The sequence below is a fragment of the Candidatus Puniceispirillum marinum IMCC1322 genome, from assembly GCF_000024465.1.
In the GTDB taxonomy this organism is placed as follows: Bacteria; Pseudomonadota; Alphaproteobacteria; order Puniceispirillales; family Puniceispirillaceae; genus Puniceispirillum; species Puniceispirillum marinum.
On sequence record NC_014010.1, the window covers coordinates 1,384,116 to 1,614,801 of the forward strand.

The 230,686-nt window shown below is 46.5% G+C and carries 212 protein-coding genes, 3 tRNA genes and 1 riboswitch (2 of these 216 only partly in view); of the genes, 95 read left to right on the forward strand and 120 right to left on the reverse strand.

All coding sequences use genetic code 11. From position 1 onward, the window contains the following. The 8 genes from addB to SAR116_RS06470 form a co-directional block, all read right to left on the reverse strand. Nucleotides 1–2,825: the 5' portion of a double-strand break repair protein AddB gene (gene addB / locus SAR116_RS06435; protein ID WP_013046132.1), read on the reverse strand. Its footprint begins 184 nt before the window's first position; 2,825 of the gene's 3,009 nt are visible here — the first part of the coding sequence; the start codon lies at nt 2,823–2,825; its stop codon lies beyond the left edge, outside the window. A gap of 97 nt (nt 2,826–2,922) precedes the next feature. Further along, complete coding sequence (gene tsaE, locus SAR116_RS06440; protein WP_013046133.1) at nt 2,923–3,420, reverse strand: tRNA (adenosine(37)-N6)-threonylcarbamoyltransferase complex ATPase subunit type 1 TsaE; 498 nt, start codon at nt 3,418–3,420, stop codon at nt 2,923–2,925. 20 nt (nt 3,421–3,440) lie between these two features. Then, a complete protein-coding gene (ahcY, locus tag SAR116_RS06445; RefSeq protein ID WP_013046134.1) occupies nt 3,441–4,835 on the reverse strand; it encodes an adenosylhomocysteinase in 1,395 nt (464 codons plus the stop codon). 116 nt (nt 4,836–4,951) lie between these two features. Further along, entirely contained in the window at nt 4,952–5,830 is an 879-nt protein-coding gene (rapZ, locus tag SAR116_RS06450; protein ID WP_013046135.1) for an RNase adapter RapZ, read from the reverse strand. A 9-nt stretch (nt 5,831–5,839) separates the two neighbouring features. Further along, nucleotides 5,840–7,468, reverse strand: a complete 1,629-nt coding sequence (locus tag SAR116_RS06455; protein WP_013046136.1) for a sensor histidine kinase — start codon at nt 7,466–7,468, stop codon at nt 5,840–5,842. A 99-nt stretch (nt 7,469–7,567) separates the two neighbouring features. Further along, nucleotides 7,568–8,260: a response regulator transcription factor gene (locus SAR116_RS06460; RefSeq protein WP_013046137.1), complete on the reverse strand. Its 693-nt coding sequence runs from the start codon at nt 8,258–8,260 to the stop codon at nt 7,568–7,570. 160 nt (nt 8,261–8,420) lie between these two features. After that, nucleotides 8,421–11,351: a DNA polymerase I gene (gene polA, locus SAR116_RS06465; RefSeq protein ID WP_013046138.1), complete on the reverse strand. Its 2,931-nt coding sequence runs from the start codon at nt 11,349–11,351 to the stop codon at nt 8,421–8,423. A 47-nt stretch (nt 11,352–11,398) separates the two neighbouring features. Then, a complete protein-coding gene (locus SAR116_RS06470) occupies nt 11,399–11,599 on the reverse strand; it encodes a zinc-finger domain-containing protein (RefSeq protein ID WP_013046139.1) in 201 nt (66 codons plus the stop codon). A gap of 334 nt (nt 11,600–11,933) precedes the next feature. On the opposite strand from SAR116_RS06470, the gene SAR116_RS06475 reads away from it, so the two are divergent. The 3 genes from SAR116_RS06475 to SAR116_RS06485 all read left to right on the forward strand — a co-directional run bounded on the left by SAR116_RS06475 (nt 11,934) and on the right by SAR116_RS06485 (nt 14,544). Then, nucleotides 11,934–12,908 (forward strand): ABC transporter ATP-binding protein, encoded by a 975-nt coding sequence (locus SAR116_RS06475; RefSeq protein WP_013046140.1) that lies wholly within the window; start codon nt 11,934–11,936, stop codon nt 12,906–12,908. Nucleotides 12,909–13,095: 187 nt separating this feature from the next. Next, nucleotides 13,096–13,172 (forward strand) — tRNA-Arg (locus SAR116_RS06480). A gap of 106 nt (nt 13,173–13,278) precedes the next feature. Further along, nucleotides 13,279–14,544: a tyrosine-type recombinase/integrase gene (locus SAR116_RS06485; RefSeq protein WP_013046141.1), complete on the forward strand. Its 1,266-nt coding sequence runs from the start codon at nt 13,279–13,281 to the stop codon at nt 14,542–14,544. Nucleotides 14,545–15,085: 541 nt separating this feature from the next. On the opposite strand, the gene SAR116_RS06490 is transcribed toward SAR116_RS06485, so the two are convergent. After that, complete coding sequence (locus tag SAR116_RS06490; RefSeq protein ID WP_013046142.1) at nt 15,086–15,550, reverse strand: copper chaperone PCu(A)C; 465 nt, start codon at nt 15,548–15,550, stop codon at nt 15,086–15,088. Nucleotides 15,551–15,659: 109 nt separating this feature from the next. Between SAR116_RS06490 and SAR116_RS06495 the strand changes: the two genes are divergently transcribed. After that, on the forward strand, nt 15,660–16,190 hold the full coding sequence (locus SAR116_RS06495) for a GNAT family N-acetyltransferase (RefSeq protein WP_013046143.1): 531 nt from the start codon (nt 15,660–15,662) through the stop codon (nt 16,188–16,190). A gap of 144 nt (nt 16,191–16,334) precedes the next feature. Here the strand turns inward: SAR116_RS06495 and SAR116_RS06500 are convergent, their stop codons facing one another. The 10 genes from SAR116_RS06500 to SAR116_RS06550 form a co-directional block, all read right to left on the reverse strand. After that, entirely contained in the window at nt 16,335–17,912 is a 1,578-nt protein-coding gene (locus SAR116_RS06500; protein WP_013046144.1) for a hypothetical protein, read from the reverse strand. Between the two features lie 74 nt (nt 17,913–17,986). Next, entirely contained in the window at nt 17,987–18,292 is a 306-nt protein-coding gene (locus SAR116_RS06505; protein ID WP_041860807.1) for a hypothetical protein, read from the reverse strand. A 46-nt stretch (nt 18,293–18,338) separates the two neighbouring features. Further along, a complete protein-coding gene (locus SAR116_RS06510; RefSeq protein ID WP_148212264.1) occupies nt 18,339–18,911 on the reverse strand; it encodes a hypothetical protein in 573 nt (190 codons plus the stop codon). A gap of 200 nt (nt 18,912–19,111) precedes the next feature. Continuing rightward, nucleotides 19,112–19,534 (reverse strand): HD domain-containing protein, encoded by a 423-nt coding sequence (locus SAR116_RS06515; RefSeq protein ID WP_013046145.1) that lies wholly within the window; start codon nt 19,532–19,534, stop codon nt 19,112–19,114. Further along, the gene (locus tag SAR116_RS06520) at nt 19,531–19,992 is read right to left on the reverse strand and encodes a hypothetical protein (protein WP_013046146.1); all 462 of its coding nucleotides are present in this window, start codon (nt 19,990–19,992) and stop codon (nt 19,531–19,533) included. Before SAR116_RS06520 ends, SAR116_RS06515 begins: the two co-directional genes overlap by 4 nt. Before the next feature lie 74 nt (nt 19,993–20,066). Beyond that, a complete protein-coding gene (locus tag SAR116_RS06525; protein WP_013046147.1) occupies nt 20,067–20,807 on the reverse strand; it encodes an N-formylglutamate amidohydrolase in 741 nt (246 codons plus the stop codon). Next, nucleotides 20,804–21,289 (reverse strand): hypothetical protein, encoded by a 486-nt coding sequence (locus tag SAR116_RS06530; protein WP_041860810.1) that lies wholly within the window; start codon nt 21,287–21,289, stop codon nt 20,804–20,806. Before SAR116_RS06530 ends, SAR116_RS06525 begins: the two co-directional genes overlap by 4 nt. A gap of 25 nt (nt 21,290–21,314) precedes the next feature. Beyond that, complete coding sequence (locus SAR116_RS06535) at nt 21,315–21,740, reverse strand: hypothetical protein (protein ID WP_041860811.1); 426 nt, start codon at nt 21,738–21,740, stop codon at nt 21,315–21,317. Between the two features lie 2 nt (nt 21,741–21,742). Continuing rightward, nucleotides 21,743–22,402, reverse strand: coding sequence for a hypothetical protein (locus tag SAR116_RS06540; protein WP_013046148.1), 660 nt, complete (start codon nt 22,400–22,402; stop codon nt 21,743–21,745). Nucleotides 22,403–22,588: 186 nt separating this feature from the next. Next, the gene (locus SAR116_RS06550; protein ID WP_041860813.1) at nt 22,589–22,972 is read right to left on the reverse strand and encodes a hypothetical protein; all 384 of its coding nucleotides are present in this window, start codon (nt 22,970–22,972) and stop codon (nt 22,589–22,591) included. A gap of 119 nt (nt 22,973–23,091) precedes the next feature. On the opposite strand from SAR116_RS06550, the gene SAR116_RS06555 reads away from it, so the two are divergent. Next, nucleotides 23,092–23,517: a hypothetical protein gene (locus SAR116_RS06555; protein ID WP_013046149.1), complete on the forward strand. Its 426-nt coding sequence runs from the start codon at nt 23,092–23,094 to the stop codon at nt 23,515–23,517. 20 nt (nt 23,518–23,537) lie between these two features. Beyond that, nucleotides 23,538–23,969, forward strand: coding sequence for a DUF3293 domain-containing protein (locus SAR116_RS13250; protein ID WP_049757497.1), 432 nt, complete (start codon nt 23,538–23,540; stop codon nt 23,967–23,969). A gap of 99 nt (nt 23,970–24,068) precedes the next feature. On the opposite strand, the gene SAR116_RS06565 is transcribed toward SAR116_RS13250, so the two are convergent. From SAR116_RS06565 to SAR116_RS06585, 5 genes are read right to left on the reverse strand one after another with little or no spacing between them, the layout of a single operon-like run. Next, nucleotides 24,069–24,374, reverse strand: coding sequence for a hypothetical protein (locus SAR116_RS06565; RefSeq protein ID WP_013046150.1), 306 nt, complete (start codon nt 24,372–24,374; stop codon nt 24,069–24,071). Between the two features lie 5 nt (nt 24,375–24,379). Next, nucleotides 24,380–25,120 carry a hypothetical protein gene (locus SAR116_RS06570; RefSeq protein ID WP_013046151.1) on the reverse strand — a complete coding sequence of 247 codons (741 nt, stop codon included), beginning with the start codon at nt 25,118–25,120 and terminating at the stop codon, nt 24,380–24,382. A 28-nt stretch (nt 25,121–25,148) separates the two neighbouring features. Continuing rightward, nucleotides 25,149–27,860 carry a DEAD/DEAH box helicase gene (locus tag SAR116_RS06575; RefSeq protein WP_013046152.1) on the reverse strand — a complete coding sequence of 904 codons (2,712 nt, stop codon included), beginning with the start codon at nt 27,858–27,860 and terminating at the stop codon, nt 25,149–25,151. Further along, nucleotides 27,860–30,124 (reverse strand): site-specific DNA-methyltransferase, encoded by a 2,265-nt coding sequence (locus tag SAR116_RS06580; RefSeq protein WP_013046153.1) that lies wholly within the window; start codon nt 30,122–30,124, stop codon nt 27,860–27,862. The genes SAR116_RS06575 and SAR116_RS06580 overlap by 1 nt, the downstream gene beginning before the upstream one ends. A gap of 5 nt (nt 30,125–30,129) precedes the next feature. After that, entirely contained in the window at nt 30,130–30,939 is an 810-nt protein-coding gene (locus SAR116_RS06585; protein WP_041860815.1) for a PD-(D/E)XK nuclease family protein, read from the reverse strand. 98 nt (nt 30,940–31,037) lie between these two features. Here SAR116_RS06585 and SAR116_RS06590 point away from each other — a divergent pair, with 98 nt between their 5' ends. Next, nucleotides 31,038–31,709 carry a hypothetical protein gene (locus SAR116_RS06590; RefSeq protein ID WP_013046155.1) on the forward strand — a complete coding sequence of 224 codons (672 nt, stop codon included), beginning with the start codon at nt 31,038–31,040 and terminating at the stop codon, nt 31,707–31,709. Nucleotide 31,710: 1 nt separating this feature from the next. Here SAR116_RS06590 and SAR116_RS06595 read toward each other — a convergent pair whose 3' ends face one another. Beyond that, the gene (locus tag SAR116_RS06595; RefSeq protein ID WP_013046156.1) at nt 31,711–32,247 is read right to left on the reverse strand and encodes a hypothetical protein; all 537 of its coding nucleotides are present in this window, start codon (nt 32,245–32,247) and stop codon (nt 31,711–31,713) included. A gap of 245 nt (nt 32,248–32,492) precedes the next feature. Here SAR116_RS06595 and SAR116_RS06600 point away from each other — a divergent pair, with 245 nt between their 5' ends. Next, nucleotides 32,493–32,693, forward strand: coding sequence for a hypothetical protein (locus tag SAR116_RS06600; protein WP_041860817.1), 201 nt, complete (start codon nt 32,493–32,495; stop codon nt 32,691–32,693). Nucleotides 32,694–32,859: 166 nt separating this feature from the next. Here SAR116_RS06600 and SAR116_RS06605 read toward each other — a convergent pair whose 3' ends face one another. Continuing rightward, the gene (locus SAR116_RS06605) at nt 32,860–33,408 is read right to left on the reverse strand and encodes a recombinase family protein (protein WP_013046158.1); all 549 of its coding nucleotides are present in this window, start codon (nt 33,406–33,408) and stop codon (nt 32,860–32,862) included. Nucleotides 33,409–33,633: 225 nt separating this feature from the next. Here SAR116_RS06605 and SAR116_RS06610 point away from each other — a divergent pair, with 225 nt between their 5' ends. Then, complete coding sequence (locus SAR116_RS06610; RefSeq protein WP_041860818.1) at nt 33,634–34,845, forward strand: tetratricopeptide repeat protein; 1,212 nt, start codon at nt 33,634–33,636, stop codon at nt 34,843–34,845. A 110-nt stretch (nt 34,846–34,955) separates the two neighbouring features. On the opposite strand, the gene SAR116_RS06615 is transcribed toward SAR116_RS06610, so the two are convergent. After that, entirely contained in the window at nt 34,956–35,975 is a 1,020-nt protein-coding gene (locus SAR116_RS06615) for a hypothetical protein (protein ID WP_013046160.1), read from the reverse strand. 168 nt (nt 35,976–36,143) lie between these two features. On the opposite strand from SAR116_RS06615, the gene SAR116_RS06620 reads away from it, so the two are divergent. Together SAR116_RS06620 and SAR116_RS06630 are read left to right on the forward strand one after the other, a co-directional pair. After that, entirely contained in the window at nt 36,144–36,428 is a 285-nt protein-coding gene (locus tag SAR116_RS06620; protein ID WP_013046161.1) for a hypothetical protein, read from the forward strand. Nucleotides 36,429–36,832: 404 nt separating this feature from the next. Then, nucleotides 36,833–37,171: a hypothetical protein gene (locus tag SAR116_RS06630; protein ID WP_148212265.1), complete on the forward strand. Its 339-nt coding sequence runs from the start codon at nt 36,833–36,835 to the stop codon at nt 37,169–37,171. Between the two features lie 285 nt (nt 37,172–37,456). Here the strand turns inward: SAR116_RS06630 and SAR116_RS06635 are convergent, their stop codons facing one another. After that, nucleotides 37,457–38,077, reverse strand: a complete 621-nt coding sequence (locus tag SAR116_RS06635; protein WP_013046162.1) for a TraR/DksA C4-type zinc finger protein — start codon at nt 38,075–38,077, stop codon at nt 37,457–37,459. A 154-nt stretch (nt 38,078–38,231) separates the two neighbouring features. On the opposite strand from SAR116_RS06635, the gene SAR116_RS06640 reads away from it, so the two are divergent. Both SAR116_RS06640 and SAR116_RS06645 read left to right on the forward strand, forming a co-directional pair. Then, nucleotides 38,232–40,976, forward strand: a complete 2,745-nt coding sequence (locus SAR116_RS06640) for a UvrD-helicase domain-containing protein (protein ID WP_013046163.1) — start codon at nt 38,232–38,234, stop codon at nt 40,974–40,976. Between the two features lie 441 nt (nt 40,977–41,417). Next, nucleotides 41,418–42,563, forward strand: a complete 1,146-nt coding sequence (locus SAR116_RS06645) for a DUF6538 domain-containing protein (protein ID WP_013046164.1) — start codon at nt 41,418–41,420, stop codon at nt 42,561–42,563. A 672-nt stretch (nt 42,564–43,235) separates the two neighbouring features. Here the strand turns inward: SAR116_RS06645 and SAR116_RS06655 are convergent. From SAR116_RS06655 to SAR116_RS06685, 7 genes are all read right to left on the reverse strand, one after another. Further along, nucleotides 43,236–44,201 carry a YonV C-terminus-related protein gene (locus tag SAR116_RS06655; protein ID WP_013046165.1) on the reverse strand — a complete coding sequence of 322 codons (966 nt, stop codon included), beginning with the start codon at nt 44,199–44,201 and terminating at the stop codon, nt 43,236–43,238. A gap of 608 nt (nt 44,202–44,809) precedes the next feature. After that, on the reverse strand, nt 44,810–45,820 hold the full coding sequence (locus tag SAR116_RS13255; RefSeq protein ID WP_013046166.1) for an AIPR family protein: 1,011 nt from the start codon (nt 45,818–45,820) through the stop codon (nt 44,810–44,812). Next, entirely contained in the window at nt 45,792–46,859 is a 1,068-nt protein-coding gene (locus SAR116_RS13260) for an AIPR family protein (protein ID WP_013046167.1), read from the reverse strand. Before SAR116_RS13260 ends, SAR116_RS13255 begins: the two co-directional genes overlap by 29 nt. Beyond that, entirely contained in the window at nt 46,846–47,847 is a 1,002-nt protein-coding gene (locus tag SAR116_RS06670; protein WP_013046168.1) for a PD-(D/E)XK motif protein, read from the reverse strand. Before SAR116_RS06670 ends, SAR116_RS13260 begins: the two co-directional genes overlap by 14 nt. Beyond that, nucleotides 47,840–50,539, reverse strand: coding sequence for a Z1 domain-containing protein (locus SAR116_RS06675; RefSeq protein ID WP_013046169.1), 2,700 nt, complete (start codon nt 50,537–50,539; stop codon nt 47,840–47,842). The genes SAR116_RS06670 and SAR116_RS06675 overlap by 8 nt, the downstream gene beginning before the upstream one ends. Next, nucleotides 50,539–52,008 (reverse strand): ATP-binding protein, encoded by a 1,470-nt coding sequence (locus tag SAR116_RS06680; protein ID WP_013046170.1) that lies wholly within the window; start codon nt 52,006–52,008, stop codon nt 50,539–50,541. Before SAR116_RS06680 ends, SAR116_RS06675 begins: the two co-directional genes overlap by 1 nt. A 57-nt stretch (nt 52,009–52,065) precedes the next feature. After that, nucleotides 52,066–53,682: a DNA cytosine methyltransferase gene (locus SAR116_RS06685; RefSeq protein WP_013046171.1), complete on the reverse strand. Its 1,617-nt coding sequence runs from the start codon at nt 53,680–53,682 to the stop codon at nt 52,066–52,068. A gap of 906 nt (nt 53,683–54,588) precedes the next feature. On the opposite strand from SAR116_RS06685, the gene SAR116_RS06690 reads away from it, so the two are divergent. The 4 genes from SAR116_RS06690 to SAR116_RS06705 all read left to right on the forward strand — a co-directional run bounded on the left by SAR116_RS06690 (nt 54,589) and on the right by SAR116_RS06705 (nt 59,977). Then, a complete protein-coding gene (locus tag SAR116_RS06690) occupies nt 54,589–56,646 on the forward strand; it encodes a hypothetical protein (RefSeq protein WP_013046172.1) in 2,058 nt (685 codons plus the stop codon). Between the two features lie 435 nt (nt 56,647–57,081). After that, nucleotides 57,082–58,362, forward strand: coding sequence for an MFS transporter (locus SAR116_RS06695; RefSeq protein ID WP_041860826.1), 1,281 nt, complete (start codon nt 57,082–57,084; stop codon nt 58,360–58,362). 167 nt (nt 58,363–58,529) lie between these two features. Then, complete coding sequence (locus tag SAR116_RS06700) at nt 58,530–59,150, forward strand: hypothetical protein (RefSeq protein WP_013046174.1); 621 nt, start codon at nt 58,530–58,532, stop codon at nt 59,148–59,150. A 71-nt stretch (nt 59,151–59,221) separates the two neighbouring features. Continuing rightward, the gene (locus tag SAR116_RS06705) at nt 59,222–59,977 is read left to right on the forward strand and encodes a dienelactone hydrolase family protein (protein ID WP_013046175.1); all 756 of its coding nucleotides are present in this window, start codon (nt 59,222–59,224) and stop codon (nt 59,975–59,977) included. An 81-nt stretch (nt 59,978–60,058) separates the two neighbouring features. On the opposite strand, the gene SAR116_RS13265 is transcribed toward SAR116_RS06705, so the two are convergent. Then, on the reverse strand, nt 60,059–62,365 hold the full coding sequence (locus SAR116_RS13265) for a tetratricopeptide repeat protein (RefSeq protein ID WP_013046176.1): 2,307 nt from the start codon (nt 62,363–62,365) through the stop codon (nt 60,059–60,061). 660 nt (nt 62,366–63,025) lie between these two features. Here SAR116_RS13265 and SAR116_RS06715 point away from each other — a divergent pair. Then, on the forward strand, nt 63,026–64,432 hold the full coding sequence (locus SAR116_RS06715; protein ID WP_013046177.1) for a tetratricopeptide repeat protein: 1,407 nt from the start codon (nt 63,026–63,028) through the stop codon (nt 64,430–64,432). Between the two features lie 55 nt (nt 64,433–64,487). Here the strand turns inward: SAR116_RS06715 and SAR116_RS06720 are convergent, their stop codons facing one another. Beyond that, nucleotides 64,488–66,242, reverse strand: a complete 1,755-nt coding sequence (locus tag SAR116_RS06720; RefSeq protein ID WP_013046178.1) for a tetratricopeptide repeat-containing sulfotransferase family protein — start codon at nt 66,240–66,242, stop codon at nt 64,488–64,490. A gap of 1,347 nt (nt 66,243–67,589) precedes the next feature. Here SAR116_RS06720 and SAR116_RS06730 point away from each other — a divergent pair. From SAR116_RS06730 to SAR116_RS06735, 3 genes are all read left to right on the forward strand, one after another. Next, complete coding sequence (locus SAR116_RS06730) at nt 67,590–67,883, forward strand: DUF1330 domain-containing protein (RefSeq protein ID WP_013046180.1); 294 nt, start codon at nt 67,590–67,592, stop codon at nt 67,881–67,883. Between the two features lie 1,003 nt (nt 67,884–68,886). Beyond that, the gene (locus SAR116_RS13715) at nt 68,887–69,024 is read left to right on the forward strand and encodes a hypothetical protein (RefSeq protein ID WP_190275426.1); all 138 of its coding nucleotides are present in this window, start codon (nt 68,887–68,889) and stop codon (nt 69,022–69,024) included. An 81-nt stretch (nt 69,025–69,105) separates the two neighbouring features. Beyond that, nucleotides 69,106–69,588, forward strand: coding sequence for a hypothetical protein (locus tag SAR116_RS06735; protein ID WP_013046181.1), 483 nt, complete (start codon nt 69,106–69,108; stop codon nt 69,586–69,588). A 760-nt stretch (nt 69,589–70,348) separates the two neighbouring features. Here SAR116_RS06735 and SAR116_RS06740 read toward each other — a convergent pair. From SAR116_RS06740 to SAR116_RS06795, 12 genes are all read right to left on the reverse strand, one after another. After that, nucleotides 70,349–71,488, reverse strand: a complete 1,140-nt coding sequence (locus SAR116_RS06740; protein WP_013046182.1) for a DUF6538 domain-containing protein — start codon at nt 71,486–71,488, stop codon at nt 70,349–70,351. Between the two features lie 64 nt (nt 71,489–71,552). Then, a tRNA-Phe gene (locus SAR116_RS06745) sits at nt 71,553–71,628 on the reverse strand. 153 nt (nt 71,629–71,781) lie between these two features. After that, on the reverse strand, nt 71,782–72,045 hold the full coding sequence (locus SAR116_RS13270) for a DNA gyrase inhibitor YacG (RefSeq protein WP_013046183.1): 264 nt from the start codon (nt 72,043–72,045) through the stop codon (nt 71,782–71,784). 7 nt (nt 72,046–72,052) lie between these two features. After that, complete coding sequence (locus SAR116_RS06755) at nt 72,053–73,384, reverse strand: ribonuclease E/G (protein ID WP_013046184.1); 1,332 nt, start codon at nt 73,382–73,384, stop codon at nt 72,053–72,055. Further along, a complete protein-coding gene (locus tag SAR116_RS06760; RefSeq protein ID WP_013046185.1) occupies nt 73,381–74,025 on the reverse strand; it encodes a Maf family protein in 645 nt (214 codons plus the stop codon). Before SAR116_RS06760 ends, SAR116_RS06755 begins: the two co-directional genes overlap by 4 nt. Before the next feature lie 121 nt (nt 74,026–74,146). Continuing rightward, a complete protein-coding gene (gene infA / locus SAR116_RS06765) occupies nt 74,147–74,365 on the reverse strand; it encodes a translation initiation factor IF-1 (RefSeq protein WP_013046186.1) in 219 nt (72 codons plus the stop codon). Between the two features lie 58 nt (nt 74,366–74,423). Then, on the reverse strand, nt 74,424–74,891 hold the full coding sequence (locus SAR116_RS06770) for an arsenate reductase/protein-tyrosine-phosphatase family protein (RefSeq protein ID WP_013046187.1): 468 nt from the start codon (nt 74,889–74,891) through the stop codon (nt 74,424–74,426). 26 nt (nt 74,892–74,917) lie between these two features. Next, on the reverse strand, nt 74,918–75,409 hold the full coding sequence (locus SAR116_RS06775; RefSeq protein ID WP_013046188.1) for a UPF0262 family protein: 492 nt from the start codon (nt 75,407–75,409) through the stop codon (nt 74,918–74,920). Nucleotides 75,410–75,495: 86 nt separating this feature from the next. Then, nucleotides 75,496–76,797: a histidinol dehydrogenase gene (gene hisD / locus SAR116_RS06780; protein ID WP_013046189.1), complete on the reverse strand. Its 1,302-nt coding sequence runs from the start codon at nt 76,795–76,797 to the stop codon at nt 75,496–75,498. A 36-nt stretch (nt 76,798–76,833) separates the two neighbouring features. Then, the gene (locus SAR116_RS13275; protein WP_013046190.1) at nt 76,834–77,346 is read right to left on the reverse strand and encodes a DUF2948 family protein; all 513 of its coding nucleotides are present in this window, start codon (nt 77,344–77,346) and stop codon (nt 76,834–76,836) included. Between the two features lie 14 nt (nt 77,347–77,360). After that, entirely contained in the window at nt 77,361–78,620 is a 1,260-nt protein-coding gene (gene murA, locus SAR116_RS06790; protein ID WP_013046191.1) for a UDP-N-acetylglucosamine 1-carboxyvinyltransferase, read from the reverse strand. A 4-nt stretch (nt 78,621–78,624) separates the two neighbouring features. Then, nucleotides 78,625–78,825 carry a hypothetical protein gene (locus SAR116_RS06795; RefSeq protein WP_013046192.1) on the reverse strand — a complete coding sequence of 67 codons (201 nt, stop codon included), beginning with the start codon at nt 78,823–78,825 and terminating at the stop codon, nt 78,625–78,627. A gap of 184 nt (nt 78,826–79,009) precedes the next feature. On the opposite strand from SAR116_RS06795, the gene SAR116_RS06800 reads away from it, so the two are divergent. Next, on the forward strand, nt 79,010–79,720 hold the full coding sequence (locus tag SAR116_RS06800) for a TVP38/TMEM64 family protein (RefSeq protein WP_013046193.1): 711 nt from the start codon (nt 79,010–79,012) through the stop codon (nt 79,718–79,720). Next, entirely contained in the window at nt 79,720–81,156 is a 1,437-nt protein-coding gene (locus tag SAR116_RS06805; RefSeq protein WP_013046194.1) for a dihydrolipoyl dehydrogenase family protein, read from the forward strand. The genes SAR116_RS06800 and SAR116_RS06805 overlap by 1 nt, the downstream gene beginning before the upstream one ends. A gap of 165 nt (nt 81,157–81,321) precedes the next feature. Here SAR116_RS06805 and SAR116_RS06810 read toward each other — a convergent pair whose 3' ends face one another. Continuing rightward, the gene (locus SAR116_RS06810; protein ID WP_013046195.1) at nt 81,322–81,744 is read right to left on the reverse strand and encodes a CBS domain-containing protein; all 423 of its coding nucleotides are present in this window, start codon (nt 81,742–81,744) and stop codon (nt 81,322–81,324) included. A 146-nt stretch (nt 81,745–81,890) separates the two neighbouring features. Here SAR116_RS06810 and SAR116_RS06815 point away from each other — a divergent pair. Continuing rightward, a tRNA-Thr gene (locus tag SAR116_RS06815) sits at nt 81,891–81,966 on the forward strand. Nucleotides 81,967–82,058: 92 nt separating this feature from the next. On the opposite strand, the gene clpB is transcribed toward SAR116_RS06815, so the two are convergent. Next, a complete protein-coding gene (clpB, locus tag SAR116_RS06820) occupies nt 82,059–84,719 on the reverse strand; it encodes an ATP-dependent chaperone ClpB (protein ID WP_013046196.1) in 2,661 nt (886 codons plus the stop codon). Nucleotides 84,720–84,944: 225 nt separating this feature from the next. Between clpB and SAR116_RS06825 the strand changes: the two genes are divergently transcribed. From SAR116_RS06825 to ygfZ, 3 genes are all read left to right on the forward strand, one after another. Further along, a complete protein-coding gene (locus tag SAR116_RS06825) occupies nt 84,945–86,231 on the forward strand; it encodes an MFS transporter (protein ID WP_041860829.1) in 1,287 nt (428 codons plus the stop codon). Nucleotides 86,232–86,384: 153 nt separating this feature from the next. Then, nucleotides 86,385–86,810 (forward strand): hypothetical protein, encoded by a 426-nt coding sequence (locus SAR116_RS06830; protein WP_190275427.1) that lies wholly within the window; start codon nt 86,385–86,387, stop codon nt 86,808–86,810. A gap of 28 nt (nt 86,811–86,838) precedes the next feature. Next, nucleotides 86,839–87,750, forward strand: a complete 912-nt coding sequence (ygfZ, locus tag SAR116_RS13280; RefSeq protein WP_190275428.1) for a CAF17-like 4Fe-4S cluster assembly/insertion protein YgfZ — start codon at nt 86,839–86,841, stop codon at nt 87,748–87,750. A gap of 17 nt (nt 87,751–87,767) precedes the next feature. On the opposite strand, the gene SAR116_RS06840 is transcribed toward ygfZ, so the two are convergent. Both SAR116_RS06840 and SAR116_RS06845 read right to left on the reverse strand, forming a co-directional pair. Next, complete coding sequence (locus SAR116_RS06840; protein ID WP_013046200.1) at nt 87,768–88,550, reverse strand: 3-hydroxybutyrate dehydrogenase; 783 nt, start codon at nt 88,548–88,550, stop codon at nt 87,768–87,770. After that, the gene (locus SAR116_RS06845) at nt 88,547–88,735 is read right to left on the reverse strand and encodes a DUF1192 domain-containing protein (RefSeq protein ID WP_013046201.1); all 189 of its coding nucleotides are present in this window, start codon (nt 88,733–88,735) and stop codon (nt 88,547–88,549) included. Before SAR116_RS06845 ends, SAR116_RS06840 begins: the two co-directional genes overlap by 4 nt. Before the next feature lie 212 nt (nt 88,736–88,947). Here SAR116_RS06845 and SAR116_RS06850 point away from each other — a divergent pair, with 212 nt between their 5' ends. From SAR116_RS06850 to SAR116_RS06865, 4 genes are read left to right on the forward strand one after another with little or no spacing between them, the layout of a single operon-like run. Next, nucleotides 88,948–89,511: a DUF1013 domain-containing protein gene (locus SAR116_RS06850; RefSeq protein ID WP_013046202.1), complete on the forward strand. Its 564-nt coding sequence runs from the start codon at nt 88,948–88,950 to the stop codon at nt 89,509–89,511. Between the two features lie 58 nt (nt 89,512–89,569). Next, nucleotides 89,570–89,779: a YdcH family protein gene (locus SAR116_RS06855; RefSeq protein ID WP_013046203.1), complete on the forward strand. Its 210-nt coding sequence runs from the start codon at nt 89,570–89,572 to the stop codon at nt 89,777–89,779. Between the two features lie 46 nt (nt 89,780–89,825). Then, nucleotides 89,826–90,338, forward strand: a complete 513-nt coding sequence (gene purE, locus SAR116_RS06860; protein WP_049757502.1) for a 5-(carboxyamino)imidazole ribonucleotide mutase — start codon at nt 89,826–89,828, stop codon at nt 90,336–90,338. Further along, entirely contained in the window at nt 90,335–91,387 is a 1,053-nt protein-coding gene (locus tag SAR116_RS06865; RefSeq protein ID WP_013046205.1) for a 5-(carboxyamino)imidazole ribonucleotide synthase, read from the forward strand. The genes purE and SAR116_RS06865 overlap by 4 nt, the downstream gene beginning before the upstream one ends. An 8-nt stretch (nt 91,388–91,395) precedes the next feature. Here the strand turns inward: SAR116_RS06865 and SAR116_RS06870 are convergent, their stop codons facing one another. Then, on the reverse strand, nt 91,396–92,316 hold the full coding sequence (locus SAR116_RS06870) for a homoserine O-succinyltransferase (RefSeq protein ID WP_013046206.1): 921 nt from the start codon (nt 92,314–92,316) through the stop codon (nt 91,396–91,398). Between the two features lie 122 nt (nt 92,317–92,438). Further along, nucleotides 92,439–93,128 (reverse strand): COQ9 family protein, encoded by a 690-nt coding sequence (locus tag SAR116_RS06875; protein WP_190275429.1) that lies wholly within the window; start codon nt 93,126–93,128, stop codon nt 92,439–92,441. Between the two features lie 190 nt (nt 93,129–93,318). On the opposite strand from SAR116_RS06875, the gene rpsU reads away from it, so the two are divergent. Further along, entirely contained in the window at nt 93,319–93,522 is a 204-nt protein-coding gene (rpsU, locus tag SAR116_RS06880; protein WP_013046208.1) for a 30S ribosomal protein S21, read from the forward strand. 122 nt (nt 93,523–93,644) lie between these two features. On the opposite strand, the gene SAR116_RS06885 is transcribed toward rpsU, so the two are convergent. The 5 genes from SAR116_RS06885 to SAR116_RS06905 all read right to left on the reverse strand — a co-directional run bounded on the left by SAR116_RS06885 (nt 93,645) and on the right by SAR116_RS06905 (nt 99,802). After that, nucleotides 93,645–95,039, reverse strand: coding sequence for an NAD(P)(+) transhydrogenase (Re/Si-specific) subunit beta (locus SAR116_RS06885; protein ID WP_013046209.1), 1,395 nt, complete (start codon nt 95,037–95,039; stop codon nt 93,645–93,647). Continuing rightward, nucleotides 95,036–95,350, reverse strand: a complete 315-nt coding sequence (locus SAR116_RS06890) for an NAD(P) transhydrogenase subunit alpha part 2 (RefSeq protein ID WP_238531196.1) — start codon at nt 95,348–95,350, stop codon at nt 95,036–95,038. Before SAR116_RS06890 ends, SAR116_RS06885 begins: the two co-directional genes overlap by 4 nt. A 63-nt stretch (nt 95,351–95,413) precedes the next feature. Further along, a complete protein-coding gene (locus tag SAR116_RS06895; protein WP_013046211.1) occupies nt 95,414–96,547 on the reverse strand; it encodes a Re/Si-specific NAD(P)(+) transhydrogenase subunit alpha in 1,134 nt (377 codons plus the stop codon). A 103-nt stretch (nt 96,548–96,650) separates the two neighbouring features. Beyond that, entirely contained in the window at nt 96,651–98,024 is a 1,374-nt protein-coding gene (locus tag SAR116_RS06900; RefSeq protein WP_013046212.1) for an ABC1 kinase family protein, read from the reverse strand. After that, nucleotides 98,024–99,802, reverse strand: coding sequence for a M3 family oligoendopeptidase (locus tag SAR116_RS06905; RefSeq protein ID WP_013046213.1), 1,779 nt, complete (start codon nt 99,800–99,802; stop codon nt 98,024–98,026). The genes SAR116_RS06900 and SAR116_RS06905 overlap by 1 nt, the downstream gene beginning before the upstream one ends. Before the next feature lie 291 nt (nt 99,803–100,093). Beyond that, nucleotides 100,094–100,211: riboswitch (glycine riboswitch) on the forward strand. 164 nt (nt 100,212–100,375) lie between these two features. Between SAR116_RS06905 and gcvT the strand changes: the two genes are divergently transcribed. The 3 genes from gcvT to gcvP are packed head-to-tail and all read left to right on the forward strand — an operon-like array spanning nt 100,376 to nt 104,796. Further along, a complete protein-coding gene (gcvT, locus tag SAR116_RS06910) occupies nt 100,376–101,506 on the forward strand; it encodes a glycine cleavage system aminomethyltransferase GcvT (protein WP_013046214.1) in 1,131 nt (376 codons plus the stop codon). A 25-nt stretch (nt 101,507–101,531) separates the two neighbouring features. Continuing rightward, a complete protein-coding gene (gene gcvH, locus SAR116_RS06915; protein WP_013046215.1) occupies nt 101,532–101,894 on the forward strand; it encodes a glycine cleavage system protein GcvH in 363 nt (120 codons plus the stop codon). Between the two features lie 22 nt (nt 101,895–101,916). Beyond that, entirely contained in the window at nt 101,917–104,796 is a 2,880-nt protein-coding gene (gene gcvP, locus SAR116_RS06920) for an aminomethyl-transferring glycine dehydrogenase (RefSeq protein ID WP_013046216.1), read from the forward strand. Nucleotides 104,797–104,844: 48 nt separating this feature from the next. Here the strand turns inward: gcvP and SAR116_RS06925 are convergent, their stop codons facing one another. Continuing rightward, entirely contained in the window at nt 104,845–105,666 is an 822-nt protein-coding gene (locus SAR116_RS06925; protein ID WP_041860832.1) for a beta-keto acid cleavage family enzyme, read from the reverse strand. Nucleotides 105,667–105,794: 128 nt separating this feature from the next. Here SAR116_RS06925 and ggt point away from each other — a divergent pair, with 128 nt between their 5' ends. The 4 genes from ggt (at nt 105,795) to SAR116_RS06945 (ending at nt 110,002) form a co-directional block, all read left to right on the forward strand. Next, complete coding sequence (gene ggt / locus SAR116_RS06930) at nt 105,795–107,390, forward strand: gamma-glutamyltransferase (RefSeq protein WP_013046218.1); 1,596 nt, start codon at nt 105,795–105,797, stop codon at nt 107,388–107,390. Between the two features lie 151 nt (nt 107,391–107,541). Beyond that, complete coding sequence (panB, locus tag SAR116_RS06935) at nt 107,542–108,354, forward strand: 3-methyl-2-oxobutanoate hydroxymethyltransferase (RefSeq protein WP_013046219.1); 813 nt, start codon at nt 107,542–107,544, stop codon at nt 108,352–108,354. Nucleotides 108,355–108,374: 20 nt separating this feature from the next. Beyond that, on the forward strand, nt 108,375–109,223 hold the full coding sequence (gene panC, locus SAR116_RS06940) for a pantoate--beta-alanine ligase (RefSeq protein WP_013046220.1): 849 nt from the start codon (nt 108,375–108,377) through the stop codon (nt 109,221–109,223). Next, entirely contained in the window at nt 109,220–110,002 is a 783-nt protein-coding gene (locus tag SAR116_RS06945) for a HalD/BesD family halogenase (RefSeq protein ID WP_013046221.1), read from the forward strand. The genes panC and SAR116_RS06945 overlap by 4 nt, the downstream gene beginning before the upstream one ends. Nucleotides 110,003–110,018: 16 nt before the next feature. On the opposite strand, the gene SAR116_RS06950 is transcribed toward SAR116_RS06945, so the two are convergent. After that, nucleotides 110,019–112,067 carry a S8 family peptidase gene (locus tag SAR116_RS06950; protein WP_041860833.1) on the reverse strand — a complete coding sequence of 683 codons (2,049 nt, stop codon included), beginning with the start codon at nt 112,065–112,067 and terminating at the stop codon, nt 110,019–110,021. Nucleotides 112,068–113,010: 943 nt separating this feature from the next. Here SAR116_RS06950 and SAR116_RS06955 point away from each other — a divergent pair. The 6 genes from SAR116_RS06955 (at nt 113,011) to SAR116_RS06980 (ending at nt 119,731) form a co-directional block, all read left to right on the forward strand. Continuing rightward, nucleotides 113,011–113,598 (forward strand): recombinase family protein, encoded by a 588-nt coding sequence (locus SAR116_RS06955; RefSeq protein WP_041860834.1) that lies wholly within the window; start codon nt 113,011–113,013, stop codon nt 113,596–113,598. Continuing rightward, complete coding sequence (locus tag SAR116_RS13285) at nt 113,599–114,837, forward strand: tyrosine-type recombinase/integrase (protein WP_049757503.1); 1,239 nt, start codon at nt 113,599–113,601, stop codon at nt 114,835–114,837. A gap of 157 nt (nt 114,838–114,994) precedes the next feature. Then, nucleotides 114,995–115,945 (forward strand): hypothetical protein, encoded by a 951-nt coding sequence (locus SAR116_RS06965; RefSeq protein WP_013046224.1) that lies wholly within the window; start codon nt 114,995–114,997, stop codon nt 115,943–115,945. Further along, nucleotides 115,946–117,436 carry an Hsp70 family protein gene (locus tag SAR116_RS06970; protein ID WP_013046225.1) on the forward strand — a complete coding sequence of 497 codons (1,491 nt, stop codon included), beginning with the start codon at nt 115,946–115,948 and terminating at the stop codon, nt 117,434–117,436. 2 nt (nt 117,437–117,438) lie between these two features. Beyond that, a complete protein-coding gene (locus SAR116_RS06975; protein ID WP_013046226.1) occupies nt 117,439–118,665 on the forward strand; it encodes a tellurite resistance TerB family protein in 1,227 nt (408 codons plus the stop codon). Beyond that, entirely contained in the window at nt 118,658–119,731 is a 1,074-nt protein-coding gene (locus SAR116_RS06980; protein ID WP_013046227.1) for a M48 family metallopeptidase, read from the forward strand. The genes SAR116_RS06975 and SAR116_RS06980 overlap by 8 nt, the downstream gene beginning before the upstream one ends. 136 nt (nt 119,732–119,867) lie before the next feature. Here the strand turns inward: SAR116_RS06980 and SAR116_RS06985 are convergent, their stop codons facing one another. The 4 genes from SAR116_RS06985 to SAR116_RS07000 are packed head-to-tail and all read right to left on the reverse strand — an operon-like array spanning nt 119,868 to nt 123,261. After that, nucleotides 119,868–120,470, reverse strand: a complete 603-nt coding sequence (locus tag SAR116_RS06985; RefSeq protein ID WP_013046228.1) for a hypothetical protein — start codon at nt 120,468–120,470, stop codon at nt 119,868–119,870. A gap of 20 nt (nt 120,471–120,490) precedes the next feature. Continuing rightward, nucleotides 120,491–121,672 (reverse strand): DNA cytosine methyltransferase, encoded by a 1,182-nt coding sequence (locus tag SAR116_RS06990; protein ID WP_013046229.1) that lies wholly within the window; start codon nt 121,670–121,672, stop codon nt 120,491–120,493. After that, the gene (locus SAR116_RS06995) at nt 121,647–122,564 is read right to left on the reverse strand and encodes a hypothetical protein (RefSeq protein WP_013046230.1); all 918 of its coding nucleotides are present in this window, start codon (nt 122,562–122,564) and stop codon (nt 121,647–121,649) included. The genes SAR116_RS06990 and SAR116_RS06995 overlap by 26 nt, the downstream gene beginning before the upstream one ends. Then, a complete protein-coding gene (locus tag SAR116_RS07000) occupies nt 122,557–123,261 on the reverse strand; it encodes a methyltransferase (protein WP_013046231.1) in 705 nt (234 codons plus the stop codon). The genes SAR116_RS06995 and SAR116_RS07000 overlap by 8 nt, the downstream gene beginning before the upstream one ends. A gap of 293 nt (nt 123,262–123,554) precedes the next feature. Between SAR116_RS07000 and SAR116_RS07005 the strand changes: the two genes are divergently transcribed. Further along, nucleotides 123,555–123,962, forward strand: a complete 408-nt coding sequence (locus SAR116_RS07005) for a hypothetical protein (protein WP_041860835.1) — start codon at nt 123,555–123,557, stop codon at nt 123,960–123,962. A gap of 741 nt (nt 123,963–124,703) precedes the next feature. Here the strand turns inward: SAR116_RS07005 and SAR116_RS07010 are convergent. From SAR116_RS07010 to SAR116_RS07035, 6 genes are all read right to left on the reverse strand, one after another. After that, on the reverse strand, nt 124,704–124,967 hold the full coding sequence (locus SAR116_RS07010) for a hypothetical protein (RefSeq protein ID WP_041860836.1): 264 nt from the start codon (nt 124,965–124,967) through the stop codon (nt 124,704–124,706). Further along, nucleotides 124,960–125,187, reverse strand: a complete 228-nt coding sequence (locus SAR116_RS07015; protein WP_041860837.1) for a hypothetical protein — start codon at nt 125,185–125,187, stop codon at nt 124,960–124,962. Before SAR116_RS07015 ends, SAR116_RS07010 begins: the two co-directional genes overlap by 8 nt. Next, complete coding sequence (locus SAR116_RS07020) at nt 125,188–125,793, reverse strand: GIY-YIG nuclease family protein (RefSeq protein ID WP_041860838.1); 606 nt, start codon at nt 125,791–125,793, stop codon at nt 125,188–125,190. A 10-nt stretch (nt 125,794–125,803) separates the two neighbouring features. After that, entirely contained in the window at nt 125,804–126,793 is a 990-nt protein-coding gene (locus SAR116_RS07025; protein ID WP_013046232.1) for an HIT family protein, read from the reverse strand. Between the two features lie 121 nt (nt 126,794–126,914). Next, the gene (locus tag SAR116_RS07030; protein ID WP_041860839.1) at nt 126,915–127,796 is read right to left on the reverse strand and encodes a hypothetical protein; all 882 of its coding nucleotides are present in this window, start codon (nt 127,794–127,796) and stop codon (nt 126,915–126,917) included. Next, on the reverse strand, nt 127,793–128,137 hold the full coding sequence (locus SAR116_RS07035; RefSeq protein ID WP_041860840.1) for a hypothetical protein: 345 nt from the start codon (nt 128,135–128,137) through the stop codon (nt 127,793–127,795). Before SAR116_RS07035 ends, SAR116_RS07030 begins: the two co-directional genes overlap by 4 nt. Nucleotides 128,138–128,349: 212 nt before the next feature. On the opposite strand from SAR116_RS07035, the gene SAR116_RS07040 reads away from it, so the two are divergent. Further along, nucleotides 128,350–128,550, forward strand: coding sequence for a hypothetical protein (locus tag SAR116_RS07040; RefSeq protein WP_041860841.1), 201 nt, complete (start codon nt 128,350–128,352; stop codon nt 128,548–128,550). 945 nt (nt 128,551–129,495) lie between these two features. Continuing rightward, on the forward strand, nt 129,496–131,451 hold the full coding sequence (locus SAR116_RS07045) for a DEAD/DEAH box helicase (RefSeq protein WP_013046234.1): 1,956 nt from the start codon (nt 129,496–129,498) through the stop codon (nt 131,449–131,451). Nucleotides 131,452–131,466: 15 nt separating this feature from the next. Here the strand turns inward: SAR116_RS07045 and SAR116_RS07050 are convergent, their stop codons facing one another. Continuing rightward, nucleotides 131,467–133,083, reverse strand: coding sequence for an acyl-CoA synthetase (locus SAR116_RS07050; RefSeq protein WP_013046235.1), 1,617 nt, complete (start codon nt 133,081–133,083; stop codon nt 131,467–131,469). Between the two features lie 152 nt (nt 133,084–133,235). Between SAR116_RS07050 and SAR116_RS07055 the strand changes: the two genes are divergently transcribed. From SAR116_RS07055 to SAR116_RS07065, 3 genes are all read left to right on the forward strand, one after another. Further along, entirely contained in the window at nt 133,236–134,465 is a 1,230-nt protein-coding gene (locus tag SAR116_RS07055; protein ID WP_013046236.1) for a CaiB/BaiF CoA transferase family protein, read from the forward strand. 250 nt (nt 134,466–134,715) lie between these two features. Continuing rightward, complete coding sequence (gene xsc / locus SAR116_RS07060; RefSeq protein WP_013046237.1) at nt 134,716–136,494, forward strand: sulfoacetaldehyde acetyltransferase; 1,779 nt, start codon at nt 134,716–134,718, stop codon at nt 136,492–136,494. Nucleotides 136,495–136,609: 115 nt separating this feature from the next. Continuing rightward, nucleotides 136,610–137,566 (forward strand): DMT family transporter, encoded by a 957-nt coding sequence (locus SAR116_RS07065; RefSeq protein WP_190275430.1) that lies wholly within the window; start codon nt 136,610–136,612, stop codon nt 137,564–137,566. A 19-nt stretch (nt 137,567–137,585) separates the two neighbouring features. Here the strand turns inward: SAR116_RS07065 and SAR116_RS07070 are convergent, their stop codons facing one another. The 3 genes from SAR116_RS07070 to SAR116_RS07080 are packed head-to-tail and all read right to left on the reverse strand — an operon-like array spanning nt 137,586 to nt 140,440. Further along, the gene (locus SAR116_RS07070; RefSeq protein ID WP_013046239.1) at nt 137,586–138,875 is read right to left on the reverse strand and encodes a TRAP transporter large permease; all 1,290 of its coding nucleotides are present in this window, start codon (nt 138,873–138,875) and stop codon (nt 137,586–137,588) included. Next, a complete protein-coding gene (locus SAR116_RS07075) occupies nt 138,872–139,399 on the reverse strand; it encodes a TRAP transporter small permease (RefSeq protein ID WP_013046240.1) in 528 nt (175 codons plus the stop codon). Before SAR116_RS07075 ends, SAR116_RS07070 begins: the two co-directional genes overlap by 4 nt. An 18-nt stretch (nt 139,400–139,417) precedes the next feature. Next, entirely contained in the window at nt 139,418–140,440 is a 1,023-nt protein-coding gene (locus SAR116_RS07080; protein WP_013046241.1) for a TRAP transporter substrate-binding protein, read from the reverse strand. 262 nt (nt 140,441–140,702) lie between these two features. Between SAR116_RS07080 and SAR116_RS07085 the strand changes: the two genes are divergently transcribed. Next, nucleotides 140,703–142,034: a uracil-xanthine permease family protein gene (locus SAR116_RS07085; protein WP_013046242.1), complete on the forward strand. Its 1,332-nt coding sequence runs from the start codon at nt 140,703–140,705 to the stop codon at nt 142,032–142,034. An 88-nt stretch (nt 142,035–142,122) separates the two neighbouring features. Further along, nucleotides 142,123–143,502, forward strand: a complete 1,380-nt coding sequence (locus SAR116_RS07090) for an 8-oxoguanine deaminase (protein WP_013046243.1) — start codon at nt 142,123–142,125, stop codon at nt 143,500–143,502. 17 nt (nt 143,503–143,519) lie between these two features. On the opposite strand, the gene SAR116_RS07095 is transcribed toward SAR116_RS07090, so the two are convergent. From SAR116_RS07095 to uraH, 8 genes are all read right to left on the reverse strand, one after another. Then, nucleotides 143,520–144,029: an ureidoglycolate lyase gene (locus SAR116_RS07095; protein WP_013046244.1), complete on the reverse strand. Its 510-nt coding sequence runs from the start codon at nt 144,027–144,029 to the stop codon at nt 143,520–143,522. After that, complete coding sequence (alc, locus tag SAR116_RS07100) at nt 144,029–145,018, reverse strand: allantoicase (RefSeq protein WP_013046245.1); 990 nt, start codon at nt 145,016–145,018, stop codon at nt 144,029–144,031. Before alc ends, SAR116_RS07095 begins: the two co-directional genes overlap by 1 nt. Before the next feature lie 36 nt (nt 145,019–145,054). After that, nucleotides 145,055–145,966 (reverse strand): allantoinase PuuE, encoded by a 912-nt coding sequence (puuE, locus tag SAR116_RS07105; protein WP_013046246.1) that lies wholly within the window; start codon nt 145,964–145,966, stop codon nt 145,055–145,057. After that, nucleotides 145,966–147,183, reverse strand: coding sequence for a urate hydroxylase PuuD (locus SAR116_RS07110; RefSeq protein ID WP_013046247.1), 1,218 nt, complete (start codon nt 147,181–147,183; stop codon nt 145,966–145,968). The genes puuE and SAR116_RS07110 overlap by 1 nt, the downstream gene beginning before the upstream one ends. Before the next feature lie 79 nt (nt 147,184–147,262). Beyond that, nucleotides 147,263–148,267 carry a xanthine dehydrogenase accessory protein XdhC gene (gene xdhC / locus SAR116_RS07115; RefSeq protein ID WP_013046248.1) on the reverse strand — a complete coding sequence of 335 codons (1,005 nt, stop codon included), beginning with the start codon at nt 148,265–148,267 and terminating at the stop codon, nt 147,263–147,265. Further along, complete coding sequence (gene xdhB / locus SAR116_RS07120; RefSeq protein WP_013046249.1) at nt 148,260–150,590, reverse strand: xanthine dehydrogenase molybdopterin binding subunit; 2,331 nt, start codon at nt 150,588–150,590, stop codon at nt 148,260–148,262. Before xdhB ends, xdhC begins: the two co-directional genes overlap by 8 nt. Beyond that, on the reverse strand, nt 150,591–152,060 hold the full coding sequence (gene xdhA / locus SAR116_RS07125) for a xanthine dehydrogenase small subunit (RefSeq protein ID WP_238531127.1): 1,470 nt from the start codon (nt 152,058–152,060) through the stop codon (nt 150,591–150,593). It lies immediately after the preceding gene. A gap of 10 nt (nt 152,061–152,070) precedes the next feature. After that, nucleotides 152,071–152,424: a hydroxyisourate hydrolase gene (uraH, locus tag SAR116_RS07130; RefSeq protein WP_013046251.1), complete on the reverse strand. Its 354-nt coding sequence runs from the start codon at nt 152,422–152,424 to the stop codon at nt 152,071–152,073. A 125-nt stretch (nt 152,425–152,549) separates the two neighbouring features. Between uraH and uraD the strand changes: the two genes are divergently transcribed. Together uraD and SAR116_RS07140 are read left to right on the forward strand one after the other, a co-directional pair. After that, entirely contained in the window at nt 152,550–153,062 is a 513-nt protein-coding gene (gene uraD, locus SAR116_RS07135; protein WP_013046252.1) for a 2-oxo-4-hydroxy-4-carboxy-5-ureidoimidazoline decarboxylase, read from the forward strand. A gap of 14 nt (nt 153,063–153,076) precedes the next feature. Beyond that, nucleotides 153,077–154,522 carry an FAD-binding oxidoreductase gene (locus SAR116_RS07140; protein WP_013046253.1) on the forward strand — a complete coding sequence of 482 codons (1,446 nt, stop codon included), beginning with the start codon at nt 153,077–153,079 and terminating at the stop codon, nt 154,520–154,522. 47 nt (nt 154,523–154,569) lie between these two features. On the opposite strand, the gene SAR116_RS07145 is transcribed toward SAR116_RS07140, so the two are convergent. Next, entirely contained in the window at nt 154,570–156,072 is a 1,503-nt protein-coding gene (locus tag SAR116_RS07145; protein ID WP_148212267.1) for a CoA-acylating methylmalonate-semialdehyde dehydrogenase, read from the reverse strand. A gap of 116 nt (nt 156,073–156,188) precedes the next feature. Between SAR116_RS07145 and SAR116_RS07150 the strand changes: the two genes are divergently transcribed. Beyond that, the gene (locus SAR116_RS07150) at nt 156,189–157,124 is read left to right on the forward strand and encodes a DMT family transporter (RefSeq protein WP_148212268.1); all 936 of its coding nucleotides are present in this window, start codon (nt 156,189–156,191) and stop codon (nt 157,122–157,124) included. 11 nt (nt 157,125–157,135) lie between these two features. Here SAR116_RS07150 and SAR116_RS07155 read toward each other — a convergent pair whose 3' ends face one another. From SAR116_RS07155 to SAR116_RS07185, 7 genes are all read right to left on the reverse strand, one after another. Next, nucleotides 157,136–157,939: an FAD binding domain-containing protein gene (locus SAR116_RS07155; RefSeq protein ID WP_013046256.1), complete on the reverse strand. Its 804-nt coding sequence runs from the start codon at nt 157,937–157,939 to the stop codon at nt 157,136–157,138. After that, nucleotides 157,932–158,429, reverse strand: coding sequence for a (2Fe-2S)-binding protein (locus SAR116_RS07160; RefSeq protein WP_013046257.1), 498 nt, complete (start codon nt 158,427–158,429; stop codon nt 157,932–157,934). Before SAR116_RS07160 ends, SAR116_RS07155 begins: the two co-directional genes overlap by 8 nt. Before the next feature lie 327 nt (nt 158,430–158,756). After that, nucleotides 158,757–159,755, reverse strand: coding sequence for an Ldh family oxidoreductase (locus SAR116_RS07165; RefSeq protein ID WP_013046258.1), 999 nt, complete (start codon nt 159,753–159,755; stop codon nt 158,757–158,759). 42 nt (nt 159,756–159,797) lie between these two features. Then, on the reverse strand, nt 159,798–160,844 hold the full coding sequence (locus SAR116_RS07170; RefSeq protein WP_013046259.1) for a quaternary amine ABC transporter ATP-binding protein: 1,047 nt from the start codon (nt 160,842–160,844) through the stop codon (nt 159,798–159,800). Next, entirely contained in the window at nt 160,837–161,727 is an 891-nt protein-coding gene (locus tag SAR116_RS07175; protein WP_013046260.1) for an ABC transporter permease, read from the reverse strand. Before SAR116_RS07175 ends, SAR116_RS07170 begins: the two co-directional genes overlap by 8 nt. A 74-nt stretch (nt 161,728–161,801) precedes the next feature. Beyond that, on the reverse strand, nt 161,802–162,815 hold the full coding sequence (locus SAR116_RS07180) for a glycine betaine ABC transporter substrate-binding protein (RefSeq protein ID WP_013046261.1): 1,014 nt from the start codon (nt 162,813–162,815) through the stop codon (nt 161,802–161,804). Between the two features lie 200 nt (nt 162,816–163,015). Continuing rightward, the gene (locus SAR116_RS07185; protein ID WP_013046262.1) at nt 163,016–163,750 is read right to left on the reverse strand and encodes a class II aldolase/adducin family protein; all 735 of its coding nucleotides are present in this window, start codon (nt 163,748–163,750) and stop codon (nt 163,016–163,018) included. A gap of 274 nt (nt 163,751–164,024) precedes the next feature. Here SAR116_RS07185 and betB point away from each other — a divergent pair, with 274 nt between their 5' ends. After that, nucleotides 164,025–165,455 (forward strand): betaine-aldehyde dehydrogenase, encoded by a 1,431-nt coding sequence (betB, locus tag SAR116_RS07190; RefSeq protein WP_013046263.1) that lies wholly within the window; start codon nt 164,025–164,027, stop codon nt 165,453–165,455. On the opposite strand, the gene SAR116_RS07195 is transcribed toward betB, so the two are convergent. Together SAR116_RS07195 and SAR116_RS07200 are read right to left on the reverse strand one after the other, a co-directional pair. Then, nucleotides 165,456–166,613: a glycosyltransferase gene (locus SAR116_RS07195; RefSeq protein ID WP_013046264.1), complete on the reverse strand. Its 1,158-nt coding sequence runs from the start codon at nt 166,611–166,613 to the stop codon at nt 165,456–165,458. Continuing rightward, on the reverse strand, nt 166,603–167,073 hold the full coding sequence (locus SAR116_RS07200) for an Lrp/AsnC family transcriptional regulator (protein WP_041861260.1): 471 nt from the start codon (nt 167,071–167,073) through the stop codon (nt 166,603–166,605). Before SAR116_RS07200 ends, SAR116_RS07195 begins: the two co-directional genes overlap by 11 nt. Before the next feature lie 201 nt (nt 167,074–167,274). Here SAR116_RS07200 and SAR116_RS07205 point away from each other — a divergent pair, with 201 nt between their 5' ends. Then, nucleotides 167,275–168,240: an RsmD family RNA methyltransferase gene (locus SAR116_RS07205; RefSeq protein ID WP_013046266.1), complete on the forward strand. Its 966-nt coding sequence runs from the start codon at nt 167,275–167,277 to the stop codon at nt 168,238–168,240. A 7-nt stretch (nt 168,241–168,247) separates the two neighbouring features. Here SAR116_RS07205 and SAR116_RS07210 read toward each other — a convergent pair whose 3' ends face one another. Then, nucleotides 168,248–169,078, reverse strand: coding sequence for a TrmH family RNA methyltransferase (locus SAR116_RS07210; RefSeq protein WP_148212269.1), 831 nt, complete (start codon nt 169,076–169,078; stop codon nt 168,248–168,250). 221 nt (nt 169,079–169,299) lie between these two features. Here SAR116_RS07210 and SAR116_RS07215 point away from each other — a divergent pair, with 221 nt between their 5' ends. After that, entirely contained in the window at nt 169,300–170,292 is a 993-nt protein-coding gene (locus SAR116_RS07215; RefSeq protein ID WP_013046268.1) for a GlxA family transcriptional regulator, read from the forward strand. A 43-nt stretch (nt 170,293–170,335) separates the two neighbouring features. On the opposite strand, the gene SAR116_RS07220 is transcribed toward SAR116_RS07215, so the two are convergent. From SAR116_RS07220 to SAR116_RS07230, 3 genes are read right to left on the reverse strand one after another with little or no spacing between them, the layout of a single operon-like run. Further along, nucleotides 170,336–170,749 carry a SufE family protein gene (locus SAR116_RS07220; protein ID WP_013046269.1) on the reverse strand — a complete coding sequence of 138 codons (414 nt, stop codon included), beginning with the start codon at nt 170,747–170,749 and terminating at the stop codon, nt 170,336–170,338. A 35-nt stretch (nt 170,750–170,784) separates the two neighbouring features. After that, nucleotides 170,785–172,956: a methylmalonyl-CoA mutase gene (gene scpA, locus SAR116_RS07225; RefSeq protein WP_013046270.1), complete on the reverse strand. Its 2,172-nt coding sequence runs from the start codon at nt 172,954–172,956 to the stop codon at nt 170,785–170,787. Continuing rightward, nucleotides 172,949–174,673, reverse strand: coding sequence for a methylmalonyl-CoA mutase family protein (locus SAR116_RS07230; RefSeq protein ID WP_041860842.1), 1,725 nt, complete (start codon nt 174,671–174,673; stop codon nt 172,949–172,951). The genes scpA and SAR116_RS07230 overlap by 8 nt, the downstream gene beginning before the upstream one ends. Nucleotides 174,674–174,741: 68 nt before the next feature. On the opposite strand from SAR116_RS07230, the gene SAR116_RS07235 reads away from it, so the two are divergent. After that, nucleotides 174,742–176,241, forward strand: a complete 1,500-nt coding sequence (locus SAR116_RS07235; protein WP_013046272.1) for an ArnT family glycosyltransferase — start codon at nt 174,742–174,744, stop codon at nt 176,239–176,241. Nucleotides 176,242–176,263: 22 nt separating this feature from the next. Here SAR116_RS07235 and mntR read toward each other — a convergent pair whose 3' ends face one another. Beyond that, nucleotides 176,264–176,704, reverse strand: coding sequence for a manganese-binding transcriptional regulator MntR (gene mntR / locus SAR116_RS07240; protein ID WP_013046273.1), 441 nt, complete (start codon nt 176,702–176,704; stop codon nt 176,264–176,266). Nucleotides 176,705–176,917: 213 nt separating this feature from the next. Here mntR and SAR116_RS07245 point away from each other — a divergent pair, with 213 nt between their 5' ends. The 5 genes from SAR116_RS07245 (at nt 176,918) to SAR116_RS07265 (ending at nt 180,408) form a co-directional block, all read left to right on the forward strand. Beyond that, nucleotides 176,918–177,223 carry a DUF1244 domain-containing protein gene (locus tag SAR116_RS07245; protein WP_013046274.1) on the forward strand — a complete coding sequence of 102 codons (306 nt, stop codon included), beginning with the start codon at nt 176,918–176,920 and terminating at the stop codon, nt 177,221–177,223. Between the two features lie 17 nt (nt 177,224–177,240). Continuing rightward, nucleotides 177,241–177,492 carry a DUF2312 domain-containing protein gene (locus SAR116_RS07250; RefSeq protein ID WP_013046275.1) on the forward strand — a complete coding sequence of 84 codons (252 nt, stop codon included), beginning with the start codon at nt 177,241–177,243 and terminating at the stop codon, nt 177,490–177,492. A 20-nt stretch (nt 177,493–177,512) separates the two neighbouring features. Then, nucleotides 177,513–178,412, forward strand: coding sequence for an orotidine-5'-phosphate decarboxylase (gene pyrF / locus SAR116_RS07255; RefSeq protein ID WP_013046276.1), 900 nt, complete (start codon nt 177,513–177,515; stop codon nt 178,410–178,412). Nucleotides 178,413–178,577: 165 nt separating this feature from the next. Beyond that, nucleotides 178,578–179,123 carry a cold-shock protein gene (locus tag SAR116_RS13865; RefSeq protein WP_013046277.1) on the forward strand — a complete coding sequence of 182 codons (546 nt, stop codon included), beginning with the start codon at nt 178,578–178,580 and terminating at the stop codon, nt 179,121–179,123. A gap of 55 nt (nt 179,124–179,178) precedes the next feature. Beyond that, complete coding sequence (locus SAR116_RS07265; RefSeq protein WP_049757505.1) at nt 179,179–180,408, forward strand: MFS transporter; 1,230 nt, start codon at nt 179,179–179,181, stop codon at nt 180,406–180,408. Here the strand turns inward: SAR116_RS07265 and trxB are convergent. Next, on the reverse strand, nt 180,405–181,349 hold the full coding sequence (gene trxB, locus SAR116_RS07270; protein ID WP_013046279.1) for a thioredoxin-disulfide reductase: 945 nt from the start codon (nt 181,347–181,349) through the stop codon (nt 180,405–180,407). The two genes, SAR116_RS07265 and trxB, sit on opposite strands and share 4 nt — an antisense overlap. Before the next feature lie 148 nt (nt 181,350–181,497). Here trxB and SAR116_RS07275 point away from each other — a divergent pair, with 148 nt between their 5' ends. Both SAR116_RS07275 and SAR116_RS07280 read left to right on the forward strand, forming a co-directional pair. Further along, nucleotides 181,498–182,325 carry a M23 family metallopeptidase gene (locus tag SAR116_RS07275; protein WP_238531128.1) on the forward strand — a complete coding sequence of 276 codons (828 nt, stop codon included), beginning with the start codon at nt 181,498–181,500 and terminating at the stop codon, nt 182,323–182,325. 6 nt (nt 182,326–182,331) lie between these two features. Beyond that, a complete protein-coding gene (locus SAR116_RS07280; protein ID WP_013046281.1) occupies nt 182,332–183,204 on the forward strand; it encodes an SDR family oxidoreductase in 873 nt (290 codons plus the stop codon). A gap of 5 nt (nt 183,205–183,209) precedes the next feature. Here SAR116_RS07280 and fba read toward each other — a convergent pair whose 3' ends face one another. The 6 genes from fba to SAR116_RS07310 form a co-directional block, all read right to left on the reverse strand. Beyond that, nucleotides 183,210–184,271 carry a class II fructose-bisphosphate aldolase gene (gene fba / locus SAR116_RS07285; RefSeq protein WP_013046282.1) on the reverse strand — a complete coding sequence of 354 codons (1,062 nt, stop codon included), beginning with the start codon at nt 184,269–184,271 and terminating at the stop codon, nt 183,210–183,212. A gap of 29 nt (nt 184,272–184,300) precedes the next feature. Next, on the reverse strand, nt 184,301–185,254 hold the full coding sequence (locus SAR116_RS07290; protein ID WP_013046283.1) for a class 1 fructose-bisphosphatase: 954 nt from the start codon (nt 185,252–185,254) through the stop codon (nt 184,301–184,303). 75 nt (nt 185,255–185,329) lie between these two features. After that, nucleotides 185,330–186,049, reverse strand: a complete 720-nt coding sequence (locus SAR116_RS07295) for a Bax inhibitor-1/YccA family protein (RefSeq protein ID WP_013046284.1) — start codon at nt 186,047–186,049, stop codon at nt 185,330–185,332. Nucleotides 186,050–186,116: 67 nt separating this feature from the next. Then, the gene (gene rlmN, locus SAR116_RS07300) at nt 186,117–187,250 is read right to left on the reverse strand and encodes a dual-specificity RNA methyltransferase RlmN (protein ID WP_238531129.1); all 1,134 of its coding nucleotides are present in this window, start codon (nt 187,248–187,250) and stop codon (nt 186,117–186,119) included. After that, entirely contained in the window at nt 187,247–187,786 is a 540-nt protein-coding gene (locus tag SAR116_RS07305) for an invasion associated locus B family protein (RefSeq protein ID WP_013046286.1), read from the reverse strand. The genes rlmN and SAR116_RS07305 overlap by 4 nt, the downstream gene beginning before the upstream one ends. 267 nt (nt 187,787–188,053) lie before the next feature. After that, nucleotides 188,054–188,737 carry an arylesterase gene (locus SAR116_RS07310; RefSeq protein ID WP_013046287.1) on the reverse strand — a complete coding sequence of 228 codons (684 nt, stop codon included), beginning with the start codon at nt 188,735–188,737 and terminating at the stop codon, nt 188,054–188,056. Between the two features lie 220 nt (nt 188,738–188,957). Between SAR116_RS07310 and SAR116_RS07315 the strand changes: the two genes are divergently transcribed. The 3 genes from SAR116_RS07315 to SAR116_RS07325 are packed head-to-tail and all read left to right on the forward strand — an operon-like array spanning nt 188,958 to nt 193,503. After that, nucleotides 188,958–189,686 (forward strand): ABC transporter ATP-binding protein, encoded by a 729-nt coding sequence (locus tag SAR116_RS07315; protein ID WP_013046288.1) that lies wholly within the window; start codon nt 188,958–188,960, stop codon nt 189,684–189,686. A 4-nt stretch (nt 189,687–189,690) separates the two neighbouring features. Next, a complete protein-coding gene (locus SAR116_RS07320) occupies nt 189,691–192,234 on the forward strand; it encodes an ABC transporter permease (RefSeq protein WP_148212271.1) in 2,544 nt (847 codons plus the stop codon). Nucleotides 192,235–192,279: 45 nt separating this feature from the next. Beyond that, nucleotides 192,280–193,503 (forward strand): argininosuccinate synthase, encoded by a 1,224-nt coding sequence (locus tag SAR116_RS07325; RefSeq protein ID WP_190275431.1) that lies wholly within the window; start codon nt 192,280–192,282, stop codon nt 193,501–193,503. A 13-nt stretch (nt 193,504–193,516) separates the two neighbouring features. Here SAR116_RS07325 and SAR116_RS07330 read toward each other — a convergent pair whose 3' ends face one another. Next, nucleotides 193,517–193,744 carry a hypothetical protein gene (locus SAR116_RS07330; RefSeq protein ID WP_013046291.1) on the reverse strand — a complete coding sequence of 76 codons (228 nt, stop codon included), beginning with the start codon at nt 193,742–193,744 and terminating at the stop codon, nt 193,517–193,519. Nucleotides 193,745–193,928: 184 nt separating this feature from the next. After that, entirely contained in the window at nt 193,929–194,528 is a 600-nt protein-coding gene (locus SAR116_RS07335) for a superoxide dismutase (protein WP_013046292.1), read from the reverse strand. 170 nt (nt 194,529–194,698) lie between these two features. Between SAR116_RS07335 and SAR116_RS07340 the strand changes: the two genes are divergently transcribed. Then, on the forward strand, nt 194,699–195,316 hold the full coding sequence (locus tag SAR116_RS07340) for a gamma carbonic anhydrase family protein (protein ID WP_049757579.1): 618 nt from the start codon (nt 194,699–194,701) through the stop codon (nt 195,314–195,316). A gap of 74 nt (nt 195,317–195,390) precedes the next feature. Continuing rightward, nucleotides 195,391–196,842, forward strand: a complete 1,452-nt coding sequence (locus tag SAR116_RS07345; protein ID WP_013046294.1) for an NAD-dependent succinate-semialdehyde dehydrogenase — start codon at nt 195,391–195,393, stop codon at nt 196,840–196,842. A 68-nt stretch (nt 196,843–196,910) separates the two neighbouring features. Here SAR116_RS07345 and SAR116_RS07350 read toward each other — a convergent pair whose 3' ends face one another. Further along, nucleotides 196,911–197,780 (reverse strand): NAD(P)-dependent oxidoreductase, encoded by an 870-nt coding sequence (locus SAR116_RS07350; RefSeq protein WP_013046295.1) that lies wholly within the window; start codon nt 197,778–197,780, stop codon nt 196,911–196,913. Between the two features lie 135 nt (nt 197,781–197,915). Here SAR116_RS07350 and hpt point away from each other — a divergent pair, with 135 nt between their 5' ends. Next, entirely contained in the window at nt 197,916–198,458 is a 543-nt protein-coding gene (gene hpt, locus SAR116_RS07355; RefSeq protein WP_013046296.1) for a hypoxanthine phosphoribosyltransferase, read from the forward strand. 47 nt (nt 198,459–198,505) lie between these two features. Here the strand turns inward: hpt and SAR116_RS07360 are convergent, their stop codons facing one another. Both SAR116_RS07360 and SAR116_RS07365 read right to left on the reverse strand, forming a co-directional pair. After that, on the reverse strand, nt 198,506–199,834 hold the full coding sequence (locus tag SAR116_RS07360; protein WP_013046297.1) for a M24 family metallopeptidase: 1,329 nt from the start codon (nt 199,832–199,834) through the stop codon (nt 198,506–198,508). An 87-nt stretch (nt 199,835–199,921) separates the two neighbouring features. Beyond that, on the reverse strand, nt 199,922–200,920 hold the full coding sequence (locus SAR116_RS07365; protein WP_013046298.1) for an MDR family oxidoreductase: 999 nt from the start codon (nt 200,918–200,920) through the stop codon (nt 199,922–199,924). Nucleotides 200,921–201,261: 341 nt separating this feature from the next. On the opposite strand from SAR116_RS07365, the gene SAR116_RS07370 reads away from it, so the two are divergent. The 4 genes from SAR116_RS07370 to SAR116_RS07385 all read left to right on the forward strand — a co-directional run bounded on the left by SAR116_RS07370 (nt 201,262) and on the right by SAR116_RS07385 (nt 203,633). After that, on the forward strand, nt 201,262–201,813 hold the full coding sequence (locus SAR116_RS07370) for a SiaB family protein kinase (protein ID WP_013046299.1): 552 nt from the start codon (nt 201,262–201,264) through the stop codon (nt 201,811–201,813). Between the two features lie 10 nt (nt 201,814–201,823). Beyond that, nucleotides 201,824–202,213, forward strand: a complete 390-nt coding sequence (locus SAR116_RS07375) for a DUF1987 domain-containing protein (protein ID WP_013046300.1) — start codon at nt 201,824–201,826, stop codon at nt 202,211–202,213. After that, nucleotides 202,206–203,213 carry an adenylate/guanylate cyclase domain-containing protein gene (locus SAR116_RS07380; protein ID WP_013046301.1) on the forward strand — a complete coding sequence of 336 codons (1,008 nt, stop codon included), beginning with the start codon at nt 202,206–202,208 and terminating at the stop codon, nt 203,211–203,213. Before SAR116_RS07375 ends, SAR116_RS07380 begins: the two co-directional genes overlap by 8 nt. Nucleotides 203,214–203,330: 117 nt before the next feature. Next, nucleotides 203,331–203,633 carry a hypothetical protein gene (locus tag SAR116_RS07385; protein WP_013046302.1) on the forward strand — a complete coding sequence of 101 codons (303 nt, stop codon included), beginning with the start codon at nt 203,331–203,333 and terminating at the stop codon, nt 203,631–203,633. A gap of 1 nt (nt 203,634) precedes the next feature. Here the strand turns inward: SAR116_RS07385 and SAR116_RS07390 are convergent, their stop codons facing one another. Then, a complete protein-coding gene (locus SAR116_RS07390) occupies nt 203,635–205,455 on the reverse strand; it encodes a SpoIIE family protein phosphatase (protein ID WP_041860845.1) in 1,821 nt (606 codons plus the stop codon). Between the two features lie 55 nt (nt 205,456–205,510). Further along, nucleotides 205,511–205,900: a hypothetical protein gene (locus SAR116_RS07395; RefSeq protein ID WP_013046304.1), complete on the reverse strand. Its 390-nt coding sequence runs from the start codon at nt 205,898–205,900 to the stop codon at nt 205,511–205,513. Between the two features lie 127 nt (nt 205,901–206,027). On the opposite strand from SAR116_RS07395, the gene SAR116_RS07400 reads away from it, so the two are divergent. Next, nucleotides 206,028–206,576, forward strand: a complete 549-nt coding sequence (locus SAR116_RS07400; protein ID WP_013046305.1) for a tetratricopeptide repeat protein — start codon at nt 206,028–206,030, stop codon at nt 206,574–206,576. Between the two features lie 34 nt (nt 206,577–206,610). Here the strand turns inward: SAR116_RS07400 and SAR116_RS07405 are convergent, their stop codons facing one another. Both SAR116_RS07405 and pyk read right to left on the reverse strand, forming a co-directional pair. Next, on the reverse strand, nt 206,611–207,567 hold the full coding sequence (locus SAR116_RS07405) for an NAD(P)-dependent oxidoreductase (RefSeq protein ID WP_013046306.1): 957 nt from the start codon (nt 207,565–207,567) through the stop codon (nt 206,611–206,613). A gap of 124 nt (nt 207,568–207,691) precedes the next feature. After that, nucleotides 207,692–209,137: a pyruvate kinase gene (pyk, locus tag SAR116_RS07410; RefSeq protein ID WP_013046307.1), complete on the reverse strand. Its 1,446-nt coding sequence runs from the start codon at nt 209,135–209,137 to the stop codon at nt 207,692–207,694. A 340-nt stretch (nt 209,138–209,477) separates the two neighbouring features. Between pyk and SAR116_RS13720 the strand changes: the two genes are divergently transcribed. From SAR116_RS13720 to SAR116_RS07470, 13 genes are all read left to right on the forward strand, one after another. Beyond that, nucleotides 209,478–209,642 (forward strand): hypothetical protein, encoded by a 165-nt coding sequence (locus SAR116_RS13720; RefSeq protein ID WP_013046308.1) that lies wholly within the window; start codon nt 209,478–209,480, stop codon nt 209,640–209,642. 329 nt (nt 209,643–209,971) lie between these two features. Then, nucleotides 209,972–210,952, forward strand: a complete 981-nt coding sequence (locus SAR116_RS07415; RefSeq protein WP_013046309.1) for a taurine ABC transporter substrate-binding protein — start codon at nt 209,972–209,974, stop codon at nt 210,950–210,952. 133 nt (nt 210,953–211,085) lie between these two features. Further along, entirely contained in the window at nt 211,086–211,835 is a 750-nt protein-coding gene (locus tag SAR116_RS07420; RefSeq protein ID WP_013046310.1) for an ABC transporter ATP-binding protein, read from the forward strand. Beyond that, a complete protein-coding gene (locus tag SAR116_RS07425) occupies nt 211,828–213,756 on the forward strand; it encodes an ABC transporter permease (RefSeq protein WP_013046311.1) in 1,929 nt (642 codons plus the stop codon). Before SAR116_RS07420 ends, SAR116_RS07425 begins: the two co-directional genes overlap by 8 nt. Before the next feature lie 242 nt (nt 213,757–213,998). Next, nucleotides 213,999–215,195, forward strand: a complete 1,197-nt coding sequence (locus SAR116_RS07430) for a DegT/DnrJ/EryC1/StrS family aminotransferase (protein WP_013046312.1) — start codon at nt 213,999–214,001, stop codon at nt 215,193–215,195. A gap of 138 nt (nt 215,196–215,333) precedes the next feature. Next, the gene (locus SAR116_RS07435; RefSeq protein ID WP_041860847.1) at nt 215,334–216,176 is read left to right on the forward strand and encodes a transporter substrate-binding domain-containing protein; all 843 of its coding nucleotides are present in this window, start codon (nt 215,334–215,336) and stop codon (nt 216,174–216,176) included. 65 nt (nt 216,177–216,241) lie between these two features. Further along, nucleotides 216,242–216,994, forward strand: coding sequence for an amino acid ABC transporter permease (locus SAR116_RS07440; RefSeq protein ID WP_013046314.1), 753 nt, complete (start codon nt 216,242–216,244; stop codon nt 216,992–216,994). Continuing rightward, a complete protein-coding gene (locus tag SAR116_RS07445) occupies nt 216,984–217,874 on the forward strand; it encodes an amino acid ABC transporter permease (RefSeq protein WP_013046315.1) in 891 nt (296 codons plus the stop codon). The genes SAR116_RS07440 and SAR116_RS07445 overlap by 11 nt, the downstream gene beginning before the upstream one ends. A gap of 9 nt (nt 217,875–217,883) precedes the next feature. After that, nucleotides 217,884–218,633, forward strand: coding sequence for an amino acid ABC transporter ATP-binding protein (locus SAR116_RS07450; protein ID WP_013046316.1), 750 nt, complete (start codon nt 217,884–217,886; stop codon nt 218,631–218,633). A gap of 218 nt (nt 218,634–218,851) precedes the next feature. Further along, the gene (locus SAR116_RS07455; RefSeq protein ID WP_013046317.1) at nt 218,852–219,529 is read left to right on the forward strand and encodes a hypothetical protein; all 678 of its coding nucleotides are present in this window, start codon (nt 218,852–218,854) and stop codon (nt 219,527–219,529) included. A 166-nt stretch (nt 219,530–219,695) separates the two neighbouring features. Beyond that, nucleotides 219,696–220,028, forward strand: coding sequence for a hypothetical protein (locus tag SAR116_RS07460; RefSeq protein ID WP_148212272.1), 333 nt, complete (start codon nt 219,696–219,698; stop codon nt 220,026–220,028). Nucleotides 220,029–220,097: 69 nt separating this feature from the next. Beyond that, nucleotides 220,098–221,012: a DMT family transporter gene (locus SAR116_RS07465; protein ID WP_013046319.1), complete on the forward strand. Its 915-nt coding sequence runs from the start codon at nt 220,098–220,100 to the stop codon at nt 221,010–221,012. Nucleotides 221,013–221,022: 10 nt separating this feature from the next. Continuing rightward, complete coding sequence (locus SAR116_RS07470) at nt 221,023–221,316, forward strand: hypothetical protein (RefSeq protein WP_013046320.1); 294 nt, start codon at nt 221,023–221,025, stop codon at nt 221,314–221,316. Between the two features lie 4 nt (nt 221,317–221,320). On the opposite strand, the gene SAR116_RS07475 is transcribed toward SAR116_RS07470, so the two are convergent. From SAR116_RS07475 to SAR116_RS07490, 4 genes are all read right to left on the reverse strand, one after another. Beyond that, nucleotides 221,321–223,660 (reverse strand): molybdopterin-dependent oxidoreductase, encoded by a 2,340-nt coding sequence (locus SAR116_RS07475; RefSeq protein WP_013046321.1) that lies wholly within the window; start codon nt 223,658–223,660, stop codon nt 221,321–221,323. A 172-nt stretch (nt 223,661–223,832) separates the two neighbouring features. Further along, nucleotides 223,833–224,015 carry a hypothetical protein gene (locus SAR116_RS07480; protein ID WP_238531130.1) on the reverse strand — a complete coding sequence of 61 codons (183 nt, stop codon included), beginning with the start codon at nt 224,013–224,015 and terminating at the stop codon, nt 223,833–223,835. A gap of 6 nt (nt 224,016–224,021) precedes the next feature. Then, nucleotides 224,022–225,176 carry a YeeE/YedE family protein gene (locus SAR116_RS07485; protein ID WP_013046323.1) on the reverse strand — a complete coding sequence of 385 codons (1,155 nt, stop codon included), beginning with the start codon at nt 225,174–225,176 and terminating at the stop codon, nt 224,022–224,024. Between the two features lie 36 nt (nt 225,177–225,212). After that, nucleotides 225,213–226,205, reverse strand: a complete 993-nt coding sequence (locus tag SAR116_RS07490) for a sulfurtransferase (RefSeq protein WP_013046324.1) — start codon at nt 226,203–226,205, stop codon at nt 225,213–225,215. Between the two features lie 433 nt (nt 226,206–226,638). Here SAR116_RS07490 and SAR116_RS07495 point away from each other — a divergent pair, with 433 nt between their 5' ends. Next, nucleotides 226,639–227,508: a DMT family transporter gene (locus tag SAR116_RS07495; RefSeq protein ID WP_013046325.1), complete on the forward strand. Its 870-nt coding sequence runs from the start codon at nt 226,639–226,641 to the stop codon at nt 227,506–227,508. A gap of 18 nt (nt 227,509–227,526) precedes the next feature. Here SAR116_RS07495 and arsC read toward each other — a convergent pair whose 3' ends face one another. Then, nucleotides 227,527–227,889 (reverse strand): arsenate reductase (glutaredoxin), encoded by a 363-nt coding sequence (gene arsC / locus SAR116_RS07500; RefSeq protein WP_013046326.1) that lies wholly within the window; start codon nt 227,887–227,889, stop codon nt 227,527–227,529. Nucleotides 227,890–228,138: 249 nt separating this feature from the next. Here arsC and SAR116_RS07505 point away from each other — a divergent pair, with 249 nt between their 5' ends. From SAR116_RS07505 to SAR116_RS07515, 3 genes are all read left to right on the forward strand, one after another. Continuing rightward, nucleotides 228,139–228,924: an SDR family oxidoreductase gene (locus tag SAR116_RS07505; RefSeq protein ID WP_013046327.1), complete on the forward strand. Its 786-nt coding sequence runs from the start codon at nt 228,139–228,141 to the stop codon at nt 228,922–228,924. 293 nt (nt 228,925–229,217) lie between these two features. Next, nucleotides 229,218–230,429, forward strand: a complete 1,212-nt coding sequence (locus SAR116_RS07510) for an amino acid ABC transporter substrate-binding protein (RefSeq protein ID WP_013046328.1) — start codon at nt 229,218–229,220, stop codon at nt 230,427–230,429. 65 nt (nt 230,430–230,494) lie between these two features. After that, on the forward strand, nt 230,495–230,686 hold the start of the coding sequence (locus SAR116_RS07515; protein WP_013046329.1) for a branched-chain amino acid ABC transporter permease. 714 nt of this gene lie beyond the right edge of the window; the window shows 192 of its 906 coding nt (coding positions 1–192); its start codon is at nt 230,495–230,497; the stop codon falls past the right edge of the window.

Genomic DNA, 230,686 nt, shown 5'->3' on the forward strand with positions numbered 1-230,686 from the left:
TCGTAAATATCACCAATCTTGTTTTTACGGCCACTTAGTTTCCAATATTGCATCTTGGCAATGTCGCAACCTGGCTTATCATCATAACCGCCATCCCATGCGATCAAGGCTTCGACCAGAAGCTGGGTAGCGCGACCTGAAGCAACCTTGCTTTTTGATGGGACAATACCGGTTTTATAATCAATTATGTGCCATGTACCATCCTTGGTTTTTTCCAACCGATCAGCACGCGCCGATAATTCAACGGGGCCAGCCGGCCCGGTCAATATGGTGCTGCCTTTCTTTTCGGCATGTATGAAAGCAAGATCATCACGGCGCTGCTTTTCTGTTTCAATAATCCAACCTGCAACCATCTCAAACCGGGGCCACCAGAAATAACGGATATCAGGCGTTGCCCATTGATCGGCAAAATGCGTTTTACCTATGGCCAGCAAGTCTTGATACGCGGTATCAGGCAAAGACCCAGAAGGAAAAGTGCGGGTAAAATCGGCAAGCACATTATGAAATAATGTGCCGCGCAAAGCCGCATCTGGTGGACGGTCAATATCGTCAAGTTGACGAAGCTTTAGAATCTTCTTGGCATAAAGCGCGTATGGATCATTGATCCACATATCGATCTCGGTAGCCGAAAACTTTCGTGGGCGCGCGCTTAGTGGCGGTTTTGGCGCTGGACGCTTTATACGGTTTGGTATCGTTTTAGGATTTAATATCGCAAGCCATTCAAACTTTTCATCACCACGATCAAGCGCTTTGGCAATGCCAAGAGCCGATAGCACAACATCCATCCGCTGTAGCCAGCGACTTGGGATCGTCGCCGCATCATTCTGGCGTTGCGCACGGGTGATCGTGACCTTTGGGTTGCAAATTGCCATATAGACATCATGCGCACTTAGGCTGGTACGCCAGTTATGTGGCGGCAAACCAACGGCTTTGCGCATATCGCTGTTCATCCAAGGATCAGTTTGCGGTTGCGGTGGCCAGTTACCTTCATTGAAGCCCGCAATTATCAAATGATCGGCGGTTTGCATCCGCGATTCTACCGCTCCCAGAATAGCCAGCCTTGGATGTGACTGCTGGACAGCATGCACTGTTATGTCCTGCATGATTTGTACTAACGTTTGCGCAAAATCCGTGGCATTAACCGCTTGATCATGCCCATGCTCGACCAGGTTTTTCAACAGATCGGCAGCGGCCTTGCCGCCTTGATTGTCCCATAGATGAAGAGCACCGTCATTCTTATCGGCGACTCGTGTTTCTGTATCGGGTCCATCAGATGGAATACACATAGTCTGCGCTGCCATCATTTCGGCGGTCTGGCCTAGTCCACGGGCAAGGCTTGCCATGGTTGGGGCTGGCGCCTGCCACGCATCAACAAGGGGGGTAAAGGGAACCGCGATATGGATCGCGATAAAATCCCGCAAATCTTTATCATCACCAATGGCAATGGCTAAACCTTCTAGACCGGGGGCTGGCCGTTGGCCCCGCAGAACCAGTTTTTCAATATGTCTGACTTTAGCGCGAAAATCAGCCTGTGCCATGCCACCTGCCGCACAAGGATGCTTAAGCACACCAAGCAATGCCAATGGCGCAAAATTTTCCTGCATCGCCTCCACCAGCAACTGCAAAAACGCCCCTGCCCGATGGGTAAGAAGGGTTGTGCCCGCCGAATCATCAATTGTAATTTTCCAGCGCGCCAGTTCAGCGATAACCGCCTCGGCCAGATGGCGGTCCGGCGTAATCAGTGCTGCCGTCTGGTCTTCATGCTCAAGCGTTGCGCGCAGGTCAGCCGCGATCAATCCTGCTTCGGCACGCCGATCATGCGTTTCGATAACTTGTAGCCCTTGCAAAGCATCACGGCCAAGATCGGGCCTGTCCTCGGACAATTGCCGCCATGTTGCCGTCGTTGGTGCGGGGCGGAATACTTCACGCATCAGATCACGCCGCGCACTTGTTGCTGGCTGACTTTCGGGATTGGACACCCAGTTCTGGACATCCAATGGTGTGATATCCATGAAATGCAAAAGCTGGGCAAGCTGATATTGCGGATGGCCGCTATCATGGCTAATTGCGTCCCATTCAGGCACCGCACCACTATCCAAGCCAGGCAAAACAACATGACCATTCGGCAAATTAGATACACAACGAATAAGTTCACGCGTCGCAATGATCGAACCTGTTGATCCAGCAATGACGATCAGAGTCTCAGGTGGGTTATCCTGCCATGCTTTTACGCGCGCGCGGATCAGCCGGTTACGCCGATCGACACCATCCATAACATTCTCTGAAGCTAGAATTGCTGGCCAGTTATCAACCAGAATAGTTAGGAGTTTGATGATATCCTGCCAATGTGCCGAATAACGTTCGGGCAGCATGTCACGCAACTGATCGGGGTTGGCATCAACATTATAAAGTTGATCAAGCAATTGACCAAGCGTATGGGCAAGCATCATAGCTTGCGGGAAGGTTGGTGTCTGGCCACCAAGTTTGAACCCACCCAGCAATTTAGCCAACATCATCTGGCGGCGCAAAGGCGAAATCGCCGGCGGCAACATCGCGGTGTCTGCACCCCCATAAAGCTCTGGAAACACGTCAGCCACATCATCTGCAAGATCGCCAATCGGTATCATGCGCGGCAATAATGCTGCCTGTCCCTTGGTGACATCGAGAAAAGCACTTCGCAACGCCTGTGCTGCCCGCTGGGATGGCACCATGACAATGGCACGCGCCAGATCGGTTGGGCTAGATGCTAGCTGAATAACCCCCTTGGCAAGTTCTTTTGCAAAGGGGGTTCCTGCCGGAATATTATAGACAGACGAAACACGCATAAAAGCAGTATAAAAGTAAGCGTTCTTAAATGCGAGCAAGCATTCAACATGATGCAACAATATTAATCATATTGGCTTTTCGAAAACCGTAATCGGCCTAAATGTCAGGCTTTGCAAATAGCTTGGCAAGGGCATCGATACGTGCACTCCATCGGGCTGGGGCGCTAATCTGAACCTGCCGCATCTGGCTATCCAACGAAGCACTAACGGGATTGATTTGGATCGATAAACAGCTATCGGGCAATAAGGTTTCAAGCCTTTCAGGCCATTCAATCAGGCAGGCAGCGTCAAGTAGCGCATCCTCAATACCAAGTTCGATGGCATCATCGGGTGATTCAATGCGGTAGAGGTCAAGATGCCATAAGGGGGTGCCATCAGGCATGTCATAGGTCTGCACAAGTGTAAAGGTAGGGCTGGGAATATCAGTTTCATATGGGCAAAGCCTGTTAATTAACGCCCGTGCCAAAGCCGATTTACCCGCACCTAGCGGCCCGTATAATGCGATCACATCACCAGCAGCTAAGCCTTGAGACAAAAACTGGCCCAACCTTTCGGTTGCGGCCAGATCTTGCAAGTCTAATTTTACAATAGCCATCAAGCGACCTTGTGAAGGTATCAATAACGATATTGTTCGCTTTTGAAGGGGCCTTGCTGTTCAACGCCGATATAGTCAGCTTGATCAGGCCGTAAGGTTGACAGAAACGCACCAACCTTTTCCAAATGCAAGGCCGCAACCTTTTCATCAAGGTGACGTGGCAAGGTATAAACCTTGTTTTCGTATTTTTCAGCTTCGTTCCATAGTTCCATCTGCGCCAACACCTGATTGGTGAAGCTGGCAGACATCACGAATGATGGATGACCCGTCGCACAGCCAAGATTTACAAGACGGCCTTTGGCCAGCAGAATCATGCGTTTGCCATCAGGAAATTCAATTTCATCAACCTGCGGCTTCACCTCTGACCAGACCATATTGTTCAGAGCCGATACCTGAATTTCATTATCAAAATGGCCAATGTTACACACAATGGCCCGGTCTTTCATTTCGCGCATGTGATCGACCGTAATGATATCACGGTTGCCAGTCGCGGTCACAAAGATATCTGCCTTAGGGGCGGCCTGCTCCATAGTCACAACTTCATAGCCTTCCATTGCGGCCTGCAATGCACAGATAGGGTCAACTTCGGTTACCATAACGCGCGCACCACCTTGACGAAGGGATGCGGCCGAACCTTTGCCAACGTCTCCAAAACCAGCAACGACAGCGACCTTGCCAGCCAACATCACATCGGTAGCGCGGCGAATAGCATCGACCAGAGATTCGCGACAGCCATAAAGATTGTCGAATTTTGACTTAGTAACCGAGTCATTCACATTGATGGCTGGGAATGGCAGACCACCTGCTTCAGCCAACTGATAAAGGCGCAAGACGCCAGTGGTTGTTTCTTCTGATACACCTTTGATGGCATCACGCTGCTTGGTAAACCAGCCCGGGCTAGCAGCTAAACGTGTTTCAAGCTGTGCCTTAAGATATTCTTCTTCTTCAGATGCCGGATGGGCAAGCACGGTTTCACCCGCCTCAGCGCGGGCGCCAAGCAGGATATACATGGTTGCATCGCCGCCATCATCCAAGATCATGTTAGCTGTTTCGCCATTCGACCATTGGAATGTACGATCAACATATTCCCAATATTCAGCAAGCGTTTCACCTTTTTTGGCAAAAACAGGAACCCCTGCCTTGGCGATAGCCGCTGCGGCCTGATCCTGAGTTGAATATATATTACATGATGACCATCGAACATCGGCACCAAGGGCGACCAAGGTTTCAATCAATACGCCTGTTTGAATTGTCATATGCAAACAACCAGCAACGCGCGCACCTTTAAGTGGTTTTGCAGCACCAAATTCGTCACGCAATGCCATGAGACCAGGCATTTCGGTTTCCGCGATCGATAGTTCTTTACGCCCCCAATCAGCCAAGCTGATATCAGTGATAATGTAATCCTGCTGCATGATAGTCATCCTATAATAAATGAATGGCTAGGATGTAACCTAATTTGTGGTTTTTTTAAAGAGGCGTAATCGTTTTATTTGTAACCTACCTAGTTCAGGTGATTATAAATGAGGTATCATGATTGGGAATGAAGTTCACGATGTATTATCGATGCTGAATGACCATTTTCAATCAGCCATTGCCTAATATGCTCTGCCGCCCAGACAGATCGGTGTCTGCCTCCAGTACATCCAAACGCGATCGATATTTGTGCACGACCTTCGGCCGACATCCGCGCTAGCATAGGTACCAACATCGCCTTGAAATGCTCGATGACCGTTTGCACGGCTTCATCTACTTTTAAAAATGAGTCAATATCATCATCCATACCTGTTTGCATGCGCAACCCTTCAGTCCAGTGTGGGTTGTGGGCAAAACGCATATCTAAAACAATATCAGCACTTTCAGGAACACCATGTCGATAGGAAAAGCTCTGAAGTTTCGCAGGTATTGGGCTATTGCTTTCAATCTCCAGTGCAATCAGCAACTGTCGCCGCAAATCAGCTGGCGCAAGCCCGGTAGTGTCAATTGAAATGTCAGCCAAAGCGGCCACCGCCTGCATGCGCTTGGCATCATGATCGATGGCATCAGCAAGATCGAGATGCGGGGCAAGTGGATGTTGTCGCCGCGTCGCGTTATAACGTCGGCTTAGATCCTGTGCAGATGCTGTTAGAAATACCAGCCTTACAGCGTTACCAAGACGACCGCGGACATTTTCTACCAAGCGTTTGACAGGATCAATATCAAAGCCGCTGGTGCGCGCATCCAGCCCAATGGCCAATTTACGACCAGCCGTTTCAACTTCCATTGCGATCAAAGGGTCGATCAATGCCAAAGGTAGGTTATCGACAACCACCCATCCACTATCTTCAAGAATTTTGAGTGCCGTCGAATTGCCAGCGCCCGACACGCCAGTAACCAAAACAAGCTGAATATCAATGGATGTTTCATTCATGAAATGAGTCTATACCAATGGCAAGGTCAGCGTAAAGCAAGCACCGCCTTTGTCGCTATTTTTTGCAGTTAACGTTCCAGAATGTGCTTCGGCTATCTGCCGTGCAATTGATAAGCCAAGACCTGAATGCTCGCCAAAAACTTCGCCTGATGGCCGTTCGGAATAAAAGCGGGCAAAAACGGCCTCGAGCCGGTTTTCGGGAATGCCTTGTCCCTGATCACGAATGGTTATGGCAACCTTGTTTGACGCAACAGGTTTGACAGTGATGAATATCTCGCCTTTAGGCGGGCTGAAAGAGACTGCATTGGCAAGAATATTGTCAATGACCTGCACAATCCGGCCTTCATGAATACGCGTCATTAATGGTTCATCATCTAGATCAAGATGAATTCTGTGATCGGCAAAACTTTGGCGGCGCATCTGAACAAAATTCTCAACAAGCTCAATAATATCGATTTCGCGGCCCTGTTCATCCGCTATTTCCGTATCAACGCGGCTGGCTTGTGAAATATCAGTGATCAGACGGTTCAGTCGTTCCACATCCTGCAAAATAACATTCATTAATTTTTGCTGTTGCACGGGATCAGAAATACGACTGATCGTCTCGGCGGCACTACGCAACGACGAAAGCGGGTTTTTCAGCTCATGCGCCACATCCGCTGCAAACCCTGCTGTTGCCTGCATGCGTTTTTGCAATTCATCTGTTAAATCGATAAAGGACTCGGATAATTGCCCGATTTCATCTTTGCGTTCAGGCAGGCGTTGCAAACGTGCAGACAGGTTGCTACTGCGTCGTAGATTTTCAGCCGCATTGGCAAGCTGGGTTATTGGCGTCGTTATCGACCGTGCCAGATATACACTAAGGCCTATAGTGACAAGCAGAACCGCAATGAATAATTCAAGAAAGACAATATGCACATCGGCAAGTTCTTTTTCTATTTTGCCGCCACCAATCGACACCAATAGAGCACCGCGAACAAGCCGAACATCCTGGATAGGTACGGCAACTGACAGTACCAAATTACTTCGCCGATCCAGGCGTAGCATCCGCATGGGTTCACCGCGCAAGGCAGACTGCACTTCACGATAATGACCGGCATGTTGTTTGACCTGTTCCGCATAACGTGGCAACGCGCTTGAATTGTTCATCATAGCCGTCACATGCGTCATCATATGGTGGATCTGGCGTTTCATTTTTATACGCCAGGGGATGCCATCGCGGCGGCGTAAATTAGTTTGCACGCGCGCAGATCCACGTCTTATCGTATCCGCCAAAAGCGCACCATCCGGCTGAAAAACGCGCGCGCGCAATTCAGAGCCAAAGCCAACCAAAGGAATAAGATGATTCATAGTGCGACGTGATAACTTGCGCCGCGCTATACCAACATCAAGCTCAGCTTCGGCAAGGGCAAGTGATCGTGCCAGGGTAAAGCCTTGACGTTCCAATGCGGTAAATTCGGACATGATGAGCGTCGTACGATATTGGTCAATCGAAAGTAACCCGACCAGAAACACCGCTAGCGGGAATAGCATTATGGCCATGATCCGAGCGCTCAGGCGGCTCATGCGGAACGGTGCCAAACAGAGTTCACCTAGTCGTTCAACACATTTCTTTGTTAGACCTATTATGCTGTTCATTAAAATGAACTTACTCCCGCTCGCATATCCCACACATCCAATCGCCAAAGCAAAAGCAAGCCCCTATTTGTAGGCCATAATGCTTGGTTTCGAATTGAACTAGGCTATCTTATATTTATAGCCGATACCATACAGGGTTTCGATACCGTCAAATGCGTTATCATGTGCCCGAATCTTACGGCGAAGTCTCTTTATGTGGCTGTCAATTGTACGGTCATCAAGAAAAATGGATTCGCCATAAGCTGCATCCATAAGCTGATCACGGTTTTTAACCATGCCGGGGCGCGATGCCAGTGCCTGCAAGATCAAAAATTCGGTAACTGTTAATTTGACCTCTTCACCTTTCCAACTGCACAAATGACGGTCAGGATCCATGACCAGATCACCCTGATGGATGACATTGGGACCGGCAGTATCCATCACACCTTCGGTTGCACGGCGCAATACCGCCCGAATGCGCGCAAGCAGTAAACGCTGGGAAAAAGGCTTTGTGATATAATCGTCAGCCCCCATTCCAAACCCAAGTGCTTCGTCAAGCTCATCATCTTTGCTGGTCAGGAAAATCACGGGAAGCTGGGAATTCTTGCGTATTTTCTGTAATAGTTCAACACCATCCATACGCGGCATTTTGATATCAAGAACAGCCAGTTCAACAGGCTGGCGCGCCATCCCCTGAAGGGCCGCTTCGCCATCATTATAACAATCAACATCAAAGCCTTCCGACTCAAGCATCAGCGAAACTGATGTCAGAATATTTTGGTCATCGTCAACAAGTGCAATCCGATTAGACATCACCCACTCTCCATGCGCTCCAGTTTAACCTCATACCGGTCAGATATCAGCCTATCTAGGCTTACCGGCGTCTAACAGACTTTACAGATAGCAATCGATCAAGGCTAATATGGGGCAAGATAACAGCAGAATCAGCCTAATTTACGCCTTAATCTGCCCATTAATGCGCATCAGCCCAGCTATCGGCAATGCCTGCTTCGGCGACCAATGGCACTTTCAGATCGACCACCGGCGCGGCTGCAGCTTCCATGATACGGGTGATATGTTTCACCGCATTGTCAGCATCAGCCGCTGGCGCTTCGAAAATCAACTCGTCATGAACCTGAAGTAGCATATCGGCCCTAATATCAGCAGCCTGCAAGGCTGGCGGGATGCGTATCATGGCGCGTTTGATAATGTCCGCCGCACTACCTTGAATAGGCGCGTTGATCGCCTGCCGTTCGGCAAAGCCACGATGCGCAGCACTGCCACCTGCCATCCCGGTAATATGAATCCGGCGTCCAAATAGGGTTTCGACAAACCCGTCTTCGCGCGCTTCGGTCTTGATACGTTCCATATAGGCACGAATGCCAGGGAAATTTTCAAAATAAGAGGCTATGTAATCGCGTGCCTCGCCTTGCGGAATAGATAATTGCCGCGCCAAACCAAATGCCGAAATACCGTAGATTATGCCAAAATTGATTGCCTTTGCCCGGCGGCGTGTTTCCGAATCCATCTGATCCAGGGGGATACCAAACACTTCAGACGCTGTACGGGCATGAATGTCGATACCGTCCTTGAACGCCTCTATCATACTTTGCTCGCCAGCCACATGCGCAACCAGACGTAATTCGATTTGTGAATAATCTACCGAAATCAGTTTACATCCCTCTGCCGCGATAAAGGCTGTGCGAATTTGACGTCCTTCGCTGGTACGAATTGGAATATTCTGGACATTCGGATCAGACGAGGACAAACGCCCTGTTGATGCACCCACCATTGAAAATGATGTATGCACACGACCTGTTGCAGGCAAAATACATTCGACCAACGCGTCCGCATAGGTTGATTTGAGTTTGGCAAGATGCCGCCAGTCCAAAACTTTGCTGGCAATTTCGACACCTGATGCCGCCAGATCTTCAAGCACATCTGCCGAGGTAGAATAAGCTCCGGTTTTGGCTTTTTTGCCACCTTGCAATCCCATTTTATCAAATAGAATCTCACCCAGTTGTTTAGGTGATGCGATGTTAAAATCTTCACCAGCCAATGCCAGAATATCTTGTGCCAGCGCTTCCATACGCGTGGCAAAATCATTCGACATGCGCGCTAGAATAGAGCGATCAACCGTGATGCCGTAATTTTCCATCTGCGCCAATACCGGAATAAGCGGACGTTCAAGGCGTTCATATACCGAAGCCACCTTTTCACCTGCAAGGCGGGGTTTCAAAATCATCCATAACCTTAGGGTGATATCGGCATCTTCAGCGGCATAATCGAGAGCGGCCTCGGGCGCAAGCTCGCTAAACGGTATCTGTTTGGCACCTTTGCCACAGACGTCAGAAAATTTAATCGTTGTATAGTCAAGCCAGTGACCTGCCAGATAATCCATCGAATGACGTTCAACACGCCCCCCATCCAACACATATGAAAGGCACATAGTGTCGTCAACAGGCGCCAGATTTATGCCGCCATTTCGAGGGCGCATAAGCACATGCGCATCATATTTCAAATTATGCCCGATTTTCAGCACTGCCGGATCTTCAAAAAGGGGTTTGATTTCTGCCATGGCGGTTTCAAAATCAAGCTGCGGATAATGGGCTGGCGTATCATCATCCGAAAAATTGAGACCACCCTGCACAGCCACGCCGCTACCCACCGCGCTGTCATTTGTTGCCCCATGCCGCAACGGGATATAACAGGCCTGACCTGGCGCTATTGCCATCGATATACCAACCAGATCAACCGCTGACGCATTCAACCCCGTGGTTTCGGTATCGACAGCCAGAAAACCCTGCTTACGGGCTTTACCCAGAAACGACACCAAAGCTTCGCGGTCAGTGATAAGCGTGTAATCAGCCTCAATATTACGTAAACTCTGCGCATCATGTATCGTTGCCATGGCGCTATCCTTGGCCGTTTGATCTTGATTCGCATTCGTTGACAAGGTCCCACCCATTGACCGCACTGCCGGATTTGACACCTTGTCTGCGGCATCTGCAGAAGCACCTATCCTGACAAGCAGACGCTTAAAGTCCTGTTCAACCAAAAACGCTTTCAGCACATCCATATTACGCGGTGGCGTTTTCATTGCGCCCATTTCTAATGGTGTTGGCGCATCTTCACGCAGTAAAACAAGTTGTCGCGAGATGCGTGCCTGTTCAGCAAAGGCAATCAAATTTTCACGGCGTTTGGGCTGTTTTATCTCGTCTGCACACGCAAGAAGGCTTTCAAGATCACCATAGATATTGATGAGTTCGGCAGCGGTTTTCACACCAATACCCGGAACACCGGGAACATTATCAGACGAGTCCCCCGCCAAGGCCTGTACATCGACAACTTTATCTGGCGTAACACCAAATTTTTCTTCTACCTCAGCCGCACCAATACGGCGCTGTTTCATCGGGTCAAGCATTGTCACATTACCGCGCACCAGCTGCATCAAGTCTTTGTCGGAAGACACGATGATGGTTTCCATATTGGCGGTTTCGGCTAGCGCCGCATAGGTGGCTATAAGGTCATCAGCTTCAAAGCCAGACGCTTCCATCATGGGCAAGCTCAGCGCGGTGGTGGCCTCGCGGACAAGGGCAAATTGCGGAATCAAGTCTTCGGGTGGTGCCAAGCGGTTAGCTTTATAATCTGGATAGATGTCAGAGCGAAAGGTCTGCCGCGAAGTATCAAACACCACCGCCACATGATCTGGCATCATGTCATCGACCAGCTTCATCAGCATAGAAGTGAATCCATAGACAGCATTGACCGGCGTGCCGTCAGCGCGGGTCATCATTGGCAAGGCATGAAAAGCTCGGAAAATATAGCCCGAACCATCAATCAGCAAAAGCCGCGCTTTCTGAATGCCTATATCATTCACTGTCCCCGTATCATCATCCATCATCATATCCCCAGATACCGTATCTGCTGTGTGGGTTTGCCCTGTAGCACTTAGCTATTATCAGACGTTGATTTTACAAAGGTGCGCGAACAATAAGGGCACACGACCTTATCATCTGTGCCAAGCGTTAACCATACTAACGGATGCCCAAGTGCACCCCCGCCACCATTACAGGATACGCGGTGCTGGCTTGTTGGGATAACAGCCATATCTTCGGCTGTAGCTTCAGACATATTTTCTTGGTTTGACATTATAATCCTTTTCACCAGCGCAGACAGATAATCTGGCCTGGGTCTGTTTTCGGAGCCTGAGACGGACAACTTGCCCATGCCACGCCTGTTATGAATGAAATCTATCGCGCGCGCTACAACGATGCAATCACTTCGCCCTGCATGATCAAATTTATTTGCAAGGCCCGCATATCAAGGCGACTTTGATCATTATGACCAGACCTGTTTATATCTAATATGCGGCGCCATGATTCGCTGTGGCACATGAAGCATGATCGGTCTATAAATATGACATTAGCTGTATCGACCTAACCAGCTCCTGTTGCATTCATGCGTTCGCTTTTGGAATTATATCATGTCATCACCCATATCATCGCCAGTACGCACCCGGTTTACCGCTGCCCCAGAAAATGGCATGGCAATTACGGCACGCGGGCTGGCAAAAACCTATGGCAGTACAGGCAACGATCCCAAAGAAGCGCTGAAAGGCATTGATCTGGATATTCCGGTGGGTTGCGTATTTGGCCTACTGGGCGCGAATGGCGCGGGGAAATCAACCTTTATCAATATCATGGCGGGTACGGTCGTCAAATCAGCTGGCCGCATCAGCATATGGGGCACCGATATTGATGATCATCCTCGTCAGGCGCGCGCTAATATCGGCATCGTGCCACAAGAGCTGAATGTTGATGCCTTTTTCACCCCGCGGGAAACGCTGGAACTGATGTCAGGTTTATTTGGCGTGCCAAAATCCGAACGCCGTGTTGATGAAATTCTGGATATGGTCAGCCTGACCGAACAGGCCGATTTTTATGCACGTCGATTGTCGGGCGGTATGCGCCGCCGCTTGCTTGTCGCCAAAGCCATGGTGCATAGTCCCCCGATTCTGGTGCTTGACGAGCCCACAGCCGGCGTTGATGTATCATTGCGCCAGCGCCTGTGGGACAATATTCTGACCTTGCGTGATAGCGGCGTGACCGTAGTGTTGACAACGCATTATCTGGAAGAAGCCGAAGCGCTATGCGACCATGTCGCCATTATTGATAAAGGCAATGTCATCACGTCAAAGCCAAAGCATGAATTGATGCAGGAAGCCAATGTCAAGGATCTGCATCTGACACTGACCGCGCCGCCGCCTGATCCATTACCCGAGGCGCTGATCGGGCTTGGTGCCATATGGCAGGATGGCACATTAAAAATCCAGTTCAACCCACGCGAAATCAGCGCCGGCGCAATCATCAGCAAGGTCACCGCTTTGGGGCTTGAAATCGGCGATGTCAGCACGCAGGAACCCGACCTTGAAGATGTGTTTCTGGCTTTGACATCATAGCCGCTGGCTTCATAGCGGTTGAAGCCAGTGCGGTTGCCAAACAGGCCATAGTCGGTTTGACAAGATATCTGCGGCACCTATTTCTATCGATACCATAAGCTTTAGTTGGGGCTTGGCTTTGGCCAGCGCACAGTGTATGTCTTGTGACTATCTATCCACCGATTTGAATTTTGCGGATATGAATAATGCACCCGTAGCTCAGCTGGATAGAGCGCTGCCCTCCGAAGGCAGAGGTCAGAGGTTCGAATCCTCTCGGGTGCGCCATTTTTCCCTTTATGTTTCAATGGTTTAGTGATTTTCAAGGCATTTGCTTTGACATATTTTCTGTATGCACACATTATACACACAGACCGTGTGTATGGGGATTTGATTGGGAAAAGATGTAAATAACAAAATTGATGTGCGTAGAGATGGGTGCGTTGTCCTGTATCAGCGGGAGAATCGTGATGGCACAATCAACCCAGTCTATCAAATGCGTATCCGTATTCCTCTTCCCGCCTCGAAGGGATATTTCAGAGGCAGCACAGGGGAAAGCAACCAAGCACAAGCATCTCAGATTGCCCTCAACAAATTTGAAGAACTTTACTTTAAGGTAAAAAGTGGAGGCACACTTCAAGGCAAATCATTCAAAGACCTCTTCAACGAATGGAAAGAACATTACCCAAAAGTTAGTAATGAGAGTCTTCCAAAATACATTGAGTGGTCAGTTAATCGAGTTGGCAAATATCCATTTGATTTTTTCGTATATGAAAAAGGCAATCAAAAAGTAGACACACTCACCCAGCAGGACTTTGAGGAATATTGGGTTTATAGGAGAAATAACTCCATCAAGAACGGGACTCCTTTTTCCCCGTCCAATAACACTCTTCGTAAAGAATGCACCCTTCTCAATCAGATGCTCGCTTATGCATTTGAGAGGGGATATTTACTTAAAGAGTTTAAGATCAAGCGCCCTCCCCCAGACAAGAACTCCAGACGCCCCACTTTCTCAAAAGATGAGTGGCGCTCAATAACAACTGGCATGCGAAAAAGAGTGGGTGAGGGTTGGGGCGCCTTTAGAAGAGATCGATTTATTCTACAGCAATATGTCCTAATCCTTGCAAATTGTGGCGTGCGTTTAGGAGAACTTCGAAATCTTACATGGGGCGATATTAGACGAGAGAATTATGAAGAACTAAAAGATGAGGTTCGACTGATACTTTTAGTGAGAGGAAAAACAGGAATTAGAGAGGTTGTCTGTAATGCAGGCACCGAAGTGTATTTCGAACGAATGTATGATTTCAGAAAAGAAGAACTAAACGCCCACCCTGTCAAAGATAGTTTTGTGTTTTGTCATCCAGATGGGAAACCAATTCACTCTATGAGAAAAGCGTTTGACGCATTACTGAAAGATTTAGAATTGAAAAAGGACAGTTCAGGGCGTGATAGAACCCTTTATTCTCTCAGGCACATGTATGCGACCTTCAGATTGAGCGAGGAAGTCTCTCCATATTTGTTGGCAAGACAAATGGGCACTTCTGTTGAGATGTTGGAAAAACATTATGGACAGGTTGTGAATAGATTAGTCGCAACACAAATAACAAAGACTAGAAGCAAACATACAGCAAGGGTGTCAGATAAGATCTATCCATTTTAAGGTTAGTGAAATTTAAGAAAATTTAATTTGAATTCGATACCCCTATTTTTACATCCATACCAAACAGGTCGTCTAAATAACTATATGAAATCCATCTTAGAGATGGTGGTGGTGACAAACCAAAAGTGAGTGTGCAAACCCATTGAGAAACAGAAACTCTGGTTCAGAACTTGGTTAGGCAACTATTATTTTATGACGCACCAAAGTTGGATATGGGTGCATAAAGATTCCCAACAGGACGAGGGAGAAATAACCCTCAAGTGATACAGGTAATCATCCAGTCGGTTCTGTATCGCTACCGTAGTTTAGTGGAGTGTAAAGGGATATCGGATTACCCACCCTACCTATTCGATTAGGTTTCTCTGACTGGATGTGTTGACGGACGCAGACGCAGATTTGTGTTCTAGACACGCTTTCCCTGTGGTGGGGTTAGTGTGTCTAGAACACACCGCAGATTAGATATTCTAGAGATTTATAATTCACATCTAGACCATGCACCGAAGGTGCATTTACCCACCTCACGGTGGGTAAGGGTTCAGATTTAATGACTATGCTTCATACCATGAGACATTTTATGAACAGTCATTGGAATGGTAATAGAACCACTATTCTTGAATGTTAATGTCACTTGATGAACATCCATTGGAATCATTTGTTGCTTGAGTTTCATGAACATCAAATGATAACCGCCTGGTTTTAAGTAAACCTCTCCATCTGCTGGTATCACTAGACCATTCTCAAGAGGACGCATTTTCATAACATCCCCTTCCATCTTCATTTCATGGATTTCACTTTTCATTGCAAAGTTTGCTGAAACACCAATCAATACATCTGCAGTATTTCCATCATTCTCAATCTTAAGATATCCACCTGTAACAGGATGATTTGGTGGGGTTTCCTTGATCCACGCATATTCAATTTCAAGTTGCTTAAATTTAATGCCGTCTGCTAACGCAATGTTGGAAAAACCAAACACAAAGCAGAAAAACAACAGTATTTGTTTCACGCCAAACCCCCATAAATCTCCTAAAAATAATAGTCACATAACGCTACTTAATATGAATTTTGTCCACCTTAATTGACATATTGCTTCAGAATGTCGCAGAAACTTAGACATGAACATTAGACTTGCTCAAGAAACAGATTTGGACTCAATCCTAAAGGTTATTGAATCTGCGTTTTCTGATGAAGAGAACAAAGTCATCATGAACCTTGTTCAAGAACTCTCCAGAGAAGTCACTAGTCCATCAATTAAGTCATTAGTCGCTAAAATTTATAATCAAGTAATTGGTTATGTGTCCTATAGTCCAATCTTTTTGAAATCTGTCTCTAGTATCTGTGGATACATTCTTGCGCCTCTTGCTGTGTCTCCAGAACATCAGAAACAAGGTGTTGGTTCAAACCTCATAAAATCTGGAATAGATATGCTCACCAAAGATGGTATTGGGGTTTTGTTGGTTTATGGAGATCCTGCCTACTATGGAAGGTTCGGTTTCAGGGAAGAGATTGGACACTCATTTGTGCCACCATACACATTACAATATCCATTCGGTTGGACAGGTATGATGTTGACTGACACTCCTGTTCCAGAACACCCAATTCAGTTTGAGTGTGTATCTCCGCTATCTAAACCAGATTTGTGGTGATTAAACCTCGACCAATCACCGACCAGTGCGCTTTGACTGTTCTGGTGTGGGTTCATGTCAAAACGAAGTCAGAGAGGGTTTAACAGACACCGTAGAGGGACTCATTAGGTAATTGAGAGTCCTGCTCGATCTGAGATGCTCAATTCACTGAATAGTGACTTGCTCCGGTGATGACAAAATAGTCTCACAGATCACATTGAAGTATGAATAAATTATCAGAGATTTAACATGGACATCACCGTGATAACCCTCTGGTTTCATCTCTCCAAAAGCGTCTCTAAATGCCAACTCAAATGACTCGCGTTCATCAATTCCAGACACTATTCGCGGGAACATATCCAAATGCTCTTTCTTCTCAGCAACTGCTTGTAGCAACGCTGGATCTGTCACACTCAAATACTCGATTACCATTCCTCGACAATGTTCCTGAAATTCCGAAACGTTCAATTCAGAAACACCAACAATTTCTTTTTGGTCTTTGTAAAAAACAAAAGACTGGAATCCCCACAAAACCTTACAAAACTCTTCTGAGTGAACTCGGATTATAGTGTAAAGAGAAATTTGAATATCCAAATAACCATCAAATACGTCAGTCGGTGAACGACCGACCATGGTAATAAAGTCAATGATTGGGGTTAATGAACCATTTACTGCACGCAATATTTCTGTTGTGCAATTCGCGTCCACCTGCGCCTTAACATTAAAAAAGCAAATACCTGCTTTGAATGACTGCCTTAAATCATAGTCATTTGATGAGAGTTCCTTGCCAATTCCGACAAGCATACGATTGAGAAAATCTTCTCGTTCAAAATATGTTTCGATTTTCGTGTCAGTCTCATCGAGTGTTTTATGATTTTTGAACTCAAATTCACTCACCTCAACGTCCGAATTTGGAATTGGGATTTTTCTGGGTTCAAGTTCAACACCCAAACGCCAAACAAATTCCTCAAAATGCCGTTGCAAATAAATATCCCGCAGTGGTCCGAGCAACTGCTCGTATTCTTCGTTTATGTCAAATTTTGAAATTTGTTCTCTAGCGATTTGCAGGTTTTCCACGTCATCTTTGGTTCTGGGCAAAAGAATAGAACCACCGAGGAAAAACATAAAACCATTCTTCGCGTCTTCACTGTATCCAAAGCGAACCAGTAGGTTTTGGATCAACTCAAGTTTCTTTTCAGGTTCTAAATTTTCTTGGATGTGTTTCTCGACGAATTCTACGCCAAGGGCAAATGTTGGCATGAACTCCTCTTCACCAAACTTCCAATAGTCTTCGGCAAACATTTTCGCAATTTGCCATACAGAAAGTTCATCAGTTTTGCCGACGCGTTTCGCGCCATCTACACCATGGTGATAAAAATATTCACCCCAGAACATTTGGTTAACGATTTTATAGGTCTCTATTCTCTCACGTTTGGAATTCATGTCAGGGAATAATTGATAAAGCATACTGTTCATAAGGTTTAACCCGTCCTGAACAGTCACCCATTCTTCTAAACCGTCCGCACCCAACTCATGAAATTTCTTTGCCGCATTAGAAATATTTCTGAAAAATTCTTCATAAATTTTATCCAGTTCATTCTCTGTCTTTTGCGATGGAGCAACACTTCTATCGTTTGTTTTGAATAAGTAAGAAAAAATATCCAAAATCACAGGATGTTTGCAGACTTCGGTTTTCCACTCCTCGGTGTAGGTCTCACCATCTTCCATATATTTTTCAGTCAAATTAACTCCTTTAGTAAAAGCAACTCTGAATACCCAAAATGAAATCCACTAAGTTGTTTGGGTTCCAAACAACTTCACTCCCTCCAATGCTTGCCTGAAGAATAGACAGGGTTGGGTGTGCCTTCATGTAAGGTGTCTGGAATAAACGAGAGTGTCTCAAAGGCAGGATCTTCATCACACCTTTTGAAACCATTTAACCTCAGTTTTCTCTCAGCAGTCTCGTTATCGGGGTAACTCAACTCGTCAAAAACCCATCCCGTTTCAGCGACAAACAATATCCTTCCATCTTGATTTTTATCGATGGTTGCAAGGTTGGTCTGTAACATCTCAACTGGTTTGAAAAACCACTTACTATGAATTTCTCTCTGGTTTTGCCCCACTCGTGAACCTTCTCTCTGGCAGAAAGAACTCATAAACCTCTAAGAATTAACCAAATAACCGTAACAAGTCCCAAATTATCAACGCCACCACTGCCACAACAATGAAAATAATTATGCCGAGATAAACCTTCCGAAAAACAGTTCTTTGTTTCCCGTTCACTAAAGTTTCACCAAAAAACGTATCTCGAAACCTACGATTTATTGCTAGATAATATATTTGAAAAACTGCCGTAATTCCGACTAACCAAAGCGGCGTGGCAGTGAGTATAGGCGTCCAAAATTGATCAATTATTGGTGAGTTTTCTACAAAACTTTCGACACGCAAAAAACCTGTTTTAGGGTTAATTTCAGACAAAACCACAACCAGAAACCAGAATGCAGTTAGAATCGAAACCCACCTACTAAAACGATTTTGCAATACTAGACCCAAACTCAAAAATACTGCTATTAGCAGTAACGTAATAGCGTCACCCAAAGGGACTGATAAGTTTGCATTTGCGATTGCGAAAATACTTGATTGAGAGACATGGTAGATAACATCAAGTATACGGTGAATAGCGTATAGCGAAAAAAGGGAGAAGGTGCTGAGGACCGCTAATCTCATCTCTGGTTTCATCATATCCCTCTCTAATTGCCATAATTATATTTATTTTCGCTCTATCGATATCATACTAGGGAACAATTCTCTCGAAATCATCTGGAAACAGTCGACCAATCACCGACCAGTGCGCTTTGACTGATCTGGTGTGGGTTCATATCAAAATGAACTGAGAGGGTGTTCAGAGAAGTTGCTAGCGACGCCAGCGGATATTCTAGTCACTAACACTCTGTCAAAGTCTTAAGTGCTCGTTTGTATTTGTTGATGCGCTCAATATCTTTGTCGGTAAGTTCACCGATACGGGTAACATCAAGATTTTCTCTTAAATCAGCAATCTTAACTTTGCGTCCAATCTCATTTTTCAAAGAACGCTGAACAAACTCGTCATAGTCTTCGTCTTCAGAGTGCTTGGTAACAGTTTTTAGTGCTTCGATAATCGTTTCTGTAAACCCTTCCTCACGAAGTGCCTCAAAAGTCCAATCAGTATCTTCAACAACATCATGCAAGATTGCGACTATCTTTTCTTCATCTGTTTCGCATCGCATCATTACGCTTATTGGGTGAAGGATGTATGCTTTGCCACCCCTATCTTTTGCTCCTGCGTGTGCTTCCACTGCAATTTGAATTGCTCTTTCTAGATTCATATTTTCTGCTCAGTCTTGTAGTTTCTATATTCTTCAATCGCTCTTTTTATTATGGGAAGAAGAGATTTAGGAAAGTCTGCATAATCAATGCTGTCTAGATGTTCATAGGATTCTTCAAGATCTGAACCTAGTTCAACAAAATCGATAGGTCCCAAATTTTCAATCACTTCTTTGGGTAGTTCAGGATCATCCCAATCAATTCCGTCTATCACTAATTTCTCATCATGAAATTGGATATCTGTCGGGGTCTCTAAGTTCTGCAAATGTTCAAAATCAACCCATGTAAACGTGTATTCACTTACTTCGTGAGAGATGCTAGATGGGATTTGACTACATAATTCATCTCCATAATCAAGAACGCAGTATTTTATATTTTTAAGTTTGATTGAAAGAGATTCTTCCTCAAATTCAATAATTTCAGAAACCTCAAAAAGAGTTCGTGATTCTATGTATGCCATTGCATGAAATTCCTGAATGCAAGTCTCTAGCATTTTAATTAGTTTTGTTTTTTCACTCTGAGAAAACATTTTGATTATGTAAGATTTGAAATTGCATTAAAAATAACTTCTTTTACCATAGCAAAATTATCTGACTTTTCACCTGTTTCTTCATTCATGTATAGATCTCGGCGAATCTCTATCATCACTGAACTTACTTCTTTTTTGCGTTGCCAATGGGCAGTTGGAACAATTGAACCAGAGAAAGGTTTGTTTATTGCGACTGAGAACCCTGAGTCTCTAAAATCATCCACTAAATGCTTGGACAACCAATCCGGAGTATGAAAACCATCAGTGCCAATACATATTTCTGCACGGTTAGGTTCCTGTATCAATTCATAGGGCAAGGGGTTTTTAGGAAAACTATGACAATCGACTATCAAGCATTTGGAATTTAACTTGAGACATTCATCAACCATATCGGTGAATCTCTCATGATGTGGTTGATAATACCTTCTGATCAATTCATCACGAATTTTTGATCCATGTTTGAGTGATTTACCGTTATGCGTCTTCTCATAAATGCAACCCATACCTACTTTGCTCATCACTTCTTCTGAGTCAGAAACAAACCTCTCTGGATCTACCAGCAACCTAGAAACAGGAAACTTGAGAGTTTTTTGGGTGATAGTGTCAAACTCAAATAACTGATCTGTGTAATGGTCAGTCATTTTAAGAATTTCTTCGTTCAATTTTTCGTCGTTGAGCAAGAAGTGCTGCAGGTATTCTTCTGGAATAACAGTCGACGCATGGGGAATATGAAAAACACAATTCATGAGTTTTCATCTCCACTCGGAGGAGGCACGAGAGTGTAAGGACTCTCATATCGATCCCCCAATTGCTGTTGCAAATCACTTATTTTTTCTTCAGATGGATTCTTCGACAACATTTCATTGATTAGGTTTCTCTCGATTGACCAATTTCTTTTTTTCTCAGTTGCTTCATCTTTGCTAAGTTTCCCTACCAACTGTATTTTGAAAGGTTTGTAGTCTAGTGCTCCATCATCTGCAGGCATAAACAATCTATAAAAATGAATATCTCTGAACTTGTAGACGCCATCACTATCGTCGAATGCAACTGGAGGCACGACAATAAGTTCTGACATAGATATTAACTCATTCATCGCCTCAAACACAAAATGGTCTTCTTCTGATGGTGATGCGTTCCATGAGTCTGGGACAACAGAGTTAATCTCAACAGTCGTGTTTTTAATTCGTCGATAAATCCACTCTATTTTATCTTCAAAAGTAAGATCCAATTACTGAGTTCCTCAAAGTTCTAGATCACTGACAAATAATTTTCTTTATCAGTGAGAGTTGATGCGCGGTGACATCCCAATTGATCACGTTCATCCATTGTCTAATTGACTGCTCAAAATCATTTTTCGTTAGTTCCAGTCTCGTGTATTGGAAATTGTTTTCTATATCCACACCCAGAAGAAATTCAGCATTCCAACCTAAGACTTTTATCCCATTTATCTCATCAGGAAGGTCGTATTCGCCTGTGCCTTCGTCATAAAACTGAGAGATGATTTCTCTATTATATTCACTGTCAATAATGACATGCGATTTAATTGATAGAACGAAATTACCACCACCAGTCTTTTCTAGGCACAAATATTCCAACCATGAGTCGACGTGACCAGAGTTTTCTCTGCGATCAATTTCCCAAAATTTATGTTCTCGCATAAATCCCACTTCTAAGTTCATCTTTAATCTTCTGTTGAGCGTGCTTTGACCATAACCTCGACCTTGAAATGGTCGCTCTGAAAATCTTCAAAATTTCTAAAATCAATTTTTTCTGATTTCATCCTTTCTATTGTTCTCAAAATATCGTTATGGATAGATTTGCGTCTGTGAAAATTTCCAAGAGGATTTAGATCTTCTTTATCCTCGGGTCTCTTATAAATTGCTTTGAAACTCTCATTCAGTTCCACATCAAAGTAGTTTTGCGGGTAATCCGGAGGGTAGATGTCATGTGCTGTAATTGAATTTATGAAATCGTATTCAGACAGAACCTCATTAGTTTTTTCAACTTCAGTAGATTTTTGTTCAGCATATTCTTTTGAAACGCGGATAACGGTTATGCAATTGTTTTCCTTCGCATCACTCCAAACGCAGTCGACCTCAAAATAAACCCCATTCTTTTGGTATATCCCGTCAATAAAACAACTGGGCAAACTAGGACGACAAAGCAATTCTGAGTCTTTGCAGAATGAAACAAATTCTTGAAGAGACTTCAGAGCATCTTTTGAGAGCGGTGCAACGTCCTTCACTTCTGAAGAACCAGTAATTACTGGGTCACTCTCAAACTCAATTTTAACCTGTGTTTTGAGGATTACGTTCAGAAACGCATCATGTTTTGGATTCATACATTCTCCTTAGTAAGGGGAGTGCTTGAAAAACTATCCGAACACTTCCCATCTCCAAAAAAGACCCTCTCAACTTTTTCTTTAACCAAAATACCTCCGACTTTTCGGTAGGTAACTAGTTCTTGTCTTAAAACCTCGCCGTCATGCGAGTGGTTTTCCATACAAATTGTTTTAACTTTGCTCACTTCACCCTCCTAGTGTTTGAATATTGCTGAAATCAATTATTTCCGCTCTGTAGTCACAATGACCACGCCATCCCATGCCCCTTAAATCTTCAAACGATACTTCAGACTCCATTTCAAACATTCTCAGTAAATCTGGAACCGCTTCTTCTTCACACTCTTCAAGTTCGAGAGAGTATTCACGAGGGTCACAATCATCATATTTTCCATAGGTGATCATTCCCCACCACCGAGTGCCGTTACTCATGCCCTTTCTTTTGAGATAAAGGTGCTGAATATCCTGGCATAACATTGGTCCTACGTAGCGCCATCCGAGATAAAAGACACGCTTTCGAGGAAGTTTATTAGGTGTGTTTTGGGGAATAGGTAATTTGATGACGTTTGTCATGCTTTCCTCCGCTTTAGTGCTTTAGACGAAAGTCAGGGCGCACAAGTTGGTAATTAAATGCCTGTTTTTATGGTAACATAAAGTATGGATATTGCAAGTTCCTAATTGGGAGGAGACTTATGAGTTGGATAAACTATGCTTCAAAAATGTCCATTGGAGACATAAATGAGGTCGATTGTTTAGAGTTTTCATTAACTCAAGGGGACTGCCATGTCCGCTGTTTGATGCTCAAAAAAGTCAGTGAAAACGAGTTTGTATTTACAATCGAAAAACCAATTTCTTTAGTGCATATGGAAGATGCTGAATATGAGGAGGACGAGGACGGAGAATATCTACCGATTGAAGAAGTCGATGGTGAACCGGTATTCAAACTATTAGGTGATTACTATTGTGGGTATGACACTGAACCATTTCCAAATGAGAATAACAAAATTGAATTTTCTGATTTTGAAGACCCACGCATTGATGACTGGTTAAAGGCAAATGGTTGGTCATCAGACCTTAATGAAATTTCACCCGAGCAAACAACCAGATTTGACTGGTAAATCACAAGAGCAGTCTTTCAATGAGTGATATTAAAACCGTATTACCGAGTGAATTAGTTGCAGCATACGAAGCAACAAATTTTGAGGTAAATTATGAAACACCATTTGTTCTTAAAGTAGGAGTATTGAGCGAAGACCTCCAATCAATGCTCTCAAAATTCGATCACAACACCGGTTGCTTCATTACGGCATACAATCCAGAAAGTATTGAGAAAACACTCGTTGAAAACGAGTCTTCGCAAGAACAACTCTATTCTGATTTATCGGCACTAAATTGCAAAATTTTTACTGGTTTTGGAGCAGATCCAGATGGTAACTGGGAGGGAGAACCAAGTTACTTTGCGATCGGCATTTCAAAAGAGAATGCACAGCGTTTAGGCAAAAAATACCGACAAAACGCGATTGTTTGGTGTGATGAAAGATGTATTCCAGAATTATTATTATTGCGATAACCAAAATGAATTAAGAAGGTAACATTCCTGGATTATCAATAATTTCTGTTCAGATACCCCCTAAGATATATTCTTCATCCAATCTTTTTTTGGGGGGTCTCAGAACTCAGTCCAACCTTCCTCAGTAGGAAACATCAATTCACTGCTATCATCTTTAAGTTTAGATCTATGCGCAAAAACACCTCCGTCGCTGCAATAGATGTTCATGAATTTTGGTTTGCCGCTAGCGGGCAAAATTTTTAGCAGAAAAACCAAGTAATGTTCCGAATGGGTTGAGTAAATGGGTTTCACTTCGCCATCATAATCATATCCGCTCGGAGGCAAACAAAACACATCTGCCCCTAATTCATCTTTTATCATTTCGTCAATTTCAGCGACAAAGCATTCAGTAAATGATGATTTCATATGTTTTAGTTTTCCATCATCAATTGAGACAATGAGGGAAACAACTTGCCGATTACACCCAAACTCTCTTCAAGACCAAGTGCGCTATCTGCCAATTGAACATTACCATTCTCTCTCTGAAAATTGATTGCGCCTTCCCAAGCAATGTTGAACCCCTTGAACTCTTGTTTTATGTGTTCAGGATTACAAATATGACCAATTATCTCGATTAACTGCTCATTCGATGGAATTTGTTTTTCTTCGTTATTATCAAACCCAAATGAACTCAAAGACATTTCGTGGGAAACTCTTTCCATAACATTCATTGGGTAAGCAGTGAGATTTTGAAGGGTTCTCAAAGGATCATTAGAATGCCTAATGATGGATAGAACTATTAGTTGTTGTTCATCTAGTGCTTCTTTCGTTTCACCGCCAAGATTTCCAAACAGAAGTGTCGGGGTCGCAAACTCTTGTCCATCAGACTTTTTCCCAACCAAAAATTTATCTATTTCAAAACATAAACCATAATCTTTGAGCAAACTGTCAGCATCAATATTATGAGGGTCAAAATTAAATGTTGATATTTCCTCTGCTGTTTGACTGAAAGGATTTAACGAAAAGAAAAGAAGACTCGAATTTCCGGAATTGGTTTTGCCTATCGCAAATCCCATAAACGTTGGACCCATAGGATTAACGATTGCAAATCCAAACATTGGAATTGCAACTGCTCTTAAAAAGTCTGGAAATGAAATTTCTTTTGCCACCATCGCTCCTTCACTCCCTAGTTAAATCTATCTACTCCTTGTAAGCAGTGAAACTTGAAACAAGGTCTGAGAAGGTGGCAAGTTCGTTTTGTGATCTTCCATCCGCACCAGTTAGTCTGTCGAACTTTTCCTGATCCACATAAACGAAATCAAACTCTACATCTGAATGCGATGCATTAACATCAGCACACCACTGACGCAGTCTCTTAATCTTTAGAGGGTCATCCAAGTCCTCAAGACCTTTGGTTTCAACTACGAATGTCTTTGTGTCAGAAACCTTCACCAGAAAATCTGGGATGTAATTAGCAATGTTTCCAGTTGCATCAATGTAGTCAATTTTGAAATTTACTTGTGTGTAGTTCTTAGCGTAGGACACCACATCAGGGACACGCTCCAAGAACTGTGCAAATCGTAACTCAAGGACGCTATCACCAACGATTTTATTGAAGACAGACTTTTTCGCTGTGATGTTCTTTTGATCCTTAACAACAAATGGACGGACATTGCGAATTTTTATGCTGTCACGAATTTCTGCATTACCAGTATCTCTGATGGTTAGTGCATTGATCGCTGATTTGAATGTCTCAAATATTGTTCGCGATGCATTTGGTTCGCTCAAATTACGGAGTGTGTTAGCATCTTCTAAATCAACAAATTTTCCAAATAGTTTATCCTGAACAAACTCCTGCACTTTTGGATACAGAACATCGTAGGCGGCATATAAACGAAGATCCTTTAGAATGGTTTGTGCAAAATAACCAATGACACTGCGGTAGTCTGTTGAGATTGCACCATCCAATACTGTGGTATGTGTAACTTCATCAGTTGTTATGTCTCGAAACACTATTTCCCGCTGCTCTTCTTCAGAATATTGATAATAATCTGAAATCTGAAATTGAAGGGTATCAAGATCAAGATCATTCAAATTTTTATACTCGCGAACAGCACGAGGAGTGAGGACTGGAATTTCAATATCTAACTTGTCGATATCTTTGCCGCCATCTTCTTCAACCTCAATTATCATTGGTGCAACGGGTTCAGTGCCTGTTCCCATTGCCCGTTTTTCAAGTTCGACGCCCTCTGTCTGAATGGACTCAACAAAATCCATAAATGCTTCGGTGCCAACGACACTCACATATTCTTCACCACTGCTTCCTGGATACATTCGCCTTAACCCGCGCCCAAGTGTCTGTTCTGGTAAGATATTTGACGGTGCAGCAAATGCTCTTAGACCAACGATAGTTGTAACATTTCTGACGTCCCACCCTTCTTTGAGCATCAGAACCGAAACAATCGCCTTATAGGGGGAAGACCAACTATCGATCTCGTTAGATTGTTTTCTAAGTTTTTCCAATTCATCTTTAGACGCTTTAGATGAGGCGCTTTCGCTAATTTCACCATTCCGATTGGTATGAATTGTCAGAACGGCATCTTTGAACTCAGGGAATGTGGTTTCTAGATACTCTGCAACAGCATCACAGTTCTTGGTGTCGTCGGTCATAACGAACAAGACTGCTTTCTTTCCAAGTTTTTCATGCTCTGGATAGACCTTGCGCCACTCAGTCACACCAAGATTGATGTAGTCGCCATATTTTTCAGTGAAGACCGAACTTTGTTTTTCAGATAGTTTTGAGCGACTAGGTGAGTCTGGAAGAACTGGGTGTTTCACAACATTTTGCGTGATTGCTTCAACCAATGGATAATCCGCAATGGTTTGCACGAATATCGCACCATTGTTGTGCTTAGGCGTCGCAGTCACATCTATTTGCAACGCCAGTTGTGAACCCTTTTGTTTAAGTTTGTTATGGATGTCACCGATCGATTTGAACCATGTCAATTTACTGTCGTGGATGTGATGCGCTTCATCATTGATGACCACAAGTTCATCGATATCACGAATAATGCGACCTAAATCAACACCCGAATCTGTGGTTTTTCCCTGTGGTTTTTTACCAAGGAAGTAATCCATCGAGTTTTCATCTTCAGCAGTTGGTGCTGGCGTTTTGTCATCATAAACGCGATGGATGTTGGTAAGAAAAATATTGCCGTTTGAATTTAACGGACCGACCTCATCTTGGATATGTAGAGTGAGTTGAAAATCACTGCGCCAGTTTCGTCCGTCAGTCCCATTGTCAGGTAACACAGGATCTTCAGAGAAAATCTTCAACCCATCAAAATCAGTTCTGAGTCGATCCAGAACGATAATGTTTGGTGCGATGACAAGGAAATTTTTTGAAAGATCGGAGTCTTCTTCATATTTTTTGTGAAAATAAGACCATGCAAGGAGAAGACTCATGGTCTTTGTCTTGCCACTACCTGTTGCCATTTTTACAACATAGCGTCGCCATGTCTCTTCAATCAATTTTGGTGGAACAACCCCGCGAGTGTCAAAACGCAAAAGATCATGCTTGTCCTTAACCTTCACAAATTCATGCAGATATATAACCGTCTCAACAGACTCACGTTGCGCAAAGTAATATTCAAAATTACCAATAGTGCCGTCAGCATGAGGAATTGGATGCGGAGTTTTGAACCACCAGTTCAACAGTGTTCTACTGGTATCACTTACATCAGGATATCCATTATTGCGCCATTCAAAGACTTTTTGGCGTAACTCAGGCACCAATGGAGGCATAAGTTTTTCATAAGATGTGTCACGCAAAGTCTCATCTGCAGGAAACCAACGAACATCAGGTTTTAGAATTTCATGTGGCGATGTTGGGAAGTCTTTATGCATTGCCATTAGATTTTCCCTCCTATTGTCACTTCAATCACTTTCATGGTGTCGTTGCCAAAAATATCAACAACTTTTACAGCGATCTTTCTTCGTCCAGGGGGAAGTTCATATGGAACAGACTTCAATTCAATCGATCTGTCTTGCCGCGTTCTAAAGGACTGCCATTCGTTCTCAAAAATATATGACCCTGTCCATTTTGGGACATCCTCACCCGTATTTGGGTCACGTTCATGAATTATTTCTTTTTTAGACGCGTAGTCAAAGTCAATAGACCAATAGTCTACCCAATCGTGCCAGTTTTTGGTGAGAGATTCACGAGGGTTGGTAATACCGTCCTTGTCTTTGCTGATTTTAAGCACCTGACCATTTTCAACGACAACCTGACTTTTACCGCTTTTTAGGTTTTCTTCAGTCAGTGATGTAATTCCCTGTGTGTAAAAAACAGAATAATTGGTGAGTTCAATGGCGACATTATTTCCATCGATATGCGCCCGCACATCGATATACGCGACATCGTGAAACTTCGCCTCGCCACGATCGACAGCGCGCTTATCAAACACCTCTTTGGGAATGTGTTTAAGGACAAGATCGACACCTTTGTTGGATGCCTCATCCTGAATGCTTGGAAACAGACCCATCTCAAATTCAAAAGCAAGCAAGTCTGCCTTTGTAATGCCCTTTTCAACGCATTCGGCAACAACCTGCTCAGCGAACAGACGCGAAATAGGCATATTCACCGGACCAATTGCAATCACACGATTATTCTTTTTTCCACGAAAGGTGCGAAAACCAGAAACGGGTTCCGCCTGATACGCTTGAAGGATTAGAGAATTGAATGCGAGTTCACGGTTGTTTTCAACCTGCTGTTCTGCCTTTTCATCAAGTTCAGACAGTCCCGAAACAAAGAATTCTCGCTCATATTTACCAAGATTAAGAACCTCAAAAGCACGATAGTTTTTGCCCTCTTTTTTGAGTTCTCTTTGCACACCAATAAGGCGTTTTCTAGCAGTATGAATGGAGAATTTACCAAGGTCTGAACATATCCATTTTCTACCTAATTTTTCTGCTACCGCCGCTGTAGTGCCTGAACCTATGAAGAAGTCGCACACAATATCATCTTCGTTAGTGGATGCCTGAATGATCCGATCCACTAACGCCTCAGGTTTTTGGGTGGGATATCCAGAACGCTCATCAGACCACGAAACTATCGGCAGAATATCATCCCAAATAGTTTGGATGGAAGCACCATCCATTTCATCGAGATACTGCTTTAATCTTGGAATGCCATTTGACGTATAAAAAAGTCTTTCTGCTTCGTCCATTTGTTTCATTTTGTCTTTGGTATATGCCCACATTCGTCCTTTTGGGGGATATTTGCCCTTCCACTCATATACTCCTGCATCACTGCCATGAGACGGCGCTGTGACATCTCGGGACAAAAATCTTTTCCCTGTTTTCTCATCTTGATAACGGTAATATCTCTCAACATACCAGTCTTGATATTCGGTGCGATGGTCGGTCCAAATCCAATCAGTCGCAGATTTGGAGAAAAAATAAATATGGTCATCGATAATCCCATATCTGGCGGGATCATTGTGCGCGCTGGTTCTTTTCCAAATTATTTGATTGCGAAATGACCCTTCTCCAAAAATTTCACTGAGTATAAGTCGGACGTAGGCGCTAACTCGATAATCGCAATGAACGTATATTGCACCGTCAGGCGCAAGCAAATCCTTCAGAAGGATCAACCGTTCATAAAGCATTGAAATAAATGAGTCTTGACCCTTTCCCCAAGTGTCTCGATAAGCAATTTCTTCCAATACGTTTGACTCTTTTTCAAAAATCTCTTCGCCAATCTCAACGCCCATAGTGAAGTCTGCGCCAACATCAAAGGGAGGGTCGATGTATATCAGTTTGATGCCGCCATTTGCCTCAATCTCTTCTCGCAAAGGACCATTTTTGAGAGACGACAAAATGAATTTGTTATCACCCCAAATCAGTTTGTTTGTCCAACCCTTCAGTTGACGACCCGTTGCGAGATCAAAGAGATCGGGTTGCGCGGCAACATCCTTTTCTGGACGAGGTTCATCAATGTGCTCGATAGTCTGGAAAGGGAGGACAACATTGGTGACATCACCTGACTTGCCATTCCAAACAAGTTCAATTTCCCTATCATCGCCAAACAACATAAACCGATATTTGTCTGGCAAGGGTTTGCCCTCTTCTAAACAGCGGGTGATATCTCGTATCTCGTTATCGTTCAATTTCATAAGACTTATCCCTCAAATATCGCTCTTTGCCGCGCATATGCACAATTCTTACAACTTGGGTTCGCTGCTGGCATTTTGTTATCATTTAGTAAATTTATCATTTCAATAACCTTGCCATGAATCCAGTCTGAGTTCCATTTATAAGGTATTAAAACCTCCTGAAACTTCATCTCACCGTAAAAACCGTTTGCCATTCTATCTGCGTTACAAACAAGGAAATAAGCGGTGTCTTCAACTTCAAACCCCATCTGCTGAAGAAGATAGGCGTAGAAGTCCATCTGAACCTTGTAACCCTCTTTATATGGATCTGAGAGGTATGAATTAGGTTCTAGTTCTTTGGTGTTCGCTTGTGACTTGTAGTCTGCAACAACCAGTTTGCCGCTTTCAGTATTCTGCCAGATATCATCAACGCCACCTGTCAGGATGATGTTGGTATCCAAAAACCGTGTCATCAAACCATGGCGAAGTGAATCCCGCCATTTGTCCATGTCTGGATGTTGGAATGGAACGAGGTGCTCCAATCCATTTTCCAGAAACAAGCGGTGAGGTGTTTGAGTTGCACGACACTCATCAAATTCTTTTTTGAGAAGAAGGTCGGTGGTTTCGTTTAGCGTCCATCCGGGCGTTCCAGGCGAATCTAACCCCATCACCCTGTCCATATAGAAACATCGAGGACAGGTAAGAAAGTCAGAAAACTTACCTCTACTAATCTTGAAGTCTTCGCTTTGATTGGGTTTGTAGATAGATGATGCGCGAACTCTTTTACCGGTCGCAGGCACTAATTCTTTCTTACTGTTTCTCTTTAAGTCTATCAAAATCAAATCAACGTAAAAATGGCATTTATTTCAGATTGATAGTAACATCCTTCTGAAATATAGAAAATCCAATAAGTAAGTTTTTATGGTGTGCTCAAATGACAGATCCGCTGACTCCGAATGATAATTCTGGAATGAAATGGACAACAGAAGAAGATAAGCAACTCATTAGGTATCTAAATGTTAATCTTAAGCATGCGCAAATTGCTGAACTTATGGGCAGGACAGTCGCTTCTGTTTCAATGCGAGTTGCAAAACTCACTACTATTAAGGTTGAAACTGATGAAAAAAGAAGAGATTCCCAAAAACGTGAAGATGTGCGTTTTTTGATAGATGTTCTAAGAAACATCCATCCAATTACTGGAGAAACTCTTGAGGCAAATTCACCATGGAGGAATGAAGTTGTCGTTTCCGACATAAAAAAATATTTGGATGAAAACGAAACAATAAAACGTCACCCCAACCAATTACACATAGACAGTGGTGATTTTGTAAAGATTGAAGAATTAGAGTCGATGACATTCGTCAATGAAAAATGGAAAACTCTTGAATTTGACTTCCATTCATCAAGAGAACTTAATTTTCTTGAAGGCAAATTATTGAATAATAGATTCCCCTATACTGAAGAAGAATTTGCACTCGTTGAACATATGTATTCATCTCATAAAGACCTTAATGAATTAGAGCGTATATTCCAGCGTTCTAAATCCAGTCTGGTAAATATTCTCAAAAATAGAGGGATAGAATTTGAGGATGAAGTTGAACTCTAGTTCAACAAAAAAGGGGTTTTATTTGGGGTTTAAGAAGAGACGAATCCGTTTTTATGATTTCCATCAGTAGAACCTCCAACGCCTCTACATCAAATTTATTATGCTTCAGAGACTCGGTTGCTTTCTTTTTTTGTTTGGAGGTCAACAATTCATAAGTTTGATTTTTCTTCTCTAAGGCAGATTTCACGGTTTTGAACTTGGTAGATGTTTTTCCAGGCGCATAGTCAAAAGGCGCTGGAAAGTCTGTCAAACGCATTATAGATGCCAGAGAGTTAGGCAATCTTTTTGCTCCCCATCTTTTTGGATCTTTTCTGAACGGCGGTAGCGCGTCAAAATCGTCCTGCCGATAATCTCTGACCCAACGTTTTGCAACACGAAGAAGGTTGACGTATTTGAGATCAGGATAAAGTTTTGCTCCATCAGTAACCAAATCACGCAATAGATCCCTCTCAGGGATACTGTATGCGACAATAACTGAATGACTATCCGCTGATTGGAGAAGACTTTTTGCAAAACTCGATGGAGTTTGCACATCCATTTCATGCTCGCTTGCTAAACCCGATAGTCCTGGGTTCAAAGTAACCTGATTGAAGGCACCATTTTGCTTGATGCCCGCAATAAAAAACTCACCATTTTTGTGTCAGTCTCAAAATCTAAGTAAATATAATTCTTATTTTGAAAGTCCATTTCTGCCTACTCACCAAGAAGCAACTAAATCTGATACTAAAATTATCTTCATTACAATATTTTACCTACATAAATACCTCTGAAAGGAACAGAGGTATGGACATACATCAACTCAAACAACGCATAGACGCATCGGGTAAGAAACTCGTCACGCTCGGTAACGAATACATCAAATCAAAAGATGAGATTGCCGCACGCAAGGTGCTGGTGAAGATGTTTGGTGAGATTTCTCAACAGACATTGCTGCTGGGTGAACAGAACGCTCAGATGGATAGGAATCAAAGAGGATTAAAGTGACAATTTCCAGGACACAACTCATATAAGTGCGGAAAAGAATACAAAGTGACTCGCAAAAATCACCCTTAGCGGAAATCTGACAAAAACATTCAAAAAAAGGGTGCTCGGTGCCGTTTCAATACTGCAGCGTATCGACTTGTCAAATAAAATGCCTACCTAATCCCGTCTAGGCATCTCTGTAACGATAGACAGAGGCGACACCTATACCCAACTGTTTTGCAATCTGACTTGGTTTTAGACCTTCTTTTGCAAGTTCTATGATCTGTTTCTGTTTGCGTTTCGCAGTTGGGACACGACCTTTGAACTTACCTTCTCGTTTTGCCTTCTCAATACCTACCATTTGCCGTTCCAGAAGAATTTCCCTTTCAAACTGGTAGACTGCACCCAACATCGACAGGAGAAGTTTTCCAGTTGGGGTTTTGGTATCTAGATTCATATCGAGGATCTTAAAAGACACACCTTTTGCCTCAAGTTTTTCGACATTTTTCCAGAGATCACAGATTGACCGAGCAAATCTAGACAAGGTGGTAACAACGAGAGTGTCACCATCTCGTGCGAACTCAATTGCCTTTGAGAACTCTGGTCGTTTATTAGAAACACTTGAAACTTCTTCAGAGAAGATCTTCTCGCACCCTGTTTGGGTAAGTTTCTCGATTTGATCTTCCAAAGAGTATTTCTGGTGATCTGTCGAGGTTCTTGCGTAACCTATTTCCATAATTATCCTTATCAATAGACTATTAGACTATTTGATAATATCATTTTTATCAGTTAAATCAAGTCTAATGATAGGGTTTTGGAAAAAAATGCTGTTATCACATACCTTTAGTCGTGTGATACAGGAAGAATTCTGATGACCATTTTAGGTTTGGAAAAATTCGTGATAAGGTCGACTTAAGTCATTTTTTAATTTGAATACGATGGGTAAAGATAGCGTAGATTCATGACCAATGATGACATCAAGAAAATATCAAAAGATTCAGACCCTGACGCTCAATTTGAATTGGGATTTAAGAACTACATGGGCGTTGAACTTATTCATGGTAAGCGTGCGTATGTAGACCACGAGACAGCGTTTAACTGTTTTAAAATTGCTGCGGAAAAAGAACACCCAAAAGCATTATATTATCTCGCGCGAATGTTTGAAAAAGGTGAGCACGTAAACGCTGACCCCAACGAATCTCTTAAATATTATCAAAAATCATCAAAGGCAGGATTTGGTCCTGCTTCTGCCTTTCTGGGTCTGCAATTTGACTCTGGAAAACAGGTAAAAAGAGATGTGGAGAAAGCGTTTCAGTATTTTGAATTGGCGATACAACAGGGCGAAGAATCAGCAAATTATTTCAAAGGAAAATATTTACTTAATGGAGAATTAAAAGGTGGAAAACAAACAAAAGACGGCATTCGCTGCCTCGAAATTTCCGCACAGAAGGGTTATGTTCCAGCACAGTTTGACCTTGGCATGCTGTATATGGATGGTGTTGACGCCCTTCAAAATTATGAAAAAGGGATATACTGGTTAACAGAAGCAGCAAAAAAAGATAACCAAAAAGCGCAAAACAAACTTGCTCACTGTTACTATTACGGCATCGGTGTAGATGTGAACATGAATGGTGCTTACGGGTGGTGGAGAAGAGCAGCGGAACCTTTGAATGGAGCATTACCATCTGCAGAGGCGCTTATGAATTGTGGTATTTGTAACATGACTGGAAAGGGTGCCGAAAAAGATGTTAGCGGAGCGGAAAACTATCTTTTGAAAGCATCAAGATTAGGGTTACCTCATGCACAATTTTGTTTAGGTATACTCTATAAAGACCATGACGTTAAAATTCAGGCACATGCCTGGTTGAACATCGCAGCAACTGGCAAACATGAAAATGCAATTAAGGAAAGAAACCAGTTAGAAAAAAATATGACCCCGCTTGAAGTAAGAGAAGCGCAACAAATTGCTGAGAAAATCGCAAATCAAGAAATAAATGGTATAACCGCTGTATCCACAGAAAATATTAGAAGTAACGGCAAGGACGTTGTTGAAAAACTCAAAAAACTTGGTTTTTTTGTTCAAGACCAAGAACTATTAGAATCGCTGGGTGGAAACCCAAATGCTCTATCTGATGAAGAGTTTGAAGCAGTCTTTGGGGAGAGTAGGGATTAACGCTCCCTTCGGATAAATACCTAACCGTTCAACTCTTGGTATCGGCACCGATACACGACTTCCTATCATCATTACAGATAAGATAATTTTTTGGTTTTAACCTTCATTGTCTATTTTGAGGGTGGGGAAACACCGAATCGTCCATTACACACTTCAAGGAGATGCCAAACACCATGCATCTTGTTTTTGAGGATGAAGTTTCGTGCAGATTTATCTGTTGAGAACTTTGGACGCAGACCATCTCCTCGACTACTAAACTTGGAGTCATCTGTTTTCCGAATATAGATGTTGTTGTCGTAAAGGATTTCCTTTGGAGACCAACCTTTGAGGGTAAGAACCAGTGCATTGTAGTTGTTCTGAATCACATTAACTCTTGGACTCTTTCCACTGATCTTGAACTTTTTAGAGGTTTTTCCCTTCAATCTTACCGAAATCTCTTCATTCAAAAACTTTTGAATGTCTCTTCTTTGAGAAGTTTTATCGATACGGATATAAATGAAGTCATCATTATCAACCCAATCTTCTTTTGAGTTGAGAAAGGTGGGTGCATATCCTTCAAAGAGATGTGAGTGGGTTTTCCACCAGTTGTCGAAGGTTTGGTTAAGAACCTGATCTAAATCCCACCCCTTATATGCACTTCTCCTAACTTTTACCCTTTCAATCTGTTTCAGTTTCCAGACTGCTTCCCTGTCACCACCAGAGTGCTCACTCTTCTTTTTACCTTTTTTCTTCTTCTCAAACTCTACTTCCATCCTTTGGATGACATCTTTGGGTGCAAGTGAGTAGTTGCGAACTTCCATTTGGTTTTTAACTACAATGGAGACCTTCATTTCTTCTAGTTCCAGCGCCAGTTTCAAGTATCTGAACCACAGACGATATAACTGGATGCCTTTATCCAGAGTTTTTCCTGTTTCGATGTTTGTGCGTGCGGATGGACGGTTCTGTGATGCTTCGTCACTATAGACAACCGTTTTATCTCTATATGCCCGTCTTGCCGCACTCTCCATTGCGACCTCACTTGAATGAAGTAGTTCGATACCCTTTTCGGGAACATTTCCATTCACGAGACAGGAATAAGTCGATCTATCGAAAGGGGTCATTTCACCTTTGGTTTTCCATCTAAGTTTCATAAGTTTTACTCCAATTTTCTAAATTTTATTTGGGTATCGAAATAAAATCAATAAAATATATATTTTCGATACCCATAATTTAATGGGGTAAACTGTAAATACAAATTGAGGGAATTCCCCCTCAACAACTCGGGGTTCTCCAACCCCACAACTCATAAGGAGAAAAAAATGGAAACCTATAAAAAAGAAGCATTGGCAATTATTGAGGGAATAATGACCAAAGCAAATGAAGAAATATCAGATAAACTCGATGATCTTTTCGATGATATGGAATTTAGAGACTTTGTTGATCACGATGGAGAGATTAATGCACTGAAAGCATTCTATCATAAATTGATTGCAGACCAGTTAATCAACCAAGGTGTTACACCAGTTGATATACCCCTCAAATTTTACACTGCGGGCAATACTGGACTTCCAGTTCCCGTTGTTGATTTTGAGCAGGTTAAATAATCATGTGTAGGAAGGAAATCAGAACCATTCTGAGAGGTTTGCGTAAGTTAGCAGACCCACCTTCCTCATTTGAAATGGTTCAAAACAAGCACATTAGAGTTAAGTGGGACATGAAGAATGATTCAGGTGAGACAGTTACACTCAGAGCAACCATTGGATGGAGTCCAAGCGATCCATCTTGGTTCAAAAGTCACAAAAAACAAATGAAACGTAAATTTAAGGAGATGAACATATCCAGAGATATCGACTACATTTGAAAAAAATAGGGTATCGAAATAAAAATATTTTAATTTGTTAATTCGATATCCTCATTCATTTGCTTTAAGATGAATAAAGAAAGTGAGGAAATAATTCTTCACGAAACACAGAGGTTTTCCAACCTCACTACTTATAAGGAGAAAAAAATGGAAAAGAAAAGAACATCGGAAAAACAAGTCAGGGTTATCGGATTTCTGCAAGATGAACACGAAATACCGGATGTTGAGAAGTTCCCCCTTCCGGAAGATTATTTGAGCAAGTCTGGTTTTATTCCTAAAAACACAAGAGAAGATATGATGATGTTAAAAAACTCTTGGTGTGATGAATCAGGAAATGTTCATTTCTCTCCAAACTATGCACCTGATCCATTCATTGGAACAGATGGTGAGGTGTATTGTTTAATTGGAAACGAGACCATGAAAAACCAAAATCTTGTCTTGGATAAGATTTCAAAAGGCAATCAATTGTTGGGAAGGGTTGCATAATCATTTGCAAAAAAGGAAGTGAGAATAATCCTTAGGGGTTTGCATAAACATGCAGACCCACCTTCCTCTTTAAGATGGTTTAGAAATCCTAAATCCAGGTTAAATGGGAAATGAAGAATGAAACAGGTGAGGCAGTTCAGACGGGAGTAAAAATATCGTGGACACAAAGTTTGTTGATGCCTGGAATCGAAGTATTCAACCTGATTAGGAATAACAAGACACCCCCCCCAAAAACTGAGACAAGATTTGTAATCTATAAATGCAATAGAGACACCTCCTTAATTACTAAGAATTCGTCCTCCTCCAAGAATTACGATCTTTACGAAAGTCATCCCTACTTCCAAGAGGTTCTTCAATTCTCTGTTTTTCAAATGGCATCTTAGAAGCACATTCAGTGCACTGTTTTGCCTCCGAGATCGCTTCTAACCTTTTTGGATCAATTTGAACGCCACACTCATTGCAGTATCCGTCCTCAACAACCAATGAAATGGATATATTGTCCCCAACCAAAGCGTTTGGTTTCTTATGAACAACATCACATCCAAGTTTTGATAATCTGCTTCTTATTGCACCCTTGTTTCGCATCAATTCATCTGACATGACTGAAACGCTCAAACCGCGTTTCCACATATCAATCAATTGATCGTCATCCTCTTTTTCCCATTTTTTATAGGCATTTGGGTGTGTTTTTCTCTTGTCCTCGACATTATATGCTTTTTCCCTCGTGACAACCTGAGGGGTTTTGAGTTTTCGCGTAAAATCGATTAAATTTTCCATTGTCTCTCCTGACAACGAGAAGAGGGCACCTTTGTCTTCAGACAAAAATGTGTATTCTCCTGATGTGGGTTCAAAATACACAATCAGATCACCCTCTTCTGAGGAAATTTTTATCGTTTTTATTTCCATTCCCGATTTACGCATCTTTTGATAACATCATTTTAAATATCACGTTAGCAATAGTAACAATTTTATAATAACAAACTATTCAAACATCGCAAATGGCGTGGTGGGTAATGAATTTATAATTTAATGTAACGCAACGCACGGGTCAGTTTTTATTTTGTCTATTTTTACCAATACATGGTTGACCCCCAGTCACTCACTATTTTTCGTAAAGCAATATTGGTATCGATTTCGATATAAAAGTTACTTCGACACGATCGAAAAATTTCCCCTAACCGTAAAGCAACGACAATCAGTAATTGTCGATGAAAAAAGAAATCTCGTTATTGCAGGTGCAGGAACAGGCAAAACTTCAACAGTAGTTGGTAAGGTGGGTTTTTTAGTTAAAACCAAGAGAGCAAAACCCAATGAAATATTGGCAATTGCTTACAACCGGAATGCGGCAAGAGAACTTCGAGAACGAATAAAAGAGAAAGCAAAGGTTGAGGTAGAGGTTGGCACTTTTCATTCAATTGGAAAATCAATTCTTCACCAGTGTAAATTCCCAAGCAGACCTCATGAATTTGTAGACCAAGAAGAAAAACTCCATGAGTTTCTCAATCAAATTCTCCAGCGCTGCTTAAAATTAGGAGACTTTTCAGGTCTATATTTTGAGTATTTCAAAAAGCATGAATTTAGGAACATTGATGAAGTCAAGGATTTCAAAACAGAGCGTGAATATGCGAATTGGTTGCGCTCAAACAAACTCATCACATTGAATAATGAGCGTGTCAAAAGTCATGGTGAACTTTTGGTCGCTAACTTCCTATTTTCGAATGGCATCGAATACAAATACGAGAGTTTCTATTCACCTGATAATTCTATGCCTTTGGATGTAGATTATCGTCCAGATTTCTATCTGCCGAAGTATAGGATTTATCTCGAATATTTTGGAATAGATGAAGAAGGCAACACCGCTCCATACATCCCAAAAGACCAATACAACAGGGAAATGCAGTGGAAATTTGAAACCCATAGGCAAGGTAACACAAAGTTAATTGATCTTTACTTTCATCAAAAAAAGCATGGGGTTTTACTTCAAACACTCTTTGACAGATTGAAAGCACATGGCGTGAAATTTTCACCCATGCCTAAAAATCAATTGTTCCAAGTCATCAATGATACAAAGAAAGATCAAAGGTTTTTGAAACTTGTTAATGATTTTTTGAAACAGTTTAAAGAGAAGCAGAACACGGTTTCCATCCCCACTCTAATCAAGCGATCAAAAAATGATGAGCGAACACTTTTGTTCTTAAGAATTTTTGAAGTTTTGCTGAATGCTTACCAACAAGAACTTGCTGACAATCGGAAGATTGACTTTGGAGACATGATTTCAAGATCAGCAAAATTGGTTTCTGAAAATGAATCTCTGTCAAAATACAAATATATCATCATTGATGAATTTCAGGATATTTCTGATGGTCGCTATGATTTGATTACACAATTTCTAAAGCAGAATACAAAAACGAAGTTGTTTTGTGTCGGTGATGATTGGCAGGCGATTTACAGGTTCGCTGGTTCAGATCATAAAATCATGACAAATTTTGAAAAACTTTTTGGCATGACTACCACCCTCAAACTTGATCAAACTTTCCGTTATAACGACAAAATCGCATCGGTGAGCGAGCAGTTTATCACCCAAAACCCTAGTCAAATTAAGAAGGGTATGAAGACACTCACTTCAAAACCCACACCACAGGTTTTTATTCACTGGCATCAAAACAAACCAATAGATGCAATACAGCAATCCATTAAAAAAATCTTGAGAAACTACAGTGTAACCAACGAGACACTCCTAATACTGAGCAGATATAAACATAACCAATTCACAGGTTCAGAATTGAATGAAATGAAAAACCTTTGGACTGGTGGTGCCATCTCTCAAAGGACTGTTCATTCATCAAAAGGGTTAGAGGCAGATTTTGTTATAGTTGCCGATCTAATGGCAGACCAACTCGGTTTTCCAAGTGAAATTCAAGATGACCCAATCTTGAACCTAGTTCTTTCTGATGAGGACAATTTTCAGGACAGTGAAGAACGGCGTCTTTTATATGTAGCGCTAACTAGATCAAAACATCAAACTCATCTTATTGCAGACGCATCCTGCCCATCCCGCTTTGCAGAAGAATTAGCAAATGGACAATATCAAGTCACGGTCACAGGAGACCCAGATGCCGGGAAAAAATGCCCGGCATGCTCCGATGGGGTTTTACTAAAAAAGAGCGGCAAGAATGGTGAATTTTATTCCTGCTATAACTTTCCTGTATGTGACTTCAAACCCTTACAATGCTCTACTTGCAACGCTGATATAGTATTGAGAGAAATTGTTGACGATAACGAGATCGCAATTTGTCAATCTGATGATTGCAGAAGCATTCATGAATGCTGTGATAAATGCAATTTTGGAATTTTCGAACTTAGGAAGGGGCGATACGGTGATTATCTTGGTTGCCATAGAGGAAGGAAAAAATGCAAGCGGACTAAAAACATTCCACTCATAAAAAAGAAGTCAGAATTTGAACAGTGGTCAGACCACTTTGTAACATACATTTCGACAACCGTCTTTTCAGATGAATATGAGTTTTCTCATTCCTTTGACGCAGAGGAAGAAAATAAAACCATAAGCATCGATATTTCATTCAATAAGGACGGCATTGAGAAAGATTTTATGTCAGTCATCGTTGATTTGGATGGTTTCAAAATTCGGGTTCCAGACGCTATTTCATCGCCCAGAGATACAATCGAATTTGAAGAAGATCAGACTGCGTTTTCATTTATTGAAAATGAGATTAACCAGAGGAGAACTTTGTTTGGGATCCCTCATCCTTCTGATAGCAACGAATTGGATGATATTGACGAATAGCGACAACAGAATAACCGCTGGCATCAAGAAGACGAACAACCAGACATTTATTTCTTCGTAAGTGACACCCAGCAAACCAGCGACCTCATACAACAAGCGCACACAGTAGTTAAAGGTTACATCAATCCAATAGATTCCAGAGTTTGCCATACCCGTCTCCCAAAAAGGAAGATAGTTGCCGAAAATCGAGACAAAAATATGTAGAAAACAAGTCTAAATATTGTCAGATTAAATACACAATTAATACACACAGATATTTTTTATAATTTAATTAACTGTATTATATATTTTATTTTTATAGACTTTTTCCTCCGAAGGCAGAGGTCAGAGGTTCGAATCCTCTCGGGTGCGCCATAACTCCCCAATATACCCCAAGTTCACTGCAGCTAACCCAAGGTTTTCTCTGGTTTTCTAGAGTTAACGCTGAGTGGGGGTGGGTCTATGGTATACCACAGAGTTGCACATTATTTATGGCTGAAGGGTGAAACCTATTACTTCAATAGGCGGGTGCCGAAGGATGTTCAGTCTCATTATAAGTGCAAACGTATCATCATTTGCCTGAAGACAACCCGCAAAGATACCGCCCTGCGGACTGCAAGGTCTCTTGCACAAAGACTAGAGGACTACTGGCTATCTTTACGGCTAGCGAAGATTGAAATCCCTGCCCTGCATCTCATGCATCAACGCCCCATAACAGGGGCGTCTCAAACGGATATCAATTTAAAAGATGCGCTGTCACTCTATCTGCGCTTGAAGGGTTCAGGAAAGGGGGCGTCTTTTCACAGATCAGCTGAGCGAAATATTCAATCTGTTATCGAGGTGTTGGGTGATCGCCCTTTAGATGGCTACAACTCATCAGATGCGGCATCCTATCGTGACTTTCTGTTGGCCAAAGGACTTACTACAGCATCTGTGAAACGAAACTTTGCGACTATCCGTTCTATCATCAACCTGAGCATTCAAGAGCATGGTTTAGATTTTAAAAATGTATTCTCAAAAGTGTATTTGCCAGACCTTGATGACAGCTTGAAACGCAAACCTATCCCACTTGAAGTTATCAGGATAATTCAAAATGAGTGCAAAGAACTTGATGATGAACCAAGATGGTTGGTCGCACTAATTGCTGATACAGGGATGCGTTTATCAGAAGCAGCAGGATTGCACATTGACGATATCAAGGTCGATTGCGAAATACCTTATATTGACCTTAAACCATACCCTTGGAGGAGTCTAAAGACTAGAGGTAGCCGGAGACAGATTCCCCTTATCGGCAGTGCTCTATGGGCTGCAAAGCGTTTACTTGAATCAAATACTGTGAGCCCTCATGCCTTCCCTAAATATACTGATGACAAATCGACCAATGCCAACTCAGCATCAGCCGCTATCAACAAATGGCTTAAGCCAAGAGTGCCAGAGGGGTGTGTCATACATTCCTTCAGACACTCGCTCAGAGACCGTCTCAGGGTTACTCAGTGTCCGGCTGATATGATTGACCAGATAGGAGGTTGGTCTACCGCAGGAGTGGGTCAGGGATATGGAGAGGGCTACTCTATTAATTTGCTCCACAGGAGCCTGGTGAAAATTTAATAATTGCTCAAAGCTTGAGGATTGGTATTAATCTTCAACCTTACTAATAAAACTTTGGGCATATTTAGTTTCCAGATATTTTGTTACTACCAATGGTCCTAAAATTAGAACAAATCTAGTTACATCAGTAATAAACGCATTTTCGAAGTTAAAATATACTTTCGTTAAATGCTGAGCAGCGAAGTAATACATGATTACTTGGATAATAGCGGATAAATAGTTTCCATATCTGTTGAATATTGAGCTCATATGACCACCCCCACTCAGCGTTAACTCTAGAAAACCAGAGAAAACCTTGGGTTAGCTGCAGTGAACTTGGGGTATATTGGGGAGTTATGGCGCACCCGAGACGGGTTCATTTCCCTAATACTGCGCTAACTTAGAGTAAACTCAAGTCATACCGCCAGTTTAAGAGACCACCACCAGCTGTCAACAGGCGCATTTGGTATACCCTGTGTACACCAAGCGGTTTCCTCAAGCTCACCCTAGTTCTTCCCAAGCTTCTCCTAGAACCCACCCATGCCCCTCTTATGTGTCTTGTGGGGTATTTTTTCCTGCAGGACAGACATAAGGGGGGACGGGGGAAAACAGCATAAGGCTGCTCCTTGATAGGGCTCTGAGATTTTTTGGGGCAAACTAGAGTGGGGACTTGAGAGAGGCTTGGGATAGAACTTATGCGGCTATGGAGACAGCAGGATGAGTTGAAGTAATGGGGGTGTTCAGCCAGTCTTCAAACAAGCCTCTCATGCGAGGAGACGGAATATAAAGCGTGATAGGCTCAACCCTTCTTATCCGAGACCGCCAAACCCATTGTATCAATTCAGTGAGTGCATACGCATCACTCATTTGCCTATTGGCGGCTCCAAGCCAGCGACCAACATAGGGGTTGATATACTGGTCATAGAGGTAGACTAGATGAGAGCAATGTGCATAGTCGTTTGTGCCTCTTGTGGTGTTGGGTATCCAGTTGGCCTCAAAGAAGCGTGCACCTTTTGAAAACCCTGTAGAAAGAGGCCTATCATCATTGCCCTTTTGCCATTGGCTTTTTGTACAAGTGATAATTACATCTTGTAAATCGATACCCCTTAATTCGCCATAACGTAGCGTCTTCAAAGCAGAGGCTACCTTCTTTTCAGTGGCTCGTTTACCCTCCAATTTGGTCTGACCTGTATGAGTAAAATTAAATCGTTCCAAGTTAGGAAGTGTCTTTACTGTAATTAACTCCTTTGCCTGACAACGAAACTTTTCCTCTTCTTCAGTATTTCTCTCAATTTCCACCCCAACATTAAATTTTTCCAAAAATGGGAGCAAGAGTGAGCCTTGAGACATAAAAGTTAGAATAGTCATTGAACGACACGACGTTAGCAATTCAGTAGGCAATACCCAAATGAATAAAGTTTCATCTAGAAGATATAAGAACCCACTTTTAGAAAAATGATAGAGTTTTTCATCGAGTGTATCTGAGACAGCTTCATGGTCTCTATCCCATTTTTCAGTCGCAAATACTTTTCCATTTTCATCAACTTCTATATAGCCATTGCCGATATAAAATTCCTTCAAGGAGCGTTTGTGTTTATTCTGAATAGATTCACAAACATTGGGCACTTCATCGATGATAATGTGGTAGTCAGATAACAACCCTTCACGAGCAAGAGAGACAATAGCTGAATAGAGCTGGTGACGATATTCTTGCCTTCAAGAAGGAGGGTTTCTAAGCCTTCATATTTGGTTCTATGCTGATTGTCTTCGTCCCCATTAGGCTGGTGAAAGGATACATGAGACAGTGAGATGATACGCTCAACCTCAGACAAGAGAGGGACAACGATGAGGTATTTTTTGTCATAAGATAGACCTTCAATCATTTTAGATGTTTTTCCTGAACCACATGGATAGTCTTTGATAAGTATTTTTCCGTTTTGCATATATTTACCTTTATTTGATGGCAATAGTGAAGTGTTCCCAGACATAAAGCGTGTCTAGGTGACTTTTTATCTATCTGATTTTTATTGAATTTTTTACGATTTCCCTTATAAGAAAAACATACAGAAACATCTAATCAAAGCTGTCTCTTCTAATGGGTGTCGTAAGTCTTAGACCAAATTTATGCAGAGAGAACTTCGATAATTTTTGTCTCTCTCTAGTACGGGTCGTAAGTCGAAATGGCGTCAGCTTTGTGACTTGAGCACCTCTTCTAGTCCAGGGTGTAAGTTACAACCAAACGCCTAATGAATAAATTTAATTTTAATCTAGATTTCGAAACCTTCTTGGCGAACTTTTTCTAAGACTTTCATCAACAGTTTTGTTTGAACTGTAGTCGGCACTTTACCTTTAAGAATTCTTGATATTGCCATATCTTGTTCTGGAGTTATAAGTCTATTCGCCATAGCGTAATTTTGCACTTCTTGCCATTTAGACCCAAGTTGGAATACCAACACCTCAGCGGATACCTCATTGTCTAGCTTTTGGGTCTTACGAGAATCTCGCTTTTCTTCCTTGATCATGTCGTGAGATTTGGTAACGCTTTCTAATAAATCAGGTGCTAGATCGATTTCCATCCTCTCTACACCAGCCCAGCATGCTTGCTTCTTACACCACTCCGTAACATTCCGAACGTTATCGGGTGTCTGCTGAATTTTTATAGCGATTTCCTTTGTTACCTTCTCGAAGCAGGAAATTAAATCATTAGACATCGTTTGAGCATTCCAAACCATTGTTAAGTCGATGCCAGAATTCTTTTTAGCTTTGAGAAATGAAGACAGCCAAGAAAGAGAATACGTTACAATATTAGCTTTATATCCACCTTGGTACCATTCAGCAGACATAACCATTTTATCCACTTCTTTAAAAATAATGGCTTTCGCTACCGCATCTTTAAACCATTGCTCACTAAAATATGCATCATCCTTCTCCCAAGTTTTGGCAATTTCAGATGCAAAGGAGATAAAGTTTTTCTGAGCACCTTGACTAACGATATGAGGTTTCCCTGCGAAAGATACTTCATATTTTGCTAAATCAGTTTTGGTGAACATTTGTTGGCGGGGATATTCAGTCAAGAATTGCTTTCGCTTTGCTTCACTTAAATAAGCTTGTCCATCTTTATACTGTCCCCTAGCTCTCTCATAGAACCATTTGCTCTGGGCAAATTGTCCATCTCTTGGGGGAGAGCTAATTCTCCTAGAAAATGTTTCTATTCGGACATGGAATGGATGGTTTGAGAAGAAATCGGCCTCACTTAACTCTATTCTGAGTATTCGCAAATCGGGAGATTTTTGGCACTACTTCGTCAATTCGTTCTTCTGAAATCACAGATAATTTAACTTGAATAAACACCTCTGAGAGATCGGTTTTATCTTTGTCACGAGCATAGAGCATTGAGGCTGTAGTTTGACCACCATTTACAATTTGAAGGTTTTTGATCGAAGTAATTTTTTCGATACCATCAGAACTCGTTGATATCTCTACCCCTGATGCTGTTGCTGTGAGGCCATTGTTATAAGCAAAAAACATCTCCGGTTCCTGTTTAAGGGTATTTTGAATTCCCTTATTCACCTTTCCTCTTGCTTGAAGAAACGTCCTAACATTCTGTTCAAGCAATCTTGCCCCGTATTCTGAATATATCTTTGCTAATAAATTACCTGGAATTGCGAGCAAGTAAGCCTCATAGTCACCTGCATCTTTTGCTGCCGATAGGAACGGTAACGGATGACCACCTAATTCAACTATATCAATTTCTACTGGTTCGTTGCCAGTTCTGGAATGCACGATATCAAAATAGCGGCTAAAGTCTAATACGTTGTATGATAGCGTGATATTATCAATTTTTTTATTTTCTAAACCTTTTAAGCGAGTAGATATTTCAGCGTTTGAAAATAAGATTAACCGTATCCTTGATATTGATCTTTTTTCAGTCATCAACAGATATGCAAGTTGGAAACCAGCACTACTTTCTTCCATGCTGCTTACATAATTAGGAAGAAAGGAATTCGAAATGAACGTCTCGGCTCTCTTAAAAGCCGTGGTTATGTCCGATGCATTAAGCTTTTGAATATCAGGGTTATTTCTGAAATCACAAATTGCAATTGTAATAGTTCCCGTCTCTTGCTCAAAATGATAGCCATCTACTTTAGCCCCTTGAGACCTATGTGGCGTATAGTCTAAGGCCTCTACGTCACCATTTTCAGATGCAATTTCTTCAAACATTTCAAACATTGAAGCCAGCATCCAATCACCACCACTATCGGCTCGAATGGTAGCTTCCGCAAAAAATTCTTTATGGAATTCCTCAAGCTTGCTCATTTCTAAAGACCTCGCCTAAAAACTGATTTTCAGAAATACTCAAATGTGATGCTAAGCCAATGTCGACCACATATCTTGCAGAAATTATCTCTGACGGTGTGGAAGAGCGCTTTATTCTAGGGAAAGCGTCACTTACCTTGAAGAAGGTTCTTTGAGCCAATTCGTATGCCACTTCATCATAGGCTGGATCTGCTTCAAATCCTATTTCGAGCAGTATCGTTTTAAAACTATCCATTGCAAATATATCGGAATCAATTTTCGAAGAAATTTCGGAAACTATCGCATTTAAAGTCCTGCTTATGCCTGACTTATGTTCGTTTGCTGCGAATGTCTGATGCACCAACCAAATATATCCTGAGATATCATCTAGCTGCTCTAGTGAGTTAATTTGAATTTTGCTATCTGAGGTGCTGAATTGTGATTTCACCTCGACTAAATGTTCACCAAAACCAAAATCTTGTTCACTTCCGGAAGGACCACGCCATGTTGCAATTGCGGTAATAGGCTTAAAATTTTCCAAAAAATACTCATTTAAAATTGATAGTTCACCAAATAAACCAAGTTGCTCTGAATTTGACAATAAATCAGATTTCTTCTTACCCAACAGTTCTTGCCATCTTTTTAACCTCGCATTGATAGCTAGGACAACTGTAGAAGGTTTTTTAGCATCTATTGTTCGGGTTGAGGCAACAAGGTCATTACAAATCGTGCGAAATATGTCCCTTGATGGGTCATCAATTAATTTTATGATTAGATTAAATTGCTTCTCATTGGATATGTGTTGTTCGAGTAAAATGCCTTTCAACTTAACTTCATCAATTTTAACTTTCGTATCTGAAGCACAAGAAAAAATTAGGCAGCATTGCCCAAGGTCATTTTTGGCCCAATAAAAACTATGACTGGTAGGTGTTGCAACTCGTCTTGATGAGTAGCTGTTTGGTTTGTCAGGGATACTTAGGTGACTCCACGGATTTGTCTCATCATGCATCGTAGGTCTCCATGTCATCATCCGTATCATCAAAATCAGGATCGTCAAAAAGATTGAGTTGTGACCAAACTTCGTTTGCCATGTATTTTCTCTCAGGAGAGTAAGTGCTTGTTCCTGGAAAACACACACTCAAGGAAACACAAGTCTCTTTTTCCCCAAGCATTGCGGCTTGAAAATAATGTAAAATGAGTATTGGTCTCGTCCGCTTCGAATTACATTCCCAATCTGCTTTTAGATCTTTTTCATTAATGGATTTATTTAACCCAAATAATGAATCACGCCTGTCTGCGACACGATTGGACTTCCCGGTAATTCGATAGATTTTTCCAGACTGTTCTAATTTTCCACTTATTCTTTTCCGGAGCTTAAGAGTAAGTGCTTCAAGTGTATTAAAATCTTCTTCGCCGGAGTTTGATTCTGGCACACAGACGTCCCAATCTAACAATTCGTCCGGTCGGTCATCCAAATAGTCTAAGACCAGAGAAGTGCCGCCATTTCTTACCGATAACTCTTTGCATATATCAGGAAAATGAAATTTCGATAATAATTCACGAACAGTGGACTTATCCACATTATCCCAAAACAACCTAGGTCTATAGTGTGAGTGTTTGTCAGAAGTAGGCCCAAGTTCTCTCACAAAATTCTTAACTAAGTTTAAATTTTTGAAATTTATACTTTCACTTGTGAATATAGCGTGGCCTTCAACATGTTTTTTCTCAAAACTAATGGACAAAGAAATTGGAACAGCTGCACTCATTTTATTCGCTGCTGTGATTCTAATGGCAGCAGGATGTTCTCTTACTTTTAAACCAAATTCTTTTGGGGTTTTTCCCTCACTTTCCATCAACTTTATTTCACTCCGCAACTCATCAGTAGCGTAGGTAATGTATTCGTAATAATCTCGGGCAAAATCTGGTATGTAAAGTCTGCACAAATGCTCATACCTAGGCCTATATCCAAACCATCTGCCCATTTGCATCAAGGTATCGTAAGCAGATGGATTGCGGAGGATATATGACACACAAAGTCCTTCTAGGGTAAGGCCTCTAGAGAGTGCCAAGCCACCTACTGCGATTACATGCAAACCTGTTTCTTCATGCTTGTCATATTCAATACCACCACCTCTCATATTCACAATTTGAATGCTTATTGTTGAAACAGCCTTCACTAATGTTGCCTTAACAGAAGACCAATCAGGAATCACTTCACCACTATCAGTATCAACAAATTCACGTTCAAAAAGATCGTATATTTCTTTTAAAAACTGGGAATTTCTTTCACCAGAAATTGAATGGCTGTGCAACTTTACGTCATCAGACAATCTTGTCAGATACTGATGAATTTTGCCGCTAACTGCATCTTGAACCGAATTAAATCTGGAGACATTTACCATCATGGTACAATGCTTATGCCCATCTCCATTTATAATCCTGATACATCTAACCAAGATAAATACAATAACAGCCTCTTCTAAAGACTTAGGCAGTTCGTCTATTTCTGTGTGGTTTTTATGTTTTACAGGAAGAATGTCTTCATAATCGTTAGGTTCTCTGACCATTAAAGAGGACAAATCACCATCATGAGAAAATATTCTAGAGGGTCCTACATAATTATCCGGCGCTTCTAATACTTTTATAAAATCACTTGGAAATAAATCTTGAGAGGACATTTCATCAGAGCTGTCAGGGCTGATGAATATATTAGCAAATGGCGTGGCTGTATACGCAACATAAGAAGCTTTGTTGAATTGGTTCAATATTGCACGAATTCCCTCGTTAATTCGGGTGACTTCACCTTTTTGTTTTTTTGTATTTATTGAAGCGTTGTCAGCTTCGTCATCAATCAACAATAATGGATGATCAATTCCTCCGTTTGGATAATAAAGTTTAAGCCATTCAAGTAAGTTAGCTAAAGTTGATGGATTTTTTTTTGTAGTGAAAATCACTGGCTGATCCAAACTCTGGATAGGAACGCCAAATGAATTTGCTGATTTTAAGCTAAAGTCCTGTGCTAACGTAGTTCCAAAAAGTGGCCATTTATCATCCCCATTGGAGGCGTACAGAGCAGCCCCAATTTTTTCTGATTTAATGCCTTTACCGAATTCTGCTCGCCTCCCAATAAATGCGTGATCAATACGATCCTGTGTTTGGCGACGCAGAGAATTAGTTATCCCTGTAAGCAAAATGATTACTTTGTAGCCAGCATCTGCCGCTTTGCAAATCAATGACGAATAACTTGAAGTCTTGCCCGATTGAACATGACCAACAACCATGCCTCTTCTCTGGAACTTTTGAACAGATGGGTCTCCAGCATAGTCCAAAATACTATCGGTATCTTGGTCAAGGGTCATGATAACTTGGGGTGGGAGCCGAACGCCTTGCTCTAAATATCGCCTGAATCTGTCCCAAAAATAAAAGTCTATTTCTGCCTTTTTTTGCACCAGCCAAGGCTTGTGAGTTTCAGAAACAATTGCACTCCCGAATGATTGTTGAACCTCAAACTGCTGCTCAAAATGTCTGGCAAGTTTTTCTACTGCATCTTCGCTATATTCTGCGTTAGTTAGTGCAAAAATTGCTTTCCCGTTTTGAATAATTTCACGTATTTTTTCAGGTGTTCTCTGCTGTGTTTCCTGTTTCTGAATCATTTGTTGAAAAAAGGAAATTATTTCGGGGTATTTATCAATCTCGAACATTATTTGTTTCCTGATTCATTTAGTGCGGCAGTAATGATCTCGATGTAATCTGAAAAAGGAGCAGTTGTTTTAATAACATCAAAAACCTCTTCTTTTGACAATCCACTTTGTTTCAAGCCCTCAGATAACTCTTTTACTAAGCGCACAATTTCCTCAGGTTCTGTTTCTGCTTGGACGATATTGTTTGGGTTTTCTGAAAAATCAGTGTGAATAGCTTCGACAGGAAACCCAGACGCAATAATTCTAAGAATATCCGTAAAATGACTTTTTTGGGATGAAGATAGTGTCTCTACAAAATTAGAGATGCCACGATTATCGGTGTTGACTGTAAATTGGATTCTGCCCTTCGTTACTGTCCGATTCCAGACAGGACTGACATCAGTTCGATGGATTTTACTGCCACGTTGCCGATAGACCCGAGAAGATTGATTGCTTATTTTTTCTGTTAGATCCCTTAATCTTCTTTTGAGTGTGGTGGGGATTTGTGCATCTGACTTGTCGACTGTAATCCGCCATTGAGCATCAAGAGTATTTGGAATATCAACCATCACTCTCGCCAATTTTGATAATTCACCATGTCTAAATAATTTAAACCAAGTGCCATGAATAATCAGCCTACGGTTTCTATAAACATAGAACCCTTGGTTGCGAACATACCCTTCTTCTCCTGCCAATCTCTCATATTCATTTGGAGGAAGCTTAGAAAAATGTGGGAGGATATAAGGTGTGATGACAACCTTTGACCCAGTTACTGAGAGCGTTTCAGTATCAAGTTGTTGAGTTGCGGGGTGGTTCCTTTTAAAGGGATCGTGTGGTTCTAATTTTATGCCATTTAGATAAAGCATAATCGACTTTTTTGTTAGAGAGGTCTGCTTTTCCATATAGCGATGAAAAATTAGAGAGAGCTGATCTGCTGAGGAAATGAGAAGCCTGTTAAAATCTTCTGAGGACATAGCTCCGTCTTCAGTAACACGGTCAAGCTTCCGCCAGATAACTTCCGTAACAGTCTCGAAGATAGGGTTTTCAATGAAGTGTGCGTTTGCCTCTTCATCCGAATAGCACAACATTGTCCAATCCGAAATTGAATCTAAATCCCAATTGGCGGCAAATACTTTGCCATCTTTCTTTGAAATTACTGTTAAATTTCGTGCTTGAGAAAATGAGGCGGTCTTTAAGCCTAATCCAAACCGTCCGAGGTCATCTGGACTTCTGTCTTCCAGTGGATTTTTTGATGCAGGACGCATGGCATTTTTGAGTTCATCTTCACTCATACCTTGTCCGTCATCAGCTATTCGTATGAAAGAAACATCACCATCATAGGAGCAATCAATAGAAACCTTGGTTGCACCTGCTGTTATGCTATTATCGATTAAATCAGCCAAAGCAGCGGCAAGATCATAATTGCCAAAACTTCTAGAGGCCTCCATCAACGCAGACGCATCTGGAGGATTTGATATTAACAAAGCCAAATTTAAACTCCACCTATGCTATTTATCAAGCTAGTGAATTTGACCCTAGTTTTCAACTTATTGTTTTAAATGAAACATTTTGGAAATCGATAGAGCAATCTGCTTTGCAAGCAATACTGGCACAGCGTTTCCGACTTGATGATATTGCTGCGTCCTATTTCCACAAAAATAATAATTATCTGGGAACGTTTGTAATCTAGCGGCCTCTCTAACTGTTAAGCTACGACATTGTGTTGGATCGGGATGAATGAAATAATGCCCGTCTTTAGAAATATGACTAACTACTGTACTAGAGGGCTTGTTCCAGACTTGAACTTTAAATCTATCATTATGGGCAACAGTGAGTAAATTTTTTGCTGTTGCCTCAACATTAGAATGGTTTGGCCTTAATTCATTAAGCCTACCCTCCCAGTCTGAAAGTCGTGGAGATTTACCAAATATTGTTCCATAAGAAGAAACTAGAAAATATCTAAGTAAGTCCCTTCGGATATGCGACCGAGTCTCATGCTGGATGAAGCCTCCAATTTTTTTATCACTAAGGGTTGATTTTAACTCATTTGAATTTGTTTGCTCAAATTCGTCTTTGCTCTCGATAAATGAAGCCCCCCGAGTAAAAGTGGCGTTTTCACCCTTTAAACGAGAATAGATATCTTTTAATTCTGAATCGAAGGAAGTCTGGTTAATTAAGTATTCTTTAATTTGTGAAATTAAAACCTCTTTCCACAATTTTGCATCATCTTTTTCCTTGGAAAGACCGCTTCTTAGTCTTGGCAAATCGGAAATTGCATCCTGTACTGTATAGGTTTTCTCGTTTGGCACCAGAGAGTCGGGAATCTTTTGAATGTCTTCTCGTATACCAACAATAATTAATCGATGTCTAGTTTGGGGGATGCCGAAGTCTTCTGATTTCAATATACATTCAGTCGAATTTTTAATTTCTTCTTCAGTTCGCTCTGGGTTCATTGAAAATAGTTTGTAGCCTTTTCGAGCGAGACTACCGCCTCTTGAAATAACAGTTTCTTCTCCAATACCACGCCTCAAACCATTGCAAATGTTGTCGAATACGCTTCCCTTATCAGCGTCCTTTCCCACTTTTGCTGATCTTAAACCTTTTACATTTTCCATTATGAAAACAGCTGGCTGATATCGATACAGTATTTTTAAATATTCAAGATAAAGAGTGTGTCTTTTATCGCTATAAAAATCAGATGCTAATCTATTTTCGAGTTGATTTTTTTCCTCTGAGCTGAGGTTGAGTTTTCCAGCTCCTGCGCCCAACATTCTCGATCTTCCGGCTAGCGAGTAAGCTTGGCAAGGAGGGCCGCCAATTAATATGAAATCTTCAGATGGACTAACTAATTTATCTAGTCTTTCGTAGAGCTCTGAATTGCCCTTTTCAGTACCTAATTCAATATTGGCAACAGCTGAAACAGCCTTTTCCCATTCAATTGGATATAATTGCTCAAGCTCAGATTGGTCAATTTCACCACGAACGAACGAATAATATTTGGAAGGCACTTTGTCAGGAGTAAATTGATTAAAAAACTTTCTCAGTGTTAGGGTTTTGTAGGCTATTGGATCCATTTCAACTGATAGCCTCACATCGAAGCCTGCTTGTGCAAAGCCTTCACCTAGTCCGCCTGGGCCAGCAAAAATATCTATTACTGGAAGCATGATAAAATAGGATCCTCGCTTGCTAGAATTCTTCTAAAAACTACTTATATTTAAACACAATAGCAGCAGATATATTTATTTTATTTTAGTTTGCCCCAAAAAATCTCAGAGCCCTATCAAGGAGCAGCCTTATGCTGTTTTCCCCCGTCCCCCCTTATGTCTGTCCTGCAGGAAAAAATACCCCACAAGACACATAAGAGGGGCATGGGTGGGTTCTAGGAGAAGCTTGGGAAGAACTAGGGTGAGCTTGAGGAAACCGCTTGGTGTACACAGGGTATACCAAATGCGCCTGTTGACAGCTGGTGGTGGTCTCTTAAACTGGCGGTATGACTTGAGTTTACTCTAAGTTAGCGCAGTATTAGGGAAATGAACCCGTCTCGGGTGCACCATTTCCTAGTCATCGTTCCCATGACACATATTTCAACCCATTGTTATCCCCAGCTTTTCTGTGTGTAATTGTGTGGGTGGTTTTTCCGTGGCAGAACGACGAGTGCATCACTTCCTATGCCGGAAGAGCTGAAGTTACTATTTTGTCAAACGAACACCTAAGAATATTCAGGATTATTATAAGTTTTCTAGGGTTGTTATCTGCCTGAAGACAAAGAGATGAGATGGTGCCTTAAAGGCGTCTTGTTCTATTGCGCAGAGGCTCTAGAGCTTTATATCAAGGCTCAAAGGAAGCAATAAGAATTAAATCTTCCATAGAGGCGCTGAGAGAAACATTCAGCCTGTTATTGATGTCCAAGGCGAGTGGATGAGTATGCTTCGTCTTATGCTGCTTTGTTTGTGCATTGTTTTCTGTTTAAGAATGTCTTTGCAAAAATACTTTAGTGTTTTGTTCAAATAGTTGTAATAAAAAAATGTAAAACGTGTCTCTTCACTCAAACCCTTGAAGAGGCTTCCTAGATGAAACAATTAATCCTTACCACTCTCTTGAGTACCACCTTGTTATCGTCTTCACTGACGTTTTCTGTAGTTGCTAGCGAACACGGCTCGCACAAGGCAATCGGTGAGACAAGTGCACTTATCCCTGAAGCTGGTCTTGCAACACAGCCTCTAAAGGATGGTGAAAGCGCAAATACCAACTTCCCATTCGCAAATTTCAAAGCCATTGCTACTGTTGGTGAAATTGATGCCGTATCAGGGTTGGCGTTGACAGGTTATCCAGATGGTCAGGCAGCCATGCTTGCAGATCATGACACTGTTCGGGTTGTCTATCAAAGTGAATCTTACGCAACAATGGGTCGTGCTCCGCAGCCTGAGACATATCCATGGCAGATGAAGAATGGGGTTTCCTTTACAGGTTCACATATCCACACAATTGATTATGACAGAGCCAAATTTGCAGATTTCATGAACACTAAAAACTCTGCAAAGGACATGGTCAAAGGTTCAGGAAAACTGTTTGATACGGTATATAACGGTTTTGGCGAGATCGTATCTGCACCATCTTTTGACCCTGCCTACCTTTCAGGCAAATGGGGTAACCAAACTCGTCCAGATGGTACTTTAGTGCAATTCAAGCCCGACTTTCAGTTAAGTGAAGCAGATTATTTCTTCCAAAGTTTCTGTGGCGCTTGGTATGAGCAAGCAAACAAATATGGCAATGGGATTGGATTTTCTGATGATGTATGGTTGACAGCTGAAGAATGGGAAATCGGTTCAATGTTCCCAGCTGGAAAGTCTGATTCATCAGCAACTCTTGGCCTAGCAAGTGTCGTTGTCGATATCGCTAATCGTACAGCTTATACTGTACCTGCGCTTGGGCAGACAGGCTATGAAAAGCTAATGCCAATCAACTCAGGTCATAAAGATTATGTGGTTATTGTGGCAGCTGGATATAACCATGGCCAAGAACCTGCGCCAAATCGGATCTATGTTGGTATGAAAGACCGTCATGCAGATGGTAGCAAAATCAACTATGCAACAGCAAATGAGCGTGATGCCTTCCTTGCACGTAACGGCTTGTTACATGGCAAGATTTATGGGCTGGCACTTGCCCCCGAAGTATTTGCTGACCTTGGCATTGAGGTGAAGCTTGATGCGAAAATGGTAGATGACTATATGAAAGACGCTGCTGCGCCAAACGATTTTGACGGTCGTTTTTATCCTACATCTTATCAGTGGTCAGGTTTTGATAAGCCATTAGCTGTTCAAGATACAGAGATGATGTTGTGGGAAAATGAAGATGAGCAGCCAGAAGGCTATGTATTCTTCAATGGTGATACCAAAACCGAACACCCTGCTGCTGACCCTTCAGGGGCTGCACGTTATTTCCAAAACATGACTGATGAAGGTGGTTTGCTTGCTTTTGACCTTGGCAACCTTGCTAAGGCTCTGAACGCAGCCAACGGTGAGCTTCCTGCATTCCTTGATGTGTCTGTAAAGCGTTCTGTTGCAGCAGTAGATGGTGCATTGACACTAAAGCTTGGAGGCGAAGGTAAGACTAAGGATGGCGATGCTTCTATCCATATGGATAAAGGCGTTGCTAAGATGGTTGCACCTGATGGCCTGTATTGGGCAAAAACAAGCGATGGTGACTATCTGATTGTTGACGAAGATTCAGGAAACAATTTCGGCGAACGCAAATATGTGCTGACAATCGATAATGACATGAATGTCACTGATGCACATCTTCTTGCGATTTCAGGTGGTAAGCATAGCTCACGTTATGAAGCAGGTGTGTCAGCACTAGGTGGTGCTTTCACAAAGCCAGGCACAACTGAATTTTCAGGTTCATGGCCTGTGACTGCTCTGATTGAAAAGAAGGCTGATGGCTCTTTCTATTCAATGGAAGAGTTGAAAGGAACAGCTCGTCAGGACATTCGCAGCAAAATCAGTACTGCTGACCAAACCTACATTGGCGTGGTTCAGGCTCGTCCAGAATCAAGTGGTTCTGTAGAAGCACATGGCGGTGATGCAGGTGGACAAATCTTTATGTTCACCATGAACCCTAAGAATTAACGGTTTCATAAAATGAAAAAGAAAGAGGCGTCATATGGCGCCTCTTTTTTGTTTCTGCGTCAAATGCCCTATCTTTCAAAGAAGAAAAATAACAACAACCAGCCTCCCTTTTAACGGTCTTCTTAAAGTCGTGTTTTTTCACCCATTGAGGGGTCACTTTCATCGACGACGTTTTCCTCAGGCTATCGCCAATATAACACTCCGTATAACAAATGTGTCTGTTGACACGAACTAGTGATTATCTAACCTATTGATATGGCTCAAGGGTGACTTGATTTGACGCTGGGCATAGGTACTTCAGCTTCCTGGGCGCACCATTTTCTCACAGCCAGTTTATCATTTATTATGTGCAACACCATTTTGGTTGCCATGTTCGTGTGCCAGCCATAAGGTAATTATATGAATGCCTTTTGGGTATAGTAATAGTGGTGAAACTTGTTTGCATATGCCCTGAAAGACAGACTTGCGCGTTCTGGCATTCATTACGGATGGGTGATGGTCAGCATCGCTTTTCTGACCACGGTATTTTCGTCAGCCGTGGGAAGCGTGCCGCAGATTCTGATCCTGCCTATGATCAGGGAATTTGGCTGGAACATTTCTGATATATCTGTGGCCACCGCCTTAATGTATGTCGTGCTGGCCTCACTTTGTCCGTTTGGTGCGGCGTTGATGCTCAGAATTGGCGTGGTGAAAGTCGTTCTTCTATCGATCATGTTGAATGCTACAGGGCTATTATTGACTATCCTTGCCTATGAAAAATGGCATTTGCTGGTCAGTATCGGTGTTTGTCTTGGTGTGGCAGCCGGCATCATTGGATTGGGGCTGGCTTCGACGATTGCCATTCGCTGGTTTAATCTCAAAAGAGGGCTTGTCATTGGCATATTGACCTCGGCCTTTGCCGCCGGGCAATTGGTATTTGTGCCGTTTATGGCATGGATTACAACGGTCTTTGATTGGCGCTTTGCCGTGCTGCCCGCCATGATTGGTATAGGCATATGCGGTTTATTATATTTTTTCTTTGGAAAAGACTGGCCCGCAGATTTAGATTTGCCAGCCTATGGCGATAAAGACATCTATCATCCACCCGCACAAAGTGCTGATAATGTAATGCTGATCAGCCTAAAAAGCCTGGCCATGGCAGCACAGCAACCAGCCTTTTGGGTTCTAGCGGGTACTTTCTTTATTTGTGGCCTGACATCAACCGGCATCGTCGGCCAGCATTTCATCCCATTCTGCGGTGACAATAATGTCGGCATTGTTCTCGCCTCATCCTATCTGGCGATGATGGGTGTTTTCAATTTCATTGGCACAATGGGATCCGGCTGGCTGTCTGACCGGTTTGATAATTACAAACTTCTGGGGGTCTATTACGCCTTACGCGGCGTGTCTCTGGTATATCTGCCCTTTAGCGATTTTGGCGTGTTGGCAATGACGTTATGGGCCATCTTCTTTGGCTTGGACTTTATCGCAACGGTGCCACCTACAGTGCGCCTGATCGGCAAGCTGTTTGGCACTGTCAGCGCGCCGGTTGTGTTTGGCTGGGTGTTTGCCGCACATCAATTTGGTTCAGCAGCAGCAGCCTATGGGGCAGGTTACAGCCGCGATACCCTATTTTCCTATGCCCCCGCCTTTCTGATTGCTGGTGCCGCCTGTTTCGCCGCCACCGCCATGATCATGTCCTACAAAGCGTTTGGGCCGAAAAAATTACATATTTAGAACTATGTCACCAGATATGGCAGAGGCAGCTGGTACAAAACACTTCTTCTTCTTGACATACGCGTTGGCATTGCTAAAAAAATCATTCAGATAGTTAATATAATAATTGTCTGAATACGCTTTATATAATCGGTTTGATGACTGTTCTTGTTACGTGTTTTTTATGAATGGAATATAAAATTAAAAGCCTCAAACGCATCATATCAATCATTTTTGTTTTTGGCTTTGGCGCTGGAGCGTCATTTCTATTTTTCACATATAAAAATAGTGATCATGATTATAAATCCATGCATGAACGTCATCACAGCCAATCTGGTATGGCTGAAGGCAACACGCATAAGCATGATGAAGTCAATATGCCGGGCTTGCAGGGCAAAGACACAACTGACCAGGAAGTTAATGACCTCAAGACCATATTCCAAGAACATAAGGGGATTAAAAGAGACGTCATCAATCTTGCAAATGGCATAAAAACAACGACCGAAGCGCATGATGTAAAATTGCGAGATGCTATTACGTCTCATGTTTCAATGATGGTCACAAGACTCCAACAAGGCAAAAACCCAGAAGTGATGATACAATCACCTACGTTGGATGCTTTGTTTGAAGTGTATGAAGAAATTGAAACTGAAATAGAAACAACTGAATTAGGCGTTGCGGTTATTCAAACATCATCTAACCCAGAAGTGGTCAAATTCCTTCAAACTCATGCGGCAGAGGTCAGCGATATGTCTGCAAGAGGTATGGTCGCAGTCCATGAAAGAATGATGCGGACAACAGATGAGTAATAATCCTGGGCCACAGCAAACTATATTTATGGTATAAAGTATCACTATTCACAATTTATCGAGGCGTTCAGATGAGAAACCTTTTTTTATCCCTATTCTCTTTTATTACCGTCGTTTCCACACTTATTGCTCCAGCCTGGTCAAATGGACATGGACATCAGATTGATTATGCTGTTGGAGACAAAAATTTTTCTGCTCACCTTGAAAAATCAACCTCATCAAAAGGTACAGTATTTATCATTCATGATTGGGACGGATTAACAGATTACGAAAAATCACGAGCCAAAATGCTGTCTGAAATTGGGTTTGACGCCATTGCTGTAGATTTATTCGGTATTGATGCAAAGTTAGACGGTCGTGATGACTATAGACGAGAAACAAGCGCACTTTACAAAGATCGTGCTCAGTTCAGAGCTAGAATTTCTGCTGCAGTGGACGCAGGCAAAGCCAGCGGTGTAAACACAGAAAATATCGTTATCATAGGGTATTGCTTTGGTGGCGCGGCTGTTCTTGAAGCAGCTAGAGCCGGAATAAAAGCCAATGGTTTTGTTAGCTTTCATGGCGGCTTAGGCACACCAGAAGGACAAAATTATAACCAGACCACGGCTCCTGTTCTTTTGCTACATGGTTCAGCAGACCCTGTTTCAGGGATGGAGGATTTAGCATCTCTTCTTAATCAGCTTAAGGAGGCAAATGTTCCTCACGATGCGGAAGTGTTTGGAGGTGCAAGGCACTCTTTTACTGTTCCCGGTTCCAGAGATTATGACGCTCAGGCTGATAAAAAATCTTGGGATGCATTACAGAGGTTTCTGAATAGGCTAAGCTAGCAATATCACCCCAAAATTGGGTTCCGAAATCAGTATATCAGCGTGGTGGCAGGGCGTTCTAGACGCACATTATTATTTCAGTTAGTCATCAAGGCCATCAAAAAGGCCCTTCAAAAATGGCTTATAATGTTTCCATTGTTGCGAACTGCCTTGATACACTTTATCTCTTACTTGCACGTTAGATGCTGTTGTGACTCTGCGCCTATTATTTTGGGGGGATAAACATTTTTCATCCCAGTCTAAATCGAGATACGTAATTAATTTATGTGTCTCGTCCGTCTGGTTCACTGTAAGCCGTTCGTAATCAAGGGTATAAATCCTTTTACCAAGCGCCGTGTCCCAAAACGCCATGAGGCTTTCATAGAGCTTGTGGTACCGAACGACATCACCAAGATCGTAACAGTAGCCAAGGCCATTGGATTTGAAATACTGTTTATAATTCGCCCAACATACGGCAGCCGGATTTCTTTTTACGTGAACTATTTTAGCTTCTGGGAATGCGGCGGCAAGCAACCCTATGTAACGAAAATTTTGGGGCATCTTGTCTGTAACCATCAGATTGCCATTGGACAAATTCTGCAATTTTGACAGATATTGTTCCCTGAATTTATGTATGGCATCTGTACTGATTGAAGTTGCGCCTCTGGCGATGAACCCACCATATTGAGCCACGAACGATAACTCACCAGCCCCCGTAACGTTTGAATGCGAGGAGATTATTTGTTCAACTAGCGTTGTGCCAGAGCGCGGCATGCCTACAATAAAAACTGGTGTTGGTTGATGGGCAAGATTACCAATATCTAGGGCGTTTTTTTCTATTTTCGGATAGCTGGATTGAAGTTGAGAAAATAGCTCAACATCCTGACTAATATTGTAATTTAAAAACTTCTTACGTAGCGCATTACCTTCACAATAATGAGTAAAAGCTTGCTCAAAATCCTCTAAATCCTCACTCGCCTTAGCTAAAGCAAAATTTATATGGCAACGTTGCTCTTCTGGCATTTTTTCGTCACGATATAGTTCTTGAAGCTTTGAATATTGGTCATCCTTTGTGAGGAATTTCTTCATTGTCGTAAGGTAATGGTAGGCTTTGGCATAACCCGGTTGCAACGCGATCGCGTCATTATAGCGTGCTTCTGCCACGTCTAATCGACCTAATTCCTGGAGCATTAAACCCAGATTAGCATGGGCAGCGACATAACCTGGTTGCAACGCGATCGCGTCATTATAGCTTGCTTCAGCCTCGTCTAATCGACCTAGTTCACGGCGTGTGCCAGCCAAATTAAAATGGGCTTTGGCATAGTCGGGCTGTAATGCTATCGCTTGTTCATAACTGGCCTCAGCCTCATCTAACCTACCCAAATCATGGAGCGTGCTAGCCAAGTTGAAATGGGCTTTGGCATAATCAGGTTGCAAGACAATCGCGTGCTTAAAATTTGCTTCGGCCGCATCTAATTTGGCAAGGCTTTGGCGCGTTATTCCCAAATTGATATGAGCATCTGTAAAGGTGGGGATCAACGCTATCACTTGCATATAGCTTACTTCAGCCTCATCTAATCTGCCCAGATCGTGAAGCGTGCTGGCCAAATTGAAATGGGCTTTGGCATAATCAGGTTGCAAGGCAATCGCTTGTTTATAACTGGCTTCAGCCTCGCTTAATCTACCACATTCTTGGAGCGTGGCTGCTAAGTTGCCGTGCGCTTCCGCATAGTCAGGTTGCAAGGCAATCGCTTGCTTATAACTGGCTTCAGCCTCGTCCAATCTTACTAGTTTCTGGAGTATCACACCCAAATTGCAATGAGCTTCGGCGTCTTTAGGAGATAATGTAACTGTCATTTGGATGGCGGTCAGCGCTTCCGCGTTTCGGTTCGTTTGCCCCAATATTGCTCCTAGCACCTTCCAGCCAAATTGATGTCTGGGAAATGTCTTAGTAAGTGATAGCGCCTGCTTTTCAGCGTCACCATATTGTCCGGCTTGATAGCATTTCAATAAACTATCGAGTTGTGCCTGAGGTGGTGTTTTCCCTGCGACTGGCAATTTTGGAGACAAGGACAGAGCTTCCAATTTTTGGCTATCAAACCCGATCTTTTTTGCTTTCTTTATCGCACGCTTGGCATCTTTAATTTGATTGTTTTTGATGAGTGCATCAACGTAGCTAAGCCAAAACTGTTCAACTTTTGGATTTACGTCTAAAGCCTTTTGAAACAACTGTAATGCCGTTTCAGACTTGCCCATTGCGATAGCTATCAACCCTAAATTATGGTTAGCATCTGGATGCTTTGGCTGGGATTGCAATATAGCCTGATAAATGCGTTCAGCTTTTTGGAGATTCCCTTGATTATGTGCGGCAACGCCATGCTGCAATGCTTGTTGAATTGTTAATTCCATTACATGCCCGCAAGGGTTACTTCAACCATTTTTAAGCTCCTGTTTTACGCGGAATTAATTTATTTATTTTTTTGAATAGCGAAATAATAATAAGATATTGAAATATACGCTTTTGCTTGCAATTTCTGATAAATTTTTAATTATCCACCCATATATACAGACCAAGAGCACCCTATAACGTAAACAGGATTTCATAGACTTTAATAGAACTATCACTTGCATTCTTGCTTAGTCAAACGTTGCTTAGGTCTCTGCATTTCAAATCCAAAAGTACGGTTGCCAGAGCGCAAATATGTCATAGGCGAGCTTACATCTTCAGCAACTCAAAAAGTGATTCTAGAAAAGATGGGACATAGAAATTGCGCAGAGGTAAATCTTTCTAGATTTTCTGATGGCAATAGAAGGCCATTTGCGTCGGTTGTTGACCCTGAAATAATCGTGCTTGCCGAGGAGGTTCTTTAGCCTTATCGCCCGAAGCTATCATTGGAGCTTATGTGTTCGTGCCGACCACTCTCTGGCCTCCGGTTGCGGGGCTGGTGATCATATTCGGAATTGATTGGGCATGTAGTTGCAGAGATGAGCTTTGTCTAGCGCTTGTATTCTGGCTGATTTTCTGTCTCTATCATACATAACAGATATCAATTTTTGTGGTTTGATTGAATGCCCCCGCAGTTGCAGATAAAACTGCCCAAGGATAAAGAAAAGCTTTTGCTAGCTTTGTTCCATAAGGGCAAATTTTCCACTATCATCCAGCAAGTTCAGGATTTAAGACTGCATTTTCCAAAAGACGTGTTTCTGTTAAACATTCTGGGCGCGTCTTATGCGCACTGTAACGACTTTACAAGCGCTATTGAGACATACAGCCAGGCCATCAGCATTAGTCCCAAGGATGCTGAATTACATTTCAATCTTGGTAGGGCCAAGAAAATGACTGGGGATATAGATGGCGCACTGACAAGCTATCAACAAGCCCTGCGGCTTAATCCTAGAAATGCTACTATCTACAACAATATTGGCAATTTATGGCTGAGCAAGGGCAACTTGCCCAAAGCTGTAGACAATTTACAAATGAGCATCAAATATAAGTCAGACTTTGCTTTTGCCCATTTTAACTTGGGATGTGCATTTCAGGCACAGCAAAGATTTGATGATGCTATAGACAGTTACAACAAAGCCATTCTACACAAGCCAGATTACTTTGAAGCCCAACATAATCTGATTGATATTTTGACATATCACATTCCCAACGCCGATGGCTCCAATTCCTTGATAAAGGCCAACAATGCTATCCGCTCCATTAAAATGAACGATATAAGCCAATCACTGTTTTTAAACCGCGATATAAAGGCTTATTACAAACAAATGTATGATATTGTTTCGCTATATGATGTTGAAAAACCTTGGCCATATTCGCAGATTTATCAAAGAAATGATGTGGATCTAAACTGCAAAAGACATAAATCTATTTTTGAAAAACATAATGTCATCCCAAAATTTTGTTTTGGGTGCTATAAAGTGGAAATTCTTCCAATTAATGTGGCTGATCTTTTTAAGACAGTATTTCTTTTCAGCAAGCTGAAACTTCAAAACAACAATGCTAGGAAATGTTTTGTTGAACTAAGACCAAAAATTTCAGGAACCTATAAGGGACTGATTTACTGCTCAAGCCTTGATGAGGCTATTAGTGCAAAGCAAGCACTGGCTGATTTCACAGCCCCCCATTTTCAAAAAGCACCGCAAATAAGCATAAAACGGGGTTGTAGCGAATTTGGTGAGTTATATCCGGACTATAAACATATAAACTATACTGGCGCACAAAAAATGATCTATCCTGAAGCATGGGCTGCTGCTGAAGATATCTATGATAGGCAGCAAACCTTTTCTGAAAAACCACAAATCACCTTGTCAATTTTGAGCCTTAGCAATGCGCTAACCATGCTAAATTGGCTTAGCTATGCTAAAATTATAGGTGATAGTAGTTATCACGACATAAGCAATAATGTTTCAGTCTCCAAGTATATTGAGACGAATTTGAAAAACCAGATCACAAAGCGTGTTTTATCTTAAGAGCTCATGCAAAATATCATCAAGGTTGCCAGACCCGTTTGCTTATGACGCATTTTTATGAGTCTAATATCTCAATCATAGGCTTTAAAAATGCTTGATATGCTTCCCATGAGTCAGAAGATCCCTGGTAAATTTTATTGCGCACTTGCATGCTAGACGCGGTTGTTACTATTGATTTTTGTTTCTGAATATCTAGATAAGAACGATCCCAGCGTAGTCCTAAATAATGGAATAATTGCTGAGCTTCATCTTCGGGGCTTTCGGTTAGTTTTTCATAGTTCAGACTATAAATTGCCCTAGGAAACACTTTCTGCCAGAACTTCATCATGTTGTTATATAAAATATAATAATGTGCGATATCCTGCATATCAAAGGTGAAAGCCATACCCTCTGCTGGAAAGTAGGTTTTAAAATTTGACCAACAGATTGCTGCTGGTTTTCTGGTTATATGAACAATTTTGGCGTGAGGAAACGCTTTTTTAATAAAGCCAATCCATCTAAAGTTAAGTGGCATTTTGTCTGTAAAAAATGCTGGATTACCGTCATTCTCAAGATATTTTAAATAACGATCACGTATATTGATTATCGTTTTATTTTTATTTTTATTTTTCTGTTTATACCACCCACTCTCATGCACTGATTTATTCATATATTCAAGCTCACCCAAAGCGGTGACGTCAGGGTGGGCTGCGATAATTTGCTCAACTAAGGTGGTTCCTGACCGAGGCATGCCCACTATAAAAATTGGCTGTGGCTCGAAACTTTCAATTCTTAAATTCATATCTCCAATATCTGAATTAAAATATTTTAGTATATTATTGAAAATTGTTACATCCTTATTAAATGTATAATTAAGCTGACATTTTCTGTTTGAATTGGCTGAAATCAGATATTGCATGCCTGCTTGCGCGTTCTGATTGTCAAATTCTATTTGTGCCAATGCATAGTCAAAGAACATTCTATCTGGGCTTCCTTTTAACGAAGCCATTCTCTTATCAAGAATATGTTTAAAAATTGGGTCGGTACGTGCTACTTTTTCCACTGACGTATAATGGTAATATGGTTCGGCATAGTTTGTTTGTTTTTTAATTGATTCGATATAAAGGACTTTTGCGCGTTCTCGATTTCCCATCGCCCGTTCCAAGTTGCCAAGACTGTTGTAAGACAGTGCAAAATTTGGATTTATCTTAATGGCCGCTTCAAAGGCTTTGCGCGCATGTACAAAATTTCGCACCTCAAAACATACAACACCCAGATTATGTTGGGCTTCAAAGTAATCTGGCTTGTGTAGAATGGCTTTGTTGTAACTGTCTATAGCATCATCAAATCTTTGCTGTGCCTGAAATGCACATCCCAAGTTAAAATGGGCAAAAGCAAAGTCTGACTTATATTTGATGCTCATTTGTAAATTGTCTACAGCTTTGGGCAAGTTGCCCTTGCTCAGCCATAAATTGCCAATATTGTTGTAGATAGTAGCATTTCTAGGATTAAGCCGCAGGGCTTGTTGATAGCTTGTCAGTGCGCCATCTATATCCCCAGTCATTTTCTTGGCCCTACCAAGATTGAAATGTAATTCAGCATCCTTGGGACTAATGCTGATGGCCTGGCTGTATGTCTCAATAGCGCTTGTAAAGTCGTTACAGTGCGCATAAGACGCGCCCAGAATGTTTAACAGAAACACGTCTTTTGGAAAATGCAGTCTTAAATCCTGAACTTGCTGGATGATAGTGGAAAATTTGCCCTTATGGAACAAAGCTAGCAAAAGCTTTTCTTTATCCTTGGGCAGTTTTATCTGCAACTGCGGGGGCATTCAATCAAACCACAAAAATTGATATCTGTTATGTATGATAGAGACAGAAAATCAGCCAGAATACAAGCGCTAGACAAAGCTCATCTCTGCAACTACATGCCCAATCAATTCCGAATATGATCACCAGCCCCGCAACCGGAGGCCAGAGAGTGGTCGGCACGAACACATAAGCTCCAATGATAGCTTCGGGCGATAAGGCTAAAGAACCTCCTCGGCAAGCACGATTATTTCAGGGTCAACAACCGACGCAAATGGCCTTCTATTGCCATCAGAAAATCTAGAAAGATTTACCTCTGCGCAATTTCTATGTCCCATCTTTTCTAGAATCACTTTTTGAGTTGCTGAAGATGTAAGCTCGCCTATGACATATTTGTACCCAAGTAATTTTGTTCGGCGACTGATCTCTTTACGCAGCGCTTGCTAAATTCCCTTAGACGTGTGAGGTAGCGATACTGCGGCCATATCAACAAGCAAAGCGTCTCCCATAATCAGATGCCTCTGTTGTAAATAGCTTGTCTCCAGCATTTGAAACAACTTAGAGATCAATTTGTATTTTTCTTGAAACGGAAGGTGATTCTTAGGGCGATTCTTCAGTAAGTCTCTAGCTACAAGGACGCCGAGTAATTCGCCACTCGTCGCATCTGTTGCCGCCAAGGATAAGCCATCTTTGATGTCGTCAAAAAAAGTAGGCCGAAGATAGGCTCTGTATTCTTCAAGATCGGTATTTAGGGCAACATGCAAAACACTTTAACTCGCAAAGTTACTGCTCGCCAAGGCAAAAGCCTTTTCGGCCAAATGCGCGTCCAGCGTCCTGATTTCCATCTGCATCATTATTAAAGGTTAGCAGATCGATCATCAAAATTACAATGTGACCCTCGAGCCCCTTTTGGCATCACTGTTTGTCTCAACGGCAAGGGAACGATTCGATCCTTATTCAATATTTAGTAGCATTTGGTTACTTTAAATACTATATCTAGAAAAGTTATCTGTTTTGCTTGACTTAAAAAAAGAACAAAGGTAGAACAAAAATAGAGGTTCGCCACTTAGTCTCCCTAACAAAAGGCAAAAAGACATGAATGATTCAACATTTGACGCCAGCAGACTTTCGATCACTAACGGCCTCTCATCCGGATATCGGAAAAAGACGAGAAATGTGCAAATGAAAGCAATGATCACGCTGCTGACTTGTGGAACTTTAGTTTACGTAATTACCAATCATATATTTTAGTCATCATAATCGGTAATTAAAGTCTCCTAACCACCAATATACGCACGCATTGGCCAAACTTTGGTTCAACGTTAACAGATCAGGTGCCGTGATACATTACTAAGATTGGAAGGTGAATAATGTCTAAAGGTTATTTGGTTGCTAACATAAGAGTCACGGACCAAGACAGGTTTCAAGAATTCTCCGGTATGGCAGGACCAGCTATTAAAAAATATGGCGGTAGGGTACTTGCACGCGGTCCCGTCGCTGACAGACTTGAAGGCGATGTTAGTGGCATTGTTATGATGATTGAGTTTGAAAGCAAAGAAGCTGCAAACACATTTTATCATAGCGAAGAGTATCAGGCCGCAAAAGCTGTAAGAGAGGAATGTTCAGATACTGATTTAATGATCGCAGAAGGCGTGTCTGATTAAATTTCAGCACTCAATTTTCCGCATCCATTTAGCCAGTATATCCACGCTACAGCCTTTACCACAGGCATGACCGATGTCTATTGTGTCCCTCTCTTAGACTATGCCTAAAGCTATCGATAACGCAGCCCTCTGGTACCCTTGGTTTAAGCCACTTAATTAAAGCCGCACTGGCGGAGTTAGCGTTGCACTTGGTCTCATTACAGTATCTTGCAAAGGCAAATTTTAGACCTCCATCAACAATCCTCAATGCCGCTTCATAAGAGCTCCCCACCAACGGAATATCTCTCTCACTAGCAATATTATCTTCAGGGATAAATATCCCGATGAAGGGATTGAGTTAGCAATACCAAGTTCTTTTGAAGCTAGGTTATAAATAGCCTTAATAGAGGACAGAACACGCCTGACGAAGTGATAAATACCAAAACGGACACGGATATATGAGGATTGATTGTACGTCATTCTGCACGACACCTGACCTGTTAGCACAATAAATGCTTATATATCAGTCATGTAGGTGAAGTAGTGGTGCCCGGGGGCGGTAGTAGATTCCCACACTAGGCACTTACATGCACAGCTACATAAGCATTACAGCCAGTTTACGTATCATTGATACACAGTCAACAGGCACACTCTGTGCGTCAGTTTGTACGTCAGTCAGAAATCTTCGGGTAATGGAATAGACCTATATATCCTTACCGTTATCAGTACAGAGTAAATGACCAGCTAAGTGCTATCTGAGTTTCGTATGAGTATAGGGTAAGTGGGTGTGTAGGTGATATTCATCTCAACCCTGAATAACAGTTATCTGTAGCAGCTAAACTGCATTAATAATCTTCATAAGACACGTATCTATCATCACTTACATGACCCATGCAGAAATCTTCTGGCAATGGAAAGAACCTACTAGAATAAAGGGGGGTAACTAAGTTGACTAGGTGCTCTTTTATGAAATACGATATCAATCACTGTGAGAATTATATTTGAGTCTTAAAAGGATTTAATCATGTCAGAAAAAGAAGAAAACAAAGAAAATGAAGAAAACGAAGGTGGAAAATTAAGTTCCGCCATAGGTTCGGGTATCAAGTATGCCATTGTAGCTACAATATTATATTATGCTGCAAAATGGTTAGGATGGGTTTAATCCTCTAAACATTTTCTTGCCGAACTGCTTTTATCATGTTTTGAATTTTAACCATTTTTCAATGTAATCAGGTAGATTTAAATGTCTTTTTTATTTGCTAAATTCATAACAGGAAAATTTCTTAGGTCTATCTTTGCTTGCACTTTCATTATGTTGCTGGGCGCTTGTGATGATGCCGCTGATGTTAGTACAACTCAAAAAATTACTATAAACGGCCAAAATATTGAAGCATCGCCCGAAATTTTTGAAACTTTGGCATCTTTAATTAAACGAGCATCATCATCGTCTAGTGGGGTTTTAAGCAGTTCAAAAGCAAGCACATCAGAAAAAGAAGAAAACCAAGATGTAACACGTGGTTCTGCTATTGGAGACTGCCACAACAGTGCCGATGCTGTGTTCCAGAAAATTTCTTCTTTAAATCATGATGGGAATATTGAACTTAATAAAAATAAATTTGAGGTAAAACTTTTTTCTTCGGTAAAATTTGACAATCTAGATTCTATATCTAACCTCGAAATATCAATAGATGGTTCAAATTGCATGGTGATGGTATCCTTTGGATAAAATAACCAAACTCAGGTTGCCACATACAAACCTCACATAGATTCTCTGAGCCAGTGCAGTGTATAAGTGGTTTAGAATGATGCCAGAGGCTATCAGTGAACCCTGTTCAGCTGTTAATGGCATGTCTGTGATGCAATGTTTCCTGCGATGCCGAAAACTCATGGATGTTGGTTTTTGGGCAAGGGATTGGTTACCTAACTCCGACACCTAATCTGTGAAACATCACCTGTATAATATGAACGTAACCGTGCATGGTTCCTGCCTACCCATTTAATAAATACGCGTATCTGTGGTAGGTTCTTTCCATTGCCAGAAGATTTCTGCATGGGTCATGTAAGTGATGATAGATACGTGTCTTATGAAGATTATTAATGCAGTTTAGCTGCTACAGATAACTGTTATTCAGGGTTGAGATGAATATCACCTACACACCCACTTACCCTATACTCATACGAAACTCAGATAGCACTTAGCTGGTCATTTACTCTGTACTGATAACGGTAAGGATATATAGGTCTATTCCATTACCCGAAGATTTCTGACTGACGTACAAACTGACGCACAGAGTGTGCCTGTTGACTGTGTATCAATGATACGTAAACTGGCTGTAATGCTTATGTAGCTGTGCATGTAAGTGCCTAGTGTGGGAATCTACTACCGCCCCCGGGCACCACTTTCCTGAAAAACAGCCATGTAAATCACCTTAATTCAAGCAGTTAACTGTTTCACTGCTAATTAGGGTAGGTCGTAGTGAGTATATCTACTCTTCCATCAACTTCATCCACTTAGCCAATACAGGCAGTTCATAGCCTTTACCATAGGATGAACCAATAGAGGATAATGACCATCCTCCTATCTGGTCGATAATATCTGATGGACATTCAACAGCACGAAGCCTATCTCTCATAGAATGTCGAAGACTATGTACAACTGTATGTTCAGTGACTCTTGGCTTCATCCACTTGTTCAGTGCCGCACTGGCTGAGTTGGCATTGCATGTCTGGCCATCACAATAGCGCGGAAAGGCATAGCTACTATCAGACTCTTGTAGCCTTTGCGCCGCCCACAGAGACGCACCAACCAGTGGTATATGTCTCGCACTGCTCTTGGTCTTCAAACGTCTCCATGAGTGCGCTTTGAGGTCTATATATGGCACAGGAGTATCAAGGATGATGTCGTCCTTATTTAGTCCTGCCGCTTCTGCTAGGCGCATTCCGGTGTCACTGATAAGAGCAAGTAGCCAACGCATCTCATCATCCTCACGCTTACAGGCATGTTGCAACTCTATCAGCTTGTCTTGCGGTATTGGTTGCCTGTCTTGGCTGTCGTCTCTTTCTGGCATGTAGGTCTTGGCAAACCCATTAGCACCTTCAATGCCATGCTCTTGCATCACAAGATTAATGATTGACCTGATTGACCCAAAGATGCGTTTGACACTGCCAACAGCAAGACCTTTATCAAATAGGTAATCACGGAATGCTGATGCGTCAGATGATGAGTATGACGTGATGGCTCTATTGCCCAATGCTTCTGCTACATATTTGCCATTACGTTTAGCGGCACGAATGAATGTGGGTGTCTGCTTGTGTGATTTGAGGCGAAGGTAAATATCAACAGCCTCCATCATCGTTGGGCTGTCATCCACGACATCATCTTTATCATCAATGACCAGATGTAATGCTGGTACATCCATCTTCTGCAATCTTAGCCCATGCCAGTAATCATTTAATCGCTGGCTAATAGACTGGGCAGAACGAGTGGCTGTTTTAGCTGATTTGGTACGAAGGCTGATACTGACTCTATCACTGCGGTAATGCTGTTTAACATCAGCAGGAACACGCCTGACGAAGTGATAGACACCAAAACGGACACGTATATATGAGGATTGATTGTACGTCATTTTGTACGTCACCTGACCTGTTAGCACAATAAATGCTTATATATCAGTCATGTAGGTGAAGTAGTGGTGCCCGGGGGCGGACTCGAACCACCGACACGCGGATTTTCAGTCCGCTGCTCTACCAACTGAGCTACCCGGGCCTTAGCATCATCTCGGTAGGTATCGTCAGATACCCATCATCTGAAATGGTGATCAATGGTAAGACGCACTGATGCGTGATCACTTTAGCTTCAACGGATATAACGACCTTGCAAGGCGGTGTCCAGCCTCAATTGACCAAATGAAACAGTCTTTTACCCTTCGTCATCATTTCCATCTTCATGATCGAAGCGTCTGCTTCGCCCTGTACCATCGGCTTCGGCCTCGGCGATCAACGCATCTATAATCGTATCGTCTGCTGCATCAACCGCTGGGATTGCGTATTTACCCTGAAACCAGCGCCCAAGATCAATATCAGCACAGCGTGATGAACAAAACGGCCGCGCCGCATTACTGGCCATATCGCCACAGGTCGGACATTTAACCGGCTTCAAATTTGATTTCGACGATGCAGACATAACGGCCTCAATTCAGGATATAAGCTGGCGCATCTGGCGCAAGGTCTGACAAAACTACAGGACGAAGCGGTCTGTCAAGCGCCGTGCAGGCGGGCGCCCCTTGCTCTGCTAACCATTTGGATACTGGCGCTGAAACTGCCAACTCAACCACGGCTGGCACCGGAGATGAAGCGATACGATGCGACGCAAGCCTTAAGCCAGCAAGTGCCGTTTGGGCAATGCGGTCAGCCATAATATCAGCTAGGCTTTGTTCACCATATGGCACACGCATTTCCAACAAACCACCGCGGGTAAATCCCAGAATTTCAGGGGCGCGCGAATCATCGGCGCAAGCATCGGCAAACCGCGTTAGAAAGGCCTTTCCCGCTTTACTGCCAAGGCGGGGCAAATCAATACATAATGCACCCCCCATTGCCCGCAAACGTATCTGACGGGTCATTTCGGGTATGGCGACCATCGCTAGGCTTTGCAGCATATCACCAGCTTTAGGGTTGTTATAACCGGCGCTATCCAGATCAATCGCCCATAAAGCATGTGTACGCTGACACCATAAGCACCCGCCTTGCGGCAATGGCACCCTTGCCTGCAGCGCATTATCAATCACCTCATCCAGCGTCGCAGCAAGATGCTGACTCGCGGCCGGGTCTGGCAGTTTAATCAGCTCGGCATCAGGGGCGTAGCGTGCAATCTGTTCAGCTAGAGTACCTGCGTCATGGATTACACGCGGGGACCGTGCCACATCTATCTGGTCAGATGTCAGCTGCGCTCCCATCTGCCAGGCATGAAGCAATGTTTTCACCGCATCTTCCATCGCATCTAAAGACAGCGCACTGGCAGCCCCGCGGATAATAAAGCCAAAATCATGCGGCAGAACCGCCTTGATCATTGACTCTATCGCATCACCAAAATCAGATGATGAAAATCTTTTCGAACGGAAAACACCACTACTTCCTGGCAGTAAAATACCGTAACGCGACACCAGACGCGCTCCAAGAACAGCCTGCCATGCCTTATCTTCGCGCGGGGCGGCGGTGATGGTTATAGGCCGCACATCGCCAGGTTTTAGCCGGTCTTTTGCCCGTAATCGCACGCTTACAGACGTATCATCATATAAACGCGCTGTGGCACGATTCTGAGTGGTGAAAACCTGTTCGACACGTGCGAGATGCACTGTACCTAGGAAAGTTGGTACGTCCCAACGGCGATGCCATATTTCATAGATGGAATCAGGTGTTACCGCATAGTCATCCAAGACCCCCTTGGGTTTTCCGCAGATGAACGCAACACGCGTTTGCCCTGGTGCCTCGTCAACATATATATGGGTGACCAGACCTGTCATGTCATATCCGGTATTTGCATGACATCAAAACCCTGCCCACCCAGCATAGCCGCTATATCAAACAAGCTAAAACCAACGATATTGGAATAGGATCCGCTAATTTGCTGGATAAATATGGCGGCCATACCCTGGATGGCATAACCACCTGCTTTACCTTGCCATTCGTTAGTAGCGATATAATTGTCAATATCATCTGGCCCAAGCGTGCGAAAGCGCACCATACTTGTAACCAAACGGGTGCGCAAATGACCATCTGGTGAGATCAGCGCAATACCACCATAAACGCGATGGCGTCGTCCTGACAGCAAGGAAAGACAAGTACGGGCCGTCACTGGATCCTCGGTTTTGGGTAAAATGCGCTGGCCACATGCGACCACAGTGTCACCAGCCAGAATAAATTTATCAGCCGTTTCAGCATTCTGATTACGGGCTTTGAGCGCTTTTTCCGCTGCCATACGCACGGCATAAGGTTGAGGCTTTTCTCGTTTGTGCGGGGTTTCGTCAATATCGGCAACCATGATTGCCGGTGATAGCCCAATCTGGGCCAGTAACTCACGTCGGCGCGGCGAGGCCGATGCCAACACAAGCTGGCTATCATGCCCTATCACTTTTTTATTATGAGGTTTCTGTTTGGTGGCCATCGCGCACGACTTCCTAATATGGGCACTTTAATATCACGCTTAACCCAAGCATAACATAAAGCGGCAATATCATGCGTTTTACAACACCATGCCCATAAATGTGCGGGCCAGTTCCAGAAGTTTACTTGAAACGAAAGGTTATGCGCCCTTTGCTGAGGTCATATGGGGTCATTTCAACATTAACCCTATCACCCGCAAGCACACGAATACGGTTTTTCCGCATCTTGCCACTAGTATGGGCAAGCACTTCATGATCATTGTCAAGCTTCACCCGAAACATTGCGTTGGGTAACAGTTCTGCGACTGTTCCTGAAAATTCAATTACGCCTTCTTTGGCCATGTGACCCTTTTCCATAGCTGATTAGTTGCAATAGAGATGCGCAAAAAAGCGGGAAAGGTCAAGCTTTTCCTGTAATTTTCGTATCAAGGTAAATGCCAAGCTTAGCCGCAATGTCATCGCGCACCGCGCGATAAGCTACCAAACGCTCTTCGCGGCTGCCTTGCAAATCAGCCAGATCATCTACCGGCCAGTATAATGTTTCACAATCTACATTGCGTACCCGTTCCTGGGCGGCCTTGTCGGCCTCTTTGGAAAAGGAAATAATCACGTCATAAAACTCACAATCCAGATCAGCGAATGATTTAGGCACATGCGCGGCCATATCAATATCAATTTCCTGCATAACCGCCATTGCAAATCCATCTGGTGCCCCAGGTCGCACACCACAGGAGTCGGTAAAAATCTTGCCCGGAAAGGTTGATTTCACCATCGCTTCGGCCATGGCTGAGCGTACTGCATTCAGGTTACAAGCAAATAGGATCGCACCAATCGATCCTGTAGCCTTTTTTACATATTCATCACTCATCTAATTAGCCTATTCTGCGTTTGGATTTATCTTGTTTGCAACACACAAATCAATGTGAAAAGGCGGCGGGCCGTGTCGAAATCGGTTTCGACTTTACCATTAAGCCGCGTTTGTAAAATTTCAGAGCCTTCATTATGCAAGGCGCGCCGCCCCATATCGATAGCTTGAATTTGTGATGGTGATTTTGTCCGGATCGCATCATAATATGTATCACAGACGGTGAAATAGTCACGCATGACCCGTCGCATTGGCCCAAGCGCCATAAAAAATTGTGCCAGATTTTGCTCGTTAGCATCACGAATATCAAAATTGATATGCCGCCCTTCAAGGCGAAGATAAAGATGAAAAGGCCCTGTATGTTCGGGCAAATCAAAGACATTATCCTCAATGATATCATAAATCGCAATTGCGCGCTCCTGCTCGGCTTCGGCGCTGCGGCGCGGGGCATCGGCCTCGTCAAGTTCGATTTTGACAAGTCGGCGTGCCTGATCACTCTCATGTCCATCATTATTGGACATTGCTTCCCCTCATTAATGAACGCGCACAATAAACGCTCAAAGACCAGATTATGATAATCGCGCGACCAGTCTAGTATAATCGCCAATTATACGGGCTTTGTCATCCGGATCGTCATCGACAAAGCATGTGCGCCGAGCCCTTCGGCATTGGCAAGTTTTACACCTGCTGGGGCGATTTTGGCAAAGCTTGCCGCATCACACCCTACCAAAGTTGTACGCTTCATGAAATCAACCACACCAAGACCAGACGAAAATTTTGCCGTGCGCGCTGTGGGCAACACATGATTGGGGCCAGCAACATAATCGCCAATTGCTTCAGGCGTGTAACGACCAAGGAAAATAGCGCCAGCATGGCGAATGTCTCCAGCCCATTTCTCGGGATCATCCAGCGCTAGCTCCAGATGCTCGGCGGCAATACGGTTGGCAAGTTCAGGCATCTTTGCCATATCAGGCACAGTGATAATAGCACCATTATCCGCCCATGATTGGCTTGCTACTGCCACCCGGTCCAGACGGGGCAGCATAGCCGCAACGGCGGCGTCAACAGCGTCGGCAAAATCCGCATCATCAGTGATCATGATCGATTGAGCCGCTTCGTCATGCTCGGCCTGGGACAATAAATCAGCCGCAATCCATTCAGGATCATTCTGAGCATCGGCAATCACCAGAATTTCCGATGGCCCTGCGATAGAATCGATACCAACCGTTCCAAAGACCTGCCGCTTTGCCGTGGCCACAAAGGCATTGCCAGGCCCAACAATTTTATCAACCGGCGCAATGCTCTGGGTACCATAGGCCAATGCCGCAACCGCCTGCGCGCCACCAATACGCCAAACCTCGGTTACATCAGCCAGCGCTGCTGCTGCCAGCACCAATGGATTAACATAACCATCGGGTGCGGGCACAACCATGACGCGGCGCTCAACACCAGCAACCGCCGCCGGAATGGCGTTCATAAGAACCGATGATGGATAGGCCGCTTTTCCACCAGGCACATAAAGCCCTGCGGCATCAACAGGCGTATAACGCATCGCCAGCGCAACCCCATCATCATCAAGGCCGCCAAAACCATCCGGCACCTGTTTTTCATGAAACGCACGGATACGATCACATGCCGTCACCAGCGCGGCGCGCAATGTTGGATCCAACTCATCAAGTGCTGATTGCATCTCAGCTTTTGAAATCGCCAGCGCGGCAACATTATCTTGTTGGAAATGGTCAAACTGTGCCGTTAGATCAAGTAAGGCTGCATCACCTTCATTGCGCACACGCGCCAGAATAGACGCGACAATATCAGCAACATCCTGATCTGACTCGCGTTTGCTATCAAGCAATGCGGCAAATTGTGGCTCAAAATCAGCCTGATTGAAATCCAGCCTAGCTGTCATGATTGTTTCAACTCTCTTCTGTTCCTAAAACCCACCCTAAGCAGAGTCGTGCCAAGGATGCACTGCCGTGGGACGGGTGAGGTCAATATCCTCGGCGATAACGTCAATATCCTGAACTGATAATTTTATCGTTGTATTACCTGAAAACAACAAACTTATAGTCCATTTCGCCAGATTTGCACTCTGCTTTTCCGCCGCAGCCTGAAACGGTTCAACGTGAAGCGCCAGAAGACTTAGCAGGCTACCCTGTCGATTAGCTGGCATACCGCTTTGTTGCACCTGTTCAACATTGAAAATCTGCAATCCAGATAGCACCCGTTCATAGACAACACCGCCATCTTCAAGCGTCACACCCTCTGCTGGCGGGCGCTCCCAGCAAAACCGATTTGCAACAAGTACAAAGCGTTTATTTGCCTTATCGATATGCATATCACTACCGGGAATGATGGCGTCCTGAAACAATGATGACAAAACCGCCAGATCATCAGTATCCTGCGCCCGAAGCCGCAAATTGCTATTGATGCTTTTCGTAGTCTTGTTGTCACTCATACCAGTTTGGCCTATCAGTCTGTTTCTGATTTTCGGATAATTTGCGCACCGCAATTGCCGAGCTTTGTTTCCAGCTGGCTGTAACCACGATCAAGATGATAAATACGGCTAACCTTGCTTGTTCCGATGGTGGCTAAAGCAGCTAGAACCAAAGATACCGACGCCCGCAAATCAGTTGCCATTACAGGTGCAGGCGTCAGGGTTTCACGCCCCCGAACTACCGCTAGCCCGCCATCAACTCTAATATCAGCACCCATACGAACAAGTTCCGGCACATGCATGAAACGATTTTCAAAAATCGTTTCGGATATACGCGATGATCCGTCAGCCACACACATCATCGCCATAAATTGTGCCTGAAGATCAGTCGGAAAGCCTGGAAATGGATCCGTTACAATATCAACTGAGCGCATCCGTTTATCAGCGCGAACATTGATATAATCAGTCCCCACTTCAATATCGGCACCAGCTTCACGCAACACCATAATCAGCGCATCCAAATGTTTTGGTAATGCGCCTTGCAACCGCAGATCACCCTCGGTCATCGCTGCCGCTATGGCAAAAGTCCCAGCCTCAATACGATCGGCAACAACAGCATGTCTCGCCACGCCAAGACTGGCAACACCTTCAATCACAATGGTGTCGGTGCCAGCTCCGGTGATCTGTGCGCCCATTGCGTTCAGACAATTGGCCAGATCGATGATTTCTGGTTCACGCGCAACATTTACCAATTCAGACGTGCCATCGGCGAGAGCCGCCGCCATCATGGCATTCTCGGTTGCGCCAACCGAGACCATTGGAAAAACGACGCGTGCGCCTTTCAGGCCTTTTGACGAACGTGCCTGAATATAGCCATCGGCTAGCTCGACCACCGCGCCAAGTGCCTGCATCGCGCGTATATGAAGATCAACAGGCCGTGTTCCAATCGCACATCCACCTGGCAAAGACACGCGCGCTTCACCAAATCGTGCCAGCAACGGCCCTAGCACCAATATTGAAGCCCGCATTTTACGAACCAGATCATAAGGCGCATCAAAGTTATCTGCCACCCCCGCCAAGGTCACAGTCTCGCCATCACGCGCAACATCAAGCCCATGATGCCGCAGCAAATCTTCCATCAAAATAGTGTCAGCAAGGTTTGGCACATTATCGAGTGTTAGAGTTTCTGATGTCATCAACCCTGCCGCAAGCAAAGGTAGCGCCGCATTTTTGGCACCGCTGATTTTGATATCACCTATCAGCGGAACTCCGCCGGCAATTTCTAAGTAATCCACCAAGCTACCCTTTCATATCCGATTCAGCATCAGACGACTGTCTATCATCCGAGATAGTGTTATGTGACGACGCCTTAGCCGTGTCGCCGCTATGTGCCCGCGCCCGTGCTTGCGCCTTACGCCGGAACAGATTTTCCCTAAGCGCCGACGCCAACCGCTCGTCTGCATTTGACGCGGTTGATTTTGACCTTTCACGATCTGACATGTGATTACTCATTCACTTTCAATCTCAGTATTGCCCATAACGGTATTTGCCATCACCGTTAACCATGTCTAGAGTTTGTGGCAGTATTTTGATGTTTGCAAGATACGCCAAAAGTTTCAAAGAATTATTGCGTTATGTATAGGCATAGTTTGGCACTAAATCCACCTAATTGCAGGACAGATACATGGCATTCATTCGTAAATATGCGCTTCCGGTAACGTTGGTCAGCGGCCTGATACTGTTTTTTGTGACCGGTACGCACAAACTGGTAAGTTGGGAAACAATCAGCAACAATTACAGTCTGCTAAAACAGTTTGCCAATGATCAGGTTCTGACAAGCTATGCAATGTTCCTTTTGCTTTATGTGATTGTAGTGGCTTTTTCATTGCCTATAGCCTTGCCTTTGACGCTTACTGGCGGCGCGCTTTTGGGCTGGCCAGCCGGCATAGTGATTATTTTTGCGGCCACCATGGGGGCTGGTATCGTTTTTATGGCCGCGCGCACGGTTTTTAGTGATGTTTTGCGTGACAAAGCTGGGCCATTTATAGCGCGGCTTGAATCTGGCTTTAATGAAAATGCCTTTAACTATCTACTGGCGTTAAGACTAATCCCTGCTGCCCCCTTCTGGGTGGTAAATATCATTCCCGGGCTGACAAAAATGAAACTGTCATCTTTTTTATTGGCTACCTTTATTGGTATCATTCCGGGCACTATGGTGTTTGTGTCGGTTGGCCGGGGGTTTGACACCATTCTGGCTTCGGGCCAGACACCTGACCTATCGGTGTTATCATCGCCATCAATTCTGATTGCCTTGGGCGGGCTTGGCGCCCTAGCCTTGATGCCTGTCATCTATAAACGGGTCACCCAATCCCGCAAAGCATCTGAGACAAAATAATGAAGACAATAAAAGCCGATATCGTGATCATTGGTGCTGGGTCAGGCGGGCTTAGTCTGGCCGCAGGCGCGGCGCAAATGGGCGCGCATGTGGTGCTGTTTGAAGGTAGCGCCATGGGCGGTGATTGTCTGAATAGCGGCTGTGTGCCGTCCAAGGCTCTATTGGCAGCTGGTAAAGCGGCACATAATGCGCATAGCAAAGCCAATTTCGGCGTTCATGTTGCCGACACGAAAATCGATTTTGCCGCCGCCAAGGATTATGTCGATACGGTGATTGGCACCATTGCCCCGCATGACTCTGTAGCGCGGTTTACCAGTCTTGGCGTTACGGTCATCAGCGAATTTGCCCGCTTCAAAACGGCCCATATTGTGGTGTCGGACACATATGAAGTCACCGCAAAATATATTGTTATTGCCACCGGATCGACAGCATCTGTGCCGCCAATTTCTGGGCTTGATAGCGTCCCTTACTATACCAATGAAACGATTTTTACCGACCACGACAAGCCTGATCACCTTGTTATCATCGGCGGTGGGCCAATTGGCATTGAAATGGCACAAGCACATTGCCGCCTTGGTGTCAAAGTGACCATTATTGAAGCATTGGCCGTCATGGCACGCGATGATCAAGAGCTTGTCAGCATCTTAAAAAACCAGCTCATAAACGAAGGTGTCACCATTATCGAGGGTGCTGGCGTCACCAAAATCACCCAAACCACCAATTCAGTCGCGCAAAATAACGAGAATATTAATGTGCAACTGGCAGACGGGCAGGTTCTTCATGCCAGTCACCTGCTGGTTGCGGCAGGACGCCGTCCGGCACTTGAACGGCTTGATCTTGACGCGGCAGGGATTAAGCACAACCGCGCAGGCATCATCACTGACGAAAGATTACGTGCGAATAAGAAACATATATTCGCGATAGGTGACGTTGCCGGACGTCAGCAATTTACGCATATCGCTGGCTATCATGCTGGTATTGTGATCCGCAATATCCTGTTCAAGCTACCTGCCAAAATCGATGATAAAGCGATTCCTTGGGTGACCTATTGTGATCCCGAATTAGCCCATGTGGGGTTAACCACCGATGAAGCGCACGCCAGATTTGGTGCCGACCGGATACGTGTTCTTAAAGCCCCCCTATCAGGAAATGATCGGGCTATAGCCGAATCACGCACCGAAGGCATGGTCAAAGTCATCACCCACAAAAAGGGGCATATTCTGGGGGCATCGATACTGGCACCTAACGCAGGTGAGATGATTCTGGCTTGGGCGGTGGCGATCACTGCTGGGCAAAAAATTGGCACAATGGCTAGCGTGATTGCACCCTATCCCACCTATGGCGATGCCAGCAAACGCGCAGCAGGTAGCTTTTTTACTGACAAATTGTTTAGTCCCCGCATGCGCCGTATTGTTCAATTCTTGATGAAATTCTGACACCGTCTGTAGCAATCTGGCGGCTAGGAAGCCATCATGAGCGTGCATATGCTGTAAAACGGCAAAATTATTCGCACCGAAACAGGTGTAACCCCTTTGGATAGGTAAACCAAACTCAAAGGTGGCTGGCCATAGATCAGCCACCTTCAAACATAGTCTCGTGCCCTAGGAATTAATGAACTGCTTGATCAGCTCTGTTTCGCGTTCGTATTTTTCCAGCATTCTTTTAACCACATCACCGATTGAGACAATCCCGACAAGTTTTTTGTCTTTTGTGATGGGCACATGCCGAATACGATTCTTGGTCATCAAATGCATTAATTCCGAGGACGTTACCTGTTGGTCAACCGTTATAACCTTGGCAGTCATAAGGTCTTGCGCCTTCATCCCTTCAAGTGTTTTTCCCTTTGATAAATGACGAATAATATCGCGCTCGGACAGGATTCCTAGAACCTGCATGTTCTGATCGGCAACAACAACGGTGCCGATACCCCATTTGACAAGCATATCAACCACAGTTTCAAGGGCGCTATCGGCATTTACGGTAACACAGCCTCTTTCAATAAGTTTGGCAATGAATGGTGTCATTTTCAACCTCCCTCAATGTGACCTTCAACTGTGCTTGCGAGAAATAATTTATGTCAAATTAGAGAAATGCGATGTACCATTGTGCTAGACTGCACTGCCAATCCTGCTTGCAAAGCTTTGCACTCTATTGTAAATACCGCATCAGTGCTGCCATAGCTCCAGCGGTAGAGCGCACCCTTGGTAAGGGTGAGGTCGCGTGTTCGAATCACGCTGGCAGCACCATTTTCCCCTAATGGTGATTATAACCAGCGGCTTCGCTGTAAATCGTTGTCAGGTCAGCCGTTGGCTAACAAGGAATAACGGTTGCTTAAACCCTAGGCGTTACCAGCAACCGAACCCTCACCTAATAGCTCATCCTGACCCGAAGCGCGTTTCGCATCTGTACTGCTGGCAATCATCACGCCATTATTGGAAAAGGTCAGTTTGCCATCTTCATCAACACTGACCAGCACCGTATCACCATCACCAAAGGTACCGCTTAACAAAGCCTCGGCCAGCGGGTTCTGCACCGTGTTCTGGATCACCCGTTGCAATGGCCGTGCACCAAAATGCGGGTCATACCCCTTGTCACTCAGCCAGGCGATTGCTGCATCATCCAGTGTCAAAATGATTGAGCGCTCGGCAAGACGTGCCGCCAAGGTTGCGATCTGAATCTTGACAATCGCCCCCATATCGTCACGCGAAAGCCGCCGGAATAGCAAGGTCTCGTCAAGCCGGTTCAAAAATTCCGGCCGGAAGGTTGCCGCCACATCCGCCATCACCTTATCACGGGCATCTTCGCTAGAGGCACCATCCGGCAATTCCAGCAGATAATCAGCACCTATATTGGAGGTCAGCAAAATCATGGTGTTGCGAAAATCAACCTGTCGCCCCTGGCCATCGGTTAGATGGCCTTCGTCAAGCACCTGAAGAAGCACATTGAAAATATCGGGATGCGCCTTTTCAACCTCGTCAAACAGGATCACCTGATAAGGACGACGACGCACCGCCTCAGTCAGACTGCCGCCATCTTCATAGCCAACATAGCCAGGCGGCGCACCGATGAGACGGGCCACGGCGTGTTTTTCCATATATTCGGACATATCAATGCGCAAAACCGCCGTATCATTATCAAACAGAAATGCAGCCAATGCCTTGGCCAGCTCGGTTTTACCAACGCCCGTCGGCCCCAGCATCAAAAAGCTGCCCATAGGTTGATCGGGATTAGCTAGGCCTGCGCGGGCACGCCGTGTGGCATTTGCCACCGCCGCAATCGCTGCGTTCTGACCAATGATGCGCTGGCCAATGATATTTTCCATCGCCAGTAATTTTTCACGCTCACCTTCCAGCATCTTATCAACCGGAATCCCTGTCCAGCTGCTGATAACCTCGGCAATATGCTGGCTGGACACGTCTTCATTGACCATATCCGATTTCGATACAGCTTCCTTGGCCGCCGCAATCTCCTGTTCCAACCCGGGCATAATCGCATAGGTCAGTTCGGCAGCTTTTTCCAGATCACCTTGCCGCTGGGCAACATCAAGATTATGCCGCGCATCTTCAAGTGCCTGTTGCAAACGCCCCACTTCGCTCATCTGCGTTTTGACCTCATTCCAGGCGTCAGTCAGCTTCGCCGATTTATCTTCGAGATCGGCCAGTTCCTTTTCGATCGCCTTGAGGCGCTTATTTTGCGTATCTTTATTTTCTTTGAGTAAAGCTGCCTGTTCTATCTTGAGCTGGATGATCTGGCGGTCGGTCCGATCAAGATCATCTGGCTTGCTATCCGACTGGATGCGCAAATGACTGGCTGCTTCATCCATTACGTCAATCGCCTTATCCGGCAAAAACCGTTCATTGATATAGCGATGCGACAGGCGCGCGGCGGCAATTAGCGCTTCATCAGTAATCCGTACGCCATGATGCAATTCATATTTTTCCTTTAGACCCCGCAAAATGAAGATGGAGTCCTCAACATTCGGTTCATCGACAAACACCGGTTGAAAACGGCGGGTAAGCGCGGCATCCTTTTCCACATGCTGGCGATATTCATCCAAAGTGGTGGCGCCAATACAGCGTAATTCACCCCGCGCCAAGGCTGGTTTCAGCAGATTTGACGCATCCATGGCGCCATCGCTTTTGCCAGCGCCAACAAGCTGGTGCATTTCATCAATAAACAGGATGATCTCGCCATCGCGATCCTGCACCTCTTTCAAAACGCCTTTCAGACGCTCTTCGAATTCGCCGCGATATTTAGCACCGGCAACCAGCATGCCCATATCAAGTGACAATAAGGTTTTATTGGCCAGTGCCTCAGGCACGTCAAAATTGACAATGCGCTGGGCCAGGCCTTCGGCGATCGCCGTCTTGCCTACGCCCGGCTGGCCAATCAGAACGGGATTGTTTTTTGTCCGCCGCGCCAGAATCTGTATCGTGCGGCGCACTTCAGCATCACGGCCAATAACCGGATCAAGCTTGCCACGGCGCGCAGCGTCGGTCAGATCAGTTGTATAACGTGACAAAGCATCATAGGTGTCTTCGGCCGCATCATTATCGGCACTTCGTCCTTTTCGCATGGCCGTGATGGCCTCAACAAGCCGATCAACAGTAACGCCAGCCTTGTCAAATATGCCCTTGAGCCCACCTTTGGCCATTGCCAACAGCAAGATATCGATCGCAATAAACTGATCTTTGAAATTCTTGGCTTCGGTTTCGGCCGCAGCCAGAATGCGTGCCAGATCGTTATCCATCTGCAATTGACCTGCGCCACTACCTGTGACCACGGGCATTGTTGCCAGTTTCGCTTCAAGCGCGGCGCGCAAAGCAGCGCCATCGCCTCCGGCACGCCCGATCAGGCTTCGGACCATGACATTTTCATCGCCAAGCATGGCAAGTAAAACATGTTCAGCTGTCAGGCGCTGATGATTAGCATTCAAAGCTGTATTCTGACCAGCAGTCAAAGCATTACGCACGAGCGCAGTAAATTTATCTGTTTGCATCACGCATCACCTTTCTAATATGCGGGTTGCCCGGCGAAAGACTGGCACACCAAGCGGTGGCCGGACACCGGCACTATCCTAATCTTATGTCTTCATGATAATGACATAGGAATATGCCTTTCATATTTCAATATTCGAAGCATCATTAATCTTCTATCTTGCGCATAAAATCTTGCCTATGATGAAGCATATAAATAGTTTCCAAGTATCAAACGATCCGTACCCATGAAAATTTCAACGCGTGACTTTTTGACAATCGAATGGCGATTTCTGCTGTTTGGGTTACTCATGGCGCTGTTTTCATCGCTTGGGCAGACCTTTTTCATCTCGCTTTTTTCCAGCGACATACGCGCCGCATTAGCGCTTAGCCACGGTGACTTTGGCACCTATTATGCGATAGCCACGACGGCCAGCGCAATCACGCTGCTCTGGCTTGGCAAACTTGCCGACATAATGCGGGTGGAAAAGCTGGCCTTGATGGTGCTGATGTCGCTGTCCGGTGCGGCGTTATTCTTTAGCCAGGTGCAGTCAGTCACAATGCTATTGATCGGGTTGTTCATGTTGCGCCTGTTTGGCCAGGGCATGACAACGCACACTTATGCAACGGCAATAGCGCGGCGTTATATCAGCGCGCGCGGACGGGCGCTATCGATTGCCCAGCTTGGCCATACGCTGGGGGAATCTATCGCCCCGGTCAGTGTCGTTACAATGATGCTGTTTATTGACTGGCGCACAATCTGGATGATTTTACCCTTTGCTGCGCTGTTCATTCTGGCACCATTTCTGCGCTATCTGACCCAGCGCACACCCTTGCAGGACGGCGGCGGACTCGAAGGACTTAACATTCAAAAAGATGCCGCCGCCAAGCATGCAGATGATGTCCAAGACCAGAATGCCTTTGGTGATGATGCTGGTTTTGACGGGCGGCATTGGCGACGCCGCGATGTTATTCGCCATAAAACCTTCTGGTTTGGGTCAATGTGGCTGACCGCTGTCCCGTCTTATGTTCTGACAGGCGTCATGTTTCATCAGATTTATCTGGCAAATCTGAAAAATGTGTCACTTGCCAGTTGGACAGCCAATTACGTGCTGTATGCTGTGTTTGCCGTGATTGGGTCACTGGTCGCGGGTCAGCTTGTTGACCGCTTTACCGCGCGACGCGTTGCCCCCTATACAATGTTGCCAACGGCACTAGCCTGTATCTGCTTATATTTTGCAGATAGCGTGATGGGCATTTCTCTGTTTTTTATGTTGTTTGGCCTTGCCGGCGGCACCCCAAATGCCGCGACAACAGCGATTATTGCCGAAGCCTATGGAACCCGCTATCTTGGCGAAATCAAGGCTATTTTTCTGCCTATCAGCGTGTTTGGCTCAGCGCTATCGCCAATGATATTAGGGCTCATGATCGATCTTGGCGGTGGCTTGGAGATGATTTTGGGATCATGTGCGTTGATTGCCATCTTCGCGCAGATGTCATCAATGATCGTTCTTGGACATTTCCGTAAGGGCTGATAAATCTGATAGATAAAACTGGTCAGACAGTCATAACAATTAGGGCTTATAATGCTTGTAGATAAAATATATGCTAGTGGCAGAACAACATGTAGCCGCCTTCTTTTGACAAGCGCGTTGATGTTAGCACTGTCTTTAGGCGTGATGCGTTCCGTGAGCGCATCCAATCTACTGGATAAATGGCAAGGGGTCTGGTTTTCCTGCGAATTTGCCCAGCGTCAGCGGGCACCTGATGATGGATGCAAAATGTTTGATGATGAAGGTTTCACCTTCACCAATGGCCGCTTGAAGTATGTGCGCATCACCGAGTCTGACGAAACCGCATGCCGAGGTGAAAAAGTCGGGCAATGTTTCCGTCGTGATCGGTCAGCGATTGCGATCACGTCCCAGGATCGTGGTCAGCTTAAAATGAATTCAGCCAGCTTTACTGTCAGGTTTCTAGGATGCAAACAGCTTTTCTATTTCAACGACACGCCTGATTTCCGGGAAATATGGCCTGATGAAGATCGTTGTTTCTGGGCTAGCAAACGGCGTTTTTATATTGCGCCCTTCGCTGGCAATGTTGACTTTGTGGACTGATAGGTTTGCCGGTAACGGTAAAAACAAAATGATGGATACTTCAAAAAACAGCGTTTTTGCACATATGCCCGACATGGGCTTCATTGCCATTGCTGGCATCGAGGCGGTTGATTTCCTGCAATCAATCATCACGGCTAATGTTGAAACCTTGGATAGTGGCGCCATGCGTCAAGGCGCGCTTCTGACGCCGCAAGGTCGTGTGTTAATCGATTTTATGATCTATCGAACCAGCCAAGATGAATTACTTCTTCAATGCGAGGCAAATCGCCGCGATGACCTCTACACGCGATTGCGCCGTTATCGTCTGCGACGACCTGTTACAATCGAAACGCGTGATGATCTAGCCTGTTATGTCTGGTGGAACCTAGATATCGTTCCTGCATCCATGCCGCACCTGTTTGCCGATAGGCGAGATGGCGCGCTTGGTTATCGTTATCTGGGCAATGATGCCCAAACAGTGCTAAGCGACCATGGCGCAACATCCGGAACCATCGATGAATGGCATGCGATCCGTATTGCAAAAGCCATACCGCAAGGTGCGCTTGATCTTACCCCAGAACGCGCCTTGATGCTGGAATCTGGTCTGGATCATCTTGATGCGGTTGATTTTGGAAAAGGCTGTTATATCGGTCAGGAGGTCACCGCGCGCACGCATTACCGTGGGTTGGTCAAGCGGCGGCTAGCACCTTTCATGATTGACGCCATGCCAGAACCATCAGCAGATATTATGCTTGATGACGCCGTGATTGGCCGTTGCAAATCAATTGCACCACTGCCGGGTGGAGGTGCCATAACGCTTGGGCTTGTCAAGCTAAGTGATCTGCATATGCTTCAGGACTCTGGCCAGAATCCATCACTTACCATTGATAGTCATGTTGCACAGCTAGCCTTGCCCGACTGGATGCTGCCTTTGCCCAAGACCGCCAAAACCGACAGCTAACGTCTAAATTGATTGATCTATTGTGCTGTCCAGCCACCATCCATAATCAATGATGTGCCGGTTATGCTGGCCGATGCTGGCCCACATAAAAACTGCACAGCCGCGGCCACATCATCAGCATCGGTGAATGTCCAGCTTGGCATTTTATCAGCAACAAGCCTATTGGCTTCTTCGTCAAATGATTTTCCAGATGCTTTGGCGCGCTTGATAATCTGCTGTTCAACCAGCGGGGTTTTTACCCATCCGGGGCAAATCGCATTAACCGTAATGGCACCTCGTGCATGCTCAAGGGCCATCGTCTTGGTCAAACCAATCACCCCATGCTTTGCAGCAACATAAGCCGCCTTATCTGGTGATGCGACAAGACCATGTACCGACGAAATATTAATAATCCTCCCCCAGCCTGCCGCCACCATATGCACTGCCGCCGCTGCCGAAGCGTGAAACACGGCTGACAGATTTATCGCCAGCACATCATCCCATTTATCAGGTGGAAACGCTGTTACTGGCGCGACATGCTGAATACCGGCATTATTGACCAGAATGGCAATGCCGCCAAACCGATCTGCGGCCACATCAATCATATGGCGCACCGCCACCGGATCACGCATGTCTGCCGGATCATGTATTGTCTTGGGCGCACCCGCACGTATGAGGCTTTTGCAGATATCAGCGATTTCATCATCCGCACCCAGACCACCAATGGTGATATTCATACCCTGACTTGCCAGACGCCGTGCTATTGCCAGCCCGATTCCCGACGTTGCACCCGTGATCAGCGCGTGCTGAGCCCCCATCATTCGTTTCCTTTACCGAATAAGGCATCAGCGGCAGCATTGACGGCACCCTTATCAGCTATCAAAGCCTTAGCATGTATAATTTCAGCTTCCATATGCGCAATATAGTTCTGTAAATCTTCAATATTCCAGCTTTGCATATCCGCAGGCAGGCCAGCTGGTTTCAACTTTTCCAGTTCATCGTCCATGATACAGTCCGTTTATTTTCTTTATGTCTATTCATTTCAAAACATGACTTTATGCATAATGTGCATTTTTCCCAGCCGCGTCAAAGGCAGGCTTTGCATTGCGTTCTAAACCAGCTTATACTATAGCCACGTTTCCAGTTATGTTTGTAACAACGGCGCGACGGGCTGCACAGAACTTTCGCAGTGTACCGACGCACCAAAGGTAGGATATGATGACTCAGCTTCTTATGCCCAAAGCGACTGCCGTGTGGCTTATCGATAATACCAGTCTGTCATTTGAACAGATTGGTGATTTCTGCAATCTTCACGTTCTTGAAGTGCAATCTATCGCCGATGGCGAAGCAGGCATTGGTATTCAGGGATATGATCCAGTTCAAAATGGTCAGATAACACAACAAGAGCTTGACCGTTGTCAGGCTGATAGCACTGGTCGCCTTGTTCTAGCGACATCTGATCTGCCAACGCCAAACCGGCGCACTAAGGGTCCACGCTATGTGCCTGTAGCACGGCGTGGCGATAAGCCAGACGGTATTGCTTGGTTATGCAAGCATCACCCTGAATTGAAAGATACCCAGATCATCAAGCTGATTGGCACAACAAAGGAAACCATTGGTAAAATTCGTGAAAAATCGCATTGGAATATCGCTAATATCACAGCAAAACATCCTGCTATGCTGGGGCTTTGTGCCCAGGCTGACCTAGATGCTGCTATTGAAAAGGCTGGTGGTTCGCCGCATTCAGAAGAACAGCTTTCGAATATGACCGAACTTCCATAAACCCGATAATCACAGCGTATTTATAGACACATTCACCTAAGGAGACGGTTTCGTAACGATGGAAAGAGCACAGCAAAAGGCGGCTTTGGCTAATCAGCTGTACCAGCTTGAAAGTGAACATCGTGACCTTGACGAAGTGATTGGACGGTTGGGCGATGACAAACCCTTTGACCAGCTGAAATTACAACGGCTGAAAAAGCGTAAACTCATCTTAAAAGACGAAATCACTAAACTCAAAGCTGGCATTCTTCCTGATATTATCGCCTAATTCTTATTGCCCAATCTGTCTGATTTAACAGCGACGTGAGTATGACATGGCCAGTAGCACCCCATCTTCGGCATCTTCTACCCTTGCTAAGGTAGCTATCTGCATGGGCAGCCAGTCTGACTGGAAAACCATGCAGGAAACAGCATCGTTACTTGAAGAACTTGGTGTAACGCATGACACCAAAATCATTTCGGCACATCGTACACCTGCCCGTTTAGCGGCGTTTGCTGAAACCGCGCATGAAAATGGATTCGCTGTTATCATAGCAGGCGCAGGCGGCGCCGCGCATCTACCTGGCATGATTGCCGCGCATACGCATTTACCTGTGCTTGGGGTGCCGGTTGAGTCAGCAGCGTTAAAGGGAATGGATTCATTATTATCAATCGTCCAGATGCCTGCTGGCGTGCCTGTCGGAACCTTGGCTATCGGCGTGGCTGGTGCCAAAAATGCGGCTTTGCTAGCGACCCAGATTCTAGCTCTTCAGGATAGCGCCTTATCGCAACGCCTGATCGCCTGGCGTGATGCCCAAACAGCCAGTGTCGCGGACACACCCGCATGATCATCGGCATATTGGGAAGCGGACAGCTTGGCCGGATGCTGGCAATCGCCGCCGCCCAGCTTGGTATAAAGGCGCATATTTTCGCCCCCGACGCAAATAATAGTCCGGCTGGTGATGTTGCCGCCGCCACAACCGAGGCAGCTTATGATGACCAAGACGCACTCATTCGCTTTGCCAATTCGGTTGACGTGATTACCAGTGAATTTGAAAACGTACCGGCCAAGACACTCGATATTCTATCTATGCATAAAAAGGTCAGTCCGGGCATTAGCGCATTGCACACTGCGCAGCATCGTATCCGTGAAAAGACACTCGCCCGCGATCTTGGCATTGATACGCCAGCTTTCTGGCATATTACAAACGCCGCCGCACTTCACGTTGCCATGGCTGAACTGAATAAAGACGGCATTTTGAAAACATGCACGCTTGGCTATGACGGCAAGGGACAGGCCAGAATTTCACCATCAAGCGATCTTGATGCGGCTTTTGGCGCTTTAGGATCGGATGATGTGATTCTAGAAGAGATGATCCCTTTTACCGCCGAAGCCAGCTTTTTAATCGCCCGCGCGCATGATGGGCGTTCCTGCGTGTTTCCTGCCAGCCTGAATCAGCATAAGGACGGCATCCTTGACCGTTCAGTTGCCCCGGCGGCGCTTGACGATACGCTCATAAAGGCAGGTACCGAGGCGGTAAAAAAACTGGCCGATGCGCTGGATTTGTTCGGCGTTATGGCTCTTGAATGCTTTATCACCGATGGCAAGCGGTTACTTTTTAACGAAATTGCACCACGGCCGCATAATTCGTTTCACTGGACGATCGAAGGCTGTGCCACAAGCCAGTTCACACAGCTAGCCCGCGTATTGGCTGAAATGCCATTCGGTTCTGTAAGCACCTATGGACAATGGCAGATGGACAATCTACTTGGCGAACACATGGACAATGTTCCCGCGTTGCTGGCTAGCGATCATATACATGTGCATCTATATGGCAAAAGCGGTGCCAAAAAAGGCCGCAAGATGGGTCACACTAACCGTCAAATTACGCCCTGATCAGATCGCTAGCGGTCTTTTAACGTCGCGGCAAGGTCGTACGGCGTTGCCTGATACAGATCATTGATCCAGTTACTCATCAGTAAAAAGGCAAAGGGACGCCAGAAATTCACTGGCATCTGCGTCATGTCGTTATTAGGGAAATAATGCTTGGGCAAGGCGGTATCTTTGCCCTCGGCAGCATCACGGTGAAATTCATCAGCCAGTGTGGCCGCATCATATTCCAAATGATTCAACACAAACAGATCACCCGTCTGTGCATCACGAACCATTCCAACACCGCATTCATGCCCTTGGGCAAGCACCTGCAAACCTGCTTTTTCAAGATCATCCTGGCGGTTCATCGTATAGCGCGAAATCGGCATTGGGAAACGATCTGTAAAGCCATTCATAAGACGGCCTGATAAATCAGTGAGCTGATGCTCAAAAACACCGAACAGCTTTTCATCCATTTCATATTTCGGCACATCATGAAAATAATGCAACAAAGCCTGCGCCCCCCAACAAATACCAAGCCGCCTGAAACAATGTGTGCGGGACCATTCCATGATGTCGGTCAATTCCTGCCAATAAGTCACATCATTAAATTCTAGGGTTTCAATCGGCGCCCCTGTTACAATCAACGCATCAAAATAATCATCACGAACATCATCCAATTGCCGATAAAAACGACGCATATAACCCGGTTCAGTATTGCGCGGGGTATAGCTGGCAGTGGTCATAAGAATCATTTCGACCTGCAATGGTGTATTACCAAACAGGCGCGCAAATTGAATTTCAGTGTCTTTTTTCTTCGGCATCAAATTCAGTAATAAGAGACGCAACGGGCGAATATCCTGCTGCATCGCAAGTTCCTGCGGGATAATATCAACCGCTTCGGCGCGAAGTGTTTCCAATGCGGGCAAATTATCAGGCACTTTAATAGGCATGTTTTCTCCTATGCGTTTCGTCACGCATGTTTCAACATTTATAACGCAAACATCGGTTTTTGCCAGACCAACAAATAACCGGTTCAACATAATGAAAAACGCTACAGAGGAAAGGTGTATTTCTAGCGTGAACGCGCCATTGTTGAGAATAGCCCCATCGCCATACGTTTGCCTGCAGACATTGCCGCCTTGGCTGGTGCTGTCATTTTTGGTATGCGGCCAATATCACGTAACCGGCGATCAAGAAACGCCTCAGTCGCTGTCATTGAACCCGAATTATCCGCCAGCCATGCCAGCAATGTCGCGCTATAGACACCAGCTAAAGTCGCCCGTTTGGTATAGAATGAAAAATCAGTGTCCCGCTGGCCGGCGGCGCGCCACATGGCATCTACCGTGCGATATAATGCTTTTGCCGAGGCCGGCGCATTAGCCGGAACAGCCAGCACCGCAAGTCCACGCCGGATTGCCTCTTTATGCAGGCTGGCTTGTTCCAAGCGCAATAAAACCAGTGTCCGTATCATCAAATGCACTTTTTCAGGGCGATTTTCCAGTGCCGCAAAGGCATCAGCCATGGCCACATCCGCGCGTGCCGAATGCATCAAAATGGCATCGACGGCACCATTGGGAAACAGCGCATCAACCATTTCTGCATCACGCCCACAATCTGCCGCACCAGCCAGCAAGGCGTCACGTCCCCAACCATCAAATGGCACATGCATCAAGGCAGCATCAAGAATCGCTATCGCATCCTTGGACAGCGAATCATCCACAGAATCGGTGCCCTTATGCGTTTTGTCCCTGCTTTTCATCATCACATTATCCATTTCTTGGCAAAAATACCCACTTTGATCCTATATATAGGTACTTATGGTCAGGTTGCCAGCATCTTTGGCTTGTTATAAAGCACAATCATGCAAAGGCTTTACAAGCCGAACACCGCTATGATAGAAAACCTCTCCGCTCAAAACGGAAACCAGATATCTTTGAAAGGATGTGAAAGACGTGTTCGTCACCGTTAGAGACAATAATGTGGATCAAGCCCTGCGTGTTCTGAAAAAGAAAATGCAGCGCGAAGGTGTATTCCGCGAAATGAAAAATCGCCGGTCTTACGAAAAGCCATCAGAACGCCGTGCGCGCGAAGCCGCTGAGTCAACCCGCCGTGTGCGCAAGCTCATGCGTAAGCGCTTAGAGCGTGAAGGCTATTAGAATCCATACACCTGCTTATTAGCATTAAGCCTTGTTAGCTGTGCTTATAACCAGATCCCATCTTTACCGAAAGCCGCCTTCTGGGCGGCTTTTGTTTTTGTGGCTTGTGGGTGACGGTTTGTCTAATCCAGCGACTGCACGACTTCTTCGCACATCTTTTTGGCGTCACCAAACAGCATCATCGTATTATCGCGGAAAAAGACTTCGTTCTGCACACCCGCATAGCCCGATGCCATTGACCGCTTGATAAACAGAACTGTCTTGGCAAGTTCGACATCCAGAATAGGCATGCCATAAATAGGCGAAGACGGGTCGGTTTTTGCCGCCGGATTGGTCACATCATTAGCGCCAATCACAAAAGCAACATCCGTCTGTGCAAAATCACGATTTATTTCTTCAAGTTCCAGCACATCTTCATAAGGCACATTGGCTTCGGCGAGTAGCACATTCATATGCCCCGGCATACGGCCTGCAACAGGATGAATCGCATAGCGTACGGTAACACCGCGCGCTTTCAGCAAATCGCCCATTTCACGCAAAGCATGCTGCGCCTGAGCCACCGCCATGCCATAACCCGGGACAATAACCACCGAGTCGGCATTTTCCATGATAAAGGCGGCATCCTCGGCTGAGCCCTGCTTGACTGTCTTGTCACCGTCACTGCCACCCGTTGCCGCCGCGGCATCATCGCCACCAAAGCCGCCCAGAATAACATTGAAAAATGACCTGTTCATGCCTTTACACATGATATAGGACAGAATCGCACCCGACGCGCCAACAAGCGCACCAGTGATAATCAATAATGGGTTGCCAAGGGTAAAGCCGATACCGCACGCCGCCCATCCCGAATAGGAATTGAGCATTGAAACAACAACCGGCATATCAGCCCCGCCAATCGGGATGATAATCAACACGCCAAGTACCAAAGCGGCTGCAAAAATTGCCCAGAATAATAAGTCGTTATTGGTTATGACCAAGGCGGCAATAGCCGCAAGCAAACCAAGGCCAATCACAAGATTCAGCATGTGCTGGCCAGTGAAGGTAACCGGCTTGCCACTGACAAGCCCCTGCAACTTGCCAAAGGCGATGATGGATCCCGTAAAGGTAATCGCGCCAATCGCAAGACCCAGACCCATTTCGATCAGCGAACCCATGCCAATCGCGCCGCGCGCACCAATACCATAGGCTTCTGGATTGAAATAGGCAGCTGTGGCCACAAAACAGGCCGCCAGACCAACTAATGAATGAAAAGCAGCTACCAGTTGCGGCAAAGCTGTCATCTGAATACGTAGGGCCAATAGGGTGCCAATACCGCCGCCAATGGCGATTGCCAGCACGATAAGGCCATAGCTCTCAACCTGGGGTAGTGCCAATGTTGTAGCGACTGCGATCAGCATGCCTGCCATACCTAACCGGTTGCCCCGTCGCGCGGTTTCAGGTGACGACAATCCGCGCAATGCCAATATAAACAGAACACCACTTACAAGATATAATAGTGAAGACATGGTCGCACTCATTTGCCAGCACCCTTTTTCTTGCCTTTAAACATCGCTAGCATTCGCTCGGTCACGATAAAGCCACCAAAGATATTGACCGAGGCCAGAACAACCGCCAGAAAGCCCATCACCTGGGCAAAATTGGATTCAGCCGGACCAGCGGCAATCAACGCGCCAACCACAATCACCGAAGAAATCGCATTGGTGACACCCATCAAAGGTGAATGCAACGCTGGTGTCACTGACCAGACAACGTAATATCCAATGAAGCATGCAAGCACCAAAACAGTTATGCCGAACAATAGCGGGTCAATCCCCGCTTGTGCGGCCATATCAGCGGCTTTTTGACTTGTATCAGCTAGTGACATGATAAGGCTCCTCTCAATTGGGCAGGGCTAGCTCGTGACCGATGGATGCACAAGCTGACCCGCTTCCGCCACCAACGATCCGGCGATAATCTCGTCGTCTTTGTTAATCGTTAATGCGCCAGCTTCCTTATCCCACAGCAAACCAACAAAATTCATCAGATTCCGTGCATAGAGGCTGGACGCATCTTTCGGTAACCGACCCGGCATATTGCAATGACCAATAATGGTGACATCGTTGGCTTTGACAATCTCGTCCGGCTTCGACAAGGCACAATTACCACCCTGTTCAACCGCCATATCGACAATCACTGACCCCGATTTCATCGAAGCAACCATTTCGGCAGATACTAATTCGGGTGCGGGGCGACCAGGAATAAGCGCGGTGGTAATAACAATATCCATTACACGGATCGTTTCGGCGATCAATACCTGCTGTTTGGCCTGATATTCAGCGCTCATCGCTTTGGCATAACCACCATCGGTTTCAGCCTGTTTGAATTCTTCATCCTCAACCGCGACAAATTTACCACCCAGCGACTCGACCTGTTCTTTGGCCGCTGGCCTTACATCGGTGGCACTGACAATTGCGCCAAGTCGTTTGGCTGTGGCTATCGCCTGAAGTCCAGCAACACCAGCACCCATAACCAGCACTTTGGTTGGTGGGATTGTACCAGCCGCCGTCATCATCATCGGAAACGCACGGCCAAATTCATAAGCCCCTTCAATTACCGCCCGATACCCCGCTAAATTCGACTGACTCGACAGAACATCCATTGATTGCGCGCGCGAAATACGCGGCACTAACTCAAGCCCGAAAACGGTCGCGCCTGTTTTGGCGATAGCCGCGTTACGCTTGGCATCCACGTAGCCTTCAAACAGACTCAATATGATAGTATTTTTTTGTATCAAAGCGGTTTCTTCAATTTGCGGCGGGCGCACCTTGAAAATTAGGTCAGCCTTTGCATAACCGTCTTTTGCCGTTTTGATAATTTTGGCACCAGCCTCTGTAAAAGCCGCATCATCATACGATGAAGACGCACCTGCGCCACTTTGAACGGTAACGTCCAGCCCTTGGGCAACTAGTTTTGAGATGGTTTCAGGTACGACCGCACAGCGCGTTTCGCCAGAGGCTATTTCAGCAGGAACAAAAAGAGTTGGCATATAAAATCCTCGATAAATTCAAGCGTTCTTGCTCCCCTTTATACGCGCTAATTTATAATAGCCAAAACGTTATATCTAATAACCCTAAAAAATAACAGGGTTTTTATATAAGACCTTCCGGAATATCGGCAAATTTCGTAGCTTCGCTTTGCCGTTGTGCTAGTTTATTGACATCAAAATCATCAATCAAATCGTGGAAAAGATTGTGCCAGTTAACTTCAGCGCCAAGATGCATGAATACTGAGCCAAGCCCTACAGCCGCGCGGTCCATCAGCACAAATTCTCGTGGTGGCTTAATTCCGCCAATGCGTTTGAGCTCCTGATGAACCTTACCAGCCAATTCACGACCCGCTTTACCATTTCGCATTTCCTGAATCGGGCGCACTTTATTCTCGAGAAGCGGGGCATAGATAAATTCAGCCCACATATTCAAAACCGAAATAGCCTCGTTATCAAGACCGGTAAAGCCCCAGCGTTCATAAGCATCAACCGCCTGATCCCGATTCTGATCCCGCAATGCTTTATATAATTCAATAACGCCAGCGACGAATTGTGGGCGGAACAGGCGAATCGAACCAAAATCCATCAGATTGATTGAATTATCTTGGCGTAGCGAATAATTACCCAAATGGGGATCACCATGAATGACGCCATAATAATAGAATGGCACATACCAGACGCGGAACATATTCTTTGCTATTTCATTGCGCGTTTCCTGGCTTGGATTTGTTTCAAGAAATGGCATGACACGGGTGCCGTCTAGCCAGCTCATTGTCAATAAGCGGTCAGTTGACAGCTCCGGAACATATTCAGGCAAAGTGACAACCGGTTCGTCGCGCAGCATATAGCTGTAGAGTTTGAGATTGGCGGCCTCACGCCGGTAATCGAGCTCTTCTTTCAGCCGGTCAGATAGTTCATCATAGATATCGCGTGTCGAGATCGCCGAATCATAGCGTTCATAGAGCTGAAAGAGCAGCTTTAGCTGACGTAAATCAGCCTCGATCGCTGATTGCATATCAGGATATTGAAGTTTGACGGCTAATGTTTCACCCTCTAGCGAAGTTGCCTGATGCACTTGGCCAAGTGAGGCTGCCGAAACAGCATCGCGCGTAAAACTGGTAAATTTATCCTGCCAGTCTGCGCCAAGCTCTGAGGCCATGCGCCGCCGCGTAAACAACCAGCCCATAGCTGGGGCGTCAGCCTGTAAACTGGCAAGCTCATCAGCATATTCAGGCGGCAAAGCATCGGGAATGGTTGATAGAATTTGCGCCACTTTCATGATCGGGCCCTTCAACCCTCCAAGTGCTTTACGTAAATCAGCAGCATGTTTACCACGATCAATATCAAATCCGAGATATCGTTCGCCAGCCACACGCGCGGCCAAACCACCCATCGTTGATGTAACCTTTGCATAGCGGCGAAGGCGACCGCCAAACTGTCTTTCGCGGTCGGGAGACTTGTTGTCTTCAGATGTCATTATGCCAGACTTTCTAACTCATCAATCATGTTACTAATCATATCAAGGCCGGTTGACCAAAAGGCCGGATCACCTGCATCAAGACCAAATTTAGCAAGTGCAACATCATAACGCTCGGTACCGCCAGCACTGAGCAAGGCTTTATATTTAGTTACAAAACCTGCCGCATCACCATTGGCAAGGGCGTTCTGATAATTCTGCCATAGGGCATTAACCAGACAATCACCAAAAGCATAGGCATAAACATAGAATGGTGTGTGCACAAAATGCGGCACATAGCTCCAGACCGGGCGGTAGTCATCACCGATCCTAATCCCCTGTCCCAAGGCGGCACGTTGGGTCTCCATCCATATATCCGAAATTTCCTCTGGCATCAGTTCAGATGAACGGCGGGCATCATGTAACGCCGTTTCAAAATTGTGAAAAGCGATCTGCCGTACGACTGTATTCAGCATATCTTCAACCTTGCCTGCCAATAAAACCCGCCGTGTTGCTGGATTCGCGGTGGCGTCAAGCAACCGGCGAAAAGCCAGCATTTCAGCAAAAACCGATGCTGTTTCTGCCAGCGTAAGAGGCGTATCTGACATTAAATAGCCATTATCAGCGGCAAGGCACTGATGCACCCCATGACCCATTTCATGTGCAAGCGTCATCACATCACGCGCTTTGCCAGAAAAATTCATCAGAATATAGGGGTGAGCCGATGGCACTGCCGGATGCGAAAAGGCGCCTGACGATTTGCCAAGGCGCGGTGCTGCATCGATCCAGTTATTATCGAAAAACGGCTTGGCAATCGTTGCCATGCCCTGATCAAAGCTAGCAAAGGCATCAAGTACGATGTCACGCGCTTCTTGCCATGTAAAATCACGATCATCATCACCCAGAAGCGGCGCATTGCGATCCCACCAGTCAAGCTGGCTTTGCCCCATCCAGCGTGCTTTCAAGCTATAATAGCGATGCGATAGATCGACATTACGGTCATTAACAGCACGCACCAACGCATCAACCACATTATCGTCAACATCATTGGCAAGGTTGCGTGATGCAACTGGCCGCTTAAATCCACGCCAGCGATCTTCAACTTCTTTATCTTTGGCAATTGTATTGATGATCAACGATAACAGGCGTTCATTTTTTTTGAGTGTGGTCGAAAGGGATAAACCGGCTTCCTTGCGATGCGCGGCATTAGGGCTGGACACCATATCAAGTATCTCGGCTTCGGTGACTTCATCGCCCTGAAACGGAAACCGCATTGCCGTGGCCGTTTCATCAAATAGCCGCACCCACGCCCCGCGACCTGTTGGCCCCTGTTCGGCCAGCATCTTTTCCATATCAGCCGAGAGCTGATATGGTGCCATTGCGCGTACCCGGCGAATCCATGGTGCCCAATGCGCCAACTCGGCTGTTTGCATAACCCAATTCATATGGGCGTCATCAAAAGTTGCAATTTCAAGTTCAACAAACAGCAGTTGCGCGCCAATTTCTGCGCCAGCTTCACGCATCGACTGATGATGCTTGGCTATACTGGCATCCGCTGTGTTGGCCGCAAATAACAATTGTGCATGACATTGCACACGGCCCAAGCGTTCGATAATCATTTCATAGATGGTGATGACCTCGGCAAGTTCACTGCCATTGGCTTTGTCCAGCTTGCCTTGCCAGCTGGTTTGCAATGCGGCGCTGTCCTTGCGGCATGATTTGATATCCGCCGCAATACGATTATCGTCAATATCGGTATAGAGGTCGCTGAGATCCCAAACAGGACTATTATCTAACATCACATATCTCTTTCGAAGTTAATCACCAAAGAACTGCAAAATTATATTTTGAGCCGCATTATTTGTCTTTGTTGAAGCTTTGATATGGGCATAAACCGCCATCAACACAAGCCATACCATGCTATTTATTAAGCTTGGGTTATATTAAGCGCGGTTCATAATTGGCAGGATATATTTTTTGCCTCACGTAATCATCAGCACCTTGTTAAGTGTCTGATTATAGTCAGAACCATATGTCTGATTAGCAAAGCTTGCCAAACCACAATATCTGCGATAACCTGATCAGGCTTAATACATGGTAGGGGAGAGTCCAGCCGCCTGTAACCGGTATATCCGCATAGCAGTCGTAGTTGGCACCGAAGGAGCAACACCCCACTAAACTCTCAGGTACCAGTACTTTATCATGTAAGCACTCTGGAAAGTGGCGCGGCAGTGCCCACCGACGGGGACAACCACGAAGTCGCGTTTCAATATGCGTCTCTTGGCTAATCTCTCAGGTTACAGCGACAGAGGGGGTTCATTATCGAGCAATCGATATATGAATCTTGTGTAGCTGGAACTGGGAATGCCAAAGTGGATAATCGCAAAACCGCATTATATGATTTTCATGTCGCCGCAGGCGCCCGTATGGTGCCGTTTGCTGGCTGGGATATGCCAGTGCAATATCCGGCCGGGATCAAAGCCGAGCATATTGCAACGCGGACAACATGCGGCTTGTTCGATGTTTCGCATATGGCGCAGATTTCCCTTGACTCAGTTGGTGATGATAAAGCTGCGGATGCAATGCTTGCACAGCTGACACCAACTGATCTTGGCCTGATCAATGAAGGGCGGGTGCGCTATTCGATGTTCTTGGATGACAATGGTGGTGTGCTAGATGATCTGATGATCGCCCGGCTTGATGGCCGCCTGCAATTGGTTGCCAATGCTGGCCGTGCGGATCATGACATTGCCCATCTCAAAGCACATCTTGGCGAGCATGTCCGCATGACAGTGCATGATGATTTGTCGCTGATCGCCTTGCAAGGGCCTAAAGCGGCTACTGTTCTTGAAGATTTAGGCATAAAGCTGGATGTCGATATGGCTAACTTTGCCTTTATGGATATTCGCCATGCCACCCTGATGGGCACCAAAGTCACTTTGACCCGATCTGGCTATACGGGTGAAGACGGGTTTGAAATATCCATTCCGAATACAGCGGTTGTTGAGATCACAACCGCGCTTGCCGCGCATAATGATGTGCATCTTGTCGGGCTTGGCGCACGTGACACTTTGCGCATGGAAGCGGGTCTGCCTCTATGGGGTCACGAACTCAGCGAAACCATTAATCCGGTCGAAGCGGGGCTTGGGTTTGCTTTGTCAAAACGCCGACGTGACGCTGGTGATTTTCCCGGGGCCAACCCTATTCTTGCCGATCTGAATAATGGCCCAGCGCGTAAGCTGGTTGGGTTATTACCCGAAGGTGGCCGCCCCGTTCGTGATGGCACTATCCTGAAACATGGTGATGAAGGCGATGAAACCGAGATCGGTTTTGTGTCTTCTGGCGGCTTTGCGCCAAGCCTAGATGCACCTGCCGCCATCGGATTTGTCAGCGCTGAATATGCACAATCAGGCACCCACCTGATAGCCGACACGCGCGGCAAACCTACCCCTATTATCGTGGCTGATCTGCCACTTGTGCCGCACCAATTTTACCGTGGCTGATTTATAACCAACAAAGGAGTCCCCCATGATTAAATATAGCGAAGACCATGAATGGATTGACCTAAATGACGATACTGGCACCGTCGGTATCTCACCACACGCTATTGAACAGCTTGGTGATATTGTGTTTGTCGAACTTCCCGACGTTGGCATTAATGTCGATAAAGGCGACGCCGTTGCGGTGTTTGAGTCGGTAAAAGCCGCCTCAGATATTTACAGCCCCGCATCGGGTGAAATCATTGAGGTGAACACCGCCTTGCTTGACGATCTCACAGCGATCACCCCCGAAGCCGCAATGGATTGCTGGCTATTCAAAGTCAAAGTCAGTGACGCCAGCGATCTGGACGACATGATGGATGACGCCGCTTACAAAGCAATGATTGCATAACTTTACCCAAGAGGAGTCTGACATGCCCCCCATTAATGTCACCCACAGACCAGATAGCACCCCACAAGCTGCCTTCGCAACACGCCATATCGGCCTGAATGACGCTGATACAAAAACAATTTTGCAAACATTGGGCACATCAAGCGTTGATGAATTTTTGGATCAAGTGATTCCGGCCAGTCTTTTGCGCAAAGATGACATGACTATTGATCCGGCGCTATCCGAAGCCGAGGCACTTGATAAATTATATGCGCTAGCCAAACAGAACCAAATCAAGACCTCTTTGATTGGTATGGGATATTATGACTGCCACACACCACCGGTCATACAACGTAATGTATTGGAAAACCCGGCCTGGTACACGGCCTATACGCCTTACCAGCCTGAAATTTCACAAGGGCGGCTTGAAGCCATTCTGAATTTCCAGACCATGGTCACCGAGTTAACAGGCATGGCTATTGCAAATGGCTCTTTGTTAGACGAAGCCACCGCCATTGCCGAGGGCATGGCGCTTGCTTATCGGTCCAATCGTGGCAAAGCGCACAGATTTCTGGTTGACTCAGATACGCACCCACAAACGCTGGCTATTCTGAAAACCCGGGCTGAACCAATTGGCATCACGCTTGAGACATTCGATCTTGCCACTATTGAAAAAGGGTTTGATGTGCCGGAAGATTGTTTTGGCGCCTTATTCAGCTATCCATCAAGCACAGGTAAAATTGCCGATCTGACATCACCAATTGCAACGCTTCACGCAGCTGGTGCATTGGCTGTTGTGGCGACCGACTTGCTGGCACTAACCATACTCAAAACACCTGGCAAGATGGGGGCAGATATTGTTGCTGGCAGTGCCCAGCGTTTTGGTGTGCCGTTTGGCTATGGCGGGCCGCATGCTGCCTTTTTTGCCGTAACAGAAAAATTGCAACGGTCAATTCCAGGGCGTTTGGTGGGCGTATCGCAGGATGCCAATGGGCGTCAGGCCTATCGATTGGCTTTGCAAACACGCGAACAGCATATAAGACGTGAAAAGGCAACGTCCAATATCTGCACCGCTCAGGTTCTGCTCGCGGTCATGGCAGGGTTTTATGGCCTCTGGCATGGTCCTGAAGGGCTGATCAAAATTGCGCAGAACACCCATAGACTTGCCTGTCATTTTGCCAGTGCCATGCAAAAGGCAGGGCGCATTATCCGGCATCAAGCGTTTTTCGATACCGTCACCATCGAAGCGGCTGATGATACTGACAGGCTGGTAAAAGCCGCACTTGATGCTGGCTTTAATATCCGCAAATTAGATCGTGCAATCGCGGTCAGCTTTGACGAAACCAGCACTGATAATGCGGTGGCGGATATTCTGGTTGCGCTTGGTGCGGGCGTTGGGGGCGTTGGCGGTGACACCGATAGGACAGCTAATGTCATTGCCGATAACCTGCAGCGCAGCGACAGCTTTATGCAACATCCGGTGTTCCATGCCTATCGCACCGAAACCGAGATGCTACGCTATATGCGCCGCCTTGCCGATCGTGATCTGGCGCTTGATCGCTGTATGATTCCGCTAGGGTCATGCACAATGAAACTGAACGCAACGGCAGAAATGATGCCGGTGACATGGCCTGAATTTGCCAAGATTCATCCTTATGTACCTGCCGATCAGGCTATTGGCTACAAGCAGATGATTGACGAGCTCGAAGATATGCTGGCCGCATGTACTGGCTATGCCGCAGTTTCGCTACAGCCCAATGCGGGTTCACAAGGCGAATTTGCCGGTCTGCTAGCGATCAAGCGTTACCATGAATCGCGCGACGAAGGTCACCGTAATATCTGTCTGATTCCGTCCTCGGCGCATGGCACCAATCCGGCCTCAGCCGCGATGGCTGGCATGAAAGTTACCGTGGTCAAATGTGATGATGACGGCAATGTCGATATCAATGACCTGCAAACCAAAATCGAGACGCATCGTGATACGATCGCGGCGATTATGGTAACTTATCCGTCAACTCATGGCGTATTCGAAGAATCAATCACTGATATTTGTTCTATGGTTCATGATGCCGGTGGTCAGGTATATGTCGATGGCGCCAATCTGAACGCCCTTGTCGGGCATTGTTCTCTGCCGCAATTTGGTGCCGATGTAAGCCATCTCAATCTGCATAAGACATTCTGCATTCCGCATGGTGGCGGCGGTCCAGGTGTTGGCCCGATTGGCGTGGCGGCTCATCTTGCAGACTTTTTGCCAGGATCGCCGCTTGGCGGAGATAATCCGGTCAGCGCAGCCCCCTTTGGCTCAGCTGGCATTCTGCCGATCACCTATGCCTATATTGCGATGATGGGCCCTGATGGATTGAAAAAGGCAACAAGCACGGCCATTCTATCAGCCAATTATATCGCCACCCGCCTCGGCAACCGCTTTCCGGTGCTTTATACTGGGTCTAAAGGGCGCGTTGCGCATGAGTGCATTATCGATCTTCGCGGATTTCAGGACAGCGTCGGCATTTCGAATGAAGACGTTGCCAAACGACTGATTGATTTTGGTTTCCATGCGCCAACCATGTCATTCCCGGTCGCTGGCACCTTGATGATCGAGCCAACCGAATCTGAATCGCTGGCTGAGATAGATCGTTTCTGCGATGCCATGCTGGCGATTGCTGATGAGATCAGCATGGTTGCCTCGGGCACATGGCCAGCCGAAGACAATCCGTTGGTTAATGCACCACATACAGGTGATGACATGCTGGCAGATGAATGGACGCATCCCTATAGCCGTCGGCAGGCTGGCAATCCGGTTGGCAACCATCAGGAAAATAAATATTGGCCGCCGGTTGGACGCGTTGATAATGCCTTTGGTGATCGCAATCTGATCTGTTCATGTCCATCACCTGATGAATGGGATCAGGCCGCCGAATAGGCACATCCATCAACCAAAAATCAAAAGCCGTGGTAAATGCCACGGCTTTTAGTTTGAACCACCCAACAAAGCCAGTGTTTCGGCGCGGGTGGCGGGGGTGCAGCTTTGCGCTAGCTGGCGCACAAGCGTGGCATTATCGGGTGCCAAGGTGCCATCTTTGAGATGCAGGTTATTTTCAAACCCGACACGGCAATGGCCACCAGCCGTAATCGCCGCCTGCATCGCATCAAACTCGCGATAGCCAAAAGCACAAACCGACCAACTGGCAAAGTCCGACATATCAGCCTTGATGAAGGCTTGCAGATCGTCCGGATCCGATTGAAAATCGGCCGTATAGCGCCCCAACACCAAAAGCACATGATGGCCCCCAGCCGACGCAGATGGCACTATGCCGTCAGCTATCGCATTCTTGAATGCGATCAGGTTTTCGGGTGAATACAGGATATGCTGGACATGAATATTCTGCGCTTGAGCCTGATGATAGAAATCACGCGCATGCGCCACGGCGTCCGCACTGGCATCACCAATCATCTCGGCAAATCCCACCGACACGAAATCTGGCTTCACGGCGAAAACAATATCGGACTGTTCTTGGGGGCTATAGCGGCCAACCGCTTCGGTGGTAATCTGCACCAGCATCTCGGGCACCGCATTACGCATCGCATCTAGCAGGGATATATAACGCTGAGCATCAAGCACATGCGCCCCATCTTCATCGCGAACATGGGCATGCAGAATGCTGGCGCCTGCGTCACAACATGCCTTAGCCGCAGCCACTGTTTCGGCAATAGTTACTGGCAATGCAGGGTGATCCGACTTTTGCTTTCGGGCACCATTAGGCGCCGCCATGATGATTGTAGGCTGTGTCATGACAAATCTTTCTATCCAATACTGGTTTGCACAGGATGATAGGATTACCATCGACAAAATGCTAGCATGATGGTGACTAAGCACTGATATATGAAGCACCCTCCAGACCAAAATGTTGAGAGAGTTATATGCGTAATCTTCAAGCCCCAGGTCGTTCACCTGTCATTGCCCCACACGGTATGGCCAGCACATCACATTCACTGGCTAGTGAAGCGGCCATTGCCATGCTCAAGAATGGCGGCAATGCTATGGATGCGGCGCTGACCGCTTGTGCTGTGCAAGCTGTTGTCGAGCCAGGTTCAACAGGCATTGGTGGAGATTGTTTCTGTCTTTATGCCCCAGCAGGCAGTGAAACCATCGTCGCTTTTAATGGGTCAGGACGCGCACCTCTGGCGGCTGATGTCAGCTGGTTTCAGGATCACGGCATCACCCACATCACCCAGACCATGCCGCATGCCGTGACCATTCCGGGTGCGGTTGACGCATGGTGCCAACTCACGCGCGATCATGGGCAAAAGCCGCTTGCCGATATTTTACAACCAGCCATTGCCTATGCACGGGATGGCTATCCAATTGGCCAGCGTATTGCCTTTGATTTTGCCGCCGCAAATGAAGTGATAAAAAGCGATCCTGATACCGCCGCCCTGTTTCTGGATGATGGAGAACCCTATCAGATGGGGCAACGGCATCAGCAACCTGCCTTAGCAAAGACGTTGGAAACGATTGCCACATATGGCCGTGACGGTTTCTATAAAGGTGCCGTAGCAAATGATATTCTGGCGAAATTAAACAGCCTTGGCGGGCTTCATACACAGGCTGATTTTGACATGGCTATTGGTGATTACGTAACACCAATCAAAACCCGGTATCGTGACCATGACATTTGGGAATGCCCACCAAATGGTCAGGGGGTTTTTGCCTTATTGCTTATGAATATCATGAAAGACATTTCAACTTTTGGCGATGACCCGCTTTCGCCCCAGCGCATTCATCATGAAATTGAGGCTGGGCGACTGGTCTATCGTGATCGATCACTTTATCTTGGTGACCCAAACTTCAGCACTATTCCGGTTGATGAATTGCTAAGTGCCGAATATGCCAACAGCTTGCGGGCCGCAATTGATCCAGACGTTGCCACATCACCTTTGCCTGATCTGTCGCTACCACGCCATAAAAGCACAGTATATATCAGTGTTGTCGATAAAGACCGGAATGTGTGTAGCTTGATCAATACCGTATTTCATGGGTTTGGATCAGGTATTCTGGCGCCCGCATCAGGTGTTCTATTACAAAATCGTGGGATGGGGTTTGTGCTTGATCCAGCACATCCAAATTGCATTGCACCAGGCAAACGGCCACTTCATACAATCATCCCGGGGATGCTAACGCGCAACGGCAAAGCCGTGATGCCGTTTGGTGTCATGGGAGGCGATTATCAGGCCTTTGGCCATATGCACTTTCTGACCCGCCTATTAGACTATGGTATGGATGTGCAACAAGCTCAGGACACGCCCCGCTTCTTTGCTGACCCGCATGGCGCGTTTGTCGAGGTCGAAAACACCATTTCGCCCGAAACCCGAGAGGCACTGACTAAGATGGGGCATAATATTGTGGAAGCCACAACACCAATCGGGGGGTCACAGGCTATCTGGATCGATTGGAAAGAAGATATGCTACATGGGGGATCAGACCCCCGAAAAGACGGCTGTGCCATTGGTTACTGATCTATGCTACCGACTGATATGCTAGGGGAACCAACAGAAATCACATAGAAATTCATAGGCCGCCCAAGCCTATTGTGATAGTAACAGCGAAAGAGACGTAGATAGTGACCAATGCACATGACGTGCATTTCAACACTTTATAGGTAACCCTATGCCAACAAAGATGACTGTTGATACATTCACCGCGCTAAAGTCTGAACGCAAAATTGTCTGCCTGACAGCCTATTCAGCGCCTATGGCATCAATCCTTGATTCGCATTGCGACTTGTTGCTTGTCGGCGACTCGGTGGCGATGGTTCTTTACGGCATGGACAGCACCCAAGGCGCAGATATCCCCATGATGATCCGTCATGCTCAGGCGGTCATGCGGGGCACTAAACAGGCCCTTGTCGTTGTTGACCTACCGGCGGGAAGTTACGAAACTAGCCCCGAACAGGCACTGACAACAGCCACCCAAATCATGCAGGAAAGCGGTGCCGACGCTATCAAACTCGAAGGCGGCGCCAGTCTCAAACCACATATCAAGTTGCTGGTTGAAAATGGCATTCCGGTGATGGGACATATCGGTTTGCTACCGCAAAAAGCATCCTCAGCCAGCATGTACCGGATAACTGGAAAAACAGCTGATGAAGCGGCATTGTTACATGCTGATATGATCGCCCTGGTCAATGTAGGCGTCTTTGGCATCGTTATGGAAGGCATTATCGAGCCCGTCGCCAAAGACATTGCCGTGGCTTGTTCTGTACCAACAATTGGCATTGGTGCCTCGACGGCCTGTGATGGGCAAATTCTGGTAACCGATGATATGGTCGGCCTATTTGACAAATTTATTCCTACATTTGTACGCCAATTCGGCCAGCTTAATCCTGCCATCACCGAATCTGTGAGTGCATATCGCGCCGCCGTGATTGACGGTAGTTTTCCGGGCAATGAACATTTGTTCTGGCCTAAATCTGAAAAATAGTCCTAAGCGGATAAAGGATCATGACCCAACTGATCACTGATAAACCAACCCTTGCCAGCCTGTTAATGCAATGGCGTCAGCAAGGTGAATCAAGCGCTTTAGTGCCAACGATGGGGTCTATCCATGCCGGGCATCTTGCCCTAATACAAACCGCCAATAGTTTGGCAGATCACGTCATTGTCACAATTTTTGTCAACCCCACACAATTTGCCGCGGATGAGGATTTTGATCTGTATCCGCGCACGCTTGATGCCGATATGGCAGCCATCCGTTCGGCTGGTGGTACCGACGTGGTTTTTGCCCCACAAAGCATGTATGCACCCGATCATGCTACAAATATTATACCTGGCGGCGTGGCATTGGACCTTGAAACCAAACATCGCCCGCATTTCTTTATGGGTGTTGCGACCATCGTCATGAAACTATTTATGCAGGTGCCAACCGACATTGCCATTTTTGGTGAAAAAGATTACCAGCAACTGGCAGTGATACGGCAGATGGTGCGTGATCTGGATGTGCCTGTCGATATTATCAGCCACCCGACTGTTCGTGAATTTGACGGTCTGGCACTGTCATCGCGTAACAGTTATCTATCGCCCGATCAGCGCAAGCTGGCACCCCAGCTTTATGCCACTTTATGTGATGTTGCTGGCAATATTCTTGAGGGCAATGATCCCTTAGCACTCATCGACACCGCCACAAAAAGCTTGCTTGATGCAGGGTTCGATAAAATTGATTATTTTGATCTGCGCGATGGGAACAGTTTGGCACCAGTTCAGGCCTATGAACCGGAAAACCGTCTGCTGATCGCGGCCCTGCTTGGTGAGACACGGTTGATTGACAATATAGCGCTTGGAAGCCATGCATGATGGAGCTTGCAGATATCATCAATCTTGAAGCCTGCCCACTAAATAATGTGCAGTTTCGTGAAGCCTGTCGAGATCAGCTTAACCGTGACGGTGTCTTAACGCTACCGGACTTTTTACATCAAACCACCATTGATGCGCTTGTTAAAGAAGCAGAAAGCCAAAAGCATTTGGCCTTCTATACCAGCGCGTCACACAATGTCTATCTGACCAAGCCCGACCCGAATCTGGGTGATGATCATATATTCAACCGTCAGATATCTTCGTCTAAAGGATGTATAACAACCGATCAGATTCCGGCTGATTCCGGCCTACATATCATATATGACGCGCCCGCTTTTCGTGATTTTGCCTGTGCCGTGCTTGGCGAAGACACACTTTATGAATATGCCGACCCACTATCATCAGTGAATGTCCACTTTGCCGAAGATGGCAAAGAACTAGGCTGGCATTTTGATAATTCATCATTTGCCATCACCTTGCTTTTGCAAGCGCCCGAAAAAGGTGGTGCCTTCGAATATGTGCGCGATCTTCGCGATGCGGGTAAAGGCGAATTGAATTTCAAAGGCGTCAAAGCCGTGCTTGATGGCGATATGCCAGTCCAGTGTCTAACAATGACGCCTGGTACATTAGTGATGTTTCGCGGGCGTAATTCAATGCACCGTGTGACCCCCACCATCGGCACAATTTGTCGTATTCTGGTGGTGTTTGCCTATAATGCAGAGCCTGACATTGCATTATCCGAAGCCGCGCGCATGACTTTCTTCGGCCGCTTGCGATAAGTCATCACTACCCCAATTATAATGTCATAAAAAACGCAAAGCCTATGCGCGACGCACGCTGACTTTTACGACTTGCATGATTATGTTGAACTTCGGCGTAAAGACGCATATGTCCCATACCATCAAATAATGGCTGGTCATAATAGCTAGCAATGTTAAGCGCGCGTTTGGCTGGTTTCAGATCAACCGCATGATGTTTATAGAGTACGGAACCAGCCTTAGTGCGTGCAACAGGAATATTGTAATTCAGCTGTCCTTGTTCAATTGTGACTGGCTGGCTAATAGCTAGTCCTATTCTTGATGGCGCATTAACGTCTGTTTGATGCGTTGGAATTTCGGCTCCCACCGTCCAGCTTGATGATAAGATGGTGCTGACACCTGCCAGCAAACTTTCCCTTGTTTCAACTTGGGGATGTGTCATACCGCCAGCAAACTGGGCAAAACCATTCAACCCAAATATATCGCGGTTATAGTCAATGTTGATATAAGCAGTATTGCTTGACTTAACCTGCCCAAAACTGCCGCTAAGCCGGTTGCCCAGAAATTCATTTTCTGACATGCCTGCTCCCAACGTCATCCGCGTCCAATCACCAAGAAGAATGGGCAGCGCAATACGCTGATCAGATTTAAAATAGGCCGCGTAGTGATCCGTAATGCCGCCGGCGCGCGCGATGCTAGTGCGAGGCATATTTGCTGGCAATATTCGCGTCGTCAGATTGACATAGAAATCCCGTTCAAATGAATCTAACACCATAACTTGGTCAAATGCAGCAAATTGTGCAGGCGTTGCGCCTGCAATCATGGCACCACCAGACACCGCCGCCACTGACCCCGCCGCCCGTCCTGTTGTCGGGATCCCCACAGCACCATAAGGCCGGGTTGCCTTCTCCATATCGAGAAGGCCTTGACCATGCAGATTGACATCATATCCCGAAACGGTTTTATCCGCCGTCACCAATAACAGCTTTGCCAGATTCTTACCTGACATATGCGGCCACATCTGATGCACCACAGCCAGGGCACCAGCGACCATTGGTGCCGCCATGCTGGTACCTGTCAGATAAGCGTAATCACCATTGTGATAAGTGCTGTAAATATAGGTACCTGGGGCCATTATGAAGCTATCCTGTATTTTTGCCGCATCATGGCAATGATCACCGACCCAGGTCACACACACATTGCCAGCCGCATTGCCGCGCAGGAACTCACCATCCACATCCCAATTGCCAACGATCAGCATCTGTCCGTCCAGAATCAGCGCGCCATCATCGTCTGTGGCTGTAGCCATCTGGTTATGACCAGCACTATAAATGGTTCCATCATTGCCAGCCGCCTTGACCAGAACCTGATCTGGACCCAGAGCCGCTTTCCACGCATAGGCTTCGCCCAGACTATTATAGTAGCCATTAACACCATGATAAGCATGCGTGCTGTAGTAAGCGCCGTCATCCAGCTTCACTAGAGTATTTTCAAAATTGATGTCGCGTTGATAAGCCGCGCTCATATTGATTGCGACAGCACCCAAATCACGACCCCAAGCAGCTGCCTGGCGTGCAATCTGGAAACTGTAACTCCACCCGTTAGTGACCTTGGCGATCGCCAGATCCGCATCAAACGCAGCGCCATGCATTCCGATATCATTCTTAGCCGCCGCTACAATACCTGCCACATGCGTGCCATGACCATTGGTGTCAGTTAGTCCAGTGCCTGAAAGATCAATGCCATATTTTATTTGGCCCGCAAGATCAGCATGACTTACATCAATGCCTGTATCGGCAATAACAATTAGGCTCCCTTTCCCAGTCCAGCCACGCGCGTAAGCATCGCTGAAATGTGTAACAGCCAAAGGTGAGGCACCATAGGCATTGCCCCAATATTCCTCCGTCTCGAAATAGGATGGCGCAAGGGTAACAGCGTCATCGTCAACACTGTCATTCATATTATCTGTCGGCACGCCAATATCGTTAACATCAAAGCGTGCGTCCTCAACTGGTGGCACATCGCTTACTGACAATCCGCCTGCACCGCCGCCGCCACATCCAGACAGCACGCAAAGCACGCTCATGGCTATAAAAGGCCCAATTTGTCGCTGAATCTTGCTCAGTGATATCAAGGGTTTTGTGGTTGGTAATTTTATGAAACCGTTTAGGCGGCACGTCACAAAGGTGCGATTTACTAGGCATTTTGAGTACGCATTCATAAGCGCGACATCTCCAGTCTTGGGGGCAAGGACTGGAACAGTCGTAATATCATAGGTAGATAAAGTAAAATTTAGGTTAAATGCTAATTTTTATACAACTTATAGAATGTGAACCTAATGGACAGGCCTTAATAACAACCAAAGACGATTAACTTTAAATTAATCTTTATTAAAATATTGTTTATATACATAAATATTATTTACCCCTTTTCATACTACAAGCCAAATGTATCACCTCCAAAATTTTCTGATAATAATAAAACACAACCATTGCGCTATTAATATGATGCGAATCGCAGATTTTCTTAGGATTTTGTTAACCTTTGCAAGGCATAAAGCCACATCATAGTCTGGCAGAGCCATGTTAATATTCAGCTAGACCATAAATCAGACAGGCAAGACGATCGCCAGCAAACCCAATATGGCCAGAAGCAACATAAATTTGGATATTGGTTTGAAATCGATCTGATGTGGCACGCTAGGCCAGTGGATCAAGGCCAGTGGGTCAAGGCCAGTGGATCAAGGCCAGTGGATCTAGGCCAGTGGATCAAGGTCAGTGGATCAAGGTCAGTGGATCAAGGCCAGTGGATCACAACACACTGATAAATACATTAAACTTTTGAGAATGGTGATCCCGGAGGGACTCGAACCCCCTACCTACAGATTAGGAACAGGATGTTTCATCCTACTATCACCTTTATTTAATCAATATAATCAATAACTTATAAAGTATTGTATCCTCTATTTGACTCCAAATATCTATTCACTTATGATTCACTTATAGGACAAAAGTGAATGAGGTGTTTTGATGACTAGATGTGCCATTTACAGTCGTGTTTCCACTGATGAACAAACCACTGAAAACCAGTTGATGGTATTGCGAGAGATTGCAGAACGCAAGGGAATGACTGTAGTTGCAGAGTTTAATGATGAAGGAATCTCTGGTGCAAAGGGTAGAGACAAGAGAACAGGGTTTGACAACATCATCAAAGGGGCTGTCAAAAAGGACTTCGACACTATCCTTGTTTGGAGTGTTGATAGACTTGGAAGGAGCCTCCAACACTTAGTTTCCTTCCTCGATGAAATCCATTCGGTTGGATGTGACTTGTATATCCACCAGAGTGGAATCGACACCAGTTCGATTTCTGGGAAGATGATGTTTCAGATGTGTGGCGTGTTCGCAGAGTTTGAGCGAGGGATTATTAGAGAAAGAGTTTTGGCAGGACAAAAACGGGCAAAGTCACAAGGAAAACATATTGGACGGCCTTCCAACTTGAACGAAGGACTCATCCATTCAATCAAATATATGAAAGAACAGGGTGTGGGCATTCGCAAGATTGCGAAGGATTTGAGTGTTGGTGTTGGAACTGTTTACAAGGTTTTAGAGGCTGCATAGTTGGGCAAGTTTGAGATAAACCAGATTGATGTGAGGGGTGACGGTAAAGTCATCCTGTATCAACGACCCGACCATAAAGTAAAGAAATGGCAGGCACGCATAAGTGTCGAAGGTGCGTCTGGTTATATTCGTCTCAGCACAAAACGAACTGATGTAAAGGACGCAGAGAGAGTTGCATTAGACAAATATTTTGAGGTTAAGAACAAAGTTGATAAGGGTGGTTCTCTTCAAGGGAAGAGTGTCAAACAAACCTACGAAGAATGGTTGGAGTATCTCCCGCTAGTCTCAATGAATAAGAGTAAGCAATACATCAGTGAAAACTCACAAAAGGTGAAAAGTGTTTGTGTTGATTACTTCAAGTCCAAACCAATTGCCGACATCACAAACACAGATTCACAAGAAATGATGGGGGAATACTTGCGAGACAAGAACCTTGCAAGTTCAACCATTAGAGGAACTCGTGCTGCACTCAACCTGTTTTTCAAGTTTGCGTTAGATAGAGATTACATCAAATCCATTCCAACAATCCCTGTTCCATCATTAAAGAAGAACCCTCGCCCAGAGTTCAACAAAGATGAATGGAACAAACTCACAACCTTCCTACGCAAGTGGGTTGAAGAACCCTGTAAAGGTGAAAGGGGATTGAACGGATATGACAAGAAAAGACACAGAGAACGGTTCTACCTTCAACACTATGTTCTCATTATGGGGAACACAGGTATTCGTGTTGGTGAGATGAGGAATGTTCGTTGGGTTGATTTGGACAAAGTTGAAGTTAATGGTGGAGAACAAAGGCTCTTATTTTCTGTGGATGGTAAAACTGGAAAAAGAGATGTAATCGCAAACGCAGGCACAGAGAGATACATAAGACGAATCTATGAATATCGTAGAGATGAACTTGGTAAAACGGATGACGATTTTGACAGAACAGAGTTTATCTTTTGTCACCCAGACGGAAAGAGGATTGGAACATACAGGGGTTCATTTGAGACGCTCCTCAAGGACACGAAGTTGAGGAAAGACAAGAACGGAAACAATCGAACCCTTTATTCTCTAAGACATACCTACGCAACGATGCGTATCAACGAAGTTCCCATCTATCAGTTAGCAATCAATATGGGAACATCGGTTGAAATGATTGAGGATTACTACTCACACGCAAAAGTAAGAGATAAAGAGTTTGCGTCCAGTATGACGAAGGGAAACCAAAAGGGTTCTGCAAAGGCATTACCGTTTTGATGATTTATCAAACCCTAGAAGAAGCAATCACGGTCGCAAAGAAAATGTGTGAAGATTTAGATACGGTAGTGAAGTTAGGACATTGATTTCCCCATGACTTGACAACCATCAAATGTGTTGTTTCAATAAATTAGATCTAATTATCAGGTTGAGATACATGTCCTCAAAAAAAAACACCAAAAATATTGATGATCCGACTAAAGATGTTGAACAGACATCCCATATCGAACTCAGTAGTTCTGGAGTGACTGATGTTAGTGAGACACCTGAAAATGGTGTCAAAGAAACAGGATCTTTCTCTTTATTAAAAGTGGGTGGAATCGGATTGATTGCCACCCTTTTCTTTGCCTCTTTGTTCCTTAACCTCTCATATGTTTTGGGGACAGAAACTGAATCCTATGCACAACCGACAACTCACTGGATTCTTGTTTTTGGTCTAATTTGCATAACCGTAATCAGTCTAGTTATTTCTTTTTGGAACTATCACATCCGTTCAGTTTACCTGAAGGATGGTCCAGCTCTGGTGCCAGAGAGGTGGGGACAAATACTTTCGGAACTCATTGATGTTTGGAAGTTACAACACACTCAGTCTCAGTCTTCCCTTGCTCGTGTTCAAAAAGACACTGAAGAACAAACTAAAAAGTCCAACGACTTGTTAGAAAGTTTTCTCACTTTGCAAGATGCTCTAACTCTTCGCGATGAGGAAATATCCAGATTAAAGAAAGGGTATGACTCTAAGATTTTCAAACGGTTTTTGATGAGGTTTGTGAGAGTAGATCGATCTCTCAGAGAGATGGAGGGAGAGTTTGTCGAAGATGAACATAAAAAGAACTACAGATATTTAGTTCGTCTCATGCAAGACGCATTGGAAGAGTGTGGTGTCGAACAATTCATACCAGAAGTTGGATCTGATTATAGGGATGCTGGTCCACAAATTGCTGATGATCCAACTGTTATTGAAACAGAGGATGCAGATAAAGATTTTAAGATCGCTGATATTCAATCGGCGGGATATGTTTTGGTTGGAGAGGGAGAAACAGAGGTCGTGATTCCATCTCGGGTCTCAATTTACCGTGTTAAGTCTCTGCTTTCTGAGGAGGACGAGTAAATGTCAAATTATGTTGGAATAGATCTTGGAACAACCTTTTCAGCGGTTGCATATATCGATGAAAGTGGTCGTCCTTCAATACTTAATAACGATCGTGACGATAACATTACTCCATCATGCGTTGCTAAGATAAAAGGGGAAATTGTTGTAGGTGAACGAGCTCGACGGCAATGGGGAAATGACAAGAAAAACGCAGCTGCCCGGTTCAAAAGGGATATGGGTTCATCGTCTACACACAAAATTGGGGGTAAGGAGTTTACCCCAACAGAATTGAGTGCTGCTGTTCTTAAAAAGATAAAAAGTGATGTTGAGGATAAGGTTGGTGAAATAGAAGAAGCCGTAATAACAATTCCTGCAAACTTCTCTCAAGAGGCAAGAGATGCCACGATGGAAGCAGGTCGACTTGCAGGATTAAATGTAAAATACATCATTAACGAACCAACAGCTGCTGCACTCTATTATGCATATCAGTCCGATGGAGATTTATCTGGAACATATGTGGTTTTTGACTTGGGTGGAGGGACATTCGATGTTTCTGTCATAAAGGTTAAGGGACAAGATGTGGAGGTTGTGGCATCGAATGGACTTCACAAATTAGGTGGAGATGACTTTGACAAGGTTCTTTGGCAATTAATTTCAGAGAAATATAAAGAAGAGACAGGACAAGATCTGACTGAGGAAGACTTCCCAATCAACGATGTTGAAGAAGAGAAGAAATCACTCTCTGGCAGAAAACGGACAACAGTTGAGATAGATAGAGATCTAATCGATGTCACTCGTCTTGAATTTGAAGAGTCTATTTCAAGTTTAATTGCACAAATCGAAATGATGTGTGAAACGACTTTAGATGAAGCAAATGTCAGTCCGGAAGACATTTCTTCAGTGTTTTTAGCAGGAGGTAGCACAAGAATTCCGTGTGTGGTTGATTGTGCAAAGAAAGTCTTCAAACAAGATCCAGTTTCAACTGTAAATGTCGATGAGGTTGTGGCTCTTGGAGCATGCCTTTACGCCGCATATAAGAGCGATGGTGCTGGACTGTCTGAAATTCAGAAGAAATCAGTTTCTAAACTGAATGTGTCTGAGGTCACGAACGAATGTTTTGGAACAATTTCGGTTGGATTCTCCGAGTCTAAAGGAGAGGACCTGGTTAACTCAATCATCATACAAAAGGGGGAATCAATTCCCTGTTCAGTCACTAAGACTTACCACACACTTTTTGATGGTCAGTCAGCAATTGACTGCACAATCACTGAATCAAAGAGTCCTGAGACTAACCCTAGGTTTGTGAAGGTTATCCATGAACAAACATTGGACTTACCTCCAGATCGTCCTGCTGGACAAGAAGTTGAGGTGACTTATTCCTATGATGAAAACCAGACGATGCATGCAGTCTTTAAGGATGTCTCGTCTGGCAAAGAGTTAACCTGGTCTTTCTCTAAGGCGTCGGGTGAATCAACACAGTCAGAAATTGATAAATTCTTGGTGGACTAATCATGGAATTAATTGGTGGAATTATTGGTGTCGTAATCTTCTGGGTTGGGGTTCAATTTGTCCTCAGTCTGATAGGTCATGGAGTGCGTGCAGGAGGACGGGCAGTAAAGAAAGCCGTCACTGGAAAAGAAACCTACTTTGGTCCTCCCCAATTAAAATTTGTTGATGACAAACATGAAAAAACTGGTTGGTTGATCAAGAAAATCATGTTTCGTGGCAGACTTCCAAATACAAGAGACATGAACATATCGTTTGCGATTTCAGCATTTGATGTCACTGACGGGGAGGAAAAATACCGTCCGGTGTTGTCAATCGTTGAAGCGGCTCAAGAAGAGTCAACCATTTGCTATTATATGTCAGATGATTTTGGGAGAGTTGGAGAAGGTTCATCATTAACAGATTGGATTCAATTAGGAGTTATAATTCCTGAACTAATCCAACCTCCTTATTCTGGAGATCGTGAAATTCACATTGTTGTCCGAATGTTCAATACGAACGATCCAATTACAATCGTAGCCGGTGGTTCAAGTGATGACGGTGAATTGATCCTTCTTGAGACCCTACCATTTACCCATCACTTTACAGATAAGGGTTACGAAGAAGCGTCTAAAGATCGGGAAGAGTCACAGTCTATTTCACTAAAAATTGGTGTTGCAGTTGCAATGGCGGATGGATCTCTTGATGATCCTGAAGGGGAAGTTCTCAAGTCGTGGATTATAAAAGAAGTTGCATCCTTCTCAGATAGTAAACAAAAGAGATTGAAAACAATGTTCAATAAATCTCTTAAAGAAGGGTTTGACCAAGCAAAGAAAGGATCACTTGTATTATCTGATCTTGTCGAACGGTTGGCAGAAATAGGTGACAAAAAGTCAAAGTATGACGCAATTGAACTTTGCTTGGATGTTATGGCAGCAGATGGAGTTGCAGACCCAGAAGAGATGTCAGTGATTAGAAATGTTGCTAAGTCTCTCGGTCTCGACATGGATGAAATAGAGAAAATGAGAGAGAAGGTCACCCTTAACCTGTCAACTGAACTAACTTCAGAAGAAGGTATGGAGTCCCTAGTTGGTATCGAGTCATCTTGGACTGATGAACAAAAGAGAAAACATCTTCGAACCGAATTTCAGAAATGGAGCAACAGATTGAATTCTCTTCCAGAGGGAGAGGAACGCCAATCAGCTCAAAACATGTTGGATAATATTGCTACTTTAAGAAAGAAATATGGTTGATCTCGATCGGGCAAGAAGGATTGCAGACTTTATCCGGATTTCTGAGGACAAACCATCTAAGTCCGTTGGTCCTCATGATCTCAAAGGTAGAGAAGATCACAAGGACACCATGTTGAGGCACGGAGTTTTAATCTCCAAATCAGTTACACCCTCTCTTCATGATCAACTAAACTCTGTGTGTGAATCCCTGTATATCCCGAGGGAGTGTGTCACCGCATTTGTATATAATAGTCCTGAAGTCCAGGCTGATTGTTTGATCGACTCCCCAGACACTTGCGTTCTGCGGTTCACATCCGGTCTCATTAACCTTATGGACGAAAACGAATTCAAATTCGTCGCTGGACATGAACTTGGACATTTTCTACTCGGACATGGAGCGTGTTCTCAGTATTTATCTGAAGGAACATCTGAAGACTTTATGGTGAGAAGAGCACGAGAGTTGTCTGCGGACCGTCTTGGTTATCTTTCTATTGGAAATCAAGAAGAGTCTTTGCAGGCTATTATCAAGACCGCATCTGGATTGAATAATCAATTCTTGAGATTTGATGTGGCAAGTTTCATGTCACAAACTAACATGATTTCCAATCCCTCTAAAGGAGAGTCTAAGAATAGCACGCATCCATCCATGCTGATTAGGTGTCGTTCCTTGTTATGGTTTGCGATGTCAGTCCACTCCATTGAGGATTTGGATCGACTGACACAAGAAACGATCCATCAAATTGATTCGCGGGTTGTTAAAGATCTTGAGAAATTTGTCGACGGGCAGGTCAGGTTGAGAAAAACAGAATTTGAAAAAGACATATCGGTATGGAAGTCTGCACTACTGATCTATCACTCTGGTTCATTCACGAAAGAAGTTCAACAACGACTTCAGGACATCCTAGGTGAAGAGACTTTACAAAGTATAAAGTCTTTTTTTGAACTTTATTCTAAAGAGGAATTATTGAGTGAAATTACGCAAAGGTTGGAAGAAACCCTAAAAAGATCTTCCCATGAATTTCCATCATCTGCACAAAACATCGAAAATGCGGGTTATAAAGTCGCATATAAAATTGTCGAAGGATAAGTGGGTTAATTAACCTAATACAAATCTAATTGTTCCAAAGTATGTGGTTCTGGAACACCCAAATACGGAAAAATACCCCTATGACCAGCAACGGTTTTGAGGGATATATTTTTTAGGACTTTTGGAACAGCCGTGTTCAATACTCTTTATTCATTTTCCACTTAGAACTTATCTGCTGGTAAGGTTGGAAAGATTTTTTTTCGATGTCTTGCATCCAAAGATCAAAATCTATATCGCTTGCGAGTTCACTTAAATCAGGCACTTTGCCTGTTCCATAAACCACCAAAGAACCACCAATGTATCGTCCGTTGTGTAAGTGCCAGTGACCCAAATGAGCAGACCAAGTTTGTGTTTCTTCCTTCCATGTGCCGTTTTTCCTCGGCACTCTGACTTTCTTGGGCAATCCATGAACAAGAGCGTGAGATCTACTGTGATCTCTCTTTTGTTGGAATGCGTATTTTTTTGCTTGTTCATCTGGCAGATGCGATAAATCGGGCAAAACCAATGGTTTTTGTGGCGGTGGTTGTTTGGTTTTATGAATGCCTTCGATGACGAATATCTTCTTATGCTGAGTAGATACAAACACTACAGAGTTAGTATTTACCTCGCCATCCTCTGTTAGGTTGAACATCCATTTATCAACAGCATTATTTTTCTCAGATGCAACAAGCAGTGGTTTCACTGATTTTTCAAATAATTCTTTTCTATCATTGTCAGGTGGTATGATTTTTATCGCCATTTTTATTTACCCTCGGTTTCTCACTGGGAAACTCGTAAAACATTCTCATATACACTCGCAGCAATAGCAGTTGTCATCAATGGTGGCACCATTCTCCCTATGCGTTCTGCTTGTTGATTGAATGTTCCAGTAAGTTTGAAATCATCTGGTAAAGCGGAAAGTCGTTTCAACTCTCTTATGGTGTATGTTCTATCTTCCTCTGGATGACAGATACCACCTCTTCCACCTAACTGATTTCCAGACTGTGTGATTGTCGGTGCTGGTTCACCCCAAGCACATCTGTAGGTGTTGAAGTAAAAGTTTTTGAATCCCTTGTAATGTTCGTGGAGTCTAGATGGACGGGCAGGGTTCTTTGGTATTGCCCTGATGATTTCATAAGACGCCGTTTTCCTTATGGATTGCCTTATGAGTGCAATCTCTTGTTTGTCTCGTTCATCGAGTTCCAAAGTCGATAGAGCATCACTAACTGATGGTGCGTAGGAACTTCCAATGGGAAAGAGTTTCTTTATCTCGACCTCTTCCTTGATTCCTATCTTTTCACAAATGTCTTTACGGACACCAATGACAAACATTCTCTCTCTGCGTTGAGGAACTCCATAGTGATGCGCCTTGAGTCTCTTGAACTCAACAAAGTATCCAGCACCACGCAACCTTTTGAGTGCATCGTGAAACACAGTCGAACTCCCAATCTCTGGAACATTCTCAAGGATACATATTTTTGGACGAGCGCAGTTTGCGAGATAGACATAATCGTGAATGAGCATCCCTATTCTGTCCTGCTCTACCTCACTATACTTTTTGTTCTTTGCGAGATGTTTCTCTCTGTCCTCTTCCCTTTTTCCAATGGCCTTTGAGAATGTTGCACAAGGTGGAGAACCATCCAGAATATCCAACTCACCCTGTTCAACTCCAAAGGAACGAAACCAACTAAGGACACCCTCTTTCTTTGAACCAGTGATTTTGCGAATATCACTGCTATCAACAATAGTGTCTGGATAGTTTTGTTTGTAGGTTTCCACTGCTTCTGGAACAAACTCGTTTGCGGCAAGAACTTTACCACCAGCAAGTTTGTATCCTGTCGAAGACCCACCACCACCAGCAAATGTGGATACAACGGTAAACAGTTCTTTGCTGGATTGCCTGGACACATCGTCCATCGTGTATGTTGTAAATCGGTTATTCATTGCAAACCGACCAACCATCCAAGTTACCCTTCACACCAATCAGCATTCTTGGTGCAACAGAACTTTTCTCAGCAAACTTGATGACTTCATCAATGGTTTTGAAACTGGAAGATACAGTCAAGTCACCAGATTGGCCTCTAACTCCAATCAAAACAACATCATTACCGAATGGGATATAGTCCTTGTAACCAAATCCCCATCCTTCAAGACATCTAATACCCAATGAGAGTTTGATTCTACTAATCACAAGAAAGATGAAAACAGGTGCAGTTTGGGTTGTTTTTCTAATGTCCTGTATTGGATAGGCATCACCAATATCTACAGGAAAATCCAGTTTTCCCCACTCATTGAGTTGGGTGGAAGAGGGTTGGAAAATAATCGTATGAAACAGATCACCTCGTTCAATGAAGTCTTTCAGTGATGTGGGTGTGTCGATGTCCTTTGTCTCAACGAGACCCTCTAGTTTCTTTTCAGTTTCTTTTGCTTTCTTTTTTGAAATCCTTGTTTGCTGTCTTTCTAAAAGGGTCGCAATCGCATCCCTTCCACTGGACGGTGTAATCTCACCCTTATCCATATGTTGTTGGATGCGTTTCTTTCCCTGCCCCTTCCCAAAGTGACTTTCATAACTGCGTTCTAAAACAGTGAGATTGTATAACGCACCAAATGATGATGGCAGTTTTGATTGATTAGTTTTAATTATTTCACTCACACCGATGGATTGCCATCTGGATAAGGTGCTTTTGTTCATCCCAATCAGTTCTGCTAAATCCTTTGCATAACCCTCACCCAATTCTTCTATCGCACTGACAATGTAATCTGCCTTGAGCATTATGTTGTCACGAATAGTTGCATCAGTGTCGTTGATGCGTTTTGCGTGTTGTTCAAGTGAGAGATAGTTGGGTTTATTCATCTCCAACATCCTCTGGTGGGCGTTTCATTGCCAGAACACCAATGAAGTTGAAATTTCTCCAAAAGATTTGGATGCCCCGAAAACCTACGGAACGAAGTTGTGAGATAAGAAGATTTTCAGTTGTGAGTTTCGCAAGGTGTCTTAGTTCTTGCTCCTTATCTAGAATCTCTTTTTCCGTGAATGACTGTCTTTTGAAATCGTAATAGAGGGAGTCCACCATATCTTGGACTTTGGCATTCATTGAGTAGATTTTCTCGGCCGTTACGAATGCACCACCATCAACAAGGTTGTCATAGATTTTCTGCAAGAGAGATAGTCTGTCTTTCTCTGCAAGGAACTGGAATGTGAATAGCGAGATTGCGAAGGACATATTTGAGAGAGCATCACTTTCCCTTACATCTTCAACTTTATATTTAAGATTGGTTTCTTGTTTCCAATGTTGTTTGAAATCCTTGTTTATCTCGATGCCAGTATAGTTCGCATTGGGTGCTTGAGTGTTTTCATCCTTGATGCGTTTGAGCATCGTGCCTTGCGAGCATCCAATATCAAGAACATTGGTTTCGTCCAAAACGAAGTATCTGGATATGCCTACAACATCATCTCTTAAGTCTGTATAACCTCGTATCGACTTTGTGATGTGTTCATCAAAACCACTTGCGACTGAACTAAAACTGAATCTTTGCTCTTCACTCATCATGAATCAACTATAACAGAATATCTTCTACTTAGCCAGTTTCTCATCAATGTGTCAATTAGGCCACCGTCAAAAACTGACAGCAAATTTCTAACCTACAAAAGTAGGGTTGAACCTAGAGAGAAATGTGGTGCCACCCTCCCCCAAATCGTAGTGTGACTTATTTGCACTACCCTACAGAAAAAACGCATCCCCAGGCATTTTACTGCATCCCAACCTTATAAATAGAAATGAAGAAACGGTGATGGAAACACACCACCGTTCTTCGCACTGAAACATATTATTGGAGGCAGGAAATGAAGCATTCCCAACAACTATTTATAGCGATGAAGGACATTGCCCTTCAAAGTTTTAACACTGCGAAAAACACAGTCAGCACCTATGAAGAACTGGCCCAAGCACTCACCGACATAGAGTTCTTTGATGAAGAGAAGAAACCTTACACTGGTGCAAGGTTGAGACTTCAAGTTCATCGTTGGAACAAGAAGAGTGAAGATGAAGATTTTAGACAAACATATTATCCCAAAGAACTAGTCAGTAAGGATGATGGGGTTGGATACAAACAGATGCATATCCAATCACCAACAAAAGTGGTTGAGGATGAACCAGTTGAGACTGATTGGGAAACTTTAACGAAACACTTCACCCCACACGAAATAAAATATTTTGGGTGGAGTGAAACGAATTTCAATCTAAACGCCTAAGTAGCTATGTCTACTTTCAACATAGATTCATTAGAGACAGATGACTCTAGTCTTTATCACTGTGGTTTGAATCCCTGTAGGTATTGTTCTTCATCAATAGAACCTTGCGAAGCATTTGATGCGTCAGCATCAAACCTAAGTTCTGTTTGTCCTTACTTTTGGAAACCTATTCCTCAAACTCAAGATGAGATGAATGAACAGATGCGTTTGGATTTTGAGAAACAGGAACAAATGGAACAGGCACTTGCTGCAACTCAATGGTGCAAAGATTACTTTGGACACGAGTAGAGTTTCTCAGTGGGAAACCGAATAAATAGATGATGAAAAGGAGTAAGCATAAATGAAAAGAAATCTAGATTACCAATACCCAGTAAGAATGACTTACACACTCAAAGACTCAATAGATGAGGTTTGTGAGGGGTTGGATGTAAACCCAGCGGAATATATCCGTAAGTCTCTTGCTCGTTGTGTTGCACAGGACAAACAACAACTTACATCAGCGGAAAGTCACCTTGTTTTTATGAGATAAAAGACTTCAGCGGAATAAGCACAAGAAACGATAAAAAAATATGAAGCAGTGGTGTTCCTGAACCACTTTATAACGAGAAAAGAAATAGATTTGTGGTGATGAAACCACGACAAATAACTAGGTGAGATGAATTAGATATTTTGGTGTGGACTCATACCAAAATGAGGTTCAAGGGTGTTGGTGCAGCGTAAATTACGAACTGATTGAGTGAATTACGATGACTCTTCACCATCATTTTTTTGAAATAACGAAATCACCAGAAAAATTGTGAAGAGTGGAGAAATAAACACCACAATTGAGAATAACCAACCAAATACGAAACTAAACAAACCAGCGTTCATTAGAGCACTAGGCAATAAATTCCATGGGTTAATCCATTCACCGTTAAAAATTCCATTGTATAAGAGATACCATCCAAACAGTCCAAAGACACCGAGGCCCTTGATGAAAAACGCATCTGATTTTTGCTCACTCATCGTCATCTCCAAGTGCTTTATCAATCAACTTGTCCACTAGTGATAAACACAGATAACCAACATAAATACTCAGTGCTATGGATCCGAATATGAAAATCCAAAAGGACAGACCAACTCTATCTATATCGCCGCTTATGCCTAAAAAGTTATGGTTCATCCAAAAACAACCAAAGAGTGTTCCGAACATTCCTGCAATAAATGCTAAATATGCTAACGGCACTTATTCTCTCTCCATCCTAAGGTGATGAAGAGTTTCCCCATCCAAACACCACCAAATAGTTCCTTGAACCGCCGCCCAATCATAACCCATCTCTCTCAGAACAATGTCTGCTGAGCGAGATAGAGACATTAACTCGTTCCGAAAATTTACTTGGGTATCATTTGCCACGGTGCAGGTAATTGTGCTGTCTTTCTTAAACCGAAGGACAGTTCCCTTATCCAATCCTAAAATCCCAAAATTAAATCGTTTTCTAGTTTCTCTCGCTCTGTTTAACGCTTCCTGATCTTGGGGAGACTCAACAATATCGGTAGTGGGGGTGACATTCTTTCCACCCATAACTTCTGCTATCTCAAGAAGTGATTTCGCTCTTTCTGGAGTGGTGTTGAAAAACTCTCTGCTTTGACGAACACGACAATCGTCTAATCCTTGATGCATCTTCTTCTCAATCAGAGATGCATCTGGAACTTCTACTGCATAATAACACTCAAAAGGTAGCGCTACGCTGGTGTTGTCTAGTTGCTTGATACGCTGTTCAAGGTTTTCAGTGATACCAATCTTGATGGTGTCGGGCATACATTCATTCGTTAATATGTAAACAATTGGCATAAACTATCCCTCAATACTTCTGCTTATGTGCTATCACACCACGCACACCGCCTCGTGGTTCTTCAACATCGCCTTTGCGTCTTGGTATTAGATGAGTGTGACAGTGCATAACTGTTTGCCCTGCATCCTCACCAACATTGTTACCAACATTGAAACCAGTGATAGTGTTATCGCTATCCATGATCACCTGTCTGCGCTCTTCCAAAAGTCTCTGCATCGCATTTCGTTCTGGTTGATGCAGTTCAAAATAGTCTGAGACATGACGCTTTGGGATAATGAGTGTGTGTTGCTCTGTTACAGGAAACGCATCAAGGATTGCGTATGCTAGTTCATTCTCTGCAACCACTCGTTCTTGTGGAATCTCACAAAAGATGCATCCGTTTTCACGGTGCTCATAAGACTTATTGATTTCACGAAAGTCAGTGTCATCTCTGTCTCGCTTCATTGCATTACAGGAGTAACAAAGCGCCTGGAGATTAGATTGTTCATCACCACCACCGCTATTGCGTGGGACGATGTGATCAACCTCTAACGCTTTCTGATCTGCTGATATGCCACACAGTTCACATCTGAACTTTGCTCTTTTGAGAATTTCATATCTCAATGTGCCAGAGATATATCCAGATGATTTCCGCCTGTGATTCCAGACTTTGTCACCACGCTTGTCCAAGAACTCCTCAATCTTAGAATGACACAGATTTATGAGTTCTGAGATCTCACTCTCACTAAGACCATCAAAACCATTCAAGGAGTATTCGTTCTTGTCTTTAGAAGTGATGCCTCTGCTTTGTGTGAGGACTTTGCCAACCATGTTCTTGGTGATGTGCTCATAGTATTCAACTTGAGACACATCATGCCCCAAGAGTGACTTTGCAATCTCTGTGGTTGATGCTGAACCCTGTCTGCCTAGAAGTTCTATCAACATCACTGGCTGATAGATATGAGACATTCTCATCTCATTCAGAATAAAATTGGACAAATCATCAAACTGCTTGGACATACCAAACAGTATGCTGTTTTTTCATTTTTTGACAATTAGTTGATAAAATCTCTACCAATCACCCACCAGTGCGCTTTGACTGCACTGGTGTGGGGTTTCATATCAAAAAGAAGTCAGGCAACTAAAGGGTGCTCTTCACGGTTTTCTTACGCTCTTCTTCAAGTCTGCGTTTTATGTCCTCGTCTTGTCTCTTTTTTTCCTCTTTATCTTTTCTCTCCCTCTCAAAAGTTTGATAAATTGGTGTTAGTTCTTCATTACATTTATCAAATCTATTGGTTGCAATATCTTGTTCTTTGTCCAAGATGCCCATGAAGTGCCAGACATAACTCAGCGAAGTTCCGCCGCCATCTTGCCGCGAACCATATTGCTGATAGTCAAAAGTTATATGAACGCGACGACCATCATCATCAGTCCGAAACGATTCAAAATCTTTTTTATTTCCATCAAATAGCGATGTCACATAGACAAGAAGGTTGGGGTATTTTTTCTCTAATGTGTCCAAGACTTCATTTTTTACAATGTCGTGGACATGAAAATTCCAAGTATACCATTCACCAATGTAATTTGACGGTGGTTTTGGATTAATTAACGCACTTATTGCATAGATGCCTATAATGGGGTGGACATAAACTCTGTAAATTACATCATTCGATATCGGATTAGGTAATTGGAGGGGGTTCGGGGTCTCTTTGAGGTAATATGCAAAAGAGGGTGCAGTCAAACGGTCACCAAAGGTTGTCCGGCAGTATCCATTTGGATCCAATTTTTCAAATGCTCTGTGACTAATCATAGGTGTTGAGACGAACACGGTATCCACTCTCTCCCGATTTGGTGATTTAGTCTCTACATACCCAACATCTCTCAAACCCAGACTTAGACCAAAAGGTTCAATCTGAGTTCTAGAGTGTTCCTGCTCCATTGAGATGTAGATTATTGATCCTGCAGCAATGACAAGGAGAACTAGCAAGGCAACCGATGCTTTTATAATTTTCCTCAACATCATTTACTCTCTATGAAAGGGATAGGTTTGGCATATCTAGACAATACACCTTCAACTTTTTTGTCTTCCATACTACCTCTTATAAAGGTCACTACTCTACTAATTATGAACCAATTCTCTGATGTTTCCTGCCACTCTAAGTTGTAATCAACCGTAGTTAGGTAACTCGCTAATTTTGCATCATCTGAGAATGTGAGTTTTGCTTTGCGATCGTTTAGATCGCTAATTGTAAGGGAGTAATTCCAACCATCAGTCGTTATTTCAACGGTGTCATCGCTAAAATGGACTTTTCGCAGGTTAGCAATCTGACTTGGAGTAAATGACGATGCCTGAGTAGGCGGCATAAACTTACACCGTTGCCCATACGAAGATAAAATGCTGCACAATGGAAATCTGTTGAATACATCTTGGGGAGTGAGCGAACTATCGAGTGACCAACTCAAAGTTGGAAACAGAAGAATTAGAAGTGCTGTAAGAATGTCTCTCATAGTAAAATTTAATCACAATTTTTGAGTTTAATCCAATCCATATAAATACCTCTGAAAGGAACAGAGGTATGGACATACAACAACTCAAACAACGCATAGACGCATCGGGTAAGAAACTCGTCACGCTCGGCAACGAATATATCAAATCAAAAGATGAGATTGCCGCACGAAAGGTGCTGGTGAAGATGTTTGGTGAGATTTCTCAACAAACATTACTGCTGGGCGAACAGAACGCTCAGATGGATAGGAATCAAAGGGGAATCCGATGATAAAAAATATTGATGCAAATCAGTAACGAAACAAACTTGATAGGGAACAAGAAGTTAGATTTAGACGATTCACTTCTGGTGGATTTGTTGACAACGCAAAAGGACACTAATGGGTTGAACCACTGCTCTCCTTGAGTGGTGATTTATTATGAAAATAGAACCCCTCGCAGAATGTCCTGTGGGGGGTTTTGTGTATATCACACACAATGACACACTAGGGTTGTTGAACACCTTTTAGAACATCATAAAACTTCTTTAATCATAAGTTCTATGATAGACAATCAGTGTAGTGGTATGGGGGCGTAGCTCATCAGGATAGAGCGCAAGATTCCTATGAAAGATTGGGTGCATCACTGGAAACGGTGAATGTAGAACTGCTCAAAGTCGGGGAAACCTGTAAAATGGCAATCCCGAGTCAAGCATCGCAAGATGAAGGTGTAGAGACTAGACGGGCAGCATCTAAAGGAAATCATTTTCCTATGATGAAGGGATAGTCCAGCGCACAAACATTCTTTAGGGAATGGTAGTGAAAACTATAGTGTGATGAATCTTGAGGTAGCAGGTTCGAGTCCTGCCGCTCTCACCACTACAAATCATCAAAAATCAACAGTGATTACATTCACTTTCTATTCACTTATGTTTTTACAATGATTTTGTATTAGATAAAATATTGTTTATAATGTATTATTTTTTACGATTCGCAAGAACAATATATTAGGAATCTGTCGCTCTATCCTGATGAGCTACGGGACCACACTATTTATATGCCGCATTTCACTAAGAAATGCCATCTTTGCCTAATATATGCCGCGTCAGTTTTACCCACAAATTGTCCTGATCTGCCGCTGCATTGACAAAAACGCCACTAGGGCGCATAAACCGCCTAACAAATAGGCGCGATTTGTGTAAAGCGCCCTCCAAAAGCTATTGCTGGAAACTTTACTTATGACAAGCCTTACCGATGCTGATTCCGCAGATCAACCTTCTGCGAACGGCAAATTTGCCGATTTCGATTTACCTGAAAATATGCTTGGCACCCTTGCCCGTGAGGGGTTGGTTGTACCAACACCAATCCAGCAAATGTCGATACCACTATTGCTGTTGGGACATGATCTAATCGGTCTGGCACAAACCGGCACTGGCAAGACTGCGGCCTTTCTCCTGCCACTCATGACCCAGCTTAGTTATTCGCCAAGCGTACGTTCAGGCCAGCCTCCAAAGGCGTTGATATTAGCGCCAACGCGTGAATTGGCGAACCAGATTTCAGCAAATCTTTCGCGCCTGTCTGCCGATATGAATATCCGGCATATTTGTGTATTTGGTGGCGCGCGCTATGAAGGCCAGATTCGTGGACTAAAACGTGGTGTTGATATTGTCGTGGCCACACCAGGCCGACTCATGGATCTTATGGAGCGTGGTTCATTCGACCCGTCCGGCATTACCCATTGGATTTTGGACGAAGCCGATCACATGCTTGATCTTGGTTTTTATCCGGCAATGAAGCATATTTCGGCTTCCTTGCCCGCTGACCGCCAGACCATGCTGTTCTCTGCCACAATGCCACCCGAAATTGAAAAACTTGGCAATGAATTTCTGACAGACCCCGAGCGGGTTAAAGCCCCGCAATCTGGTATCACCGCCGATAAAATCACCCAGCGTGTGACCCTGATGGCCGAAGCTGACAAGCGTGACCGGCTTTGTGATGTGCTGAATCATGAAGATACTGGGCAATGTTTGATCTTTGTACGCACCAAACGACGCGCCGATGCACTTTCCAAATTCATGGAAGATCGAGGCTTTGCTGTTGATACTTTGCATGGTGATATGCGTCAGGGCCTGCGCCAAAAAGTGCTACGTAATTTCCGTGATGGACGATTACAGGGCCTGATCGCAACCGATGTGGCTGCGCGCGGCATTGATATTGCTGGCTTGTCGCATGTGGTCAATTTTGACCTGACTGATACACCCGAGGCCTATGTTCACCGGATTGGCCGAACAGGTCGTGCGGGGCTGGGTGGCCTTGCCTTATCTTTCTGTTCTCCGTCTGAAGAACCACGCCTTGCTGCTATCATCGCGGCTGTTGGCCCCCGTGTAGAGCTTTTCGACATGGATGGTGAACCAGTCACTGATTTTCACGCCAAACCTGCCAAAGCCAAAGGCCGTAGCCGGCAACGTCCGGGCAACCGCGGCGCATCTGGACGGCCTAGAGGCGAACGATCAGAAGGCGGTCGTTCGGATAATCGCCGTGCAGACAGTGGACGTGGCAATAGCCGATCTTCAGATAGTGGTCGCAAACCAGCACGCCAAAGCGAAGGTGACACCAGCACCCGAAAATGGAATAAAAGTCCGGGTGATAGCAAACCACGGGCAAATAACAAATGGTCATCTCATAACGATAGCGCCAATGATGAGAACCGATCGACACGCGGCGCGTCAAAACCATCATCCAACAGCAAACCGGCGCGTGCTGGAAAAACGGGTGGCAAGCCTAGCTTTGGCAAGAAACCATTTGCGAAAAAACCATGGGATAAGGCTGGTGATCGCCCCACGCGTTCACATGATGACCGTACACAACGTACAGACCGGCCTCAAAAAGATAGAAATCGCGACGACGCAAGTGGCAAGGACGGCAAACCGTCATTCAGTAAAAAGCCATCATTTGGCAAAAAGCCACCGTTTGGCGGGCGTGCGGATTCTGGTGAAAAACAACGTAATGGCCGTAATGAAAGCCGTGACGAAAGCCGGAGCAGTAATCGAGGCGACAGAAAACCCGATGACCGTGGCGGTAAGCCTGCCTTTGCGAAAGCTGGCAAACCAAAATCAAAGCCAAATAGCCGTGCAGGTGGCAAGCCTAACACACGCTCAGCTGGTGGCGAAAAGCATCTGCGTCGGAAGAAATAACAGCAAATCGAAGCGCTAATCCTGAATGGATTGGCGCAAAACAAATTTCTGGATTTTGCCTGTCGATGTTTTTGGCAATTCACCAAATTTGATGGCTTTTGGCCGTTTGAAGCCTGCCATTTGCCCACGGCACCATTCCAGCAATTCCGCTTCGGTGATGGTTACCCCGTCTCTAAGTTCAACAAAGGCGTATGGCACTTCACCCCATTTATCATCGGGCTTAGCCACCACCGCCGCTGCAATCACATCCGGATGACGGTATAGATATCCCTCAACTTCAACCGATGAGATATTCTCGCCACCAGAAATGATCACATCTTTCAAACGATCCTTGATCTGCACATAACCATTTTTGTGCCACACCGCCGCATCACCCGAATAGAACCAGCCATCACGCATTGCTGCTGATGTGGCCTCGGCATCTTTATAATAGCCCTTCATTACCACATTGCCGCGCACCACAATTTCTCCCTGGGTTTCGCCATCACGGGGCACTTCCTTGCCCGTTGCGCTTTCAACAACAGCACTGCCTTCGACGACTGGAAAGGCAATCCCCTGCCAGCTTTGAATGTCAGCCTGTTCCGCGAATGTCAACGCGTCCCATTCCGCGCGCCATAGGCATTGTGTAACATGACCATAAGTTTCAGTCAGACCATAGACCTGCATGACCTCCAGCCCCATTGCTGCTGTTTTTTCCAGCATGGCTGCTGGCGGGGGCGCACCCGCAGTCAGCACCTTGATCTTATAATCCAGCTTTGGCCGTGTATCTTCTGGTGCATTGACCAATAATGACAAAACTATTGGTGCGCCACCAAAATGCGTAATCTTATGCTTTTCGATATCTTCAAAAATTGATGCCGCCGTGATCGTTCTGGTCAGCACAATCGTTGCTGCCATTAAAGCCATTGTCCAGGCGTGACCCCAGCCATTGCAATGAAACATCGGCACCACATAAAGATAGGTCGGATGGCGTGGCAATTCCCATGCGGTGACGGTGCCAACACTCATCAGATATGATCCTCGATGATGATAGACCACGCCTTTGGGGCGGCCAGATGTACCTGATGTATAGCTTAGCGCAATCGCCTGCCATTCGTCTTCGGGCAGCTCCCAGTCATAATCTTTATCACCCGTAGCAATAAAGGCTTCATAATCGCGATCACCAATATGGGGCACATCACCAAGCGCTGGATCGCGAATATCTATAACCGGAATGTCACGATCTAGAAGTTTTAAGGCAGCAACCACCGTTTCATGGAAAGCTGTATCAACAATCAATAAACGACTATCACTATTATCCAGAATATAAGCAATTGTTTCGGCTTCGATTCTGGTATTAAGAGTGTTCAGAACACATCCTGCCATCGGGATACCATAATGTGCTTCAAACATTTCAGGGGTATTCGCCGCAATCACCGATACCGTATCCCCAAGGCCAAGACCCATTTTAACCAGCGCCGAGGCCAACGCTCGACAACGATCATAGGTCTCTGACCAGCTATAGCGGCGGTCGCCATAGATAAGTGCTGTACGATCACCAAATAGATCAGTTGTCCGCTGGATAAAACTTAATGGCGAAAGCGGCACATAATTAGCCTTGTTTTTCGCCAGCGCCTCATAATGCTGATGCATAATACCTACCCCATCTTAAAATCGCGTATTTTTGGTTATTCTATTGAGTCTCGCCAGATCAAGGCTAACATGATGACGACAGGAATTTACCTGTCAAGCATCAGCTCTTAAAGTACATTGTTAAATTTATACATTTGGCCTTACGGTAAAGCATGATTGAAAAAGACACACAAACCCCTAAAAACAACGGTCCTTTATCTGGTATCAGGGTTCTTGACCTGTCCCGCATCCTTGCGGGGCCAACCTGTACGCAGTTGATGGGTGATTATGGTGCCGATATTATCAAAGTGGAAAAACCCGGGCTTGGGGATGATACGCGTAGCTGGGGGCCGCCCTATGTAACCGGATCTGACGGCGTCCCAACTGCCGAAAGTGCCTATTACCTATCATCAAACCGAAACAAACGGTCATTTGCCATTGATATCACCACGCCCGAAGGCGCAGAAACTGTGCGCAAATTGGCAGCACAGTGCGATATAATGGTCGAAAATTTCAAGGTTGGTGGACTGGCTAAATATGGTCTTGATTATGACGCCATCGCCGCTGTTAATCCCGCCATCATCTATTGCGCGATTAGCGGTTTTGGCCAGACCGGCCCCAATGCACATTTACCCGGTTATGATTTGCTGGCACAGGCCTTTGGTGGAATCATGAGCTTGACTGGCGCCCCCGATGGCGAACCAATGAAAGTTGGCGTGGCCGTTGCTGATGTTGTCTGCGGCCTCTATGCCTGTACCGCGGTGCTTGCGGCCTTGCAGCATCGTAATAAAACAGGAGAAGGCCAGTATATAGATATTGGCCTTGCCGATACCCAGGTAGCGTGGCTCATAAATAATGGTACCAACTACCTGATCTCGGGGCAGCCCCCACAGCGGCTTGGCAACGCCCATCCCAACATTGTTCCCTATCAAGTGTTTGCCACCATTGACGGACATATCATTGTGGCTGCTGGCAATGACACACAATATGCCCGCTTCTGCAAGGTAATCGGGCGTGCCGATCTGGCTACCCATAACGACTATCTGACCAATATGAACCGCGTCAAAAACCGCGATGTGCTGGTACCTATTCTTACTGCCGAAATCGCCAAACTGACCACAGCTGAAATGGTTGCCAAAATGGAGCAATATGGCGTCCCCGGCGGGGCAATCAACACGTTGCCAGAGGTATTTGAGTCAGAGCAGGTAACCACGCGTGAAATGAAAATTTCTATGCCACATGCAACCGCCAAAAGCGGTAAAATCGATCTGATTGGCAATCCTGTCAAATTCAGCAGAACCCCTGTATCCTATCGACATTCACCACCAACATGCGGCGAACATAGTGCCGAAATCACGGCTGAATTATTGACAGATCTTGATGACAAAATGCCCAAGAGCTAATAAAATCACCCCTAAATGCCGACATAGCGGCCACAGCAATAGCATTTTATCCGCATCTGGATCTATTTTTACATGGATCTGGTTCCAAAGTCGGCTTGGCTTGGCTCAAAATTCATAGTAGATAAAAGACATCCTTGGCTATGCCAAGCCTTTACAACATATTCGGCTAACCGCATTACCTTTCAGGCGAAGCATTAGTCATCACGTATTTTAGGGCGCCTGATCAACGTATTCAAAGAGGGTTAAGTAAATGAAAATGACAACCGAAGAGGCTTTCGTAAAAGTCTTACAAATGCATGGTATTGAGCATGCTTTTGGTATTATTGGTTCAGCCATGATGCCTATTTCAGATTTGTTCCCAAAGGCTGGTATCACATTCTGGGACGCTGCACATGAGTGCAACGCAGGTATGATGGCCGATGGTTACACACGCTCAACTGGCGAGATGTCAATGATGGTTGCGCAGAATGGTCCTGGTATTACAAATTTTGTAACACCTGTTAAAACGGCCTATTGGAACCACACACCTTTGCTTCTGGTAACCCCGCAAGCGGCTAACAAGACCTTGGGTCAGGGCGGCTTTCAGGAAGTCGAACAGATGGCTTTGTTCAAGGATATGGTTGCCTATCAGGAAGAGGTACGCGACCCAACCCGTATTGCCGAGACTTTGAACCGTGTTATCTTGCAAGCCAAGCGTTGCTCAGCACCAGCACAGATCAACATTCCACGTGATTTCTGGACGCAGGTCATCGATATCGAGTTGCCTGCTATTGTCGAGTTTGAGCGCCCAAGCGGTGGTGAACAAGCCCTTAATGAAGCGGCCAAATTGCTTTCAACGGCCAAGTTTCCAGTCATCCTAAACGGTGCTGGTGTGGTCATTGGCGATGCGATCGACGCATCGATCAAACTTGCTGAAAAGCTTGATGCCCCTGTTTGCTGTGGCTATCAGCATAATGACGCATTCCCAGGATCACATCCGCTTTTTGCCGGCCCGCTGGGTTATAACGGTTCCAAAGCAGGCATGGAACTGATTGCCAAAGCCGATGTTGTGCTGGCACTAGGCACACGTCTAAATCCGTTTTCGACATTGCCAGGATACGGTATCGATTACTGGCCAAAAGATGCCAAAATCATTCAGGTTGATATCAACCCTGATCGTATTGGCCTGACCAAAAAGGTTTCTGTCGGTATTGTTGGTGATGCCAAGAAAGTCGCAACCAGCTTGCTTGCTAAGGTTAGCGATGATGCTGGTAATGCGGGACGTGCAGAACGTGTCGCACTGATTGCCGATACAAAATCATCTTGGGCGCAGGAACTGACCTCGCTTGACCATGAGGATGATGATCCGGGCACAACATGGAACGAGCGTGCACGCGGACGTGAGCCAGAAAAAATGTCACCTCGTATGGCATGGCGCGCGATTCAGTCAGCCTTGCCGAAAGATGCAATCATCTCGTCAGACATCGGCAATAACTGTGCCATCGGTAATGCTTATCCAGCCTTTGAAGAAGGCCGTAAGTATCTGGCACCAGGTTTGTTTGGTCCATGCGGTTATGGTCTTCCTGCAATCATGGGTGCCAAGATTGGCAAGCGCGATGTACCGGTTGTCGGTTTTGCTGGTGACGGCGCCTTTGGTATTTCAATGAATGAAATGTCTGCGATTGGTCGTGAAGAATGGCCTGCCATCACAATGGTGATCTTCCGCAACTATCAGTGGGGCGCAGAAAAGCGCAACACAACTTTGTGGTTCGAAGATAATTTTGTCGGTACCGAGCTTGACCAGCAGGTTTCTTATGCTGGCATTGCCAAGGCATGTGGCGTTGAAGGCATTGTCGCAACCAGCATGGACGGTCTGACAGATGCACTGAACACAGCGATTGATGCACAAATGAAAGATGGCAAGACAACATTTATCGAAGTCATGCTCAATCAGGAACTAGGCGAGCCTTTCCGTCGCGACGCGATGAAAAAGCCTGTTGAAGTCGCTGGTATCAATCCTGATGATATGCGTCAGCAGAATGTTGCCTAACGCTGTCCATTCAGCACCAATATAACATCCCAGACAGCCGCCCTTCCAGGCGGCTGTCTTTTCATGGGCGCAATATAGTTATGTCTTTATCGTTTGTTTCTGGTAGCGTCCCCTTATGGCATCAACCAAAATAATATCTGCATCGCCTACCTTTCAGGACTGGATGATCCTTACCGTTCTAGGGCTGATATGGGGCGCCAGTTTTTTGGGTGTTGAAATGGCGCTTACCGGCTATGGACCCATTAGCATCGCCGCAGGGCGCGTAGCAATTGCAGCTATTATTCTGTTATTCATAGCCGTGTTTTTTGGGGATGGCCTGCCCAGATTTGACACCGCAACCAGCCGGCGTATTTGGCTACATTGTTTTGCAATGGGGCTTTTTACCAACGTGCTGCCTTTTACATTATTGTCATGGGGACAACAGATCGTTACTTCCAGTTTTGCGGGTATCTGCATGGCTGTTGTACCTTTATTTGTTTTGCCACTAGCGCATTATATGGTGCCCGGTGAACGGATGAGCTTAGCCAAGGGCGTTGGCTTTCTATTCGGTTTTAGCGGGGTTGTCATGCTAGTTGGCGGTGACCAACTTGGCCTGTCTTTTGCCCTATTGGAATCTGAGTCAAAACTTATGATGACGGCACAATTTGCCTGTGTAATGGCGAGCTGCTGTTATGCCATCGGGTCAATCAACACACGCCTTTGTCCACCAATTAGCACCCTGTCCTATTCCGCAACAGGCCTCATGCTAGGTAGCATTATGCTTTTGCCAACTGCATTTTATATTGAAGGCATTCCGGCCATTCCGGAAACGGGCGCATTAGCAGGAATGCTCTATCTAGCCATTTTCCCGACCGCGCTGGCGACTTTGCTACTGACAGTGCTGATAAATCGTGCCGGGCCCAGCTTCTTGTCACTAGTCAATTATCAGGTGCCTGTCTGGGCGGTTCTTATCGGGACCATAGCCCTGTCCGAAGCCTTGCCTGGGCATTTTATTTCTGCTTTAGCCATTATTCTGACCGGCCTGGCTATCTCACAGTTTTATGATCGCTGGCGCACGCAAAGAGCTCGCTAAATTTATCGGCTGTGGCCACTCACATCATAGAAGGCAGTAATAATGAAATGGCTGGTACTAATGTCAATAGCGTTAGCCGCAAAATATCAGCGACCCAGAATGGTGTGACACCTTTGAAAATGGTTTTAACCGAAACGTCTTTCAGCACACCTTTGAGCACAAAGACATTCAAACCAATCGGCGGCGTTATCAGGCTGATTTCGGTCACGACAACCACCAAAATGCCAAACCAGATCAAATCAAACCCCAACCCTTCGACTAGCGGTGCAAAGATTGGAACTGTCAACAAGATCATCGACATCGATTCAAACACACATCCCAGCAAAACATAAATCAACAGGATGATAAAAATTACGCCCAAAGGCGAAACGTCAAAATTTGTGACAATGTCGATGAGCGCTGGCGGCAATCCCGCCCGATTGACGAAATTTGAAAAGATCAGGGCACCAAATAACAGCAAAAACAACTTGGCCGACGTCACCGCTGTCTCGCGGAGCACTTCCATCGCCGAAGATATATTCAGGGCTCCCCGACGCCATGCGATCAGCATCGCGCCTGCCGCACCCATTCCAGCCGCTTCGGTTGGCGTAAAGGCACCAACATAGATGCCCCCAATTACAAAAATAAATAAACCCAGCGTGGTCCATACATCCCGAAGCGCAATCAGCCGATCTGCCCAGCTGCTTTTTTCACCTGCTGGTCCAGCCGCAGGATTGCGCGAAACCACAACCATCACCGCAAGCAGATAGAACAGAACACCGACTAGTCCCGGCAAAACCCCAGCAATAAATAATTTTCCAACTGAGGTTTCGGTCATCAATCCGTAAATCACCAGAATAACACTTGGGGGAATCAGAATACCCAGCGTACCACCTGCCGCAATCGACGCGGTGGCAAGTGAGTCGTCATATTTATAACGCCGCATTTCAGGCATAGAGACTTTGGACATGGTGGCCGCTGTCGCCAAAGACGATCCACAAATCGCTGAAAACATGCCACAGGCACAAATTGTTGACATCGCCAACCCGCCCTTGCGATGTCCCAAAAACACATAAGCCGCACGGTATAATTCACGCGCCATGCCACCACGCTCAACCATCAGCCCCATCAGAATGAACAAAGGAACAACCGACAACCCATAGGACTGACCTGAATCAATCACCAGTCGGCTGGCACTTGAAATCGCCGCCCGATAACTTGCCAGCTCGCCAAAACCAATCACGCCGACAAGACCCAGCGCAATACCCAGCGGCATCCGCATAAAGGCCAGCACAAGAACAGCCACAAAACCAATCAACGCAACGGTCATTTAACATCCTCACCATCGGTAGAAAAATCTTTGCTGGGATTTGAAAATAAAACCAGCAAACGGATAAAGGCCAGCACCGCCGCCGCATAAATAGATAACGTAATAAAGGACACGGTAATCACCCGGGGAATACCCAGATATTCTGTCTTGTCACCATCTTCCAATGCGCGCACAGCATAATCGAACACACGATCACCTATGCGGTAGGCCACATAAATCGAAATAACCAACATCACAATACTGATAATCCAGCCAATCCGGCCTTTGCCAAAAAAGCCTATCAAATCAACTGTCACATGATCATTCCGGAAAAACATAGCCGGGAGAGAAAAGAAAATAATGCCTGCCATACATATGCGCACAAGTTCGACCGCGCCAACAACAGGCATCGATATAAAGTAGCGGCCAATCACATCTACGCAGGTCAGAACGACCAGCAAAAACAGTATTATTGCTGCTAAATTAGACACGAAACGGCTGGTATTTTCAGCCAACCGTTCCGCTGATTTTATCAACCCAAACACAAAAGAGATATCTCTGGTCTAGAGTTGCGACTTGAAAAAGGCGAGAGCAGCCTTGCCATCCACGCCACGACCATCAATCTCAGCCAGAACGTCGGCCTCAATGCCTGCTGTCAACTCTCTGAAATAGGCCTTATCTGCATCGCTGGCATCCGTTACAACCAGACCAACCTCAAGACCTTTAGCCATGCCAAGGTCATCAGCCGCGTCCCAGAATGAACCAACTTTGGCTGCCATCTTTACACCACGCATATCATCAATACATTTGCGGTGCGCCGCTGACAGGCCATCATAGGTATCTTTGTTCATCGGAATGGCGAATGATGTTGTATAAATGCCATCGGTGTTCCGATAGGTATGTTTAGCAAGTTCAGCAACTTTAAAGGCGTACATGGTTTCCATCGGGAAGAACACACCATCCGCAACACCAGATGAAATAGTTTCATAAACCTTTGGTGCCGGCACATTCACACCAGCAACACCCAAAGCACGACCGATAGCATTCGCAACACCGCCGCCAACACGAAGTTTCATGCCTTTGAGATCTTTAAATGACGAGATCGGCTTGACCGTATGAATCATGCCCGGGCCATGCACAAAGTTTGTGAGCATTTCAACGCCTTTGGCTTCATTAGCGGCATCTAGGTATTTTTCCCATGTCGCCTGAAACGCGGCTGACACGGCTTCGGACTTACCATAGAGACCCGGCAATTCAGCAATCTTTGTAGTCTCGAATTTACCCGGCGTATAGCCATGTACCATCCAGGACAGATCAGCAACACCGTCACGAACAGTGTCATATTGTGCTGGTGGCGGTGCCAGACCATATTCGACTTTCAAACTAAGGCTACCACCTGAACAAGCTTTAAGCTCATCATTCATCCATGGGAATACTGATGCATTCATAGCATGCTTTGGGCTGGCCCATGAAGACACTGTCAGAACGGTGTCCGCATTTGCTACCGAAACACTCAATGGTGCTGCTAGGAATGATAATGCAGCGACACCAAGGCCAGCCACTTTGAATAAACTGAAATTTTTCATTTATAACTCTCCCTTTTATTAAACATCTTATTTTATTTTTCTTCGTAAAACCCATTATTCACCCTACACATAAGGTTGTAAGTGGCAACCCAATTTCACAATGTGCGGCGATTTAAAATTATCCTAATTGTGATGCGGGATTGATACTGACGGCAATCGTTGCACAGGCAAATAACAACCCATCATTCGCCAAACGCTTTTTTCTTCCACTATCTGCTCTTCCAACGTAACGTCACTTAATTCTAACAATATGGGGGATGACATGAGCAACAATCAAATCGCAAGTAGCGAACAGCTACAAGATCCTAATTATGAACTGCCTATGGGGCCAAGAGTGGCGCTGGGGCTACAGCATGTTCTGGCAATGTTTGCCAGTAATGTAACACCATCAATCATTATTGCTGGCGCTGCAGGCTTTGCCTTTGGCGGCGAAGATATGGTGTTTCTAATCCAGATGGCCATGCTTTTTGCTGGTATTGCGACCTTGTTTCAAACGATTGGTATAGGGCCTGTTGGGGCCCGGTTACCTGTTATGCAGGGTACTAGCTTTGCCTTTGTGCCTATCATGATAGGCATCGTTAAAGCTGGCGGCATGGCGACACTAATGGGTGCTATCATTGTTGCGGGCATATTCCACACCTTCCTTGGTGCTATTATTGGCCGCATCCGTCATTTATTCCCACCTCTGGTATCTGGAATGGTGATCATGGCTATTGGTTTAGCGCTTCTTCCTGTAGGCATCAAATATGCGGCAGGCGGTGCAGCCGCATTCCAGATGGATGCTCCAGAATGGGGTGATTTCAGCAAATGGGGTCTGGCTCTGACCGTTATCATTGTTGCCCTTGGCTTTAAATTCTTCACCCGTGGTATCGCGTCTTCAGCGGCTATTTTGCTTGGCTTGATCGCTGGTTATCTTGTTGGCATCGTGACTGGCGTTGTCAATTTTAGCGGCGTCGCCAAAGCCGCGTGGTTTGTTGTGCCAACACCTTTCAAATATGGCATTGAGTTCAGCGCTTTTGCGATTATCGGTATGATGCTGATGTCAATCGTGAGTGCGATTGAAACTGTTGGCGATATTTCTGGTATTGCCAAAGGTGGTGCTAACCGTGAAGCGACTGACGAAGAACTAGCTGGCGGCACTTATGCTGACGGGCTTGGCAGCGCGATTGCGGGCATTTTTGGCGGCTTGCCAAACACATCCTTTAGCCAGAATGTTGGCCTGATTTCAATGACTGGCGTGATGAGCCGGGGCGTAGTAACTATTTCAGGTATTTTCTTGATCATCTGCGGCTTTATTCCAAAGATCGGCGCCATTATTTCCGCAATGCCTATTTCGGTACTTGGCGGGGGTGTGATCCTGATGTTCGGTATGGTCGTTTCGGCTGGCATCAATATGCTATCAGATGTGCATTGGAGCCGCCGCAATATGGTCATTCTGGCCACATCGCTATCTGTTGGCCTTGGATTGCAAGCTGTACCAAAATCGATGCAGCATCTGCCCGATAGCTTTGAAATGCTGATGGTTTCGGGTTTGTTGCCAGTTGCCGTGCTTGCCGTGGTAATGAACATGCTTTTACCTGAGGATGCAGACTAATTATTGCCTATCTCAAAACTAACTTTGGGCGCCGTCAAAATCTTTTGGCGGCGCTTGCAAAAATTAATTAGATCAAATGGATTAACAAATGTCAGGGCAAACACTTCTTATCAAGAACGCTGATATTCTTTGTACCATGGCACCTGGTGGACAGGACAACCCCTGTGATATAAACGAAATTCAAAATGGCGGTTTATTCATTCGTGACGGCGTTATCGAGCAGGTTGCCAACACCAGTCAGCTTCCCACATCAGCCGACACTGTTCTCGACCTTACCGGACATATTGTTATTCCTGGCATGGTCAATACCCATCACCATCTATTTCAGAATTTAACCCGTGCGGTACCTGCCGCCCAGAATGCCCCGCTATTTGGCTGGCTGCAAACACTCTATCCAATATGGAGCCATATCGGCCCCGACCATATTTACTGGTCAACGGCGCTTGGGCTTGCCGAGCTTGCCTTAAGCGGCTGTACGACATCATCAGACCATCTTTATCTATATCCCAATGGTGCACGGCTTGATGACGCCTTATCTGCCGCGTCTGATATTGGTGTTCGTTTTCACGGCACACGGGGTTCGATGAGCATTGGCGAGTCAAAAGGTGGCTTACCTCCCGATAATCTGACCGAACATGAGCCTGATATCCTGAATGAATGCCAGCGCCTGATCGAAGAACATCACGATGACAGCCCCTATGCTATGCAACGCATTGCACTTGCCCCTTGCTCACCCTTCTCGGTCAGCATGGATCTTATGCGTGAAACCGCCTCTATGGCACGTGCCTACCATGTTGGCATGCACACGCATCTTGCCGAAAATGTCGAAGATATCGATTACAGCCTCGCCACCTTTGGTATGCGGCCAGGTGACTATATCGAAGCTGTCGGCTGGACAGGTGATGATGTCTGGCATGCGCATTGTGTGCAGTTGAATAATGACGAGATTGACCTATTTGCCCGCACAGGCACGGGCGTGGCGCATTGTCCATGTTCCAATATGCGGCTTGCCAGTGGCATTGCCCCTGTCCGCAGCATGCTCGATGCTGGAATGAAAGTCGGTCTTGGCGTCGATGGATCAGCATCGAATGACAGTGCTCATATGCTGAACGAAGCCCGACAGACCATGCTTCTCCAACGTGTCAATCAAGGTGGTGACGCCATGACAGCGCGTGAGGCCTTGCGCCTTGCCACGGTCGGAGGTGCTTCGGTTCTGAACCGAAATGACATTGGCATTCTGGCACCTGGCTATGCCGCTGATATTGCCGCGTTTGACAGGCGCACGATTGATTTTGCTGGCAGTGACTGGGATCCCGTAGCATCACTCATATTCTGCGGGCCGGTTAAAACAAATTATACGATTATCAATGGCAAAATTGTCGTAGCTGAGGGACAGCTAACCACAATGGATATGAACAAGCTGCTTGCCGAACATCGCCGTATGTCACATCATTTAATGACCGCTTAACAATCATCTAAACCATATCAGAGATCAATTTGAGCAGCCGTATTTTCTGCCCAGACCTCATCCAGATTATGACCATGACCCGAACGATCCATAACCAGAAAATCCTGACTTTCCTCTAATATCAGCAATGGATGATGCCATATGCCCCGATCATAACTGACCCCCTGACTACCAGTAGCCCGAAAACAGACAAGCTGGTCAAAATCAGGCGCGCTGTCATCGGCATTGCTAGGGGCCACAACAACCAGCCAATCATGATTGGATAGCGGCATAAAGGCCTGCGAGCCAAGTGGATGCCGTTCAAGCATAGATATTTCAATCGGACGGGGACGGCGTGTTCCCCGAAATAGGGAAATAATGGGTATGCCACCTTCATATGCAACATCGATTTTCGCCAGCGCGTCAAACCGCGTCGTGGTGCCTTGATTAATGCTAATCTGCTGGGCACCATCTGTTTCAATCACCGTGCCATAAGGCGCAAAGGCACCCTTGGTTAGCGTCTGAACATATAGCTTTTGGCTGTCCATTATGTCACCACTTTGCCAAATAATCGCAATCGCGACACGCCGCCATCAGGGAAAATATTCAAACGCACGACATTTATCGGCCCCACATCATTGAGATCAGCATGGTTGAATTTATGAATATTATCTGCCGATAATGATTTTTCGCCCATCAGTTCAGGCCAGTTTTCGGCGGCATCCAGATCAACTTCGCCTTCGATCAATGCAGCCTGAAGGCTGCATCTATCCGGATAATTACCTTTAAAATGCGCCGTATCGACTTCAATATCTGAAATCAGCCCCGTAGCACCAAGACGAACCACGATCCAGTCATGCCCTGGTTCACGGCGGCGGCGGGTTTCCCATCCATCCCCCATAGTCTGGCCGCGCCCTTCAGAGATCAGCGCATTTACGTCACCGTAATGCGCATCATTATAGCCCAGAATACAGCCACCCGAACGTAACGCCGATAATTCGACTGGTGTATCGCCCAGACCTGACCAATCACGTTGCACATCACCAAACAGACGCAGTCTGGCAATGCCGCCATCCGGATAGATGTTGAGCCGCACAATATTAACAGGCCCTACATCATGTGCCGTCAGCAGATGATGCGCATCCGGCCCGAGCTTGGTTTCACCAATCACCGTTTTCCAGTCAGCCTTGCCGATATCACCATCTGGACAATATGCCGCTTCCAGCATCGCACCAGGCGGATAATTACCGGTAAAATGGGCTGTATTAACATCGACAAGACGAATGGTTCCGGTTTCGCCAAGATGCAGAATACACCAGTCATGGCCACCATGGCGGCGTCGGCGTGACTCCCATCCATCCATCCATTTGCCATGATCGTCAAATTTATCCGGCACAAATACCGGTACCGTATCAGCTAGCATACGTGGTGCTTCGGCAAAAAAATCATCGCTTACCGAATGAATTTCTGTACCCATCCTAGGTGATGCCAGATTAACCAGACCCATAGCTTCGGCTGGCGGAAATTCATTGTTCATTTATGCCTCTTTAGATTACGTAACTTAGTAAAATTGTCATTGTCCAGGATAGGGGTGCGTTTTCATCCAGTGTTTGGCAATATCAAGCCGTCTGGCCATCCACACTTTTTCATGCTTTTGCACATGATCAATAAATTTCACCAAACCGGCAAAACGAGCTGGGCGGCCAATCAGGCGACAATGCAAACCAATTGACAACATTTTCGGGCTTGTTGCACCTTCAGCATATAATGTGTCAAACGCGTCAATCAGATAGCTGGCAAATTGATCGCCCGTATGAAACCCCTGTGCGGTTGCAAAGCGCATATCATTTGTATCAAGCGTATAGGGTACGACTAGATGCGGTGAAGCGACCTGTTTGCTCCAGAATGGTAAATCATCCGAATAATCATCGGCGTCATAAACAAAGCCACCTTCTGCAGCCACCAGATCACGCGTATGGGCGCTGGTGCGGCCTGTGTACCAGCCCAACGGTCGCGCGCCACAAATATCGCTATGGATTGCAATCGCCTTTTCCATATGCGCACGTTCTTCATCTACGCTCATGCCATGATAATTGATCCAGCGATAACCATGCGAGGCAATTTCATGACCGTCTTTGAGGGCTTGTTCGATCACCTGCGGATGCCTTTGCATCGCCATGGCAACAGCAAAAAGCGTAATTGGAATTTCACGCGCCCTGAACAGATCAAGAATACGCCATACACCAGCCCGCGACCCATATTCATAGATCGATTCCATCGACATGTGACGCGCATTTTGAAACGGTTCGGCACCAATGATTTCGGATAAAAACATTTCCGAAGCTGGGTCACCATGCAGAATAGAATTTTCGCCACCTTCTTCGTAATTCAGCACAAACTGCACGGCGATGCGCGCATCATCTGGCCAAGATGCATGTGGCGGCTGGCCATTATAACCAACCAGATCACGCGGGTAATCGCCCATTAACTGTCCTCAATCTCGCCCGCGCGCATAGCCGCCCGCCACGCTGCCAGCATGGCACGCTCTTCGTCTTCAACCCATATCACATTCCCCGGCGGCATAGCATGTGATTGCGCCGACTGCCAGAAGATTTCATCAACCAGCGCTATCACCTGAGTTTCATTTTCAAGCAGAATGCCTTTAGGCGCAAACGCCATGCCATCCCATTGTGGCACCTCGGCATGACAGATACTGCAGCGCTCGATAACAAGCTCGACAGCATGGGCATGCAACTCTGCGCCACGGCCATAGCTGGCCTCGTCATAGCTAGCCTGCGGTGCACCGGCATAGGATAGAAACATCGCCAGCACTGTCAGTACAGCAGCCACAAACCATGTCCAATTTGGAGCTGGCAGTCCTTTGTGCTTGGTGTTGTAGTAATGCCGGATCACACAACCTATAACCAGAACAAGCGCCAAAATAATCCAGCTATAGGCGGTCGCAAATACCATCGGATAATGACCGCCAAGCATGACAAAAATCACTGGCAAGGTCAGATAGTTATTATGCAGAGATCGCTGTTTACCCCGAATTCCGTAAGCCGGATCGGGCGTATCACCTGCTTTGAGCGCCGCCACCACCTTGGATTGCCCCGGAATAATCACCATCAGCACATTGGCAACCATCATCGTGCCGATCATAACACCCATTTGCATGAAGGCGCCGCGCGCTGAAAATATCTGGGTATAGCCATAGGCAAGCAACACGAGAAACGCAAATCCTGCCACAGCCAGCATCGTATCATCACGCCCAAGTGGACTTCGGCACAAGCCGTCATACACCGCCCAGCCAAGAATAATGCCCGCAAGGCTTATGGCCACGGCCTGCCATTCAGTAATATCAAGAATCTCAAGATCGATCATATACAGGCTTGCCACACCATAATAAACCAGCGCCATCAGTGCCATACCCGAAATCCATGTCCCATAGGCTTCCCATTTGAACCATGTCAGTTCATCCGGCATCCGCTTTGGCGCAACCAGATATTTGACCATGTTATAGAAACCGCCCCCATGAACCTGCCACGCCTGCCCATGTGCTTCATCGGGCAGCTGTTTGCCTGGCTTCAGGCTGAGATCAAGCGCAATAAAATAAAAAGACGACCCGATCCAGGCAATGCCCGCAATAACATGCACCCAGCGGATCAGCATTTCTGACCATATCCACAGATAATCAATCATGTGACAATCTCCATTTCTGTCAGCAAATACACACCCCAGAAGACGTTATGATCATATGTGATATTAGAACAATACGCGATCATGAAAACGCCCCATCACAATCAAGTTCCTGTTGCCATATAGCAAGCTGCGCGGCAATCGAAATAGCAACGCGAGCAGGTTGTTTTCCGGTAACCAGCTCAATGCCGATAGGGCAGGTCAATCGTGCCAGAACATCATCCGTGATTCCCGCCTTGCCAAGACGACTCCGAAAACGGGCATTTTTGGTTTTTGAGCCGATCAAGCCAAGGCGGGCAAAACCTTGGCCTGCCAGAACAGTATGGCAGATGGCCTGATCAAGCGCATGTGAATGGGTGATAACCAGATGAAAAGCATCTGTTGGCGCGCGTGCCGCAATCAATGTTGGGTCACGCGCTGTCACCGCGGAAACCCCTTCAGGAATGACTGGTGGAAATCTGTCTGGCGCAATATCGACCCAATAGACATCAAAGCCCAGCCCATCAATGACAGGTACCAGTGCCCGCCCAACATGTCCGGCGCCATAGATGAATAATGGTCTTTGATAGGGTATTTTCGGCAATATAAAGCCCGTTTTATCAGCCGTTATTGATGCGCCATCCCCAAAGGCAGCGCTATCTGCCAGCACAAGTGGCTGACCCGCTTTTAATGGATGCAAAACAGGCTGATCACTATCAGCCAGCCTTTCTAGCACTGGCAGATCAGCCTTGGTAAGGGCTTCGAGCAATACACGCACATGCCCCCCGCAACATTGTCCCATATCAGGGCCAAGGGCGATATCCATGACATGGCGATGCCAATCAACGGGACTGGTCTGTATCATGGTAATATCACTACGTGCCTGATGCATCACTTCAAATTCCAGCGCGCCGCCGCCAATCGTATCCCATATCGCATCGGCCATAATCAGCATATTGGCACCCACGGCACGGGGTGCTGACCCGCGCACCTGAATGACGCTGGCATGGATAACAATGTCTGTGCCTTGGAGCAGCGCAATAGCCGTATTGAGCCAGCCAGCATTCCCCTGATTGACATTTTGCCCCTTGTAATAAGGCTTAGACACAAGGCCCTCCCAGCGCAATTGACCGCATTAACAAGCGTTCACAAGTCGCAGGTGCATCAAGCGCAGGATATTCACCACTTTCTCCTGCCGATTGAAGCGCATGCGATAAGGCCATCAAAACACTGATGCCTAGCATTAATGGCGGCTCACCAACAGCTTTTGATTTATGGATTGTGGCTTCACTATTTTCCCCCTCGGCAAACAGGGCAACACGAAAATCAACCGGTCTGTCTGAACAGGCAGGTATTTTATATGTCGAAGGCGCATGCGTCATCAAACGCCCCTGTTCGTTCCAGACCAGTTCTTCGGTTGTCAGCCAACCCGCCCCCTGCACAAAGCCACCTTCAATCTGACCAATATCAAGTGCCGGATTTAATGATTTGCCCACATCATGCAGAATATCAGTGCGTAAAATCCGGTTCTCACCTGTCAAGAGATCAACAACGACCTCGCTACAGGCGGCGCCATAGGCAAAATAAAAAAACGGGCGTCCGGTAAGTGTTTGCTTGTCCCAATGCACTTTTGGCGTTGCATAAAAACCTGTTGAGGAAAGTGATATCCGCCCCATATAGCAACGATGCGCCGCCTCGGCAAAGCTGTAATATTGGTCACCAACCAACACCTTGCCATCACTAAAATGAACATCTTTTGGATCGATCTGCGATTGCTCGGCCAGAAAATCCTGCATCCGCGTCTTGATCGCATGTGCGGCGCGCATCGCTGCCATGCCGTTAAGATCACTTCCGGATGATGCTGCCGTTGCTGATGTGTTTGGCACTTTACCTGTCGTTGTGGCTGTGATTTTTACCGTTTCAAGCGGAATCGAAAATACATGGGCAACGATCTGGGCTACCTTTGTGTAAAGCCCCTGCCCCATTTCGGTACCACCATGATTGAGATGCACGGAACCGTCATTATACACATGCACCAAAGCCCCCGCCTGATTCAAAAAACTACTATTAAAAGAGATACCGAATTTGACGGGCGTTAGCGCAATGCCACGTTTCACATAGCGATTAGCTTTGTTGAACAGTTCAACAGCTTTGCGACGCTTTGTATAGGCGCTGGTCTTTACCAGCGTGCTAACAATGTCCTGAATAACGCAGTCTTCGACTGGTTGCCCATAGGGGGTGACACCATGATCAGATATGTCTTTATGCGGGTAGAAATTCCGTTGGCGAACAATAAGCGGATCAAGCGCCAGATGATGCGCAACAGCATCGATAACACGTTCAATGCCAACCATGCCTTGCGGCCCCCCGAACCCCCTGAAGGCCGTGTTTGACTGGGTATTGGTGCGGCACCGATGCGAAATAATCCGCATATTTTTGATATGATAAGCATTGTCAGCATGGCACATGGCGCGCGCGGCAATAGACTCTGACAAATCCCATGACATGCCACAGCGCAATGCCTGCTCGAAAACAACCCCGCGAATCTTGCCATCATCATCAAAACCGACACTGTAATCAATGCGGACATCATGCCGTTTGCCAGTCAGCATAAAATCATCATCACGGTCATAAATGGTTTTGGCTGGTCGGCCTGTTAATTTGGCTGCAATCGCCGCCGTAATGGCAGGCAGATTGCCCTGGCTTTCTTTGCCGCCAAAAGCCCCACCCATACGCCGTGTTTCAACAGTGACAGCGTGGTTAGCCAACCCCAGCGACGTGGCAACTTTATGCTGGATTTCGCTTGGATGCTGGGTAGAACAATAAAGCGTCATGTCACCATCTTCACCTGGCACCGCCAACGCTGCCTGACCTTCAAGATAGAAATGCTCCTGTCCGCCAATGACAATGCGTCCATCAAGATGATGGGGCGCGGCCGCAATGGCGCCATCGGCATCACCTGTCGAGATGGTCGCCGCAGGCCCTAAAAAGGTACCTTCCTGCATCGCTTCGTCAATCGTCACAATGGCTGGCAAAATGTCGTAGTCTATTTTGGCAAGGCCTATGGCGGCACGCGCCGAAGCCATATCAACCGCAGCTACAGCAAATACCGACTGGCCGACATAGGACACCGTATCATAAGCAAAAATCGGGTCATCACCAGCAACCGGGCTACAGTCATTTATGCCAGGCACATTTTGTGCCGACAGCACAGCAACAACCCCCTCGGCACTGGCAACAGCCGACAGATCCATACTGATGATACGGGCATGCGCATGCGGACTTTGGGCAATCAGAACCTGCAAGGTGTTCTGCGGCACAGGCAGATCGTCCGTATAATGGGCACGTCCTGAAACATGCTTATGCGCACTATCATGATGAACAGGTTCATGTAGTGCCGTTTGCGGTGATGTAGCATCGAGCCGGGGCATCTAGTCAGCTAACAGCGCCGAAACACCGCCCCCTGCTAGTTCGACATGCGATTGTCCGGTGATTTCAAGGCCATATTTCAGCACCAGATTTCGCGCTGCCTGCATCCGGTAATCTGCACTGCCCCGCATATCACTAAGAGGCGTAAAATCATCACCCAGCAAGGATGCGGCGGCAATAAAGCTGGCTTCATTAAACGAGCCACCGATTAATATCTGTTCTGCTGCCCTGGCACGCATCGGTGTTCCGGCCATACCACCAAACGCAATAACCGCATCAATGATGATGCCATTCTTTACAGTGACATTTGCCGCCATCATCACGGCTGAAATATCTTGGTCAAACCGTTTAGATAGCTTGTAACAGCGCAGATATGGTGCTTTTACCTTTGGTACTAGAATAGCCGAAACAAATTCATCTGGTTTTCGATCCTGAGCACCATAGCTGATAAAGAAATTTTCTAGCTTCATGACGCGTTTCTTGGAACCTTGTCGAAGCTCGATCTGGCTACCAAGAGCTATGAGCAATGGTGGCAAATCGCCAATAGGCGACCCGTTCGCAATATTGCCGCAAACCGTGCCTGAACTGCGCACCTGCAAAGACCCAAATCGGCGTAATAATGTTGAAACAGCTGGCCATCTTTTGCCCAGTCTTTCCATCGCTGTCTGATGCGTTACAGCAGGCCGTATGATCAGATTGGCTTTATCATCTTCAATACCATCAAACCCGTCAACGCGGCCAGTCCAGACCATACGTGATAGCTGGCGGTGCTGTTTGGTTACCCATAAACCAATATCGGTGGCACCCGACACAATCGTTGCCGCCGGATCATCGGCATAGATATTGGCAAAGTCCGTTTGTTTCAGCGGCGCGGCGAATGCTTTTTTCCCATCCGAAATTTCGATCATTTCATCATGCTGGATGCCTAATAAAAGAGCTTTTTCAGCCTTTTGGCGCTTGCTCTCCCAGGTTGATTTCGCCTTGCCTGCCAATGTCAGGCCCGCATCGACAATCGGTCGATAGCCAGTACACCGACATAAATTTCCAGCCAGCGTGTCGTCAATTTGATTAGCCGCAAGTCCGTCCTGATTACACCAGGCCGCATATAGCGACATAACAAAGCCAGGGGTGCAAAAGCCGCATTGGGATCCGTGAAAATCAACCATGGCCTGCTGACAGGGATGCAATTCACCATCCGGTCCGCTGATACCTTCCACCGTTGTCACCGCGCTACCTTCAAGCATCCCCATAAACAGAATACAGGCATTCACGGGTCGCCATATCAGACGGCCTTTGCCGTCAGCACGCGCAACAACAACCGTGCAGGCACCACAATCACCCTCGGCGCAACCTTCTTTTGATCCTGTGAGCCCTCGTTCACGACGCAACCATGTCAGCAACGTTATGTCACCAGCAATGCCAGCAACTGTCTGTATTTCACCATTCAGAACAAAGGTTAGATAGGTGCGCACGCCATCTCCATTAGCTACCACGATAGGTCGAATAACCATAAGCCGATAATAATAACGGTACATGATAATGCTGATCATCACGATCTATGCCAAAGGCAATGACAATATCATCCAAAAACGGAAATTCTGGCAAATCATCCCCCATTTCACGCAAATAGGATGCTGCATGAAAAACCAACTCATACCGGCCACGCTCTAGCGCATCACCCTCAAGCAGGGGGGCATCACATCGGCCATCAGCATTTGTTAAGACTGTTTTCAAAACCGTCTGTGTTTCACCTTTTATGCGGATAAGATCAATTTCAAGATGTGCCGCGGGTTTGCCTCGTGCCGTATCTAGGACATGGGTAGTCAATCGACCCATTATAATCTCCTGACAAATAGTGATGATTGCTAAGAATTAGAATGACAATTTTTCATTGATTTAGCAAACTAATCCATACAGTTGATACAAACCCAAATGCGATCCCATGAAAGGCTTATGAACTGATGAATAAACTTGCCTTGCACGAAATGTCAGAAGATCAAATTCTGGACTGTCTTGGCGGCATTTATGAACATTCAGTATGGGTTGCCAAAAGTTTGCTGGCTGGTGGCATCAGCAAAGCAGACAACGAACCTGATCTGCTGGCGCACCGAATGAAAGTGATTGTTGATGCAGCTAGTGACGAGGCCAAATTAATATTATTACGCGCGCATCCCGAACTGGCTGGCAAGCTGGCTATTGCGGGCAATCTCACAGCCGAGTCAACCGCTGAACAGGCCAGTGCTGGCCTTGATAAATGTTCGCAAGCCGAATTCGAACAATTCCAGAATCTCAATGCCGATTACACCGCTAAATTCGGACATCCTTTCATCATCGCCGTGCGTGGCTTGTCACGTGCTGATATTCTGGTAGCCTTTCATCAACGCATCGACAATGATCCAGCCACCGAATTTAACACCGCCCTTAATGAAGTTCATAAAATTGCGCGCCTTAGGCTTTTTGAGTTAGCCGCCTGACTGGATAGATTGACATGAAGATAACCGAACAGGAAATAATAGATGAATGTCGCGCCATTTGCGGCGACGCGCATGTCGAAACCGGCAATGATATTGATCCCAAATATCAGCGCGACTGGCTAGACAAATACCCATCCAGCCCCTTTATCGTTGTGCGTCCTGACAGCACTGAAAAAGTGGCCGCTTTGATGAAATTATGTACCGCCACCAAAACCGCAGTGATTCCGCTTGGTGGCAATTCAGGTCTGACCGGCGCAACGCAGGCGCATCCCGATCAAAAGGCCGTGATTATGTCGCTCGAACGGATGAATATGATCCGTGACGTCAATGGTGATGGCCGTTATATGATTGCCGAGTCTGGCTGTATCGTCGAAAATCTGCATAAGGCGGCAGATCAGGCGGGCTGGATGTTTCCTTTGGTCTTTGGCGCCAAAGGTACAGCACATATTGGCGGTGCGTTGGGCACCAATGCAGGCGGATTAAATGTTGTACGATATGGGAATGCCCGTGCGCTGTGCCTTGGCTTAGAAGTGGTCACGGCAGCAGGCGACATCATGAATTTGCTACCAGCTCTTAAAAAGGACAATACGGGCTATGATTTGGTCAATCTGATGATTGGCTCTGAGGGCACGCTTGGCATCATCACCGCCGCAACCTTAACCTTGGTGCCAAAGCCAGCAGCCTATGCAACGGCAATGGTTGTTGTGCCGGATATAAAGGCAGCGCTAAAGCTGATGAACCTTGTGCAAAATCAAACCGGAGGACGGCTAGAAGCATATGAGCTTATGGACCAGGTGATTTATGATTTATGCGTCACTAACCTTGACCATGTCACTGCGCCTTTTGATTATAGTCCGGCGTTCAGCATATTGATGGAAATCGCCGCTGGCAGTCCTGATGATGTAAAGACGCACTCTGATGGGCGGCTAAATCTTGCCACCCAGCTTGAAACCATTCTGGCGATGGCATTTGAACAAGGGCTTGCCGATGATGCCATTATCGCGAACTCCGAAGCCCAGCGCCAAAATCTGTGGGCGATGCGTGAAGGCGCGCTGGGCGCCATACAGAAACATGGGAACTGGGTGATGAGCGATGTCAGCTTTCAGGTTGCCGATTTGCCCAACGCTATTGAAGATTTAAAGGCGGCTTTCGCGGCAGTAGCACCGGGGCCATTCTGTGTTGCCTTCGGTCATATGGGCGATGGCAATCTCCATGCTTTTGCGCGCCCCTATGATGAAGACCCCAAAGATCACCCAACAGAAGCCGCAGCAATCAAAGCGGCCTTGCGTGATACTGTGGTGAAATGGCATGGATCAATCAGTGCCGAACATGGAATCGGTCAGGATAAACAGGCCGAAATGAAACAGCTGAAAGATCCGGTTGCCTATGCCATGATGAAATCGATCAAAGCGGCACTGGATCCTGACAACATTCTGAATCCAGGCAAAGTTCTGCTATAGGCAAATACCGATCATGCCAATAACAGAATTATCACGGTTTGATATCGCTATTTGGTGTCACTGCCGGAGTGGAAGTTAAAGACAGCGCCTTCCTTGATCCCGCTTGGCCAGCGTGCGGTTACCGTTTTCAACTTGGTGTAAAAACGGACACCTTCCATACCATGAACAGCGTGATCACCAAACATTGAGGCTTTCCAGCCGCCAAAGCTATGATAGGCAACAGGCACCGGAATGGGTACATTGACGCCGACCATACCAATATTCACATTGGCCGCAAAATCACGTGCAGCATCGCCATCACGAGTGAAAATAGCTGTACCATTGCCATACTCATGGTCAATCACAAGCTGGCGCGCATCCTCATAGGTTTTTGGACGCAGAACCGATAACACAGGCCCAAAAATCTCATCACGATAGACCGACATATCCGGGGTTACCCGGTCGATCAATGTACCACCAACAAAATAACCATCTTCATAGCCTTGCAAAGACAAACCGCGACCATCAACAACAACCTCGGCGCCATCTGCCTCGCCTTGGCTAATATAATCTTCAACGCGCTTTTGTGACTCGCGGGTGATGACGGGGCCCATTTCAACACCGGGCTCATCATACTGACCGATTTTCAACGCCCGCACTTTTGGCGCCAACTGTGCAACAAAGCGATCAGCTGTATCATCACCAACCGCCAACACTGCCGAGATAGCCATACAGCGTTCACCGGCAGATCCGTAGGCCGCGCCCATCGCGGCATCAACAGCCTGATCCATATCAGCATCAGGCATGATCACCATGTGATTCTTCGCACCGCATAAAGCCTGTACGCGTTTGCCATTATTGCATCCACGGCCATAGATATATTTTCCAATCGCTGTCGAACCAACAAAGCTAATAGCACCCACATCCGGATGATCAAGCAATGTATCAACGGCTTCTTTGTCACCATTGACAACATTCAGGCACCCATCGGGAAGGCCGGCTTCGGTTAATAGGCGCGCCAGCAAAAGTGGTGCCGCCGGATCGCGCTCAGATGGCTTTAGAATGAAAGTATTGCCGCAGGCCAAAGCCATTGGAAACATCCACATGGGTACCATTGCTGGAAAATTAAACGGGGTAATGCCAGCCACAACACCAACAGGCTGACGTTGTGAATAGCTATCCACATTACCTGCCACCTGTGCTGAATAATCGCCTTTCAACAAATGCGGAATGCCGCAGGCAAACTCGACAACTTCCATACCCCGGGCAACTTCGCCCTTGGCATCGTCAAGTGTTTTGCCATGTTGTAGCGAAATGGCTGTGGCAATTTCGGTATGGTGGCTCTTTAGCAAATCGCGAAAATTAAACATAACCTGTGCGCGCTTGGCAGGGGGCGTTGCCGCCCATCCCGCTAGCGCGGCTTTCGCCGACGCAACGGCCTGATTCACTTCGTCAATGCTGGCCAAAGGCACAGACCCGATCACAGCACCCGTTGCGGGGTTGTAAACATCTTGTTGTCTGCCGCTGGTTCCAGCGACTGCTGATCCGCCAATATAATGTGTATCTGTCATGATAAGTCCAAGCATGGCACCTATTGCGATGCCTCAATAATGTTGAAGATATCTATATCTCGCACAACCTAAATGCCGGTGCAATTCAGAACTGCAAAATTATTGATCTTAACGCTATGATCTTTGCCAAGATTCTATATAACCAAATCATGGAATTATGGGTTTTACTGGCTATTTTGGCAGCAGCTACACAAGCTTTGCGCACAGCCGTTCAAAAGAAAATGACGCCGCAACTAGGTAGCTATGGCGCCAGCTATATACGTTTTTCCTATTCCTTCCCCTTTGCTTGGGCGATTGTGCTTGGCTATATGATGCTGGTCAATGTTGGCATACCCAGCCTGCCACCGATGTTCTGGTTCTGGATCAACATCGCCGCAATCACGCAGATCGCTTTTACGATTCTACTTATCATGCTGTTCTCGCATCGATCCTTTGCTGCCGCGGTTGCCTTCTCCAAAACCGAGGTGTTGCAAGCGGCGCTATTTGAAGCTCTCATTCTTGGCGTTGTGGCCAGCCTGCAAACCGCCTTTGCCATTGCGCTTGGTGTCGTGGCTACGATCATGCTGTCACTGGCAAAATCGAGTGTCACAAGTCATTCGATTATGCGTACAATTTTCTCGAAGCAAACTGGGTTTGGGCTTGGGGCTGGTGCCTTTCTGGGCTTTTGCACGGTCGCTTATGGTGCGGCCATAAAACACATACCCACAGATGACGTGATGCTGAATGCCGGATTGGCCGCAGCCATTGCCGTCACAATCCAGACAGTGGGTTTTGGCGCCTGGATGTATGCCGCAAAACGGCATGAACTAATCGCCAGTTTCGTATATTGGCGCGAAAGCACCATGGCAGGTTTATGGGGTACACTTTGTAGCCTATTTTGGTTTGCGGCCTTCGCCATGCATGCCGTTGCCCCGGTTCGTGCGGTTGGGCAAATCGAATTGCTTATGAGCATCGGTTTTTCTTACTTCTATTTTAAAGAAAAAATTAGCCTGACCGAACTGATCGCCATGGCGCTGCTGGCATTATCAATCATTCTGGTGTTGCTGGCTTAGCCAAGGCATGGTCAGGCTAGTAATTTTAACACTGCCTGCTTTGCCATTTGCACAACAAGATGCGCCCTGAAATCAGCATTGGCATGTATGTCGGATAGCAACAAATTCGGATCAATTGACACATCATCCAGCACATCAGGGCTAAACCGCTTTTCTAAAGCCGCTTCAAAATCACTAGCCCTGAATACGCCGTCCTGACCAGCGCCTGTCACCGCAACTTTGACCTGCCCATCATGCCGCTTGGCAACACATACGCCAGCCAACGCATATCGCGATGCCGGATTAGGGCATTTTACATAGGCACATATCTGATCGAGTGGAAAATGAATGGCGGTAATGATTTCATGCCAATCCAGTGCTGTTTCAAACATGCCCACAAAAAAATCTTCTGCCGCAAATATCTGTTGGTCAGTGTGAATGGTGGCACCGGTCGCCAATAATGCCGCCGGATAGCACGCCGCCGGATCATTATTGGCAACGGATCCACCAATCGTCCCGCGGTTACGCACATGCGGATCACCGATCTGTCCGGCCAGTGCTGCCACCCCGGGCAAATGCGTATGCACCAGTTCATGATCCGCAACCAGCGCATGAGACGCCATCGCACCAATCTGCATATTATTTTCGTTGATCGTAATCTTGGCAATATCCGCAATACCGCCAAGATCGACGAGCATATCAGGCGCGGCCAGACGCTGTTTTAGCGTTGGGATAAGGGTCATGCCACCAGCCAGTAATTTTGCATCTTCCGCCGCCGTCAGAAACTCACGCGCAGACGCATAGCTGTGGGCTTTCTTATAGATCAGATCATACATGATCTACCTCATCCACCTTATCACCAGCACCCATCACGCGCGCCGCCTGCTGAACTGATTTGATAATATTGTTATAACCGGTACAGCGACAGATATTCCCTTCAAGGGCGCGGCTAATTTCATCAATATCAGTAGTCGGATTATGCGCCAGAAAATCGACTGCGGTCATGATCATGCCTGGCGTGCAATAGCCACATTGCAAACCGTGATTATCAATGAATGCCTGTTGTACTGGATGCAGATCATCGCCCTTGGCTAGGCCTTCAATCGTCGTGATTCGGGCACCATCTGCTTGCACCGCCAGCATTGTACACGCCTTTATAGCCATCCCATCAAGATGAATAACACAGGCACCACACTGGCTCGTATCACATCCAATATGCGTACCTGTCAGGTGTAGCATTTCACGCAAAAAAACACCAAGTAGCATAGTGTCTTCGACATCTACCGTTACTGGCTTCTCATTCACGACAAGATTGACGATCGTCATTATTGCGGCCTTTCACATCATCTGTCATCGAACATGCTAATATTCCAGCACCTGATCACAGAGTTATCCTTGCGCCAATTTATGCCAAGGTCAATATTCCCAAACTGCATATATAATATCAGTTAAATACTGTTGACATATTTACAGAATAGCCGCCGTACGCCGTGTGGTAGAGGGTGTTTCACCAAAGCTGGATCGATAACATGATGCAAACCCAGTCTGACTTGCCTTTAAACACAGTAATGGTTTTTAAAGTCCTAGATATTCACACGCTTTGTTTGGCTAAATGTAGCACCGAGGCAGATTGATAGGGGCACAGGCTGGCACCTAAGTGACAAGCCCCTCGATGGTCTCAAGAAGTGCCGCATTAACGGCGCGTGCGCCTGTATCAAGACGGTTTTTATGGCGGCGCGCACCAGGCAATCGTACACCATCCATTTCATTGAGCTTGGCCACAAAACCCTCAACATGCTCCGGCCAATCAGGCCCTGCAATGATATCAGGGGACATGGCAAGGATCATTTCGCCGCCGCGGGCAGGCCCACCATCACCATTGTCATTTTCTTTGGCTTCAAAGCTGAATTGTTCCCCTGTCAGGCCAGCAGCTAGCAATTCAACCATCATTGAAATCGCCGAACCTTTATAGCCACCAAATGGCAAAAGAACACCCTTCGCAATTTTAGCGGGATCGGTCGTTGGATTCCCATCCTGATCAAGGCCAGTACCTGCAGGCACTGTTCGGCCATCTCGCGCGGCAATCTGAATGTCACCCATCGCCATTGACGCTGTCGCCATATCATATACCACCGGCGTTGATCCGGGGCGCGGCCATGCAAAGGAAATAGGATTCGTTCCAAACAGAGCTGTCGTTGATCCAGCTGGCGCAACCGCCGGCATATAGGCGGTACAGGCAATACCAACAAGACCACGATCAGCCAGATACTCGGTTTCAGGCCATAGTGAGGCAAAATGGTGAACACCAATCAGTGATAATGCACCGATGCCAATCTCTTTGGCAGCTTCAGCCAGAACCGGCAAACCGGCAGCCTGCGCTATGGGCGCAAAACAGCCATGTCCATCAACCTGAATAACTGCCGGCGTGATTTTAGTGACTGTTGGTTTTGCCTTGCCATTAACTTTGCCACTACGTAGTGCTTTTACATAACCTGGCACGCGGAACAGGCCATGTGAATGCGACCCGTCACGTTCAGCCCGTGTCATGATATCTGCCAGCGCCGAAGCATTTTCATCGTCACAGCCATTGGCCAGCATTACACGGATAATCAGAGCGCTTATTTCATCAAGCGTCAGGTCAACAGTACTCATGGCAACAGCTTTCTATGAATCAGGTATTACTTGAAGCGCGTATTACTTATAGCGCGGTGTCGCCGAATCCCGATCCGGGCGGGCAATGGCCGCGATCGCTGTTTCGATAGACACCGAACCAACCGTTTTGCCTTTATCATCTACACAGCAACCGGTTGATGTACCTTGCTTTGTCATCTTCTGTAACGCGACTTCAATAGGCGTATCGCAAGTCAGCTTTGGGCCAGACGCCCGTGATGTCGCCTTCATGACGGAACGCACCTCAATCACACGACCACGGTTGATATCCTTGATAAAGTCGGAAATATAGTCATCTGCTGGGCGCATGATGATATCCTGCGGGTCACCTTGCTGGATCACTTCACCATCGCGCAAGATGGAAACCTGATCACCAATACGCAAGGCTTCGTCAAGGTCATGCGTGATAAACACGATGGTCTTGTGCAATTCTTCCTGCAGATCAAGCAGGATATCCTGCATATCCGTCCGGATCAGCGGATCAAGAGCCGAAAAGGCTTCGTCCATCAACAGAATTTCAGCATCAGTTGCCAGTGCCCGCGCCAAACCAACACGTTGTTGCATGCCACCTGATAGCTGGGCGGGATAATGATTTTCAAATCCCCCTAGACCAACCCGGTCAATCCAATGCTGGGCACGTTCTTTGGCTTCGGCCTCAAGCACCCCTTGAATGGTCAGACCATAAGCTGCATTCTGGGCTACGGTTCTGTGAGGCAGTAACGCGAATTTCTGGAACACCATTGATGATTTATGCCGGCGGAAGTCACGCAGTTCTTCAGACGACATCGCCAGCACATCTTCACCATCAACAATCACCTGACCTTCGGTCGGCTCGATCAAACGGTTGATATGGCGAATCAAAGTTGACTTGCCAGAACCCGACAGACCCATAATGACCTGAATACGCTTTGCCGGAATGTCAATATTGATATCCCGCAAACCCAGCACATGACCATGTTCATCAAGCAAGCTTTGCTTGGTGGCACCCGCACGGACATATTCCATAGCGCGTTTTGGGTCATCACCAAACACTTTATAGAGTTTGCTAATTTTAATTTTCGTATCAGTCATGGTCAGCTCCCTGGCGGTGGGCTTGTAAACGCCGCCCATAAGCTTGTGAAACACGGTCAAAAATAATTGCCAAAGCCACGATGGCAAGACCATTCATGAGGCCAAGCGCAAGATACTGGTTTGCAACTGCCTGTAGCACAGGAACGCCAAGCCCCTTCACACCGATCATTGACGCGATAACCACCATGGCCAGGGCCATCATAATTGTCTGGTTCACCCCAGCAAAAATATTTGGTAGCGCCAACGGTATCTGTACCCCAAACAGTCGTTGTTTATAATTGGCACCAAAGGCATCAGCTGCCTCGAGCACTTCCTTATCAACAAGGCGTATGCCAAGGTTGGTTAAACGTACAATCGGCGGGATCGCATAAATACAAACCGCAATCATGCCAGGCACCTTGCCAATACCAAGCAACATTACAACCGGAATCAGATACACAAAGCTCGGGATTGTCTGCATAATATCTAGTATTGGCGTAATGATTGATTGTGCTCGGTTTGACCTAGCCATCAATATGCCTAACGGAATGCCAAAACCAATACATATCAACGTAGCAACAGAAATAATCGCCAACGTCGCCATTGTGTCTTCCCACATGCCAAAACGGCCAATGATGAAAAATGCGATAATTGATCCTAACGCCAACTTCCAACTGCGTGAACCAAGCCATGCAAGTCCGGCGATGATACCTATAATGATTGGCCAAGGCGTCACAATCAGAAGTTTTTCGAACCAGATCATAAATTGAAGAAGTGGGTCAAAAAACGACTCTAAACTCTCACCATAATTACGTGAGAAAGACTTAAAGGCAAAATCAACTGTTTTTTTAATATCGCGTAGTTCTTGTCGCCCTAATTCGGGAAACTCTTCTAGAAATTCCATTTCTGGCACCTATGGATCAAATATTAATAGGTCTGCCAGTTTCCTGGCAGACCAAAGTTTTGAGTGAGGCTGTCTTACAGAGCTGCCTTAACTTTTGCCGCAACATCTGCTGATACCCAGCTTGACCAGACATCACTATGCTTTGACAAGAACTCATAAGCGGCATCTTCACCATTTGCTTGCTCTTCTGTCATGTAAACGAGCATACCGTTCATAACCGGGCCTGGGAAAACACGCTTTGTCAAATAGTCATTGGCATCACCAGCGCGCTTCTTGAAGTCATCAGTAATAACAGTGTTCACAACTGACTCTGTCCAAGCAGATGGCTTTGGATCTTCACACTCTTGCTCTGGCAGGGCAATACAACCATCCCAGTTATCTGCGCCAGCGAAAGGCACGCCGAAATCCATCATCTGCATGTCGTATTTACCAATCATATCAGTTGGTGCCCAATAGTAACCAAGCCAGTTCTGATTGCTATCTGCTGCTTTTGAAATTGAGCCATTAAGACCTGCAGATGAACCTGGATCAACCAGCAACCAGCCCTTAGCTTCCATATCAAAGGCACGATACAGATTATTTGTGGTCAACTGGCAATTCCAGCCTGATGGACATGTATGAAGCGCACCTTTTGATGGGTCTTCTGGATGCGGGAACAAGTCAGGGCGCTCAATAACATCCAAAACAGTCTTCAATTCAGGATTGTCTTTCAACGTGTGCGGCAAAACAAACCAACCTTCACCAAGGCCTGTGATTGGTGCGTCAGACGCAATATGCAAGCGGCCTTCATCAACGGCCACAGCAAGAGGGCGCGCAACAGCATTAGCCCATAGCTCAGGCGCAATATCTGGCACACCCTTTTCCATCATTGACGTGGCAGTAGGCATTGTGTCGCCTGGCACGATTTCAACTTCGCAACCATAGCCTTCTGACAGGATGATTTTGTCAACTTGCGCCATCAACGCTGCTGAATTCCAGTTCATCTCTGCAATTGTTACAGTTCCACAATGGCCATCGGCAGATGCCTGACCGGCAAGACCGATCGCACCTGAGGCAATAATGGCTGTAGATAAAAGTAGCTTTTTCATTTGGGTTTCCTCTCCCGTTTCTTAATGTTGGGCACTTTGTGCCACTGTTATTGCCATAAACTTTACTTATGACATTGCAAAAAATAGTTCAAATCACGACATATGACGATGCAATTACACCATTTATAAATAGCCAAACTCATCTAACAGATGCTGTGATTTATTTTTATAGAAGTAGTTTAACGCCTTAAACTATCAAATCAATGCCTATATTCTGGCTCTTCTTTGTCAAGAATGGTGCGAATCGCCTTCAGATAGGCCTCTTGGTCAATATCATAATGTTCCCATTGCGATGCTGTTTTTTCAGCAACATCGTCAGAAATATACGCTAATGGCATGCCTGATGACAAAGCCGTTATATATGTGCGGCACCCACGCTCGAAATGATAAGCAAGGTCAAATGCCAGTGACGGCGTTTCAGCTACCGTCATCAAACCATGGCTTCCCATCATCATGGTACGGCGATTGCCAAGCAAGGTCGATAAACGTTCCGCTTCATCATCAAGACCCATGCCATCAAAACCGTTATCTATTGCAACTCTGTTATGATAGCGGCAGGTCGTCTGGTCAATTGCGGGTAAGGATGGGTCTTTTAATGCACTCAGCGCGGTCGCATAATGCGTGTGAAGATGCACGATACATCGCGCCTGGGGGTTATTACGATGCATCGCACCATGGATAGCCCATGCTGTCGGATCAATATTATCACCTTGTTCCTTGGCTGACTTACGCGTGTCCAGCAGCAATAGATCACTGGCTTTCATTTTCGAGAAATGTACACCATAGGGATTCATCAAGAATTGCTGACCGTCATCTGAAACAGCATAGGAAAAATGGTTCGCTATACCTTCATGCATATTTTCACGTGCTGTCCATCTAAAAATGGCGGCTAGATCACAGCGTGCTTCATCAAGATCAACAACTATGTTTGACATCGGTTACCTCCCAGACTTTATCACAATGCTTAATTGGATTCATGATTCATCTATTGCCATGGTGCCGAAGACATTGGGGGTTTGTCCAGACCAATTTATTGGCCAAAGATGAACCAGAATTGACATTTAACGCATAATCGGCAAAGGCTGATACTTAAACAAGCTGGTTTGATATTTGGCTGGCTGAATAGGGGGCAGATTGATACGAATGCACCCGAAACATAATATTTAAGAATCACAATTCTAGAATCCTATTTAACAAGGTTAAAGAATCATGCAGAGATGCCAGTCCATAATCGCAGGTAAACCCGTTGCAAGCGGCGAATCGCCAATCGAAAAGCGTTATCCTGCAACAGGTGAAATTATCGCCCATATCGAGCCGGCAACAGAGGCAATGCTGGATCAGGCGGTTACCGCCGCAACAGCCGCGCAAAAAATATGGGCGCGCACTGACCGCACCGAACGCGCACGTATTCTGCACAAAGCAGCCGACTTGATGCGCGACGCGAATGATGAGCTAGCGCGCCTTGAAGTGCAGGATGTTGGCAAACTATATAGCGAAGCGGTGTCAGGCGACGTGCCTAGCGGCCCTGACGCACTTGACTATTTTGCATCTCTATCGGCAACCATGACAGGCGACCATTTTAGCTGGAACGATGCCATCGGTTATTCCGAACGCATCCCGCTTGGGGTTTGTGCTGGCATTGGGGCGTGGAACTATCCGGTTCAGATTGCATGCTGGAAAGCCGCGCCAGCACTGGCGACTGGCAATGCCTTCATCCTAAAGCCATCTGAAGAAACTCCTCTTAGCGGTCAACGCATTGCCGAACTTTTCCATGACGCAGGTCTGCCGGATGGTCTGTTCCAGATCATTCAGGGCGACTACCGCATAGGCAAAGCAATTTGTGAACATCCGGGCATAGCCAAGATATCCCTTACAGGTGGCGTCGAGACTGGCAAGCTGATTATGACACAAAGCGCATCCACACTCAAAAAAGTAACTTTAGAGCTTGGTGGCAAATCACCGCTTATTGTGTTTGATGATTGTGATTTTGACTTGGCTGTTCAAACTGCGCTTGACGCTAATTTTTATACCGCTGGCGAAGTATGCTCAAATGCTACCCGCGTTTTTGTTCAGGACACAATTGCCAAAGATTTCGTCGCTGCGATGGTTGAAAAAGCGAGCGCAATGAGCGTAGGCGACCCTATGGCTGCCGACATACAGATGGGGGCATTGATTTCCGAAAAGCATCTGGGGCGGGTTCTCGATTATGTGGATATCGGACGTAATGAGGGTGCCACCATTGCCACAGGCGGTAACCGCGTGCACCCGCAAGGGTTTGAAAATGGCTATTTCATGGAGCCCACAATTCTGACAAATTGCACCGACAATATGCGAGTTGTTCGTGAAGAAATATTCGGCCCCGTGATGTCGGTTCTGACTTTCAGCACCGAAGATGAAGCCGTAACCAGGGCAAATGATACTAAATTTGGTCTTGGAGCTGGTCTCATGACCAAGGATTTGGTACGCGCACACCGTGTTGCTCGCCAACTTGAGTCAGGCAATGTATGGGTGAATACATTCAATATTCTGCCGCCGGGAATGCCTTTTGGCGGCGCCAAGAATTCGGGCTTTGGACGGGAAAATGGCATCTATGCCATTGAAGCCTACACTGAAGTCAGATCAACCTATATTCAATTATAGTCATTCAAATAGGTTTGGCGGTTTGGTTGGTGCGTAATGCGAGGCCAGCATGCTTTGCAACTTGGCTGATTGGGTTGACGCGTCGAATTCGGCGCGCAACTGGCGTTGGGCTTTTGCCACCATCGCTGGCACATCGGATATAGACGCAAAGCGCGTTAGTGCCGATGCTAGCGACGCACTGTCATTTTCCGTTGCCAGAATACCGCTGGCATTGTCGGTAATGATTTCGGGAATCCCGGCATGATTAGTGGCGATCACCGGACAACCAGCGCGAATAGCTTCAAGGATCACCGTTGGTAATCCCTCACAATCACCATCTGGCGCTTGATGACTTGGCACCACGACCGCACAGCATGACCGCATCCGCAAGGCCAATTGTTCGGGTGTTTGCCAGCCCAGAAACGAAACATTCGGAATGCCGTTTGCCATCTTACGAAGATGATCCGCATCCGGACCAGTGCCTGCAATATCAAGACCTTTTATACTATCAGCCTTGCCACTTTGATGCAGCATTCGCAAGGCTGTCAGCAAAACATCAACGCCTTTTTTACCTACCAAACGACCAATGAATAATAACCGGCCATCCCGTGATGTTGGCGCTTGAATATCCGCTAGATTGATTCCGATATAATGGGTGATCAGCTTATGCTTTGGGAATCCTTGCGCCTCAAGCCGTCTTGCCACAAAATTGGATACGCATAAAAATCCATTCGCATAGTCTTGCAGTGCCGTCAGACGCCTTTGATAGATCGTGGGCAACAAACGTTTACGATCATGCGTAAATTTGGTTGCATCACCACCATGATAGGTCACGTAAAGCGGGATACCTAACCGCTGTGCAACTGGCAAAGCCAGCGCACCCCCGCGGCCAAAATGCGCATGAAGAACCTGCGGCTGCAATGCCTTCAAAGACTTATAAAATGGTGAAAATCCGGTTTGTTTAAAAATCGTCGTGCCAATGGCTGTTCGCGCTGTTTGGAGCTTTGGTGCATGAAGCTCATTGGCGCGCCAGCCAATTTTATTTGCAAGATAGACTGGGCGTAATCGGTCGAAACTGATGTAATGCGATGCAATGAAACCTTCCGAGGGCAATAAAAGCTTATCCCTGAAAACAAGGCAGGTGTGATGGTGCGCATCATTTGGCATATCAATTGGCATCCTCACTCCCTGGCAGGGGTAAAGCAGTGGTATATTTTATTTCTTCCATCGCAAAGGATGAACTCACATCGGTGAGTTCTACATTGGCAATCAATGTTTGGTAAAAACGATCATAGGCCTTCATATCCGGCACCACAACCCGAAGCAGATAGTCAACCTCACCACTCATGCGGTAAAACTCCACAACTTCAGGCATACTTGCGACCATATCAGCAAATTTTTTGAGCCAGTCAGCATTATGCTGATCGGTGCGCACGGCAACAAAGACCGACATGCCCACACCCATTTTCTGCGGATCCAGCAAGGCAACACGTTTCCGGATCAAGCCATCTTCTTCCATGCGCTGGATGCGTCGCCAGCACGGCGTTACCGACAAGCCCACCTTGCGCGCAATATCGGCGACAGGTTGGGCTGCATTGTTTTGAAGTTCGGCAAGAATTTTTCTGTCTGTTTTATCCATGATATAAAATCCATTAAGTTTTGAGCAAAATTGGCGGCAAGAACGCAAACAACACGCAAAATCATTGCTAATTTGTAACACAAATACAGATAATAGGGAAAAAATATCTAATTTTACAAGAATGCCATTATTGTGAATATCCTGAACAAGGCCTATTTCAGCGCTTGCAATCATCGAAGGCTATCGGCAGTATCACGCCTCATGGCACAGACAGAATCAAACCTTATCAATCCAGCCTTAGCTAACTTGCCGCAACCTGTCATTGTGACCAGCAATGACTGGCATGATTATGCGCTTATCGATAGCGGCCATCAGCGCAAGTTAGAACGATTTGGAAAATTTTATTTTATTCGTCCTGAACCACAGGCGATGTGGTCCCCGCGCCTTGATGAAAGTGCATGGAAAGCCGATGGCGTCTTTGTTGCCAGCCATAGCGAAACTGACAGCGGTGAAGGTGGTGGCTGGAAGCTGCAAAACAGCCTGCCTGATAATTGGCTGATCAATTATCAGAATTTGCGCTTTTTTGCGCGCCCAACACCATTTCGCCATCTTGGCTTTTTTCCCGAACAGGCCGCGCATTGGGACTGGTGTGCTGAGGCGATCAAACAGCGCCTTATCAGCCAGCCAGACTCACGTCCGCGAATACTGAACCTGTTTGCCTATTCAGGCGTTGCAAGTTTGCACGCCGCCGCCGCCGGTGCTGATGTCACACATCTTGACGCCAGTAAAAAGGCCGTAGCTTACGCTTTTGAAAATCGCGACGCGTCGGATATGCAAGATGCACCAATCCGCTTTATCACCGACGACGCCATGCGTTTTGTCGAACGTGAAATCAGACGTGGACGCCACTATGATGGTATTATCATGGATCCCCCAAAATATGGCCGGGGGCCAAAAGGCGAATTCTGGCGCATCGAAGACGACCTGCCAGCTTTATTGAAAGCATGCCGGAATTTGTTGTCAGACAATCCTCTTTTCATGGTGTTGACCATTTATGCCATTCGCGCATCGTCCTTGGCTGCACATTATGCCATGGCCGAAGCGGTCAATGGTCTTGGTGGCACCGTCACCTCCGGCGAGCTGGCTGTGCAAGAAGACATGATCAAAGAGCATCACGCACCGCGGGTGGTATCACAGGCCAATTTTGCCCGCTGGCATGCTGGATGATGTGAGCCTAGCGCCGGTTTCGCAACACCTCATATAGAGTGACGCCTGTCGCCACAGCTAGATTCAACGAGTCTGAACGTCCCAGCATCGGCAGACGGATCAACTGCGTACAAAGCTGCATCAGGCTAGGCGGCAAACCAGCCTGTTCATTGCCCATTAAGATCATCAATGCGCCACTATAATCAGCATCACGGTAATCAACAGAGGCTGGCAAGGCCGTACCAATAATCTGGCCGTTCTGGTTTGTCCATTGCTGGGTAAATGCAACGAAATCTGACTGATTGCATTGCACAATTTCAACATTGAATATAGCCCCCATTGATGCGCGCACCGCTTCAACCGAATAGGGGTCTGTGCAATCGTCAATCAGGATGATGCCTTTGGCACCTGCCGCATCGGCACTGCGCATGATGGTGCCCAGATTGCCTGGATCACGAACACGATCAAGCGCCACCCATGGACGAGATAGATCGGGCGTAACCGCGTCAAGGTCGGTCCATTTTTGCCGAAATGCACCAAGCAGCATTTGCGGATTGTCTTTCCGACTGATTCGCTGCAACAGCTTTTCGGACATCGGCAAGGCTCGTCCATCCGCGCGATCAAGTGCATCCAGCAGCTTTCGCACATGTGTTTCATTGTCACGACCTGCCAGAAATGCAAGCCTGTGCATATCCCAACCAAGCGCTACAGCTTCATTGCATATGCGCGTTCCTTCAGCCAGAAACCAGCCTGACTGGCGCCGGTACTTGCGTTCATGCAAAGCACGCAGAAACTTGACCTCAGCATTGGCGGTGCTGGTAATTGGCGCAGGAATAGTTACATGGTGGTTATTTTTCATGAGCGCTATGTAGCAAAATTGTGGAAGTGACACCATAGCTTGTGCATCTGCGAAAATGCACACAGCACAGCACCATAGCCCGGAAACAGTCATGCAACCGTAATGAATGTTTATTTTAGATCAAAATAACGTAAATTTGCACTTTTTTATTTGGTTTGCGACAAATTCGCCATAGTGTGATGATTACAATAAGGGTAAAACCCGCCGCTTTGAAGGATACCATGATGAGCGAACAAACCATCAAAAGTCTTTTGCGAAATGACGATCAAACATCGGCGCAAAAAATTGGATTTTTACTTTTAAATGATTTTTCCATGCTGGCTTTTTCCGCTGCGATTGAACCTTTGCGGCTAGCTAATCGGCAAAGCAATAAAGACCTGTTCGACTGGGTGATTGCCAGCATTGATGGATCCCCAAGCAAGGCCAGTAATGGCGTGGTTATTTCGTGTGATGGTGCATCTGATATTCTACAGAACTGCCGCATGGTATTCGTTTGTGCTGGCGTCAATGTCCGCGCCAATACCAATAAAACGGTATTGAATATTGTCCGGCGTCTTGACCGCAATGGTGCCGTGATTGGCGCGGTCTGTACAGGCACTTATGTCATGGCGGCGGCTGGTTTGCTAGAAGGACGCCGCTGCACGATACACTGGGAAAATATCGATGGGTTGGCCGAGGAATTTCCTGAACTAGAAATCACCAATGACCTGTTTGAGGTTGATGGCACACGTGTCACGTGCTCGGGTGGAACCGCGGCTCTTGATATGATGTTGAACCTGATCACGCAAACACATGGGGCACAGCTTGCGGCCGAGGTATCAGATCAGTTTATTCATGACCGCATCCGCGAACCCACCGACCGCCAACGTATGGAGTTACGTTCACGTATTGGTGTCAGTCATCCGAAGTTGCTTGCCGTTGTGAAAACCATGGAAGACAATCTGGAAGAACCACTGGCGCAAACAGCCATTGCCCGCATGACAAATCTGTCAACGCGGCAGCTTGAACGTTTATTTAGAAAATATCTGAATACCACGCCAACTCGTTACTATCTGAATTTGCGACTAGCGCGTGCGCGGCATCTTTTACGACAGACATCAATGTCGATACTGTCTGTTGCACTGGCTTGTGGTTTTGTTTCAGCATCGCATTTTTCGAAATGCTATCGTGAATGCTATGGCCGAACACCGCGCGCTGAACGAAGTCCAAATTAGCGCCGTTTTAAATGCCTCAACACCATAATCGATAAAATGATGCTTAATGAGCCGCAGCCTTGATCGCCCCCAGCATGCTGGCAAGACCATTTTTTCGCGTTGCCGAAAGATGCGAATCAAGCCCTATCGCGCTCAGGAAATCAGCCTCTGTTTCACGAATTTCACGAGCGTCACGTCCTGAATAAACCCGAAGTAACAGCGCCACTAACCCTTGAACAATTGCGGCGTCGGATTCCGCCAGAAAGATGATCTTGTCATCATCCTGTCGTTCACTGGCAAAATAGACAACTGACTGGCAACCCCGAAGCCGGTGATCATCATCACGATATTGCGGGGGAAAATCTGCTAACTTACGCCCCTGATCGATCAATAATTGATAGCGATCCTCCCAATCATCAAAGAATGAGAACTCCTCGATGATGGCTTGCGCTTCTTCTTTGGCTGTATTGACCGACATAACACTTAATCCATTTCATTTAGGGTCGCTATTACCTAACTGATATTGCGCCGACGTGCCAGCAGATCAAGTAGGCGTGATGCCGCATCAACAGATTTTGTTCCTGGCAGAAACACCGCTGCCGCGCCGGCTTTGCGCAAAGCCGGAATATCACCTGGTGGAATCACCCCACCTACGACCAGTTCGATATGCTGACCTTCACCTTTATCAAGGCGCTGCCGCAAGGCTGGCACCTGACTAAGATGACTTGCCGCCAATGTCGAAATACCAACCGCATCGACATCCATCTCAATAGCCATCTCATAGACTTCATCCGGATTTTGAAACAGCGGTCCGATCGTGACATCAAACCCGATATCGGAAAAGGCCGATGCAATAACCTTCTGTCCGCGATCATGCCCATCTTGGCCAAGCTTAGCGATCAGAATACGGGGTGGACGGCCAGTTGCCGTTATAAACGCCTCTACCCGCGCTGTCAGAATCGACAGGTCCTCCGCGCCTGTCATCTGTTGTCGCCAAACCCCCTTCACCGCTTTGATTTCAGCTTTATGACGACCAAATTCTGCCGCCAGTGCCGATGATATTTCGCCAACTGTTGCCTGGCATCGCGCCGCTTCAATGGCAAAGGGCATCAGATTTTCCGATCCAGATGCAGCATTTTCCAGCGCCGCTAATGCCGCCTTGACCTTGGCTTCATCACGCGCGCGCTTTAGCCGTTTCAACTGGGCAATTTGCTGAGCACGCACATCGGCATTGTCAATGCGGCGTACTTGCACTTCTCCATCAGTTGTATCGGTGTCGGCGGTCTCATTTGCAGGCTGATATTTATTAACCCCAATGATCGTTTGGGCGCCTGAGTCGATCTTGGCTTGGGTGATGGTGGCGACCTCTTCTATGCGCAATTTTGGCAACCCGTCTTCTATCGCTTTAGCCATACCGCCCATGGTTTCAATCTCACCCATATGCTGGCGGCATTTATCCGCCAGATCACGTGTCAGACGTTCAATCAGATAAGAACCACCAAATGGATCAATGACATGCGCCATATTGGCTTCATGTTGCAGATGAAGCTGGGTATTTCGGGCGATCCTAGCCGCGTAATCAGTGGGCAGTCCAAGCGCTTCGTCAAGTGAGTTAGTATGGAGCGATTGCGTTTGCCCTGCCACCGCCGCCGCCGCCTCAATACAGGTGCGCGGCACATTATTAAACACATCCTGCGCGGCCAGCGACCATCCCGATGTCTGGCAATGCGTGCGAAGCATCAATGATTTCGGATTTTTTGGCGCAAAATTCTGCTGCATAATTTCAGCCCATAACAGGCGTGCTGCTCGTAATTTTGCGATTTCCATATAAAAATTCATGCCTGTCGCAAAGAAAAAGGACAAACGTGGCACAAAAGCATCAACATCGAGCCCAGCCGCAACCCCAGCGCGGACATATTCCAGCCCGTCTGCCAGCGTATAGGCAAGCTCCAGATCAGCCGAGGCACCAGCTTCCTGCATATGGTAGCCCGACACAGAAATAAAATTGAATTTTGGCATATGGTCAGCGCAATAGGCAAAAATGTCAGAAATGATCCGCATCGAGGGTGCTGGCGGGTAAATATAGGTATTACGCACCATAAACTCTTTCAGCACGTCATTCTGGATCGTGCCTGTCAAGGCTTCAGGCGGCACGCCCTGGTCTTCCGCCGCAACGACAAATAAGGCTAGAATAGGCAAAACAGCTCCATTCATCGTCATCGACACACTCATTCGATCAAGCGGAATATCACGGAACAACACATTCATATCCAGAATCGAATCGATCGCAACGCCTGCCATGCCCACATCGTCGGCAACAAGCGGATTGTCCGAATCATATCCACGATGCGTTGGCAAATCGAACGCGACCGAAAGCCCCATCTGGCCAGCCGCCAAATTCCGGCGATAAAAGGCATTGGATTCTTCAGCTGTCGAAAATCCGGCATATTGGCGAATGGTCCAGGGCCGTATCGCATACATCGTTGGATAAACACCACGTAAATAAGGCGCAATGCCCGGCTGTTGCCCGGCTATGTCAGCCATCGACATATCTTGCGGCATAGCCATCGACTCAATATCGATCGCCTCTACCGTATTATAATGCCCACGATACGTGGATGTAGCCCCGCGAAAAGACGCCGCATCAGCAAGGCTTAGTTTGGTAAAGTCAGGAAAATCACGCATCTGTCTGCTTTCCTAACAATAAATCAAGTGCATCAATTAGCGAGCTTTCACCCGTGATATCCGCCGCCGCAACAAATATAATATCTGGCATGAGGGCAGACATATCAGCGCGCAGATCGGCAATAGCTTCAAGTGTGTTACCAATATATATGACCACATCGGGTTTAGCCGCACGAATATCACGCGCTGTATCATCACCAACGACAAGCGTTATCACTGATAATCCGCCAATTGCACATAGCTGATCGCTGTCTTTCTTGAGGGACTGCAATGGCTGATCCATAGTACCCGATGGCAACAGACATATGATACGTGGTTGCCGGGCTAAGGCTTTACGACGAAAGTCTTCGATGATCTGAGCAGGGCGTACAATCAAAGCCCCATCAGCGCCCCAGCCACCAGTGACAATATCAGCGACTGGCACCATGTCAGGTTGCAATGTCACGCCCAGAAACTTGGCGTCACCCGTGACAAGCCTGGCATTAGCTTTCGCCTGTCCTTCGCGGGCCAAATCAGCAAACACATTATCCTTGTAACATGATGATGCGCCACCCTGACTTTCCAACGTCTGGAATGTCGCCCATGCCGCTTTTGCTAGATCATCGGCGCGCGCTTCGATAAAACCCGAACCGCCTGCTGGGTCAATCGCTTTTGCAATACCTGATTCCTCGATCATCAATAATTGCGTCATGCGTGCCAAACGACGGCCACGGACACTTTCGCCCGTCAGAATATCATGCGCAAACCCTGTCAAAGCATCAGCATTACCCAATGCCCCACCTAGCAAAGCTGTTGTTGAGCGCAGTATATTCACATCCTGATCCAAAAGACTGAACATCCGTAACGACGGGGCCGCATGTAAACGCAGACGATACTGATCAGGGTCAAGACCAAGAGCTGCAACAATGCCCGCCCAGCCATGTCGAACTGCCCGGCACTTGGCAAGGCCAGCATATAGATCAGCAGGCAAGGCGATGGTCACTTCGATCAGCGCGGCGATCGTCGCAGGGGCAATACCCGCCTCCATGGCACGCCGCATGATATCGGTAACCGATGATAGAATGATCGCCAATTCATTGACCGCCGTGACACCCTTATTATGCCAATGCCATCCATTGACCGCAAAAATAGATGTTGGTATTTGTGTAGCCGCGCGGTTAGCAAGCGCAAAGCCAGCCGCCAGTATGACATCCGGATCGGCATCTCCTTCTGCCACAAAGGGATCTAATCCGGCATGCAGATTGGCCTTGCTGATATCACCGTCAATATGTGCGATAAATCTGTCCACCAGCTGATACGTGCTGGCACCGCTATCTAAATGCACACCGACAGCGGGCAGCATGATGCCATCGAACAGCCTGCCAAAGTCAATCTGTTCATCCTTATCCGCACGAAGCCAAAGCGATGTTGCGCCCTGTTCGACATCATCAATTATGCACTGGTTGATGGCTTTAACATCGCCACTTATGTGCAATGGTTGGCGTACATCCCATCCAAATGCCACCCGCTGGGCTGGGTCCTGTGACAGACGTCGCACGCTTGTCGCCATATCGCCAGCAAGCTGGGCTGAACCACCGTCATAAAGGGCGTCAATAATCAGACCGTCTTCGTCATGACGTCGCAAGCTATCCACCGATGCGTTCCGAAGCATTTTTTCAACCGCAGCAACCCAGTCATCACGAGAGGCTGGGGGAAAACAATTATCAACTGATGACATGATATGCCTTTGTCTCATATAGTTCTCAGCAAAGCTAACAGTCACGATTGGTCAAATCAAGGATGCCCATGACCCCGAGCCGTAATACCCCAAACAGCAATTTTCGGCACCCCCCTAAAGCGCATGACGTGGCCATAGACCGCTGGATTATGGGTTTGCTCATTCTTGTGACAGTAATACGGAGCCTCGCTATCTTGATCAGCCCCTTGGAACTGGGTGTTGACGAAGCGCAATATTGGGCATGGAGCCAAAAACCCGATTTCGGATATTTCACCAAACCCCCTCTTATTGCCTGGATCATAGGACTGTCATATGCCCTGTTTGGACATGAAGTCTGGGCCGTACGTCTGCCAGCGCCATGGCTTCATCTTCTGACCACAATCATATTATGGCGAACGGCAAGCTGGGTAGCGGGACCTAGTGCGGGACGCTGGGCAGCCATTATATGGATTGCCCTACCCATCATTTCGGTTGGTAGCTTTGTCATGTCAACCGATACACCGCTTTTGCTGGCGCTGAGCGTAGCCTTGATGATGGTCATTGGTATTCTGCATAATCGGTTTGACCCGTTTCAAGGCATGTTTATCTGTGGCCTGGCTGTTGGCGTTGGCTTTCTGGCAAAATATGCGGCCATATATTTTCTGGCGGGCATCCTTTTATGGGCTCTATGGAACCGACTCGCAGGGACGATCAATGCCATCAGCATCCGGCATTTATGGCTCTTTGGTCTTGGCATGATCATCGCTGCCAGCCCAAATATAATATGGAATCTAACCAATGATCTCACCACTGTGCGGCATCTTGGTGATAATGCCAATATTGCCAAACAAAGTTTTGATCTAGCCAAAGTTGGCGGCTTTATGCTGGGTCAACTTGGCGTTGCGGGCCCTGGTATCTTCATACTTATGCTGGGCATTTTGCGCCCCCCTTTCAGCGCCGGCTCAAAAAGGCTGATGATATGTCTGAGCCTGCCAGTATTGGGCTTGATGAGCATTCAGGCCTTTATCAGCGATGCCAATGCAAACTGGGCTGTTGCCAGCTATCCGGCGCTAACCGTCTGGCTGGCGTGCTGGATCGCCCAGACAAATAGGTGGCGCTGGGGACTATTGGCCAGCGGCATCAACGTAGCCATTGCGATCATCATTATCAGCGCCAGCATGGCCGGCAGTCTTGGCGTTTTGACCCCCGCATCCGATCCGCTTCGCCGATTGCGGGGGTGGCAAGCACTGGCCACCGATATAAACGCCGCCTTGGAACAGCATGATGCCAAACTCTTGGTCGCAGATAGACGTGCTACAGCAGCATTGATGGGATGGTATTTTCACAATAGTGACATTGATATTGCCATATATGACAGTGATGGTATTCCCGGCAATCATTACGAACGCAACCACGCCTTTGGCCGTGCGGTGACTGGCACGCGTGCGCTTATCGCTGTTGATGGGCGCGCGCAACCACCGGCCTTGCCACAGGTGAACTGGCAGGCCAACTCTTCAATCTCCGAACATGTGATTTCAAATAACCGTAGCCGCAAGCTATTTATATTTGCTGGTACGCAGACGCCTTAGTACCCCAACGTACAACCCAGTCTTACAACCCAGTCTTGCTTTTTGTGATCTGTTCAAAGATCGCCAATGTTTCAGGGCTGACATGATGTTCAACCCCCTCGGCATCTTCTTCGGCGATCTCGGCAGACACGCCAATCGTTATCAGAAAATCACGGACAACGCGGTGTCTGTCTTGGCTTCGCTTGGCCAGATTCTTTCCGGCCTCAGTCAGAAAAATAGACCGATAGGGTTTACTTTCAACAAGCTCAGCACGTTGCAGACGTTGAATGATGGCATTGACTGTCGGGCTGGTAACACCAAAACGCGCAGCCAGATCGACTGTACGCGCTTCACCCGTTTCCTTGATAAGCTCGGCAATCATTTCGACATAGTCTTCAGCCACCTCGCTTTGGTGCGCACGGCGGATGCGGTCAAACTTTGCCGCACTTGTTGCTACATCATTTTGGTCATCTTCATGCGTCATGGGAAACCAAATCCTCCATGGCGAAAGTTAAAACATTCCTCACAATTTAGCCACACCAAAATTTGTTGAAGCCTTTTATAATTTTTAAGATAATCGATTATTCAGCCAACGAGCTTGCGCCGCTTTCTAGGCTTATATAGGATGGCGACATACATCAAATAGACGCCCTCAGATCATGACAGTGTGTCTAACAAACCTCGATGAAAGACAGCTATGGATAAGGCCACCCAAACTGAATTAGAAGCGGCAGCATTTCGTCGCCTTGTCGCGCATTTGCAGGATCGAACCGATGTCCAGAATATCGATATGATGAATCTGGCTGGGTTCTGTCGGAACTGCATGTCGCGCTGGTATCGCGAAGCCGCCGAAGCCGATGGCATAACCCTTAGCGATCCTGAAGCCCGAAAATTAATTTACGGGATGGATTACGCCACATGGAAAGCCACCTACCAAACCGAGGCCAGCCCTGATCAACTGGCAAAAATGAAACAATCCCATGACCATGAAAAGAAGGACTGATCCATGTCAGCAAACCCATGTCTGTAATCCCCGGCACCGGTGCGGGCGCCGAACAGCTCACCCAGTTTATTGAGCGTATTGAACGTCTGGAAGAAGAAAAACGTGCCCTTATGGCGGATATCAAAGATGTCTATGCCGAAGCGAAAGCCACCGGATTTGAACCAAAAATCATGCGGCAGATTGTGCGCATGCGGGCCATGGATCGCGACCTACTTAGTGAGCAGGATGCGCTTCTCGACACCTATCGTGACGCACTTGGCTTGCGCTAGCGCATGGGGTGATCGCTGCGATGGATAAATTTGGCGATCGCCTTGCCGAGGCAAACAGACAGACACAAACACCGCTATGCATGGGCATTGATCCGCATGTAACGATGATACCTGCGCTATTTGGCAATGCCGCCGCCGAAGCTGGAAGCGACGAAGCTCTATCTACTATTGCGAATTTCTGCGATGCCTGTGTAAAGGCGGCAACAGGCCGTGTGCCAGCTATCAAACCGCAAGCTGCTTTTTTTGAAATGCAGGGGCCAAAAGGCATGCAGATTCTGCAAGATCTTGGTCATGCGGCGATTGATGCCGGTCTGCTTGTTATCATGGATGCCAAACGCGGCGATATAGGCAGTACATCAACCGCCTATGCCAAAGCATGGATCGGACATGACGCCCTGTTTCCATCCGATGCTCTGACCATCAATCCTTGGCTTGGCATTGATACACTTGAACCATTCATCAATCAGGCTGACGCTACCCATAGCGGCTTGTTCATCTTAAACCGGACAAGCAATCCGGGGGCGGGCGATCTTCAGGATCGCATGGTTGATGATAAGCCTCTCTATATGCATCTTGCCAATATGCTAGCGCCAATTGCAAGCACCCGAATTGGCACATCCGGCTGGTCATCAATCGGTATTGTCGCTGGGGCAACTTGGCCTGCCGAAGCCAACGCATTGCGAGACACTTTACCAAACACACCTTTTCTGGTTCCCGGCTTTGGGGCGCAAGGCGCCGGTGCCGAGAAAGCGCTAGCTGGTCTGGTGCGAAGCCAAGATCACTGGCAAGGTGGTTTGATCAATAGCACCCGCGGGCTGATATTCCCCGAATCGGCGCGCGACGCTACATCCATTGATGTATGGCATAACGCCATTTTGGCTAAAATTGACGCGGATAAACATCTGCTCAACAGCATTTAACCAAAAAAGAAACGATTTCTTTACCTCGCTCACGCAAACGTGAACCAAACACCCCATAATTATCATTTATGATGCTTGTATAAGGTCATTAAAAAGCAACAAAATATATGAATTGTTTTATGTGGTCATAGAGCAGATTAATGTTGAATATTGTGGGTGAAACCTATGGCAAAAGATACTAAGTCTGTAAAGTCGTCAGAAATTGAAAATTCCGAAAATGGTGAGGCTCTGGCTCCCAGCGCACCATTGCGTGAAATAAAAGAGGGTGAGCTAGTCTGGTACAATGAACGCAAAGGCTATGGTTTCGTTAAGATTGACGATACCGAAATCTTTCTGCACCGATCAACACTTGATCGATTTGGTTTGATACGGCTTTTGACTGGCGATCGGGTGAGCGTGTCTCTCACAGAAAACGAACATGGAAAAGTCATTCAGGATTTGCTGACTGTTGAACGGCCAGTTAGTCCGGCACCGCCAATGGCGTCAGCACCTGCAGATGATGAAGTGCGCGCTGTGGTCAAATTTTTCAATGATGTTCGTGGCTATGGCTTTGTCACGGCCGAGAATATTGACGATGATGTTTTCGTCCATTCCCGTGTGCTTAGCGATTGCGGTTTCCACTCACTTCTGCAAGGACAGAAGCTACTGGTGAAAGTTGACGATTCTGGTCGCGGCCCTCAGGTTCAGGCCGTTCGGTTGCTCAACGAATAAAACTCTGTTACTCCAGCTAAAGGCCAACGTTACTGGCTCTTAAGGCCGGAGGCGTATGATGTCACTATTTTCTAAGCCTAGCGCATGGATCATAATCCTGCTGGCCGGATCGGCGATGGTTTCCGCAACGCTGGGAATTCGCCAGGTCTTTGGTCTTTTTGTCCTGCCTGTCTCAAGCGAACTTGGCGGCGGCTTGCAGTTTTTCTCGCTTGCCATTGCCTGCCAGAATATTGTGTGGGGCATATCATCACCATTCTTTGGCGCTGTTGCGGATAGGTATGGAGCCTGGCGTGTGGCGGCATGTGGTGCTTTGCTCTATGCCATCGGCCTGCTATCAATGGCATTATATGTGACCGAAGCGGGCGTGCTTATTGGCCAGATTTTCATTGGCATGGGATTGGGTAGCGCTGGCATTTCGATCGCTGTTGGCGCGGTTGCCCGCGCCGCTCCACCGGAAAAACGGTCATTAGCGCTTGGCCTCGTCACCAGCTTTGGCTCCTTTGGCCAATTTGCGCTTGTCCCCTTCACCCAGGAATTGATGTCAAACTATGGATGGCAAACAGCGCTTATCATTTTATCCGTGATCATGGCTTCAATGGTTGCCATGTCACTTGGCTTGCGCGGCGATGGCCAGTCAGACCAAAGCAAAGCTAGCGTTTCAGATATTGCACATTTGACGGCCACCAGTGCATTGCGAAGTGCGGTTTCTAGCCGTGACTATATCCTGCTGACCACTGGCTTTTTTGTTTGTGGGCTTCAATTAGTTTTCATCACCACACATTTACCAACCTACCTTGCTGATGCTGGAATTGGTCTTGAGGTGGCTGGTTGGGCGCTGGCGCTGATTGGTTTATTCAATATAGTGGGTGCCTTCATTTGTGGCTGGCTTGGCGGCATAACATCCAAGAAAAACGTGCTGGCAAGTGTCTATTTATTGCGCGGTCTTGCCATAGCTGCCTTTATCTTGACGCCTGTCACGCCAGTCTCGGTATTGCTCTTTGGCGCGGCCATGGGGCTTTTATGGCTAGGCACAATACCCCTGACTAGTGGCCTGATTGTGGTTTTCTTTGGCCCCAAATATTTGAGTATGCTCTATGGCGTTGTTTTTCTCTCTCACCAGATCGGCTCATTTGTCGGCGCGTGGGTTGGTGGCCTCTGGTATGATGCCTATGGTAATTATGAAGCCATGTGGTGGCTGAATGTCGGCTTTGCTGTCTTTGCCTTTATTATAAACTGGCTGATCCGTGAGCCAGTTTCCAAAGCACCTGCTTTTGCCGCTGGCTAGCTTTGCTCGCCAAGCCAGCGTTCAGCATCAAGCGCGGCCATACATCCCATACCTGCCGCGGTTACAGCTTGCCGGTAAATTTTATCGACACAATCACCGGCGGCAAAGATACCATCTACAGATGTGCGTGTGCCGCCCTTTTCCGCAATGATATAGCCTTCATCATCAAGCTCGACCGCCTCTTTAAAAGCGGCTGTTGCTGGATCATGTCCGATAGCAACAAACATACCATGGACAGCAATTTCTTTATCAGCTTCGCCAGTTGTTGAGGCCAAACGGACACCCGTTACGCCGCCATCATCTCCCAGAACTTCGGCAACTTCACGATTCCATTCAACGCTGATATTGTCCTTTTTAAAAAGGCGGTCCTGCATGATCTGTTCAGCGCGCAAACTATCGCGGCGATGTACTAGTGTGACCTTATTACAGATATTCGCTAGATACAGTGCTTCCTCAACCGCCGTATTACCGCCGCCAATAACAGCGACGTCACGTCCTTTATAAAAGAACCCATCACAGGTGGCACAGGCTGATACGCCGCGGCCATTAAAGGTTTGCTCGGAGTCAATACCCAGCCAGCGTGCCTGCGCACCGGTTGCCAGAATCACCACATCGGCGGTCATTGATGCGCCTGAATCCAAACTTATACGAAACGGACGTGTGCTGGCATCGATGGTCGTCACAAGATCATAGATCACCCGTGCCCCCACATTTTCGGCCTGGGTCTGCATTTCGGTCATCAACCATGGTCCCTGAATAACATCGGCAAAACCCGGATAGTTTTCTACATCGGTGGTAATTGTCATCTGCCCACCGGGTTGTAATCCAGCGATAATCACAGGTGAAAGATTGGCGCGTGCCGTATATATCCCGGCACTAAGGCCCGCAGCGCCAGCGCCAATAATAACAACATGTTCATGGGTAGATGATGATGCAGACATGTAACTTCTCTTTTCGACAGAAAATAAGGATGATGATAAGCCCTGACGGGGTGTTATTTTCGGTTTTACATGCTAGCCTTGCTCAATGATTTATCCAAGATCAATTCGTAATTGTTATCGTCTTCTGACCCTATTTTTTGCTCTTGTTATGTCAGCAACAGGTGCCACCACCCTGCATGCGCAATCGACCAGCCCCTTTTTCGTAATTAATGGCGCTGATGTTATTTCGGGTTATCCGCTTGAGGGGCATTTAATCATGGCGCGGACCGCGCCAGATCATAAAGTCACCTTAGATGGCACACCTGTCACCGTTGCTGATGATGGCTTATTTGTCATTGGTTTTCACCGTGACTCTGATGATGACACTACACTCAGCATAACGGATGGCAATGGTTCAATCTCAACCACGATCCTGTCACCCGCCCAGCGCGACTATAATATCCAGCGCATTGACGGGTTGCAAAAATCAATGGTGACACCGCCGCAAGAGGTGCTTGACCGGATCAGGGCTGATTCCAAAAAAGTGCGCGAAGCGCGCGTTGTGCCAGCCCCAACAGGGGATTTTTGGCGCGGTCTTGACTGGCCGGTTCTGGGGCGTATCTCTGGGGTTTATGGCAGTCAGCGTATCTTAAACGGCAAACCCCGGGCACCGCATTATGGCATTGATATCGCGGCGCCATTGGGCACACCTGTCCATGCCCCTGCCAGTGGTACAATTACACTTGCCTATGATCTATATTTTTCGGGTCTGACGGTGATTTTGAATCATGGGCTTGGCGTTAATTCAACCTTTTTGCATTTAGATGAAATGGCTGTACGCGTTGGTGATAAAGTTGAACGTGGGGGGGTGATAGGTACGCTTGGCTCGACAGGTCGTTCAACTGGCCCCCACTTGGATTGGCGAATTGACTGGCAGGGGCGCCGGATTGATGCGGCGTTAATAGCAGGCCCAATGCCAGATTTACCTGAGTCATAGGTTACAATGATGCAATCAAAGCCTGTCATTTTCATTTTTGGTCTTGGCTATGTCGGGGTGCGGCTTGGGCATATGCTGGCGGAACAAGGCTGGCATGTAAAAGGCACCACCCGTGACCCTGCCAAACTATCAAGGCAAGCGGCCGCTGGCTGGGGCATTTTTCCTTTTAGCACAGACAGACCCCTGGTTGATCCCAAAGCTGCCCTTAAAGATGTTGATGCTGTTCTGACAACCATCACCGCGATTGGAGGCACAGATCCAGTTCTGGATGCGCATGGCGATCTACTTGTGGATTTTAATGGCTGGAGCGGCTATGTCTCGGCTACCTCGGTCTATCCTGATCAGCCTGATGATTTCTGCTATGAAGACACCCCGCCAGCCCCTGCCACCGAACGCGGCAAGGCCCGCGTAATTGCCGAACAACGCTGGCAGGACATGCTGAACAGCGAAATATTCCGTGTTGCGGGCATTTATGGCCCTGGGCGCAGCCCCTTTGATGGGCTTCGCAATGGCACCGCCCGCATTATCACCCGCGAAGGCCAGGTATTTAACCGCATCCATCTTGATGATATCTGCCGGATCATTATCGCGGCCATCAAACAACCACGTCCAGGACGCATCATCAATCTGGCTGACAACAAGCCTGCCCCGCAAGGTGATGTCGTGCGATACGCCGCCAAGCTTATCAACCTTGCACCGCCAGAACCGCAAACCCTCGAGCAGGCGAATCTTAGCCCGATGGCGCGCAGCTTTTATGTCTCACGTCGCAAGGTAGGGTCGCGCGTCATCAAACCCGAACTTGGTATTGATTTATTATATCCTGACTATGAAAGCGGCTTACGCGCTATTCTGAATGCCGAACAGACAGACGATTCCTAGACGATTTAACCGATCACCGGATCAAGGCTATGATCTGCATATCGGCGTGCCATGGCTGCTAATGACATAGGCTGAATGCGCGTAGCATTTCCTGCCGTGCCAAACCGTTCAAAGCGATCAATACACAGGGTCTGCATCGCCTCCATTGCTGGTTTCAGCACTTTGCGCGGATCAAATTCGGAACGGTTTTCGGTTGTCACCTTACGCATCGCGCCTAGCATCGCCAACCGGCAATCAGTATCGATATTGACCTTGCGCACACCATGTTTGATGCCACGCTCGATTTCAGCTATGGGCACACCCCAGGTTTGTGGCATTTCACCGCCATGAGCATTGAAAATATCTTGTAATTCTTGCGGCACACTTGAAGAGCCATGCATCACCAGATGAACATTAGGAAGCCGCCGGTTGATTTCCTCAACCACATTCATCGCCAGAATGTCACCATCAGGTTGGCGGGTAAATTTATAGGCACCATGGCTTGTGCCCATCGCAATAGCCAGTGCATCAACCTTAGTCTGCGCCACAAAATCCACTGCTTGATCAGGATCTGTCAGCAACTGGTCTTCAGATAATTTACCGGTCGCACCATGCCCATCTTCTTGTTCGCCTTCACCTGTCTCAAGCGAGCCAAGCACGCCAAGTTCACCTTCGACCGACGCGCCAGCATAATGTGCCATTTCGGTGACCCGGCGGGTAATATCCATATTATAGTCATAGCTGGCTGGCGTCTTGGCATCAGCTTCAAGCGAGCCATCCATCATCACCGAGGTAAACCCATATTGAATAGCGGTCATGCAGGTCGCTTCATTGTTACCATGATCCTGATGCATACAGACCGGAATATGCGGGTACATCTCTGCCAGCGCTTTGACCATCGCCTGCAACATGATGTCGCCAGCATAGGCTCGTGCGCCCCGACTTGCCTGAATTATCACCGGGGCATCGACTTTATCAGCCGCCTGCAGGATCGCCAGACCCTGTTCCATATTATTAATGTTGAAAGCTGGAACGCCGTAGCCATATTCGGCCGCGTCATCAAGAAGCTGTCTTAACGAAATCAACATTTCATGTTCTCTCCGGTTCGGTTATTTAGTTATGAATGATAACCAATTATTACGTCAACTTCATTCATTGATCCAAAGATAAAAGCAACACGTTCATGTAAGTCTTGGGGCTGTATGTCTAAAATCGAATCCGTGCCGTTGGTCGCCTTGCCACCTGCCTGCTCAACCAGCATAGCCACTGGATTAGCTTCATAAACCAGCCGCAATCGCCCCTGAGAATATCCATCTCGGCAATCGGCTGGATACAGGAACACCCCACCACGGCGAAAGATCCGCCAGGCATCCGCAACTAGTGAACCAACCCAACGCATATTATAGTTTCGTTTTAGTTCACCATCACGGCCATCAAGACACGCATCAATATAGGCTTTTACCGGCGCATGCCAATGTCGCTGGTTCGAGGTGTTAATGCCAAATTCCTGTGTATCTGCAGGCATTGCCACCTGCCAACCCATGTCGCAAAAAAAGCCATCATCATCCATCTGAAATGCCAGCACACCATCACCCAGCGTTAAAAGCAAGGTTGTCTGCGGCCCATATACAAAAAATCCGGCAGCAAGCTGGTTACGCCCACATTGCAAGGAGCCGCCTGCGGCAGGCATGATCGAAAAAATAGTGCCTATCGAAACATTCGTATCAATATTTGACGAACCATCAAGCGGGTCGCTGGCGACAATCAGTGTGCCGTCAGCATGAAGCGGAATGGGCGTATCCTGTTCTTCGGACAGATATATAGCCACCCCTGCAGTATGTAACTGTGCTGTAATCTCGTCATCAGCTAAAACATCTAGTGCTTTTTGATCATCACCATCGGCATTTGCGCTGCCTTTGATGGCACCAAGATTAGCAGCTTTATCAGGTGTCCGGATCAGCTTAGAAATCGCCGCCGCTGCTCGTGCCAGACCATTTACCGCGCGGGCGACGTCAGCATCTATGTCTGATTGTGCAGCATGCTGTTTCAAAACCGCATCAAGATCCTGCATCAACCTCTCCATTCAATAAAATGCGCCCGACACCTGTTGGAGCCGGGCGCAAGATGTTTCACTTTACCTTCAGGTCTATTCGCGATTTCCAAATAGACGCAAGATAAACAAGAACATATTGATAAAATCAAGATACAGCATCAAAGCACCAAAGATCGATTTCTTATTTGACTCTTCACTGCTGTCTCCCGCCATATACATAGCCTTGATACGCTGTGTATCCCATGCGGTTAGACCAGCAAAGATCAAAACACCTGCTACTGAAATCACGAATTCCAGCTGGCTTGATGCCATGAAAATATTCACCACAGATGCGATAATCAGGCCAAACAAGCCAATGACCATAAACGAACCCATCGCTGACAAGCTACGCTTTGTTGAATATCCGTAAAGGCTGAGACCCGCAAAGGCTCCGGCTGTAATGAAGAATGCCCGTGCCACGCTAGCGCCTGTGTAGACAAACAGGATTGATGCAAGCGAAAGCCCCATTAAGGCACCATAAATATAGAACATGTTACGCGCCTTGGTTGCCGACATCGCGTTCATGCGCGCTGAAAGCCAGAACACCATGCCCAATGGTGCCAGCATCACAACCCATTTTAAGGGAGTGCCATAAACCAGCTGGCCCACAGCAGGTACGGTCATAACCGCCCATTTCATGGCAAAGGCGAAAAAGCCAGTCAGCAACAATGCCGTGGTCATGTGATTATACACACCCAGCATATAGCTTCGAAGCCCTGTATCAATTTGCGCGGATTGCGCCGCGGCTGTATTCATAAATCTGTTGTCTTGCATTTTGTTACTCCCAAAATGGTCAGAATGTATTTAGAAGATAGTCATACGGCCAGCTATTATCAAGCTATTAAGCCGATGCAGTTTCAGTTGTTTTTGCTTTCTTGTGACGAGGAATCCGCTGGGATGCCGATTTTAATTGTCCGCATGCCGCAAGAATGTCGCGGCCACGAGGTGTTCGTACTGGTGATGCGTAGCCTGCCTTTAAAACACGCTTGGCAAAGGCATCTATACGGTCACCTTTGGAACAGACATATGGGCTGCCTGGCCAGGGGTTAAAGGGAATCAAATTAAGCTTAGACGGAATGCCCTTTATGAGCGCTAGAAGCTGGCGACAATCCTCATCACTGTCATTAATACCATCAAGCATGACATATTCCCATGTGATCCGGCGCGCATTCGAAAGTCCCGGATAATTTCGGCATGCTTCGATCAAGGCGGCAAGCTTGTATTTGCGGTTGATCGGCACCAGCTCGTCGCGCAATTCATCACGTGTTGCGTGAAGCGAGATAGCCAGATTAACGCCCAGCTCTTCGCCTGCCCGTTTGATTTCAGGCACCACCCCCGATGTCGATAATGTGATCCGGCGCTTTGATACCGCGACGCCTTCGCCACTCATGATGATGCGCATCGCCTCGGCAACATTTTCATAATTGAAAAGCGGTTCACCCATCCCCATCAAGACAATATTCGTCAGCCTGCGACCATTTCGTCCGGCTGGCCAGTCAGCCAATTCATCCATGGCCAGCATGACCTGGCCACAAATTTCATCTACGGTCAGATTACGCACCAGCTTCTGGGTGCCTGTATGACAAAAACTGCAAGTCAACGTACAGCCAACCTGCGATGAAATACATAAAGTACCGCGTGTCTTATCCGGGATATAAACAGCCTCAGCTTCGTTACCATCAGGAAACCTTAACAGCCATTTAATCGTGCCATCTTTTGAATTCAGACGTTGCGATACGGCGGGACGGTCGGCCTTATACATAGTCGCCAGTTGTTCGCGCACGGGCTTGCCAAGATCAGACATTTCGTCAAAATTTGTCAAACCATGTCGCCAAACCCAGCGCCAAATCTGTTTGGCGCGAAACTTCGGCAAGCCAGCGGCGATAATTTGTTCTTCAAGCGCGGTCTGCGAAAGCCCAAGCAGATTTATGCGTTGGTCGGCGTCAGAAACAGGTGGCACGGTCTGATCGGTCACTTGCAGGTCTTATCTATAACTGATTTGGTTTTGGTAAATCCGGACAATGAATAAGTGTCTGTGGTGACTGTTCCACGGCTGGATGTGCCAATGATCGACATTGTGGTACCACGTTTCATCGCCGTGATCATCGCATCGTCATCTTCTTCGCTTTCGGCATAGGCGCGATCTTCGATTGTGAATAAGGTAAATTTGCGCTTATCAATTTTGACTGTCACATCCGATTGTTTTTTGTAGTTGTAACCGGCAATGACCTGAACCACATTTCGCTCGGCTTTGCCTGGTCCATGCGAAACAAAAATACGCGTTTCGCCACGATTATCAGGGTCATATTTACCAGCGCTTTTTTTCGGAGCGCTACTTATAAAGCAAACACGAACACCGTTATCATTATAACGATAGGCACCCCAATCTTTTGAAACCAGCATTTCAATCGGCTCTGATGCTGCTATTGATGGTGTGACAGCAGTCAAAAATATACCGAGAAACGGCACCAGCCACAGCATCTTAAAAAATTGATTAGTCCCTTTATTCATCTTTTCCGATATCCCCATATCCTTGGTTAATTTAGCGGTCAGGAAACTTGCCTGAATCGATAGCCCAATTGAACGAATCAATTATGGCAAAATTAGTGGCCCTCAACAGGCAACCACCACCTATAGCAAACATATTGTCTTCCGTGTGTTTTACGGCAGGTAGCAGAGCGATGCAAAGATTTTCAGAACCAAACCAGCAAAAAGCCACAACAAAAGCTTTTGTCCTTAAATGACATGACAAATTATTGTGTCTTATGCAGTAACGACTCAGGGTGTTTTAGCTAGCAACGCCCGCACAGATGGCATGATACGCTTGGTAATCTCACTGATTCCGTCTTCATTTGGGTGCATGCCGTCACCCAGATTTAAATCCGGCACCATCGCCACACCATCAAGAAAAAACGGATAGAAAACCACATCACCGCGTGCCGCAAGACGTGTATAGACCTGGTCGAAATCATCAACATAATCGGTGCCAAAATTCCGTGGTGCCTGCATCCCCGCCAGAAGCACGGCCATATTCTCGGCCTTAAAGCGATTGATAATCGCCTCCAGATTGCGATAGGTGGCATCAGGGTCAAGCCCACGGAGCAGATCATTACCCCCAAGCACGATGATGGCCGCATCTGGATTATCAGCCAATGACCAGTCAAGCCGTGCCAAACCGCCTGCTGTTGTATCGCCAGACACGCCTGCATTGATCACTGATACCGCAACGCCATCCTGCAAAAGTGCCTGCTGCAACATCTCGGGAAACGCCTTGCCTTGCGGCAATCCATGGCCTGCCACCAACGAGTCACCAAGCACCAGAATACGCACCGGCACATCATCCGCAGCTACCGTCTGTTTCAAGCCAAAACCAAAGCCAGCCATAAACACAAACAGAAGTATCATTACCGACTGGTAAAAAAAGCGCACATAACGATTGATAAAGCCCAAATTCAGCACCATATCTTTATTCAGAATTCAATATCATAGGCTGTGACGCCTATCATACAATTAACTAGTTACTATGAAATGGGGACTCATAGCATCATTGTCCATAGCATCACTGAATTGCAAACCGATCAGGATCAATAAAATTTCACCAGAAGCATTTTAAAGCCCTATCATACACCAACGCGAACACAATCCATCAACGCCCATTTGACCAGAACACCAAGGACGCTATATGACCAATCTTCAGGACAATTCAACTAGCATTACGCCCACCCCCGTGATTGATCTAGATAATGCCCAGCTTAGCTTTGGCGAAAAAGCCAAACGGGTCGATGTGTTAAAAGGTATCAATCTGTGCATTGACGCTGGGGAAACAGTCGGCGTATTGGGAGCCAGTGGCGCCGGTAAAACTAGCCTTTTGATGGTCATGGCTGGGTTGGAAAATGTCACCGGCGGTACCATAGCATTAGCCGATTATGACATTACAAATATGCCTGAAGATGCCTTGGCCGCATTGCGCCGTGACAAAGTCGGCATTGTTTTTCAGGCATTCCGCCTGATTGCGTCTATGACAGCCTTGCAGAATGTTTCGATTCCGCTTGAACTAGCTGGCAACAGCGATGCAACGGCACGCGCTAGCGCGGCGCTGGAGTCAGTCGGCCTTGGCCACCGGCTACATCACTTACCTGATCAGATGTCAGGAGGCGAACAGCAACGCGTCGCCATTGCTCGTGCAATAGCCCCCAACCCCCGCATCCTGCTAGCTGATGAACCAACCGGAAATCTTGACAGCACAACAGGCGAAAAGGTAATCAAAACCCTGTTTGAAAGCGCTGCAAATGCGGGTGCTGCCTTAGTGCTGGTGACACATGATGCTGGCCTCGCGGCACGCTGTAGCCGCATCATCCAAATTGAAGATGGCAAGCTTGCTGCAGACAGCAAACAGAAAGCTGCAGGCTAACATCATGATCCCCGATACAGACATCACTATCGCAGATAGCGCATCAAGCTGGACACTGGCTTGGCGATTTGCACGCCGTGAGATGCGCGGTAGCCTGCGCCGGTTCCGGGTGTTTCTAGGCGCTTTGCTGTTAGGTGTCGCCGCCATCGGGACGGTCGGGTCAGTTGCCGATGCCATGCGCAATGGCATTGCCAATAATGCACGTGTTTTGCTGGGTGGTGATATTGAGCTTAGCAGTCGGCACACGCCGCCTGACGCCGAGATCATATCCATGGCCGAAGATTATGGCACGGTGTCACGTGTGGTGCAGATGCGCGCCATGCTTCAAGCCACGGACCAGCGCAAGCTTGTCGAATTAAAAGCTGTCGATGATAAATGGCCATTGGTCGGTAACGTCGACATTGAAGGCGCATCATCATTATCAGTAGCTCTTGCAGATAAAGGCGTTGTTGCAGACCCGTCATTATTACGCTCCCTTGGCCTTGAAATTGGTGACGAAGCCCGTCTTGGTGATACAACTGTGCGCATTGCGGCCAATCTGGTCACCGAGCCTGATCGATCAATCAGCTTTGTCAGCTTTGGGCCGCGTGTCTTGGTATCCAAGGACACCCTTGCTGAAACGGGCTTGCAACAACCAGGTTCATTCATCAGCTACAAAACACGCCTCACCCTCGACAACCCCGTTGATAATGCTGCTGTTTACAGTGCTTTGCTTGCGCGGACTCAAAGCACCCATGTCCGTGTACGCAACCTGCTTGATGCGGCGCCTGGATTTGACACATTCATCAATCAAGCCGAAATTTTTCTGGTGCTTGTTGGTTTGACAGCCTTGCTTATTGGCGGCCTTGGCGTTGCTGGTGCTGTGCGCGCATGGCTAACCAGCCGGATGCCCGTAATCGCAACGTTAAAATGTCTTGGGGCGCCATCCAAACTGATTTTTCGCATCTATCTGCTTCAGGTTATGTCGATCGCCATGGTTGGCGTCATAGCGGGCGTGACAGTGGGTGCCGTTGCGCCACTTTTTGCCATCGACATCCTCTCTGGCTATGTGACAGTGCCACTTGATATAACGCTGTATCCCCGACCTCTGCTCATTGCTGCTGGCTTTGGCATCGGCACCTCATTTCTATTTGCTTTATGGCCACTTGCCAAAGCAGAAGAAGTGCGTGCGGCGCATCTGTTCCGTAGCCTGAATGATATGCCAGGCGGTTTGCCCAAGCCACTTTATGTCGGCATCAGCCTGATAGCCGTTATCGCTCTAAGTGTGCTGGCATTTCTGGCCACTGGCAATCTGCTGATGACAGTCAGCTTTATTGGCGGGTCGATCCTGTCGCTTTTCCTGCTGGCCGGGCTTGGTGATGTGATGGTCTTTGTTCTGCGACGGGTGCCAGCCCCGCAAATTGTTCCCGTGCGCCTTGCCTTGTCAGCCATCATTAGACCAGGTTCACCTGTGCGTTCGATGGTCATTGCCTTTGGACTTGGCCTGTCAGTTCTGGTCGCTGTATCGGTAAGCGAGGCTAATCTGAACCGGCAGATTGATGCGCGTGTCTCCGAAGATGCGCCAGCTTGGTTTTTCATCGATATTCAGCCGCATCAGATTGATGCTTTTGAGACTATCGCGAGCAATATTACAGGCATTTCGAACATCACCAAAACGCCTATGTTACGGGGACGCGTATCGGCGCTTAATGGCGTTTTGTCATCAGATATTGATGCGCCATCTAGTGCGGAATGGGTTTTGCGTGGCGATCGTGCCCTGACCTGGTCAGCCACCCCACCGAAAGGCAGCAATATTGTCGAAGGGACATGGTGGCCAGACGATTATAAAGGGCCGCCGCTTGTATCGATGGCCAAGGAAGAAGCCGACGAATTTGGGCTGGTTCTTGGTGATACTATCAGCGTCAATGTTCTGGGGCGTAATGTTACGGCAAAGATTGTCAATTTCCGCGATATTGAATGGCAAAGCTTCAATATAAATTTCCTGTTCGTGCTGTCGCCAGGCGTCCTCGATAAAGCACCGCATAGCTGGATCGCCACAACCGATGCTGTGGATGATGCTGCTACTGACGCGGTCGAACGCGCAGTGACCAATCAATTTTCAAATGTTTCGGCAGTGTCGGTCAAAGAAGCAGTGCGCGTGGCACAACGCGTCATTGGCTTGCTTGGTGGGGCTGTCCAGATCACCGCGCTTGTAACGCTGGTTGCGGGGATTGCTGTTCTGGCCGGCACGGTTGCCAGCACCGAAGCCCAACGCCTTTCGGATAGTGTGATTCTAAAAGTGCTTGGCGCCACCCGATTATCGATCAGCATTGCTTGGTTTCTGGAATATGCCTTCCTTGGCATTCTGGCCGGTATTGCGGCAGCCATCATTGGGTCACTAGCCAGCTATGGTCTGGTTGCCCAGATTTTGAATATCGAATTTGAGCTTGATATCATGCTGGTTCTGATCACCACCTTGGCAGGGGCAGGGGCAACGGCTTTGCTGGGTCTTGCGGGCGCGGTTAAAACCCTTGGCCATAAACCGGGTCCTCTATTGCGCGAAGTTTAGAAGATACAGTTGCGATAGGGCGATCTATCGGCTATGACATGCCTCATGAGCAAGCAAGATATCAAAAAAGTTGTTCTCGCCTATTCTGGTGGTTTGGACACATCGGTCATTCTGCGGTGGTTGCAAGATCACTATAACGCAGAGGTAGTAACCTTTACCGCCGATATCGGCCAGGGTGAAGATATAGAACCGGCGCGCGCCAAAGCCGAACTCATGGGCATAAAGCAAATCTATATTGAAGATTTGCGCGAAGAATTTGTCCGTGACTATGTGTTTCCCATGTTCCGCGCTAATCCGCTTTATGAGGGATGCTATCTTCTTGGCACCTCGATCGCGCGCCCGCTGATTGCCAAACGCCAGATTGAAATCGCGCGTGAAGTCGGTGCCGAAGCTGTATCACATGGCGCCACAGGCAAAGGCAACGACCAGGTTCGTTTCGAACTTGCCTATTATGCCCAGCAGCCTGATATCAAAGTGATCGCACCATGGCGTGAGTGGGATCTTGGCTCACGCACAAAGCTGATTGCTTATGCCGAGCAAAATCAGATTCCCATTCCAAAAGACAAACGCGGCGAAGCGCCATTTAGCGTTGATGCCAATCTGCTGCATATTTCGGCTGAAGGAAAAGTGCTGGAAGACCCATGGGTCGCACCAGAAGAATATGTATTCTCGCGTAGCGTCTCTCCTGAAGACGCGCCAAACAAAGCCACTGAAATCGAAATCACCTTTAAAGCAGGTGATCCTGTCGCCATTGATGGGGTTGAAATGTCACCTGCCGCCCTGCTGACCAAGCTGAATGAACTTGGTGGGGCTAACGGTATTGGTCGGCTTGATCTGGTGGAAAATCGCTTTGTTGGCATGAAATCACGCGGTGTTTATGAAACGCCTGGCGGGACTGTTTTGCTGACCGCACGTCGGGCAATGGAATCAATAACGCTTGATCGGGGTGCCGCGCATCAGAAAGACGAACTGATGCCGCGCTATGCTGAACTTATTTATAACGGGTTTTGGTTCTCGCCTGAACGTGAAATGCTTCAAGCTGCCATCGATAGCTGTCGTGATCTGGTCAATGGTGTCGTGCGGTTGCGCCTTTATAAAGGCAATGTCATTGTAACGGGTCGCAAATCACCTAATTCACTTTATAATGCCGATCTGGTCACCTTCGAAGAAGGCGCTGTTGATTACGACCACAGCGACGCGCATGGCTTTATCCGCCTTAACGCGCTTCGGCTGCGGGTGAATAAGCTAACCCAAGACGGCAAAAATTAGACCTTAATTGCGCCTATTCAGGTACACAGACTTCGCCAACAGTACCATCGCGGTTAACCTGTTTTAATGCGACCGTCCCGGTTGGTGCCAATGCGAATCCTGATTGACGCATGCCTGTTGGACAGGGCGAGACAACAACCCATTCATAAACCGCATTACCGTTACTATGTTCACGGAATTCCTGGACATTATCTGATGTAAATGCTGCCACAAGCCCAACCACTAAAATGAGTCCTAGCATTATCTTTCCTTTGTTTAAGACGGTGTGGTTCGATAGTCTGATAGCCTGTCATTTCGAATAGCAGACTATCGATTCTCTTAATCTAACTTCCAAATATGGCAAAAATCAGCCGCAAAAATGACAGAACCCGCCAGCGATTCTGGCGGATTCAATCATGTGCGGTCATGTCACGACGACATTATGGCTAAAGTTGTGCCGCCACAAATTCCCAATTGACCAGATTATCGAGGAAATTCGACAGGTAATCCGGACGCTTGTTGCGGAAATCGATATAGTATGAATGTTCCCATACATCACAACCAAGCAAAGCTGTCTGACCAAAACATAGGGGATTAACGCCATTTTCGGTCTTGGTGACTTGCAAGCCACCATCAGCATTCTTTACCAGCCAGCACCAGCCCGAACCAAATTGTGACGCGCCCGCAGCTTTAAACGCATCATTAAACGCATCAACACTGCCAAAGCTCTCAACCAGTGCCTTTTCCAGTTCAGATGGCATGGCTGTTTTGCCAGGCCCCATCATCTCCCAGAACTGCATATGGTTCCAGTGCTGTGACGCATTGTTGAATATACCATTCTGCGCCACCGCATCAGCTTGATAAGTGCCGGTAATGATATCTTCGAGTGATTTGTTTTCCCACTCGGTGCCTGCAACCAGTTTATTGCCATTAACGACATAGGCGTTGTGGTGCAGGTCGTGATGATATTCTAGGGTTTCTGCGCTCATGCCAAGTCCGGCTAACGCATCATGTGAATAAGGTAGGTCGGGTAGTGTGAATGCCATATCAGCCTCCGGATGTTACGAGAAATTATTCTAACCCCTTCATACACCTCATTTCATTTTCGATAAACATTAAGATGAAAAAATGTATATAATTCTTATAATAAAATTTGGTGTCCTATGATCAGCAAGATGATGCAAACAGGGGCACCGACAGACAAGAGATGAAGAAGATGACCGAAGACAGCCATAATATTCTGGCCGCACCGCATAAGCCATACATAGCGCCATTCATGGGGATGTTACCCGAAATTGACGCCTCAGCTTTTATCGCCGCAACCGCTGCCATTATTGGCGCCGTGCGCATTGGCAAAAACAGCAGTATCTGGCATCAGGTCACCGTACGTGGCGACAATAACTATATAACTATCGGCGAAGGCACTAATATCCAGGATAATAGCTGCGTTCATATCGACAGCATCACATATCCGACAATCATCGGCAATTTTGTCACTATCGGTCATAGCGCGATTATTCATGCCTGTACGATTGGCGATTATGGCTTTGTCGGCATGGGCGGGATTGTCATGGATGGTGCCACGATCGAAGCTACTGGCATGCTGGCTGCCGGGGCTATGCTGACAGCGGGCAAGACCATTCCGGCTGGTGAATTATGGGCAGGCCGACCAGCCAAGAAAATGCGCGATCTGACAGCCAAAGAACTGACATTCAATCAACGCTCGGCACATCATTATATCGAAGTCGCGCGGGCGCATCGCCTTGGCGAGGATGGCGCACCATTTGATAACATGCATTACCGCCCTTTGCCGCCGCTTGCGAATAAGACGTAATAACTTGAAAATCATACGCACTCGGTGCATGAACAAATGCAACCTGATCTGGAAGACATGATGGAGACAATTTGATGCACTTAAAAAATCCTGCTTTACTGCGATCCGAAGCCTATATTAATGGCGCGTGGGTATCGGCGGCTGATGGGAAAACCTTTGCCGTACATAATCCGGTATCAGGCGAGGTGATTGCACAGGTTGCTGATCTGGGCGCAGCCGAAATCACCGCAGCGATTGACGCATCAGTTCCAGCCCAAAAAGCATGGGCCGCGCGCACCGCCAAGGATCGCGCTGTGGTTATGCGCAAATGGTATGATCTGGCCATGGCGAATGCTGATGATCTTGCTGTGATTCTGACCACCGAAATGGGCAAGCCGCTTAGCGAAGCTAAAGGTGAAATCGCCTATGGCTCCAGCTTTATTGACTGGTTCGCCGAAGAAGCGCGCCGGATTAGCGGTGACGTTCTGGAAAGCCCCATACCTGGCAAGCGCATGCTCACATTGAAACAGCCAATCGGTGTGTTTGGCGCGATCACCCCGTGGAATTTTCCCAATGCCATGATTACCCGCAAGGTCGCCCCCGGTATTGCCGCAGGTTGTGCCTGTGTGCTGAAGCCGGCTGAACAGACACCCCTGTCCGCACTGGCATTGGCGGTGCTGGCACATGAAGCGGGTATTCCTGCAGGCGTCTTGAATATTGTTACTGGTATGGATGCCCCCGCCATTGGCAAAGCCTTGTGTGATGATCCACGCATCCGCAAGATGACCTTTACCGGATCAACCGAGGTTGGCCGTATCCTGATGCGTGAATGTGCTGATACGGTCAAGAAGATGAGCCTTGAGCTAGGTGGCAACGCCCCGCTGATCGTATTTGATGATGCTGATCTTGATGACGCTGTCGAAGGCGCTTTACTATCGAAATTCCGTAATGCAGGGCAGACCTGTGTCTGCGCAAACCGGATTTTTGTTCAGGATGGTATTTATGATGCCTTTGCCAAAAAGCTGACCGAACGTGTTGCCAGCATGAAAGTTGGTGACGGTATGGATGCTGGCGTCGAACAGGGGCCGATCATTGACGAACAGGGGTTTGCCAAAATCGTCGCCCATATCGATGACGCCCGTGCCAAAGGCGCAACCGTTACAACTGGCGGCGTGCCGCATGAGCGTGGCGGCACCTTCTTTGCCCCGACCGTGCTGACCGATATGGATAATTCGATGCAGTTATTCAGCGAAGAAACCTTCGGGCCTGTTGCGGGTCTATTCAAATTCTCCGATGAAGCCGAGGTCATCGCCGCTGCTAATGATACCGAATTTGGTCTGGCGGCCTATCTCTTTACCAAAGATGCCGCCCGCCTGTTCCGCGTCAGCGAGGCGCTTGAATATGGCATTGTTTCGGTCAATACGGGTATTTTCTCATCCGAGGTGGGGCCATTTGGTGGCGTCAAGAATTCGGGTCTTGGCCGCGAAGGCTCAAAATACGGCATTGATGAATTTCTGGAAATCAAATTGCTTTGTATTGGTGACTAGCCTTTGCATCGCAAAAGCAAACAAAAGGCCGGAGCGATCCGGCCTTTTCATACGTGTGATTTGCAAAACTAGCTTTTGCGTAACCGCCGGATCAGGCTGGAAGTGTCATTACGGCCATAGCCATCGGCACTCAGCTCGTCATAATATCCGGCAACAATTTTCGTAACTGGCAACGGGGCGCCATTCTGCGCCGCTTCGGCCAGACAGATCCGCAAATCCTTGCGCATCCAGTCAACGGCAAAACCGAAATCAAATTCATTTGCCACCATCGTATGACCACGATTGACCATCTGCCATGATTGCGCCGCGCCGCCTGAAATCGCCTCCAGCAATTTATCCGTATCAAGACCCGCTTCTGTGGCAAAATTCAGGGCTTCCGACAGACCTTGAACCAGACCGGCGATACAGATCTGATTCGCCATCTTGGCTTGCTGACCCTTGCCAGCCCCGCCCATATGCACAACCCGCGCGCTATAGCATTCGATCACTGGCAAAGCCAAGGAAAAGGCATCATCATCACCACCAATCATCACCGTCAGCTTGCCATTTTCGGCACCAGCCTGTCCGCCTGATACTGGCGCGTCAAGTGACGCAAAATTATGCGCCCGCGCCGCCGCATCAAGTTGCCGGGCGACATCCGCCGATACAGTACTATTATCAATATAGACAGCACCTTCGCGCATCGCGCCAAACGCACCTTCGTCACCCAGCGCCACTGCCAGCGCATCCGGATCATCTCCGACACAGGCAAAAACAAAATCCGCACCAGCCGCCGCCAAGGCAGGCGTTGCCGCCATTGTACCACCATGCTTTTCTACCCAGTTTTTAGCTTTTGATGCTGTGCGGTTATAGACCGTAACCTCATGCCCTGCCGCCGCAATATGCCCCGCCATGGGGAAACCCATAACACCTAGACCCAGAAATGCTACCTTTGCCATTTGACTACCCTTTGATTGTTCTAAAATATTCGTGTTGACGTTGAATTGAACCTAGTCATTTTGCGAATGCTGACTATACTCGGCCTCGTAATGATCGCCTTCGGGTCATCCAATCAAGTGGGAATATCTTACCTCATGACTGTATTGTCCAGCCAGCACGAAATTGAAATACTGATTACCGAAACTGAAATTGAGGCACGCACCAATCAGCTGGCACATATTATCTCGGATCACTATAGCGGCACCGAACAGCTAGTCGTGGTTGGCTTGTTGCGTGGCTCATTCATTTTTATTGCCGATCTTGTGCGCCGGCTTGATTTGCCGGTCGAGGTCGATTTCATGACCGTATCTTCCTATGGCGATAAGATGGAATCATCCCGCATGGTTCGTATTCTGAATGATCTGGATGGGTCAATCAAAGACCGTGATGTGCTGATCGTCGAGGATATCATTGATACGGGCCACACATTATCGCAAGTGCTGAAAATCCTGCAGACACGCCAACCAAAATCAATTGCCATCTGCACCCTATTGAATAAGCCATCACGACGCGAAGTCGATGTTGATATTGACTGGGTTGGGTTTGATATCCCTGATGAGTTCGTGATTGGCTATGGCATCGATTTTGCCCAGCAAGGCCGCAATCTGCCGCATATCGGCATCGTCAAAAAACCCTGAATGTTGCCACCGCTTGAAGATAGCGCGTCAAACATGGCACATAAGATTTAGGACAGAAACGCGTCTTCATAACGATATGTCGAAAGCGGTATCGCGCCCTGATCGGTCACCACCACCTGTTCTTCCAGCTTCACGCCATCACGGCCACCAACCGCCCCGACATAGGCTTCAACACACAATGTCATGCCGACTTCAAAACAGCCGCCATAGCCATGGTGTTCGACATCTTCCGGATAGCGCACAGACGGATATTCGTCACACAGCCCAACACCATGTGCCAGCACACCATAGCGCAAGGCGCGGTATTCTTCGGGCAGCCGATGCGCAATGCGGGTCATATCGGCAAAACGCATACCAGGCTCGATCAGCCCGATATTAGTCATCACATGGTCATAAGCCACCTGGTAAAGATGTTTTTGCGCGTCACTTGGCGAACCATCACCCACCAGCCATGTACGCGAAATATCGCAACAATAACCATAGGTACCCACAAGATCAGTATCAAAGGCCATCAGATCGCCATCCTGCATGATGCGCGGGCCACATTCCTGAAACCACGGATTGGTGCGTGGGCCCGATGACAGGATCCGCGTTTCAATCCATTCACCCCCACGCTTGATATTGCCCGCGTGTAATGTTGCCCATAATTCATTTTCACTGATGCCGGCACGCATTTCATCACGCATTTCTTCAACTGCTAATTCGCATGTGGCAATTGCACAGCGCATGGCATTCAGCTCATTCTCATTCTTGATCGAACGTCCATGCTCGGTCAGCACCTGCCCTTCAAGCACCTCGACGCCAAGCCCCACCAAAGCGGCATAGCCAAGATTTTCCATTTTATCGACAGCCAGACGTTTATTGCCTGGCGCATAATGATGCATGATGTCGAGCATCTGATCGGCAAAAGCTTTCGCCGCCTCAGCGGTTCTGTCACCTGTTTCAAAATAAAAGAAACTAGCGCCACCACGAAGTTCCCCCACCAGCGGTAAATGCGCCGATAGATGTTCACAGTTATGAAAATCCCACAGAATCATCTTACCTTCGGGCGGTACAAAACAGGCACGCGCCATATTATGCGACGTCCATAACTGCATATTGGTCGCGTCGGTTGCATAGCGGATATTCAGCGGGTCAAACAGTAACAGACCAGCGCAATCATGAATGCGGATCTGCTGTTGCAAACGCTCAAGACGATAGGCCCGCAACGCAGGCATATCTGGTGCGGTGAGCCCGAGTTGTTTCCATTCTTCAAAAGCCAAAGCCGTTGGGCCTATTTCCACCCGGTCATTATCATCAGGCGTATTATCCGGTTTCAAATGCAAACGCCGCGTCGGATCAATCTTGCGGTTCGATCCTACAATCAACTGATTCATAACATCCTCCAGCAAAGCTCTATCTGCTCACGCTGAACCTGTTTTTAAAAACCTTCAAGCATTTTCTAAATAATGGTTAGCCCAAAATCAGGCATTCACATCAACAAGAACACGCCCCTGAATCTGACCTTCAAGAATATCGGCACAATGGCTTGGCACATCCGCCAGCCCGACAACCGTGACAGCATCATTCAGCTTATCGATAGGCAGATCACTGGCAATACGTGACCAGGCGGTGACGCGCCGCGCAAACGGGCATGATGCCGAATCGATACCAATCAGCCCGATACCGCGCAGCAAAAACGGAATGACCGTCGTTGACAATGTATTGCCGCCCGCATTACCCACCGCAGCAACAGTCGCATTGGGCTTCATTTGCGTCAGCACTCGCGCCAGAATTTTCCCGCCAACAGCATCGATACAGCCAGCCCAGCGCGCTGATTCCATTGGGCGACCGGTTTCCTCTTCAAGATCAGCCCGGGCAATAATAGTGCCTGCGCCAAGCCCTGTCAGATAATCAGCAATTTCTGGACGTCCTGTCATCGCTGTTACCTCATAACCAGTAGCGGCCAACAATGCCGTGGCAATGGATCCAACGCCACCACCGGCACCTGTTAACAGAATTTCACCGTCATGCTTTTGTAATCCACGATCTTCCAACGTCAGAATTGACAGCATTGCGGTCAAGCCTGCCGTACCAACCGACATGGCATCGCGCGTAGTCAAACCTTTGGGAAGCGGCACCAACCAGTCTGCTTTGACTTTGGCGCGCTGGGCAAAACCGCCCCACCAGACCTCGCCAACACGCCAGCCTGTGAGAATAACCTTATCACCAGCACTGTAGCGATCATCCTCGCTCGAAATGACCTCGCCAGCAAAATCGATGCCCGGAATATGTGGATAGCTTTTCACCAGACCGCGTTGTCCAGCAAAACATAGACCGTCTTTATAATTGACAGTCGAATATTCAACCGCAATCAGCACGTCCCCCTCGGCAGGCAATTCGGACTCGTCAAGCTGTTCGACGGCGTGACTGAGATTTTCATCATCATCTCGGTTCAGGACAAGTGCGTTAAATTTTGACATTGATTTCTCCACTATCGGTGGCTACATGCCACGCGCAAACTATGCGCCGATAACAGCAATTTTAAGCGCATCTGCCAAGTCCTAAACGGATAGCAGCTAGTTTTTATGGCACTCAAACCTTGCTTGTTACACAATATCGCTTTGAAAAGTGGATTTAGAGTGATGTGCAAACCATCCTTAAGACACCCCATAACGCCGTTTTACCCTCAAATAACATCTATATGGGCTTCACGCCTATGTAACAGATGGGCATCAAAATTAGAAAAAACTTGAGTAAAACCTTAATTAGAAAGATTATTTATTCAGACCAACAAACCGGGTGATGATAACAGGCGTTTATAATGGACTTCGAAAAGTTTAATAAATTTGGGTCGCTTTTGCTGAAAGATGAGTTTGTCCTGAGCTATAGCGGTTACGCTTCCGAAGATGTTCTCCATTCAATGGGGGAAACATTGCGCCAGAGACTTGCTGATCACACCGAAGATAAAGGCAAAATCAAGCATGTCTTCTCGGTCTTTGTTGAACTTATGCAGAATTTGATCCGTTATGGTGCCGAAGGACCGCATCCGACACCAAAGACAGGGAGCCGGCAAGCCTTTGGTTTGATCATGGTGATACAAAATGGTCCCTCAATTGAAGTCATGTCGGGAAATTATGTTTCAAAAGATGAAGCAAATGACTTGGTAAATAGAGTTAATGAACTCAATGATAAGTCCGCAGATCAGTTACGGGCACTTTACCGGGAAAAATTACGACAACCGCCGCATGAAGGAAGTAAAGGTGCCTCAATAGGGCTGGTTGAAGTGGCCCGCCGTGCATCGGCGCCACTATCATGTACGGTTGAGGACACAAATCAGGGCTATTCATTTTTTATGATTAAGGCGCGCATCTAGAGGATATTGGATGACCAATCTAAATATTGTCGCTACATCACGAACACCAAAGATTACATTTAAAACAAAAGCTGGCACGTTGCTTATTGAGGGAGAGTCATATCCTGAAGATGTGACAGGTTTTTATGACCCTGTTTTTGCCGCCGTCAACGACTATCTGAAATCGCCTGACGCCAAGCTGGATGTAGATATAAAGCTTATTTATTTTAATTCATCCTCGGCGCGCGCGCTTATGGAACTTCTGGATATGATGGATGCTGCCGGCGCCGAAGGTGCCAGGGTATCTATCAGATGGTATTGCGATGGTGATGATGATATTACCCGCGAATTTGCCGAGGATATTTCTGCCGATATTGAGCATATCAGCATTGATATTTTTGAGCTGACGCGCGATGACTAAATCGCAATCCGATCTATCAAAACACATACACAATATATTAGAAACAGACACACCGGCACCCTTATTACGTGCCGGATTACAAGACCTGCTCAAAGCCTATGAACGCCAGACACGGCAAATGAACAGGCTGGTTACACTTTCTGATGCCAATGCCGATAAATTGCAATTGACCAACCGCAAGCTTGAGCTTTTATCGCAGAACCTGTCTCGTTTTGTGGCACAGACCGTTGTCGATAGTCTGGCGGCGGGTAACGACGATACATTAAAAAAGATAAAGCGGAGTGAATTGACACTGTTTTTCTCCGATATCGTAGGATTTACGGGTATGACCGATGATTTAGCGCCTGAGCAGATGGCGTGGCTTATGAATGATTATTTCACCGAAATGACCCATATATGTAACCGCTGGGGCGGCACACTAGATCAGTTCATTGGTGATGCTATTGTGATTTTCTTTGGCAATCCGTTCAGTAACGGGCTGGATGCTGATGCCCGCGCGGCCGTTCATATGGCGCTGGAGATGCAGCAACGGCTGTCTGTTTTGCGCGAAAAATGGAAAGCTGCAGGCATTCAGATACCGATGCATGTTCGTATGGGCATAAGTTCGGGGTTTTGCACCGTGGGTAATTTTGGTTCTAGCGAACGTCTGCATTATACAGCAATCGGACGCGTCGTGAACGAGGCAGCACGGACACAGGCTTTATGCCCGGTGGACAAGGTGCTTGTCACCGAAAATACATATAATCTGGTTCGTGATCAAATCAGTTGCAAAGCATGTGACATCGCAGCATCGGTTGGGCCGCATCAAAAGGTCAATTTGTTCGAACCACTCGAGACACAGGCAGAAACACTGACGAATAGCCCACCAGATGAACGGCTGATCGTGGGCAATTCTGACGGTTTTAAATTGTATTTTGATAGCAACAAGGTGACCGAAACAGGCAAGGTAAAAATCCTGCTGGAAGATGCGTTAAAATCCCTTAGTGAAAAACAAACATAGATAAAACAGGTGACCTGTAAAATTAATAGGCCGTATAAAGTAATACAGCACGCAAAAGACGCCACCACAAGACAAGGTTCTGCCGTGGTTGCCTGAACGTTAAATTGGAATGCCATAATGGAACCAAAAATAGCACGGATTTACCAGCGCACTTTTAAAACACAGGATGATGCCCAAGCATTTATCCATGCTACCAGAATCGTTGAAGAGCGCGTTTCTGCGGTTGATGCCAGATATCGCGTTTATCAATTACGCGAAAACCCGCTGATTCTGTTCGAAATCTGGGAATATCCAGATCATGATGCGATGGAATGGGTACAGACATCAATGGAAGGTGCTGGTGCTGTGCCACGCGCCTTTAACCCAGACACGGTCAGCTATACAGCCGATATCGCCGTAGCATATGATTTTGAAGAATAGGTTAGTCTTTTTGCGACGGCTTGAACGCTAGGACAGTCACGTCGTCACGTCGTTCTTCGGAACCTTGCCAGTCTTTCAGAGTTTTTGCCAGAAACCGTGCCAGTTTACTAGGGTCATTTCCCTCTACACGATCCAGCGCCTCGGCAAACCGCCGACTTCCAAAGACCCGCTTTTCAGCCGACCCTACCTGCGTGATGAGACCATCAGTCGCGATCACAAAACTGTTTGTATCGATGTTGATATCATAGGTTTTAAAATCTGGCAGCTTGGCATTCACATTGTAGCCAAGCATGGCCTTGTCAGCACGCAATCTTGTGGCTGCCCCGGTTTCAGGCACCAGATAAAGATCCATTGATGCGCCACAAAATTCTAGCCTGTCATGATCTTTGCTAAACCTTAGTACTGCACAATCGAGCCCATCTTTGCCGGCAGACAAATCCGATGAAAGACCAAGTGCCGCGCAAACACCATCATGTAGTTTATACATCAGTTCCGGCCCCGAAAGGGCACTTGACGTTGACACGGCTATCTGGTCAAGAACCGACGTGACAATCAGTGTCATGAACGCCCCTGGCACACCATGGCCAGTACAATCAAAAAATACCAGATAGTCCTGATTGCCAATCTTTTTGAGCCAGTAGAAGTCACCCCCCACCAGATCCTTGGGTTGCCAAATTGCAATTGTTTTCCCCAAAATCGCTGTCATATACTTTCGATCGCAAAGTAAGGCTCGCTGGATATTACTTGCATATTGAAGCGAATCATTGATGTCGCGACTGGTTTCTTCCAACAAACGTGCCCGCAATTTCTGAACCGTTATGTCCGAACCTGTGCCCCGATAACCCGTAAACACATCTGCCTCGTCAAAAACGGGTTTGCCATTAATCGACACCCATTTGACATTGCCGTCGCCATCAACAAGTTGATATTCTAGATTGCGAAATTCTTCATGCCGCTTCATCAGCTTTGTATGCTGACGCAGCATTTCATTTTCGGCTTCCCCGGCGTTAAGATTGGTATGCGATTTCCCAATCACATCCTCATCACGTAATGCGAAAAGGTCAAAAAACCGTTCTGAAATAAATGTAAAATTCAGATTTTCATCCATTTCATAGAACCAGTCACCTGAAATTTCGGCAAGGTCTTTGAAGCGCTGTTCACTCTTGACCAGCGAGTTCTGATAACGGTTTAAGCGGCGCATATAATAGCGCGATGCCGCCGCCAGCTTATTATAGACATCGACCATGGCGCCCAGCTCATCATTACGAACCCGCTTGGCGAGCACCGGATTTTCCGGCGAGGCAACGATCATCGCCGATTTCAGCAAATCAAGTGGGCGCAATACTACATTGCGGAATGACAAGACTAGCGCGCAAAAGATCAACAGGATGATGATAAAAATCGTAGCCGCAAATAAAGCCGTTTCCAGATACAGATCACGATTTGAAATACTTTCATCGATCCGTAAAGTCAGCACACGCCCGGGCTGGGTAAAACTTTGGTCAAATGTCATGGTCTCACCAACCATGGGAAGCTTTGCACACCCAATCGCTGGCCACGACAAGACCAGCGCACCATCATCCAAAATATCGACACATTGAACATAATGAAACGCCGCAAACAAACGTAAAATACGCCGCGCCTCGGCGCGCTGATCATTCGCAAGCGTTCCTTCCAGAAGCGGTGCGCTTATATGCACCGTATTGGCAAGTTCTACCGCCATCCGGTTTGAGGTATTACTCGACCGATACTGATAGAAACCGGCAACAGCAACCAGACTCACCAAGGTAGCCGAAGCAAGACACAAAAGAAAAAATCGCATAAATAGGCTGTTCCGCGAAAATATTCTTGCCCATCCTGCCTTGGACAACATGGTGTCAAGAGCCTGAATTGGCGATGGCTTTGCGGAGCAGGTCACGCTGGTTCATCATCACATCGACGACCATCCATCCGTTTGTGCCGTTTCGCACCAGAAAATCAGCTTCATATTTCTTACCTGCTGCATCGAACATTTCAATACAGAGAAAATAATCCGTCCCGTAGGGTATAATGCGCGGATGGATTGCTCCTGGAAACACCGCCACACGAACACCCGTGTCACGCTCAATCACCCCAAAGGCGCCCGCCTCGTCTGCGGCCTCTTCTAAAAATGTAATCATCGTTGTCTGTAATTGCGCTTTGGTAACAGCGTCCAGGTTTGACGCGCTTACATGATGCGGCATAATCACCAGCCACAGGCTGGCCATGAATATATACACAGCTTTCATTCGACACTCCATTTCAGTGTCGAATTACTTTAATGGCGTTAGTGTATTGGCCAAAGCACGATATTGGCCTTTACCAAAAAACATGCCGCACTCTTGGAAAATGGAAAATAAAGTCTATATTTAAATTATGCGGTATCTGAAAATAATCATATTAATACTGACATTGACGCCAGCGCCTGCTGCCGCTGATCAGACCAACCCTGCGCTGAACGACCTATTTCGGTCATTACAGGTAACAACAGCCACCAAAGCCAGAGACATAGAAAGCAAAATCTGGTCTTTATGGGTTGTGCATGACAGCAACCCGGATGCAACCGGCATGATGCGCCTAGGCATTGAGATGATGCAGGCTAATCAGCTTGCCGAAGCCACCACTATTTTTTCCCGCCTCATCGATACGCAACCTGATTTCGCCGAAGCGTGGAACAAGCGCGCGACTGTGCGATATATGTTGGGTGATCACGACGGATCCAAAGCCGACATTGTCGAGGTATTAGAACGTGAGCCTCGCCATTTTGGTGCCTTGTCAGGGCTAGCCATGATCCACATGCAAAACGGCAATCTAAAAGGCGCATTAAATGCCTATGAAGCGGCCTTGCTGATAAACCCCTTCATGCTCAATGCCCAGACGATGATCGATGCTCTAAAGCAAAAATTGCAAGGCCAAGCATTATAAGCTGTCAGCCCGCGCCTTGCAGATCAAATGATCACTATGATTTTGGAACCACTTCATACCCTGGCGCTTCTGGCTCATCATCAGTCATTTCAGCCGGGAAGCCGGGGGCCAGAATATCAACGCCAACCGCTTCTTCCAGCCTTTTGATGATATTTGGTGACCACTCGCGTGAGCCAAAACGACTTTGGCCATCTTTGAAAATTTCAATCAATTTTGGCGATATTTCCAGTGGTACACCTGCCCGATCGGCAATATCCTGAAACAGGCTGATATCTTTGATCACCAGATCCATCGTAAAGTTAATATCGCGGCTACCATTCAGAATGACCTGGCTTTCGGTTTCGTGAACAAATGAATTACCCGACGAAATGCGAATGGCTTCATAGGTTGTGTTAAGGTCCATGCCAGCCATTTTGGATGTTACCAGCGCCTCACATACAGTCACCAGATTCGCCGTAGCCAGATAGTTGGTCATCACCTTCAGCACCGAAGCCGATCCCAACGGGCCTGTATGTAATACGCGGCGTCCCAGGATGGTTAAAACAGGTAGCATTTTTTCAAACACATGCCGGTCACAACCAGCAAAAATAGCAATATTGCCGGTCGCGGCGCGATGACACCCGCCTGAAACCGGACAATCCACCGGAAAGGCACCTGTTGCCAGAACCTTTTCCCCCAATCTTTTAACCTCGGTTTCGTCGGTCGTGCTCATCTCGGCCCAGATTTTGCCTGCCGACAAGCCTGCCAGAATGCCATCTTCGGCTTCCATGACCGCGGCACTGGCGGCTGGTGACGGCAAGCATGTGATGATCACATCACTGGCGGCAGCCATCGCTTGCGGCGAATCAGCCCAGCGCGCGCCTGCGTCCAGAAACGGTTGTGCCACGTCTTTATCAAGATCGCGCACAATCACATCAAATTTATTACGAATGAGGCTGCCAGCAAGCTTGCCACCCACATTTCCCAGTCCGATGAAGCCGACTGTTGTCATCTTGTATCTCCGAATAATGGTTGGGTTAACGCCAATCAATTATGACCCCAACCCATCAGGATCATAATGCGCCACATACCCTATCTACATTTGAAATTAAAATGCAAGTTGGATCAAAGCCGCGCTAGATGCGGACAACCCGCATCGAGTTGGTTGTGCCCGCGATACCAAACGGCATACCCGCCACCACCACAATATGCCCGCCTTTACTAGCCATACCCTTTTTGCGGACAAGGTCGCCTGCTTCGGCAATCGCATTTTCAAAATCATGGCTAAAGGCACTATGCGCTGTTGTTGTCCCCCATAACAGGGCAAGTCTGCGTTGCACTTCCATATGCGGTGTCATCACAATGAAGGGCGTATCAGGACGTTCACGCGCAATCCGGATAGCAGTGTTGCCAGACGTTGAAAACGCAACCATAACATCGGCATCAACCGCATCTGCCAAGGCCACACTGGCGCGGGCAACTGCGTGATAGACCGTTGGCTCGACAGGTAGCTGGGCATATTTACTGGCATCATCCTCACGAATATGCGCTTCGGCGGCGCGTACGATACGTGCCATGATCTCGACCGACTCGATCGGATACGCGCCGGCAGCGGTTTCAGCCGACAGCATGACAGCATCGGTACCGTCAAACACAGCACCCGCAACGTCAGACGCTTCGGCACGGGTTGGCGCAGGTGCGGTAATCATCGATTCCAGCATCTGCGTTGCAACCACAACGGGCTTACCAACCAATCGGCATTTGGCAATAATCTTCTTTTGCCAGGCGGGCACATCCTCGGGAGGCAATTCAACGCCAAGATCCCCACGCGCCACCATTATGCCATCCGAAGCTTCGATAATTGCAGCTAACTCTTTCAAGGCAGCAGGCTTTTCGATTTTAGCCATGAGTGCGGCACGTTTACCAACCAAAGTACGGGCTTCAACCATGTCACTGGCGCGCTGAACAAAGGACAAGGCTACCCAATCAACATTTTTGCTGAGGGCAAATTCCAGATCAGACATATCCTTTTCGGTAAGGGGTTTGGTATCTAGAACGATATCGGGAATATTAACACCCTTGCGGCTTTTTAAAGGGCCACCAACAACAACCTCGGCAACAAAACTGTCATTGCTCAGGCTTTTAACAACCAGAACAAGCTTGCCGTCATCCATCAGAAAGCGGGCGCCAGGATACATAGCGGCAAAGATTTCAGGATGCGGTAGGCCAACACGCGTTGCTGAACCAATCGCCTCATTCTGATCAAAGGTAATTTGATCGCCAGCCTTTACCTCAACGCCATCCGCTACCTCGCCAACACGATATTTTGGCCCCTGCATATCAGCCAATATACAGGTTGGAATTCCTGTTTCGGTTTCGATCTGCCTAATCGCATCAATCCGGGCGCCTTGCTCTTCCTGCGTTCCATGTGAAAAATTCAGGCGAAAAACATTCACCCCCGCATTGATCAGACGCCGCAAGCAATCTGGGTCAGAGGACACATTTCCAATTGTTGCCACAATCTTTGTCGCACGTCTTTGCCCATTTGTGACCATATCTGGAAATGCCTCTAATGCTGTCATGATATAAATTTACCCCCTAGATATGACTTTAATATTACATAAATACACCCTGCTACAGGCAGGTTGCAAAGCTGGTTTAACAGAAGATGTCGTATAACACATTCTGAAAGTTTCAGGCCTATTCCTTAGATTATGTCTATGGCCTGCTTGGCAAAAAGTCACATGAAAATCAGAAAACCTATTGAATTATACGTTCATATACTCATGATATTATAGTTAATAGGAGGGCATTGTGAGAAAAATATTCAAATAGGCTATAACTTTAATCACTAGGCGTAGCTACAATGTCATTTTCTAATGCCGCGCAAGCGTGCAGCTCTATCGAAATGGGTGACTTCGATTGGAACAGCGCAAAACAGAATCCGTGCATCTTGAGACATTTTTGGAAGATTTCATCCCAAGCGTATTGGAGAACCGGCACGTGATTTCTGTTGTCGATGATAAAGGCAATGTGAAAGGCTATATTTCCGATAAGGAATTAAGCCACGCTCTGGTTAAAGGCTAGCAGCCCAATCTACAGGCAAAATCTACAGGCAAAGTCTACAGGCAAAGTCTACAGAAAAGCACTAGACCCCTGCCCATATATATGGGTGGCAAAGAATGAAGCTCACATGATTGTGATTAAACTTCGTTTCATATCCGTCATGTTCAGCCGCCTTTAGAACATTACAAAATCCAATTGTAACAATAAGCTATCAGCAAGTTCACTGTTATTGTTAGCTTGAAAACCTCACAAATTCAGAATAGGCTATCAGAGTATAGACGTGAAATATTAAATTATGCGGCATATCCAAAAGGTTGGATATAAATGCATATACAAGGGAGACTTGAAGAATGAAAAAGATTTTAGGAACTGTAATGGCAATGACTGTTGGTGCAATGGCACTGACAACAGCCACTGTATCACACGCCGCTGATAGCGTTAATGTTGCTTTCTTTCTGGAATGGGCAACCCCAAACCAGATTGCAAAAGTTGACAAGGCCTATGATGAAGCTATGGGCGTTGACGTGAACTGGACTAATTTTGACTCAGGCGTACAGATGAGCGAAGCCATGCTGGCTGGCGATATTGATATTGCTTATTCACAGGGTCTGGCACCATTTGTCACCGCGATCCAGCAGGGCGCACCGCTAAAGATGGTTGGTATTGCTGTTATCTATGAAGCCAATGACTGTTTTGTTAAAAACGGCCTAGGTATCACATCAGCAAATGCGTCCGAGCTTGAAGGCAAAACCGTTGCTGTGCCGTTGAACACAATGGCTGACTTCTCGTTCCGCAAGCAGATGGCGGCTCTGGATGTAGATACATCAACGATGACCATTGTCGATCAAGTCCCTGCCGATGGTGCCGCTTCACTTCGTGATGGTTCGGTTGACATGGCCTGTATCTTTGGTGGTGCATCGGCAGCGGCTGCTGGCGAGGTTGGCAAGCCAATCATGTCATCACAGGAAAAGATGGATGCAGGCATTGGTTCATTTGACGTTGTGTCCGTGACCGAGTCATTCGCCAAAGAAAACCCTGATCTTCTGCGCACCTTCCTTGAAGTGACTGATGAGGCGAACGCCGCATGGATGGCTTCGGACGCACAGCTCAGAAAAGTTGCCGCTGATGCTGGTATGGACCTTAAAACAACGAAAGACCAGATGGCTGGCTTCGTGTTCCCATCTGTTGGTGAGCAGTTGAGTGATTATTTTGGTAAAGACGGTATCGCTGCCGCTGCTGCCGAATCACTTGGCCTAGTCTTCAAAAAGCCAGGGGCTTGGAATGTTGATCAGAAAATCGCCAAAGTTATCACTGGCGAGTTTCTTAACTAATCAACCTTGGTTGACATAAACAAAAAACAAGGCTCGCAAGTCGAGCCTTGTTTGCTACTTATCTATCAATTGGAATATTGAACACATGGCTGATCTGCATTGTAAAGACCTCTGTATGACATTTCGGGATCCGATGTCAGGTTCCAAAATTGAGGCACTGAAGGACATTGAATTTGATCTGAAACATGGTGAAATTCTGACTGTTCTAGGGCCATCTGGATGCGGTAAAACCACATTGCTGAATATGGTTGCTGGCTTTATCACGCCAACCAGCGGTAAGTTGGATCTTGGCGGCGTGCCGATTGAAGCACCAGGCGCCGAACGCGGTATGGTCTTTCAGCAAGGCGCATTATTTGAATGGCTGACCGTGTCCAAGAATGTCGATTTTGGCCTGCGGATGAAAAAGACCGACCCTGAAGAAAACGCCGCCCTTGTTGAAAAATGGCTCGATATTGTTGGCTTGCAGGGATTTGGCGATACACCGACATACCAGCTATCCGGCGGCATGCAACAGCGCGTTGCGCTGGCACGCTGTCTTGTAAATGACCCCGATCTTATTTTGATGGACGAGCCACTTGGTGCGCTTGACGCGTTGACACGCGAAAAAATGCAGTCACTGATTCTCGAATTATGGAAGAAAACAGGTAAAACCATCATCGTTATCACCCACTCGGTTGAGGAAGCCCTATTATTAGGCGAGCGTCTATTTGTAATGGCGCCACGCCCTGGTCGTATCCATCGTGAATATAATCTTCCTTTTGCTGAAATGGGTCTGAAGCGGTCGCTTCGCGAGATCAAACAGGAAAAAGAATTCAGCAAGATCCGCGAAGAAATCCTGACTATGATCTGGGATATGGAAGAGGAGATTATGGGCGGTGTTTGAGTGGCTTTCCGATAACCGGGCGATAATAGCCCTTTTCATGATACTTGCATTGATCGTCAGCTTTATATGGTCGATCTTTGTCGGCTTGAAAGAAACAAAACTGCGCGCCAAAGATGAAGTCTTTGGTGATCCCGAACGCACAAAAGGCGGCTGGTACTGGGCCGTATGCGGTGTATCAGCATTATTGCTTTTGTGGTTCCATTATTCATGGGGTACAGCCCGCGCCGTATTCCCCAACGCCGCCAATGAATTGTGCCAGATTGCTAAAATTGATGAATCCATGGCGTCGATCAGCGCCGCGCTTCCGATTGGTTCGCGTTATCTGAAATCGACAACATTGGTTGTGCGGAATGGCCAGCAAGTTGACAAGCTGGTCGCAAACATGCCAGCAGGTATTTTCAGCGCGCGCGAAGAAGCCGAACTGGATATTGTTCTTCGCGATATGAGCGCCCTGATGGCAACGCTTTCCAACCCAGATTATATCGACCCGAAAGCCATTGCCGAACTGGCTGACGTTGAACGCGCATTGGGTGATCTTGCTTACATCCTTCGTCAAGGGCCAAATGGCGCAACGCCAAGTGCCGCCGCGCTGGCACAACCGAAATGGGGTACTTCGGAAGTTGAAATCCCGATATTGCCTATGACCCCTCGCGGCGTTCTGTTTGATAAAATCAGCGCCGAAGTCATTCCCATCACGGATCAATTCCTCAACATCCGCAACATATCGCCTGAGGCAAAGCAGCTGATCGCCAGCACCAAGGCCACGATTGCAAAACTGAATGAACCGGATCCGTCAATCACCCTTGACGAAGCTGGTGAAAAAACCCGTAAAGCCTATATCAAGTCAGTTGACCGTATCTTTAAACGCCTTGATGACGGTGTTATTTTTCCATCGGCATCAATGCAGGGCATGCATGAAGCTGTTGCCGATCTTTACGACGCTGTAGGTGATGCCAAGGGCGGCCTCGGCATTGTTGAATCGGTGTTTTTCCCGGGACAGGGCATTGTTAAATCACGCACGCAATGTACCGAGCAGGGGCCAGGTCGCTGGTTACCCAAACCTACCGATATCATTGCAACATTTTCGCAATTGGCGAACCCCAATCTGGAAACAGGTGGCGGCTTCAAAGGCACCACTTTACTATGGTGGAAATGGCTGTCCATTGCCGATGTTGTCGCCTTCTTGATTCCTGATGGGCTTGTTGATGCTCTGCCAGGAAGCTATGGCACACACGGCACCGCTGGCGAGTTTAAGCCCAACTATAAGGACAAATTACTGGCTGTGGCACAGGGCGATGTCTATCTAGGCTCAATCCCGATGCTGGACGGTCATATATGGGATTCTCTATTTCGCGTTATTGTTGCCTTGACCTTGGGCATCCTTCTTGGTGTGCCATTGGGCATCTATATGGGTGTGTCACGGTTTTTCAAATCCTTCTTTGACCCGTTGATCGAGCTTTATCGTCCGGTGCCGCCGTTGGCATGGGCGCCGTTGATTCTGACCATTTTTGGCATTCAGGATGATGGTAAAATCTTTCTGCTCTTCATGGTCGCCTTTGCGATCATGGTGATTTCGGCACGCACAGGTGCATCTGGAACGCAATTGTCAAAAATTCGGGCATCGCATTCGCTTGGTGCAACAAACCAGCAAATTATGCGCCATGTCATTCTACCAAATGCCATGCCTGAAATTCTGACCGGTATTCGTATCGCTGTTGGTGTTTGCTGGGGCACGTTGGTTGCTGCCGAAATGCTGGCAGGCACAACCGGACTGGGCTTTATCGAGAATGTGGCGCGGACAGTTGCTGATTACGAGCTGATCTGGGTGACAATCATTTTGCTAGGTATGCTTGGCCTGTTATTTGATATCATCATGCGCTGGGTTATCAGCAAAACCATCCCATGGCGCGGCAAGGGCTAATTCGGCGTCTGTTTCTTTAGGGCTGTCAATGCAGGGTTGTTTGGCATTCTGCCATGTCATATGCGGTGGCTATTCTGGTCACTCTATATATATGATGCCATGCCATGACCGCCCCTGCGACGCTTTGCATAATGTCCTGGGTATAATATCTGGGGGCATAATGTCCTCGGTAAAATCAAATTGATGTCCTGTCATAGCTAGTTTATTTTTGTGTTTCACTTCATAGTAAAAAGATCATCAACATGTCCAAAGTCAGCTTTAACAAACCCTTCACCCAGCAAGAAGCCATTCCGGAAGACGGTATCGCCCGTGCGGTCGAAATCATGCGCTCTGGCCGTTTGCATCGCTATAATCTGGTTGCTGGCGAAGATAATGAAGCGAGCTTGCTGGAACAGGAATATGCCACATGGCAGGAAGTTGATTACTGCATCGCGGTGACCTCAGGCGGCTATGCGATTCAGCTGGCGTTGCGTGTATGTGGCGTCAAGCCAGGCAACAAGGTTTTGGCTAATGCCTATACGCTGGCGCCGGTGCCTGGCGCGATACATAATGTTGGCGGTGTTCCAGTTCTGGTTGATATTGACGATAATTATCACATTGATCTGGATGATCTTGACGCCAAGGCAGCCAGTAGCGGCGCAAAATATCTGCTATTATCGCATATGCGTGGCCATATCGCCGACATGGATCGTGTGACCGAAATATGCGCGTCACATGACATAACGTTAATCGAAGATTGCGCGCATACGATGGCGGCAAAATGGCGTGGTGTACGCTCAGGTAATTTTGGCAAGGTCGCTGCCTTTTCAACGCAGACATACAAACATATGAATTCGGGTGAAGGTGGATTCCTGACAACAAATGATCCTGAAATAGCTGCGCGGGCCATTGTGTCATCAGGCTCCTATATGCTGTACGGGCGTCACGGCGCGGTTCCTGCCGAAGAGGTTTTTGAAAAGGTGAAGCTAATTTCTCCTAACTATTCCGGGCGCATGGATCATATGCGGGCGGCATTGTTGCGTGCGCAGCTTCCGCATATTGAAGAAAAAGCAGCACATTGGAATGCACGCTACGATCTGTTGCATCGGCGCTTTAGCCAGATGAAAGGCGCATCTATCCCCGAACGTAAGCAGGTCGAAGCCTATGTCGGATCATCGATACAATTTCGTGCTGATGGGTTAACACGCGAACAGATTCCTGAATTTATCGCAGCCTGTAACGCACGGGGCGCTGAACTAAAATGGTTTGGCGATGATGAACCAAAAGCCTTTACCAGCCGCTATGACAGCTGGAAATATATTGATGATATTCCGCATCTGCCCAACACGCAAAAAGTGCTGGCCAACACGCTTGATATGCGTATCCCTCTGACATTTGATGAGGATGACTGCACCCTCATTGCCGATATTATTGAGGATGAGCTGTCACACTACCTATAGTTCATTAGCCAATTTTACCCTGCACAGCTGTTTATTGTCCTTGCCAGCCATGCCTCTTAGCGTGCAAGGTTGTGGATGATGTTTTATTTCGGACAACGTCGTAAAATTTTATATGTGAATATATTTCAGGAGAGAAAAATGCTTAAAAAAATTGCTTTGGGGATGGCTGCGGCCAGCGTAGCATTTGTACCATTGGCAGTATCTGCAGACGGGCATAAATGCACCAACGATACATGGAACAAGATCATGTCACGCGGCAAGATCGTTGTCGGCGTTAAAGCTGACTATAAGCCATGGGGCTATCGTAACTCGGATGGTAGTCTTGTTGGCATGGAAATCGATATGGCCAAAGACGTAGCTGCCAAAATGGGCGTTGAGCTTGAAATGGTACCCGTTCAGTCATCGAACCGTATGCAGTTCCTTGAGCAGGGCAAGACAGACTTGTTAATCGCAACCATGTCTGACCGTCAAGACCGCCGAGAAATTGTCGGTATCGTAGGTCCTAACTATTATACATCAGGTACCAATGTTATGGCGCCAAAAGCACTTGGTTTGACCAGCTGGGAAGATCTTCGTGGTAAGCCTGTATGCGGCAAGCAGGGCGCATTCTACAACCAGATCGTTGAAGAGCGTTATGGTGCCCAGGTGATTGCCTTTACCGGTAATGCCGAAGCCAAGCAGGCCCTTCGTGACAAGAAATGTATCGCATGGGTATATGATGACAGCTCAATCGGTTCTGACCTGAGTTCAGGCCAATATGATGACTTCGAAATGCCCTTGCAGTCTGAAGACGACAACCCATGGGCATTAGCTGTTCCATTGGGTGAGCGTAATTGTGTATTTGGTCGCTTCATGTCAGGCATGCAGTTCCAGTGGCATCAGGATGGTTCATTGATCGAGCTGGAAAAGAAGTGGGGCATCAAGCCAACACAGTTCCTAGTGAATTATAACAACCGCATGAAAGACTGGCTGGCTGACTAAATTCACTTGCTAACATTTCAAGCAATCCCGCCGCTTATATCAGTGGCGGGATTTTAAGGTTTTTTATGGAATATTTAGCTGATTTTTTTCGCCATATTGCTGAGGAATATCCAAGGTGGAATTTCATCTGGATGTATCAGCCTGTTCAACAGGGGAAAATTCTTTCCGGTATATGGATGACAATTCAACTGTCGGTGGCCTGTCTATTGCTTTCGATGGTTATTGGTATTCTCGGTGCCTTTGCACAGGGAAGTCGTAACGCCTTGCTGCGAAATTTTGTCCAGGGCTATATTCAGTTTTTTCGCAATACGCCTCCCTATGTGCAGTTGCTGTTTTTCTATTTTGCGCTTGGGCAATTCACCCCGACCTATAGCCCCGATGGCTGGCTTGAAGTGCCTATCATCTCGAATGTTGGGTGGGCGATCATTTCACTTTCCTTTTTTGCCGGCGCTTTCAATGTTGAGATTTTTCGCGCGGGCATTGAAGCGGTTCCTGAAAGCACCAAGGAAGCGTCCGAATCGCTTGGATTCACGCGCGGCCAGACATTTCGCTATGTCGTGTTACCATTGGCAGCTCGGGTATCCTTGCCAGCGTTGAACAATAATCTGGTCAATTTGGTGAAAACCACGACACAGGCGTTTGGCATTGCCGTGCCCGAATTGCTGTATCAGTCAGTGGTAATATGGAATGACTATCCCTCGGCACTTTATCCGACAATGCTATTGGTATTTGTCGTTTACATCCTGCTTGTCGGCATTCTGGTGTCGGGCATGAATAAATGGGAAAAGAGTATGAGGATACCTGGCTATGGCGCGTAACATTCCCGGGATAACAGGTCGTTCACGCACCGACTTTGCCGTATTGAAACCCTTTCAGCTCCCCGGCAAACCCAGTCATGAAATGAATATGACCGTCTGGCTTGCAAATTTGCCACCATGGACAGGGCTAGTGCTAATGCTGCCCTTGCTTTTATGGCCCTTTACCAGCCACGCAGCAGGATCTTTCACACTCATAACGGCCTTTGGCATTCTGACAAAATGGATGCCATTCCTGTTGAAATCAGGGTTTCTATTCAACATTGTCATTTCGTTGTTTTCGATGCTATTTGGCACCATCTTTGGCATTATTCTAGGGCTGGCGCAAATATCAAAGATAGCACCTATTCGCCGGTTGTCATGGTTTATCACCCAGCTATTCCGTAATTCGCCATGGCTAGTGATTCTGTTCATCGTATTGCTGGCATTGCCTTTTGAAATCGTCATCTTTGGCTATATCATTTATGTGCCTGACTGGATGAAAGCCGTCTTTGGCCTGTCTTTACCGATTATGGCCAATATTTCCGAAATTGTGCGTGGTGCCGTTCAATCGGTGCCAACAGCACAGTGGGAAGCATCCGAAAGTCTGGCATTCAGTCGTCAGCAAACATTATGGCGGATCATTCTGCCACAATGTTTCAAGCGGATGATTCCACCATGGATGAACTGGTATGCTATTTTGACAATGGCGACACCGCTATGCTCGCTTTTGGGCGTTGAAGAGATTATCACCCTGTCACGCCAGGCGATGGAGGCTGAAAACAACCATCCAGAATTGCTGGTGCCGTTTTACAGCTTCGCGCTTGGCCTGTTTTTCATTTATTGCTATCCGATTGCCCGCTTTACGATGCGTCTCGAACGCAAATATGCAGTCAAACTATAGGAGACTCATATGTCTGTCTGGACCAAGAAAGACCCTATCGTTTCTATTCAAGATGTACATAAATCCTTTGGTGATCTTGAAGTGTTGAAGGGCGTATCACTTGACGTCATGAAAGGTGAAGTGATCTGTATCATCGGGCCGTCAGGTTCGGGGAAATCAACATTAATCCGCTGTGTGAATGCGCTTAACGATATTCAGGGGGGCTCCATCAAAGTTGAGGGGGTTGAAGTGTCAGACCCCAACTTGGACAAGCTGGCTTTGCGTAAAAAGGTTGGCATGGTTTTTCAGCAATATAATCTGTTTCCGCATAAAACCGCCCTTGAAAACATTATGATGGCACCGCTTCTGGTGCTTAAACAATCGCCTGAAGACGTTGAAGCGCATGCGCGCTCGTTAATTCGGAAAGTGCGGCTTGAGGGCAAGGAAAACAGCTATCCAGGTGAGCTTTCGGGCGGACAGCAACAGCGGGTCGCCATCGCGCGCTCACTGGCCATGAGCCCGCATGTGATGCTGTTTGACGAAGTGACAGCGGCGCTAGACCCTGAAACCGTAAAAGAGGTTCTGGTCACCATCAAGGATCTGGCCGCAGAGGGCATGACATGTATTCTGGTGACGCATGAAATGGGGTTTGCCCGTGAAATTGCCGACCATATCTATTTCACAGATAATGGGGTGATTGTCGAACATGGGCCGCCGAAGACCTTCTTTGCAAAGGCCAAAGACCCGCGGACGAAAGAATTTCTGGATCAGATTTTATAAATTTTACCTGATATAGTGAAAATCCGTATTTTGTCGTTTTGAAAGCAGTAATTGATCATTTCACATACTATATAATATATATAATTAACGTGTTGTTTAGCCTGCGAAAAATAACCTTTTCTAATAACATTAGAATTTTGAAAATTAGGTAATGGCTTGCAAATTGCATAATCTAGGATCAGGGTAAATATATAAGTTAGGATAGAAGGAGGCTTGCTATGGCAAGTATGTTAACCCCGTTAGAAAATGAAGATTCCTATTCACTAGCGACAAAAGCACGGATTGAGGACATTCTTGATAAATTCATCGAAGATCTGGAAGATCTTGGAAATGATGACGCTGTTGAAAAAATATTGAATGCTGAAAAAATTGTTGTTGATAAGAAAAACCGCCGGGTAAGTGATTTTGTCGAGGTTATTTATGATGAACTAACCAAGGGCATATCCGTGCGCGTCGTCATCAAACGTGACGACCTTATTGACCCCATTACCGTGATCATCAAAGAAAGTGGCTTCAACCGAGTAGCGCGTGTCGGCAGAACCAATATGATGGACGTTAAGCTGCCCAAGCCAACATTTGAGCAACTTGAAGCATTGAGCGAAAAAGTTGACCAACTACGTACAACTGCAATTAACAAAGCAACCGCGATTAAGGCTGATTCTCTGCAACGTATCAAAGCTGGTATGGACAAAGAATATCTTGAAGCGCCTGAAGCCAAGAAGGCCACCGAACAGATTGAGTTAGTGCTTCGCGAAGTCGCAATGCACATTCGTGTTATCGCACGGATCAAGCAAAAGAAAATGCTGAAAACGCAATTTGTCTGGGAAGACAAAGAACAACAGATGCTACTCGAACCACTAATGAAAAAAGCAATCTATCGCGGCATCGTCAAATAGAGTTTATGTTGTCACTTTGGATTGATGCGAGGGTGTAATGCGTTTCGGGATAACCCGCCAAAAGCGAATATTTGGTTATATGTTCATTATTGGATTGGGGCTTTTGGCTGCCCTAGCTCAACCTGTCTTCGCCACATCAAAAAATATGCCCTGCGCGGTGCGAGTCATGTTTCAGGATGATGAGGTTGGCGTTGCCACTTTATATGTCCTATCAACTCAAATCAAAAACACTGCGCCGCGCGCAATTTCGGGCGTGTCCCTTTTACTATTCGATGAAGCTGGCAAGAGCATGGGTAATTCCAACGCGCATTGTGGCGAGGATGCAAGCGGGCTTGGTGGTGGCGAGACCGGCCAATGCGCAAAAGTCTTGCAAACCATATCTGGCAAAATGATGAAAAAGCTTGGCCATGAAACATGGGTCAACACGGTCAATGATCAACTTGCCCAGTTAAAGGACATTACCCGGTGCGAGATGGTCGGCGTTAACTATACCGATTAAGTCACGCTTTCACCGCTTTGCATTGCATGGTAACGTGCCGCCAGATAACTGTAGGCTATAGGCTATAAGATGCGTTTTTCCAATTTTACATCCCATTATAGCCCAGCCACCTTTGGTACTTTGTTGGCCATTCTGGGCGTGCTTATTTTGACACCTGACACGCTGGTCATGCGGCTGTCCGGACTTGAAAAATGGCCATTAATGGGGTGGCGTGGTATTTTGATGGGCGTCACCCTTTTATGTATCTGGCGGTTATTTCCAAGTCAAAACAGATGGCGGGAACTTCGTAGCCTTGGCTCATGGCAAGGGATTTTGGTGATCATCGCTTTTGGGTTTAACTCGATCACCTTCACACTTGGAATAGCCGAAACCTCGGTTATCGTTGTTTTGACCGCGGTGGCACTGATGCCCTTGATCGCCGCGATGCTGTCCTTTTTCATGTTAGGTGAAAAGCAAGGCTGGCTTGGCTGGCTAACCATCATGCTGGCAATGCTTGGTGTTATTATTGTTGTGATGGATGGCGGCAATGCGCTTGGCCAACCACAAGGTTCGGTATGGCTTGGCGCTGTTTTTGGTCTTGTCACGGCCTTTGGGCTGGCTTTGACCTTTACCATAACGCGGAAATATCCGGCCTTGAGCATTTTACCCGCTTGCGCGCTTGGATCCTTGCTCAGCGGTATTGTCGGCTTTGCGCTTAGTGCTGATGGCACGATCTTTACCGCGCCGGTCTGGACGATTGTGACGATGGGCATAATTATTCTGCCTTTGTCATTTACCTGTCTTGGCATTGCCCCACGCTATACAAGCTCCGCCATTGTCAGCCTTGTGATGCTGCTGGAAATGGTAATTGGGCCATTCTGGGTCTGGCTTGGCATTGGTGAACGTCCTACAACGACGATGATCGCGGGCAGTCTTTTTGTACTTTGTGTTCTGATTTTTCATGTCGTACGCACCAGCCACATAACACCACCCACACAACCGTAAGGCGGCATCTGTGATCGCGCCACTCACACCCACACCACGCTTTGGCTATGGCAAACTCGATGCCCGCTGCGATTTTTGTAGCCGCACTCGAAATCCACATCCCGATTTTGACGAACCAATTCCCACCGCCTTATTTACAACCGCATCGGGGCGCGCCGTGGAATTATGCCTGTCCTGTTATGAACAGGAACGCGATGCGGCGATGCCATCAACCGCAACCTTGGCCCAGAGACTTGATCAAAAAATATCCACCAAAGACAGTCTTGGCTCCAGCCTCAAACCAAGCAAACACAAATTCACTTAGCGACCTATCGTATTATAATGTCGGGCGGGTCAAAAGCTGTCATCGGTGGGGCCGCATCGTTATATTTTTGCACCTCGACAAGACATGACATGGCTGCCGGACCTTGCGTCATATTTGACGTGCCTAGATCATGCGTCAGAACATTGGGATTGCCATGCTTACATAACAGCTTGCCATCCGCCGTTATCATCGGGTCAAGCCACGCCCCTGTTGCCATCTGCACCACATCAGGGCGCACATCGTCACTGATCACCAATACAGCCAGGCAAATACCTCGATCATTATACACCTGCACCAGATCACCATCATGCAAACCGCGCGCAGTAGCATTATCTGGATGCATAGTCACCGGTTCACGCTGATTGATTTTGCCTGCACGGCTATGACTTCCATGATCAAGTTGCGAATGTAATTTGGTATGCGGCTGATTGGAAATCAGATGCAGCGGAAAGGCATCACCCGCATTGCCAAGCCATTCGTTAGGTTCGCGCCAGACCGGATGCGGCGCGATATTCATATCCTTGTCAAAACCCGCAATGGTTTGCGAAACGATTTCGATTTTGCCACTTGCTGTATTCAACGGATTGGCGACCGGATCATCGATAAAATCGCCAATCATGATATGGGGCTTTTCTGGCCCCTCAATCTTTACCCAGCCTGTCTGCTTCAGACTATCAAGTGTGGGCAATGTCACGCCTTTTTCGGCAGCCATACCACGCGATGTTTCATACATCCACTCTTGCCAGGCGATCATATCACGCCCTTCGGTAAAGGATTCCTCGACACCCAAATGCTTGGCAATATTGGCAAAAATATCATAATCATTTCGTGCGTCCCCAACAGGTGGCATCACCTGTTCCATCATGACAATAAAGGGGTCACGCGGATTGAGCATAATATCAGGACGTTCCAGATGCGTCGTACAGGGCAAAATGATATCGGCATGTTTTGCCAGCGTGTTCCAGCACCATTCATGTACAATCACCGTTTCTGGCTTCTGCCATGCTTCGATCAGCCGTTGCAGATCCTGATGATGGTGGAACGGATTACCACCTGCCCAATAGACAAGCCGGATATCCGGATAGGTGTAACGACCGCCATTATAAACAAAGTCCGTTTCCGGATTTAAAAGCATCTCTGATATACGCGCGACAGGAATAAAATCATCAACCGCGTTCTTACCTTGGGGCAATGCAGCAAAATTCAGCATCTGCCGGTGCATACCAACCGAATTTGTTGCCCCATAACCAAAACCAATGCCGCCGCCTGGCAAACCGATCTGACCAAGCATCGCCGCTAGGGCGGTCGCCGCCCAATAAGGCTGCTCGCCATGATCTTGGCGTGTCAGCGACCAACTTACCGATAGCATTGTTCGTGATGCCGCCATTCGCCGCGCCAGCGACCGGATTGTATCAGCCGGAATATCTGACAATGGCGCCGCCCATTCAGCAGATTTAGGCACCCCGTCACCTTGCCCTGTCACATAATCAGCAAAAACATCGAAACCATTTGTGTAACGTGCGAGAAATTCGGAATCATGCAGATCTTCGGTGAGCAGACAATGCGCCAATGCCAACAGGATCGCCGTATCGCTACCTGGTCGGGCGGCCAGCCATTCGGCATCAACCCGCGCAAGCATGTCCGAACGTATCGGTGATATTGAAATAAATTCAGCCCCTCTTTGCCGTGCCTTTTCCATAAGACCGACCTGGCTGTGATCACCAGTACCACCACTGGCAATCTGGCAATTACGTGCGGGAAAGCCACCAAAACTGATAAATAGTTCGGTTGATGCGGCGACTGATTCCAGACTGGTCTGGCCATACATTATGCTACCAAAGCTACCCAGCACATGCGGCAGAATAACCTCGGCCGCGGCATAGCTATATGTATTGACCGACCGGGTGTAGCCGCCAATGCAGTTTAGGAAACGGTGCAACTGGCTTTGGGCATGGTGAAATCGTCCCGCGCTGGCCCAGCCATAGGAACCACCGAAAATGGCCTTATTGCCAAAATCATTCTTTACCCGGGCAAGCTCATTGGCAACCAGCGCCTCTGCCTCGTCCCATGTCATCTGAATAAATGGATCTTGACCACGTTTGTCGGTTGCTGCACCCGGCCCATGCTCCAGCCAGCTTTTGCGCACCATTGGCATTTTGATACGCGAGGGCGCATCCAGCACATCAACTATGCCTGATCCAATAGGTGACGGGTCACTATCTGCATCGAAGGGATGAAGTGCCGTAACCTTGCCTGCCACCGTCTCGACCCGATAGGTACCCCAATGCGAACTGGTTAAAGGCAGGTTGTCATATTGTGAAGATATTGTAACTTTTTCGTCCATTCGCCTATGTAATCAAAGTACCTGTGATAAAGCAAGACAGATCATATTACGTCACTTAAAGCGGCTAGCACGGTGCGGTAATTGGTGGTGATTCTGGCATGGTTGATATGCTGTCCATTCTGCACCATATGCCGTCCTGCTGACCACATATCGGATATTTGGGGTCACAATATTACGACGATTTACATGGTGCGCCACATGGCGCGCAGGCATTACCCAGATCACTAGGTGCTCCGATATCCTGCAATACCGGACTCATCATATGATCTGCAATGGCCAGCGCAAACACGGCGCAAAGCAAAAGCACATAAACCACTTTCGGTGTAAATATTTGTGACGATTTTATGCGCATCATATCATCCTAAAAGCCAAATATCGCCCGCAGCCGGATGCCCAGCACACTGCCTGCCATTGCCATCGCAAACCAGATCCAGCCATGTACGCTACCCGATGCTGTTCCAGCCAGAAACGCGCCAATATTACAGCCAAAACCAAGCCGTGCGCCGACCCCCATCAAAACCCCACCAAGCGCCGCGGCAAACAGCTGCGCCGCATCTGGCCAGCTGGCCTTACCAAAAGCACCTGATAGCGACGCCGCAAGACCAGCCCCCACAATCATGGCCAAATCCATCAGGCTACTCGTATCAGAAAGTACCGAATGCGTTAGCGCGCGTTTGGGCCCTGGCCAGTTCCAAAATGTAGCTTGCTCAATCGGCACACCGATGAAGCTAGCCATCTTGGCACCCCATAATGTAAAACCAAAGGTCACACCCCACGGGTGACGTGACACCATGAACACAGCCCAACACAGAACCGCAATCAGAATGGTCGCCCCCAACATGCGCTTGGTCAGATAGATACCTTGGCGGCGACCAAACCAGAAAAACAAACCTGCCGCACCAAGTAAAAGCACTAGATTCACCACAAGCTTGCCAGCTAGGGGCAGATGCTCACCTATCTCGATGGGGTCAAGCGCACCAAATGCCAGAACCGGTGGCAGAATAACCGAACCGATTACCGAGCCCAGCACAAAAAAGGGCAAGGCAACAATCATCCGGCCTGACCCGCCGCCAAAACTGAACAGAACGCCAGAGCCGCATCCATTCGCCAGCTGCATGCCAACGCCAAACATGAACGCACCGACAAATAGCGAAATCGATACAGGAGCCAGTGATCCGCTAGGGCCAATGCCTGACGCCGTGACCGGAATAAACACCAATGCGCACAAAGCCGCCAGAATGAAATGCAGACTGACCGCACTACCATCACCTGTTTGCAAAAACTGGCGCCAGCCAGATGCAAAACCATATTGGAACCCCATAAAGGTCATGCCAAGCGCAACACCCAGCCCCACAAGGCTGAGGCCATGCCGACCACTATCGAGAAAGGCCAGACCTGCTAACACGCATCCACATATCAGGATAATGACAAATAAGGATATTTCGCTTTGGCGAAAAAAAGACCCGACCTCATGCGACGTCGGGGCTAGTTTTTGTTTAGGCGTGAATATACGCATCACCAGTCCACTTCAAATAGTTGATCCCGATATTGCTTAGCTAAGCAAGTCGCCCATCAACTTTTTTAATTTATCCATGTTCGACATGGCCGATGTATCAAGTGGTAAATCACTATGCGCTGTCCATTCAACCATAGAACCATCATAGAGCCGGACATTATCATGACCAAGCACTTCTGACATGACAAACCAGTTTGTCGCCGCCCAATGGCCTGTGTTGCAGTAACTCACAATAGTTTTATCGTCCATATCATCGTAAATATTTTCAAGCTCTTCCCTGCTTTTCAGACGGTTTTCGTCATCGGCATAGGCATGGGCCTGCGATATCAGGATTGCAGATGGGATACGGCCAGCTTTTTCGGCCTTTGGATGCTTGGCTTCGGCATAGAACTGGCTTGTGTTACGTCCATCCACCAGAACAGCTTCGCCCGGATTATTGACATAACTGGCAACATCTTCGGTGCCAATATAGAGCTCGGGCTGGAACTGGGCTACAAAGTCACCCGCTTCGGGCGCCACAAACGGACCCTGTTCAATCTGATCGGGATAATTTGCCCGCCATCCGGCAAAGCCACCATCAAGAATCGAAACATGCTCATGACCAAATACCTTGAATGTCCAATAGGCGCGTGCCGAACTGCCAAAATCGGTTGATGAGACACCAGCTGGCACAATCACAACATGCGTTGATGCCGACACCCCTAGACGACGTGCTAGGCTTTCAAACTGTTCTGCTTCGGGTAATAAGCCAACGATGCCATCACGGCCTACCCGCCAGCCATCCGTCAGATAATTAGAATGAATGGCTCCGGGAATATGACCTTCAAGAAAGGTTTCATAATTGCCTTTATCGATCTTGTTGCGCAGATCAATAACGGTGATATTTTCATCATTAAGATGTTCTGACAGCCACGCAGCTGATACTAATGGCGTTGCAAAAGCGGTTATGGGCGCCATGATAAAGGCGCTCATAATAAACGTGCCTAGAATAATCATCTTTGCCACAAATTTTTGTGCTGTAATTTGCATAGACCTATCTCCATTGATAGCCACATGTCGCATGTGGCTCATAAATGCACGGACAGGCCTCAACCCACCGCGCTAAATTGCTTCTAGCCTGTAGATAGAAATTATTTTCGAAATATTAAAGGCTAAACCCATATCAATAGATGTAATTTTTATAATCATTACGTTGCATGGTATTTTATTCTATTTACTAAGTAATTTTGACAATTTCAAAAATGCAAATCCTGCACCCTGTCCACCACAAATCGACATTGCCCGCAGGTCATCAGCGCGTCTTTAAGGCCAGTCATTGACGCCGGATGCAAATAGGTCACTAATAGGACGCACAATAAACCCATACGGCCATCATATCACGCCGTCATCACAATATCACCAAAGGGCCAACGCCATTTCAAGTCAACCCGCACATGTACCGCTTCACGCTAGGCCACAACAAATGGCCAAAGGTCTGACCTTTATGGCGATTGGCATGTTTCTGTTCGCCACCGTAGATACGCAAGCAAAATTTCTCACCGAAATCTATCATCCTGTGCAGATCGTCTGGATACGTCAGGTTGGACTGCTTGTTGGCGTCATTGTGCTACTGCTCATGCGTGGTATGAATGTTTTACAAACCGACCATAAAAAATTACAAATCCTGCGTGGCACCTTTGCCGCCATATCCCCTCTCTGCTTTGTTATGGCCATCAGCTTTGTGCCACTTGTAGATGCTATGGCGGTTGGTTTTATTGCCCCTTTTATTGTCACTATTCTGGGCGCTACATGGCTTAAGGAACGTGTTGGCATTCATCGCTGGGGCGCGGTGATTGTTGGTTTCATCGGCACGCTTATTGTTATCAGACCTGGCTTTGGCGCGATGCATCCGGCGATCTTTTTTGTATTTATTGCTGCCTCTTTATTTGCCGCACGGCAAATTCTGTCACGCTATCTCAGCACAACGGATAACACATCGACCACCCTTGCCTATACCGCGCTTACTGGGAGCTTCTGGTTAACCTTATTGATCCCTTTTTTCTGGCATTGGCCCGTTGAGCCGTTCCATTTATTACTATTTGGCTCAATCGCATTATCCGCGGCCATATCCGAAATCTTTGTTATCAAAGCGCTTGAAATCACCCAGGCGGTGGTTCTGGCACCTGTCCAATACAGTCTCATTATATGGGGAACGATGTATGGGTTTCTTGTGTTCGGTCAGCTACCAGATCGCTGGACATGGATCGGCGCGGCCATCATTATCGCAGGTGGTTACTACACATTTCATCGCGAAAGACTGAACAAGCAAAAAGCTAGCAAGATGTCACTATAGGCACCATGCTGTCATAGGTTACAGCAAAGTCAGCACAGCTTCGGGCGGGCGTCCGATCACGGCCTTGTCGCCATAGGTCACGATTGGCCGTTCGATTAATTTTGGATAGTGGGTCATGAGCGCAATGATAACATCATCAAGAGTGGCATCATCAAGCGTGGGGAGTGGGGCAATATGCGCCTTATAATCAGCCTCACCTGTTCGTAATATATCCCGCGCACCAAGGCCAAGCTTTGCGAGCAACTCTTTGATCTCACTCTGGCTTGGCACGTTATCAAGATATAGAACAATCGTGGGTTCGATGCCCCTTTCGCGAATCAATGCCAGCGTCTGGCGCGATTTACTGCATCTTGGATTATGATAGATCGTTACTTCATCCATGTGATAGCCTCATTTCAAATGCCTGAAACTGAAACATTCAGACCATGTCGAACTTTAGTAGGTGATTAAACATCGTCACATACAAATTCATCTAACATACTTAAAGACCCACCAGATCAAAGCACGATCACACACTTATTATAATGTAATGTAATGCCTGTCATCCCGCATCACATTCTATGGGCTGACATGCGTATCAACTTGTATTAAGCATATTCCCGTCGCCTCAATAACCTGAAAGATACAATCATGAAAATCGATAATACACCAAACTCTGTTTTGATTTCGGGAGGCACACAGGGACTAGGTCTGGCGGTAGCCCGTAGCTTGGTCGAAAATGGATGTCGTGAAATTATCCTCGCCGGACGCACAGCAGAAACTGGTGCCCGCGCCCAGGCCGAGATCACGGCGCTTGGCGCCACCTGTCATTATATCCAGACTGATATTTCCGACGCCACACAAGCAAAGCGTCTGATTGAAACGGCGATCACCCATTTTGATGGCTTAAACAGTCTGGTGAATGCCGCCGCCACTACATCGCGAGGCAGTCTGGTCGATACCGATCTTGACCTATGGGATGAGCATATGAATATAAATTTAAGAGGACCATTTTTATTGATGCAGGGGCTGACACGGCATCTTCTTGCCAGGCAGGCAGCGGGCAGTATGGTCAATATATTATCAACGTCGGCGCATGTAGGACAAAGCTTTCTGACTGCCTATTCAACTTCAAAAGGGGGCTTGCTGACTTTGACAAAGAACACGGCCAACGCCCTGCGTGCAGATAAAATACGTGTGAATGCGGTGGCACCTGGCTGGATGGATACACCCGCCGAAGCAGAAATTCAAAAACGGTTTCACGGCGCAGATGATAACTGGGTTGAAAAGGCCGAAGCCACCATGCCGATGGGACAATTGGCCAAACCGGCACAGCTAGCCCCGCTTATTACCTATTTACTCAGCCCGTCTTCGGGAATCATTACCGGTGCAACCATTGATTACGATCAACAGATCATCGGCGCCGTACCCGAATAATGTCTTGATCCGGAATAGTCCCCTGATCAAGAACGGCCTCATACATCTTTAGACAGGGCAAAGTCTGACGCCGATTCCTTTACCTGTAGGTGATAAAAAGGGAAATAACTTCTGTGTTATTTTAAAATTTTAGAAATATTTACTAACAAATGCTGACAAAATAGAAACGGAGCATAGTCGATCAGATAAGCACAAATACTTATGGACAGTCGCTATACATTGATAGACAGTATTAACAATTCGTTCACAATTCGAATGTCAAAATTACTTCATAAAAATCTGGGAGGATTGAAATGAAAAAAGAACTATTATCACTTACGCTGGGTGCCATGCTTACCGTCGGTGCAGCAGGAACCGCCGCGGCAAAGGTAGAAGGGGATACTATTATCCTTGGCTCATCTATTTCGCTCACCGGTAAATATGCAACTAACGGACTGCATACTCAGCGCGGTTATGACTATGCTGTTGATGTGATTAACGCCGCTGGCGGTGTAAAAGTTGGCGGTAAAAGCTACAAGCTAGCCGTGAAATATTACGATGACGAATCAACACCTGCGCGTGGTGCGCAGCTTGCCGAGCGCCTCATCCAGCAGGATGGCGTCGATTATATGCTTGGGCCATACAGCTCGGGCATGGTCAAGGCGATTGCCCCTGTTTCGGAAAAATTTGGCGTGCCAATGGTTGAGGCCGAGGGTGCATCTCGTTCACTCTTCACGCAGGGCTATAAATATCTCTTTGCGGTGCTGTCAACGTCAGAGCAGTATCTGGCAACCGCCATCGATATGGCCGCGGCCAGCACCAGTGATCCAAAAAGCATCCGTGTAGCTATGGCGTTTGAAGGCGATCCATTCTCAATGGACGTGCGTGCCGGTGTTGTTGACAAGATCAATGAATATGGCATGAAAACCATCATTGACGATCAGTTGCCAGCCGATTTGTCAGATATGTCCACAACACTGACCAAGGTTAAAGCACTTAAGCCAGACATCTTGATCGTATCAGGTCACTCAAAAGGTGCCGCGACTGCAGCACGTCAGATTGACGAAATGAAAGTAAATGTGCCGATGATTGCCATGACGCACTGTGAAGCTGCAAAGGTTCAGGAGAAGTTCCCGAAAACGTCAACTGGTTTCCTATGTCCAACACAGTGGGTTGAAACCTTGTCTAAGTCTGACCCGATGTTCGGTTCTGCTGCTGAGTGGAACGCAGGCTTTAAAAAGGCCTATCCATCATACACATCTGTCCCATACCAGTCTGCTCAGGCATCTGCCGCAGTATATGTCTGGAAAGAGGCATTTGAAGCGGCTAACAGCTTTGACAAAGATACCGTCAGAGACGCTATTGCCGCCGTTGAAATGGAAACATTCTATGGTGACATCAAGTTCTCCGAAAACGGAAACAATATCGCCAAGCCAATGTTCATGCGCCAGATTGGTGCAGACAGCAGCTACTCTCTTGTCGAGAAGTTTGGTGACATGACGTTCCCACGGAACGTTAACTACTAAAATAAGAAAGGGAAGACAGCTTTGTTGTCTTCCCTTTTCTGCAGTCACTCATCCCGGAGCAATCTATGCTAGATAATCTGCAATTACTGTTTGTTTGGGCGCCAGTGATCAACATCCAAATCATCCTCGAAGGTATCTTTGTTGGCGCCGTGTTCGCCCTTAGTGCTTATGGTTTGGCGTTGGTATGGGGCGTCATGAATATCAAAAATCTGGCACAGGGTGACTTTGTCATTATGGGCGGATACATGGCGCTTGCC

Bases quoted from the DNA above. Each gene is read 5' to 3' on its own strand.
- SAR116_RS07150 (WP_148212268.1), top strand. From the start codon at position 156,189: ATGATCTTTGCCAAGATTCTATATAACCAAATCATGGAATTATGGGTT.
- SAR116_RS06975 (WP_013046226.1), top strand. From the start codon at position 117,439: ATGGAATTAATTGGTGGAATTATTGGTGTCGTAATCTTCTGGGTTGGG.
- SAR116_RS07390 (WP_041860845.1), bottom strand. From the start codon at position 205,455: ATGCGATTTTTTCTTTTGTGTCTTGCTTCGGCTACCTTGGTGAGTCTG.
- SAR116_RS06455 (WP_013046136.1), bottom strand. From the start codon at position 7,468: ATGAACAGCATAATAGGTCTAACAAAGAAATGTGTTGAACGACTAGGT.
- betB (WP_013046263.1), top strand. From the start codon at position 164,025: ATGCAGAGATGCCAGTCCATAATCGCAGGTAAACCCGTTGCAAGCGGC.
- SAR116_RS06865 (WP_013046205.1), top strand. From the start codon at position 90,335: ATGATCATCGGCATATTGGGAAGCGGACAGCTTGGCCGGATGCTGGCA.
- rapZ (WP_013046135.1), bottom strand. From the start codon at position 5,830: ATGAATGAAACATCCATTGATATTCAGCTTGTTTTGGTTACTGGCGTG.
- SAR116_RS06995 (WP_013046230.1), bottom strand. From the start codon at position 122,564: ATGAATAAACCCAACTATCTCTCACTTGAACAACACGCAAAACGCATC.
- SAR116_RS06520 (WP_013046146.1), bottom strand. From the start codon at position 19,992: ATGGCATACATAGAATCACGAACTCTTTTTGAGGTTTCTGAAATTATT.
- SAR116_RS06730 (WP_013046180.1), top strand. From the start codon at position 67,590: ATGTCTAAAGGTTATTTGGTTGCTAACATAAGAGTCACGGACCAAGAC.
- SAR116_RS06955 (WP_041860834.1), top strand. From the start codon at position 113,011: ATGACTAGATGTGCCATTTACAGTCGTGTTTCCACTGATGAACAAACC.
- SAR116_RS07290 (WP_013046283.1), bottom strand. From the start codon at position 185,254: ATGCAGGATCTTGATGCGGTTTTGAAACAGCATGCTGCACAATCAGAC.
- SAR116_RS07020 (WP_041860838.1), bottom strand. From the start codon at position 125,793: ATGCCAATTGTTTACATATTAACGAATGAATGTATGCCCGACACCATC.
- SAR116_RS06855 (WP_013046203.1), top strand. From the start codon at position 89,570: ATGGAAAGAGCACAGCAAAAGGCGGCTTTGGCTAATCAGCTGTACCAG.
- SAR116_RS07010 (WP_041860836.1), bottom strand. From the start codon at position 124,967: ATGAGTGAGCAAAAATCAGATGCGTTTTTCATCAAGGGCCTCGGTGTC.
- hpt (WP_013046296.1), top strand. From the start codon at position 197,916: ATGACTGTATTGTCCAGCCAGCACGAAATTGAAATACTGATTACCGAA.
- SAR116_RS06550 (WP_041860813.1), bottom strand. From the start codon at position 22,972: ATGACAAACGTCATCAAATTACCTATTCCCCAAAACACACCTAATAAA.
- clpB (WP_013046196.1), bottom strand. From the start codon at position 84,719: ATGCAAACAGATAAATTTACTGCGCTCGTGCGTAATGCTTTGACTGCT.
- SAR116_RS07405 (WP_013046306.1), bottom strand. From the start codon at position 207,567: ATGACAACAGTCGGCTTCATCGGACTGGGAAATGTGGGTGGCAAGCTT.
- SAR116_RS06595 (WP_013046156.1), bottom strand. From the start codon at position 32,247: ATGGATGTGCAAACTCCATCGAGTTTTGCAAAAAGTCTTCTCCAATCA.
- SAR116_RS06555 (WP_013046149.1), top strand. From the start codon at position 23,092: ATGAGTTGGATAAACTATGCTTCAAAAATGTCCATTGGAGACATAAAT.
- SAR116_RS06535 (WP_041860811.1), bottom strand. From the start codon at position 21,740: ATGAACTTAGAAGTGGGATTTATGCGAGAACATAAATTTTGGGAAATT.
- SAR116_RS06965 (WP_013046224.1), top strand. From the start codon at position 114,995: ATGTCCTCAAAAAAAAACACCAAAAATATTGATGATCCGACTAAAGAT.
- SAR116_RS13250 (WP_049757497.1), top strand. From the start codon at position 23,538: ATGAGTGATATTAAAACCGTATTACCGAGTGAATTAGTTGCAGCATAC.
- SAR116_RS06795 (WP_013046192.1), bottom strand. From the start codon at position 78,825: ATGTCAGATCGTGAAAGGTCAAAATCAACCGCGTCAAATGCAGACGAG.
- SAR116_RS07370 (WP_013046299.1), top strand. From the start codon at position 201,262: ATGGACTTCGAAAAGTTTAATAAATTTGGGTCGCTTTTGCTGAAAGAT.
- SAR116_RS07450 (WP_013046316.1), top strand. From the start codon at position 217,884: ATGTCTGTCTGGACCAAGAAAGACCCTATCGTTTCTATTCAAGATGTA.
- SAR116_RS07065 (WP_190275430.1), top strand. From the start codon at position 136,610: ATGGCATCAACCAAAATAATATCTGCATCGCCTACCTTTCAGGACTGG.
- SAR116_RS06575 (WP_013046152.1), bottom strand. From the start codon at position 27,860: ATGGCAATGCATAAAGACTTCCCAACATCGCCACATGAAATTCTAAAA.
- SAR116_RS07140 (WP_013046253.1), top strand. From the start codon at position 153,077: ATGAAGATAACCGAACAGGAAATAATAGATGAATGTCGCGCCATTTGC.
- SAR116_RS06985 (WP_013046228.1), bottom strand. From the start codon at position 120,470: ATGGCGATAAAAATCATACCACCTGACAATGATAGAAAAGAATTATTT.
- SAR116_RS06845 (WP_013046201.1), bottom strand. From the start codon at position 88,735: ATGGACGATGAACTGGAAAAGTTGAAACCAGCTGGCCTGCCTGCGGAT.
- SAR116_RS06755 (WP_013046184.1), bottom strand. From the start codon at position 73,384: ATGACAGGTCTGGTCACCCATATATATGTTGACGAGGCACCAGGGCAA.
- SAR116_RS07415 (WP_013046309.1), top strand. From the start codon at position 209,972: ATGAAAAAGATTTTAGGAACTGTAATGGCAATGACTGTTGGTGCAATG.
- SAR116_RS07035 (WP_041860840.1), bottom strand. From the start codon at position 128,137: ATGCCGCCTACTCAGGCATCGTCATTTACTCCAAGTCAGATTGCTAAC.
- panB (WP_013046219.1), top strand. From the start codon at position 107,542: ATGCCAACAAAGATGACTGTTGATACATTCACCGCGCTAAAGTCTGAA.
- SAR116_RS07185 (WP_013046262.1), bottom strand. From the start codon at position 163,750: ATGTCAAACATAGTTGTTGATCTTGATGAAGCACGCTGTGATCTAGCC.
- SAR116_RS07070 (WP_013046239.1), bottom strand. From the start codon at position 138,875: ATGACCGTTGCGTTGATTGGTTTTGTGGCTGTTCTTGTGCTGGCCTTT.
- SAR116_RS06945 (WP_013046221.1), top strand. From the start codon at position 109,220: ATGATGGAGCTTGCAGATATCATCAATCTTGAAGCCTGCCCACTAAAT.
- SAR116_RS06900 (WP_013046212.1), bottom strand. From the start codon at position 98,024: ATGACATCTGAAGACAACAAGTCTCCCGACCGCGAAAGACAGTTTGGC.
- SAR116_RS07040 (WP_041860841.1), top strand. From the start codon at position 128,350: ATGGACATACAACAACTCAAACAACGCATAGACGCATCGGGTAAGAAA.
- pyk (WP_013046307.1), bottom strand. From the start codon at position 209,137: ATGACAGCATTAGAGGCATTTCCAGATATGGTCACAAATGGGCAAAGA.
- SAR116_RS07505 (WP_013046327.1), top strand. From the start codon at position 228,139: ATGAAAATCGATAATACACCAAACTCTGTTTTGATTTCGGGAGGCACA.
- SAR116_RS06875 (WP_190275429.1), bottom strand. From the start codon at position 93,128: ATGATGAAAAGCAGGGACAAAACGCATAAGGGCACCGATTCTGTGGAT.
- uraH (WP_013046251.1), bottom strand. From the start codon at position 152,424: ATGGGTCGATTGACTACCCATGTCCTAGATACGGCACGAGGCAAACCC.
- SAR116_RS07180 (WP_013046261.1), bottom strand. From the start codon at position 162,815: ATGAAAAAGCTACTTTTATCTACAGCCATTATTGCCTCAGGTGCGATC.
- SAR116_RS06515 (WP_013046145.1), bottom strand. From the start codon at position 19,534: ATGAATCTAGAAAGAGCAATTCAAATTGCAGTGGAAGCACACGCAGGA.
- SAR116_RS06700 (WP_013046174.1), top strand. From the start codon at position 58,530: ATGGAATATAAAATTAAAAGCCTCAAACGCATCATATCAATCATTTTT.
- SAR116_RS06925 (WP_041860832.1), bottom strand. From the start codon at position 105,666: ATGACACAGCCTACAATCATCATGGCGGCGCCTAATGGTGCCCGAAAG.
- SAR116_RS06760 (WP_013046185.1), bottom strand. From the start codon at position 74,025: ATGGCCACCAAACAGAAACCTCATAATAAAAAAGTGATAGGGCATGAT.
- SAR116_RS07245 (WP_013046274.1), top strand. From the start codon at position 176,918: ATGGATAAGGCCACCCAAACTGAATTAGAAGCGGCAGCATTTCGTCGC.
- SAR116_RS07080 (WP_013046241.1), bottom strand. From the start codon at position 140,440: ATGAAAAATTTCAGTTTATTCAAAGTGGCTGGCCTTGGTGTCGCTGCA.
- SAR116_RS06905 (WP_013046213.1), bottom strand. From the start codon at position 99,802: ATGTTAGATAATAGTCCTGTTTGGGATCTCAGCGACCTCTATACCGAT.
- infA (WP_013046186.1), bottom strand. From the start codon at position 74,365: ATGGCCAAAGAAGGCGTAATTGAATTTTCAGGAACAGTCGCAGAACTG.
- SAR116_RS07385 (WP_013046302.1), top strand. From the start codon at position 203,331: ATGGAACCAAAAATAGCACGGATTTACCAGCGCACTTTTAAAACACAG.
- SAR116_RS07000 (WP_013046231.1), bottom strand. From the start codon at position 123,261: ATGATGAGTGAAGAGCAAAGATTCAGTTTTAGTTCAGTCGCAAGTGGT.
- scpA (WP_013046270.1), bottom strand. From the start codon at position 172,956: ATGCGTGATTTTCCTGACTTTACCAAACTAAGCCTTGCTGATGCGGCG.
- SAR116_RS07210 (WP_148212269.1), bottom strand. From the start codon at position 169,078: ATGAAAAATAACCACCATGTAACTATTCCTGCGCCAATTACCAGCACC.
- SAR116_RS06645 (WP_013046164.1), top strand. From the start codon at position 41,418: ATGGTATACCACAGAGTTGCACATTATTTATGGCTGAAGGGTGAAACC.
- SAR116_RS13275 (WP_013046190.1), bottom strand. From the start codon at position 77,346: ATGAGTGACAACAAGACTACGAAAAGCATCAATAGCAATTTGCGGCTT.
- tsaE (WP_013046133.1), bottom strand. From the start codon at position 3,420: ATGGCTATTGTAAAATTAGACTTGCAAGATCTGGCCGCAACCGAAAGG.
- polA (WP_013046138.1), bottom strand. From the start codon at position 11,351: ATGATGGATGATGATACGGGGACAGTGAATGATATAGGCATTCAGAAA.
- SAR116_RS07230 (WP_041860842.1), bottom strand. From the start codon at position 174,673: ATGTCATCAGTTGATAATTGTTTTCCCCCAGCCTCTCGTGATGACTGG.
- SAR116_RS06635 (WP_013046162.1), bottom strand. From the start codon at position 38,077: ATGGAAATAAAAACGATAAAAATTTCCTCAGAAGAGGGTGATCTGATT.
- SAR116_RS06800 (WP_013046193.1), top strand. From the start codon at position 79,010: ATGGCATTCATTCGTAAATATGCGCTTCCGGTAACGTTGGTCAGCGGC.
- SAR116_RS07050 (WP_013046235.1), bottom strand. From the start codon at position 133,083: ATGCATCAGCATTATGAGGCGCTGGCGAAAAACAAGGCTAATTATGTG.
- SAR116_RS06580 (WP_013046153.1), bottom strand. From the start codon at position 30,124: ATGAAATTGAACGATAACGAGATACGAGATATCACCCGCTGTTTAGAA.
- alc (WP_013046245.1), bottom strand. From the start codon at position 145,018: ATGAACAATGAATTTCCGCCAGCCGAAGCTATGGGTCTGGTTAATCTG.
- SAR116_RS07315 (WP_013046288.1), top strand. From the start codon at position 188,958: ATGACCAATCTTCAGGACAATTCAACTAGCATTACGCCCACCCCCGTG.
- SAR116_RS07055 (WP_013046236.1), top strand. From the start codon at position 133,236: ATGATTGAAAAAGACACACAAACCCCTAAAAACAACGGTCCTTTATCT.
- SAR116_RS06825 (WP_041860829.1), top strand. From the start codon at position 84,945: ATGAAAATTTCAACGCGTGACTTTTTGACAATCGAATGGCGATTTCTG.
- SAR116_RS07155 (WP_013046256.1), bottom strand. From the start codon at position 157,939: ATGTATGATCTGATCTATAAGAAAGCCCACAGCTATGCGTCTGCGCGT.
- pyrF (WP_013046276.1), top strand. From the start codon at position 177,513: ATGGATAAATTTGGCGATCGCCTTGCCGAGGCAAACAGACAGACACAA.
- SAR116_RS06885 (WP_013046209.1), bottom strand. From the start codon at position 95,039: ATGAGTGCGACCATGTCTTCACTATTATATCTTGTAAGTGGTGTTCTG.
- SAR116_RS06495 (WP_013046143.1), top strand. From the start codon at position 15,660: ATGAACATTAGACTTGCTCAAGAAACAGATTTGGACTCAATCCTAAAG.
- SAR116_RS07045 (WP_013046234.1), top strand. From the start codon at position 129,496: ATGACAAGCCTTACCGATGCTGATTCCGCAGATCAACCTTCTGCGAAC.
- SAR116_RS06540 (WP_013046148.1), bottom strand. From the start codon at position 22,402: ATGAATCCAAAACATGATGCGTTTCTGAACGTAATCCTCAAAACACAG.
- SAR116_RS06990 (WP_013046229.1), bottom strand. From the start codon at position 121,672: ATGGTTGGTCGGTTTGCAATGAATAACCGATTTACAACATACACGATG.
- SAR116_RS07485 (WP_013046323.1), bottom strand. From the start codon at position 225,176: ATGCGTATATTCACGCCTAAACAAAAACTAGCCCCGACGTCGCATGAG.
- SAR116_RS06565 (WP_013046150.1), bottom strand. From the start codon at position 24,374: ATGAAATCATCATTTACTGAATGCTTTGTCGCTGAAATTGACGAAATG.
- SAR116_RS06950 (WP_041860833.1), bottom strand. From the start codon at position 112,067: ATGAGCGTGCTTTGCGTGCTGTCTGGATGTGGCGGCGGCGGTGCAGGC.
- SAR116_RS06610 (WP_041860818.1), top strand. From the start codon at position 33,634: ATGACCAATGATGACATCAAGAAAATATCAAAAGATTCAGACCCTGAC.
- SAR116_RS06970 (WP_013046225.1), top strand. From the start codon at position 115,946: ATGTCAAATTATGTTGGAATAGATCTTGGAACAACCTTTTCAGCGGTT.
- hisD (WP_013046189.1), bottom strand. From the start codon at position 76,797: ATGACAGCTAGGCTGGATTTCAATCAGGCTGATTTTGAGCCACAATTT.
- SAR116_RS07265 (WP_049757505.1), top strand. From the start codon at position 179,179: ATGATGTCACTATTTTCTAAGCCTAGCGCATGGATCATAATCCTGCTG.
- SAR116_RS07090 (WP_013046243.1), top strand. From the start codon at position 142,123: ATGTCAGGGCAAACACTTCTTATCAAGAACGCTGATATTCTTTGTACC.
- SAR116_RS06735 (WP_013046181.1), top strand. From the start codon at position 69,106: ATGTCTTTTTTATTTGCTAAATTCATAACAGGAAAATTTCTTAGGTCT.
- SAR116_RS13270 (WP_013046183.1), bottom strand. From the start codon at position 72,045: ATGTCTGCATCGTCGAAATCAAATTTGAAGCCGGTTAAATGTCCGACC.
- SAR116_RS07360 (WP_013046297.1), bottom strand. From the start codon at position 199,834: ATGAATCAGTTGATTGTAGGATCGAACCGCAAGATTGATCCGACGCGG.
- SAR116_RS07145 (WP_148212267.1), bottom strand. From the start codon at position 156,072: ATGACAGATACACATTATATTGGCGGATCAGCAGTCGCTGGAACCAGC.
- SAR116_RS07440 (WP_013046314.1), top strand. From the start codon at position 216,242: ATGGAATATTTAGCTGATTTTTTTCGCCATATTGCTGAGGAATATCCA.
- SAR116_RS06460 (WP_013046137.1), bottom strand. From the start codon at position 8,260: ATGTCTAATCGGATTGCACTTGTTGACGATGACCAAAATATTCTGACA.
- SAR116_RS07025 (WP_013046232.1), bottom strand. From the start codon at position 126,793: ATGTCCAAGCAGTTTGATGATTTGTCCAATTTTATTCTGAATGAGATG.
- SAR116_RS06720 (WP_013046178.1), bottom strand. From the start codon at position 66,242: ATGCCCCCGCAGTTGCAGATAAAACTGCCCAAGGATAAAGAAAAGCTT.
- SAR116_RS06870 (WP_013046206.1), bottom strand. From the start codon at position 92,316: ATGCCTATTAAAGTGCCTGATAATTTGCCCGCATTGGAAACACTTCGC.
- SAR116_RS06740 (WP_013046182.1), bottom strand. From the start codon at position 71,488: ATGACGTACAATCAATCCTCATATATACGTGTCCGTTTTGGTGTCTAT.
- SAR116_RS07215 (WP_013046268.1), top strand. From the start codon at position 169,300: ATGATGAGCGAACAAACCATCAAAAGTCTTTTGCGAAATGACGATCAA.
- SAR116_RS06685 (WP_013046171.1), bottom strand. From the start codon at position 53,682: ATGCTTCCAGTAATAGATATTTTTGCTGGCCCAGGCGGACTAGGTGAA.
- arsC (WP_013046326.1), bottom strand. From the start codon at position 227,889: ATGGATGAAGTAACGATCTATCATAATCCAAGATGCAGTAAATCGCGC.
- puuE (WP_013046246.1), bottom strand. From the start codon at position 145,966: ATGGGCGATTACCCGCGTGATCTGGTTGGTTATAATGGCCAGCCGCCA.
- SAR116_RS06600 (WP_041860817.1), top strand. From the start codon at position 32,493: ATGGACATACATCAACTCAAACAACGCATAGACGCATCGGGTAAGAAA.
- SAR116_RS07110 (WP_013046247.1), bottom strand. From the start codon at position 147,183: ATGATTGATTATCTGTGGATATGGTCAGAAATGCTGATCCGCTGGGTG.
- SAR116_RS07320 (WP_148212271.1), top strand. From the start codon at position 189,691: ATGATCCCCGATACAGACATCACTATCGCAGATAGCGCATCAAGCTGG.
- SAR116_RS07160 (WP_013046257.1), bottom strand. From the start codon at position 158,429: ATGACGATCGTCAATCTTGTCGTGAATGAGAAGCCAGTAACGGTAGAT.
- SAR116_RS06810 (WP_013046195.1), bottom strand. From the start codon at position 81,744: ATGACACCATTCATTGCCAAACTTATTGAAAGAGGCTGTGTTACCGTA.
- SAR116_RS07465 (WP_013046319.1), top strand. From the start codon at position 220,098: ATGCGTTTTTCCAATTTTACATCCCATTATAGCCCAGCCACCTTTGGT.
- SAR116_RS07195 (WP_013046264.1), bottom strand. From the start codon at position 166,613: ATGCCAATTGATATGCCAAATGATGCGCACCATCACACCTGCCTTGTT.
- ygfZ (WP_190275428.1), top strand. From the start codon at position 86,839: ATGATGGATACTTCAAAAAACAGCGTTTTTGCACATATGCCCGACATG.
- SAR116_RS07455 (WP_013046317.1), top strand. From the start codon at position 218,852: ATGGCAAGTATGTTAACCCCGTTAGAAAATGAAGATTCCTATTCACTA.
- SAR116_RS07340 (WP_049757579.1), top strand. From the start codon at position 194,699: ATGACCGAAGACAGCCATAATATTCTGGCCGCACCGCATAAGCCATAC.
- SAR116_RS07350 (WP_013046295.1), bottom strand. From the start codon at position 197,780: ATGGCAAAGGTAGCATTTCTGGGTCTAGGTGTTATGGGTTTCCCCATG.
- SAR116_RS06895 (WP_013046211.1), bottom strand. From the start codon at position 96,547: ATGCCAACTCTTTTTGTTCCTGCTGAAATAGCCTCTGGCGAAACGCGC.
- SAR116_RS07235 (WP_013046272.1), top strand. From the start codon at position 174,742: ATGACCCCGAGCCGTAATACCCCAAACAGCAATTTTCGGCACCCCCCT.
- SAR116_RS06590 (WP_013046155.1), top strand. From the start codon at position 31,038: ATGACAGATCCGCTGACTCCGAATGATAATTCTGGAATGAAATGGACA.
- SAR116_RS06525 (WP_013046147.1), bottom strand. From the start codon at position 20,807: ATGAATTGTGTTTTTCATATTCCCCATGCGTCGACTGTTATTCCAGAA.
- SAR116_RS07430 (WP_013046312.1), top strand. From the start codon at position 213,999: ATGTCCAAAGTCAGCTTTAACAAACCCTTCACCCAGCAAGAAGCCATT.
- SAR116_RS13865 (WP_013046277.1), top strand. From the start codon at position 178,578: ATGGCAAAAGATACTAAGTCTGTAAAGTCGTCAGAAATTGAAAATTCC.
- SAR116_RS06605 (WP_013046158.1), bottom strand. From the start codon at position 33,408: ATGGAAATAGGTTACGCAAGAACCTCGACAGATCACCAGAAATACTCT.
- fba (WP_013046282.1), bottom strand. From the start codon at position 184,271: ATGTTGATTTCGTTAAGACAGCTTCTTGATGACGCGGCCGAATATGGC.
- SAR116_RS07200 (WP_041861260.1), bottom strand. From the start codon at position 167,073: ATGGATAAAACAGACAGAAAAATTCTTGCCGAACTTCAAAACAATGCA.
- SAR116_RS07365 (WP_013046298.1), bottom strand. From the start codon at position 200,920: ATGTCAAAATTTAACGCACTTGTCCTGAACCGAGATGATGATGAAAAT.
- SAR116_RS07205 (WP_013046266.1), top strand. From the start codon at position 167,275: ATGGCACAGACAGAATCAAACCTTATCAATCCAGCCTTAGCTAACTTG.
- SAR116_RS07095 (WP_013046244.1), bottom strand. From the start codon at position 144,029: ATGGACAGCCAAAAGCTATATGTTCAGACGCTAACCAAGGGTGCCTTT.
- SAR116_RS07420 (WP_013046310.1), top strand. From the start codon at position 211,086: ATGTCAGGTTCCAAAATTGAGGCACTGAAGGACATTGAATTTGATCTG.
- SAR116_RS06630 (WP_148212265.1), top strand. From the start codon at position 36,833: ATGGAAAAGAAAAGAACATCGGAAAAACAAGTCAGGGTTATCGGATTT.
- SAR116_RS07445 (WP_013046315.1), top strand. From the start codon at position 216,984: ATGGCGCGTAACATTCCCGGGATAACAGGTCGTTCACGCACCGACTTT.
- SAR116_RS13715 (WP_190275426.1), top strand. From the start codon at position 68,887: ATGTCAGAAAAAGAAGAAAACAAAGAAAATGAAGAAAACGAAGGTGGA.
- SAR116_RS06715 (WP_013046177.1), top strand. From the start codon at position 63,026: ATGCCCCCGCAGTTGCAGATAAAACTGCCCAAGGATAAAGAAAAGCTT.
- SAR116_RS07005 (WP_041860835.1), top strand. From the start codon at position 123,555: ATGAAGCATTCCCAACAACTATTTATAGCGATGAAGGACATTGCCCTT.
- mntR (WP_013046273.1), bottom strand. From the start codon at position 176,704: ATGACGCATGAAGATGACCAAAATGATGTAGCAACAAGTGCGGCAAAG.
- SAR116_RS07220 (WP_013046269.1), bottom strand. From the start codon at position 170,749: ATGTCGGTCAATACAGCCAAAGAAGAAGCGCAAGCCATCATCGAGGAG.
- trxB (WP_013046279.1), bottom strand. From the start codon at position 181,349: ATGTCTGCATCATCATCTACCCATGAACATGTTGTTATTATTGGCGCT.
- SAR116_RS07085 (WP_013046242.1), top strand. From the start codon at position 140,703: ATGAGCAACAATCAAATCGCAAGTAGCGAACAGCTACAAGATCCTAAT.
- SAR116_RS06980 (WP_013046227.1), top strand. From the start codon at position 118,658: ATGGTTGATCTCGATCGGGCAAGAAGGATTGCAGACTTTATCCGGATT.
- SAR116_RS06475 (WP_013046140.1), top strand. From the start codon at position 11,934: ATGTCATCACCCATATCATCGCCAGTACGCACCCGGTTTACCGCTGCC.
- SAR116_RS06690 (WP_013046172.1), top strand. From the start codon at position 54,589: ATGAAACAATTAATCCTTACCACTCTCTTGAGTACCACCTTGTTATCG.
- SAR116_RS07330 (WP_013046291.1), bottom strand. From the start codon at position 193,744: ATGCTAGGACTCATTTTAGTGGTTGGGCTTGTGGCAGCATTTACATCA.
- SAR116_RS06850 (WP_013046202.1), top strand. From the start codon at position 88,948: ATGACTCAGCTTCTTATGCCCAAAGCGACTGCCGTGTGGCTTATCGAT.
- SAR116_RS07435 (WP_041860847.1), top strand. From the start codon at position 215,334: ATGCTTAAAAAAATTGCTTTGGGGATGGCTGCGGCCAGCGTAGCATTT.
- SAR116_RS06615 (WP_013046160.1), bottom strand. From the start codon at position 35,975: ATGAAACTTAGATGGAAAACCAAAGGTGAAATGACCCCTTTCGATAGA.
- SAR116_RS06840 (WP_013046200.1), bottom strand. From the start codon at position 88,550: ATGATGGGGGCTCAGCACGCGCTGATCACGGGTGCAACGTCGGGAATC.
- panC (WP_013046220.1), top strand. From the start codon at position 108,375: ATGACCCAACTGATCACTGATAAACCAACCCTTGCCAGCCTGTTAATG.
- SAR116_RS07495 (WP_013046325.1), top strand. From the start codon at position 226,639: ATGGCCAAAGGTCTGACCTTTATGGCGATTGGCATGTTTCTGTTCGCC.
- SAR116_RS13265 (WP_013046176.1), bottom strand. From the start codon at position 62,365: ATGGAATTAACAATTCAACAAGCATTGCAGCATGGCGTTGCCGCACAT.
- SAR116_RS13260 (WP_013046167.1), bottom strand. From the start codon at position 46,859: ATGAGCAAGCTTGAGGAATTCCATAAAGAATTTTTTGCGGAAGCTACC.
- SAR116_RS07250 (WP_013046275.1), top strand. From the start codon at position 177,241: ATGTCTGTAATCCCCGGCACCGGTGCGGGCGCCGAACAGCTCACCCAG.
- SAR116_RS07280 (WP_013046281.1), top strand. From the start codon at position 182,332: ATGATGCAATCAAAGCCTGTCATTTTCATTTTTGGTCTTGGCTATGTC.
- SAR116_RS07460 (WP_148212272.1), top strand. From the start codon at position 219,696: ATGTTTCAGGATGATGAGGTTGGCGTTGCCACTTTATATGTCCTATCA.
- SAR116_RS07490 (WP_013046324.1), bottom strand. From the start codon at position 226,205: ATGCAAATTACAGCACAAAAATTTGTGGCAAAGATGATTATTCTAGGC.
- ahcY (WP_013046134.1), bottom strand. From the start codon at position 4,835: ATGCAGCAGGATTACATTATCACTGATATCAGCTTGGCTGATTGGGGG.
- SAR116_RS07395 (WP_013046304.1), bottom strand. From the start codon at position 205,900: ATGAAAGCTGTGTATATATTCATGGCCAGCCTGTGGCTGGTGATTATG.
- SAR116_RS06470 (WP_013046139.1), bottom strand. From the start codon at position 11,599: ATGTCAAACCAAGAAAATATGTCTGAAGCTACAGCCGAAGATATGGCT.
- SAR116_RS07345 (WP_013046294.1), top strand. From the start codon at position 195,391: ATGCACTTAAAAAATCCTGCTTTACTGCGATCCGAAGCCTATATTAAT.
- SAR116_RS07375 (WP_013046300.1), top strand. From the start codon at position 201,824: ATGACCAATCTAAATATTGTCGCTACATCACGAACACCAAAGATTACA.
- SAR116_RS06675 (WP_013046169.1), bottom strand. From the start codon at position 50,539: ATGTTCGAGATTGATAAATACCCCGAAATAATTTCCTTTTTTCAACAA.
- uraD (WP_013046252.1), top strand. From the start codon at position 152,550: ATGAATAAACTTGCCTTGCACGAAATGTCAGAAGATCAAATTCTGGAC.
- xdhB (WP_013046249.1), bottom strand. From the start codon at position 150,590: ATGCCCCGGCTCGATGCTACATCACCGCAAACGGCACTACATGAACCT.
- SAR116_RS07175 (WP_013046260.1), bottom strand. From the start codon at position 161,727: ATGGAATTTCTAGAAGAGTTTCCCGAATTAGGGCGACAAGAACTACGC.
- SAR116_RS06770 (WP_013046187.1), bottom strand. From the start codon at position 74,891: ATGAGTGATGAATATGTAAAAAAGGCTACAGGATCGATTGGTGCGATC.
- SAR116_RS07335 (WP_013046292.1), bottom strand. From the start codon at position 194,528: ATGGCATTCACACTACCCGACCTACCTTATTCACATGATGCGTTAGCC.
- SAR116_RS06570 (WP_013046151.1), bottom strand. From the start codon at position 25,120: ATGGTGGCAAAAGAAATTTCATTTCCAGACTTTTTAAGAGCAGTTGCA.
- SAR116_RS06775 (WP_013046188.1), bottom strand. From the start codon at position 75,409: ATGTCCAATAATGATGGACATGAGAGTGATCAGGCACGCCGACTTGTC.
- xsc (WP_013046237.1), top strand. From the start codon at position 134,716: ATGAAAATGACAACCGAAGAGGCTTTCGTAAAAGTCTTACAAATGCAT.
- SAR116_RS07380 (WP_013046301.1), top strand. From the start codon at position 202,206: ATGACTAAATCGCAATCCGATCTATCAAAACACATACACAATATATTA.
- SAR116_RS07475 (WP_013046321.1), bottom strand. From the start codon at position 223,660: ATGGACGAAAAAGTTACAATATCTTCACAATATGACAACCTGCCTTTA.
- SAR116_RS06705 (WP_013046175.1), top strand. From the start codon at position 59,222: ATGAGAAACCTTTTTTTATCCCTATTCTCTTTTATTACCGTCGTTTCC.
- SAR116_RS07165 (WP_013046258.1), bottom strand. From the start codon at position 159,755: ATGAGTACTGTTGACCTGACGCTTGATGAAATAAGCGCTCTGATTATC.
- SAR116_RS07030 (WP_041860839.1), bottom strand. From the start codon at position 127,796: ATGATGTTGAGGAAAATTATAAAAGCATCGGTTGCCTTGCTAGTTCTC.
- SAR116_RS07305 (WP_013046286.1), bottom strand. From the start codon at position 187,786: ATGAATAAAGGGACTAATCAATTTTTTAAGATGCTGTGGCTGGTGCCG.
- SAR116_RS07275 (WP_238531128.1), top strand. From the start codon at position 181,498: ATGTCAGCAACAGGTGCCACCACCCTGCATGCGCAATCGACCAGCCCC.
- SAR116_RS07400 (WP_013046305.1), top strand. From the start codon at position 206,028: ATGCGGTATCTGAAAATAATCATATTAATACTGACATTGACGCCAGCG.
- gcvP (WP_013046216.1), top strand. From the start codon at position 101,917: ATGCCCCCCATTAATGTCACCCACAGACCAGATAGCACCCCACAAGCT.
- SAR116_RS07310 (WP_013046287.1), bottom strand. From the start codon at position 188,737: ATGGTGCTGAATTTGGGCTTTATCAATCGTTATGTGCGCTTTTTTTAC.
- SAR116_RS07170 (WP_013046259.1), bottom strand. From the start codon at position 160,844: ATGACTGATACGAAAATTAAAATTAGCAAACTCTATAAAGTGTTTGGT.
- SAR116_RS07480 (WP_238531130.1), bottom strand. From the start codon at position 224,015: ATGATGCGCATAAAATCGTCACAAATATTTACACCGAAAGTGGTTTAT.
- SAR116_RS07510 (WP_013046328.1), top strand. From the start codon at position 229,218: ATGAAAAAAGAACTATTATCACTTACGCTGGGTGCCATGCTTACCGTC.
- SAR116_RS06805 (WP_013046194.1), top strand. From the start codon at position 79,720: ATGAAGACAATAAAAGCCGATATCGTGATCATTGGTGCTGGGTCAGGC.
- purE (WP_049757502.1), top strand. From the start codon at position 89,826: ATGGCCAGTAGCACCCCATCTTCGGCATCTTCTACCCTTGCTAAGGTA.
- SAR116_RS07295 (WP_013046284.1), bottom strand. From the start codon at position 186,049: ATGCAAGACAACAGATTTATGAATACAGCCGCGGCGCAATCCGCGCAA.
- SAR116_RS06670 (WP_013046168.1), bottom strand. From the start codon at position 47,847: ATGCATGATGAGACAAATCCGTGGAGTCACCTAAGTATCCCTGACAAA.
- SAR116_RS07325 (WP_190275431.1), top strand. From the start codon at position 192,280: ATGAGCAAGCAAGATATCAAAAAAGTTGTTCTCGCCTATTCTGGTGGT.
- SAR116_RS06620 (WP_013046161.1), top strand. From the start codon at position 36,144: ATGGAAACCTATAAAAAAGAAGCATTGGCAATTATTGAGGGAATAATG.
- SAR116_RS06890 (WP_238531196.1), bottom strand. From the start codon at position 95,350: ATGGCCGCACAAGCGGGGATTGACCCGCTATTGTTCGGCATAACTGTT.
- SAR116_RS06510 (WP_148212264.1), bottom strand. From the start codon at position 18,911: ATGATGAAACCAGAGATGAGATTAGCGGTCCTCAGCACCTTCTCCCTT.
- gcvH (WP_013046215.1), top strand. From the start codon at position 101,532: ATGATTAAATATAGCGAAGACCATGAATGGATTGACCTAAATGACGAT.
- ggt (WP_013046218.1), top strand. From the start codon at position 105,795: ATGCGTAATCTTCAAGCCCCAGGTCGTTCACCTGTCATTGCCCCACAC.